Source organism: Aestuariibius sp. HNIBRBA575, from assembly GCF_040932005.1.
In the GTDB taxonomy this organism is placed as follows: Bacteria; Pseudomonadota; Alphaproteobacteria; order Rhodobacterales; family Rhodobacteraceae; genus CANLNM01.
This window is the reverse complement of sequence record NZ_CP162414.1, coordinates 337,501-560,431: the sequence shown is the minus strand read 5'-3', so window position 1 is coordinate 560,431 and position 222,931 is coordinate 337,501. Positions and strand designations below refer to the sequence as shown.

General features: G+C 55.2%; 247 protein-coding genes, 3 tRNA genes, 2 rRNA genes and 8 pseudogenes (2 of these 260 running past the window's edge). 101 read left to right on the top strand and 159 right to left on the bottom strand.

The window, feature by feature from the left end:
* Both AB1F12_RS02970 and AB1F12_RS02965 read right to left on the bottom strand, forming a co-directional pair.
* On the bottom strand, positions 1-259 hold the 5' end (the start) of the coding sequence (locus AB1F12_RS02970; protein WP_368188242.1) for a SulP family inorganic anion transporter. It extends 1,457 nt beyond the left edge of the window; the window shows 259 of its 1,716 coding nt (coding positions 1-259); it begins with the start codon at positions 257-259; the stop codon falls past the left edge of the window.
* A gap of 150 nt (positions 260-409) precedes the next feature.
* On the bottom strand, positions 410-868 hold the full coding sequence (locus AB1F12_RS02965; protein ID WP_368186464.1) for an Lrp/AsnC family transcriptional regulator: 459 nt from the start codon (positions 866-868) through the stop codon (positions 410-412).
* 136 nt (positions 869-1,004) lie between these two features.
* On the opposite strand from AB1F12_RS02965, the gene ald reads away from it, so the two are divergent.
* On the top strand, positions 1,005-2,120 hold the full coding sequence (gene ald, locus AB1F12_RS02960) for an alanine dehydrogenase (RefSeq protein ID WP_368186462.1): 1,116 nt from the start codon (positions 1,005-1,007) through the stop codon (positions 2,118-2,120).
* 72 nt (positions 2,121-2,192) lie between these two features.
* Positions 2,193-2,804, top strand: coding sequence for a sulfite oxidase heme-binding subunit YedZ (locus tag AB1F12_RS02955; RefSeq protein ID WP_368186461.1), 612 nt, complete (start codon positions 2,193-2,195; stop codon positions 2,802-2,804).
* On the opposite strand, the gene AB1F12_RS02950 is transcribed toward AB1F12_RS02955, so the two are convergent.
* Entirely contained in the window at positions 2,801-3,736 is a 936-nt protein-coding gene (locus AB1F12_RS02950) for a LysR family transcriptional regulator (RefSeq protein ID WP_368186460.1), read from the bottom strand. The genes AB1F12_RS02955 and AB1F12_RS02950 overlap by 4 nt on opposite strands.
* 48 nt (positions 3,737-3,784) lie before the next feature.
* Between AB1F12_RS02950 and AB1F12_RS02945 the strand changes: the two genes are divergently transcribed.
* Positions 3,785-4,066: a DUF1330 domain-containing protein gene (locus AB1F12_RS02945; RefSeq protein ID WP_368186459.1), complete on the top strand. Its 282-nt coding sequence runs from the start codon at positions 3,785-3,787 to the stop codon at positions 4,064-4,066.
* On the opposite strand, the gene AB1F12_RS02940 is transcribed toward AB1F12_RS02945, so the two are convergent.
* On the bottom strand, positions 4,067-4,810 hold the full coding sequence (locus tag AB1F12_RS02940; RefSeq protein WP_368186457.1) for an AraC family transcriptional regulator: 744 nt from the start codon (positions 4,808-4,810) through the stop codon (positions 4,067-4,069).
* Between the two features lie 88 nt (positions 4,811-4,898).
* Here AB1F12_RS02940 and AB1F12_RS02935 point away from each other — a divergent pair, with 88 nt between their 5' ends.
* Positions 4,899-5,435: a peroxiredoxin-like family protein gene (locus AB1F12_RS02935; RefSeq protein ID WP_368186456.1), complete on the top strand. Its 537-nt coding sequence runs from the start codon at positions 4,899-4,901 to the stop codon at positions 5,433-5,435.
* A gap of 48 nt (positions 5,436-5,483) precedes the next feature.
* Here AB1F12_RS02935 and mscL read toward each other — a convergent pair whose 3' ends face one another.
* Both mscL and AB1F12_RS02925 read right to left on the bottom strand, forming a co-directional pair.
* Positions 5,484-5,912 carry a large conductance mechanosensitive channel protein MscL gene (gene mscL / locus AB1F12_RS02930; RefSeq protein WP_368186455.1) on the bottom strand — a complete coding sequence of 143 codons (429 nt, stop codon included), beginning with the start codon at positions 5,910-5,912 and terminating at the stop codon, positions 5,484-5,486.
* 140 nt (positions 5,913-6,052) lie between these two features.
* Positions 6,053-7,657, bottom strand: a complete 1,605-nt coding sequence (locus AB1F12_RS02925) for a GMC family oxidoreductase (protein ID WP_368186453.1) — start codon at positions 7,655-7,657, stop codon at positions 6,053-6,055.
* 93 nt (positions 7,658-7,750) lie between these two features.
* On the opposite strand from AB1F12_RS02925, the gene AB1F12_RS02920 reads away from it, so the two are divergent.
* On the top strand, positions 7,751-8,860 hold the full coding sequence (locus AB1F12_RS02920; protein WP_368186452.1) for a class I SAM-dependent RNA methyltransferase: 1,110 nt from the start codon (positions 7,751-7,753) through the stop codon (positions 8,858-8,860).
* Between the two features lie 12 nt (positions 8,861-8,872).
* On the opposite strand, the gene AB1F12_RS02915 is transcribed toward AB1F12_RS02920, so the two are convergent.
* From AB1F12_RS02915 to pheS, 5 genes are read right to left on the bottom strand one after another with little or no spacing between them, the layout of a single operon-like run.
* Complete coding sequence (locus tag AB1F12_RS02915; protein WP_368186451.1) at positions 8,873-9,319, bottom strand: YtoQ family protein; 447 nt, start codon at positions 9,317-9,319, stop codon at positions 8,873-8,875.
* A gap of 28 nt (positions 9,320-9,347) precedes the next feature.
* Positions 9,348-9,791 (bottom strand): GNAT family N-acetyltransferase, encoded by a 444-nt coding sequence (locus AB1F12_RS02910; protein WP_368186450.1) that lies wholly within the window; start codon positions 9,789-9,791, stop codon positions 9,348-9,350.
* A gap of 3 nt (positions 9,792-9,794) precedes the next feature.
* Positions 9,795-12,188 (bottom strand): phenylalanine--tRNA ligase subunit beta, encoded by a 2,394-nt coding sequence (gene pheT, locus AB1F12_RS02905; RefSeq protein ID WP_368186448.1) that lies wholly within the window; start codon positions 12,186-12,188, stop codon positions 9,795-9,797.
* Positions 12,185-12,622: a hypothetical protein gene (locus tag AB1F12_RS02900; protein ID WP_368186446.1), complete on the bottom strand. Its 438-nt coding sequence runs from the start codon at positions 12,620-12,622 to the stop codon at positions 12,185-12,187. The genes pheT and AB1F12_RS02900 overlap by 4 nt, the downstream gene beginning before the upstream one ends.
* Positions 12,623-12,639: 17 nt before the next feature.
* Positions 12,640-13,710 carry a phenylalanine--tRNA ligase subunit alpha gene (gene pheS / locus AB1F12_RS02895; protein WP_368186444.1) on the bottom strand — a complete coding sequence of 357 codons (1,071 nt, stop codon included), beginning with the start codon at positions 13,708-13,710 and terminating at the stop codon, positions 12,640-12,642.
* 202 nt (positions 13,711-13,912) lie between these two features.
* Here pheS and AB1F12_RS02890 point away from each other — a divergent pair, with 202 nt between their 5' ends.
* Positions 13,913-14,965, top strand: coding sequence for a diguanylate cyclase (locus AB1F12_RS02890; protein WP_368186443.1), 1,053 nt, complete (start codon positions 13,913-13,915; stop codon positions 14,963-14,965).
* A 57-nt stretch (positions 14,966-15,022) separates the two neighbouring features.
* Here the strand turns inward: AB1F12_RS02890 and rplT are convergent, their stop codons facing one another.
* From rplT to pyk, 4 genes are all read right to left on the bottom strand, one after another.
* Positions 15,023-15,388 carry a 50S ribosomal protein L20 gene (gene rplT, locus AB1F12_RS02885; RefSeq protein ID WP_368188240.1) on the bottom strand — a complete coding sequence of 122 codons (366 nt, stop codon included), beginning with the start codon at positions 15,386-15,388 and terminating at the stop codon, positions 15,023-15,025.
* A 9-nt stretch (positions 15,389-15,397) separates the two neighbouring features.
* Positions 15,398-15,598 (bottom strand): 50S ribosomal protein L35, encoded by a 201-nt coding sequence (gene rpmI, locus AB1F12_RS02880; protein WP_368186442.1) that lies wholly within the window; start codon positions 15,596-15,598, stop codon positions 15,398-15,400.
* 108 nt (positions 15,599-15,706) lie between these two features.
* Positions 15,707-15,931 carry a hypothetical protein gene (locus tag AB1F12_RS02875; protein ID WP_368186441.1) on the bottom strand — a complete coding sequence of 75 codons (225 nt, stop codon included), beginning with the start codon at positions 15,929-15,931 and terminating at the stop codon, positions 15,707-15,709.
* A gap of 55 nt (positions 15,932-15,986) precedes the next feature.
* Entirely contained in the window at positions 15,987-17,429 is a 1,443-nt protein-coding gene (gene pyk, locus AB1F12_RS02870; protein ID WP_368186439.1) for a pyruvate kinase, read from the bottom strand.
* A 137-nt stretch (positions 17,430-17,566) separates the two neighbouring features.
* Between pyk and AB1F12_RS02865 the strand changes: the two genes are divergently transcribed.
* The 4 genes and pseudogenes from AB1F12_RS02865 to AB1F12_RS02850 all read left to right on the top strand — a co-directional run bounded on the left by AB1F12_RS02865 (position 17,567) and on the right by AB1F12_RS02850 (position 19,482).
* Positions 17,567-18,331, top strand: a complete 765-nt coding sequence (locus AB1F12_RS02865; RefSeq protein WP_368186438.1) for an N-formylglutamate amidohydrolase — start codon at positions 17,567-17,569, stop codon at positions 18,329-18,331.
* Between the two features lie 9 nt (positions 18,332-18,340).
* Positions 18,341-18,631, top strand: a pseudogene (locus AB1F12_RS02860) (5-carboxymethyl-2-hydroxymuconate Delta-isomerase); the annotation flags it as partial.
* Between the two features lie 63 nt (positions 18,632-18,694).
* On the top strand, positions 18,695-19,021 hold the full coding sequence (locus AB1F12_RS02855; protein WP_368188238.1) for a DUF1244 domain-containing protein: 327 nt from the start codon (positions 18,695-18,697) through the stop codon (positions 19,019-19,021).
* 203 nt (positions 19,022-19,224) lie between these two features.
* Positions 19,225-19,482, top strand: coding sequence for a hypothetical protein (locus AB1F12_RS02850; RefSeq protein WP_368186436.1), 258 nt, complete (start codon positions 19,225-19,227; stop codon positions 19,480-19,482).
* 96 nt (positions 19,483-19,578) lie between these two features.
* On the opposite strand, the gene AB1F12_RS02845 is transcribed toward AB1F12_RS02850, so the two are convergent.
* The 6 genes from AB1F12_RS02845 to AB1F12_RS02820 all read right to left on the bottom strand — a co-directional run bounded on the left by AB1F12_RS02845 (position 19,579) and on the right by AB1F12_RS02820 (position 26,663).
* Entirely contained in the window at positions 19,579-20,166 is a 588-nt protein-coding gene (locus AB1F12_RS02845) for a hypothetical protein (RefSeq protein WP_368186435.1), read from the bottom strand.
* A gap of 9 nt (positions 20,167-20,175) precedes the next feature.
* The gene (locus AB1F12_RS02840) at positions 20,176-22,359 is read right to left on the bottom strand and encodes an OmpA family protein (RefSeq protein WP_368186434.1); all 2,184 of its coding nucleotides are present in this window, start codon (positions 22,357-22,359) and stop codon (positions 20,176-20,178) included.
* 80 nt (positions 22,360-22,439) lie between these two features.
* The gene (locus AB1F12_RS02835; protein WP_368186433.1) at positions 22,440-23,303 is read right to left on the bottom strand and encodes a D-amino-acid transaminase; all 864 of its coding nucleotides are present in this window, start codon (positions 23,301-23,303) and stop codon (positions 22,440-22,442) included.
* Between the two features lie 4 nt (positions 23,304-23,307).
* Positions 23,308-24,270: an N-acetyl-D-Glu racemase DgcA gene (gene dgcA, locus AB1F12_RS02830; protein ID WP_368186431.1), complete on the bottom strand. Its 963-nt coding sequence runs from the start codon at positions 24,268-24,270 to the stop codon at positions 23,308-23,310.
* A 56-nt stretch (positions 24,271-24,326) separates the two neighbouring features.
* The gene (dgcN, locus tag AB1F12_RS02825; protein WP_368186429.1) at positions 24,327-25,328 is read right to left on the bottom strand and encodes an N-acetyltransferase DgcN; all 1,002 of its coding nucleotides are present in this window, start codon (positions 25,326-25,328) and stop codon (positions 24,327-24,329) included.
* Between the two features lie 204 nt (positions 25,329-25,532).
* Positions 25,533-26,663 (bottom strand): acetoin utilization protein AcuC, encoded by a 1,131-nt coding sequence (locus AB1F12_RS02820; RefSeq protein ID WP_368186428.1) that lies wholly within the window; start codon positions 26,661-26,663, stop codon positions 25,533-25,535.
* A 251-nt stretch (positions 26,664-26,914) separates the two neighbouring features.
* Here AB1F12_RS02820 and AB1F12_RS02815 point away from each other — a divergent pair, with 251 nt between their 5' ends.
* Positions 26,915-27,874: an L-malyl-CoA/beta-methylmalyl-CoA lyase gene (locus AB1F12_RS02815; RefSeq protein ID WP_368186427.1), complete on the top strand. Its 960-nt coding sequence runs from the start codon at positions 26,915-26,917 to the stop codon at positions 27,872-27,874.
* A 71-nt stretch (positions 27,875-27,945) separates the two neighbouring features.
* On the opposite strand, the gene AB1F12_RS02810 is transcribed toward AB1F12_RS02815, so the two are convergent.
* Positions 27,946-28,785, bottom strand: a complete 840-nt coding sequence (locus tag AB1F12_RS02810) for a GyrI-like domain-containing protein (RefSeq protein WP_368186425.1) — start codon at positions 28,783-28,785, stop codon at positions 27,946-27,948.
* 69 nt (positions 28,786-28,854) lie between these two features.
* Positions 28,855-29,301 carry a hypothetical protein gene (locus AB1F12_RS02805; protein WP_368186424.1) on the bottom strand — a complete coding sequence of 149 codons (447 nt, stop codon included), beginning with the start codon at positions 29,299-29,301 and terminating at the stop codon, positions 28,855-28,857.
* 167 nt (positions 29,302-29,468) lie between these two features.
* On the opposite strand from AB1F12_RS02805, the gene AB1F12_RS02800 reads away from it, so the two are divergent.
* Entirely contained in the window at positions 29,469-30,431 is a 963-nt protein-coding gene (locus AB1F12_RS02800; protein WP_368186423.1) for an acetyl-CoA carboxylase carboxyltransferase subunit alpha, read from the top strand.
* Here the strand turns inward: AB1F12_RS02800 and AB1F12_RS02795 are convergent, their stop codons facing one another.
* Genes AB1F12_RS02795 through AB1F12_RS02775 form a run of 5 tightly spaced genes read right to left on the bottom strand, consistent with a single transcriptional unit; the run spans position 30,432 to position 33,899 of the window.
* Positions 30,432-30,989, bottom strand: coding sequence for a hypothetical protein (locus AB1F12_RS02795; RefSeq protein WP_368186421.1), 558 nt, complete (start codon positions 30,987-30,989; stop codon positions 30,432-30,434).
* The gene (locus AB1F12_RS02790; RefSeq protein WP_368186419.1) at positions 30,986-31,585 is read right to left on the bottom strand and encodes a pyridoxamine 5'-phosphate oxidase family protein; all 600 of its coding nucleotides are present in this window, start codon (positions 31,583-31,585) and stop codon (positions 30,986-30,988) included. The genes AB1F12_RS02795 and AB1F12_RS02790 overlap by 4 nt, the downstream gene beginning before the upstream one ends.
* A 3-nt stretch (positions 31,586-31,588) precedes the next feature.
* Complete coding sequence (locus tag AB1F12_RS02785) at positions 31,589-32,326, bottom strand: lysophospholipid acyltransferase family protein (RefSeq protein WP_368186417.1); 738 nt, start codon at positions 32,324-32,326, stop codon at positions 31,589-31,591.
* Positions 32,323-33,228, bottom strand: coding sequence for a cell division protein FtsX (locus AB1F12_RS02780; RefSeq protein WP_368186416.1), 906 nt, complete (start codon positions 33,226-33,228; stop codon positions 32,323-32,325). The genes AB1F12_RS02785 and AB1F12_RS02780 overlap by 4 nt, the downstream gene beginning before the upstream one ends.
* Entirely contained in the window at positions 33,225-33,899 is a 675-nt protein-coding gene (locus AB1F12_RS02775) for a cell division ATP-binding protein FtsE (RefSeq protein ID WP_368186414.1), read from the bottom strand. The genes AB1F12_RS02780 and AB1F12_RS02775 overlap by 4 nt, the downstream gene beginning before the upstream one ends.
* Before the next feature lie 177 nt (positions 33,900-34,076).
* Between AB1F12_RS02775 and AB1F12_RS02770 the strand changes: the two genes are divergently transcribed.
* Both AB1F12_RS02770 and AB1F12_RS02765 read left to right on the top strand, forming a co-directional pair.
* Positions 34,077-34,982: a zinc-ribbon domain-containing protein gene (locus tag AB1F12_RS02770; RefSeq protein ID WP_368186412.1), complete on the top strand. Its 906-nt coding sequence runs from the start codon at positions 34,077-34,079 to the stop codon at positions 34,980-34,982.
* A 282-nt stretch (positions 34,983-35,264) separates the two neighbouring features.
* Entirely contained in the window at positions 35,265-36,056 is a 792-nt protein-coding gene (locus tag AB1F12_RS02765; protein ID WP_368186411.1) for an abortive infection family protein, read from the top strand.
* Positions 36,057-36,072: 16 nt separating this feature from the next.
* Here AB1F12_RS02765 and AB1F12_RS02760 read toward each other — a convergent pair whose 3' ends face one another.
* The 4 genes from AB1F12_RS02760 to argH all read right to left on the bottom strand — a co-directional run bounded on the left by AB1F12_RS02760 (position 36,073) and on the right by argH (position 41,679).
* Positions 36,073-38,643, bottom strand: a complete 2,571-nt coding sequence (locus AB1F12_RS02760) for a TIGR02302 family protein (protein ID WP_368186409.1) — start codon at positions 38,641-38,643, stop codon at positions 36,073-36,075.
* 48 nt (positions 38,644-38,691) lie between these two features.
* On the bottom strand, positions 38,692-39,966 hold the full coding sequence (lysA, locus tag AB1F12_RS02755) for a diaminopimelate decarboxylase (protein ID WP_368186408.1): 1,275 nt from the start codon (positions 39,964-39,966) through the stop codon (positions 38,692-38,694).
* A 154-nt stretch (positions 39,967-40,120) separates the two neighbouring features.
* Entirely contained in the window at positions 40,121-40,294 is a 174-nt protein-coding gene (locus tag AB1F12_RS02750; RefSeq protein WP_368186407.1) for a hypothetical protein, read from the bottom strand.
* Positions 40,291-41,679, bottom strand: a complete 1,389-nt coding sequence (gene argH, locus AB1F12_RS02745; RefSeq protein WP_368186405.1) for an argininosuccinate lyase — start codon at positions 41,677-41,679, stop codon at positions 40,291-40,293. Before argH ends, AB1F12_RS02750 begins: the two co-directional genes overlap by 4 nt.
* 13 nt (positions 41,680-41,692) lie before the next feature.
* Here argH and AB1F12_RS02740 point away from each other — a divergent pair, with 13 nt between their 5' ends.
* The 9 genes from AB1F12_RS02740 (at position 41,693) to AB1F12_RS02700 (ending at position 50,192) form a co-directional block, all read left to right on the top strand.
* On the top strand, positions 41,693-42,286 hold the full coding sequence (locus AB1F12_RS02740; protein WP_368186404.1) for a TlpA disulfide reductase family protein: 594 nt from the start codon (positions 41,693-41,695) through the stop codon (positions 42,284-42,286).
* A gap of 31 nt (positions 42,287-42,317) precedes the next feature.
* Positions 42,318-43,184 carry a tRNA 2-thiocytidine(32) synthetase TtcA gene (gene ttcA / locus AB1F12_RS02735; RefSeq protein WP_368188236.1) on the top strand — a complete coding sequence of 289 codons (867 nt, stop codon included), beginning with the start codon at positions 42,318-42,320 and terminating at the stop codon, positions 43,182-43,184.
* A gap of 86 nt (positions 43,185-43,270) precedes the next feature.
* Positions 43,271-44,809, top strand: coding sequence for a putative bifunctional diguanylate cyclase/phosphodiesterase (locus AB1F12_RS02730; protein ID WP_368186403.1), 1,539 nt, complete (start codon positions 43,271-43,273; stop codon positions 44,807-44,809).
* 131 nt (positions 44,810-44,940) lie between these two features.
* Positions 44,941-46,737, top strand: a complete 1,797-nt coding sequence (yidC, locus tag AB1F12_RS02725) for a membrane protein insertase YidC (RefSeq protein ID WP_368186401.1) — start codon at positions 44,941-44,943, stop codon at positions 46,735-46,737.
* A complete protein-coding gene (locus AB1F12_RS02720; RefSeq protein ID WP_368186400.1) occupies positions 46,737-47,480 on the top strand; it encodes an MOSC domain-containing protein in 744 nt (247 codons plus the stop codon). Before yidC ends, AB1F12_RS02720 begins: the two co-directional genes overlap by 1 nt.
* Positions 47,480-48,130 (top strand): ribosome biogenesis GTP-binding protein YihA/YsxC, encoded by a 651-nt coding sequence (yihA, locus tag AB1F12_RS02715; RefSeq protein WP_368186398.1) that lies wholly within the window; start codon positions 47,480-47,482, stop codon positions 48,128-48,130. Before AB1F12_RS02720 ends, yihA begins: the two co-directional genes overlap by 1 nt.
* A gap of 19 nt (positions 48,131-48,149) precedes the next feature.
* On the top strand, positions 48,150-49,028 hold the full coding sequence (argB, locus tag AB1F12_RS02710; protein ID WP_368186397.1) for an acetylglutamate kinase: 879 nt from the start codon (positions 48,150-48,152) through the stop codon (positions 49,026-49,028).
* Positions 49,029-49,036: 8 nt separating this feature from the next.
* Complete coding sequence (locus AB1F12_RS02705) at positions 49,037-49,705, top strand: ferredoxin (RefSeq protein ID WP_368186395.1); 669 nt, start codon at positions 49,037-49,039, stop codon at positions 49,703-49,705.
* Positions 49,671-50,192 (top strand): histidine phosphatase family protein, encoded by a 522-nt coding sequence (locus AB1F12_RS02700; RefSeq protein WP_368186394.1) that lies wholly within the window; start codon positions 49,671-49,673, stop codon positions 50,190-50,192. The genes AB1F12_RS02705 and AB1F12_RS02700 overlap by 35 nt, the downstream gene beginning before the upstream one ends.
* A 49-nt stretch (positions 50,193-50,241) precedes the next feature.
* Here AB1F12_RS02700 and AB1F12_RS02695 read toward each other — a convergent pair whose 3' ends face one another.
* From AB1F12_RS02695 to AB1F12_RS02645, 11 genes and pseudogenes are all read right to left on the bottom strand, one after another.
* Positions 50,242-51,039, bottom strand: a complete 798-nt coding sequence (locus AB1F12_RS02695) for an amino acid ABC transporter ATP-binding protein (RefSeq protein ID WP_368186392.1) — start codon at positions 51,037-51,039, stop codon at positions 50,242-50,244.
* Between the two features lie 12 nt (positions 51,040-51,051).
* A pseudogene (locus AB1F12_RS02690) lies at positions 51,052-51,714 on the bottom strand (amino acid ABC transporter permease); the annotation flags it as partial.
* Positions 51,715-52,913: 1,199 nt separating this feature from the next.
* Complete coding sequence (locus AB1F12_RS02685) at positions 52,914-54,125, bottom strand: amino acid ABC transporter permease (protein ID WP_368186391.1); 1,212 nt, start codon at positions 54,123-54,125, stop codon at positions 52,914-52,916.
* 133 nt (positions 54,126-54,258) lie between these two features.
* Positions 54,259-55,275, bottom strand: a complete 1,017-nt coding sequence (locus AB1F12_RS02680) for an amino acid ABC transporter substrate-binding protein (RefSeq protein WP_368186389.1) — start codon at positions 55,273-55,275, stop codon at positions 54,259-54,261.
* 214 nt (positions 55,276-55,489) lie between these two features.
* Entirely contained in the window at positions 55,490-56,200 is a 711-nt protein-coding gene (locus tag AB1F12_RS02675; RefSeq protein ID WP_368186387.1) for an ATP12 family chaperone protein, read from the bottom strand.
* Between the two features lie 2 nt (positions 56,201-56,202).
* Complete coding sequence (locus AB1F12_RS02670) at positions 56,203-56,871, bottom strand: HAD-IA family hydrolase (RefSeq protein WP_368186385.1); 669 nt, start codon at positions 56,869-56,871, stop codon at positions 56,203-56,205.
* Positions 56,871-57,917 (bottom strand): RluA family pseudouridine synthase, encoded by a 1,047-nt coding sequence (locus tag AB1F12_RS02665; RefSeq protein ID WP_368186383.1) that lies wholly within the window; start codon positions 57,915-57,917, stop codon positions 56,871-56,873. Before AB1F12_RS02665 ends, AB1F12_RS02670 begins: the two co-directional genes overlap by 1 nt.
* Complete coding sequence (gene crcB, locus AB1F12_RS02660) at positions 57,914-58,291, bottom strand: fluoride efflux transporter CrcB (RefSeq protein ID WP_368186382.1); 378 nt, start codon at positions 58,289-58,291, stop codon at positions 57,914-57,916. Before crcB ends, AB1F12_RS02665 begins: the two co-directional genes overlap by 4 nt.
* 31 nt (positions 58,292-58,322) lie before the next feature.
* The gene (locus AB1F12_RS02655; protein WP_368186380.1) at positions 58,323-59,633 is read right to left on the bottom strand and encodes a replication-associated recombination protein A; all 1,311 of its coding nucleotides are present in this window, start codon (positions 59,631-59,633) and stop codon (positions 58,323-58,325) included.
* Between the two features lie 60 nt (positions 59,634-59,693).
* Positions 59,694-60,284, bottom strand: a complete 591-nt coding sequence (locus AB1F12_RS02650; protein ID WP_368186378.1) for an acyl-homoserine-lactone synthase — start codon at positions 60,282-60,284, stop codon at positions 59,694-59,696.
* Positions 60,285-60,345: 61 nt separating this feature from the next.
* Positions 60,346-60,957: an autoinducer binding domain-containing protein gene (locus AB1F12_RS02645; RefSeq protein WP_368186377.1), complete on the bottom strand. Its 612-nt coding sequence runs from the start codon at positions 60,955-60,957 to the stop codon at positions 60,346-60,348.
* Positions 60,958-61,032: 75 nt separating this feature from the next.
* Between AB1F12_RS02645 and AB1F12_RS02640 the strand changes: the two genes are divergently transcribed.
* Complete coding sequence (locus AB1F12_RS02640; RefSeq protein ID WP_368186375.1) at positions 61,033-61,206, top strand: hypothetical protein; 174 nt, start codon at positions 61,033-61,035, stop codon at positions 61,204-61,206.
* An 81-nt stretch (positions 61,207-61,287) separates the two neighbouring features.
* Here AB1F12_RS02640 and rplQ read toward each other — a convergent pair whose 3' ends face one another.
* The 21 genes from rplQ to AB1F12_RS02535 form a co-directional block, all read right to left on the bottom strand.
* Positions 61,288-61,707 (bottom strand): 50S ribosomal protein L17, encoded by a 420-nt coding sequence (gene rplQ / locus AB1F12_RS02635; protein WP_368186374.1) that lies wholly within the window; start codon positions 61,705-61,707, stop codon positions 61,288-61,290.
* A gap of 114 nt (positions 61,708-61,821) precedes the next feature.
* Positions 61,822-62,838 carry a DNA-directed RNA polymerase subunit alpha gene (locus tag AB1F12_RS02630; RefSeq protein WP_368186372.1) on the bottom strand — a complete coding sequence of 339 codons (1,017 nt, stop codon included), beginning with the start codon at positions 62,836-62,838 and terminating at the stop codon, positions 61,822-61,824.
* A 111-nt stretch (positions 62,839-62,949) separates the two neighbouring features.
* Positions 62,950-63,342, bottom strand: coding sequence for a 30S ribosomal protein S11 (rpsK, locus tag AB1F12_RS02625; protein WP_092064722.1), 393 nt, complete (start codon positions 63,340-63,342; stop codon positions 62,950-62,952).
* A 13-nt stretch (positions 63,343-63,355) separates the two neighbouring features.
* Complete coding sequence (rpsM, locus tag AB1F12_RS02620) at positions 63,356-63,724, bottom strand: 30S ribosomal protein S13 (protein WP_368186371.1); 369 nt, start codon at positions 63,722-63,724, stop codon at positions 63,356-63,358.
* 209 nt (positions 63,725-63,933) lie between these two features.
* Positions 63,934-64,578, bottom strand: coding sequence for an adenylate kinase (locus tag AB1F12_RS02615; RefSeq protein WP_368186370.1), 645 nt, complete (start codon positions 64,576-64,578; stop codon positions 63,934-63,936).
* The gene (gene secY, locus AB1F12_RS02610) at positions 64,575-65,918 is read right to left on the bottom strand and encodes a preprotein translocase subunit SecY (protein WP_368188233.1); all 1,344 of its coding nucleotides are present in this window, start codon (positions 65,916-65,918) and stop codon (positions 64,575-64,577) included. The genes AB1F12_RS02615 and secY overlap by 4 nt, the downstream gene beginning before the upstream one ends.
* 130 nt (positions 65,919-66,048) lie before the next feature.
* Positions 66,049-66,516, bottom strand: coding sequence for a 50S ribosomal protein L15 (rplO, locus tag AB1F12_RS02605; protein ID WP_368186369.1), 468 nt, complete (start codon positions 66,514-66,516; stop codon positions 66,049-66,051).
* Between the two features lie 490 nt (positions 66,517-67,006).
* Positions 67,007-67,228: a DUF1127 domain-containing protein gene (locus tag AB1F12_RS02600; RefSeq protein WP_368186367.1), complete on the bottom strand. Its 222-nt coding sequence runs from the start codon at positions 67,226-67,228 to the stop codon at positions 67,007-67,009.
* Between the two features lie 226 nt (positions 67,229-67,454).
* A complete protein-coding gene (gene rpmD / locus AB1F12_RS02595) occupies positions 67,455-67,643 on the bottom strand; it encodes a 50S ribosomal protein L30 (RefSeq protein ID WP_368186366.1) in 189 nt (62 codons plus the stop codon).
* Positions 67,644-67,655: 12 nt separating this feature from the next.
* Positions 67,656-68,231, bottom strand: a complete 576-nt coding sequence (gene rpsE, locus AB1F12_RS02590; RefSeq protein WP_368186365.1) for a 30S ribosomal protein S5 — start codon at positions 68,229-68,231, stop codon at positions 67,656-67,658.
* Between the two features lie 111 nt (positions 68,232-68,342).
* Positions 68,343-68,702, bottom strand: a complete 360-nt coding sequence (gene rplR / locus AB1F12_RS02585) for a 50S ribosomal protein L18 (RefSeq protein ID WP_368186363.1) — start codon at positions 68,700-68,702, stop codon at positions 68,343-68,345.
* Between the two features lie 11 nt (positions 68,703-68,713).
* Positions 68,714-69,247: a 50S ribosomal protein L6 gene (rplF, locus tag AB1F12_RS02580; RefSeq protein ID WP_368186361.1), complete on the bottom strand. Its 534-nt coding sequence runs from the start codon at positions 69,245-69,247 to the stop codon at positions 68,714-68,716.
* A 10-nt stretch (positions 69,248-69,257) separates the two neighbouring features.
* A complete protein-coding gene (rpsH, locus tag AB1F12_RS02575) occupies positions 69,258-69,647 on the bottom strand; it encodes a 30S ribosomal protein S8 (RefSeq protein ID WP_368186360.1) in 390 nt (129 codons plus the stop codon).
* A 12-nt stretch (positions 69,648-69,659) separates the two neighbouring features.
* A complete protein-coding gene (gene rpsN, locus AB1F12_RS02570) occupies positions 69,660-69,965 on the bottom strand; it encodes a 30S ribosomal protein S14 (protein WP_368186358.1) in 306 nt (101 codons plus the stop codon).
* Positions 69,966-69,977: 12 nt separating this feature from the next.
* Positions 69,978-70,541 (bottom strand): 50S ribosomal protein L5, encoded by a 564-nt coding sequence (rplE, locus tag AB1F12_RS02565; protein ID WP_368186356.1) that lies wholly within the window; start codon positions 70,539-70,541, stop codon positions 69,978-69,980.
* Positions 70,541-70,846, bottom strand: a complete 306-nt coding sequence (rplX, locus tag AB1F12_RS02560; protein WP_368186354.1) for a 50S ribosomal protein L24 — start codon at positions 70,844-70,846, stop codon at positions 70,541-70,543. Before rplX ends, rplE begins: the two co-directional genes overlap by 1 nt.
* The gene (gene rplN, locus AB1F12_RS02555) at positions 70,846-71,214 is read right to left on the bottom strand and encodes a 50S ribosomal protein L14 (RefSeq protein ID WP_368186353.1); all 369 of its coding nucleotides are present in this window, start codon (positions 71,212-71,214) and stop codon (positions 70,846-70,848) included. The genes rplX and rplN overlap by 1 nt, the downstream gene beginning before the upstream one ends.
* Before the next feature lie 78 nt (positions 71,215-71,292).
* On the bottom strand, positions 71,293-71,520 hold the full coding sequence (gene rpsQ / locus AB1F12_RS02550; protein ID WP_368186351.1) for a 30S ribosomal protein S17: 228 nt from the start codon (positions 71,518-71,520) through the stop codon (positions 71,293-71,295).
* Positions 71,521-71,524: 4 nt separating this feature from the next.
* Positions 71,525-71,731 carry a 50S ribosomal protein L29 gene (rpmC, locus tag AB1F12_RS02545; protein WP_368186350.1) on the bottom strand — a complete coding sequence of 69 codons (207 nt, stop codon included), beginning with the start codon at positions 71,729-71,731 and terminating at the stop codon, positions 71,525-71,527.
* Positions 71,732-71,937: 206 nt separating this feature from the next.
* Positions 71,938-72,390 (bottom strand): DUF2867 domain-containing protein, encoded by a 453-nt coding sequence (locus AB1F12_RS02540; protein ID WP_368186348.1) that lies wholly within the window; start codon positions 72,388-72,390, stop codon positions 71,938-71,940.
* Between the two features lie 87 nt (positions 72,391-72,477).
* Positions 72,478-72,834 carry a hypothetical protein gene (locus AB1F12_RS02535; RefSeq protein ID WP_368186347.1) on the bottom strand — a complete coding sequence of 119 codons (357 nt, stop codon included), beginning with the start codon at positions 72,832-72,834 and terminating at the stop codon, positions 72,478-72,480.
* Between the two features lie 152 nt (positions 72,835-72,986).
* Here AB1F12_RS02535 and AB1F12_RS02530 point away from each other — a divergent pair, with 152 nt between their 5' ends.
* Both AB1F12_RS02530 and AB1F12_RS02525 read left to right on the top strand, forming a co-directional pair.
* Entirely contained in the window at positions 72,987-73,607 is a 621-nt protein-coding gene (locus tag AB1F12_RS02530; RefSeq protein ID WP_368188231.1) for a 2OG-Fe(II) oxygenase family protein, read from the top strand.
* A gap of 4 nt (positions 73,608-73,611) precedes the next feature.
* Positions 73,612-74,352, top strand: coding sequence for a heparin lyase I family protein (locus AB1F12_RS02525; protein ID WP_368186345.1), 741 nt, complete (start codon positions 73,612-73,614; stop codon positions 74,350-74,352).
* A gap of 135 nt (positions 74,353-74,487) precedes the next feature.
* On the opposite strand, the gene rplP is transcribed toward AB1F12_RS02525, so the two are convergent.
* From rplP to rpsL, 15 genes are all read right to left on the bottom strand, one after another.
* Positions 74,488-74,901 (bottom strand): 50S ribosomal protein L16, encoded by a 414-nt coding sequence (gene rplP, locus AB1F12_RS02520; RefSeq protein WP_368186344.1) that lies wholly within the window; start codon positions 74,899-74,901, stop codon positions 74,488-74,490.
* 13 nt (positions 74,902-74,914) lie between these two features.
* The gene (rpsC, locus tag AB1F12_RS02515; protein WP_368186342.1) at positions 74,915-75,631 is read right to left on the bottom strand and encodes a 30S ribosomal protein S3; all 717 of its coding nucleotides are present in this window, start codon (positions 75,629-75,631) and stop codon (positions 74,915-74,917) included.
* Positions 75,631-76,011: a 50S ribosomal protein L22 gene (gene rplV, locus AB1F12_RS02510; RefSeq protein ID WP_368186341.1), complete on the bottom strand. Its 381-nt coding sequence runs from the start codon at positions 76,009-76,011 to the stop codon at positions 75,631-75,633. Before rplV ends, rpsC begins: the two co-directional genes overlap by 1 nt.
* A gap of 3 nt (positions 76,012-76,014) precedes the next feature.
* A complete protein-coding gene (rpsS, locus tag AB1F12_RS02505; RefSeq protein ID WP_368186340.1) occupies positions 76,015-76,293 on the bottom strand; it encodes a 30S ribosomal protein S19 in 279 nt (92 codons plus the stop codon).
* 3 nt (positions 76,294-76,296) lie between these two features.
* Positions 76,297-77,139, bottom strand: a complete 843-nt coding sequence (gene rplB, locus AB1F12_RS02500) for a 50S ribosomal protein L2 (RefSeq protein WP_368186339.1) — start codon at positions 77,137-77,139, stop codon at positions 76,297-76,299.
* Positions 77,140-77,441: 302 nt separating this feature from the next.
* Complete coding sequence (locus tag AB1F12_RS02495; RefSeq protein ID WP_368186337.1) at positions 77,442-77,855, bottom strand: hypothetical protein; 414 nt, start codon at positions 77,853-77,855, stop codon at positions 77,442-77,444.
* Positions 77,856-77,992: 137 nt separating this feature from the next.
* Complete coding sequence (locus tag AB1F12_RS02490) at positions 77,993-78,436, bottom strand: SRPBCC family protein (protein ID WP_368186335.1); 444 nt, start codon at positions 78,434-78,436, stop codon at positions 77,993-77,995.
* A gap of 222 nt (positions 78,437-78,658) precedes the next feature.
* Positions 78,659-78,955, bottom strand: coding sequence for a 50S ribosomal protein L23 (locus tag AB1F12_RS02485; RefSeq protein ID WP_368186334.1), 297 nt, complete (start codon positions 78,953-78,955; stop codon positions 78,659-78,661).
* A complete protein-coding gene (gene rplD / locus AB1F12_RS02480) occupies positions 78,952-79,569 on the bottom strand; it encodes a 50S ribosomal protein L4 (protein ID WP_368186332.1) in 618 nt (205 codons plus the stop codon). Before rplD ends, AB1F12_RS02485 begins: the two co-directional genes overlap by 4 nt.
* Positions 79,569-80,300, bottom strand: a complete 732-nt coding sequence (gene rplC / locus AB1F12_RS02475) for a 50S ribosomal protein L3 (RefSeq protein ID WP_368186331.1) — start codon at positions 80,298-80,300, stop codon at positions 79,569-79,571. The genes rplD and rplC overlap by 1 nt, the downstream gene beginning before the upstream one ends.
* A 15-nt stretch (positions 80,301-80,315) precedes the next feature.
* Positions 80,316-80,630, bottom strand: a complete 315-nt coding sequence (gene rpsJ, locus AB1F12_RS02470) for a 30S ribosomal protein S10 (RefSeq protein ID WP_368186329.1) — start codon at positions 80,628-80,630, stop codon at positions 80,316-80,318.
* A gap of 129 nt (positions 80,631-80,759) precedes the next feature.
* Positions 80,760-81,935, bottom strand: coding sequence for an elongation factor Tu (gene tuf, locus AB1F12_RS02465; RefSeq protein ID WP_368184965.1), 1,176 nt, complete (start codon positions 81,933-81,935; stop codon positions 80,760-80,762).
* Positions 81,936-81,995: 60 nt separating this feature from the next.
* Positions 81,996-84,113 carry an elongation factor G gene (gene fusA, locus AB1F12_RS02460; protein WP_368186327.1) on the bottom strand — a complete coding sequence of 706 codons (2,118 nt, stop codon included), beginning with the start codon at positions 84,111-84,113 and terminating at the stop codon, positions 81,996-81,998.
* A gap of 21 nt (positions 84,114-84,134) precedes the next feature.
* Positions 84,135-84,605, bottom strand: coding sequence for a 30S ribosomal protein S7 (rpsG, locus tag AB1F12_RS02455; protein ID WP_368186325.1), 471 nt, complete (start codon positions 84,603-84,605; stop codon positions 84,135-84,137).
* Between the two features lie 12 nt (positions 84,606-84,617).
* Positions 84,618-84,989 carry a 30S ribosomal protein S12 gene (rpsL, locus tag AB1F12_RS02450; RefSeq protein ID WP_368186324.1) on the bottom strand — a complete coding sequence of 124 codons (372 nt, stop codon included), beginning with the start codon at positions 84,987-84,989 and terminating at the stop codon, positions 84,618-84,620.
* 461 nt (positions 84,990-85,450) lie between these two features.
* Here rpsL and AB1F12_RS02445 point away from each other — a divergent pair, with 461 nt between their 5' ends.
* Positions 85,451-86,035, top strand: a complete 585-nt coding sequence (locus tag AB1F12_RS02445; RefSeq protein ID WP_368186323.1) for a hypothetical protein — start codon at positions 85,451-85,453, stop codon at positions 86,033-86,035.
* A gap of 14 nt (positions 86,036-86,049) precedes the next feature.
* Here the strand turns inward: AB1F12_RS02445 and AB1F12_RS02440 are convergent, their stop codons facing one another.
* Complete coding sequence (locus AB1F12_RS02440; protein ID WP_368186321.1) at positions 86,050-86,940, bottom strand: DMT family transporter; 891 nt, start codon at positions 86,938-86,940, stop codon at positions 86,050-86,052.
* Here AB1F12_RS02440 and AB1F12_RS02435 point away from each other — a divergent pair.
* Together AB1F12_RS02435 and AB1F12_RS02430 are read left to right on the top strand one after the other, a co-directional pair.
* Positions 86,915-88,000: a glycosyltransferase family 2 protein gene (locus AB1F12_RS02435; protein ID WP_368186320.1), complete on the top strand. Its 1,086-nt coding sequence runs from the start codon at positions 86,915-86,917 to the stop codon at positions 87,998-88,000. The two genes, AB1F12_RS02440 and AB1F12_RS02435, sit on opposite strands and share 26 nt — an antisense overlap.
* A gap of 81 nt (positions 88,001-88,081) precedes the next feature.
* Positions 88,082-89,293 carry an NnrS family protein gene (locus AB1F12_RS02430; RefSeq protein ID WP_368186319.1) on the top strand — a complete coding sequence of 404 codons (1,212 nt, stop codon included), beginning with the start codon at positions 88,082-88,084 and terminating at the stop codon, positions 89,291-89,293.
* A gap of 15 nt (positions 89,294-89,308) precedes the next feature.
* Here AB1F12_RS02430 and AB1F12_RS02425 read toward each other — a convergent pair whose 3' ends face one another.
* The 6 genes from AB1F12_RS02425 to AB1F12_RS02400 all read right to left on the bottom strand — a co-directional run bounded on the left by AB1F12_RS02425 (position 89,309) and on the right by AB1F12_RS02400 (position 94,388).
* Entirely contained in the window at positions 89,309-89,788 is a 480-nt protein-coding gene (locus tag AB1F12_RS02425; RefSeq protein WP_368186317.1) for a dihydrofolate reductase, read from the bottom strand.
* Complete coding sequence (locus tag AB1F12_RS02420) at positions 89,788-90,618, bottom strand: thymidylate synthase (protein WP_368186316.1); 831 nt, start codon at positions 90,616-90,618, stop codon at positions 89,788-89,790. Before AB1F12_RS02420 ends, AB1F12_RS02425 begins: the two co-directional genes overlap by 1 nt.
* 453 nt (positions 90,619-91,071) lie before the next feature.
* Positions 91,072-91,701, bottom strand: a complete 630-nt coding sequence (locus AB1F12_RS02415; RefSeq protein ID WP_368186315.1) for a LysE family translocator — start codon at positions 91,699-91,701, stop codon at positions 91,072-91,074.
* A 96-nt stretch (positions 91,702-91,797) separates the two neighbouring features.
* Positions 91,798-92,688: a hypothetical protein gene (locus tag AB1F12_RS02410; RefSeq protein ID WP_368186314.1), complete on the bottom strand. Its 891-nt coding sequence runs from the start codon at positions 92,686-92,688 to the stop codon at positions 91,798-91,800.
* 1 nt (position 92,689) lies between these two features.
* Positions 92,690-93,709 (bottom strand): SPFH domain-containing protein, encoded by a 1,020-nt coding sequence (locus tag AB1F12_RS02405; RefSeq protein ID WP_368186312.1) that lies wholly within the window; start codon positions 93,707-93,709, stop codon positions 92,690-92,692.
* Positions 93,710-93,713: 4 nt separating this feature from the next.
* The gene (locus AB1F12_RS02400) at positions 93,714-94,388 is read right to left on the bottom strand and encodes an NUDIX domain-containing protein (RefSeq protein WP_368186310.1); all 675 of its coding nucleotides are present in this window, start codon (positions 94,386-94,388) and stop codon (positions 93,714-93,716) included.
* 328 nt (positions 94,389-94,716) lie between these two features.
* Here AB1F12_RS02400 and bioB point away from each other — a divergent pair, with 328 nt between their 5' ends.
* The 6 genes from bioB to AB1F12_RS02370 are packed head-to-tail and all read left to right on the top strand — an operon-like array spanning position 94,717 to position 100,099.
* A complete protein-coding gene (gene bioB, locus AB1F12_RS02395; RefSeq protein ID WP_368186308.1) occupies positions 94,717-95,697 on the top strand; it encodes a biotin synthase BioB in 981 nt (326 codons plus the stop codon).
* Complete coding sequence (locus tag AB1F12_RS02390) at positions 95,694-96,827, top strand: 8-amino-7-oxononanoate synthase (protein ID WP_368186306.1); 1,134 nt, start codon at positions 95,694-95,696, stop codon at positions 96,825-96,827. Before bioB ends, AB1F12_RS02390 begins: the two co-directional genes overlap by 4 nt.
* Complete coding sequence (bioD, locus tag AB1F12_RS02385; RefSeq protein ID WP_368186304.1) at positions 96,824-97,444, top strand: dethiobiotin synthase; 621 nt, start codon at positions 96,824-96,826, stop codon at positions 97,442-97,444. The genes AB1F12_RS02390 and bioD overlap by 4 nt, the downstream gene beginning before the upstream one ends.
* The gene (gene bioA, locus AB1F12_RS02380; RefSeq protein ID WP_368186303.1) at positions 97,441-98,724 is read left to right on the top strand and encodes an adenosylmethionine--8-amino-7-oxononanoate transaminase; all 1,284 of its coding nucleotides are present in this window, start codon (positions 97,441-97,443) and stop codon (positions 98,722-98,724) included. The genes bioD and bioA overlap by 4 nt, the downstream gene beginning before the upstream one ends.
* The gene (locus tag AB1F12_RS02375; RefSeq protein WP_368186301.1) at positions 98,724-99,344 is read left to right on the top strand and encodes a pimeloyl-ACP methyl esterase BioG family protein; all 621 of its coding nucleotides are present in this window, start codon (positions 98,724-98,726) and stop codon (positions 99,342-99,344) included. The genes bioA and AB1F12_RS02375 overlap by 1 nt, the downstream gene beginning before the upstream one ends.
* The gene (locus AB1F12_RS02370) at positions 99,344-100,099 is read left to right on the top strand and encodes a methyltransferase domain-containing protein (protein ID WP_368186300.1); all 756 of its coding nucleotides are present in this window, start codon (positions 99,344-99,346) and stop codon (positions 100,097-100,099) included. The genes AB1F12_RS02375 and AB1F12_RS02370 overlap by 1 nt, the downstream gene beginning before the upstream one ends.
* 47 nt (positions 100,100-100,146) lie before the next feature.
* Here the strand turns inward: AB1F12_RS02370 and AB1F12_RS02365 are convergent, their stop codons facing one another.
* Positions 100,147-100,497, bottom strand: coding sequence for a RidA family protein (locus AB1F12_RS02365; protein WP_368186298.1), 351 nt, complete (start codon positions 100,495-100,497; stop codon positions 100,147-100,149).
* A 297-nt stretch (positions 100,498-100,794) separates the two neighbouring features.
* Between AB1F12_RS02365 and AB1F12_RS02360 the strand changes: the two genes are divergently transcribed.
* Positions 100,795-101,988, top strand: coding sequence for an alpha-D-ribose 1-methylphosphonate 5-triphosphate diphosphatase (locus AB1F12_RS02360; RefSeq protein ID WP_368186297.1), 1,194 nt, complete (start codon positions 100,795-100,797; stop codon positions 101,986-101,988).
* Positions 101,989-102,098: 110 nt separating this feature from the next.
* Here the strand turns inward: AB1F12_RS02360 and AB1F12_RS02355 are convergent, their stop codons facing one another.
* From AB1F12_RS02355 to AB1F12_RS02345, 3 genes are all read right to left on the bottom strand, one after another.
* Positions 102,099-102,281, bottom strand: a complete 183-nt coding sequence (locus tag AB1F12_RS02355) for a hypothetical protein (protein WP_368186295.1) — start codon at positions 102,279-102,281, stop codon at positions 102,099-102,101.
* Between the two features lie 156 nt (positions 102,282-102,437).
* Complete coding sequence (locus tag AB1F12_RS02350; RefSeq protein ID WP_368188228.1) at positions 102,438-103,694, bottom strand: helix-turn-helix domain-containing protein; 1,257 nt, start codon at positions 103,692-103,694, stop codon at positions 102,438-102,440.
* Positions 103,695-103,774: 80 nt separating this feature from the next.
* Positions 103,775-104,785: a serine hydrolase domain-containing protein gene (locus tag AB1F12_RS02345; RefSeq protein ID WP_368186294.1), complete on the bottom strand. Its 1,011-nt coding sequence runs from the start codon at positions 104,783-104,785 to the stop codon at positions 103,775-103,777.
* Positions 104,786-104,995: 210 nt separating this feature from the next.
* Between AB1F12_RS02345 and AB1F12_RS02340 the strand changes: the two genes are divergently transcribed.
* The 6 genes from AB1F12_RS02340 (at position 104,996) to AB1F12_RS02315 (ending at position 109,643) form a co-directional block, all read left to right on the top strand.
* Positions 104,996-106,186, top strand: coding sequence for a helix-turn-helix domain-containing protein (locus tag AB1F12_RS02340; RefSeq protein ID WP_368186292.1), 1,191 nt, complete (start codon positions 104,996-104,998; stop codon positions 106,184-106,186).
* 245 nt (positions 106,187-106,431) lie between these two features.
* Positions 106,432-106,791 carry a glycine zipper family protein gene (locus AB1F12_RS02335; RefSeq protein WP_368186290.1) on the top strand — a complete coding sequence of 120 codons (360 nt, stop codon included), beginning with the start codon at positions 106,432-106,434 and terminating at the stop codon, positions 106,789-106,791.
* Between the two features lie 10 nt (positions 106,792-106,801).
* A complete protein-coding gene (locus AB1F12_RS02330) occupies positions 106,802-107,038 on the top strand; it encodes a hypothetical protein (protein ID WP_368186289.1) in 237 nt (78 codons plus the stop codon).
* On the top strand, positions 107,035-107,883 hold the full coding sequence (locus tag AB1F12_RS02325; protein ID WP_368186288.1) for an SDR family oxidoreductase: 849 nt from the start codon (positions 107,035-107,037) through the stop codon (positions 107,881-107,883). Before AB1F12_RS02330 ends, AB1F12_RS02325 begins: the two co-directional genes overlap by 4 nt.
* Positions 107,884-107,919: 36 nt before the next feature.
* Positions 107,920-108,621 (top strand): hypothetical protein, encoded by a 702-nt coding sequence (locus tag AB1F12_RS02320; protein WP_368186287.1) that lies wholly within the window; start codon positions 107,920-107,922, stop codon positions 108,619-108,621.
* Entirely contained in the window at positions 108,618-109,643 is a 1,026-nt protein-coding gene (locus AB1F12_RS02315; RefSeq protein WP_368186285.1) for a serine hydrolase domain-containing protein, read from the top strand. The genes AB1F12_RS02320 and AB1F12_RS02315 overlap by 4 nt, the downstream gene beginning before the upstream one ends.
* A 78-nt stretch (positions 109,644-109,721) precedes the next feature.
* Here the strand turns inward: AB1F12_RS02315 and AB1F12_RS02310 are convergent, their stop codons facing one another.
* A complete protein-coding gene (locus AB1F12_RS02310; RefSeq protein WP_368186284.1) occupies positions 109,722-110,984 on the bottom strand; it encodes a helix-turn-helix domain-containing protein in 1,263 nt (420 codons plus the stop codon).
* A gap of 68 nt (positions 110,985-111,052) precedes the next feature.
* On the opposite strand from AB1F12_RS02310, the gene AB1F12_RS02305 reads away from it, so the two are divergent.
* A complete protein-coding gene (locus tag AB1F12_RS02305) occupies positions 111,053-111,748 on the top strand; it encodes a hypothetical protein (protein WP_368186283.1) in 696 nt (231 codons plus the stop codon).
* 122 nt (positions 111,749-111,870) lie between these two features.
* Positions 111,871-112,701 (top strand): MipA/OmpV family protein, encoded by an 831-nt coding sequence (locus AB1F12_RS02300; RefSeq protein ID WP_368186281.1) that lies wholly within the window; start codon positions 111,871-111,873, stop codon positions 112,699-112,701.
* Positions 112,702-113,305: 604 nt separating this feature from the next.
* On the opposite strand, the gene AB1F12_RS02295 is transcribed toward AB1F12_RS02300, so the two are convergent.
* Complete coding sequence (locus tag AB1F12_RS02295) at positions 113,306-114,187, bottom strand: SDR family oxidoreductase (protein ID WP_368186280.1); 882 nt, start codon at positions 114,185-114,187, stop codon at positions 113,306-113,308.
* Between the two features lie 119 nt (positions 114,188-114,306).
* Between AB1F12_RS02295 and AB1F12_RS02290 the strand changes: the two genes are divergently transcribed.
* The gene (locus AB1F12_RS02290; protein WP_368186279.1) at positions 114,307-115,203 is read left to right on the top strand and encodes a LysR family transcriptional regulator; all 897 of its coding nucleotides are present in this window, start codon (positions 114,307-114,309) and stop codon (positions 115,201-115,203) included.
* A 58-nt stretch (positions 115,204-115,261) separates the two neighbouring features.
* On the opposite strand, the gene AB1F12_RS02285 is transcribed toward AB1F12_RS02290, so the two are convergent.
* Positions 115,262-115,870, bottom strand: coding sequence for a TetR/AcrR family transcriptional regulator (locus AB1F12_RS02285; protein WP_368186278.1), 609 nt, complete (start codon positions 115,868-115,870; stop codon positions 115,262-115,264).
* Positions 115,871-115,985: 115 nt separating this feature from the next.
* Here AB1F12_RS02285 and AB1F12_RS02280 point away from each other — a divergent pair, with 115 nt between their 5' ends.
* From AB1F12_RS02280 to AB1F12_RS02250, 7 genes are all read left to right on the top strand, one after another.
* Complete coding sequence (locus AB1F12_RS02280; protein WP_368186277.1) at positions 115,986-116,996, top strand: NAD-dependent epimerase/dehydratase family protein; 1,011 nt, start codon at positions 115,986-115,988, stop codon at positions 116,994-116,996.
* 120 nt (positions 116,997-117,116) lie between these two features.
* A complete protein-coding gene (locus AB1F12_RS02275; protein ID WP_368186276.1) occupies positions 117,117-117,992 on the top strand; it encodes a haloalkane dehalogenase in 876 nt (291 codons plus the stop codon).
* A 22-nt stretch (positions 117,993-118,014) separates the two neighbouring features.
* Entirely contained in the window at positions 118,015-118,458 is a 444-nt protein-coding gene (locus AB1F12_RS02270) for a hypothetical protein (protein WP_368186275.1), read from the top strand.
* A 110-nt stretch (positions 118,459-118,568) separates the two neighbouring features.
* Positions 118,569-118,958 carry a hypothetical protein gene (locus AB1F12_RS02265; protein ID WP_368186274.1) on the top strand — a complete coding sequence of 130 codons (390 nt, stop codon included), beginning with the start codon at positions 118,569-118,571 and terminating at the stop codon, positions 118,956-118,958.
* A 409-nt stretch (positions 118,959-119,367) separates the two neighbouring features.
* On the top strand, positions 119,368-119,832 hold the full coding sequence (locus AB1F12_RS02260; protein ID WP_368186273.1) for a (2Fe-2S)-binding protein: 465 nt from the start codon (positions 119,368-119,370) through the stop codon (positions 119,830-119,832).
* Positions 119,833-119,835: 3 nt separating this feature from the next.
* The gene (locus tag AB1F12_RS02255; RefSeq protein ID WP_368186271.1) at positions 119,836-122,019 is read left to right on the top strand and encodes a molybdopterin cofactor-binding domain-containing protein; all 2,184 of its coding nucleotides are present in this window, start codon (positions 119,836-119,838) and stop codon (positions 122,017-122,019) included.
* 109 nt (positions 122,020-122,128) lie between these two features.
* The gene (locus tag AB1F12_RS02250) at positions 122,129-123,061 is read left to right on the top strand and encodes an XdhC family protein (RefSeq protein ID WP_368186269.1); all 933 of its coding nucleotides are present in this window, start codon (positions 122,129-122,131) and stop codon (positions 123,059-123,061) included.
* A gap of 189 nt (positions 123,062-123,250) precedes the next feature.
* On the opposite strand, the gene AB1F12_RS02245 is transcribed toward AB1F12_RS02250, so the two are convergent.
* The 6 genes from AB1F12_RS02245 to AB1F12_RS02220 all read right to left on the bottom strand — a co-directional run bounded on the left by AB1F12_RS02245 (position 123,251) and on the right by AB1F12_RS02220 (position 129,498).
* Entirely contained in the window at positions 123,251-124,135 is an 885-nt protein-coding gene (locus AB1F12_RS02245; RefSeq protein WP_368186268.1) for a VOC family protein, read from the bottom strand.
* Positions 124,132-124,863 carry a serine acetyltransferase gene (locus tag AB1F12_RS02240; RefSeq protein WP_368186267.1) on the bottom strand — a complete coding sequence of 244 codons (732 nt, stop codon included), beginning with the start codon at positions 124,861-124,863 and terminating at the stop codon, positions 124,132-124,134. The genes AB1F12_RS02245 and AB1F12_RS02240 overlap by 4 nt, the downstream gene beginning before the upstream one ends.
* A gap of 11 nt (positions 124,864-124,874) precedes the next feature.
* A complete protein-coding gene (locus tag AB1F12_RS02235) occupies positions 124,875-126,383 on the bottom strand; it encodes an aldehyde dehydrogenase family protein (RefSeq protein WP_368186266.1) in 1,509 nt (502 codons plus the stop codon).
* A gap of 1 nt (position 126,384) precedes the next feature.
* Positions 126,385-127,203 (bottom strand): NAD(P)-dependent oxidoreductase, encoded by an 819-nt coding sequence (locus AB1F12_RS02230; RefSeq protein ID WP_368186264.1) that lies wholly within the window; start codon positions 127,201-127,203, stop codon positions 126,385-126,387.
* Between the two features lie 147 nt (positions 127,204-127,350).
* On the bottom strand, positions 127,351-128,253 hold the full coding sequence (locus tag AB1F12_RS02225) for a LysR family transcriptional regulator (RefSeq protein ID WP_368186262.1): 903 nt from the start codon (positions 128,251-128,253) through the stop codon (positions 127,351-127,353).
* Positions 128,254-128,424: 171 nt separating this feature from the next.
* Positions 128,425-129,498 carry a TIGR03032 family protein gene (locus AB1F12_RS02220; RefSeq protein ID WP_368186260.1) on the bottom strand — a complete coding sequence of 358 codons (1,074 nt, stop codon included), beginning with the start codon at positions 129,496-129,498 and terminating at the stop codon, positions 128,425-128,427.
* A 143-nt stretch (positions 129,499-129,641) separates the two neighbouring features.
* Here AB1F12_RS02220 and AB1F12_RS02215 point away from each other — a divergent pair, with 143 nt between their 5' ends.
* Positions 129,642-132,632 (top strand): autotransporter domain-containing protein, encoded by a 2,991-nt coding sequence (locus tag AB1F12_RS02215; protein WP_368186258.1) that lies wholly within the window; start codon positions 129,642-129,644, stop codon positions 132,630-132,632.
* A gap of 696 nt (positions 132,633-133,328) precedes the next feature.
* On the opposite strand, the gene AB1F12_RS02210 is transcribed toward AB1F12_RS02215, so the two are convergent.
* Both AB1F12_RS02210 and AB1F12_RS02205 read right to left on the bottom strand, forming a co-directional pair.
* Positions 133,329-133,403: transfer RNA gene (locus tag AB1F12_RS02210), tRNA-Phe, on the bottom strand.
* Between the two features lie 234 nt (positions 133,404-133,637).
* Entirely contained in the window at positions 133,638-134,207 is a 570-nt protein-coding gene (locus AB1F12_RS02205) for a YqgE/AlgH family protein (protein WP_368186256.1), read from the bottom strand.
* A gap of 104 nt (positions 134,208-134,311) precedes the next feature.
* On the opposite strand from AB1F12_RS02205, the gene AB1F12_RS02200 reads away from it, so the two are divergent.
* A complete protein-coding gene (locus AB1F12_RS02200) occupies positions 134,312-135,112 on the top strand; it encodes a protein-disulfide reductase DsbD domain-containing protein (protein ID WP_368186255.1) in 801 nt (266 codons plus the stop codon).
* 380 nt (positions 135,113-135,492) lie between these two features.
* Here the strand turns inward: AB1F12_RS02200 and moaB are convergent, their stop codons facing one another.
* Both moaB and AB1F12_RS02190 read right to left on the bottom strand, forming a co-directional pair.
* Positions 135,493-136,035: a molybdenum cofactor biosynthesis protein B gene (gene moaB / locus AB1F12_RS02195; protein WP_368186253.1), complete on the bottom strand. Its 543-nt coding sequence runs from the start codon at positions 136,033-136,035 to the stop codon at positions 135,493-135,495.
* A 110-nt stretch (positions 136,036-136,145) separates the two neighbouring features.
* Positions 136,146-136,934 (bottom strand): uracil-DNA glycosylase family protein, encoded by a 789-nt coding sequence (locus AB1F12_RS02190; RefSeq protein ID WP_368186251.1) that lies wholly within the window; start codon positions 136,932-136,934, stop codon positions 136,146-136,148.
* Positions 136,935-137,087: 153 nt separating this feature from the next.
* On the opposite strand from AB1F12_RS02190, the gene AB1F12_RS02185 reads away from it, so the two are divergent.
* The 12 genes from AB1F12_RS02185 (at position 137,088) to AB1F12_RS02130 (ending at position 145,135) form a co-directional block, all read left to right on the top strand.
* Positions 137,088-138,053 (top strand): aspartate carbamoyltransferase catalytic subunit, encoded by a 966-nt coding sequence (locus AB1F12_RS02185; RefSeq protein ID WP_368186249.1) that lies wholly within the window; start codon positions 137,088-137,090, stop codon positions 138,051-138,053.
* Positions 138,050-138,604: a hypothetical protein gene (locus tag AB1F12_RS02180; RefSeq protein WP_368186247.1), complete on the top strand. Its 555-nt coding sequence runs from the start codon at positions 138,050-138,052 to the stop codon at positions 138,602-138,604. Before AB1F12_RS02185 ends, AB1F12_RS02180 begins: the two co-directional genes overlap by 4 nt.
* Before the next feature lie 55 nt (positions 138,605-138,659).
* The gene (locus AB1F12_RS02175; protein WP_368186245.1) at positions 138,660-139,223 is read left to right on the top strand and encodes a hypothetical protein; all 564 of its coding nucleotides are present in this window, start codon (positions 138,660-138,662) and stop codon (positions 139,221-139,223) included.
* Positions 139,220-139,771 carry an aspartate carbamoyltransferase catalytic subunit gene (locus AB1F12_RS02170; protein WP_368186244.1) on the top strand — a complete coding sequence of 184 codons (552 nt, stop codon included), beginning with the start codon at positions 139,220-139,222 and terminating at the stop codon, positions 139,769-139,771. Before AB1F12_RS02175 ends, AB1F12_RS02170 begins: the two co-directional genes overlap by 4 nt.
* Positions 139,772-139,780: 9 nt before the next feature.
* On the top strand, positions 139,781-140,218 hold the full coding sequence (locus AB1F12_RS02165; protein ID WP_368186243.1) for a hypothetical protein: 438 nt from the start codon (positions 139,781-139,783) through the stop codon (positions 140,216-140,218).
* Positions 140,215-141,498: a dihydroorotase gene (gene pyrC, locus AB1F12_RS02160; RefSeq protein ID WP_368186242.1), complete on the top strand. Its 1,284-nt coding sequence runs from the start codon at positions 140,215-140,217 to the stop codon at positions 141,496-141,498. The genes AB1F12_RS02165 and pyrC overlap by 4 nt, the downstream gene beginning before the upstream one ends.
* Positions 141,499-141,582: 84 nt before the next feature.
* Positions 141,583-142,188, top strand: a complete 606-nt coding sequence (gene plsY / locus AB1F12_RS02155) for a glycerol-3-phosphate 1-O-acyltransferase PlsY (protein ID WP_368186241.1) — start codon at positions 141,583-141,585, stop codon at positions 142,186-142,188.
* A 78-nt stretch (positions 142,189-142,266) separates the two neighbouring features.
* Entirely contained in the window at positions 142,267-142,800 is a 534-nt protein-coding gene (locus AB1F12_RS02150) for a GbsR/MarR family transcriptional regulator (protein ID WP_368186240.1), read from the top strand.
* 55 nt (positions 142,801-142,855) lie between these two features.
* A complete protein-coding gene (locus AB1F12_RS02145; RefSeq protein WP_368186238.1) occupies positions 142,856-143,416 on the top strand; it encodes a hypothetical protein in 561 nt (186 codons plus the stop codon).
* A 1-nt stretch (position 143,417) separates the two neighbouring features.
* A complete protein-coding gene (locus AB1F12_RS02140; RefSeq protein ID WP_368186236.1) occupies positions 143,418-143,753 on the top strand; it encodes a hypothetical protein in 336 nt (111 codons plus the stop codon).
* 32 nt (positions 143,754-143,785) lie between these two features.
* On the top strand, positions 143,786-144,307 hold the full coding sequence (locus tag AB1F12_RS02135) for a hypothetical protein (protein ID WP_368186234.1): 522 nt from the start codon (positions 143,786-143,788) through the stop codon (positions 144,305-144,307).
* Between the two features lie 93 nt (positions 144,308-144,400).
* Positions 144,401-145,135 (top strand): DUF805 domain-containing protein, encoded by a 735-nt coding sequence (locus AB1F12_RS02130; protein WP_368186233.1) that lies wholly within the window; start codon positions 144,401-144,403, stop codon positions 145,133-145,135.
* Positions 145,136-145,346: 211 nt separating this feature from the next.
* Here the strand turns inward: AB1F12_RS02130 and AB1F12_RS02125 are convergent.
* From AB1F12_RS02125 to dapA, 5 genes and pseudogenes are all read right to left on the bottom strand, one after another.
* Positions 145,347-145,564: pseudogene (locus tag AB1F12_RS02125) on the bottom strand (transposase); the annotation flags it as partial.
* Positions 145,565-145,665: 101 nt separating this feature from the next.
* Positions 145,666-146,679 (bottom strand): proline racemase family protein, encoded by a 1,014-nt coding sequence (locus AB1F12_RS02120; RefSeq protein WP_368186231.1) that lies wholly within the window; start codon positions 146,677-146,679, stop codon positions 145,666-145,668.
* A gap of 3 nt (positions 146,680-146,682) precedes the next feature.
* The gene (locus AB1F12_RS02115) at positions 146,683-148,158 is read right to left on the bottom strand and encodes an aldehyde dehydrogenase family protein (protein WP_368186229.1); all 1,476 of its coding nucleotides are present in this window, start codon (positions 148,156-148,158) and stop codon (positions 146,683-146,685) included.
* 12 nt (positions 148,159-148,170) lie between these two features.
* Positions 148,171-149,421, bottom strand: a complete 1,251-nt coding sequence (locus AB1F12_RS02110; RefSeq protein WP_368186228.1) for an FAD-dependent oxidoreductase — start codon at positions 149,419-149,421, stop codon at positions 148,171-148,173.
* A gap of 58 nt (positions 149,422-149,479) precedes the next feature.
* Positions 149,480-150,358 carry a 4-hydroxy-tetrahydrodipicolinate synthase gene (gene dapA, locus AB1F12_RS02105; protein WP_368186226.1) on the bottom strand — a complete coding sequence of 293 codons (879 nt, stop codon included), beginning with the start codon at positions 150,356-150,358 and terminating at the stop codon, positions 149,480-149,482.
* Between the two features lie 416 nt (positions 150,359-150,774).
* Here dapA and nhaC point away from each other — a divergent pair, with 416 nt between their 5' ends.
* Both nhaC and AB1F12_RS02095 read left to right on the top strand, forming a co-directional pair.
* Positions 150,775-152,274, top strand: coding sequence for a Na+/H+ antiporter NhaC (nhaC, locus tag AB1F12_RS02100; RefSeq protein WP_368186225.1), 1,500 nt, complete (start codon positions 150,775-150,777; stop codon positions 152,272-152,274).
* 57 nt (positions 152,275-152,331) lie between these two features.
* Positions 152,332-152,760, top strand: coding sequence for a universal stress protein (locus AB1F12_RS02095; RefSeq protein ID WP_368186223.1), 429 nt, complete (start codon positions 152,332-152,334; stop codon positions 152,758-152,760).
* A gap of 135 nt (positions 152,761-152,895) precedes the next feature.
* Here the strand turns inward: AB1F12_RS02095 and AB1F12_RS02090 are convergent, their stop codons facing one another.
* The 8 genes from AB1F12_RS02090 to AB1F12_RS02055 form a co-directional block, all read right to left on the bottom strand.
* Positions 152,896-153,615: a GntR family transcriptional regulator gene (locus AB1F12_RS02090; RefSeq protein ID WP_368186221.1), complete on the bottom strand. Its 720-nt coding sequence runs from the start codon at positions 153,613-153,615 to the stop codon at positions 152,896-152,898.
* Positions 153,616-154,159: 544 nt separating this feature from the next.
* Positions 154,160-154,717, bottom strand: a complete 558-nt coding sequence (locus AB1F12_RS02085) for a hypothetical protein (RefSeq protein WP_368186219.1) — start codon at positions 154,715-154,717, stop codon at positions 154,160-154,162.
* A gap of 256 nt (positions 154,718-154,973) precedes the next feature.
* The gene (locus AB1F12_RS02080; protein WP_368186217.1) at positions 154,974-155,612 is read right to left on the bottom strand and encodes a CPBP family glutamic-type intramembrane protease; all 639 of its coding nucleotides are present in this window, start codon (positions 155,610-155,612) and stop codon (positions 154,974-154,976) included.
* A complete protein-coding gene (locus AB1F12_RS02075) occupies positions 155,612-156,802 on the bottom strand; it encodes a serine hydrolase domain-containing protein (RefSeq protein ID WP_368186216.1) in 1,191 nt (396 codons plus the stop codon). The genes AB1F12_RS02080 and AB1F12_RS02075 overlap by 1 nt, the downstream gene beginning before the upstream one ends.
* Positions 156,799-157,908 (bottom strand): S41 family peptidase, encoded by a 1,110-nt coding sequence (locus AB1F12_RS02070; RefSeq protein WP_368186214.1) that lies wholly within the window; start codon positions 157,906-157,908, stop codon positions 156,799-156,801. The genes AB1F12_RS02075 and AB1F12_RS02070 overlap by 4 nt, the downstream gene beginning before the upstream one ends.
* Complete coding sequence (locus AB1F12_RS02065) at positions 157,905-158,303, bottom strand: DUF4260 domain-containing protein (RefSeq protein ID WP_368186213.1); 399 nt, start codon at positions 158,301-158,303, stop codon at positions 157,905-157,907. The genes AB1F12_RS02070 and AB1F12_RS02065 overlap by 4 nt, the downstream gene beginning before the upstream one ends.
* A gap of 111 nt (positions 158,304-158,414) precedes the next feature.
* The gene (locus AB1F12_RS02060) at positions 158,415-158,954 is read right to left on the bottom strand and encodes a hypothetical protein (protein WP_368186212.1); all 540 of its coding nucleotides are present in this window, start codon (positions 158,952-158,954) and stop codon (positions 158,415-158,417) included.
* A gap of 83 nt (positions 158,955-159,037) precedes the next feature.
* Entirely contained in the window at positions 159,038-159,652 is a 615-nt protein-coding gene (locus AB1F12_RS02055) for a helix-turn-helix domain-containing protein (RefSeq protein ID WP_368186210.1), read from the bottom strand.
* 806 nt (positions 159,653-160,458) lie between these two features.
* Between AB1F12_RS02055 and AB1F12_RS02050 the strand changes: the two are divergent.
* The 5 genes and pseudogenes from AB1F12_RS02050 to AB1F12_RS02030 all read left to right on the top strand — a co-directional run.
* A pseudogene (locus AB1F12_RS02050) lies at positions 160,459-160,974 on the top strand (transposase); the annotation flags it as partial.
* A 77-nt stretch (positions 160,975-161,051) separates the two neighbouring features.
* Positions 161,052-161,657, top strand: a pseudogene (locus tag AB1F12_RS02045) (ABC transporter permease); the annotation flags it as partial.
* Complete coding sequence (locus AB1F12_RS02040; RefSeq protein ID WP_368186208.1) at positions 161,654-161,971, top strand: L-rhamnose mutarotase; 318 nt, start codon at positions 161,654-161,656, stop codon at positions 161,969-161,971. The pseudogene AB1F12_RS02045 and the gene AB1F12_RS02040, both read left to right, overlap by 4 nt.
* Positions 161,968-162,897, top strand: a complete 930-nt coding sequence (locus tag AB1F12_RS02035; RefSeq protein WP_368186207.1) for an FGGY family carbohydrate kinase — start codon at positions 161,968-161,970, stop codon at positions 162,895-162,897. Before AB1F12_RS02040 ends, AB1F12_RS02035 begins: the two co-directional genes overlap by 4 nt.
* The gene (locus tag AB1F12_RS02030; RefSeq protein ID WP_368188226.1) at positions 162,878-163,282 is read left to right on the top strand and encodes a hypothetical protein; all 405 of its coding nucleotides are present in this window, start codon (positions 162,878-162,880) and stop codon (positions 163,280-163,282) included. The genes AB1F12_RS02035 and AB1F12_RS02030 overlap by 20 nt, the downstream gene beginning before the upstream one ends.
* An 841-nt stretch (positions 163,283-164,123) precedes the next feature.
* Here the strand turns inward: AB1F12_RS02030 and AB1F12_RS02025 are convergent.
* From AB1F12_RS02025 to AB1F12_RS01980, 10 genes are all read right to left on the bottom strand, one after another.
* Positions 164,124-164,816: an RraA family protein gene (locus AB1F12_RS02025; RefSeq protein ID WP_368186206.1), complete on the bottom strand. Its 693-nt coding sequence runs from the start codon at positions 164,814-164,816 to the stop codon at positions 164,124-164,126.
* Positions 164,817-164,821: 5 nt separating this feature from the next.
* Entirely contained in the window at positions 164,822-165,490 is a 669-nt protein-coding gene (locus AB1F12_RS02020) for an alpha/beta fold hydrolase (protein WP_368186204.1), read from the bottom strand.
* Positions 165,487-166,611, bottom strand: a complete 1,125-nt coding sequence (locus AB1F12_RS02015; protein ID WP_368186203.1) for a cobalamin-independent methionine synthase II family protein — start codon at positions 166,609-166,611, stop codon at positions 165,487-165,489. Before AB1F12_RS02015 ends, AB1F12_RS02020 begins: the two co-directional genes overlap by 4 nt.
* A 95-nt stretch (positions 166,612-166,706) precedes the next feature.
* Positions 166,707-167,672 carry a cupin gene (locus tag AB1F12_RS02010; RefSeq protein ID WP_368186202.1) on the bottom strand — a complete coding sequence of 322 codons (966 nt, stop codon included), beginning with the start codon at positions 167,670-167,672 and terminating at the stop codon, positions 166,707-166,709.
* Complete coding sequence (locus tag AB1F12_RS02005) at positions 167,669-168,670, bottom strand: ester cyclase (RefSeq protein WP_368186201.1); 1,002 nt, start codon at positions 168,668-168,670, stop codon at positions 167,669-167,671. The genes AB1F12_RS02010 and AB1F12_RS02005 overlap by 4 nt, the downstream gene beginning before the upstream one ends.
* On the bottom strand, positions 168,667-169,680 hold the full coding sequence (locus tag AB1F12_RS02000; RefSeq protein ID WP_368186200.1) for a LacI family DNA-binding transcriptional regulator: 1,014 nt from the start codon (positions 169,678-169,680) through the stop codon (positions 168,667-168,669). Before AB1F12_RS02000 ends, AB1F12_RS02005 begins: the two co-directional genes overlap by 4 nt.
* On the bottom strand, positions 169,680-170,444 hold the full coding sequence (locus AB1F12_RS01995; RefSeq protein WP_368186199.1) for an SDR family NAD(P)-dependent oxidoreductase: 765 nt from the start codon (positions 170,442-170,444) through the stop codon (positions 169,680-169,682). Before AB1F12_RS01995 ends, AB1F12_RS02000 begins: the two co-directional genes overlap by 1 nt.
* A complete protein-coding gene (locus AB1F12_RS01990) occupies positions 170,441-171,463 on the bottom strand; it encodes an ester cyclase (protein ID WP_368188223.1) in 1,023 nt (340 codons plus the stop codon). Before AB1F12_RS01990 ends, AB1F12_RS01995 begins: the two co-directional genes overlap by 4 nt.
* 11 nt (positions 171,464-171,474) lie before the next feature.
* On the bottom strand, positions 171,475-172,806 hold the full coding sequence (gene hisD, locus AB1F12_RS01985; RefSeq protein WP_368186198.1) for a histidinol dehydrogenase: 1,332 nt from the start codon (positions 172,804-172,806) through the stop codon (positions 171,475-171,477).
* A gap of 50 nt (positions 172,807-172,856) precedes the next feature.
* Complete coding sequence (locus AB1F12_RS01980; protein ID WP_368186196.1) at positions 172,857-173,903, bottom strand: ABC transporter ATP-binding protein; 1,047 nt, start codon at positions 173,901-173,903, stop codon at positions 172,857-172,859.
* A 262-nt stretch (positions 173,904-174,165) separates the two neighbouring features.
* Between AB1F12_RS01980 and AB1F12_RS01975 the strand changes: the two genes are divergently transcribed.
* From AB1F12_RS01975 to AB1F12_RS01950, 6 genes and pseudogenes are all read left to right on the top strand, one after another.
* A complete protein-coding gene (locus AB1F12_RS01975) occupies positions 174,166-175,410 on the top strand; it encodes an ABC transporter substrate-binding protein (RefSeq protein ID WP_368186194.1) in 1,245 nt (414 codons plus the stop codon).
* A 102-nt stretch (positions 175,411-175,512) separates the two neighbouring features.
* Entirely contained in the window at positions 175,513-176,535 is a 1,023-nt protein-coding gene (locus AB1F12_RS01970; RefSeq protein WP_368186192.1) for a carbohydrate ABC transporter permease, read from the top strand.
* Between the two features lie 3 nt (positions 176,536-176,538).
* Positions 176,539-177,423, top strand: a complete 885-nt coding sequence (locus tag AB1F12_RS01965) for a carbohydrate ABC transporter permease (protein WP_368186190.1) — start codon at positions 176,539-176,541, stop codon at positions 177,421-177,423.
* 48 nt (positions 177,424-177,471) lie between these two features.
* The gene (locus AB1F12_RS01960) at positions 177,472-178,437 is read left to right on the top strand and encodes an ester cyclase (protein WP_368188220.1); all 966 of its coding nucleotides are present in this window, start codon (positions 177,472-177,474) and stop codon (positions 178,435-178,437) included.
* Positions 178,438-178,584: 147 nt separating this feature from the next.
* Positions 178,585-178,794: a hypothetical protein gene (locus AB1F12_RS01955; protein WP_368186189.1), complete on the top strand. Its 210-nt coding sequence runs from the start codon at positions 178,585-178,587 to the stop codon at positions 178,792-178,794.
* A gap of 382 nt (positions 178,795-179,176) precedes the next feature.
* Positions 179,177-180,041: pseudogene (locus tag AB1F12_RS01950) on the top strand (helix-turn-helix domain-containing protein).
* A gap of 148 nt (positions 180,042-180,189) precedes the next feature.
* Here the strand turns inward: AB1F12_RS01950 and leuD are convergent.
* Both leuD and leuC read right to left on the bottom strand, forming a co-directional pair.
* The gene (gene leuD / locus AB1F12_RS01945; protein WP_368186187.1) at positions 180,190-180,834 is read right to left on the bottom strand and encodes a 3-isopropylmalate dehydratase small subunit; all 645 of its coding nucleotides are present in this window, start codon (positions 180,832-180,834) and stop codon (positions 180,190-180,192) included.
* A gap of 3 nt (positions 180,835-180,837) precedes the next feature.
* Positions 180,838-182,244 carry a 3-isopropylmalate dehydratase large subunit gene (gene leuC, locus AB1F12_RS01940; protein ID WP_368186186.1) on the bottom strand — a complete coding sequence of 469 codons (1,407 nt, stop codon included), beginning with the start codon at positions 182,242-182,244 and terminating at the stop codon, positions 180,838-180,840.
* 201 nt (positions 182,245-182,445) lie between these two features.
* Here leuC and AB1F12_RS01935 point away from each other — a divergent pair, with 201 nt between their 5' ends.
* Positions 182,446-183,147, top strand: a complete 702-nt coding sequence (locus AB1F12_RS01935; RefSeq protein ID WP_368186185.1) for a GntR family transcriptional regulator — start codon at positions 182,446-182,448, stop codon at positions 183,145-183,147.
* A gap of 50 nt (positions 183,148-183,197) precedes the next feature.
* On the opposite strand, the gene AB1F12_RS01930 is transcribed toward AB1F12_RS01935, so the two are convergent.
* From AB1F12_RS01930 to AB1F12_RS01855, 16 genes and pseudogenes are all read right to left on the bottom strand, one after another.
* On the bottom strand, positions 183,198-183,431 hold the full coding sequence (locus AB1F12_RS01930) for a hypothetical protein (protein ID WP_368186183.1): 234 nt from the start codon (positions 183,429-183,431) through the stop codon (positions 183,198-183,200).
* Complete coding sequence (locus AB1F12_RS01925) at positions 183,424-183,807, bottom strand: ATP-binding cassette domain-containing protein (protein WP_368186182.1); 384 nt, start codon at positions 183,805-183,807, stop codon at positions 183,424-183,426. Before AB1F12_RS01925 ends, AB1F12_RS01930 begins: the two co-directional genes overlap by 8 nt.
* A gap of 1 nt (position 183,808) precedes the next feature.
* Positions 183,809-184,204 carry an ATP-binding cassette domain-containing protein gene (locus AB1F12_RS01920; protein ID WP_368186181.1) on the bottom strand — a complete coding sequence of 132 codons (396 nt, stop codon included), beginning with the start codon at positions 184,202-184,204 and terminating at the stop codon, positions 183,809-183,811.
* On the bottom strand, positions 184,191-184,589 hold the full coding sequence (locus AB1F12_RS01915; RefSeq protein WP_368186180.1) for an ATP-binding cassette domain-containing protein: 399 nt from the start codon (positions 184,587-184,589) through the stop codon (positions 184,191-184,193). The genes AB1F12_RS01920 and AB1F12_RS01915 overlap by 14 nt, the downstream gene beginning before the upstream one ends.
* Positions 184,586-185,284, bottom strand: coding sequence for a branched-chain amino acid ABC transporter permease (locus tag AB1F12_RS01910; protein WP_368186178.1), 699 nt, complete (start codon positions 185,282-185,284; stop codon positions 184,586-184,588). Before AB1F12_RS01910 ends, AB1F12_RS01915 begins: the two co-directional genes overlap by 4 nt.
* Positions 185,285-185,545, bottom strand: coding sequence for a hypothetical protein (locus AB1F12_RS01905; RefSeq protein ID WP_368186176.1), 261 nt, complete (start codon positions 185,543-185,545; stop codon positions 185,285-185,287). It abuts the gene before it with no gap.
* Positions 185,538-185,855, bottom strand: coding sequence for a hypothetical protein (locus AB1F12_RS01900; RefSeq protein ID WP_368186174.1), 318 nt, complete (start codon positions 185,853-185,855; stop codon positions 185,538-185,540). The genes AB1F12_RS01905 and AB1F12_RS01900 overlap by 8 nt, the downstream gene beginning before the upstream one ends.
* A gap of 127 nt (positions 185,856-185,982) precedes the next feature.
* Positions 185,983-186,330 (bottom strand): annotated as a pseudogene (locus AB1F12_RS01895) (hypothetical protein); the annotation flags it as partial.
* A 105-nt stretch (positions 186,331-186,435) separates the two neighbouring features.
* A complete protein-coding gene (locus AB1F12_RS01890; protein ID WP_368186173.1) occupies positions 186,436-186,633 on the bottom strand; it encodes a hypothetical protein in 198 nt (65 codons plus the stop codon).
* A 510-nt stretch (positions 186,634-187,143) separates the two neighbouring features.
* A complete protein-coding gene (locus AB1F12_RS01885; RefSeq protein WP_368186172.1) occupies positions 187,144-187,623 on the bottom strand; it encodes an ABC transporter substrate-binding protein in 480 nt (159 codons plus the stop codon).
* Between the two features lie 69 nt (positions 187,624-187,692).
* The gene (locus AB1F12_RS01880) at positions 187,693-188,475 is read right to left on the bottom strand and encodes an L-threonylcarbamoyladenylate synthase (protein WP_368186171.1); all 783 of its coding nucleotides are present in this window, start codon (positions 188,473-188,475) and stop codon (positions 187,693-187,695) included.
* 37 nt (positions 188,476-188,512) lie between these two features.
* Positions 188,513-189,736: a hypothetical protein gene (locus tag AB1F12_RS01875; RefSeq protein ID WP_368186170.1), complete on the bottom strand. Its 1,224-nt coding sequence runs from the start codon at positions 189,734-189,736 to the stop codon at positions 188,513-188,515.
* 55 nt (positions 189,737-189,791) lie between these two features.
* A complete protein-coding gene (locus AB1F12_RS01870) occupies positions 189,792-190,430 on the bottom strand; it encodes an L-threonylcarbamoyladenylate synthase (protein ID WP_368186168.1) in 639 nt (212 codons plus the stop codon).
* Positions 190,431-190,453: 23 nt separating this feature from the next.
* A complete protein-coding gene (locus AB1F12_RS01865) occupies positions 190,454-190,924 on the bottom strand; it encodes a YbhB/YbcL family Raf kinase inhibitor-like protein (RefSeq protein WP_368186167.1) in 471 nt (156 codons plus the stop codon).
* A 27-nt stretch (positions 190,925-190,951) separates the two neighbouring features.
* Positions 190,952-192,022: a hypothetical protein gene (locus AB1F12_RS01860; protein WP_368186165.1), complete on the bottom strand. Its 1,071-nt coding sequence runs from the start codon at positions 192,020-192,022 to the stop codon at positions 190,952-190,954.
* 201 nt (positions 192,023-192,223) lie between these two features.
* Positions 192,224-192,975, bottom strand: a pseudogene (locus AB1F12_RS01855) (IS5 family transposase); the annotation flags it as partial.
* A gap of 407 nt (positions 192,976-193,382) precedes the next feature.
* Between AB1F12_RS01855 and AB1F12_RS01850 the strand changes: the two are divergent.
* From AB1F12_RS01850 to AB1F12_RS01825, 6 genes are all read left to right on the top strand, one after another.
* On the top strand, positions 193,383-193,538 hold the full coding sequence (locus AB1F12_RS01850; protein ID WP_368186163.1) for a hypothetical protein: 156 nt from the start codon (positions 193,383-193,385) through the stop codon (positions 193,536-193,538).
* 199 nt (positions 193,539-193,737) lie between these two features.
* On the top strand, positions 193,738-193,956 hold the full coding sequence (locus AB1F12_RS01845) for a hypothetical protein (protein WP_368186162.1): 219 nt from the start codon (positions 193,738-193,740) through the stop codon (positions 193,954-193,956).
* Positions 193,957-194,045: 89 nt separating this feature from the next.
* Positions 194,046-194,399 carry a hypothetical protein gene (locus AB1F12_RS01840; RefSeq protein WP_368186160.1) on the top strand — a complete coding sequence of 118 codons (354 nt, stop codon included), beginning with the start codon at positions 194,046-194,048 and terminating at the stop codon, positions 194,397-194,399.
* A complete protein-coding gene (locus AB1F12_RS01835; RefSeq protein WP_368186158.1) occupies positions 194,389-195,237 on the top strand; it encodes a hypothetical protein in 849 nt (282 codons plus the stop codon). Before AB1F12_RS01840 ends, AB1F12_RS01835 begins: the two co-directional genes overlap by 11 nt.
* Positions 195,238-195,322: 85 nt before the next feature.
* Positions 195,323-196,522, top strand: a complete 1,200-nt coding sequence (locus AB1F12_RS01830; RefSeq protein ID WP_368186156.1) for a DUF1611 domain-containing protein — start codon at positions 195,323-195,325, stop codon at positions 196,520-196,522.
* Positions 196,519-197,640, top strand: coding sequence for an alanine/ornithine racemase family PLP-dependent enzyme (locus AB1F12_RS01825; RefSeq protein WP_368186154.1), 1,122 nt, complete (start codon positions 196,519-196,521; stop codon positions 197,638-197,640). The genes AB1F12_RS01830 and AB1F12_RS01825 overlap by 4 nt, the downstream gene beginning before the upstream one ends.
* Positions 197,641-197,670: 30 nt before the next feature.
* On the opposite strand, the gene AB1F12_RS01820 is transcribed toward AB1F12_RS01825, so the two are convergent.
* Positions 197,671-198,024 (bottom strand): hypothetical protein, encoded by a 354-nt coding sequence (locus tag AB1F12_RS01820; RefSeq protein ID WP_368186153.1) that lies wholly within the window; start codon positions 198,022-198,024, stop codon positions 197,671-197,673.
* A 29-nt stretch (positions 198,025-198,053) separates the two neighbouring features.
* Here AB1F12_RS01820 and AB1F12_RS01815 point away from each other — a divergent pair, with 29 nt between their 5' ends.
* Together AB1F12_RS01815 and AB1F12_RS01810 are read left to right on the top strand one after the other, a co-directional pair.
* Entirely contained in the window at positions 198,054-198,335 is a 282-nt protein-coding gene (locus AB1F12_RS01815; protein ID WP_368186151.1) for a hypothetical protein, read from the top strand.
* 194 nt (positions 198,336-198,529) lie between these two features.
* Complete coding sequence (locus tag AB1F12_RS01810; RefSeq protein WP_368186150.1) at positions 198,530-199,012, top strand: hypothetical protein; 483 nt, start codon at positions 198,530-198,532, stop codon at positions 199,010-199,012.
* A gap of 95 nt (positions 199,013-199,107) precedes the next feature.
* Here AB1F12_RS01810 and AB1F12_RS01805 read toward each other — a convergent pair whose 3' ends face one another.
* From AB1F12_RS01805 to AB1F12_RS01775, 7 genes are all read right to left on the bottom strand, one after another.
* On the bottom strand, positions 199,108-201,630 hold the full coding sequence (locus AB1F12_RS01805; RefSeq protein WP_368186148.1) for a S8 family serine peptidase: 2,523 nt from the start codon (positions 201,628-201,630) through the stop codon (positions 199,108-199,110).
* A complete protein-coding gene (locus tag AB1F12_RS01800) occupies positions 201,560-202,606 on the bottom strand; it encodes an AAA family ATPase (protein ID WP_368186147.1) in 1,047 nt (348 codons plus the stop codon). The genes AB1F12_RS01805 and AB1F12_RS01800 overlap by 71 nt, the downstream gene beginning before the upstream one ends.
* Positions 202,607-203,039: 433 nt before the next feature.
* Positions 203,040-203,606 carry a hypothetical protein gene (locus AB1F12_RS01795; protein ID WP_368186145.1) on the bottom strand — a complete coding sequence of 189 codons (567 nt, stop codon included), beginning with the start codon at positions 203,604-203,606 and terminating at the stop codon, positions 203,040-203,042.
* 427 nt (positions 203,607-204,033) lie between these two features.
* Positions 204,034-204,110 (bottom strand) — tRNA-Arg (locus tag AB1F12_RS01790).
* Positions 204,111-204,165: 55 nt separating this feature from the next.
* The gene (locus tag AB1F12_RS01785) at positions 204,166-205,563 is read right to left on the bottom strand and encodes a sensor histidine kinase (protein ID WP_368186143.1); all 1,398 of its coding nucleotides are present in this window, start codon (positions 205,561-205,563) and stop codon (positions 204,166-204,168) included.
* Between the two features lie 21 nt (positions 205,564-205,584).
* The gene (locus AB1F12_RS01780) at positions 205,585-207,003 is read right to left on the bottom strand and encodes an NAD(P)/FAD-dependent oxidoreductase (protein ID WP_368186142.1); all 1,419 of its coding nucleotides are present in this window, start codon (positions 207,001-207,003) and stop codon (positions 205,585-205,587) included.
* Positions 207,004-207,006: 3 nt separating this feature from the next.
* Positions 207,007-207,738 carry a TVP38/TMEM64 family protein gene (locus AB1F12_RS01775; RefSeq protein WP_368186140.1) on the bottom strand — a complete coding sequence of 244 codons (732 nt, stop codon included), beginning with the start codon at positions 207,736-207,738 and terminating at the stop codon, positions 207,007-207,009.
* Between the two features lie 301 nt (positions 207,739-208,039).
* On the opposite strand from AB1F12_RS01775, the gene rpmH reads away from it, so the two are divergent.
* Genes rpmH through yidD form a run of 3 tightly spaced genes read left to right on the top strand, consistent with a single transcriptional unit; the run spans position 208,040 to position 208,825 of the window.
* Entirely contained in the window at positions 208,040-208,174 is a 135-nt protein-coding gene (gene rpmH, locus AB1F12_RS01770) for a 50S ribosomal protein L34 (protein ID WP_007255172.1), read from the top strand.
* 52 nt (positions 208,175-208,226) lie between these two features.
* On the top strand, positions 208,227-208,607 hold the full coding sequence (rnpA, locus tag AB1F12_RS01765; RefSeq protein WP_368188219.1) for a ribonuclease P protein component: 381 nt from the start codon (positions 208,227-208,229) through the stop codon (positions 208,605-208,607).
* Positions 208,604-208,825 carry a membrane protein insertion efficiency factor YidD gene (gene yidD / locus AB1F12_RS01760; RefSeq protein WP_368186139.1) on the top strand — a complete coding sequence of 74 codons (222 nt, stop codon included), beginning with the start codon at positions 208,604-208,606 and terminating at the stop codon, positions 208,823-208,825. The genes rnpA and yidD overlap by 4 nt, the downstream gene beginning before the upstream one ends.
* Before the next feature lie 14 nt (positions 208,826-208,839).
* On the opposite strand, the gene AB1F12_RS01755 is transcribed toward yidD, so the two are convergent.
* The 3 genes from AB1F12_RS01755 to ubiA are packed head-to-tail and all read right to left on the bottom strand — an operon-like array spanning position 208,840 to position 212,106.
* Entirely contained in the window at positions 208,840-209,163 is a 324-nt protein-coding gene (locus AB1F12_RS01755) for a hypothetical protein (protein WP_368186138.1), read from the bottom strand.
* Positions 209,150-211,081 carry an OmpA family protein gene (locus AB1F12_RS01750; RefSeq protein ID WP_368186137.1) on the bottom strand — a complete coding sequence of 644 codons (1,932 nt, stop codon included), beginning with the start codon at positions 211,079-211,081 and terminating at the stop codon, positions 209,150-209,152. Before AB1F12_RS01750 ends, AB1F12_RS01755 begins: the two co-directional genes overlap by 14 nt.
* A 59-nt stretch (positions 211,082-211,140) precedes the next feature.
* Complete coding sequence (gene ubiA, locus AB1F12_RS01745; RefSeq protein WP_368186135.1) at positions 211,141-212,106, bottom strand: 4-hydroxybenzoate octaprenyltransferase; 966 nt, start codon at positions 212,104-212,106, stop codon at positions 211,141-211,143.
* A gap of 10 nt (positions 212,107-212,116) precedes the next feature.
* On the opposite strand from ubiA, the gene AB1F12_RS01740 reads away from it, so the two are divergent.
* The 6 genes from AB1F12_RS01740 (at position 212,117) to AB1F12_RS01715 (ending at position 217,714) form a co-directional block, all read left to right on the top strand.
* On the top strand, positions 212,117-212,845 hold the full coding sequence (locus tag AB1F12_RS01740) for a 16S rRNA (uracil(1498)-N(3))-methyltransferase (RefSeq protein WP_368186134.1): 729 nt from the start codon (positions 212,117-212,119) through the stop codon (positions 212,843-212,845).
* Positions 212,842-213,693 carry a GNAT family N-acetyltransferase gene (locus AB1F12_RS01735; RefSeq protein WP_368186132.1) on the top strand — a complete coding sequence of 284 codons (852 nt, stop codon included), beginning with the start codon at positions 212,842-212,844 and terminating at the stop codon, positions 213,691-213,693. The genes AB1F12_RS01740 and AB1F12_RS01735 overlap by 4 nt, the downstream gene beginning before the upstream one ends.
* Positions 213,690-214,217: a hypothetical protein gene (locus AB1F12_RS01730; protein ID WP_368186130.1), complete on the top strand. Its 528-nt coding sequence runs from the start codon at positions 213,690-213,692 to the stop codon at positions 214,215-214,217. The genes AB1F12_RS01735 and AB1F12_RS01730 overlap by 4 nt, the downstream gene beginning before the upstream one ends.
* 168 nt (positions 214,218-214,385) lie before the next feature.
* Positions 214,386-215,756 (top strand): glutamate--cysteine ligase, encoded by a 1,371-nt coding sequence (locus tag AB1F12_RS01725; RefSeq protein WP_368186129.1) that lies wholly within the window; start codon positions 214,386-214,388, stop codon positions 215,754-215,756.
* Between the two features lie 411 nt (positions 215,757-216,167).
* On the top strand, positions 216,168-216,743 hold the full coding sequence (locus tag AB1F12_RS01720) for a TetR/AcrR family transcriptional regulator (RefSeq protein ID WP_368186127.1): 576 nt from the start codon (positions 216,168-216,170) through the stop codon (positions 216,741-216,743).
* A gap of 116 nt (positions 216,744-216,859) precedes the next feature.
* Positions 216,860-217,714, top strand: coding sequence for a hypothetical protein (locus AB1F12_RS01715; RefSeq protein WP_368186126.1), 855 nt, complete (start codon positions 216,860-216,862; stop codon positions 217,712-217,714).
* A gap of 187 nt (positions 217,715-217,901) precedes the next feature.
* Here AB1F12_RS01715 and AB1F12_RS01710 read toward each other — a convergent pair whose 3' ends face one another.
* Positions 217,902-218,534, bottom strand: coding sequence for a tyrosine-type recombinase/integrase (locus AB1F12_RS01710; RefSeq protein WP_368186124.1), 633 nt, complete (start codon positions 218,532-218,534; stop codon positions 217,902-217,904).
* 296 nt (positions 218,535-218,830) lie between these two features.
* Here AB1F12_RS01710 and AB1F12_RS01705 point away from each other — a divergent pair, with 296 nt between their 5' ends.
* The 4 genes from AB1F12_RS01705 to AB1F12_RS01690 all read left to right on the top strand — a co-directional run bounded on the left by AB1F12_RS01705 (position 218,831) and on the right by AB1F12_RS01690 (position 220,589).
* Positions 218,831-219,322, top strand: a complete 492-nt coding sequence (locus AB1F12_RS01705; RefSeq protein WP_368186123.1) for a DJ-1/PfpI family protein — start codon at positions 218,831-218,833, stop codon at positions 219,320-219,322.
* 172 nt (positions 219,323-219,494) lie between these two features.
* Positions 219,495-219,887 (top strand): GlxA family transcriptional regulator, encoded by a 393-nt coding sequence (locus AB1F12_RS01700; RefSeq protein WP_368186122.1) that lies wholly within the window; start codon positions 219,495-219,497, stop codon positions 219,885-219,887.
* Positions 219,888-219,904: 17 nt separating this feature from the next.
* Positions 219,905-220,036: a hypothetical protein gene (locus tag AB1F12_RS01695; protein WP_368186121.1), complete on the top strand. Its 132-nt coding sequence runs from the start codon at positions 219,905-219,907 to the stop codon at positions 220,034-220,036.
* Positions 220,005-220,589 carry a DJ-1/PfpI family protein gene (locus tag AB1F12_RS01690; protein ID WP_368186120.1) on the top strand — a complete coding sequence of 195 codons (585 nt, stop codon included), beginning with the start codon at positions 220,005-220,007 and terminating at the stop codon, positions 220,587-220,589. Before AB1F12_RS01695 ends, AB1F12_RS01690 begins: the two co-directional genes overlap by 32 nt.
* Positions 220,590-220,882: 293 nt before the next feature.
* Here the strand turns inward: AB1F12_RS01690 and AB1F12_RS01685 are convergent.
* From AB1F12_RS01685 to AB1F12_RS01675, 3 genes are all read right to left on the bottom strand, one after another.
* Positions 220,883-220,959, bottom strand: a tRNA-Met gene (locus tag AB1F12_RS01685).
* Positions 220,960-221,031: 72 nt separating this feature from the next.
* Positions 221,032-221,146: ribosomal RNA gene (gene rrf / locus AB1F12_RS01680) — 5S ribosomal RNA — on the bottom strand.
* A gap of 108 nt (positions 221,147-221,254) precedes the next feature.
* Positions 221,255-222,931, bottom strand: a 23S ribosomal RNA gene (locus tag AB1F12_RS01675); it runs 1,153 nt beyond the window's last position.

The following is a 222,931-nucleotide window of genomic DNA, read 5'->3' as shown; positions in this document are numbered from 1 at the left end:
TCATTAACGACACCACCGCCACCGGCCCCACCGCCAAGGCGCGGCTGGTGCCAAAAACCGCATATAACATGATCGGCACGATGGACGCATATAGGCCTGCCTCGGGGGGCAATCCCGCCAGCAGGGCATAGGCTAATGATTGCGGGATCAACATGATCGTCACAATCAGCGCCGCCATCACATCATTGCCAAAACTGACGCGATTATAGTCGCGCACCAAGGTCACGATGGGAAAGACACGGGTCACCAATGGCGGCAGGGTTGCACGTGATTTCATCAAGGGGCCTCTAATACATTGCAGATTTGAGATATATGGAGATGCCACCCTCTCAGAGCAAGGCTCTCTGATGCGCCCTTTTGTCCCTTTCCCCCAGGTTTCGACCTATTCCGAACGCGCCGCGGCGCAAATTTACACAGGCAGCGCCGTTGTCTGACGAACCGTGCGCAAACTGAACGACGAATGAATGGTCTGCACGCCGGGCAATTTCGCCAAGGATCTGCGGTGAATGCGCGCAAATTCCTCTGCATCAGATGCCACCACTTTTAGCAGGTAGTCCGCCTTGCCGGCCATCAAATGACATTCCAATACTTCGGGCACCCGCGCGACGGCCGTTTCAAAGGCATCCAGCAATTCGTCCGCCTGCCCGCTGAGGGCGATTTCGACAAACACAGTTGTCTGATACTTTAGCTTTCGCGGGCTCAGCAGGGCCACATAGCCGCTGATGATGCCCTCTTGTTCCATACGTTGAACACGGCGATGGCAGGCCGATGCGGATAAATTCACCGCCTCTGACAGGTCCGCATTTGAAATCCGCCCCGTACGTTGCAACGTCACGAGGATTCGGCGGTCAGTGCTGTCAATTTCCATTTGGCGCAGATTCCTTCGAAGTTTTCTGACTTTAACGCAGAAATCCACGAATGTCACACGCTAACGCGGGGCAAATGACCCAAGACATTCTACCCGATGGGTGCGACCGTTTGTCTAACGTAGGAGGAAACACCCAATGCATATCGGTTGCCCAACAGAGATCAAACCCCAGGAATTCCGCGTCGGTATGACGCCCAATGCCGCTGGCGAAGCGGTGTCCCATGGCCACAAGGTCAGCATCCAGCAAGGCGCCGGACTGGGCGCTGGCTTTACGGATGATGACTATGTCGCGGCGGGCGCGCAGATCATCGAAACGGCGGCTGAAATTTTCGCCAGCGCCGATATGATCGTAAAGGTCAAAGAACCCCAAGCGATCGAGCGTAAAATGCTGCGCAAAGATCAGCTTTTGTTCACCTATCTGCATCTGGCACCAGATCCGGAACAGACCAAGGATCTGCTGGCATCCGGTTGCACGGCCATCGCCTATGAAACCGTGACCGATGATCGTGGTGGCCTGCCTTTGCTGGCCCCAATGTCCGAAGTTGCAGGCCGTCTGGCGGCTCAGGTTGGGGCATATACCCTGCAAAAGGCCAATGGCGGTCGCGGCGTTCTGATGGGTGGCGTACCCGGTGTTGGCCCCGCCAAAGTGGTCGTAATCGGGGGCGGTGTTGTCGGGACACATGCCGCTAAAATCGCCGCGGGAATGGGCGCAGATGTGACCATTCTGGATCGGTCCTTGCCACGTCTCAAATACCTTGATGATGTGTTTGGCCGTGATTTCAAAAACCAATATTCAACCGCAGGCGCCACCGCCGACCTCATCAAAGAGGCCGACATGGTCATCGGTGCGGTTTTGATCCCCGGCGCCGCCGCGCCGAAACTGATCAGCCGCGCGCAATTGTCGACCATGAAACCGGGCGCCGTGCTGGTGGACGTGGCCATTGACCAGGGCGGGTGTTTTGAAACGTCGCGCGCCACAACCCATGCGGATCCAATCTATGACGTGGATGGCATCATGCATTATTGCGTTGCCAACATGCCCGGCGCCGTTGCGCGCACGTCCACAATCGCGCTTGGCAATGCGACGTTGCCGTTCATGCTGGCGCTGGCAGACAAAGGCTGGAAACAAGCCTGTCAGGACGATCCGCATCTGATGAACGGTCTGAATGTGCATGCGGGTCAACTGACCTATGCCGCCGTTGGCGAAGCCCTGGGCATGGACTTTATTCCGGCGGCCATCGCAGCGGAATAAACCAGCGCAAAATGCGACGGAATGTCGGGGCTGATCCGTATCAGTCCCGACACTTCATTTCAGAGGCCCCCAATGTCGCATTTCTTCAAACGCACCTCACCCTATCTTTTGTGGGCAATCCTCGCGCTGCCGTCTTTTGCCATTGTCAGCCAGGCATTGGGCGCGGAAACCAACCGCGTTTATCACCAATTGCTGCATCCGACCGGTGAATTTGCCGCCCGTTTCATGATCATTTCGATGATGGCCACCCCGTTGATGATGCTGTTCAAAGGCTGGCGCGGCCCTCAATGGCTCAGAAAAAATCGCCGTTATTTTGGTGTTGCCGCCTTTGCCTATGCCGCGTTGCACACCCTGTTTTATCTGATGTCGGAACCCCTACAGCGCATTCTGGCCGAGGCGACCGATTTTGAAATCTGGACCGGATGGGTTGCCTTTGCGATCTTTATCCCGCTGGCGGCAACGTCCCATGATTGGGCGGTGCGTAAAATGGGGCCCGCGTGGAAATCTCTTCAACGTTGGACCTATGGCGCGGCTGTGCTGACGTTGCTGCACTGGGCCAGCCTGCATGATTGGCGCAGTCCAACCGCGGCGATCGTTCACTTTACCCCATTGGCATTGCTGACACTTTATCGGATCTGGTCGACCTATTCCCGCCGTCGGGCCCGCGCATTAAAGGCCGCCTAACCCGGCGATTGCCCCTCAAATAGCGGTCGCATCCCCCGCATGTGGGTTGCGGCAAAATCGACAAAGGCCTGAATACGGGGCACCCGGCGCAAATCCGGATGGGTCAAAATCCAGATCGGCATGTAGGGAAAATCCGGCAATCCCGGCACCCGAGCAAGGCCTGGTTCCCCATCCCCCAAAAAACACGCCATTCGGGTCGCGCCAATGCCGGATCGCGCCGCTTCGATGGCGACGATCATGTCATCCACTGACAGGCGCACATTCAGATTGGGCCGCAGATCGGTCAGCCATTTGGGCGGCCCCGGCCAATGGATAAAACGCACCCAATCCAGCGGCGCATCGCCCCCCTGATCCCGCGCGATCAAATCAGGGCTGGCATAAACCGCCCCACGTTGTTGTGTCACCCGCCGCCCAACCAAGGTCGGCGAAGGATTGTCGGAAATGCGGATCGCCACATCTGCTTCGCGTTGGGACAGGTTCAACACATCATTGCTGGCCAACACTTTCAGATCGATATCAGGATGGGCGGTGATAAATTCCCGAAACATCGCGCCCAGCCCGGCCGAGATCAGCAATTGCGGTGCCGTCACCGTCAATGACCCGCTGATCGTGGTATCGCGCGCTCCTACCTGCCGATCCAGCTGGGCCCCGGTGATTTCCATCGCTTCGGCGGCACGCACCGCATCCAGCCCGGCCTCTGTTGCGATATAGCCGCTGGCCAATCGTTCAAACAGACGCGCACCCAGCGCAGTTTCCGCAGCCGTGATCCGCCGCGCCACCGTGGCGTGGTTCACACCCAGCACCCGCGCAGCCCCGCTGATCCCGCCCTGACGCGCGGTTTCCAAAACATATCTAAGGTCGTTCCAATCCAACATGCCCCGATCATTACCGCACAGCGATTGCGTGGCAATGATCGTTTTTGCGCAGGTCATGTGCTGTCACAAATGCAGCAATTCCAAATCAACCCGAAAGGATCAAACATGACCGCCTATGCCATAGTCACCCTCACCGTGAATGACGCCGAAACCCTCGCTCAGTACCGCGAAAAGGCCGGTGCCGCATTGGCGAAATACGACGCAAAACCGTTGCATGTCTCGCCAGACGCAACCGTGATCGAAGGCGACATCACTGCGCCCGACGTCACTGTCATTCTCACTTTTCCTGACCGCGACAAAGCGTTGGGTTGGATCAATGATCCTGAACTGGCCAATGTGCATGCATTGCGTCGTGGGTCGGGGACATCCAACATTATCCTGATGTGATCAGGCCGCGTCGCCCTGTTTGCGTTCCGAAATGGGCGACGCGTCATAGGCTTTGCGATAGGCGCGACTAAAGGCTTCGGGCGACGTGTAGCCAAACCGGCGCGCCACACGTTCAACCCGGTCGCCTTTTTGCAAATCCTGCCGGGCGACGGTCAATCGCCATTGCCGCAAATACGACATCGGTGATTGCCCGACTTTTTGTGAAAAAAGCTCTGCAAAGCGGCTGACTGACAGGCCCGCCTGCCCCGCCAGATCGTCAATGGTCCAGTGATGTCCGGGGCGATCATGCATCGCCACAATGGCACGGCTCAGCCGCGTATCGGCCAATCCGGCCAACAGGCCAACTTGGGTCCCGCCTCGTTCGATCTGATGGCGCAACAATCGCACCATCAACACCTCGATCAACCGACTTAGCACAGACGCCCCGCCACAGCGCGGCAGGTCTGCCTCGGCGATCAAAACCGTCACCAATGCCTGCAAATCCGGCGCATCTGAAATCGGCGATTCAACCTGATCGGGCAAAGCCGTCAGCAACGGATTATCCGCCCCACCCCAAGCGACATCCGCCGCAAAAAACACCTGGCTTTCGATCTGCAATTGACCGTTTTTCTGCGGATGTAAAATGATCCGATCCGGCTGTGCATTCTGCCCCACAACAATCAGATTTGCATCCCCAACGGATGTCACACGGATGTTCATCTGAAACCGATCCATGAGGGTGGTCAGGCGATCAATCTTTGACATTCCGGCGTTCCAGTCATGTAAATCGGATAATACTGATCCTAACCTGTGGCATGTTCCGGATCAAAGTCAACCAACCAAGGATTTCGAAATGCTGTTACCCCGTCAAAAAACACCCGATCTGGCCCTGCCCACTTTGGATCATGGATCATTTGATTTGTCCTCAGAGGCAACAGAACGCGGCACAATCATCTGTTTTTATCGCGGTCTGCATTGCCCGATCTGCGCCAATTACCTGACCGAGCTGGAAAAAAAGGTAGACGCATTCGCCGAACGCGGTGTTTCCGTCATCGCCGTCAGCTCAGACGGAGAAGAGCGCACCCGCGCCATGGCCGACAAAATCAGCGCAACAAAGCTGCGGTTTGGCTACGATTTGTCGCTGGAAAAAGCCCGCGAATGGGGGCTTTATATTTCGACATCACGCGGCAAAACATCCATCGGCATCGAAGAGCCAGCGCTGTTTTCCGAACCCGGCCTGTTCATGGTGACGCCGGAACAGACGCTTTATTATGGATCCGTTCAGACCATGCCGTTTGTGCGCCCACATTTTTCAGAATTGGTTGGTGCGTTGGATTTTGCCATTGCCAACGATTATCCGGCGCGTGGCGAATATACCGGCGCTGTTTAACACAAAAGGGCCCCGCATTGGGGCCCCTTTCCATCCATTTAGGGATGCTTATTTCTTCAACGAGTCGCGGATTTCGACCAGAATATCCAATTCGCTTGGACCCGCTGGCGCTTCTGGCTCGGCAACTTTTTCTTCTTCCATGGCTGCTTTGGCTTTGTTCACAGAACGCACCAACATGAACACCACATAGGCGATGATCAGGAAGTTGATGACCGCCATGATGAACGACCCATAGGCAAATACCGATGCGCCCGCTTCGCGGGCGGCTTCTAGGCTGGCGCCCTCTGGGGCTTCGCCTGCCAGAATGGCATATTTGTTGGTGAAATCGACGCCACCTGTGAACAAACCGATGATCGGATTGATCAAATCGTCGACCATAGACTTAACAATCGCCGTGAACGCGGCACCGATGATGATACCAACAGCCATGTCCATGACATTACCCTTGGCGATGAAGTCCTTGAATTCTTTTAGCATTTCTTCCCACTCCGTTACTTTTTCAAACGCGCAAAGTTGATCTCTGCTGCGTTAACCCCCTTTTGATAGCGCCAATTGCGATCCAAGCTAGGTTTTTTTTCACCGCGCCTTCCCCGTCACGGTGGTCGGCCGAAACCGGGTCATTGCGCCTGCAAAATCATATCCGCCACGCGATCCGCAATCACCATGGTGGGCGCATTGGTGTTACCCCCAATCAGCCGCGGCATGATCGACGCATCCACCACACGCAGTCCGTTGACGCCGTGAACCCTGGCCTGAGGGTCAACCACCGCCATGTCATCCACGCCCATTTTGCAGGTCCCGACCGGGTGATAAATCGTGTCGGCCCGCGCACGAATATCGCGTTCCAACGCGCCATCGCTGCCGTCATGGGGATATAGACGTGCGCCCCTCCAAGCGGCCAGTTCGGGGTGATCCAGAATGTCCTGCATGATCCGCGCGCCCTGTTTCAAACAGTCCAAATCCCGTGAATCCGCTAGAAAATTGGGATCGATTTTGGGGGCGTCCAGCGGGTTTGCGCTGTTCAGCCCGACAGAGCCACGGGAATAGGGCCGCAGCACACAGACATGACACGAATACCCGTCCGACAGATGGATTTTGCGCATGTGTTGATCAACGATACCGACCACCATATGCAGCTGCAAATCCGGGCGATCAAGATCAGGGTGGCTGCGCACAAACGCGCCCGACTCTGCCATTGGCGAGGCAAACAGCCCCACGCCTTTGCGCCGCCAACGTCGGATCGCTTTGCCCATCCGCCACAGGCCCCGTGGGTTTAACCCAACAACATCCCGGCGTTTGGATTTATAGGAAATCACATAATCCAGATGGTCCTGCAGATTTTGCCCAACCCCCGGCAATTCATGCACCATTTCAATACCATGCGCCGTGATGGCATCCCGTGGACCAATCCCCGACAGCATCAACAATTGCGGGGATTGAAACGCGCCGCCGGATAGGATCACTTCGCGATTTACGGTGATCTGATGCCGTTTTTTGCGCCGGATATATTCAATCCCGATGGCGGTTTTCCCGCGCATCAAGATACGGGTCGCACGTGCGCGGGTGATCACCTTCAAATTCGGGCGATCCATCACCGGATGCAAAAACGCCGCCGCCGCGGAACACCGCTGACCTTTGTGTTTGCCCTCAAAAAACTGCGTCACCTGATAGAGCCCAACGCCCTCTTGCTTAGCTCCATTAAAGTCGCTGTTTTCAGCGATTTGCTGCCCCTGTGCGGCCCTGACAAAGGCCTTAGAAATCGGGCGCGGCTCGGCTTGGGTCGCCACATTCAGGGGGCCAGCGCCGCCATGCAAATCCGACGGCCCGTTTTGGTTGCGTTCATAGCGTAGAAAATGCGGTTTGACGTCCTTCCAGCCCCAACCGTCACATCCCATTGCGGCCCATTCATCGTAATCGGTCTGATGGCCGCGCACATATAACATGGCGTTGATCGCGCTGGATCCACCCAATGTTTTGCCACGCGGCTGAAACCCAACGCGGCCATTTAGCTCGGCCTGAGGGACGGTCTTAAACGCCCAATTGTTGATCTTGGGCCGTCCAGACACCATCGCCGCAACCAAGGCCGGCGCGCGCACAAAGATGTCTTTGCCGCCGCCCCCTGCCTCAATCAAACAGACGGATATGTCTGGATTTTCCGACAGGCGATTGGCCAGAACACTGCCCGCCGATCCGCCGCCTACAATTACGAAATCATATGTCATGCCCCACCATTGCCTTTCTGGCGGCGACCACAATCCTTTCGCCACGTCACGACGCATGTTGCGGCAGGATGTACGCCCAGATAAGACAAGCAGATGGAAAACACGCCCTTTGAAATCTTCTTCGCCGCCCAGCCCGGGCTTGAACATGTCCTATTGGCCGAGGCGCAGGAAAAAGGGTTTTCTGACGCAGCCGCAACCCCCGGTGGCGTCACGATCATGGGCACATGGCCCGATGTTTGGCGCGCCAATCTGCAAATGCGCGGGGCCGGGCGTATTTTAGCGCGGATCGGATCGTTTCGGGCGTTCCATCTGGCGCAGCTGGACAAACGATCCCGAAAATTCCCGTGGGGCGATGTGCTGCGCGCGGATGTGCCGGTGCGCGTCGAAGTGACCTGTAAAAAGTCCAAGATTTATCACGCGGGCGCTGCCAGCCAACGCATTGAAAAGGCCCTGACCGAAGAACTGGGCGTCGAGATTTCCAAAGAGGCAAACCTGCAAATCAAGGTCCGTATTGACGACAATCTGGTGACCATCAGCGTCGACACATCCGGCAACGCCCTGCATAAACGCGGCCACAAAGAGGCAGTAGGCAAAGCGCCGATGCGCGAAAACCTCGCCGCATTATTCCTGCGTGAATGTGGCTACACCGGGACCGAACCGGTGTTGGATCCGATGTGCGGATCTGGCACCTTTCCGATTGAGGCGGCAGAGATCGCGATGGGGTTAAACCCCGGCCGCACCCGCAGCTTTGCCTTTGAAAAGCTAGCGACATTTGATGCCGCGGCTTGGGCGCAGATGAAATCTGAAACACAATCCAACGATGTTGATCTGTCATTTTATGGGTCGGACCGGGATGCCGGGGCGATCAAATCCAGCAAAGCCAATTCGCAACGCGCCGGGACCGATCATCTGACCCAATTCACGCTGGGCCCGATCAGTGATCTGCAACGCCCCGATGGGCCGCCCGGCCTGATCATGATCAACCCGCCATATGGCGCACGGATCGGCACCAAAAAGCTGCTATTTGGGCTTTATGGCACGTTGGGGACCACCCTAAAGGACCGGTTTCGCGGTTGGCGCGTTGGCATTGTCACCAGCGATGCGGGATTGGCCAAAGCCACCAAACTGCCCTTTGTGCCGCCCGGCCCGCCTGTGGCCTTTGGCAGCCTAAAGGTCAAATTGTATCGCACCGGGCCGCTCTGACGGTCGCCCCCGTTACGACGGCAGCGTGCCGTGCAAAACATAGGTCAAAATTTCAACGACCTGCGCCGGTGTTTCCACCACGGCCAGCGCGGCAGCGTCCACTTCTTTTAGGGCGTGTTGGTGATCTGCGCCGTGCATAACGATCAGGGATTTGCCCAATGCCGCAGCATATCCCGCATCAAAGGCGGCGTTCCATTGTTTGTATTTGTCGCCAAACCGCACAACGACCACATCCGCGGCTGCAATCGCCTGACGGGTACGGATCGCGTTTAGCTTGGCGCCTTTGTGGTCGTGCCAAAACTTCTGATCCTCAACGCCTAAAATGGCCACGCCGCAATCATCTGACGCGGCGTGATCGGTCACAGGGGCCGAAAATGCCACGTCCAGATCAGAGGCAGCATGGACAATTTGGTCACGCCAATCCGTGTGGATTTCACCGGATAAATAAACATTCAGCATCGTTTTCTCCTGCTGTTTGTGGATCGGCCTAGGGCTGCAATCCTGATTTAACCATTTCAACCTTGGCCCCGGATTGTGCGGTGATTTCATATCCAAGATGTTGGTAAAGCGCGATATTTTCAGGGATGTCGCGATGTGTTGCCAGATGCAGCTGGTCCAAGCCATGAAACTGCGCCAATGTTTCGGCGCGCGTGATCAAACGTTTGCCAACACCTTGCCCGCCCGCATCCGGCGACACAGCGATATTCATCAATTGGGCGCGCTCATCCGTCAGTTTCAGCATCATCACCCCCACCACATCATCCTGTGTGGTGGCAACAACCACGGTGTCATCGGCAATCGCATCGGCCACGCCATCACTGACCGCAGGCAGGTCAACGCCGCGCGCCACATAAGGCGCATAGGCGGCGTCGATCAGGGCGATTATCAGATCTACATCCGAAATTTCAGCCTTTCGGATCCAGATCTGCATGATTTATCCCCTTAATGCGCCACCGGTGGCTTTGGTGACTTTTTCGACGATCTTGGCGCTGACCGCCTCGATGTCTGCCTCTTTCAGTGTGGCATCTTTGGGCTGCAAACGCACCGTCACAGCGAGGGATTTTTTGCCCTCACCCAATGAACCGCCGATAAATTCGTCAAACACACGCACGTCAGAAATCAGCGTTTTGTCCGCGCCCGTGGCGGCATTGACCAGCGTCATGGCCTCTACATCCGCGTCCACCACAAAGGCAAAGTCGCGTTCCACGGCCTGCAAATCAGACGCAATAAACGCGGCCCGTGTGGCGCTGTTTTTGCGCGGCATTGGGATGTCTTGTGGGAACAGGGTGAACCCGACAACCGGACCTTTGACGTTCATTTCAGACAGGATTTTCGGGTGGATTTCACCGAAAATGCCCAGCACCTTTTTCGGGCCAAGACAGATTTTGCCGTGCCGTCCGGGGTGCCACCAATCCTCTGCGCCGCGCAGGATTTGCACCTTGGCCGGGGCGCCCATAGAGGACAGGATCGCTTCGGCGTCAGCCTTGGCGTCATAGATATCGACCGCCCGGGCTGCGCCATGCACGTCCTTGGGGGCGGTGCGCCCAACCAAAATGCCGGTGATTTGGGTATGTTGTTCGCCCGGCTCGCCGCCTTGGAACGCATCACCTGCCTCAAACAGGGCCATATCGGCAAACCCACGCGCCTGATTGCGCGATGCGGCCTGCAACAGACCGGGCAACAGCGCAGGACGCATATGCGACATTTCACTGGAAATCGGATTTTCCAGCATCGTTGCATCATCGCCGCCGCCAAACAACGTGGCGCTGGCGCGGTCGATGAACGAATAGGTCACGCATTCATTATAACCCAGCGCCGCCGTCGTCCGCCGCGCGGTTGCGACGCGTTTTTGCATCGGCGTTGTGGTGATCTGGGTCAGACCGGCTGGCACTGGCAGTGGCACGCCTTCCAGCTTGGTCAGGGACGCAATCCGCGCCACTTCTTCGACCAGATCGGCTTCGCCTTGTACATCGGGGCGCCAGCTGGGTACCTGCGCCATATCCCCATCCATGACAAAGCCAAGCGCAGTCAGGGATTGCACCTGAACATCCGCAGGGATGACCATACCAACGAGGCTTTGAACGCGATCCGTATCCAGTTTATAGGCCCGCGCCACGTCAGGCACGGTGCCTGCCACAATCATATCAGACGCTTCGCCGCCAGCGTGATCCACGATCATCCGCACCGCATGGTCCAGCCCCACAGGGGTAAATGCAGGGTCAACCCCACGTTCAAACCGATACCGCGCATCCGAATTGATTTTCAGCGCGCGGCCCGCATAAGCGATCTGAACCGGGTCCCAATAGGCGCTTTCGACAAATACATCGGTGGTATCGTCAGAACAGCCCGTTTCCAGACCGCCCATGATACCCGCCACGGATTCCGGGCCATTGGCGTCAGAAATCACCATCTGACCGGGTTGGAATGTGTATTCTTTGTCGTCCAGCGCTGTCAGAGTTTCGCCACCAGCGGCGCGATGAACGCGCAGATCACCCGACACTTTGGCCAGATCAAACACGTGCAAAGGACGGTTCTGATCATAGGTAAAGTAATTCGTCACATCGACGAGGAAATTGATCGGACGCAGACCAATCGCCTTTAGCAATTGTTGCAGCCATGCCGGGCTGGGCCCGTTTTTCACGCCGCGAATGACGCGACCGGTGAACACTGGACAGCCATCCAGCGTGTCATCGTCAATGGTCACATTGATCCCGGCCGGGATCGTCGCAGGCACCGGATCGACGGTGCAATCTTTCATCACGCCCAGCCCACGCGCGGCCAGATCGCGGGCAATGCCCCGCACGCCCAGCGCATCGGGACGGTTCGGCGTAATGGCGATTTCGATCACCGGATCCACCTTGGATGGATCATTTTCGGCCAGCCAATCGCTGAATTTCTGACCAACCTCACCTGACGGCAATTCGATAATGCCGTTATGTTCGTCCGATAATTCCATTTCGCGTTCGGACGCCATCATGCCAAAGCTTTCGACACCGCGGATATTGCCGACCTTGATGGTGATATCCAGCCCCGGAATATAGGTGCCCGGCTTGGCCAGAACCACGGTGATGCCTTCCCGCGCATTGGGCGCGCCACAGACGATCTGGGTTTCGCCTTCGTCAGACAAAACTTTGCAGACTTTCAGCTTATCCGCATCAGGGTGCTTTTCCGCGTGCAACACTTTGGCGATGGTGAAATCAGACAGCTTTTCAGCCGGTTTTTCCACGCCTTCAACTTCAAGACCCAGATCGGTCAGCGCGTCACAGATGTCATCGACAGAGGCTGAGGTGTCGAGGTGGTGTTTCAGCCAGGAGAGGGTGAATTTCATAGTGAGTTCCTTTTTGCCTGCTCCAACGCGTCTTCTGGCAATCGTGATTTTCCATAGTACCCAAAAGTGGACCAACCAAGGGCATCCCTGCGCATTTCGAGGATCAAATCATTCTGCGCCTTTGCAGCGGCTTTGAACCTTGGATGCAAGGAGCCAGAATCTATAGTGAGTTCATCTTGCGCTTCTTGATATTTCGACAAATATTGGCTCGCCGCAAATAGCACTCTGTGAGATGCATAAAGCATCAGCTTTGAGTGCACCTTGTTCAGAGCTAGCGTTTTGCGGTGTAATTCGTCGGCATCAATCTCATAGTAAGCATCATTTGGCGCAGGAGCATCCATCAAAAACTCTTCGTAAATTCGCCGTTTCTCTGCCAGCACTGCTTCAGCTTGACTAAAAATCCGTCCAAATACAAATCCAATTGCGGCAACCACTACACCACTTATCCAAATCACCCGCTCAGCCCCCCATGCAGGGTTGGCACTTCGAGCGAAGCAAATCCATAGTGGCGCAGCCAGCGCAGGTCGCTGTCAAAGAACGCGCGCAGGTCGGGAATGCCGTATTTCAGCATCGCCAACCGGTCGATGCCGATGCCAAAGGCAAAGCCTTGGTATTCATTTGGATCGATTTTGCCCGCTTGCAACACTTTGGGGTGGACCATGCCCGATCCCAGCACTTCGAGCCAATCATCGCCTTCGCCGACCTTGACGCTGCCATCTTCCCAGCGGCACTGAATGTCGACTTCGGCGGACGGTTCGGTGAACGGGAAATGCGACGCGCGGAACCGGGTTTTGACCGATGTGCCAAAGAACGCGGTAAAGAATTGTTCCAACACCCATTTTAGGTTCGCCATACTGATGTCTTTGTCGATGCACAGGCCTTCGACTTGGTGGAACATGGGCGTGTGGGTCTGGTCATAATCGGCGCGATACACACGGCCCGGACAGATGATGCGGATGGGGGCGCCGTTTGCCTCCATGCTGCGGATTTGCACAGGCGATGTATGCGTGCGCAGCACATGCGGCGGGCGATTGTCGCCCTCGGCGCGGTGGGTGTAAAACGTGTCCATTTCGGCGCGCGCGGGATGGTGGCCGGGGATATTCAGCGCGTCAAAATTATACCAATCGGTTTCGATTTGCGGGCCTTCTGACACAGCAAAACCCAGATCGGCGAAAATGGCGGTCACTTCTTCCCAGACTTGGGAAATCGGATGGATCGACCCAACCCGGCGGTCGCGCGCGGGCAATGTGACGTCCAGCCATTCGGTTTTCAAACGTTCGTTTAATGCGGCATCGGCCAGCGCAGCTTTCTTCATGGCCAGCGCATCATTGATGTCGTTTTTCAGCGCATTCAACGCCGGGCCCGCCACCTGGCGTTCCTCGGCTGTCATCTTGCCCAAGCTGCGCATCTGCAAGGACACTTCGCCCTTTTTCCCAACGGCCTGCAGGCGCAGCTCTTCGAGGGTGGCCTCATCCTGTGCAGAGTTGATGAGATCGAGGTATTTCGCTTTGAGATCATCCATGATGCGCGCCTTCTGAGGTGGTCGCAAAGGTGCTACAGGGTGGGTGGATATGATGCAAGCGACGTGGCCGACAATCGGTCAATTGACGTGCTAAAGTTGACCATGCGCCTATTCGAGCAAATTTTAATTAGCTTCAAAAACTTGCTTTTTGGGAATTTACACGAGTTTAATAGATTTCAGAGACGTTCGAAATGAGTCCCCGTTGGGAGAATTGAGAGGGTTCAAATTGCTTGAAGGCCGAAAAATCACTGCAAATCATAGCAGTGAGCTGAAAATTCCAATCGGATTGCTGAACGATTTGACCAGCGCGCGATCCGTTTTGGACATCATGCAATGCTATTCACAATGGTCAGGATCGATTCTGTGTGCCGATCGGTGCACAATCGCGTTGAACCCAATGGACAGCCCCTATCTGGAATTGATTGCCATCGAAGGGAATCAGGCAATCCCCGTTGGAGGTAAAATGCCCATCAACGGCAGTTTTATCGGTCAGGTCTTCGCAACCCAGCGCGGGGAAATCAGGCCAAACATTGCCAATGATCCCGAAATTGACTGTCAGAAATTGTCACAAGCCGGAATTTCGGCTTTGATGAATGCCCCAATTGAGGTTGCGGGGCGCTGTTTTGGGGTTTTGGCGACGGGGTTTCAAACCCTACCCCGAACCGCCGAATCTGACTTTGAACTCCTCAAAGCCCTAGCGCGCTGCATCGCCACACAATTGCTGATCATCGAGCAAATGGAAAACCTGACCCGGATCGCCCATACAGATTCCCTAACGAAATTGTCGAACCGCCACTCATTCCGGGAAAACCTAACTGCGTGCTGGCAGGCGTGGCAGGCGGAAAAAACACCATTTTCTGTGGTTTCCATTGATGTTGATCACTTCAAATCCGTGAATGACACGATGGGTCATGACGCGGGGGATGTTGTGCTTCAGGCGATTTCAAAACGCATCTCTGACGGGACAGCGTTACATGTTGAAAACGCAATTGTCGCCCGGCTGGGAGGAGAAGAGTTCTGTGTTTTATTGTCCGGCGCAATGGCCCGCCTCGCACAGGACGTCGCCCAGAGCATCAAATCTGAGATCAGCGATCATCCGATCACCTATTCGGACACCCATCTCAGCCTAACGGCAAGCATCGGCGTGGCCTATAGTGACGAGGGGGATGCAGAACGGGACGACATCATGCTGCGCGCCGACAAGGCGCTCTATGAGGCCAAGGCAAACGGCCGCAATCAGATCGTTTACAAATAGGTCCAAATGCAAAAAGGCCGCCCCAAAGGACGGCCTTTCTAATCTAATCCCAAAGATTTAGGCAGCCAGCGCGGCCTGAGCTTTGGACACGATCACACCGAATGCTTCGGGCTCGTGAACGGCCAGATCGGCCAGAACTTTACGGTCAACTTCGATCCCGGCCAGGTTCAGGCCGTTGATGAAGCGGGAATATGTCAGGGCTTCGTCATGGGCACGAACAGCCGCATTGATCCGCTGAATCCACAGAGCGCGGAAATTACGCTTGCGATTGTGACGGTCACGTGTCGCATATTGGTTGGCCTTATCAACGGCCTGACGCGCGACTTTGAAGGTATTTTTACGACGGCCATAGTAACCTTTGGCTGCATCGGTGACCTTTTTGTGACGACGGTGGGTAACGGTTCCGCTTTTAATACGCATTATTCAGTCTCCTTAGCGAGCGTAGGGCATCATTGGCTTGATGATACCTTCATCAGCCTTGCACAAAGTTGTGGTGCCACGCGCATTGCGCAGGAACTTGTTGGACCGTTTGATCATGCCATGGCGTTTGCCAGCCTGAGCGGCAACAACGCGACCTTTGGCCGTCACTTTGAACCGCTTCTTGCAGCTCGATTTTGTCTTCATCTTAGGCATTTCCGTCTCCTTGTTAGGTGCGGTTAACGCGCGACTCGGCATGCCACATTGGCCGGTCACACGGGATAGAATGGTGCTCTTACGTCTGGAACGCCGAATTGGCAAGCCTCAATTGATGAAACGGCCCACAACTTCGACAAAGACACCGGGGATTTGTTCGATCGTGTATCCGTTGGGCTGCTGGTTGATCGCCAATGCAATCAAACCGCCCCCAATCAGGATGGTAATGGCGGCCGCGCGTGGGGCGCGGCCTTCCATAAATGCGCCCAAAATCGGTGGCAGTGAAAAGACCGACACAATCAACCCGATCACCAACATTAAATCCGAATCCATAACGCATCTCCTAAAAATACCTTAATTAGGTATTATCTTAGGTTGCGCCCCAAGATCAAACCTCGGCTGAAAAAATCTGCCGTTCATCACAAGGCGCAATCCGCAGAATGTTTGTCGACCCCGGCGTGTTAAACGGAACGCCTGCTGTGACGACAATTTTGTCGTCCAATGTCGCGTCCAGATGATCGCGCGCAGCGCGCACGGCAGCAACAACGGCGGTTTTGAACCGGTCCACTTCGCCGGTGATCACACAGGTGGCCCCCCATGTCAGACAAAGCCGACGCGCGGTGCCGGTTTGCGTGGTCAATGCGATGATCGGCAATCCGGGACGTTCACGCGCCACCAACAGGCCGGTTGTGCCTGATTCTGTGAAACAGCAGATCGATTTAACCTGGGTGGTCTCCGCAATCTCGCGGGCGGCGGCAACGACGCCTTCGGCCACTGTAGTGCCGTCGGTGGACCGGGCGGCCTCGATGATTTCGCGGTAGGTTGGGTCGGCTTCGACTTCGCGCGCAACGTTGTCCATTGTGCGCACTGCCTCGATTGGGAAATCACCGGCGGCGGATTCAGCCGACAGCATGATCGCATCGGTGCCTTCGTAGATTGCGGTTGCCACATCGGACACTTCGGCGCGGGTTGGCATCGGGCTTTCGATCATGCTTTCCAACATTTGTGTCGCCACGATCACCGGTTTTGCGGCCTTGCGGGATTTGCGGATCAGCTGTTTCTGGATCGGTGGGACGGCATGCACGGGCAGCTCTACCCCCAGATCGCCACGGGCCACCATGATACCGTCGGACACGTCCAAAATGCTGTCGAACCGCTTCACGGCAGATGGCTTTTCGATCTTGGACAGAATCGCGGCGCGTCCTTTGGCCAATTTACGGGCCTCTTCGACGTCTGCGGCGCGCTGAACAAACGACAATGCCAGCCAATCGACACCCAATTCACAAACAAATTCAAGGTCTTTGCGGTCTTTTTCCGACAACGCAGCCAAGGGCAGATCCACGTCTGGCACGTTCACGCCTTTGCGGTTGGAAATTGTGCCTCCAACGACAACTTCGCAATTGGCAAAGTCTCCACCGCAATCCAAAACCTTCAGGCGGATTTTGCCGTCATTGACCAACAGGCTGGCGCCCGGTTCCAGCGCGTCAAAGATTTCTTTGTGGGGCAAGCAAACACGGTTCACGTCGCCGGGTGTGTCATCCAGATCCAGACGGAATTTGGCACCGACAACCATTTCTTCGGCGTCATTGGCAAAGACACCCAAACGCAATTTTGGCCCTTGCAGATCAGCAAGGATCGCAATCGGGCTGTCCATGTCTTTTTCGATCTGGCGGATAATTTCATGGCGTACGCGAATTTCAGAATGATCGCCGTGGCTCATGTTCAGCCGGAACACATCCGCCCCCGCTTCGTGTAATGCGCGGATGGTTTCATAATCGTTTGAAGCAGGTCCAAGCGTGGCGACGATCTTGACGTTACGGAAGCGTCTCATATGACAGAATGTCCTTTTTGGCGGCAAAATTGGTAGAGCGACGAACGTTATCGCTAACATTAGCGTTGCGCCCTTATACCCATTTTCCTTTGCGGCTCAACTAGCCTATATAAAAATAACATTATAAGACAGGCTGCATGACCTATTCACCATATGAAATCCTGAATTCCGATTGCACGTCGCAGCTGCTGCTGACCTGTGATCATGCCAGCAATTTTGTGCCCGATGATGTCGCCAGTGGCGATCTGGGTTTGCCCGCGGCCGATATGGACCGCCATATCGCCTATGATATCGGTGCGGCGGGTGTGACCCGGCATTTGTCAGCGCTGTTGCGCGCCCCTGCAGTTCTGTCGAATTTTTCCCGCTTGGTGATTGATCCGAACCGGGGCGCAAATGATCCGACATTGGTGATGAAGCTATATGATGGAACGATCATTCCCGCCAATCGCCATGTCGATGCCGCAGAAATCGCCCGTCGTAAAGCCAATCTATACGACCCCTACCACCGGGCATACGAACAGCTGGCCAGCGCGCATGACGATACGATTGTTGTGGCGGTGCATTCCTTTACCCCCCGGCTGAACGGTCGCAAACCGCGCCCTTGGCATGTCGGGATCCTGTTTGCCGGTGACGAACGCTTTTCTCGGCCGTTTCTGGACGAACTGCACGCGCAATCCGATCTCTGTATTGGTGAAAACGAACCCTATGCAGGTCATTTGCCGGGGGATGCGGTGGATCAACATGCCTTGCAATGCGGGCGGGCCAATGCGCTGATCGAATTGCGTCATGATCTGATCGCGGATGAAGCCGGTCAACGCCATTGGGCCCAGCGGCTTGCGCCGTTGCTGACCAATGCACTGGCAACCTATCGCGCGCAACATGCGCAAAAATCCCTAGCATAAGGCGACCCAATGCCCCATCTCGTCCTTGAATATAACGCCGCACTCGACACCCAGATCGACATGTCTGCATTGTGCAAAATTCTGTGGTCGAAAATGCAGGAAACCGGTGCCTTTGGGGATGGGTCTGCCATTCGCGTGCGCGCCATCCCCATACAGCATTTCCACGTGGTGGGCGATCAGATGTTTGCCAATGGGATGATCCGGCTGCTGCCCGGTCGCGATGTGGCGCTGAAATCCAAAATCACCCATGCGGTGCTGTCTGGTTTGATCGACGCCCTGCCCGGTGTGCAGAACCTGTCTGTCGATATCAAAGAAATCGACCCAGACGTTTACGCCAAACCCACCCCCTTAAGGAGCCGCATCATGGATGATCAGACCCGCCTCGAAATCGAAGCCGCCGCGTTTCGCCGGTTGCAACAGCATCTGATGCAGGATCGTCAGGATGTGCAAAACATCGACATGATGAACCTGGCTGGGTTTTGTCGCAATTGTCTGGGCCGCTGGTATCAAGAGGCCGCAAATGAACGCGGCATCGAATTGACCAAAGAAGAGGGCCGTGAGGCGTTTTACGGCATGCCCTATTCTGAATGGAAGGCGCAGCATCAAACAGAGGCCAGCCCGGACAAACAGGCCGCCTTTGAGGTCGCATTCAAAGAAAACGTGACCAACAAAACCAAAAGCGAAAAGTGATTCTACCCTTAGCGTTGGGTTAATTGCGGGACGAACTGGAACAGTTCCCCCGCGATTTGCATCACTGGCCCAGCAGCGGACACAATAAGCCGTTAACCCTGCCGTAAATTTGACGAAATCTAACCCGCAATGGCATGACGTATGTGGGGGCGATGCCGGAACGTTGTCAAAGACACGACACCGGCAATGTCAAAGGATAGACAATGGGTGCGCAAACGAGTGCCGAGTTTTTTGAGGGCACTGCCATGCCCGCCGTGCCGATGATCCAAGGCTTTGATCCGGACGTTGAAACGCTGTCGTTCACGCTGTCTGAGGACGACATGGACGCGACGCTTCGGCTAGAGGATTTGGCGGATCAGACCGGCGTTCGGCTCAGCATCGGGGACCGGTTGATTGCGGTTTTGTTTGGGGTGCGCGCGGATGATCTGGAACCGGGTTGTCTGCAATTTGAATTCGAATAGGTCTGTTTTTCAGACCCCAATGACGTCTGTGCAGCTACAGCATTGACGGAAAGGCCGCACCGGTAGGGGGTGCGGCCTTTCAGCGTTTTAGCCCATTCAGTCAGGCCGTTTTGCAAATCCAGTTGCGGTTAATGTGCGGGCCTGGTCCACCCAATTGTCCCGGCTCACCCGGCCCTTGAACCCGGTCAAATTGGAATCCACCCAAGCCACCTCTTGGTCGGTCCAATTGGCGATCTGATAGAAATGCCAAAACCCCATTTCATTGCACAATGCCGCCAGTTTCGGTCCAATCCCTTTGATCAGTCTCAGATCATCCCCCTGCCCGTCCTCTGGCGCGGGCAAAGCGGCTGGGCGTCGGCCTTCGTCTGGACCCTCGACGATCCCGTCCCCATCCAAATCCCCCGGAGCGTTGGGCGTGGGGGGCGCAGCGTGGATCGCATCCGCAAGGGCGACATGGCTCAGGTCCAGCTGATGCTGTAGCTGCGCCATTTTTGCGTGATCCACCGCTTGTTCGGCCCGGACTTTCTGCAACTCAGCTTTCAGGCGGTCCTCTTCGATGCCGCCTTGGGGTTCGGGATCGATCTGGCGCCCCCAGATGATCCATCCAGCAAGCAGACCCAGCCCCCCCGCGATCAACAGCAGCACCCAGATTTCGCCCAGCAAAAATCCCCATTCCTTGAACATATTGGTCCCCTATTCGGATCCGCCTGCGGCCGGATCGATCCATGTCATTGTCGTTCGGCGATTTTGCGCGCGACCCTCACTGGTTTCGTTGCTGACTATCGGCACCTGCGATCCATAGCCATGTGCCGTTATCACCGAGCCAGCCACGCCACGGGTCACCAGAACCTGACGGACAATTCCAGCTCGTTCCAGCGACAGGGCATTGTTCACCTGATCATTCCCAGTGTCATCCGTATGGCCCCCGACCTCTAGCAACAATCCGCCCTCAAACACGCAGTTTTGGGCAATGGACGCAACCAGGTTGAGACTGCGCATGGATTTTGCATCCAGCCGCGTTGAGGCCGTGACGAAATTCACACCATCGGCCAATGCGCCATCGGTCCATGCCTGACAGGCCTGCAAACTTGGGGAAAACGTCAAAACGGGCAACCACACACCCGCGATAAACGCTTCTTCGATGCCGGTGGCCGCATTCACACGGCGGGTCCCTGTGGGGATCGAAACATCGCCGTCCTGAAACACCACGGAAACCGGCCTGTCACTGTCGGTTTCAAACAGCGATCTGATCGCAGATTGAACCAGTTCGGCATCAATGCCCGGGGTCAATGCAATTTCAGCGCGCAGGCCATCGGCGGTTGAATGATAGCGCAACGTTTCGATTTCAGGCAGCATATCCCCCAAGGCAAACAGGCCAATCGCGTCGCTTTCCTGCCCCACCAAACCCAAGAGCGGTTCCCCAGCGATCTGATGCACGCCCCATGCTTGCGCAATATCCGCCGGTGTCAGGCCCCGCGGCAATTTCCCAGACACGATTGCCCCATTCTGAGCCGCATAAGTCACCACAAAATCCGCCGGCGCACCGTCATCCAACACCGCAATATCGGCCCGCAATTGCCCCTCTGCGACGGTTTCCAGCATTGCGAGAACCTGTTCACGATCTGCCGGAACCTCTGCCAGACCTGTCAGATCGATGCCCTGCCCGGACACATCCAACGCGCCCTCAACCAAAAGCCCCAAGGCCCGCAGCCCAATATCGGCCATTGGGACAAACAATCCGGTTTCATCATTGATAAACGCAACCTGGACGTCTCCGCCGATCTGATCGGCCCCCAATGTGTCCGCCACCCATTGCGATGTCACATCGGCCGGGATTTTCCCCGCGGCTGTCGCGCTCATCCCGGTGATGTCCACGTGCAGTTCAAATGGTGCGCCGTCATCCCACAGCGCGATGTCATGGTACAGCCCAAATGTGTCGGGCAAATTGGTCAACAAAGCCAGCGCCTCCTCTCTCTGAGCCGGGCGGGCCTGACCTGTGATCCTGATCTGCATCCCTTCGATTTGCAGCCGCCCCGAGGACAAATGCCCCAGCGCCTGCAGGCTGTGTTGCGCAGCAAGGTTCCAGTCAACCGGGCCTAGGATATGGGCCTGTTCCAACGTGCCATTCAGTGCCCCGGCATCCCCAAATGTTTGTGCAGAAAACGTATCCAGAGCCAGCGGTTCGGATAGAAAATCGACCGGGATTTTGCCATCTGCCTGCGCATCTGTACCGTCCCATTGTAGATCAATCCGCATCGGCGTGCCGTCATCCAGCAACTCAATCCGTGCGTCTGAATGATACCCGTCCGGCAATTGTTGCAACATCGCCAGAACGAATTCTTTGGCGTCGGGATCGCTCGCCAATCCGGTCAGGATCAGGTTTTGGTCCCGCAGGATCATTTCCCCCTCATTCAACAGATCGCGCGCATCCATGCCCACCTTTACGGCGCTGTTCCAATCATTGGGCACGCCAGATGACAGGATCAACCCATCCGCCAGATCACCTATTCGGGATCTCAATTGAGCGCGGGCCTGTTCGGATGGCACAGCGCCCAGCGCGTCCTGATCGGTGATTGTGATTTCAAACGGGGCGGCGACGGGGATCGGAGTGGTCTGCATCACAACAACCCGGCGTCCTGCAATGCGGTCAAACCGTTGCAACAGCGCCTGTGCCTCGGTAGGATCGTTCACCAATCCGCGCACGATGATGTCGCGGCCGTGCACGTCTATCTGGACGCCGTGCTGGCTTTGATCGGCGACAAACGCGGCGGATCTGGTCAGGTTTTGCTGAATATCAGGGGCCGTAAAGGTGGCCGAAAACCACCCCAACACCCCAAGTCCAATTGCAAAACCCGCGCCCCCAACCAAGCGTCGCATAAAAACGGCCCCTTCGTCATTCAATGCAACAATCGAATGACGTTTGGGGCCGTAACGCAAGGATTATATGGCAGAAATGCCTAGATCGCGGCTTTGCGGGCTTCGTCCAGGTAGATTTCGCGCAAACGCGGGGCGATAGACCCCGGTGCGCCACCGCCGATTTGTGCGCCGTCAATTTCAACAACCGGACAGACAAACATGGTGGCCGACGTGATAAACGCTTCGTCTGCTTGCTGGGCTTCTTCAATTGTGAACAGGCGCTCTTCGACCTCCATTTGGGCCTCGGCGGCGAACCGCAGAACGGCGGCCCGTGTGATGCCGTGCAGGATGTCTTTGGACAGCTGGCGCGTGATGATTTTACCGTCCTTGACGATATAGGCGTTGTTGGATGTGCCTTCGGTCACGTAGCCGTCTTCGACCAACCACGCATCATCACAGCCTGCAGCCTTGGCCATCATTTTGCCCATGGATGGGTACAGCAATTGCACGGTTTTGATGTCGCGGCGGCCCCAGCGTTGGTCTTCGATGGAAATCACTTTGATGCCGTTTTTCGCAGCCGGGCTTTCTGTAATGCCGGGTTTGGACTGGGTGAACAACACCACGGTGCAGGGTGTTTCATCCGGGTCCGGGTACACAAAATCACGATCCGCAGGCGCGCCGCGGGTGATTTGCAAATAGACACCGCCGTCGACGACGTCGTTTTTGGCAACCAATTCACGGTGAATGTTCAGCAGCTCATCCTTGGTTACAGGCGCGCGCATATCCAATTCGTTCAGCGACCGTTCCAACCGGATTGCGTGGCCATCAAAATCCACCAATTTGCCGTCCAGAACAGACGTCACTTCGTAAACGCCATCCGCCATCAGGAACCCGCGATCAAAGATCGAAACCTTGGCTTCCCCCTCGGGCAGGTATTCTCCGTTTACGTAAACTGTGCGGCTCATGTCGTTATCCCCATAATGCGGCTTTGGGCGGGTGAACGCCCTCAGCGTCAAAATTTAATGCGTTGTCGCGGTCTTCGGCTAACAAAAGCGGCCCGTCAAGGTCCGTTACAGCCACACCCTGTGCAATCAACGTCGCTGGGGCCATTGCCAAAGATGTGCCAACCATGCAGCCGACCATCACGTCATAGCCTTGTTTTTCGGCTTCAATGCGCAGGGCCAAGGCTTCGGTCAGGCCACCGGTTTTGTCCAATTTGATGTTGATCATGTCATATTTGCCAGCCAATCCGGGCAGGCTGGCGCGGTCATGACAGCTTTCATCCGCGCAGACCGGCAGCGGGCGTTCGATTTCGGCCAATAGGTCATCCTGTCCGGCGGGCAAAGGTTGTTCCACCATTTGCACACCCAACCGCAGCAGATGCGGCGCCAGTTCGGAATAGACTTCGGCTGTCCAGCCTTCGTTTGCATCCACAACAATCGGGGCATTGGGCGCGCCGCGACGCACGGCTTCTAGGCGGGCCATGTCATCTGGCGTGCCCAGTTTGATTTTGAGCAGCGGACGATGGGCATGTTCGCGGGCTTTGATCTCCATCACGTCGGGCTCTGCCAAAGACAGGGTAAACGCGGTGATTTCTGGTCCCGGCTTGGCCAGCCCGGCCAAGTCCCACACGCGGCGTCCGGTTTGTTTGGCCTCTAAATCCCACAACGCGCAATCCACTGCATTGCGCGCGGCACCTGCTGGCAGCAGATCCTGCAATGCCTGACGGGTGACATCGGCGGGCAATCCGTTGATTTCAGCGGTGACACTGTCCAGCGTTTCATCGTAGCGCGCATAAGGCACACATTCGCCCCAGCCGGTGATCCCGTCGCGGGTCACCCGCACGGTCAGCACTTTGGCTTCTGTGCGCGATCCGCGGGCGATGGTGAAAACTTCGGCCAATTTAAAGGCTTCTGACTGGACGCTTATCATTGTGCATTCCTTATTCGTAAAACGTGCCGCAGGCCAACGCCCACGGCACATCGTTCTTACAGCGCCAATAAGGCGTCGACCAGACGTGCCGCACCTTGGCGGAATGGATCGACCGCTGGCAGGCCCATTTCTGCTTCGACTTTGGCCAGATACGCCTCAGCTGTGGCCTCGTCCCAGGCGGATGTGTTCACGGAAATGCCCACAACCTGACAATCCGGGTTGGCCACACGCGCCAGGTTCAGCGCCGTGTCACGCAACGCTTGCAACGTTGGCAAATCATAGCCCGGCAGGCCGCGCATATGTTCGCGGGTCGGTTCATGGGCAAGGATCAGCGCGTCTGGCTGACCACCATGGATCAACGCCATGGTCACCCCGGAATAAGACACGTGGAACAGGCTGCCTTGTCCTTCGATGTGATCCCAGTGATCGGCATCATTGTCTGGTGTCAGCCATTCCACGGCACCAGCCATGAAATCTGCGATGACCGCATCCAAAGGCACGCCATTGCCGGTGATCAAAATCCCGGTCTGACCTGTCGCGCGGAAATTGGAATTCAGGCCACGGGCCTTCATTTCTTTGTCCATGGCGAGGGATGTGTACATTTTGCCGACGGAACAATCGGTGCCCACAGCCAGACAGCGTTTGCCGGTCCGTTTCACGCCATTTGCGATCGGGTAATCCACATCAGGGATGCGCACGTCGTGCAATTCACGGCCACAGGCCTTGGCCACGGCGACCAGATCTTCTTCGTCGCGCAGCAGGTTGTGCAGACCGGATGCCAGATCAAAACCTTCTTCCAATGCTGTCACCAGCACCTTTTTCCACGCTTGCGAAATCATCCCGCCCCGGTTGGCCACGCCAATCACCAGCGTTTTGGCGCCAGCGGCTTTGGCCTCTTCCAAGGTCATATCGGTCAGGCCCACATCGGCATTGCAGCCTTCCATGCGGAATTGGCCCACGGCGTTGTCAGGACGCCAGTCTTTGATCCCTTGGGCCACTTTGGCAGCCAATTGATCAGGTGCGTCACCCAGAAACAAAAGATACGGCGTCTTGATCATGATTATCCCCATTCAATATCGAAGGACAAAATGCAGCCCAAACACCGGGCAATGCGCCGAAAAGCGTCGTCAGATTTCACAATTTAACGAAGAAAATCGTCAAATCACCGGATTTCACGCAATTTTTTCCCGCCGCTGTCCGGTTAGACCATCGAATCCACCATTGCGGGAAAAATGTGTGTTCGCCCTTGGCAAAATCCGAAATTACGGGCTGCTTACCCCCCGCAATAGCTGGGTTATGGCATCGCGCACCGGCCCCGGATTGGGTTTGTCGGCCAGATACGCGCCCCAGTCTGGTTCGACATCAGGTAAATCGCCCCATTGCCGTATCTGGTTGATAATGCGGGCAGTATCAGGAAATGGCGGCTGGTCCGCAGGGTTTTGATCGTTCAAAACGCACCATATTCCGGCCCAGCAGCGCGCGACAGCCCATGGATTATACCCTCCGCCCCCGGTGACCCATAAACGTGGTGCGATTGGTATCAACGCCCGGATCGCGTCGAAATACGCCTGATTGGACAGGCTCAGGTCCATCATCGCGTCCTGCGCCAGGGAATCAGCTCCGGCTTGGACGACGATGACCTCTGGGGCGAAATCATTCAGAATCGGGCAAATGGCTTTGTGCATCAACGCTGCCATTTCCGTGTCATTAAAATCCGGTGGGACAGGAAAATTATAGACCCCATAGGCCGGATCGCATTCAAGCCCGGTATGGGGCCAACAATGCTGCTGATGAACCGATAGGGTCAGCACCGATTTATCAAAGGCAAAGGCCGTTTCTACCCCGTCCCCGTGATGCGCATCCAGATCAACATAGGCGATTTTGCCGATACCCCGATCCCGCAGCGCCAAAATGCCAATCACCAGATCATTAAAATAGCCAAATCCAGCGGCATAGGCCCGGTGCACATGATGCGCGCCGCCCAATGGGCTATGCACAATGCCCCCACTTGCCTCACGATCAGTTAGCAAATGCGCCGCCTTGATCGCCACCCCACATGCCATTGCGGCCCGATCGATCACCCCCTTAAACAAAGGCGTATCCCGATGACCCAACCCATATTTCTGGCGAACCGACGCAGAAACCGATTGCTGCGTTTCCGCATCCAGAGCCGCATCCACGTAATCGGGATCGTGAAACATGCGCAGACGCTGCGGCAGGGGTTTTACCCCCTCAACATATGTGTCTGGATCATGCCAAGCCAATTGCCGGATCAACGCCAGCGTTGGGGCCGTTTTAGGCCAAGCCATTGGATGGTTAGCGGTTTTTCCAGTGCGTTCAAAAATGTCACTGCCGATTAAAATGGGGCGCCTGCTGATCGGGGCGGAATTCATACTGGCCCCTTTCATGGTCAGATATTGCGTAGAACTGGCCAGCTGCCTGACATCATCACGGATGACCAAAACAGTGGCAATACAGCCATGTGTTGTCAAATTTGGCAGCACCTGCATTTATATTTGCGCGCGCTCAAACAAACCGCTGCATTGCGGCATGAGTTCGCACGTGCAGAAATCCCTTGCGAATGACTGCGCAATTTAATATCGCATTACGTAAATTCCACGCAATTTCCTTAGCAGGAGCCGCCATGTCATTTCGTCTGCAACCCGCTGCACCCGCCCGTCCGAACCGCTGTCAGCTGTTTGGGCCGGGCTCCAACATCAAATTGTTCCCCAAAATGGCCGCTTCTGCGGCTGATGTGATCAATCTGGATCTCGAAGATTCTGTTGCGCCTTCGGACAAAGACGAGGCCCGCGCCAATATCATTCAGGCGATCAACGACATCGATTGGGGCACCAAAACGCTGGCCGTGCGGATCAACGGATTGGACACGCCTTATTGGTATCGTGATGTGGTCGACCTGTTGGAACAGGCTGGCGACCGTTTGGATCAGATCATGATCCCCAAAGTGGGCTGTGCGGCGGATATTTATGCCGTTGATGCCCTCGTCACCGCGATTGAGGCCGCCAAAGGCCGCAAGAAACGCATCAGTTTCGAAGTGATCATCGAAAGCGCTGCGGGCATCGCCCATGTGGAAGAAATCGCTGCGGCCTCCCCCCGTTTGGAAGCGATGAGCCTGGGCGCGGCAGATTTCGCGGCCTCGATGGGCATGCAGACCACCGGGATCGGCGGCACACAGGAAAACTATTATATGTTGCGCGATGGCGTGCAACATTGGTCCGATCCATGGCATTGGGCACAGGCCGCGATTGTGGCGGCGTGTCGGACGCATGGGGTTTTGCCTGTGGATGGCCCGTTTGGCGATTTCAGCGACGACGAAGGTTACCGCGCCCAAGCGCGCCGGTCCGCCACATTGGGCATGGTTGGCAAATGGGCGATCCACCCCAAACAGATCGCGCTGGCCAACGAAGTGTTCACCCCTTCAGAAGAAGCCGTCGCCGAAGCCCGCGACATCCTGCAAGCGATGGAAGATGCCAAAGCCCGCGGCGAAGGGGCCACCGTTTACAAAGGCCGTTTGGTCGATATCGCCAGCATCAAACAAGCCGAGGTGATCGTGCGTCAATCCGAACTGATCGCCAGTTCCTGACACATCCAACAGCCCAAAATATCAAAGCCCCGCATCATTCTGCGGGGCTTTTTTATGGGTGGGCAATTGGATCAGGCCACCAAAGGCAGGTTGATTTCAGTCAGCAACTCATCCTCGGGAACCTGACTTGGATCGTTCAGGTATACCTCATAACAGGCGGCTTCGGCCGGTTCCTGCCCCGATTGCGGCAGCCACGATCCGTATAGATAATCATAGGCCGCCTTTAGCCCTGAATACGGGCCTTTGTAGGTTAGGATGGCGGTTTTTCCGCCATGGGTTGTGATCTGTTCCAACCCATCCGGCACTGCGACACCTTCGGCCAAAATCAGCCCGGCATGGCTGCGCAAATCCGCCTGCGCGACGGCATTTGGATCGTCATAATAGACCCCGGCCATGCCGCGCGTGCTGGGCCACAGGTTGCGCGATGTGGCCACGGCCGCGACCTGTTCAAATTTCGACCCAATTTCCAGATACGGACCTTTGTGCGCCATGCCCGCCAATGTCAGGGCCGCGCGGTTTTCGATTTTAACGTCAAACATTGCAAAATCTCCTTTGCTTTTCATAATTTGCGCCGCAGTCAGGTCACCACGGGCGCGATACGAAACAGGAGAAAGCCCAAACGCCGCCTTGAACGTCCGGCTAAAGCTTTGAGGGCTGGGATAGCCCACCTTGGCGGCCACATCGGCCACGGGCCAATCGGTCTGCACCAACCAACACGCCGCGCGGTGCAACCGCATGCGGCGCACCACCTCGGCGCAGGTTTCGCCGGTCATCGCATGAAACACACGATGCCAATGAAACCGCGACATCGCCGCGACTTCGGCCAGATTATCCAGCGAAAGGTCGCCTGTTGGGTTGGCGTGGATATAGTCCAGCACACGCAACAGACGTTTTTCATAACTGGCGCTCATCACATTCTCCTGTTTGATGAGGCCGTTGTGACGTAAGCCCAATTAACATGTCTTGCTGAAATGATCGGATCAGTAATCGCGCAGGGAAATAACCCCGAACGCACATAGCCGCGTGCAATCCGTGGCGTCCCCCCCCAAGTTCGCAGGATCCAGAGATGAAGCCGTCGACGGGCCCTCAAACCGGATGTCATCACATTCGCCATCTTGGGGATAAGCGCCCAAATCATTGCCAAAATCAATCGCCGCACAGGTCGTGGCCGCATGGGAATCGGCGCTGTTCCACAACCGCACCTCCCCCGCATCATAGGCCGCCCGACAATCGGTGGCATCCATGCCCACATAAACCCAGCTCAGACCAGAGGCCATGCCGGGGCCGACAAAACGGCGGTCATCACATTCCCCATCCCGGGCCCACTCGCCGTCATCATTGCCGAAATTGACATCTTGGGCAAAGGCAGGTGTGGCCATCGGTGCGACGGCACATAACAAACTAAAAGCAAGTGGTTTGAAATTCATTTTGGGTCTCCCTAAGATTGATGACGCCAAAGTGACCGGTCGCTGGACCGCGATCAAGGACGGAATTCCAGACTTTGTGAGGCACAGCACCCGTTGGGAACACAAGCTGAGTTGCAAACAGGTTGCCACAACGTCATATATCACCCGATATCGTAAGGAACGCGTTGATGACCAATTATCTCGACTTTGAAAAACCATTGGCCGAAATCGAAGGCAAAGCCGCCGAGCTGCGCGCCATGGCCAGATCTAACGAAGAAATGGATATCGAAGAAGAGGCCGCGGCACTGGATGCCAAAGCGGCTGAAATGTTGGACACGATGTATAGTGACCTGACCGCGTGGCGCAAATGTCTGGTGGCGCGTCACCCTGACCGCCCCCATTGCAAAGATTACATTGATGCGTTGTTCACCGAATATACGCCGCTGGCCGGGGATCGGAACTTTGCGGATGATCACGCCGTCATGGGCGGTCTGGCCCGTTTGAACGGCGCACCGGTGATGGTAATCGGCCACGAAAAGGGCCACGACACCAAAAGCCGCATCCAGCGCAATTTCGGCATGGCCCGCCCCGAGGGCTATCGCAAAGCGATCCGTTTGATGGACCTCGCCGATCGGTTTGGCATTCCGGTTGTGACCCTGATCGACACGCAGGGTGCCTATCCCGGCAAAGGTGCCGAAGAACGCGGCCAATCCGAAGCGATTGCCCGCTGCACCGAAAAATGTCTGCAAATTCAGGTGCCATTGGTCAGTGTTGTGATCGGCGAAGGCGGATCCGGCGGCGCGGTTGCCTTTGCCACCGCCAACAAAGTCGCGATGCTGGAACATTCGGTTTATTCGGTGATTTCCCCCGAAGGCTGCGCATCGATCCTGTGGAAAGACGCCGCAAAGATGCGCGAAGCCGCCGAAGCGTTGCGCCTGACCGCTCAGCATCTGACGGAACTGGGTGTGTGTGATCAGATCATCCCAGAACCCAAAGGTGGCGCACATCGCGATCCGGCTGCGACGATGGCATCTGTGGGTGAAACAATCAGCGCTTTGATCGCGGAAATGTCCGAAAAATCCGGCGCTAAAATCCGCGACGAACGCCGCAAGAAGTTTCTGGATATCGGGTCCAAAGGGCTGGCGGCGTAATCAGTCGACGCCCTGAGCCACCACCACATTGGTAATCAAATCGGGTTGCGCCACAAACACCATGCGCAACCCGGCTAAATCCGCGACACCCGATTTGGTAAACGCCAGAGTGCGCCGGCCATCGGTGAGAACTGTTTCTTCTGGAACCAAACCATAATCGGCTAGTTGCTCGATGGTTTGGGGTAACCAAATATCCGAAGGCACGTCAAAACCGCCCGGCTGCCCCTGCAAATATCGCGTTGTTATCTGGCACACACGAAGCGTTGTTTCATTGGTTTGGGAACGCCCCCAGACTGCTTCAAATCGTTGATCTGCAAATTCCGCATAATGCTGAAACCGTGCTGCGTTTTCGGGGGACATGACAATCAATTGATCCGCGTCAATGTCATTCCCAAACTGCGTAAAAGCGGGTTTGTTTTCAACAACATAAGGCAGGCAATTTCCAAACAGCGCCGCCTGCAGGACATCATAATCCGAAGGCGTGGTTAGTCGGTCATACCCAAACAGAACCGCCCCACACAGTGCCGCACCGGTCAAAAATGCACCAATCCGTTTCACCACATCCGACCCTTGGCATATTCGGCATATCCCGCATCGTAGCTGTCCCCATCAAACAACGCGTCCAATTCTTTTAGGAATTGGCCTGCTGTGGGCACAACTGGGCGGTCCGTTTCCGTCCAAAGTCGTGATCGCAATATCGCCTTGGCGCATTGGAAATAGATTTCATCCACGCTGAACAGGATCACCGTTTTGGGATGTTTGCCCGCCTGTTCAAACCGGTTGGTCATCGCAGGATCATCGGTCAAAATCGCCGTGCCATTGATGCGCACCACGTTATTGCACCCCGGCACCATGAACATCAGGCTGGTGCGCCCATCGCGCACGATATTGCGCAGGCTGTCCATGCGGTTATTGCCCCGCCAATCCGGCAGGGCCAGGGTTTTTTCGTCCAGTTCCAGCACCACAGGGCCATCGTCGCCACGCGGGCTTGCATCTGTGCCTTCGGGGCCAATTGTCGACAGAACGCAAAACTTGGATGCAGCAATCCATTGGCGATAAAGCGGCGTAATGTGTCGCGCGACCTTCTTTAGGGATCCCGGGACGGCAGGTTCATACAGCGCCTCTAGCGCTTCGATTGTCTCAATCTTTTTCACCACTTACTCCTCGATATCGGTAAACCCAGCTTCGCGCATCAACGTATTTGATTTGGCCTCAACCAGCTTTTCCAGCGATTTAAGCATTTGACGGTGTTCCTGTCCCGCTGGCACCCGCGGCAGGAATTCGACAACGGCCGTTCCGGGTTTGCGGTAAATCCCGGTGCGGGGCCAAAACACGCCAACATTACACGCCACAGGCACGCAATCCTGCTGTAATTGTTCGTACAAAACACCGGTCCCCACCTTGTAGGGGCGTTTGACGCCGGGGGCGACACGGGTGCCTTGGGAATAGATAATCAACTGGCCCGGATGCGCAGTGCCAGCATTCACATCAGCAACCATTTTTTTGATCGCCTGGGCGCGTTTGCCGCGATTGACCGGCACACAGCCCATCCGTAGGCCATATTGCCCAATCACCGGCGTCCATAGCAGGGATCGCTTCATGATGAATTTCCCGCGCGGCACGGCGTGGAAAATCATGATAATGTCCAGAAAACTTTGATGTTTGGCGGCAATCATACATTCATCTGTCGGGGGGGTGCCGCGCACTTCGGTTTTCAGGCCCACCATCCAGCGCGCCGTCCACATGACCCATGCACAATAGAAATGCGCCGCCGCGAACGCCCCATGGCGCGACACCAGCGCCCAAGGGAAAAACACAATGCCAACCACAGCCAGAACAAAATACATCTGCCCGACAAAGATCAGGGACCGAAGCCATTGAATTGCATATTTCATGATTGCTCTTTCAAGGTTCTAAGCGCCGCATGACGGGTGGAAAAAAACGCCACGATCGCCGCGAGGATCGGAATGATAAGGGGCCACAACCATTGTGCGCCCTGAAAGCCAAGGCCGGTTAAAAACCCACCCGCCACATCCGCGCTGGGAAGAAACAGAATGGCGATGCAGCCTAAGATCATGCCCACAAACGCCCCAAGGGCTGCGCGCAATGTGAACCGCCGAATAAACGCTTTGGCGATATAGCTATCTTGGGCGCCGACCAGTCGCATCACACGGATCACTTGGGCATTTGCCGCCAATGCGGCCTGTGCGGCCAATGTGATCATCGCCGCTGTGGTCGCCGCGATCAGAACAATCGCGATCAGCCCCAAACTGCGCAGCCGGTTAGCCGCATGAACCAGAGGTTCGCGCCAACGGGTGTGATCGTCCAACACGGCGCCGGGCACTTCGGCCTGCAATCGCGCCCGCAGGCCGGTTGCATCATAGCCGTCCCCCGTTTCGATGATTTCGATCAATCGCGGGATCGGCAACGTGTCCAGCGGCAGGTCCGGGCCAAACCACGGCTCTAGCAATGCCTTTTGTTCATCCGGGCTTAGCGGGCGGGCCACTTCGACCCCCGGGGTGGTTTCCAACACCGCAATTGCGGCGCGCAATTGTGCGTCGACCTGATCTGCGGGGGCTGAAATGCGCAACGTCGATGTCCGCGCCAGTTCAGATGCCCAGCGATCCGCCAACCGGCCCGTTGCCATCGACAAGGCCAGCGCAAACACCGCCAAAAACGCCATTGCGCCTGCGGAAAACAGCGTCAATCGGGCGGTGAACCCGGTGGGGGGCACGGCGCGATCCGCCTGAGGATCACCCGCCATCACATCCAGTAATCGCGCTGGGTTCAGTTTCATAGATCCGCCCCCGCCATGGTGATTTTCCGGTTTTGCAGGCGCAATACGCGCGACTGAACCTGCGCTTTGGCCGCGCGGATCAATGCCATGTCATGGGTCGCGATCAGCACGGTTTTCCCCATCCGGTTCAGTTCCACCAGCAATGTCAGCAACCGTTGTGACATGTCCCAATCGACATTGCCCGTGGGCTCATCCGCCAAAATCACGTCCGGCGACATGATCACTGCGCGCGCCAAAGCGGCACGCTGGCGTTCCCCACCCGACAATTCCGGAGGCAATTGATTGGCCTGCGCAGACAATCCGACCCAGCCAATCAAATCCTGCAGATCGCCCAGCCCCTGACCACCGCGCCCGGCAACGGTCAGCGGCAATGCGATATTTTCAGAAATCGGCAAATGGTCCAGAAATTGGCAATCCTGATGCACCACGCCAATCTTGCGCCTCAACAGCGCCACGTGATCGCGATCCATGGCGCGGGTGTCGGTGCCAAACAGGCGCACCTGGCCAGATGTGGCGGTCAATTCGCCGTAACACAGTTTCAGCAACGTGGTTTTGCCCGCCCCAGACGGTCCGGTCAGGAAATGAAATGACCCCGGCGCTAACGTCAACGAGAGATTGGAAAACAACTCTCCTCCGCCATAAGAATAGGCGACATTGTCCAACTCAATCACGCGGATACCCTTCCTGCTTTGTTTTGTTCTGCCCGTTTGCGCGCGTAGTTTCAATCACACATGCCACAGTAAAGCGGCCAATTGCATGCAATCGCTTGGAGATTTCGATTTTGATTGTTACACAATAGGAAACAACACAGGGTATTCTGCGCTGAACCGTGCAGAAAGGACAGGGTAATGAGGCTAATTTGTCCAAATTGCGGGGCTCAATACGAAGTCGCCGATGATGTCGTCCCAGAAGCGGGGCGGGACGTTCAATGTTCAAATTGCGGACACACTTGGTTTGAACAGCCGGGCGCATCTGTGCTGGCAGAAGAGATCGGACAGGTCGACGCGCCTGATGCGACCACTGCCGAAACGCCCCAAGACGGGGGTGACGATCCTGTCACGGCACCGGAACCAGACCCCGAACCCAAAGCAGAAACAGACCCGCCAGCAGAAGAGCCCGAACAAGAAGACATCGCCGATCCGGTTGTTCCTGCGGCCGCCATGGCGCGGCGGCGCAACCTGACGCCCGAGGTCACAGATATTCTGCGCGAAGAAGCCGCCCATGAAGAACAAGTGCGCGCTGCTGAAAAATCCGGTGGGCTAGAAAGCCAACCCGATTTGGGCATCCAAGAGCCAAGCCCGGTCAAACGCCCCCGCAGCGATGACGCAAGTCGCAACAAATCCCGCGTTCAGGACATGGTCGATGCACAATCCGACATCCCAGAGGATTTGTCAGAATCGCGTCGCGATCTGTTGCCCGATATCGAAGAAATCAACTCGACCCTACGCAACACGGCTGACCGATCCGAAGGCACTGCTATGGACGCGGTCCAAGCCGAAGCCGTCGCGCAAAAATCCGGGTTCCGCCGGGGCTTTAGCCTGATTGTGCTGATCGCGATCATCGGCTTTGCGCTGTATGTGTTAAAGCCGAAAATCGCCGAAATGGTCCCTGCGCTGGACCCAGCCCTGACCACCTATGTGGAAAAAGTGGACGCCGCCCGGCTATGGCTTGATCTGAAAATGCAATCCTTGATGAGCAGCGTCGAAGAAGCCACCCCATCAGAAGCGGAGCCTGCGGCTGAGGTGACAGAGTAAAAAACTGCGCCCAAAGTGGACGCAGTTTAACCTGCAGCATTTATTTGTCAGGCATTGAACGGAAAGCTGACGGTTCAGGCGGAACTCCAAGCCCTTATGCTCAGCTTTCCATTGTGACCTCATCGCCACTGGCAGAAAGTGTCGCCCAATTCATCTTTGCAGTCTAAAACGACCGATGTTGTTCTGTTTAAGTTTTCAGGTATATAGCTAGGTCACGCATTGGTGATCTTGCCCTTATTTTGATACCATGACCAATTTCTAAAAGCTTTTATCGGATTGAAAATGACTTACGATGGTTTTAGCCCGCAAGAAATTCCTGACGACCTTTTGGAATGCGCGTTGCTGCTTAAAAACAATATCATTGGTCTAACGACCGAAGGTGGCTCCGAAGCTGAATATAAAAGTGTTAGACTTAAACTTATAGAAGATACGGCAAGCAAGAAACTTCTACCGACTTTTGTGCGTTCTTCACAAGATGCAGCTTCAGTTCGGTCGGCATTGTCCACTGTAGCAAGTGGCCCGGGCTCATGGGCAAAACGCCGAAGTCACGTTCAAGAAGCCTTCATTCCACTTTTAACTTTCTTAGAAGAGGGCGGAGGCGCAGCAGACCCCACGATTACGGATGGTTTAAATGCTTATGATGCTCCTGCCGTCCAAGCCGCCTGGGCCAAAGCGTTGGAGCGACGGACTAATGACCCGGAAGGCGCTGTGACGGCCGCCAGCACACTTCTTGAAGAAGTCTGCAAACACATTATCGAAGATTGCGGTGAAACGTGGGGGACTAACTGGGATGTACCGAAACTATACGGGGAAGCTTCAAGTTTATTGCAGCTCGCACCATCGCAGCATCAGGAACAAGTCATCAAAAAGATTTTAGGAAACTGTAATCAAGTCGTTCAAAATATCGGGGTATGGCGGAATAAAGGTGGCGACGCACATGCAGGGGGCCGCACACGCGTTCCTTTCAAACCGAGTCACAGCGCTCTGGCGGTCAATCTAGCTGGGGCTATGGCCTTGTTTCTGGTCCAAACTTTGCAATCTAAGAACGAGGAAAAAAGAAACGGCGGGGTTTAGCCTTTCCTAGCAATCCCTAAAACCGGTCCAGCAGCCGTTTCAGGTAGTTACGTTCGCCTTCGGGGCGGTCTTGTTCCGATGACCGGCGGCGAATTTCATCCAGCAGTTCTTCGGCGCGGCGTTGCACGTCTTGTTGCAGCATATTGTCTTCGCTGCCCAATTGCCCATTTTCGCCCAGCTCACGTCCCAGCGGATCGCGTTGTCCGGGGGCGCGTGTGGTGCGTTCGCCATCTTCGCCGCCTTGGCCCGGTTGATCCTCTGAATTTTCAGCGATCGCGTCGCCCAGACTGCGCATCCCATCACGCAAGGCGTTGAGTGCCTCGGCCTGACGGTCAATCGCTTCGGCCAAATCGCCTTGGCGCAGGGCTTCTTCGGCGCGATCCATCGCCCCGTCAGCGCGGTCCAGCGCATCGCGTGCCTCATCCGCGGCCTCACCGCCTAAATTGGGCAATGCGTCACGCTGGCGGTCCAACTCGCCTCGTAGCGCCCGTTGACGGTCAGCCAGACTTTGTTGCGGGTCACCTTCGCCGCCTGCACCTTGGTCATTTTGCTGGCCACCCTCAGGATTGTCCCCTTGGCCAAGCCCCTGCCCTTCTTGTTCGCCCTGCTCACCCTCGCCATCGCCGCCCTGTTGGGGCTGGGATTGCGGGTTGCCGGGATTGAACTGTTCCTGCAGCTCGCGGAATGCGTCATCCGACAGGCCCTGCTGATCACGCAGGGTTTCAGCTAGGTCCTGCATGCTTTGCTGGCCTGGGCCGCCTTGGGCATTGGGGTCCTGCACCACTTCCAAGTTTTGCATCAGCTCATTGAGCTGTTCCATCAACTCTTGGGCTTCGGCCATGCGACCCTCTTGCATCAGCTCTTCGATCCGATCCATCAAGGCCTGCAATTCATCCATGGTGAATTCCATCCGGTCGCTTTCGGCCTGATCCGGCTGGTCTGTGCCATCGTCACGGGGCTGCGCATTTTGCGCCAGCATGTTCATGTAATCGTCGGTTGCTTCGCGCAATTCCTGCATCAGCTCGGCGATTTCTTCGTCGCTGGCCCCGTTGCGCATCGCTTCGGCCAGACGTTCCTGCGCGCGTTCCAGACGTTCGCGGGCATCGGCCAATGTGCCTTCTTCTAGTTGGATCGCCAAATCCCACAAAGCCTGCGCAATTTCAGCCCGATTTTCATCCGACAGGCCCAGATCCGCCATGTTGGACAGGCGCCGCAGCGTGAACCGCAGCCGTAAATAGGTGGTTTCGCGGCGGAAAATATCGTCCGGTCTATGCGACACGGCGCGCAGCACATCGACCACCCGCGGCGTATTGGATTTTGACCAAAGCAGATCGCGGCGCTGTTCGATCACCGCTTTGGCAACCGGTTGAAAAAACCGCCGTCCCGGCAGGATCAGTTCCGCGACCTCAGATTGACCAACCTGCCCCGGTGCGTCTGTGACCTGCAACGTCATCGTCACCGGCAGATTGGCCCATGGATGCTGTGAAAAATCGTCGATCAGTTGCTCTTGGAAATCATCGCGATCCCCGGAAATCGGCAGCGGCAAATCCAGAACCAACGGGTCGATCGGATCGGGGTCCACCAGCAGGCCAAACCGGCGGTCCACAGCGGGCAGGTTCAGCGCAATTGTGGCGGTGCCGCCGATGATGGCATAATCGTCCTGCGCCGCAAAGGGCTGGGCCATTTCGCCCAGCGCCTCAATTTCCATCGGGCCAGATAGGGACACAGTGGGGGGCGCATCCGCGATCAGCACCACATCCCAAGCCGCGCCATTTTCGCCGTCAATCGACAGGGTGCCGGCTTGTACCACCTCAAAGCTTTGCTCTTCGGCGCTGGCGGGGGGGATGTCGTCCACGCGGCCCGATACGGTTTCAGAAATGGTCAGCGCGCCCACTTCGCCATAAAGCCGCAGGATGATGCGGCTGCCGACGGGGATGCGCAATGTGCCCGGCGTGATATCGGCCAGATACAGCGTCGGTTTGCCTGTATAGGCGGGCGGTTGCACCCAGCCTTCCCATGTGGGGCCGGACAAAACGGCGATGTCAGTGTCGCTGGTGATCGTGTCCGTCAGGGTGCTGACCCGCCATAGTGACCCAAACAATGTTGCCGCAACAAAGCACAAAAGCGCCAAATACCGCAGCCCATAGGGGTCGCGCGACGCCACACGCAAATCAGGTTCGACCGGTTTTGCCCCCTCGGTCCGGCGGGCCATGCGGGCCAAATGGGCGTTCCAGACGGCTTGGGATGCGGGATCGCTGGCGCCAATGGCCTGTTCATCCGCGATGGCCGCGATGGGGCGCCCGGGCAATGCGGCATCCACACGTGCAACGGCTTCGGATCGTGCGGGCCATTTGAAACGGCGCAGACCATAGACCAAGGTAATGATTGCGGCCAAAACCACCAGCACTGCGAAAAACCAAACGATTTCAACGGGCAAAACATCCTGCCAGCCCATCATCGCTGGGGCAATTCCTGCAAACACAACCGTCCAAACGGGCCAAAACGCCCGCACAACACGTTCTGCCACGATCCCAAGATGCGTCAATGCAACGGGTCGTTTCAGGTGGGTCAATTCCGAGTCGGGCACAGGTCTGGACCGGGTCAGGGGGTTTCTCCTAAATCACTGACCCCAAGCTTAGGTGTCTTGCAGCCAGGATGGAATGGTATCGCGCGAAATCATATCTTCATAGGTGGGACGTGCGCGGATAACCGCAAATTGATCCCCATCCACCAGCACTTCTGGAATCAAAGGGCGCGAATTGTATTCGCTGGCCATCACCGCGCCATATGCGCCCGCAGATCGAAATGCGACCAGTTCGCCCGCCTTGATGGGGGGCATATTGCGCGCCTTGGCAAAGGTATCGCCCGTTTCACAGATCGGACCCACAATGTCATAGGCTGTCTGTTCGGCCCCGGCGACGGGTTCTTTGACCGGGATGATGTCATGGTGGGCTTCGTACATGGCGGGGCGGATCAGATCGTTCATCGCCGCATCCACAATCAGAAAATCCCGCCCTTCGCCGGATTTCACATAGATCGTGTCGGTGACCAAGATGCCCGAATTGCCCGCGATCAACCGACCCGGTTCAATTTCGATTTCACAGCCCAGATGACCAACCGTTTCCTGGATCATCTGCCCATATTCGATGGGCAATGGCGGCGCGGAATTTGACCGCTCATATGGAATGCCAAGCCCGCCGCCCAGATCAAGGCGTTGAATGTCCAAACCGTCAGCGCGCAATTGTTCGGTCAGCTCAGCGACCTTTTGATAGGCCAGCCGAAACGGTTCCAGATCGGTCAATTGGCTGCCGATATGCACATCGATGGCCAGCGGGTTCAGCCCCGGCAAGTCAGCCGCCATCGCATAGACATCGCGGGCGCGGGCAATGGGGATGCCAAATTTGTTTTCAGATTTACCCGTCGCGATTTTGGCGTGGGTTTTTGCGTCCACATCTGGGTTAACCCGGATCGCGATCGGGGCGATCACGCCCAATTGGGTCGCAACGTCGCTGAGAACCAGCAATTCCGGCTCAGATTCGACGTTGAATTGACGGATGCCACCGGTCAGGGCAGCGCGCATTTCATCACGGGTTTTGCCAACGCCGGAAAACACGATTTTGTCGCCGGGCACGCCGGCGGCGATTGCACGGGCATATTCCCCGCCCGACACCACATCCATCCCCGCACCTGCGCGGGCCAATGTGGTCAAAACCGCCTGATTTGACAGGGATTTCACGGCAAAACAGACCAGATGGTCGGCCCAGTTCAGTGCCTCATCAAACAGCTGAAAATGGCGCAGCAATGTGGCCGTGGAATAGGCGTAAAAAGGCGTACCAACCTTGGCTGCGATGTCGGCCACCCGCACATCTTCGGCCCATAATTCGCCGTCACGATACAGAAAATGATCCATGTGGGTTCCCTTCGCCTGTTTCACGCTTCTTAGCAGAAACAGAACCAAGCCCAACCCTGTTTTGATCTGGGCCGTTTTGATCACGACCATTTTGATCAGCAATGTCAGGTGCGGATCAGCAAAACCCGCGCCCGACGTTTTATTATGGTGTCAATTAGCAGCCCACATTGACCGAAACGGTGCCATTGCTGGTGCCCACGGAACAATTGGTGCTGATCCCTCCGGTTCCGATGCTGATACCCGCATTGGCTGTGGGTTCAAATGGCGCGCCATCCGCGCCACAGGATGCAAGGGCGACCATGCTGATTAAAAATACAATTTTCTTCATTTTAAAATGTCCTTCCAACGTGCAATTTGCGTGCGAACTTGTGCCGGTGCAGTGCCCCCATAGGACATGCGCGACGCCACAGAGGCCTCAACCGTCAGCACATCAAACACAGATGCGGTGATGTCGCCGTGTTCGGCTTGCATATCTTCGAGCGTCAGATCAGGCAGATCACAGCCCTTCTCTTCGGCTTTGGCCACAAGCGCGCCGGTCACATGGTGCGCATCCCGGAACGGTAGCCCGGCTTCGCGCACAAGCCAATCCGCCAAATCGGTTGCGGTCGAAAATCCGCTGGCGGCGGCGGCGCGCAGATTGTCCTGATTGGCGGTCATATCCGTGACCATGCCTGCCATCGCGGCCAAGGCCAGCAGCCAGTTGTCGGCGGCATCGAACACTTGTTCTTTGTCTTCCTGCATGTCCTTGGAATAGGTCAATGGCAGGCCTTTCATGACCATCATCAGACCCACATTGGCGCCCATGATCCGGCCAATTTTGGCACGCAGCAATTCGGCCGCATCCGGGTTGCGTTTCTGGGGCATGATGGATGATCCGGTGGACCATTGATCGCCCATATCAACAAACCGGAATTGGGCCGATGACCAGATCACCAATTCCTCGGCCAGACGGGACAGATGCATGGCATTGATCGACGCGCAGGACATGAATTCAAGCGCGAAATCGCGATCCGCAACCGCGTCCAGTGAATTGGCCATGGGTCGATCAAAGCCCAGCGCCTGCGCCGTCATGTGCCGATCAATCGGAAAGCCAGTGCCCGCCAGAGCCGCAGCCCCTAAAGGCGATTCGTTCATCCGTTTGCGGGCATCGCGAATGCGCGACAGATCCCGGCCCAGCATTTCCACATAGGCCAGCATATGATGGCCCCATGTCACCGGCTGCGCAGTTTGCAGATGGGTAAAGCCCGGCATCACCCAATCCGCACCCGCCTCGGCCTGAGCCAGCAAAGCCTGCATCACAGCCACAATCGCTGATTCTGCTGCATCACATTGATCCCGCACCCACAGGCGGAAATCGGTGGCAACCTGATCGTTCCGGCTGCGCCCCGTGTGCAAACGCCCCGCCGGTTCGCCGATCAATTGTTTCAGTCGCGCTTCGACATTCATGTGAATATCTTCCAAAGCAGTGGAAAATTCGAAGGTTCCGCCCTCAATCTCTGACAAAACAGTGAGCAGGCCTTCCCGAATGGCGTCGGCGTCTTTATCAGTCAGGATACCTGTCGCAGCCAACATGGCGGCGTGGGCGCGCGAACCTGCGATGTCTTGGGCCGCTAGTCGTTGATCGAAACCAATCGAGGCATTGATGGCCTCCATGATTGCGTCCGGTCCAGCGGCGAACCGGCCGCCCCACATCGCGTTTGAGGATTTGGTCATGTCAGGAGGCCCCATGAAAGTGGTCAGAAAAATTATTGGATCAGCGCTGCTTTATACGGCGGTTGGGTTTAGTGCAAATACTGCGCTGGCGGATATGGCTGAATTGGACGCGCTGCGCGTCGGCGATATGCGTAAATTGACGTTTCATTCTGAACCCGTGGCCAGCACGGATGCAACATTCGAAAGCTCCGAAGGCATGCCCATTGGGCTGGGCGATTACGAGGGTCAATTTCTGGTGCTGAATTTCTGGGCCACTTGGTGTGCGCCTTGTCGCAAGGAAATGCCATCGCTATCCGCGTTGCAGACCGAATTTGGCGGGCCGGATTTCAACGTGTTGACCGTCGCGACGGGGCGCAATCCACCTGCTGCCATCGAACGGTTCTTTGACGAAATTGAGGTTTCAAATCTGCCATATCACCGCGATCCCCGTCAGGGGTTTGCGCGGTCGATGGGGGTTTTGGGCCTGCCTGTGACGATCATTCTGGATCGTGACGGACAGGAAATCGCCCGCTTGCAAGGGGACGCCGATTGGCACAGCGACAGCGCGCGCGCGATTGTTGCCGCATTGATTGCCTCTGATCCATTGGACGATGCAGCAACCAATTGACGCCTTGGCGGGTTCCCCCTATGGCAAGGCTATGTTGGACGAAAACGAAGAAATCCACCCGCTGTTTCACGGCGCCCCGCAAACAACGGAGTTTAAAAAGCTCCGCAAGCGGATCGTGCGTTATACGCGAGAAGCGATTGAACAATATGGCATGATCGAGCCCGGCGCGCGCTGGCTGGTCTGTCTGTCGGGCGGCAAAGACAGCTACACGTTGCTGGCCGTTTTGCAGGAATTGAAATGGCGCGGCCTGTTGCCTGTGGATTTGCTGGCCTGCAATCTGGATCAAGGCCAACCCGGATTTCCGGCGACGGTTCTGCCGGAATTCCTGGAAAAAATGGGCGTCCCGCACCGGATCGAATATCAGGATACCTATTCGATTGTGATGGACAAAGTGCCCGCAGGCCGCACGTTTTGTGCGCTTTGTTCCCGCCTGCGCCGGGGGAACCTCTATCGGATCGCCCGCGAAGAAGGCTGCAGTGCCGTTGTACTGGGCCATCACCGCGATGACATCCTTGAAACGTTTTTTATGAACCTGTTCCACGGGTCGCGATTGGCGACGATGCCGCCCAAATTGGTCAACGAAGAAGGCGACCTGTTTGTCTATCGCCCCCTTGCCCATGTGGCCGAAGTGGATTGCGAAAAATTTGCCCGCGCGTTGGATTATCCGATCATCCCCTGTGATCTATGTGGATCGCAGGACGGATTACAACGCCAACAGGTTAAAATGATGCTGGATGGTTGGGAATCCAACGCCCCTGGACGTCGCCAGAAAATGTTTCGCGCCTTGATGAATTCGCGCCCGTCCCATTTGCTGGACCCAAACCTGTTCGATTTCAAAGGCTTGCAAATCTCTAAACAAGATAGCGAAAAATCGAACGAGATTCCGCAACTGCGTTAACCCCCTCATCAGGACTGTGTCGGTAATTTGGCACCGATTGCACTATTTGGCTGCATTGCCGTCAAATATGCTGAGGGGAAAACGAAATGCCACACGGTTCTTATCGCGAGAACGAAACCAGAATAGAACGCGCCGTTTCCGTGTTGCGGCGTCCGGCCGGGCTTATGCTGATACCGATTGTCACGGGGCCGGCCTATCTGTTGGGTGGTGAAACCGCGATGGCAATTGCGGCGCTGTGTTTTCCGCTGGCACTGGCATTGCTGCCAGACGAAACGAATTATTTACGTCAATTGGTCAGCCGCGACCGCGTAACCGGGTTGGCGCAGCGCGACGATATCGTGTTGTTCCTAGACAAAGCATTGTCCGCCTCCGCCCGAAACGGTCGCACGACGGGGGCGATCCTGCTGGAAATCGACAATTTCAAGTTGCTCGAAGAACGCTTTGATCATGAAACGATTGAACAAATTTTGCGTGTGGTCTCAACCCGGTTGGAAAAGACGCTGCGCGATTCTGACGTCGCCGCACGCCTAGAAGGCGCGACATTTGCCATTGCCCTGTCCCCCGCTATGCGGCTGGATCTGGAAAGTGCGATCCAGATGTCGACCCGCATCCAACAGGCCATCGCCGACCCGATTCCCATTGGCCATGCCAAGGTCTATGTTTCGGTGTCTGTTGGATTCAGCCTTGCTGCGCGGTTGGACAACCCAAACGGCGAACAGATCATGAAGGCCGCGACATCTGCCCTGATCGAAGCGCAGCGCAACGCACCTTCGGCCATTCGCAGTTATTCCGAGGCCATGCAATCCCGGATCACATCCCGAAATTCACTGAGCGAAGAAGTCGCGCGTGCCTTGGAAAATGGTCAAATCGAAGCCTATTACCAACCGCAGGTCGATGCCGCCAATCGCAAAGTCACCGGATTTGAAACGCTGGCGCGATGGACCCATCCCGACCGCGGGCTTATCCCGCCAATCGAATTTTTACCAGCCTTGGAACAGGCCGGGTTGATGGAAAACCTTGGGGAATTGATGGTCAATCAGGCCCTGTCAGCGCTCAGAAAATGGGACGATATGGGGTTTGAGGTGCCCCGCGCGGCGGTAAACTTCTCAAACGAGGAACTGCGCAATCCCAAATTGGTTGACCGCATCGGATGGGAATTGGATCGGCATAATTTGACCCCAGAACGCCTATCCATCGAGGTGTTGGAAACTGTGGTTGCAAATCGCTCCGAAGATGTGGTGATCCGCAATTTGGCGGGTTTGGCCCGCCAAGGCTGCTGTCTAGATCTGGACGATTTTGGCACGGGGCATGCGTCGATCACCAATATCCGACGATTTTCCATCGAACGGATCAAAATCGATCGGTCCTTTATCACCCGAATCGATACCGATTCTGATCAACAGATGATGGTGTCCGCCATTTTGACGATGGCGGAACGTCTGGGGCTGGAAACATTGGCCGAAGGTGTTGAAACGGATCAAGAATTAGACATGCTGGCCAAACTCGGTTGCCACCATATGCAGGGATACGGGATTGCACGACCGATGCCGTTTGACAACGCCACAACATGGTTGGCGCAGCAGCAGTCCAGTAATGTCGCGCCATTCCACCGCAAGAGCGGCTGAACGCCGCGCTTTCCAATCAAAACACCTTAAAAACCACACCTATCCCCTCGCAAATGGGGGAAATCGCTTGACCTTTGAGCCCCCGGCCTGTTGAACCAGCCTGATCTAGAACATGGCAATTGGCGGCACACATGGACGACCAAAACAAGAACCTCATTCTTGCAACTGTACTCAGCGGCATCGTTATTCTGGTGTGGTTTGTACTTTTCCCACCAGAAGAAGTTGCAACAGTTGAACCTGCGACCGATATCATCGAACAGGTTGTACCTGATGGCGCGGTCCTACCAACTGTGGAAACCACCAATGGCACCCCAGCGACCGCCGAAGTAGAAGACGCGCCAGAAGCGCCGCGCCTGACCGTCGAAACACCCAGCCTGACAGGGACCATTTCCCTACAAGGTGGCCGGATCGATGACTTATCGTTGGTGAATTATCGCGAAACACTGGACGAAGATTCTGATCTGGTGCGGATGTTGTCCCCGCTTAGCGCCGATGCCCCCTATTACGCGTTGTTCGGCTGGGCCCCCGGCGCGGGCGTTGCCCCCGATGCGGTTCCCGGTCCCAACACGATCTGGAACGTCGAAGCCGGTGAAACGCTGACACCCGAAACGCCTGTGACCTTGGTCTGGGATAATGGCGCGGGCCTGACATTCCGCCGTGCGATCTCGGTTGATGAGAATTTCATGTTCTCAATCGAACAAAGCATCGAAAACGCATCTGGCGCCGCGGTGACCATGGCCCCCTATGGCATCATTGCCCGCCACGGTGACCCAGATGGCGTTGGGTTCTTTATCCAACACGAAGGTGTGGTGCGCATGGCCGATGGCGTGCGCGAAGAAATCAAATATGACGATATGCAGGATCTGGATGCCGACCCCCGTGGTCAAGGCGTGTCTGAAATCGTCGAAGTCACGGAAAACGGCTGGATCGGCTTTACTGACCAATATTGGATGACGGCGCTGCTGCCATCGCCCGGCACTGCATTCCGGTCGGCGGCGCGTTACACCGAAGCCACCGCCATCTACCAAACCGAAACCATCTATCCGACCCGCACCATTGAACCCGGCGCAACATCCTCTGCCGAATCCAATGTGTTTGCCGGGGCGCAGAAATGGGAAACCATTCGCGAATACCAGAACAAAAACGGGTTTGAGCGATTCTTGGATGCGATTGACTGGGGTTGGTTCTTTTTCCTGACGAAACCGATCTTTGCCTTGTTGCACTTCATCGATGGTCTGATTGGCAATATGGGGTGGTCGATCATTCTGTTGACGCTGATCATCAAAGCCGTGCTGCTGCCATTGGCCTATAAATCCTACGTTTCCATGGCGAAAATGAAGGAATTGCAGCCCGAAATGGAAGCCCTGAAAGCAGAAGCTGGCGACAACCGCGAGAAGATGCAAAAGGGCATGATGGAGCTTTATAAGAAGAACAAAGTGAACCCTGCCTCGGGTTGTTTGCCCATTCTGCTGCAGATTCCGATCTTCTTTTCGCTGTATAAAGTGATCTTTGTGACCATCGAATTGCGTCACGCAGAATGGATCGGCTGGATTCACGATCTGTCCGCCCCGGATCCATCTTCGATCCTGAATCTGTTTGGCCTGCTGGCGTTTACCCCACCAGAGCCGGGAACCATGCTGGCCTATATCAGCCTTGGCATTCTGCCGATCCTGTTGGGTATCTCGATGTTCTTGCAGCAAAAACTGAACCCAGCCCCAACCGATCCAACGCAGAAAATGATCTTTGCTTGGATGCCATGGGTGTTCATGTTCATGCTGGGCAACTTTGCGTCTGGTCTGGTGCTGTACTGGATTGCCAACAACACGATCACGTTTATTCAGCAATATCTGATCATGCGCAGTCAGGGCTATCGTCCCGATCTGATCGGCAACATCCTCGGCAATCGTTCCGAAGCCGAGAAGAAGTGATGGGGATTGTCGCCAACATATGGCGGCACCCGATCAAGAGCCACGGACGCGAGGCGCTTGAAGAGGTGGTCTTGCGCGCGGGACAGGCGATGCCATGGGATCGCCATTGGGCCATCGCCCACGAAGACAGTGATGCCGACGGGTCCGGATGGGCTCGGTGCCTGAACTTTTCTCGGGGGGCGCGGGCGCCGCAATTGGCCGCGATCCACGCAACGCTGGATGTGGATGCGCGGCAATTGACCCTGACCCATCCTGATCTGGATGATTTGGTGTTTTGGCCCGATGACACACCGGATGCGGCTGTTGCTTGGTCCAAACCATTGGTGCCCGACGGCCGTGTCCAGCCCGCCCGTTTGGTACGCGCCGCATCCCAAGCCATGACCGACAGCAAATGGCCATCGGTTTCGATCCTGAACTTGGCCTCTTTGCGGGACCTGTCCAACAAGGCCGGCATGACGCTGGATATGCGCCGGTTCCGGGGCAATATCTGGCTGGATGGGTTGGCGCCTTGGCAGGAATTCGACTGGATCGGCAAAACGATCCGCATTGGCAACGTCACGTTCGACATTCGCGAACCGATCGAACGCTGCCTGCACACACATGACAACCCCGAAACGGGTGCGCGCGACGGCAACACATTGACCGTTCTGCAATCCCAATGGGGTCATAAAAACTTTGGCGTATTTGGCGCCGTAACCCAAGACGGCGATATCCGTCTGGGTGACAAGATTGAGGTGCTTTGATGCAACTTTCCTTTCCACTGGCCGAAGAACCAGATGACATTACCCGCGAAAAGGGCCGCAAATTGTTCGCCGGAAACACCGATTTCCTAAAAGGCGTGGTTGCGATGTCTGGCCTGCCAGAAGCGGACCGGATCGAAGTCTGCTTTGCCGGGCGGTCCAATGTTGGGAAATCCACGTTGATCAATGCCTTGACCGGGCGGGTGAAACTGGCGCGGGCCTCAAACACGCCGGGGCGCACGCAGGAAATCAACTTTTTCACCACCACAGAAGGCCCCTATCTGGTCGATCTGCCGGGCTATGGCTTTGCCAATGCACCTGTCGCCGTGGTGGCCAAATGGCAGGCATTGTTGAAACAATATCTGCAAGGGCGGCAAAATTTGCGCCGTGCTTTTGTGTTGGTGGACACGCGCCACGGGGTAAAACCCGTCGACGAAGAAATCATGTCGCTGCTCGACAGCGCGGCGGTCACGTTTCAATGCGTGATGACCAAGGCCGACAAAGTCAAAGCCCATGAACGCGAAAAGATCCTGACCCAAGTGCGTGGCGCGCTGGCGAAACACCCCGCAGCCTATCCCGAAATTGTTCTGACATCGTCAGAAAAAGGCGATGGTATTCCAACACTTCGGTCGATCATCGCGGGTTTGGACTAATAACATGCAGAGGCAGAATATGAACCGAGATTGGATCGCAACCGCACGCACCCTGTCCGAGGCCCTGCCCTATTTGCAACGCTATTCCAACGCGATTGTGGTGATCAAATTTGGCGGCAACGCCATGGGCGACGCCAATGCGATGTCCGATTTTGCGCGCGATATTGTGTTGATGCGTCAGGTTGGTTTGAACCCGGTTGTGGTGCATGGCGGCGGTCCGATGATCAACGCGATGCTGGATAAACTCAACATCGAAAGCCGGTTTGTGCGCGGCAAGCGTGTAACCGATCAGGCCACGGTCGAAGTGGTCGAAATGGTCCTATCGGGCATGGTGAACAAACGCATCGTGCAGGCAATCACCGAACAAGGCGGCCGCGCGGCGGGGATTTCTGGCAAAGACGACCGTTTGATGGTCTGCGAAGCTGATGATCCGGAACTGGGCTTCGTCGGCAAACCCGTTGAAATGAACGTTCAGGTCCTGCGCGATATGTTTGACGCTGGCATCATTCCGGTGGTGGCGCCTTTGGGCACGGGTCGGGAACATGGCGAAACCTTCAACGTGAACGGTGATACGGCAGCGGGCGCAATTGCCGGGGCCTTGGCTGCGGATCGTTTGCTGTTGTTGACGGATGTGGCCGGCGTCAAAGATGCGACTGGCGAAATCGTCACGCAGCTGACGCCAAAACAGGTCCGTGACATGACTGCTGATGGCACCATTGCGGGCGGGATGATCCCGAAAACGGAAACCGCGTTGACTGCGCTCGATGCCGGGGTGCGCGCTGTGGTGATCCTGGATGGTCGCCTGCCGAATGCGTCCCTGCTAGAGCTGTTTACCGACCACGGCGCCGGGTCCATCATCCGTGACACGGATCCGCAGATCACCCCAACCTCTGCATGACCCAAGGCGTGGATATCCACGCACAGGCCAAATCTGTCGGCCTCTTTGTTTCTGGCATTGTTCACCGTCACGCCGATGATCCGCTGCCCGAATGGGTGCAATCGATTGTGCTGTTTTCCCCGGATGAACCCGATTTTTGGCCCCTGTTTCGAGCCTCGTCAGAGGCGCAGGATGGCCAGCCCCATCCGTTGGATCGCTGGTCAAAACGGGTGCTGGGGGGCATCGCGACGGAATTGAACGGGATGCCGTTTTTTCCATCTGACGGGCCGCCCTTTATGCCGTTTATCGGCTGGGCCAAACGATCTGGGCGGGCGTTTTCTGCGCCGATCGGGCCGTTGGTGCATGAACAATCAGGATTGTTCATTTCCTATCGCGGGGCGATTGCGCTGTCGAAACCAGCCCCGCAGCAGGGACAGCGCGCATCGCCTTGTGACACCTGCCAGCAGCCCTGTGTGACGTCCTGTCCGGTGGATGCCTTTGCCAATGGGCAATACGATGTTGCCACCTGCAAGGCCCATTTGGAAACCAACGCCGGACACACCTGTCGCACAAAAGGGTGCCTTGCGCGGCGGGCCTGCCCCATTGGCCAAGGCAAACGACATCCGGCGCAATCCGCCTTTCATATGAAAGCTTTTCATCCAGATGCCTTTGAAACTGATCCTGATCCGTCACGCTAAATCCAGCTGGACTAACCTTGAATTGTCAGACCACGAACGGGTGCTGAACACACGTGGCATCGCCTCAGCCAAGGCGGTGGGTGCGTGGTTAGAGCAGCGAAATCAGCCGCTTGGTCATGTGTTCTGTTCTGATGCCAGCCGCACACGGGAAACCTATGGGCTGATTTCTGCGGCCTTTGACGGCGCAACACCCGTTACGTTTTTGCCGGACCTGTATCTGGCATCACAGATGGCCATGTTGACGATTCTGCGCGGCGCGGGCGATGTAACTGACGGGGATACGGTCACGATGATTGGGCATAATCCGGGCATAGGTGATCTGGCCGTTGGTTTGGCCGCGACGCGCCCTGCCCATCCTAAATTCGCGCTTTATCCGACCTGTGCCACCACAATTTACGAATTTGATGTGACCGACTGGGCGGCCGTGGCACCGGGGCGTGGTCAGATCGTTGATTTTACCGTGCCGCGCGATCTGATCGGCGCATAAAAAAAAGGCCCCGGAAAAATCCGAGGCCTTCTTGAACTGTATTGACCGTTTAGTGGCCCAGAATCTGGCTGAGGAACAGCTTGGTCCGGTCACTTTGAGGGTTGTTAAAGAACTCTTCTGGTTCGTTTTGCTCTACAATCTGGCCCTGATCCATAAAGATCACCCGGTTGGCCACCTGACGTGCAAACCCCATTTCGTGGGTCACACACAGCATGGTCATGCCTTCTTCGGCCAGCTCGATCATTGTATCGAGAACCTCTTTGATCATTTCAGGGTCAAGCGCAGATGTCGGTTCATCAAACAGCATGATCCGTGGCTTCATGCACAATGAACGCGCAATCGCCACACGCTGTTGCTGACCACCCGACAACATGCCGGGATATTTGTGCGCCTGATCAGGGATTTTCACCTTTTCAAGGAAATGCATCGCAATTTCCTCGGCTTCTTTCTTGGGTGTTTTACGCACCCAGATCGGAGCCAGCGTACAGTTTTCCAGAATGGTCAGATGCGGGAACAGGTTAAAGTGCTGGAAACACATCCCAACCTCAGAGCGCACCTTGTCGATGTTTTTCAGATCCGAAGACAATTCGGTTCCATCAACAATGATTTTGCCCGCCTGATGTTCCTCTAGGCGGTTGATGCACCGGATCAGCGTGGATTTACCGGACCCAGAAGGCCCTGCAATCACGATCCGTTCCCCTTCGTAAACCGTCAGGTTGATGTCGCGCAGCACATGGAATGTGCCGTACCACTTGTTCATCCCTTGGATTTCAATAGCAACCTCATCAGAGACGGCCATTTTTGAGCGATCGATTTCGCGTTCAGTCACGATTTGAGCGTCAGACATTTATTCGTCTCCTTAGCGGTGGCCAGTGTGAAGCTTGCGCTCCAACCATTGTGAGTAGCGGGACATGCCGAAACAGAAGATAAAGAAGCATGCACCAATAAAGATGAAGAGTTCCCAGTAGATGCCGTTCCATGCGGTGTCGGCCCGGATTTTGTTTGAAAAATCAATCGGGTCAGACAGGCCAATGAACACCACCAGCGTGGTATCTTTGAACAGGCCGATGAACGACGACACGATGCCGGGGATCGAAATTTTCAACGCTTGCGGCAGAATGATCAACCGCATTGATTTCCAATAATCCAATCCCAACGCGTCCGCGGCTTCGTATTGGCCGGTTGGCAATGCAGCCAGACCCCCACGTACCACTTCGGCGATATAGGCCGCTGAGAACAGCGTCACCATGATGATCACGCGCAACATCAGGTCGAACTGCGTGCCCGGAGGCAAGAAGTAGTTCAACAAAAGCGACGCGGTAAACAACCACACAATCAACGGGATGCCGCGAATAATTTCGATGAAGGCCACCGAAGATTTATTCACAATCATCAAGTCAGACTGGCGACCCAGCGCAAGCACAACACCCAAAGGCATGGACAGTACGATCCCAGCCACACCAATCACAATCGCCAGCAAGAAGCCCCCGATTTTGTCAGATGCAACAGGTTCCAGCCCCACACGACCCAATTCTGTATAGGTGGTGTCGATGGCTGTTTGAACCGTCAGAAGATCGCCTTTGGCAGCCAGATAGGCACGCAGAGCAGCTTCGTCTTCGGGTGACGTTCCGCTTTCGATTTGACCCAGCGACCGAAGCCCCTGAACCGAGCTTGGCAATGTTGAGGCCAGTTCTGACACCAACGCCTTTGCTTCGGGCAGACGCGCTTCGCGTTCATCCAAGGCAAGGATGTTGTTGTTCAGCGCACGTGAATCTGACCGTTCCGAATTCAGGTTCAAAACAACCCGCGACAATGCAGATTCTTCATCCCGCAACACAGCCAGATCCGCAAGGAACGTCGACAGAGCCGCTTGATGTTCATCCGATGCAACAGCGTGATGATCGTCACCGCGTGCGGCTTCGATTTGATCCACCAAAGCATCTTTGTCCGCGACCATCGCGGCAATTTCAGCCTGCTTTTCATCGCGCACAGCTTCTGCTGCTTCGATTTCGGCGGGCAATTCAGCCAAACGGGTTTCCAGACGAATGGTTTCTGAATCCAAACGGCCATTGGCAACCATGCGATGCAGGCTGCTATCAATCGCTGACGACATAAACAGCCACCAAATCACAGCCGCCAAAACCGCAATGATGGATCCAAGCAAAGCACCGCCATATTTGGCAGCGACGTGGAACCCAACATAACCGGCCCCAAATCCAGCAAGAACCAGAATTGGTGTCCAGAACGATCCCCCCCACAAAAGCCAAACCGCAAGGAATGGATAAAGCAGGGTAAAGATCATCATTTTGGCCGGAACGCGGTCCGAAAACAGAACCGGAGCCAAAGCAACCGCAAACAAAGTGACGGCCAAAATTGGACGCCAGTACATGTGGCGCGGGTAGAACCCAAACGCCAATTGATGCCAGCGATCTTCGATCACGGCCCAGCAGGCGGCCTGATGCCCGGTTTTGCCAACCGCGGCCAATGCTTCGCGGCATTCGGTCAGCGAACCAGCATTCCAAACACCGCCAAAGATCCACGGCGTCAGCGTGACGATCACTTTGTACAGAACAAAGATCGCCAACAAGGTCAGGATAGAATTGATCGCGTTCGAAAACAGATTCTCACGGATCCATTTGACCGCCCCAACTTGTGTCGATGGGGGGGCCTTTTCGTCCAGCATTTCGGTGCGGACAAAAGAAAGATCACTATTGCTCATCTTTACCGCTCCTTCAGCTTAACGCTGTTGTTGTACATATTCATCGCCGTCGAAATCACGATGCTGAGAACCAGATAGAACAGTCCCATCAGCAACATTCCCTCAAGTTCGCGACCGGTTTGGTTGATGGTAATGCCGCCCAATGTGGCGCGCACATCCATGTAACCAACCGCAATCGCCAGCGATGAGTTTTTGGTCAGGTTCAGGAATTGCGAAATCAGCGGCGGGATAATCACCCGCATGGCCTGTGGCAAAACAACCAGGTTCATTGTCCGTTTTGGACGCAAACCCAGCGCGCTTGCCGCTTCGGTCTGGCCTTTGGAAACGGCCATGATCCCGGCACGCACGATTTCAGCAATAAAGGCACCCGTGTACAATGTCAGCGCCAACCAAAGCGCGATCAAAGAGTTCAGGATCTTTGCGCCACCCGTAAAGTTAAAGCGTGAGATTTCTGGGTAATCCAGTGAAACAGGACGGCCCAGAACAAAGAACGCCAACAAGGTTGGTACGATCAACAGCCCCAATGTGACCCAAGTCACGGGCAAAATGTCACCGGTTTGTTCCTGACGGGTCCGTGCATAGCGGCGGAATACGATGATCCCGACAATCGACAGCGCCAAAATTGTCAGCAATACGCCCGATCCAGACCCCCAAACCGGAGCCGGCAAGAATGTGCCCTGGCGGGTGAATGCGACGCTTTCCCACAACATCGAGGCGCTTCCGCCTTCTTTGAATTCCCGTGGGTGTGGCAGGCTTTCGTTGACGATTGCAAAGATCAGCATGATCCACAGCAGCAAAGGCACGTTGCGGAAACCTTCGACGTAGACGGTCATCAACCGACCAACGAGCCAGTTGTTGGACAGACGCAGAACCCCTGCGACCACACCGATGATTGTCGCCGAAATACAGCCGAGCACCGCCACCAGAATAGTGTTCAGAATACCAACCATCGCCGCACGTCCATGCGACATCTGGTTATCGTATTCGATCAGTTTTTGGTTGATGTCGTAACCGGCGGATTGGGTCAAAAACCCAAAGTCAAAATCTTTGCCCTGCGCGGACAAGTTTTGAACCGTGTTGTTGCCAAGCCAAGCAAAGCAAAGAACCAGCATAACCAGAACCACGAACTGGATCGTCATCGACCGGTAACGTGTATCATAGATAAGCTGACTGAGCCGAAAGCTTTCTTTCGGCAGGTCCGTTGTAATGGACATTGTGTAACTCCCTAGGTCTCCGTTCACGGGGATCATGTGCCGATTGTTTCGGCTTCACGTCCTCGGAGACTCAATAATCTTGGAGAAGAAGGAAAAAGGGCGCGGAGTGAAATCCGCGCCCCTTCCTTAGATTTTAGCGGAAAGGTGGGGAGTAGATCAGACCACCTTCGGTCCATGGTGCGTTCAGACCACGGGCCAGACCAATTGGCGAATTCTCACCAATGTTCTTTTCAAACAGCTCACCGTAGTTGCCGCCTGCCATTACAGCATTTTTCGCCCAGTCAGCGTCCAGACCCAGCATCGCGCCCAGTTCACCTTCGGTGCCCAGCAGACGGTTGATTTCTGGGTTGTCTGTACCAGCAGTCAACTCTTCGATGTTTGCGGATGTGATACCCAGCTCTTCTGCAGAGATCAGCGCGTTCAATGTCCAACGAACGATATCACCCCATTCGCTGTCGCCGTGACGAACAAGCGGGCCCAGTGGCTCTTTGGAGATGATTTCTGGCAGCAGAACATGTGCTGCTGGATCTTCGAATGTGGCACGAGTCGCGGCCAGACCAGAAGCGTCCGTTGTGTACACGTCACAAGCACCAGCCAGATACTGCTGCTGTGCTTCTGCGTTTGTTTCAATCGGCACAGGCTCGTAGCTGATGTTATTTGTGCGGAAGAAGTCAGCAAGGTTCAGCTCGGTGGTGGTCCCGGTCTGAATACAAACGGTCGCGCCGTCCAGTTCCTTAGCGGACGTTACGCCCAGTTCACGTGGAACCATGAAGCCTTGGCCGTCATAGTAGTTCACGCCAACAAATTCGAATTTCAAGTCGACATCACGGGAGAATGTCCACGTGGTGTTACGTGCCAGCATGTCGATCTGGTTGGACGCCAAAGCTGTGAAACGTGTTTGACCCGTGGTTGGTACAAACTCAACAGCAGTTGGATCGCCAAAAACAGCGGCCGCAACAGCGCGACAAACGCCAACGTCAAAACCATTCCAAACACCGTTTGCGTCAGGGGCAGCAAACCCAACGAGACCGGTGGTCACGCCACAGTTCAAGCTACCACGCGCTTTAACATCATCAAGCGTTGCAGCAGCGGATGCGCCAGCAGCAAGCCCAGCAACAGCCAAAGCGCCGTAGAATACGGATTTCATCATAGATACCTCTTCCTGAGTTTCACCCCCATCCCCGGAGGTGATTATTTTTCTACTCTCCCGATTTGGGACAGTGTTGTTCGGGGAATTTTTCCTCGACGTCGCCAGATTGGGCGAATTCATTGAAAAAGGTCAAGTGGTGTATCACAAATTACGATAACCGTTTTTCCTAAAAAACCTTCAGTTCGCAGGAGTTTTAACTGTGAGCGGAAACCGATCAGTCGTTTGTAAGCTGATAAAAGCGTGCAGCGTCCAAAAATGCGCTCTGTTTTACCGCTGACATCGCGTCTGCTTCGTCATCATGGCCCCATTGTTCGATCTGCCAGTCTTCATCAATTCGAGAAGTTAACCAAGCGTCAACTGGGTCGATTCTGCCGCGAATTACCGCAAAAGCGAGAATCAGTGAGCCCGAAATTTGCACCAGATCGTAGAATCCCGTGAGCGAAAAGGCAGACAAGTCAGCCACCCCTTCGCGCAAAGTCGACAACAAGGCGGGGTCTTGGGTCACATGCATGACACCATGGCCAATCGCCAAACGGCCGCCGAATTCCTCTGCGGCCCAATCCAATAGGGGATCCCAGGCTGCGGCTTGGCGGGCGATCAGTTCTGACGGGTCAGAGGCGCGGTAGCACAACAAATCAGACCCGCCGTATTCCGCGATCATTTCGACCACCGCAACAAAGTCTTTGGTGACTTTGTCGATGGCCGCATTGGCCGCACGGGTGACGGGCATCGTGGTCGGATCGATTTTTTCGTCCTGGGCGTCCCATTCGCGGGCGATTTCAGTGGCCAATGCATGGGTTGGCACCACCAGTGACGCCTTGGCCGGGGTTTTCACGGGACGGTCATCCAGAAAAATACCGAACCCACCCTCTATAGATTGCGCATTCGCGGTCTTCCAAAACCGCTTGGCTTTCCATTCGCTCATTTTTATCCCCAGATTTTTGGCAGCAATCCCGGCAATTGGGACATGTGTGAAATTATGTGCGGCGTGCCCAGCATTTCAGCAGGATGATATCCCCAATCGACCCCGATTCCCGGCACCTTGGCCGCGCGGGCCATATCCATGTCAAACGTCGTATCCCCAACCATCACGGTTTGGGCCGCGTCGACGCCACACTCGGACATGGCGGTGAAAATCATCGACGGGTTGGGCTTGGATGGGTGAAAATCCGACACTTGCTGGCTTTGGAAATATCCATGCAGCTGGTGGCCCTCGATCAATTTATCCAGCCCCCGTTTCGATTTGCCTGTGGCCAGTGCCAACAGCACATCATCGCGGGCCTTCAGATCATCCAGAACCTGACGCACACCGGGATAAAGCGGGCTGCTTTGATCTGCCCCGATTTCCGCGCGCAGCGTCATATAGGCGTCTTTGTAGCCCACGACCAATCGATCAATATCGGCATCCGCGCCGCTGGGATGCAGCAACCGCATCGCTTCGGGCAGGGACAAACCGACAATCGACAGGACATCGTCATGGGTCGGCGCAGGCAGACCCGCCGCCGCAAAGCTGAGCCGCATCGCCCCTGCAATATCCGCTTGGCTGTCGACCAACGTGCCATCGACATCAAAAATCACCAGACGCAGATCACTCATTACATCATGTCCTCAAACGGGTCGGCCGGCACGTCGCCTTCGCTCCAACCGACGTAATCCCATGTGCGTTTCATATGTTCGGGCAGACCGGCGGTGATCGTCAGCTCTTTGCGGGTCACAGGATGGGTGATGGTGATCGACCGCGCATGCAGTTGCAGTTTCTTGGTCAGTTCACCGCCCAGCCCCGCGCCCCAGCCATCACCAAGGTTTTCCTGACCAGTGCCGCCATATTTGCCATCGCCTGCGATCGGATGACCCATTTCGGCCATATGCGCGCGCAACTGGTGCGTGCGGCCCGTGATCGGGATCAACGCCACCCAAGACGCCCGCGGCCCCAACGTGGTCATCACCGCATAATCGGTTTCGGCACGTTTGGCATCGGGCGTAGTCTGCACTTCGGCCGGGTGAATGCAGCGCATTTTTTCGTTTTCACCGCCGCGTCCGTGACCGGGGGCTTTGACCAGACCATATTTGATCTTGCCCAGTCGGGGATAAGGCACCCCAGCGACCGCAGCCCAGTAAATTTTGCGGGTTTCTCGGGACCGGAAGGCATCCGTCAGGGATTTGGCCACCAACCGCGTGCGCGCCAACAGCAAAACACCGGATGTGTCTTTGTCCAACCGATGCACCAGACGGGGTTTGTCTTCGTAGCCGAATTTCAGCATTTCAGCCAAACCATCCACATGTCGGGTCTGTTTGCTGCCGCCTTGGCTGGGCAAACCGGGGGGTTTGTTCAGCGCGATGATATGGTCATCTTTGTAGATGACGCAGGATTGGATCAGTTTGGTATCCGCATCGCTGATCCGTTGTTTGAACGGCAACGGCGCGGGTTTGTCCACATCTGCAATCGGTGGAATACGCACCGTTTGACCCGCTGCTACCCGCGTGTTGGATTTCACCCGACCGCCATCCAGACGCAATTCGCCTTTGCGGCACATTTTTTCAATACGGCCCTGCGTGACGTTTGGAAACCGCTTGCGCAGCCAGCGATCAATGCGCTGATCGTCTTCGTCCGGGGCCACTGTGATTTGTTGAACGCCACTCATTGCAGGGCCCCTCTTGTGATCCAAAGCCCCAATGCCAGCGCCGCAAGCGACACCACAACCGAAGCAATTACATAAAGACCGGCCGCGCCGATCTGTCCGCGTTCATAGAGCGCGACCGCATCCAATGAAAACGCTGAAAACGTCGTGAACCCGCCCAGGATGCCCGTCATCAAAAACGGCCCCAAACGGGTCTGTGAAAAATGCGCCAACGCGACGATCAGAACGCCCATCAAAAACGATCCGATCACGTTCACCCCAATCGTGGCCCATGGGAACCCCGTCCCAAACAGCCGTCCAACCCCAACCGAGGTCAGATACCGAGCGGATGCACCGATGGCCCCGCCAAGGGCAACTTGAAGCAGCGTTAAAAACATGGGCTGCTAGTGACCCTGCCCGCGCCAAGAGTCAACCGTTGCGCTTGGCCCGCAGCTTGGCGAAATAGTCGACCCGTTTTTTCAGGTCCCGTTCAAAGCCGCGATCCACGGGATCGTAGAATTTAGGGCGCTCCATCGTGTCGGGGAAATAGTTCTGACCTGAAAACCCGTCTTCGGCGTCGTGATCATAGGCATAGCCAGCGCCATATCCCTGATCCTCCATCAAGGATGTAGCCGCGTTCAGGATATGTTTGGGCGGTGGTTCGGACCCGGTGGATTTGGCCGCAACACGCGCCGCTTTGTAGGCGGCGTAACCGGCGTTGGTTTTTGGGGCCAGCGCCAGATAGATCACCGCCTGCGCCAATGCCAATTCGCCTTCGGGGCTGCCTAAACGTTCATAGGTTTCCCACGCTTGCAGGCAAATGCCCTGCGCCTGCGGGTCCGCCAATGCGATATCTTCGACGGCCATCCGGGTTAGACGGCGGGCCAGATAACGTGGGTCTTCGCCGCCTTCTAACATGCGCGCATACCAATATAGGGCCGCATCCGGGTCAGATCCCCGCACCGATTTATGCAAGGCCGAAATCAAATTGTAATGTTCGTCGCCGTCTTTGTCGTATTTCGCCGCCCGTTTCATCAGCCGTTTGGCCAATTGTTCGGGGGTCAGGTCTGTGTCAACTTTCCATGCGGCGACCTGTTCGATCAGGTTAAGCAGCGCGCGCCCGTCCCCATCCGCCATATCCAGCAATTGCCCGCGCGCACGTGCGTCCAGCGGCAACCTGCGGTCCAGCTCGGCTTCGGCGCGTTTGGCCAGTTTTTCAAGGTCATCATTGTCCAGCCGTTCCAGAACCAACACTTGCGACCGGCTTAGGACCGCGGCGTTTAATTCAAAGGATGGGTTTTCGGTCGTAGCGCCCACCAACAGGATGGTGCCGTCTTCCATATGGGGTAAAAACCCGTCTTGTTGGGCTTTGTTGAACCGGTGGATTTCATCCACAAACAGCAACGTCCCCTGCCCGTTCTGACGCCGAATTTTCGCGCCTTCGAACACTTTGCGCAGGTCCGGCATCCCGGTGAAAATCGCCGATATCTGAACGAAATGCAGATCGGTTTCATCGGCCAGCAAACGCGCGATGGTGGTTTTGCCCACGCCCGGTGGCCCCCAGAACACCAAAGACGACAATGACCCGGATGACAACATCACCCCCAAAGGAGCATCAGGGCCCAATACTTGGCTCTGGCCAATCACATCTGACAGTTTTTGCGGACGCAACCGATCCGCCAAAGGACGGGGTCCAGTAACGACAGGTTCAGATGCGGATTGATTGAATAGATCGGGCATAGTCGCAACCTATGCGTCCTGCCCGATCTGCGCCATATCCCCCCGGACAAAAAGGGGCAATTAATGCAGTTGAGTCGAGAAATCGATCCAAACGGCCTGATAATCAATGCCGCCCATATTCATGTTGCGCCCAGCGGGCTGCATTTCTAGACGGCACCGCGACGCCCACCGGCCCCAATTGGACGGCAGCAGCGCGATCATACGGCTAATGCCTTCGGTGCGACTGGTGCGCAGCATTTCCAAAACCAGCTTCATCCGCACCTTTTGACGTTGGGCTGCGGGCAGATCAGCGGTGATAAACCCGCGCGTTACCTCCCATGTTTGGGGATCAATTGGTGCTGATTGATACAACAGATCCGACGGGATCGAATCCAATAGCCCGTTTTGCGCATCGCGGATCATATAGGAATACATGCCGCATTTGGCCGTTGTGGGCGTCAGCCGCAGGCCGGCCAGAACCTGACCACAATCGCTGTGGACAGCCAACCAACGGGACACGGGCGTGTCGTATTGGTCATATTCCATGCCCATGGTTTCGGGCAGGTTCCATTGACGCTGAACAATGAATGATTCGCGTCGTGCGCGAAAAATATTCGCGAAAAGTTCGCCATGGTTGTGCATGTTGGCAAAAGAAAGGGTCGTGGATTGCATGGGGTTTCTCCTCCAGGCAGGGTTAGGGATACACAACCCTGCTGAAGATCCCCGATGGGCGTCAGAGCAGCCTGTAATCCCGCGCCCGCTGAATTGCTTCGGCCGTTGTACGGGCCAAGAGCGAATTCCGAGCAGAGGTAAGACGTGCCTTTAACGCACTTTCTGAAATATTCAGTTTCGCGGCGGCAGCTGCGTGACGGTCCCCCTCGGCGATTAATCGCAGGGCCTCGATTTGGGCGTCCGTCAAGGACTTCGGGGGCTCGGTGATGTCATGCAGCATTTGTATAAGTCGGGCGAATTCGGTGATTTCATCATCGGTGAATTCGCGATCCGCACGTGCAGCAGATGCAATCGTGCGTGATTTCATATGCCCACAAGATACAGCAAGACCATAAATCATACCGTGTTCCGCAGCCTGTCCGAATATATCGAACGGGTCAGGAATCGTAATTTCGCTCCATCGTTTTGATCCAACCTCACTAAACCCCCAGGCAATGATCGGATCTCGAAGCGCATAGACCTCCTCTGTATATTTGTCGGCCCATTCCTGCGGAAAGGACTGATGGTGTAACAATGGCAATGCAAAACGAATATGAAGGGCGAAAAAGAAACCACTCGGCGCCATCGCGCCAAGTTGTTTTGTGTGCAGCTCAATTCCCGACCTCATAGACATGTCTTTTTAGACAAGTTGCTTTGTCTGAGGTCAACCTTAAATTGTACACATCACTAGTACATAAGAGGTATTCAAATGCAGCACACCGACTACGATGTCGTTGACCGATTCAGTGGGCTGAGCGACATGGACCTGTCGTTAATCTTTGATTTTGTTGGCACATTTGGCGCTGACAAAGATAATGAGGACGGCGTTTCTACAGGGGATCGGGCGATTCCCCGTTCAACAGATTCTGCGGGTCACGAATAGTTCACATAACCTAACGTCACAAACGCAAAAAGCCCCGTCACATGACGGGGCTTTCGTGTTTAGGTTGTAACCCAAACGTTATTAGTCTTCGGCAGCCATTTCAGCTTCTACGCGAGCACGATCGTTTGCGCCTTTGGCGTCAACGTCACGGTCAACGAATTCGATAATCGCCATTGGTGCCATGTCGCCATAACGGAAGCCAGCTTTCATCACACGCACATAACCACCTTGGCGGTCTTTGTAACGTGGGCCCAAGATGTCGAACAATTTTGCGACATACTGGTCTTGCTTCAGACGTGCACCGGCCTGACGGCGGGCGTGCAGATCGCCACGTTTGCCCAGCGTGATCAGTTTTTCGATGATCGGCTTCAGCTCTTTGGCTTTTGGCAATGTGGTTTTGATCTGTTCGTGTTCAATCAAAGAACCGGCCATGTTTGCGAACATTGCTTTGCGGTGTTCGTGGGTCCGGTTCAGGCGGCGGTAGCCTCGTGCGTGGCGCATTTTAAATTCCTAACGTTTGTTTTGCTTTGTCTGGGGTGGGATGCGTGTCCGACCCTCTCCTTGGGGCTGAATGCCCAGTCGTATGAGAGGCGCCAGCGGCGCCCCTCGAAAGATTTAGAACTGGTCTTCGAATTTCTTCGCCAGATCTTCGATATTGTCCGGTGGCCAATCCTCGACATCCATGCCCAGATGCAGACCCATGCCTGACAGGACCTCTTTGATTTCGTTCAAAGATTTCCGGCCAAAGTTTGGTGTGCGCAGCATTTCTGCTTCGGTTTTCTGGATCAGATCGCCGATGTAAACGATGTTGTCGTTTTTCAGGCAGTTTGCGGAACGGACAGACAGTTCCAGCTCGTCTACCTTCTTCAGCAGCAATGGGTTGAATTCCAGACCATCGTCGTCCTGAGATGCTTGCGCAGCCTCTGGTTCGTCGAAGTTCACGAAAATCGACAGCTGGTCCTGCAGGATACGTGCAGCATAAGCCACAGCGTCGTCCGGCGTGATGGATCCGTCTGTTTCGACCTTCATGGTCAGTTTGTCATAATCCAGAACCTGACCTTCACGGGTTGGCTGAACGTCATAGCTGACTTTCTTAACCGGTGAATAGATCGCATCGATGGAAATCATGCCAATCGGCGCGTCTTCTGGTTTGTTTTTATCGGCGGCCACATAGCCTTTGCCTGTGTTCACGGTCAATTCCATGTACAGGTCAGCGCCGTCATCCAAGTGACAGATCACGTGGTCTTTGTTCAGAACCTCGATGCCAGCGGATTCAGAAATGTCAGCAGCGGTGACAACACCGGGGCCTTTTGCCTGAACCGACAAACGCTTTGGACCTTCGGCTTCCATGCGGATGGAAACACCTTTGAGGTTCAGAACGATGTCTGTGACGTCTTCACGAACGCCTGCAACGGATGAAAATTCGTGCAGAACATTGTCGATTTGAACGCTGGTGATCGCTGCGCCCTGAAGCGAGCTCAGCAAAACGCGGCGCAGCGCGTTCCCCAGAGTGAGGCCAAAGCCACGCTCAAGCGGTTCAGCAACAACAGTTGCCTGACGCGCGGGATCGTTGCCGGGTTTGATTTCCAGCTGCGTAGGCTTGATCAATTCAGCCCAATTCTTGTGGATCATGCGTCCCTCCATTCTTGTCTGCCTTTCCATGTCCTAAAAGGCAAACGCCCGAGGTTTCAAAATGACGGATTGGGGCCGCGCAATACGGGGCCCCAAAGCAGTTTATTAGGATTATACGCGGCGACGCTTTGGTGGGCGGCAGCCGTTATGGGCCATTGGTGTCACGTCACGGATCGATGTGATGTTGAAACCAGCAGCAGCCAAAGCACGCAGAGCCGATTCACGGCCAGAGCCGGGGCCCTGAACTTCGACTTCTAGTGTTTTAACGCCATGTTCCTGCGCTTTTTTGCCAGCATCCTCAGCAGCCATTTGCGCCGCATAAGGTGTGGATTTCCGCGAGCCTTTGAAGCCCATAGTACCGGCGGACGACCATGCGATCGCGTTGCCCTGTACGTCGGAAATCAGGATTTTGGTGTTGTTGAAGCTGGAATTTACGTGTGCAACGCCAGCAGCGATGTTCTTGGAGACCTTTTTCTTGCCCCCACGACGGGTATCACGAGCCATTGATCAGATTCCCTTATTTCTTCTTACCAGCAATGGCCTTTGCAGGACCTTTGCGAGTACGAGCGTTAGTGTGTGTACGCTGGCCGCGAACGGGCAGGTTACGACGGTGACGCAGGCCGCGGTAGCAACCCAGATCCATCAGGCGTTTGATGTTCATCTGAACTTCACGACGCAGGTCACCTTCAACGGTGAAGTTAGCATCGATGTGCTCGCGGATGGCCAGAACTTCGGAATCGGACAGCTCGTTAACACGACGTGTGACGTCGATTTTAACAGCTTCGCAGATAGCGGCAGCCGAAGTCGGGCCGATACCGGTGATATAAGTGAGGGCGATTGGAACCCGCTTTGCAGCTGGGATGTTCACGCCGGCAATACGTGCCACGTTTGATCTTCCTTTTCGTTGCGAGCCCGTCATGCCGGGCCCTTTTTTCACAACATAAGCCCGAGGCGAACCGCGGGCCGATATCATAATTCGAGGTGTTTCTGAAACCATCAGGTGCGACCCGATTCTCTCAGACTTATCCCTAGGGGGATGGGGCTATTTATTGGGCTGACGGGTGACCGTCAACCCCCTGTCAAGGATATTGTGTCTCAACCCAAAATTGAGGCGATGGATGCTTTCACATCTTCGATCTCACCCAAACCATCCACAGATTGCAGCTGGCCTTTGGCATAATAGTAGCCAATCAACGGCGAGGTCTGTTTGTAATAGGCCAACAGACGGGTTTTCAGGCTGTCTTCGTTGTCGTCTGCACGACGTTTGAAGTTGGACCCGCCGCAATTTGTGCATTTCTCATCTGCGGGGATCGGTTTGGTGTTGTCGTTATAGACCTCACCGCAATCACCACAGGTGGACCGGGCCGTGATCCGGGCGACCAGCGCCTGATCATCCACGGACATTTCCACCACGTGATCCAAGCTTTGACCCATTTCGATCAGCAATTCACCCAATGCATCCGCCTGCGCCAATGTGCGTGGGAACCCATCAAAGATGTATCCCCCAGCGGCACCGCCAGCATTCAGTTTCTCGCGGATCAGGCCGATGACGATTTCATCCGTAACCAGGTCACCACGCGCAATAACATCCGCAACCAATTTGCCCATCTCAGAGCCACTGGCCTGTGCGTCGCGCAGCATATCCCCGGTGGACAGCTGCACCATGTCACGTTCTTCAACAAGGATCCGCGCTTGCGTTCCTTTACCGGCACCCGGTGGTCCTAGCAGAATGATATTCATCGACGAGCTGGCCCCCTTGACCGTTTCTTTTTACCGCGTTTGCCGCTCAGCTGGCTTTTCTCGATCAGACCTTCGTACTGATGCGCCAACAGATGCGACTGAATTTGCTGAATTGTATCCATACCAACCGACACGATAATCAGGATCGATGTCCCGCCGAAATAGAACGGAATGGACAATTGCGCGCGCATGATTTCAGGCAACAACGCAACTAGTGCCAGATAGGATGACCCCAAAACCAAGATACGTGTCACAACGTAATCCAGATATTCCGCCGTGCGTTTGCCCGGACGAATACCGGGGACAAACCCGTTTTGGTTTTTCAGGTTATCGGCAACTTCGTCAGTCTTAAACGCCACTTCCTTGGTGTAGAAATAGGTGAAAAAGATGATCATCGCCGAGAAGAAGATCAGATAAAGCGGCTGACCGGGGCCAAAATACGCCAGAATGGTCGACATGATTGGGCTGGTCGATCCGCTGCTGAACGTCGCCAAGGTGGTAGGCAACAACAACAAAGCAGATGCAAAGATCGCGGGGATCACACCGGCGGGGTTCACTTTGATCGGCAGATGGCTTGAACCGCCATCATATACCTTCATGCCCACCTGACGGCGTGGATATTGAATGTGGATTTTGCGCAAAGAGCGTTCCATGAACACCACAAAGGCCAGCGTGCCGATCACCATCAGGATCACACCGATTGTGGCCGCAGGGCTGATCGCTCCGGACTGGCCTTGGCTCAGGAACTGGGCCATGGCGGCGGGAACTTCGGCGATGATGCCCACAAAGATGATCAACGAAATGCCATTGCCGATGCCGCGTGCGGTGATTTGTTCACCCAGCCACATCAGGAACATGGTGCCCCCGACCAGCGTAATAATGCACGACGCCATAAAGAAGCTGCCGGGATTGGACACAAGTCCCCCCGCCTGCAAAGAACTGGCCATCGCAACCGCCTGCCCCGTGGCCAGAACCACAGTGGCGTAACGGGTGTATTGGTTCAGCTTTTTACGCCCCTGTTCGCCTTCTTTTTTCAGCTGTTTCAGTGGTTCCCACATCGAGCCAAGCAGCTGCATGATAATGGACGCCGAAATGTAGGGCATGATGCCGAGGGCAAAAATACCCATCCGGCTCAGCGCGCCACCGGTGAACATCGACAGAATACCGCCGATACCCGCTGCGGCATCCTCCATAAAGTTGCGCAACGCGTCCGGGTCGATACCGGGCACGGGGACAAAGGTCCCCAGACGGTAAACGATCAACAGACCGAGGGTGAACAGAATACGTTGGCGAAGCTCGGTCGCCTTACCCAGAGCGCTCCAGCTCAGGTTGGAGGCCATTTGCTCTGCTGCTGATGCCATGTGATTGGGCTCTCTATCTCATGAACGCGCCGCCAAACCGGTGTCCCCGGTCGGCGGCGCTGGAAACTCTAATAGACATGTAAGCAGCGTTGGCGCTGCTCACAATACCTTATTCGGCAGCAGCTGCTGCTACAGTCAACGAACCGCCGGCTTTTTCGACCGCTTCGATGGCGCCTTTGGACGCACCGGTCACTGTGATCGTGACTTTCGCGGTCAGTTCGCCTTTGCCCAGAACGCGGATACCGTCCAGTTTGCGGCGCACCAGACCAGAAGAAACCAATGTGTCTTCGGTGATGTCTTTGGCGTCGATTTTCTTTTCGTCGATGAATTTCTGGATCAGGCCCAGGTTCACAACAGCAAAAGATTTCTGGTTTGGCTTGTTGAAACCACGTTTTGGCAAACGTTGGTACAATGGCATTTGACCGCCTTCGTAGCCTTTGATCGCAACACCCGAGCGGGACTTTTGACCCTTGATACCACGGCCACCCATTTTACCCTTGCCAGAGCCGGGACCACGGCCAACACGCATACGTTTCTTCGTTGCGCCCGGATTGTCGTGCAGTTCATTCAATTTCATGTCGCTATCTCCTTTGCCGGAACGGCCCACCCAGCGACGGGAACGGGCCAACACGGCGTTTGCAATTGATTCTATAGCCTCGCATGGCCACCGGGCGCGTATAAACGTCCCGCTTTATCGGCACAAGTGTTTTGAAGAATTCGCCTCAGTTAGTGGCAATGCACAGTATTCGTAGCAGTCCTCAGATGGCAACATTGACCAGCAGGGGAACTTTTTCGGCACCCGCCACCATGCGCCACGTGCTCTTGAGTTGAAACTCCGTTCAAATTGGTTGGTATTTCTGCGAATACAGCCCCAGCTAGCACAAAAAATGACAAAACAATTATAGACGCAGTTTTCATTTGATATTCCAATTCATTAACAACTACAGAGAGCATTAACGCTTGGTTAACCAATGCGCAAGTTGAGGAAAACCCGACTTTCTGATCATTGATTAAAACGCAAAACGCCCCGGAGAATCCGAGGCGTCAGCGAAACAATATGATGGCGATTACATCCCTTGGATGTGTGCCCGCGCGATGTCTTCGATTTGAAAACGGGCGATGCCGATATCAGCCAAACCGCGATCATTCATCTGAGACAGCTCTGAAATGATCCGGTTATATTCAGACCGCCGATGGGCCGCTGCGCGCATGTTTTCGGCAATGGACCCAAAGAAATGGGCCAGGGTGAAACCAAAAGTGGGCGCGGTGTGTGTTGTTGTAAGTGTCATGGTATTTCCTAAATCTGCGGGGCCGTATTGCCCGGCTTGCTTAATCTCTGTCTTGTTGACAGGCTTGATTTAGGGGCGATTGGTGGCGCTAACAACGTCAGATAAGGTCAACCCGCTATGCGGAAACAGCATGGCCATGATCCCCGACATATGCACAAACGAAAAACGCCCCGGCGTTTCCACCGGGGCGTCTAAAACTGTCTAAATCATGGGATTTCCCGGTGATTTAGCCCTTCTCTTCGATGATCTCGACGAGGTGAGGGATTTTGTTGACCATGCCGCGTACAGAAGGTGTGTCTTCTAGTTCACGGGTGCGGTTCATTTTGTTGAGGCCAAGGCCAACAAGCGTAGCGCGCTGGTCGGCGGGGCGACGGATCGGAGAACCGATCTGTTTAACAACGATGGTTTTAGCCATTTGTCAGTCTCCTTACGCGTCTGCGTCTGCGGGCGCAGCAGCAGGTGCTTCGTCACGCTTTGGCAGAATGTCAGCAACTTTTTTGCCGCGACGTTGAGCAACAGAGCGTGGGCTCTGCTCTTTGGTCAGGCCGTTCAAAGTTGCACGGATCATGTTGTATGGGTTCTGAGAGCCGATCGATTTCGACACAACATCCTGAACACCCAACATTTCGAACACAGCACGCATTGGACCACCAGCAATGATACCAGTACCTTGTGGTGCAGTGCGCATCACAACTTTACCGGCACCGTGGCGACCTTCTACGTCGTGGTGCAATGTACGGCCTTCTTTCAGCTGCACGCGCATCATTTGACGCTTGGCTTGCTCAGTGGCTTTACGAATGGCCTCAGGGACCTCTTTCGCTTTACCTTTGCCAAAGCCGACGCGGCCTTTTTGGTCGCCAACAACAACAAGAGCTGCGAAGCCGAAACGCTTACCACCCTTTACGGTTTTGGAAACACGGTTGATCGCGACAAGGCGATCCTGAAACTCAGGAGTTTCGTCACGGTCGCGGCGATTGCCACGGCGATTTTCACGTTCTGCCATGAGGCATTCCTTTTCTGCTGACGCCTGCGCGTCAAAATAGGTCAATCCTAGTGGACCCCACCGAAATGGCGCCCCTGGATCATCGGGGCGGCGCGAACGCCGCCCACACGATTAGATTTTCAGACCACCTTCACGCGCAGCGTCGGCCAGAGCCTTCACTTTGCCGTGGAAGAGGAAACCACCGCGGTCGAAATATGCTTCGGTCACACCAGCCGCTTTTGCGCGCTCGGCGATCGTTGCACCCACCTTGGTGGCGGCTTCGACGTTGTTTTTGCCAACATAACCCAGATCTTTTTCCAGAGTGGAAGCAGATGCCAGTGTTACGCCCTGAACATCGTCGATCAGCTGAACGCTGATGTTCTTGCTCGAGCGGTGAACGGACAGACGTGCCCGGCCAGCGTTGACTTTGCGAAGTTTGTTCCGAACGCGCAGGCGGCGCTTCAGAAACAGGGTTCTTTTGCTGTTTGCCATTTTTTGCGTCCTTACTTCTTCTTGCCTTCTTTGCGGAAGATGTACTCGTCCACATACTTGATGCCTTTGCCTTTGTATGGCTCTGGCTTACGCCAAGCGCGGATATTCGCCGCGACCTGACCAACAAGCTGTGAATCGGTACCTTCCACAACGATCTGGGTTGGCTTAGGAGCCGTCACCGTCACGCCTTGGGGCACTTCAAAGTTTACTTCGTGGGAATAGCCCAGGTTCAGCTTCAGGATGTTGCCCTGCATAGCTGCCCGATAACCAACACCGTTGATTTCAAGCTCTTTCTTGAAACCGTCGGTGACGCCAGTCACGAGGTTCTGAACCATAGTGCGGGACATGCCCCACTGTTGACGGGCGCGCTTGGATTTGCCGCGGGGCTCTACCGAAACAGAGTTATCCGCAACAACCAGCGTCACATCGTCGGTTGCGTTGAAGGAATGGGTCCCCTTGGGGCCTTTCACTTCGATGGTCTGACCTGACACAGAGGCTGTTACACCGCTGGGCAGTTCGACCGCTTTCTTACCAATACGAGACATCGATCGCTCCTTAGAAGACCGTGCAAAGTACTTCGCCGCCAACATTGTTGGAACGAGCATTTGCATCCGACATCACACCCCGAGAGGTGGAGACAATCGACACACCCAAGCCCTGACGGACCGCTGGGATGTCTTTGACATTCACGTAAACGCGGCGGCCAGGTTTAGAAACCCGCTTCACTTCGCGAATAACAGGAGTGCCTTCGTAATATTTCAGGCTGATGTCGAAAGCGGGGTGGCCTTCAACTTCGGTTTTTTCGTAACCGCGGATGTAGCCTTCGTCGGCCAGCACATCCAGAACCCAGCCGCGCAATTTGGAAGCTGGTGTCGAAACAACAGATTTCCCACGCATTTGGCCGTTACGAATACGGGTCAGCATATCACCGATAGGATCGTTCATAATCTGATCTCCTTACCAGCTGGATTTAACCATGCCCGGAATCTGGCCATTCGAGCCCAGTTCGCGCAGCATGATACGGCTGACTTTCAGCTTACGGTAATAGGCGTGTGGACGCCCAGTAAGCTGGCAGCGGTTGTGAAGACGGGTCGGAGCAGAGTTCCGGGGCAGTTTGGCAAGGTCCAAACGAGCCTTAAAACGCTCTTCCATCGATTTGGAGTCGTCGTTCGCGATTTCTTTCAGAGCAGCGCGCTTGGCAGCATATTGCTTCACCAGCTTTTCGCGTTTCTTTTCGCGTTCGATCATTGCTTTTTTAGCCATTGATCAGATCCTTTAGCTGTTGAAGGGCATGTTGAAATGCGTCAACAGGCTCTTTGCTTCAGCGTCATTGTCAGCGGTTGTTGCGATGACAATATCCATGCCCCAGGCTTCGTCGATCTTATCGAAGTCGATTTCTGGGAAGACGATGTGTTCCTTGATACCCATGGCATAGTTGCCACGACCATCAAAGCTGGTGCCGGAAACGCCGCGGAAGTCACGAACGCGTGGCAGAGCAACAGTGATCAAACGATCAAGGAATTCATACATCCGGTCGCCGCGCAGGGTCACCTTGGTGCCCAATGGCATGTCTTCGCGAACGCGGAAACCAGCGATGGATTTTTTAGCTTTGGTCATAACAGCGTTTTGACCAGCAATGGTTGTCAGATCAGCCTGAGCGGATTTGGCTTTTTTGCTGTCTTTAACAGCAGCAGCGCCACACCCGATGTTCAGAACGATTTTATCCAGACGCGGGATCTGCATGTCGTTCTTATAGCCGAACTCTTCTTTCATCGCTGCGCGGATCTTTTCGCGAAACTCTGTTTTCAGACGCGGGGTATAAGTTGCGTTATCCAACATTAGATTACGTCCCCCGTGGTTTTCGCAAAACGAACCTTTTTGTCGCCATCCATACGGAAGCCAACACGGGTTGCTTTGCCATTTGCGTCTACGATCGACAGGTTGGACAGCTCAATCGGCATTGCCTTTGGCTGACGGCCACCTTGGTCGGTCTGGCTTGGCTTTACGTGACGAACAGCGATGTTCACGCCTTCGACAACGGCCTTGCCTGCGGATGGGTTCACAGATGAAATCTCACCGGTTTTGCCCTTGTCCTTACCGGCAAGCACAACAACCTTATCACCTTTGCGGAGTTTAGCAGCCATTACAGCACCTCCGGCGCAAGTGAGATGATTTTCATGAAGTTTTTCGCACGCAACTCACGAACAACTGGCCCAAAGATACGGGTGCCAACTGGCTCGTTGTTGTTGTTCAGGATGACGGCGGCATTGCCATCAAACCGGATGGCTGTCCCATCTTCGCGACGTACTTCTTTGGCGGTACGAACGACGACGGCTTTGCGCACGTCACCTTTCTTAACACGCCCACGTGGGATGGCTTCTTTCACCGATACTACGATGATGTCACCAACCGACGCATAACGACGGTGTGAACCGCCGAGGACCTTGATGCACTGAACTCGGCGAGCGCCTGAGTTATCAGCAACATCCAGATTGGTCTGCATCTGGATCATTTGGTTTCTCCCGACCTGTGGGGGGGCTTATGACCTGCCCAAGTCCCCAGGGTTTCGATTAAGCTGTTCTGCCTTCGCTTACGCGATGACTTCCCAACGCTTGGTTTTCGACTTAGGCGCACATTCTTGGATGCGAACTGTATCACCTACGCTGAACTGGTTGTTTTCGTCGTGGGCCCGGTATTTTTTGGACTTACGAACGATTTTGTGCATCTGAGGATGCTTAAAGCGACGCTCAACAGACACGGTTACGGTCTGTTCGTTCTGGTTGCTGGTTACAACACCTGAAAGGATACGTTTGGGCATAGGATTAAGCCTCCGATGCGGCCGCTGCGGCCTTTTCATTCAGGATTGTTTTTACACGTGCGGCGCCGCGCTTAACGTCGCGCATGCGTGCAGTGTTTTCGAGTTGGCCAGTCGCCTGCTGGAAGCGCAGGTTAAAGGCTTCCTTTTTCAGCGAAGCAAGCTCTTCCCGGAGCTGATCCGGTGTCTTGTCACGTAGTTCCTGGGCGTTCATGCGCCTTTTCCTTTATTCAACATCACCAGACGGCCCCCCAAAGGGTCACCGCGCAACTGGTGGAGTTCGTGAAATACCCGAATCCCCCGCAAACGGAGAATCCGCGCAGATGACGCTCTATAAGGGCGGCAGACACGGGGGGCAAGGAAAAGTTTGCCTAATCCGGTAATGGGGATGCCGACGGCTGGTACCCCAACGAAATATGCCTAAGCCGCCGCAACTCGTGCCAGCGCATTCCGGGCAATCATTATATGTGCCGGCAAGATGACGTTCAGATACAATTTACCACCCCAATTGTGCGGATGCACCCACGTCGCCAAGAATATCTGCCCTTCTACGGATCGCACACAAACCCGAAAATTCAGGTGCCTGTCGTTGAACCCGGCGATGATTTCTTCGTCAGTTTCCTGATCCACCGGAAACGGCCCCAATTTGTCATCCGCAACCGGTCCGTCATTGGACAATCCAAACGGCGCCGTGACAATCCGCCGGATCACCAACAAAAACCGCGCCCAACCGGGGAAATCCGTGATGATTTCTGCCGCCCGGCGCGCAGGCATGTCCGCGTTCACAACAAAACAATCCATAAAGTCATTTGCGTTGACGTAGCCATGCAGCTGGCTGGTTGCAGGCAACTCCGTTTCAGTCACTTTGGGCATCTAACGATCCTTGTGGTTGCTCGTTCCAAGCCGGGGTCAAAGATCGCCAAGTTCAATTCAAACACAAGCGGCAAAACCACGCAGGGTTTATTGCGGATCATACGCCAAAAGCGGGTCGCCACAGCCGTCCTCTGTGATCTCGTAAGCCGTGAGAACAAATCGGCCAAACACACCGCCCGAGACGATGCGAACCGAAATAAAGTCAAATGTTTCGATATCCATATTTTTTTTCAGGTGTGGAATGACGAGGGGCGCAAAATGGTTACACAGCCCATGCATTAAACCGTCTAAACGTTCATCCTGAAACAACCCTTCAGGGACTGGGATGGGTTGGATCCGCATTTCCGCCCCGCGCCCATGCACCGAATGCATTGCCACACCAGTATCTACCAAATTCCACTGAACATCCTGCGCGGCGACCGGCAGGGCCAGGCTGAATGTCATCACTAACGCCATACGCATCATGAACTGTACGCGCATTCTTTCCAAAAGGTCACAAACTGTGGGCTCTTTCCAAAGCACAGAAAATCCCAGTGAAGTCAGATCGCGTCAAACCGCCTCTCGTCAGTTCTGATCAGCTGCGCTATCACCACCCTATGTCACATATAAAATCCCTGTTCGTCACCCGCCTTTATCACGCCGCTTTGTCCGAATTCGAACCCAAAATCGATCCGGCCGAGTTGGACAATTCCTGCGTTGTCATCGCCAATGATGACGAAGCCGGCCAAGACTGGTCCGAAGCCAACGGCTATCCGGGCTACACGTCTTATGCGTCGCTGACCGATCTGCCTTGGCGGTTCCCGATCTTTGCCGATCTGGTCAAAACGCTGGACCAGCACGTCGCGGCCTTTGCCAAAGATCTGGAATTTGATCTGGATGGGCGCAATTTGGTGCTAGAGGATCTGTGGATCAACATCCTGCCCGAAGGCGGCACCCATGGGTCCCATATCCATCCCCATTCGGTGATTTCTGGCACCACTTATGTCAACATGCCCGAAGGCGCGTCTGCCCTAAAGCTGGAAGACCCGCGATCCGGCCGCCTGATGGCCGCCCCTGCCCGCCTAAAAGACGCCCGCGAAGAATTGCGCACCTTTATCTATGTCAAACCCGAGGTCGGGGATGTCTTGCTATGGGAAAGCTGGCTGCGCCACGAAGTCCCGATGAACATGTCCGACGAAGAACGCATTTCGGTGAGCTTTAATTATAAGTGGGAGTAATCAAATGAAATACGCAGCAATCGTTTTGGGAGCGTTTGTCATTGCAGGATGCCAGCCGACCGACACAGCATTAAACGACGCAGATACGGAATTTGGGCCGTACCGCACATTTGCCACCAGTTTCGATGATCGCCCACGTTATTTTCCACCTCATGGCCCAGATACGGCCCGCCAAGCCGCGAGCTTTGATGCCGGCGTTGCAGCTTTCACCATCCAGCCCGGCATGACGCCTTCCAGCTCGGATATACCCAACGGCACCGAACGGGCCGAAATGGGGCAGATCGCCGATGGCGCTGGCTTTGTGCGGCAGAGTTTCCGAGTGCGCGTTGATCCTGGTTTTACGGTCGAAAGACGCCTTATGATCGCGCAGATCAAACAGGGGCGGAACACTACGTTTTCGCCGGCAATCGCTGTCTATCTAAGCGAAGGCGGACAAGCCAAATGCATCGACTACACGGGTGATCAGCAAGATCAAAACATTCAGTCGATCAGGTCACATGGCATCAATCTGATTGATGGCAACTGGCACAACGTTGTGATGGAATATGTGCTGTCTGATACTGATGGATTTTGCCGCGTAACCGTAGACAATCAGATTATCGTTTCGATGTCTGGACATGACAGCGACCCCGACGGGGCCGAACTCGCAGCGCGTATCGGCCCCTATCGCGACAAAGTCGACTATCCGCAAACCATATACTTTGATGATTGGGCGGTCGAGCTGTGGCGCGAAATACCTTTTTAAGCCACAAGCGAAGATAAACTGAAAAACAAAAGCCCCCGCCGAATTCTCGACGGGGGCTTTTTTATCTTAGGTACGGCCCGCGGGTTTTCTGGGAAAACCCGCTATACCGTCGTTAAACCCAAAAGGGTTTAACGTTTACCAATCTTCGCGTTGTACAACACGTGTCTTGATCGGCAGCTTCATCGCAGCAAGGCGCAGGGCCTCACGGGCGACGTCTTCGCTGACGCCATCGATTTCAAACATAACGCGGCCAGGTTTTACCTTGGCGGCCCAGAAATCAACGGAACCCTTACCTTTACCCATACGAACTTCGACGGGTTTGGACGTGACGGGCAGATCAGGGAAGATCCGGATCCAGACACGGCCTTGGCGTTTCATCTGACGCGTCATGGCACGACGAGCGGCCTCAATTTGACGGGCAGTGATACGCTCAGGCTGAAGAGCTTTCAGACCAAAAGTCCCAAAGTTCAGATCGGAGCCACCTTTGGCTTCGCCCCGAATCCGGCCTTTGTGCATCTTGCGGAATTTAGTGCGCTTTGGTTGCAGCATCTCAAATCACTCCTTAGCGGTCGCGGCGATTGCCGCCAGCACCACGGGGTGCAGGACCGTCCTGCGCCTCTTGGGCTTTGCGATCGCGGGCTTGGGGATCATGTTCCATGATCTCGCCTTTGAAGATCCAGACCTTGATGCCAATGATACCATAAGGTGTCGTGGCTTCGGAATGGGCGTAATCGATGTCAGCACGCAGAGTGTGCAGCGGCACACGGCCTTCACGATACCATTCAGTCCGGGCGATTTCAGCACCACCGAGGCGGCCTGCAACGTTCACACGGATGCCCAGGGCCCCCATGCGCATGGCGTTCTGAACCGCACGCTTCATAGCGCGACGGAAAGAAACACGACGTTCCAGCTGCTGAGCGATGGATTCACCAACCAATGCGGCGTCCAGCTCTGGCTTGCGCACTTCAACGATGTTGAGGTGCAGTTCGCTGTCTGTCAGGTTGGCAAGCTTTTTGCGCAGAGTTTCAATGTCTGCACCTTTCTTACCAATGATGACACCAGGACGTGCAGTGTGAACCGTTACGCGGCACTTTTTGTGCGGACGTTCGATGATCACACGGGACACACCGGCTTGTTTACAATCGGCTTTGATGAAATCCCGGATCTTGATGTCTTCAAGAAGGAGATCGCCAAAGTCTTTGGTGTCGGCGTACCAACGGCTGTCCCAGGTACGGTTGACCTGAAGACGCATGCCTACTGGATTTACTTTATTACCCATTACGCTTGCTCCTCAACTTGACGCACTTTGATGGTCAATTCTGCGAACGGCTTAATGATACGACCAAACCGACCACGTGCCCGCGGGCGACCGCGTTTCATCGTCAGGTTTTTGCCCACATAAGCTTCTGCAACGACCAATTCATCGACGTCCAGGTTGTGGTTGTTTTCGGCGTTTGCGATTGCGGACTGAAGGCATTTCTTCACGTCTGCTGCGATCCGCTTGTTAGAAAATGTCAAGTCGGTCAGAGCCTTCTCAACTTTCTTGCCACGGATCAAACCGGCTACCAGGTTCAATTTCTGCGGGGAGGTACGGAGCATGCGCACTTTGGCCATTGCTTCGTTATCTGCCACGCGGCGGGGGTTCTTTGCCTTGCCCATGACTTACTTCCGCTTCGCTTTTTTGTCAGCAGCATGCCCGTAATAGGTACGGGTCGGTGAATATTCACCGAACTTCTGACCGATCATCTCTTCGGTGACGTTAACGGGCACATGTTTGTGACCATTATACACACCAAACGTCAGCCCAACGAATTGAGGCAGAATGGTGGACCGGCGAGACCAGATCTTGATGACTTCATTACGGCCGCCTTCGCGAACCGCTTCGGCCTTCTTGAGCACATAGGCGTCAACGAAGGGACCTTTCCAAACAGAACGTGCCATGTCTTAACGGCCCTTTTTCTTGGCGTGACGCGAGCGGATAATAAGCTTCTGCGACGCCTTGTTCTTGTTGCGGGTACGTGCACCCTTGGTCGGTTTACCCCAAGGCGTAACTGGGTGACGACCACCCGAAGTCCGGCCTTCACCACCACCATGTGGGTGATCAACAGGGTTCATAACCACACCACGGACCGACGGACGCACACCTTTGTGGCGGATACGACCGGCTTTACCGAAGTTTTGGTTGCTGTTGTCAGGGTTGGACACGGCACCGATTGTGGCCATGCATTCCTGACGTACCAAGCGCAATTCACCAGACGACAGGCGGATCTGAGCATAGCCACCATCACGACCAACAAACTGGGCGTAAGTACCGGCTGCACGTGCGATCTGACCACCCTTGCCGGGTTTCATTTCGATGTTGTGAATGATTGTACCAATTGGCATGCCTGAGAAAGGCATGGCATTGCCGGGCTTAACGTCAGCCTTGGCAGATGCAATCACTTTGTCCCCTACAGCCAGACGCTGCGGAGCAAGGATATAGGCCTGCTCGCCGTCTTCGTACTGTACCAGAGCGATAAACGCAGTCCGGTTAGGGTCATATTCGATCCGTAGGACGGAGGCGGATACGTCAAATTTGTTCCGCTTGAAATCCACGATCCGGTAGAGGCGCTTTGCACCACCACCACGACGACGCGATGTAATCCGTCCGGTATTGTTCCGGCCACCCGATTTTGTCAGACCCTGTGTAAGGCTCTTGACTGGGCGTCCTTTCCAAAGCTCCGAACGGTCGATCAGTACCAGTCCACGCTGGCCTGGCGTCGTCGGCTTATACGACTTTAGTGCCATGTTATCTGTCTTCCGTTGCTTTGAGGGGTCGTAAAACCCCTTCTGTTATAGGGCCCCGAAGGTCCCCGGTCGTAAATATCAACAGGCCCCAGAACGAATCTGAGGCCAGCCGATTGCGTGCGTATAACGGGGATGTGGGGGGGTGTCTAGCGTTTGGGCCTTATTTCAAAGCCCTTTTGTTGGAAAGTTTGATCTGGCGAAATCGGTCTGATGATATCCGTTCACGCCAACTAGTAAAAATGATCTGCTCAGACTTAGACCGGCCCTGTATATGGGCACACTTTCCCTGACCCGGTGTAGATTTAGGAAGCTGGAGGCGTCGTGTCACAGCGCAACAAAGGTCGTGTGCAATCAAAGAGCAACCAATCGGTTCGACGCCAGCAAATCATGCCTTCACCGGCGAACCGCAATTGCCACACCACAGGCGCGCCATCGTCATCCAGTCGATCTTCTCCAATGATCTGCATTGTAATCGAATTGTGGCTATGCCCCAGAACCCGATAATCAATCGTCACATTTCCCTCAGAAATGAAGCTCTGCATCTTGGTAAAGTCGCGATTAAAAGAAAAAACGCGGTACTGTTCGACGCACCCGTTTTCCACAACACTCCACCCCCATGAATTGGCTTCCAGGATAGCTGCAAACTCTTCCAGTGTTGCGGCTTGAACCGATGTGCCGGCGATAAAGAAACTGATAACGGCCAATAATAGTTTCACGTGAGCGTTCCTAGTGAATACGTTAAACAACACAATCATAGACACCTAAACAGGGCGAAATCACAAGCGCCAAAATCAAAGCCCCTCGGTTTGCCGAAGGGCTGTTACTAAACGTCAAACGACTTTGTTAGCTAAACCTACTGAACCTGATCGGCCAATCCCTTTAGGTTGCCGTCCAGCACTTTGCCCATCATGCCTTTCATCATGGTTTGCCCCAGCAGCCAGCCTAACGGGCCGTATTTTACCCGGTAATCGACCGACCACACCACGCGCGCGCCTTGTGCGCCCATGGGGATCACCTCTAGTTCGGCATTCATGTGATGCAGAGGCATTGTCCCAAACTCTGACGCGCGAACCCGATAGCCTTTGCCGGGGGTCCATGCAGTCACTTCTTCAACCAGGGACGATCCGTTTTTAAACACACATCGTCGTTTGGACCCGACCCCGTTTTCGCCATGTGTCAGGGCCTCGACGCTGCTGACTTCGGGCGCAAAGTCATCGATATGCATATAGCGGCCCAAAACCGCCCATATCGCATCAGACGTGGCGGGCATGGTCAGTGAACGTTGGATTTTAGTCATTTGGAATTTCCTTTTCGATTTCCAACACCCTAGCAGACCGCTCCTGACACCCTTATGTCAGCATCATGCACCCCTGACAGATATTTTGTCATCAGCCCCATTCCCGGCCCTAACGCAGATAGGCGTTTTGGCCCGCCTCGCGGCCTGACTGAACGCATGTCCAATTCACGCAAAAAGCCCCCCGGTTTCCCGAGGGGCTTTTAATGTCGAAAGGTGTTAATCTCAGAGTCCGGTGGACACGTCGATTGTGTTGCCCTCTTCGAGCGTCACATAAGCCTTTTTAACGTCTTTACGGGTCCCAAGTTGGCCCTTGAAACGTTTGACTTTACCTTTGGTGATCGTGGTGTTGACCGCTTTCACTTTTACACCAAACAGAGCCTCAACGGCCTCTTTGATCTGAGGTTTGTTGCTGTCGATTGCCACTTCGAAAACCACGGCGCCATTTTCGGATGCCATTGTGGATTTTTCAGTGATGATCGGCTTGCGGATCACATCGTAATGTTCTGCCTTCGCGCTCATTTCAGTCGAGCCTCCAGTGCTTCAACACCTGCTTTGGTCAACACAAGCGTGTCGCTGCGCAGGATGTCATAAACGTTGGCGCCCATCGTTGGCAGGATATCCAGACCATCGATGTTGCGTGCTGCAGTTGCGAAGCTTTCGCTGACAGAAGCGCCGTCGATGACCAAAGCGCGTTTCCAACCCAGGTTTGCAACCTGTTTGGCCAGAGCGGCGGTTTTGGCTTCTGTGTCGGCGTTTTCAATCACAACCAATTCGCCAGCTTTCAGCTTAGCGGACAGCGCGTGACGCAGACCCAACTTGCGGAACTTTTTGGTCAGATCGTGACCGTGGCTCCGGGGTGTTGGACCCTTGTAAATACCACCACCGCGGAAAATCGGAGCATTCCGGTCACCGTGACGTGCGCCGCCGGTGCCTTTTTGGCGATAGATTTTCTTGGTAGAGTAGCTGGTTTCGGAACGTGTCTTAACCTTGTGAGTACCGGCCATAGCGTTGTTACGCTGCCAGCGCACAACACGGTGCAGGATGTCAACACGTGGCTCCAGGCCATAGATTTCGTCGTTCAGTTCGACGGAACCGGCTTTGGCGCCGTCCAGTTTGATGGCATCAGCTTTCATTATGCTTCGCCTCCTTCAGCGTTTGCTTCTGCGGCAGGTGCCTCAGCAGCAGCGTCGGATTTCAGACCAGCAGGATAAACAACGTTTTCCGACAATGGCTTTTTCACAGCGTCTTTGACTGTGACCCAACCACCTTTGGAGCCGGGAACAGCGCCTTTGACCATGATCAAGCCACGGTCGGCGTCTGTGCGGACAACCTGAAGGTTTTGAGTGGTTACACGGGCAGCACCCATGTGACCGGCCATTTTCTTGCCTTTGAAAACGCGACCAGGATCCTGACACTGACCAGTCGAACCATGCGAACGGTGTGAAATAGATACACCGTGTGTCGCACGCAGACCGCCAAAGTTGTGACGTTTCATGGCGCCGGCAAAGCCTTTACCAATCGATGTCCCAGCGACGTCTACAAACTGACCTTCGAAGTAGTGGCTGGCAGAAATTTCTGCGCCAACCTCGATCATGTTTTCAGGAGCTACACGGAATTCAGCAACCTTACGCTTAGGGGCGACGTTTGCTTTCGCAAAGTGGCCACGCATAGGGGCAGATGTCCGTTTGGCTTTTGCTGTTCCCGCACCGAGCTGAACAGCTGTGTAGCCGTCCGTTTCGGCTGTGCGTTGAGCAACAACCTGCAAGTTTTCGAGTTGAAGAACGGTTACAGGAATCTGTTTGCCGTCTTCCATGAAGAGCCGGGTCATGCCGACTTTCTTCGCGATTACACCAGAGCGCAACATATCAGGTTACCCTCCTTATACCTTGATCTCGACGTCAACACCGGCGGCCAGGTCGAGCTTCATCAGCGCGTCCACAGTCTGGGGTGTTGGGTCGACGATATCGAGAAGACGCTTGTGCGTACGGATCTCAAACTGGTCGCGAGATTTCTTGTTCACGTGCGGTGAGCGCAGAACAGTGAATTTCTCGATCTTGTTTGGAAGCGGGATAGGACCGCGTACCGATGCACCGGTCCGTTTGGCTGTTGCGACGATCTCTTGCGTGCTGGAATCCAGTACGCGATAGTCGAAAGCCTTGAGGCGGATGCGAATGTTTTGGCTTTGAGCTGCCATGTAATTCAGCCTTTCGAGGGCGTGGAAGTTGAGAGGAGGAATGCCGACCACCGACACCCCTCATCGAACTCTTAAACGAATTCCCGGCGGGGTAGACCCGCCGGGACCAAGTGTCAAACGTTAGTTTGATTACTCGATGATTTTTGACACGACGCCGGCGCCGACGGTGCGGCCGCCTTCGCGGATGGCGAAGCGCAGGCCGTTTTCCATGGCGATTGGGGCGATCAGTTCAACGTTGAACTTCAGGTTATCGCCGGGCATCACCATTTCTGTGCCCGCTGGCAGTTCAACTGTGCCGGTCACGTCTGTGGTCCGGAAGTAGAACTGTGGACGGTAGTTCGCGAAGAAAGGTGTGTGACGACCGCCTTCATCCTTGGTCAGGATATAGGCTTCTGCTTCGAACTTGGTGTGCGGTGTTACAGAACCCGGCTTACACAGGATCTGACCACGCTCAACGCCTTCACGGTCAACGCCGCGCAGCAATGCGCCGATGTTGTCGCCAGCTTCGCCGGAATCCAGCAGCTTGCGGAACATTTCAACACCCGTACATGTGGTTTTGGATGTGTCTTTGATGCCAACGATTTCGATTTCGTCGCCAACGTTGATCACGCCACGCTCAACACGGCCAGTTACAACTGTACCACGGCCAGAGATCGAGAACACGTCCTCGATTGGCATCAGGAACGGCTGGTCAACAGCACGAGCAGGTGTTGGGATATATTCGTCAACAGCGGCCATCAGTTTGTTGATGGAATCTTTGCCGATCGCATCGTCGCGGTCTTCCAGAGCGGCCAGAGCCGAACCAGGGATCACTGGGATGTCGTCGCCAGGATATTCGTATGAATCCAACAGCTCACGGATTTCCATTTCAACCAGTTCCAACAACTCTTCGTCGTCAACCTGGTCAACTTTGTTCATGTAAACAACCATGTAGGGGATGCCAACCTGGCGACCCAGCAGGATGTGCTCACGGGTTTGTGGCATTGGGCCGTCAGCCGCGTTCACAACCAGGATCGCGCCGTCCATTTGCGCCGCACCGGTGATCATGTTTTTGACGTAGTCGGCGTGGCCGGGGCAGTCAACGTGGGCGTAGTGACGGTTTTCTGTCTCATACTCAACGTGGGCTGTTGAGATGGTGATGCCGCGGGCTTTCTCTTCGGGCGCGCCGTCAATTTCGTCATACGCTTTGAAGTCGCCAAACTGCTTGGTGATCGCAGCTGTCAGCGTTGTCTTACCGTGGTCAACGTGACCGATTGTGCCGATGTTTACGTGCGGTTTGCTACGTTCAAACTTTTCCTTAGCCATGATGGCCTCCTTTAAACTGGATCAGGTGGGGCTTCGGTGCCCCACCCAAAATTTCTGCGATTAAGCGTATTTGGCCTGGATCTCTTCCGAAATATTGTTCGGAACGGGATCATAGTGGTCAAACTGCATTGTAAACTGCGCGCGGCCCGAAGACATGGAGCGCAAGTTGTTGATGTAGCCGAACATGTTGGCCAGCGGCACAAATGCCGCAATTGCGATGGCGTTACCGCGGTTGTCCTGACCAGAAACCTGGCCGCGACGGGATGTCAGATCGCCAATGATACCACCAGTGTATTCTTCTGGTGTGATCACTTCGACTTTCATGATCGGTTCCAACAGTTTCGCGCCCGCTTTGCGCATGCCTTCACGCATGGCCATACGACCTGCGATTTCAAAGGCCAGAACGCTGGAGTCAACGTCGTGGAACTTACCGTCGATCAGGGCAACTTTGAAGTCGATCACGGGGAAGCCAGCCAAGGGGCCGCTATCCATAACCGATTTGATGCCTTTTTCAACGCCGGGGATGTATTCCTTAGGAACCGCACCACCAACAATTTTGGACTCAAAGGAGAAACCTTCGCCCGCTTCTGTCGGAGTGATGACCATTTTCACCTCAGCGAACTGACCTGAACCACCAGATTGTTTCTTGTGGGTATAGGTGTGCTCAACTTCGTGACCAATGGTTTCGCGATACGCAACCTGAGGCGCACCAATGTTGGCCTCAACTTTGAATTCGCGACGCAGACGGTCCACCAGAATGTCCAAGTGAAGTTCGCCCATGCCTTTCATGATGGTCTGACCGCTTTCGATGTCAGTCTCAACACGGAAGGACGGATCTTCGGCAGCAAGACGCTGAAGACCGGTCGACATTTTCTCTTGGTCGCCTTTGGTTTTTGGCTCAACGGCAATCTCGATCACAGGATCGGGGAAGTTCATTGTTTCCAGAACCACTGGTTCCTTGACGTCACACAGGGTGTCACCTGTTGTGGTGTCTTTCAGGCCGCCCAGCGCAATGATGTCACCTGCGAATGCTTCGGAGATTTCATCACGGTCGTTGGAGTGCATGATCATCATGCGGCCAACGCGCTCTTTTTTGCCTTTGGTCGAGTTCAGGAACGTGTCGCCCTTTTCCAATTTACCAGAGTAAATCCGGGTAAAGGTCAAGGAACCAACAAAGGGGTCATTCCAGATTTTGAACGCCAGCGCAGAGAACGCCATGTCATCATCCGCACGACGCGCGATGTTACGAACTTCTTCTTCATCGCCGGGAGCAAAGCCCATGTAATCAACAACATCCAGAGGGGATGGCAGATAGTCGATCACAGCATTCAACAGAGGCTGAACGCCTTTGTTTTTGAACGCGGAACCACCCAGAACAGGAACGAAGTCCATGGCCAGTGTCCCTTTGCGCAGCAGAGCGCGCAATGTTGGAACGTCGGGCTCATTGCCTTCGAGGTATTCCATCATGGCGTCGTCGTCTTGCTCAACGGCCGCTTCGACCATTTTGCCACGCCATTCGTCAGCCATGTCTTTCAATTCGTCACGGATCGGAGCTTTGATCCAGGACGCGCCCAAATCTTCACCCTGCCACAACCATTCTTCCATGGTGACCAGATCCAGCAGACCTTCCAGCTCGGTTTCGGCACCGATTGGAATACCAACAGGAACAGCACGTGCGCCTGTACGGTCTTCGATCATTTCAACACAGTTGAAGAAGTCCGCGCCGATTTTGTCCATTTTGTTGACAAAAACCATACGTGGAACTTTGTAACGGTCGGCCTGACGCCAAACAGTTTCGGTTTGTGGTTCAACACCAGCGTTGGCGTCAAGAACACAAACAGCACCATCAAGAACCGCCAGCGAACGTTCAACTTCAATGGTGAAGTCAACGTGGCCGGGGGTGTCGATGATGTTCATGCGATGCTTTTCAGAATCCGCAGTTTGCCCATCTTCGGTGCGTTCCCAGAATGTGGTGGTCGCAGCCGACGTAATGGTGATGCCACGTTCTTGCTCCTGCTCCATGTGATCCATGGTTGCAGCGCCGTCGTGAACTTCGCCAATGTTGTGGGATTTACCAGTGTAAAACAGGATACGCTCGGAACAGGTGGTTTTACCTGCATCGATGTGCGCCATAATCCCAAAGTTACGGTATCGGTCGAGTGGATATTCGCGTGCCATTGGCTAAGTCCTACGCTTAAGTTACCAGCGGTAATGGCTGAATGCTTTGTTCGCATCGGCCATCTTGTGGGTGTCTTCACGTTTTTTCACGGCGGCGCCGCGACCGTTTACTGCATCAAGCAGTTCGCCGGCCAGACGTTCTTCCATCGTGTTTTCGTTGCGGCTTTTCGCAGCAGTGATCAACCAGCGAATTGCCAGAGCTTCACGGCGCTCTGTGCGAACTTCGACTGGAACCTGATATGTGGCACCACCTACACGACGTGACCGAACCTCAACGGCGGGCTTCACGTTGTCCAGGGCTTCGTGGAACACTTCCACGGGGGCCTTTTTCAGTTTGTCTTCAACGCGATCAAACGCGTTATAAACGATTTTTTCTGCAACCGATTTTTTACCATCGATCATCAGGTTGTTCATGAATTTTGTAAGAACTACATCGCCAAATTTGGCGTCGGGCAGAACTTGGCGCTTTTCAGCAGCGTGACGACGAGACATATCTGTATCCTCTTACTTCGGACGCTTCGCGCCGTATTTCGAACGACGTTGTTTACGATCTTTGACGCCCTGCGTATCCAGAACACCGCGAAGGATGTGATAGCGAACGCCGGGAAGATCTTTTACACGACCGCCGCGGATCAGAACAACAGAGTGTTCTTGAAGGTTGTGGCTTTCACCGGGAATGTACGAAATCACTTCGTAACCGTTCACCAAGCGAACCTTGGCAACTTTCCGCATCGCGGAGTTCGGTTTCTTTGGTGTCGTTGTGTACACCCGAGTACAGACGCCGCGTTTTTGCGGGCACTGTTCAAGGTGCTGAGACTTAGAGCGTTTCACTTTTGGCTGCCGCGGTTTGCGGATCAGCTGCTGGATCGTTGGCATTGGGCTTTGTTCCCCGTTCCTACACATGTGCTGCGACCCCGTAGGATCGCGGTTCAAATTTCTCACCCCGCGCGTCCACGAGGCAAACGATAACAGCGACGTTTCTGTCAAACGACGCAAAAAACCCGCGACGTTTCCAGTCAGAAACAACGCGGAGGGCATTCAGAGGATCGGGATGTTTTGCAACCGGATCATGACCACTTCAACTCTGATAGCATGGCAAGCTCAGGACAGTCTGATAAGCCAAGTGGGCGCTCTATATGGGGAGTCGCATGGGGTGTCAACAGCGCCGGGCGCTTAGGCCATGCTACAAAGGATGTTTGTGGCCATCACAACGCCAAAGAAATCCGCAGCGCTGAACGGGCACAAAATATTGTCGGCGCGTCACCCGTACGAATGATGAGCAGACCCAGTGTTTATGACATGAAATAGGTGTTTTAACAGCATCAGGACCAAATTTAATGTTACCTATCCGTAAATCAGTGATCGCAATCCCTGTTCTGGCCACCCTTGGCGCTTGTGCAAACCCCACCCCGCCAACAATCACCGCCGATCAGCTGACAGATATCCAAAACGAATCCAGCCGTGTTTCGGCTCTGTCAGCCAGCGCCCCGGCCAGCATCCCCACCAGTGGCGCTGTCGATTATAGCGGTCATGTCGGTGGCGAAATTGATGGCGACGTCACGGGGGGATTCGTTGGCGATCTGACTGTAACCGCCGATTTTGGCACCAATGCCATCACCGGGGATGTGACCAACATCAATCTGATCGACGAAGACGGCAATCCGGATCAGCTGCTTGGGGGATCGCTGGATGTGACGGGGGCGCATACCGGGGCGGATATCACCATGACCGCCCAAGGATCGGTCACTGCGGTTGATGATGACGGTTTTCGCGGCAGTTCGGACGTGGATTTTGAACTGAACGGGGGATTTGTGGATGACACCGGCACGGCTGATGCCATGTATGGGACGATCACAGGTTCAGCGGATGGTGATTTTTATATCGGGGTTGTGGACGCCGATTTTTACGCCGTCTCACAGTGATCATTTTGGCGGCATCATCGCTTTTGTGATGCCGCTTTGACTTTGGCTTCGCGGTATAAGGTATAAATCCCCGTCGCAATCAGGACACCCGCCCCCACCAATGTCAACAGGTCCGGCCATTCGCGAAACAGGACCCACCCCAACACCAATGCAACCAACAGGCCCGAATAGCGAAACGGTGCAACAAACCCGATTTCACCGGTGCGCATGGCGACAATGATGGCGAAATAGGCCAGCATGATCATCAGCGACGCAAATACGATCACACCCATATCCCATGTTGTCATCACCACCCAGTCCTGACCCAGCCCCATCACACCGCCAAAGGCCCCAACCGACAAAGCGGTAAAAAACGTAACCGTCAAAGACGGGACATCGCGGCTTAGTTTGCGGGTTACGATATCGCGCATGGTGGCCGCCGCCACTGTGGCCAGCCCCAACAATGCATACAGGCTGATCCCATCAGCACCGGGCTGGATGATCAACAGCACCCCATAAAAACCGATGCCAATCGCTATGAAACGACGCCATCCAACCGGTTCGCGCAAAAACACCGCCCCAGCCAGCGTCACAGACAATGGCAGCGCCTGCAAAATCGCCGTCAGATCGGCGATAGGCATGTGAAACAAGGCCGTCAGGAAAAACCACGCAGCCGCGGCTTCGGCCAGACACCGCAATGCGATCAAACCGCGATCTGCCTTTGGGATACGAAAGGTCAGCGCGCCCATCTGCCACGCCATGCCCGCGATCAACATGGATGTCATCACACCGCGCAGCAAAATGATCTGAAACAGCGGCACGGCATCGCCCAGCAGCTTTAGGGCGGCGTCATTGGCGGTAAAGGCGGCCATCGCAACCACCATAAACACCGCGCCACGTATGTTTTCAGAACTGTTCATTTGCATGTTGTTGCACCACAAAACCATGGACGCCAGCGGCTTGGGCCCGTATTTTGAACAAATGCGTGCAGAAGATGAATCATTTGTTGTGTTTGCCGGAATGCGAAACGAGGGGCCGTTCATTGTCGAATGGGTGTCTTGGTATCGATCACTGGGGTTTAAGGTCCTGATTGCGACCAATGACTGCACCGACCATTCCCCGGAATTGCTGGATCGACTGGCCGAAGAAGGCTGGGTGTCGCATGTCAGACACAATCCAAATGGCCAGTCGCCCAAACGGTCAGCCTATCGTGCAGGGCACAATCACCCTTTGGCCAAATCCGCCGATTGGGTGCTGGTCTGTGATGTGGATGAATTTCTGGTCCTGCATGGCGAAGACATCCACACCATTCAGGATTTCATTGGGGATGGGGAACGCGACTTTGTTGGGATGGCGATCAATTGGCGCTGTTTTGGCACGGGGGGCTGGAAACGGTATAATGATGGCTTGGTTCATCGCCAGTTTCGCCGCGCCGGGCCCAAATCAAAACAAGCCAACACGTTTTTCAAAATGCTCTTTCATCGGCCCCATGAATTTCGGTCGTGGTCAGATCATTCACCCAGACAATTTTCAGGCGATTGGCGGGATCCCAAAAACGCTGTGATCGATTCATCGGGCAATGTGCTAGAGCAGTTCAGCGATCCTGATGCGCATCCCATTCGGTACATGGAAGCCCGTCAGGTCACCCATCGCAATGCGCAGATCAATCATTACATCCTGCGTTCCACCGAAAGTTACGCCCTAAAAAAGGGCACCCCAAGCCCAACAGCTGGCACGGATCGGTATACGGATCAATATTATCGCTGGCATAATCGCAATGATTGCAAAGAGGAATCAGCCCTGCAACATGCGGCCCGGTTCGATCCCATCTATGAACAGGCCATGGCCCTGCCCGGGATCCAGCGCCTGCATCATTTATGCTGTGCAGATTATGTCGCGGCTTTGTGTAAAAACGCAGATCGTGATCCGCAAGATGATCCGCGTTGGCAAAAACATATGCAACAGGCCCAAAACGCCCCATCGTGATCCACTGACCTGCGACGCCATGGCGCTTGCCCTTGGATGCGAAACTCGATCTGACAGCGGTAACAGTAGATCGGATACATCATGGCCAACGCGGGTTCCAAAGACGGTAAAAACGCATCCCAACGCGTCCGGGACTGGACCGGGCCGGGGGTGTTCACCTATGGGTATCGCCCTTTTTTCCTGTTGGCTGGGATCTGGGCGTCGCTGTCGATGGTGGCTTGGGTGGCCATGCTGATCGGTTGGACGCCGGGGACCATCGGCTTTGATCCGATATCCTGGCATGCCCACGAAATGCTGTTTGGGTTTGTCGGCGCCGTTCTGGCAGGGTTTTTGCTAACAGCCGTGCCCAATTGGACCGGAAGATTGCCGATCATCGGATGGCCGCTGGCGGCGTTGTCGCTGATCTGGTGCATCGGGCGGTTGGCCATTTTTGTTGGCGCAGCTTTGCCGGCTTGGGGTGTTGCACTGGCCGATTTGATGTTTCCGGTGGTCTTGGCCGTGCTGATCGCTCGCGAAATTCTGGCCGGGAAAAACTGGCGCAATCTGGTCGTATTGGCCATGTTGGTATTGTTCATCCTGTCCAACCTACTGTTTCACATCACGCAGGCCCAATCCGGCTATGGGGCGGGCAGTTTTGGGTTTCGGTTGGGGCTGGGCAGCACGATCATGTTGATCATCATCATCGGCGGGCGCATTGTCCCCAGCTTTACCCGCAATTGGATGGTCAAACGCGGCGAAACCGCCCTGCCCGTCCCCATGAACCAATTCGACAAGGCGGTGCTGCTGATTTCCGGCGCAACATTGTTGGGGTGGTCGGTTTGGCCCTATTCCCAAGCGGTGGGCGGTCTGGCCGCATTGGCCGGAGTGCTAAATGTGATCCGGCTTGGCCGGTGGTGCGGATTGCGCACCCTCGCCGAACCGCTGCTGTGGATTTTGCACGTGGGCTATGCGTTTGTGCCACTTGGGTTTCTGTCTCTTGCCGCGGCGATTTTTGAACTGCCCTTTAGCCCGATGATTGGGGCCGAACATTTGTGGATGGCTGGGGCAATTGGGGTCATGACATTGGCGATGATGACCCGTGCCAGTCTGGGTCACGCCGGGCGACCATTAGAGGCAACACCGGGCGTTGCGCGGGTTTATGGCCTCATCCTGATCGCGATTGTGATGCGGTATCTGGCGGCGATGGGGGTCACATCCGATTGGGCGCTTTGGGTATCTGCAATCTGCTGGATCGCGGGATTTGCAGGCTTTGTTGTCCTGTATTGGCCCATTCTGACCCAAAAACGCGGCTAAAACCCGCAGCCGCGTTTACCGTTTGCGCAGATATTCATGCAACGTGCATTTGGGACCTTCATCCTGAATACGTGCCGTGCGCGCCAGCCCCCATTGCTGATCGTCAAAATCCGGAAAAAACGTATCCGCATCGGGCACGTCCATGTCCACCTCGGTGATCAACAACCGATCCGCAACAGCCAGCATTTCACCATAGATCGTCGCGCCGCCAATCCCGTAAACCCGGTGATAGCCCTGTTCATAACAGGCCGCGATTGCATCCGGCACGCTCCGCGCGATGTGATCTGCGGGCATGTCGCCCCGCGTAACCACGCAGTTAAACCGATTTTTGAGCGGCTTAAACGGCAGACTATCCCAAGTGTTGCGCCCCATGATCACAGCGCCCCCCAAGGTTTCGCGCTTGAACATCTGCAAATCGGCAGGTGCGAACCAAGGGATATCGCCATCCCGCCCAATCGCCCCGTTGCGGGCGCGTGCCACAATCAATGTAATCATCAGACGGCCACCGGCGCTTTGATGCCCGGCAATGGGTCATATCCTTCGAACTCAAAGTCCTCGTATTTGAAATCAAAGATCGAGCTGACCTGACGCTTGATCCGTAGCTTTGGCAATGGGCGTGGTTCACGGGCCAATTGAGTCTGAACCTGATCCATATGGTTGCTATAGATATGCGCATCGCCAAATGTATGCACAAAATCCCCCGGCTCATAGCCGGTCACATGCGCCAGCATTTCCTGCAACAACGCATAAGACGCGATGTTAAATGGCACGCCCAGAAACATGTCCGCGCTGCGTTGATACAATTGCAAATGCAATTTACCGCCCGCAATCCGTACCTGCCACAACGTATGACATGGCGGCAGCGCCATATCCTGAATTTCCCCCGGATTCCAAGCGGAAACGATCAGGCGGCGACTGTCTGGGCTGGTCTTGATCATCTCAACCAACTGGCTGATCTGGTCTACTTCGCCCAACAGGACCTTAGCGGTCCCATCATCGGTGGTGGATTGCGTCACTTGCGGGAAATGCCGCCATTGATGCCCATAAACCGGCCCCAGATCCCCGTTTTCATCGGCCCATTCATCCCAAATCGAAACCCCATTTTCCTTTAGGTATTTGATGTTGGTATCGCCGGATAGAAACCACAGCAATTCGTGGATGATCGACCTGAGGTGTAGCTTTTTGGTGGTGACCAATGGAAACCCATCCGCCAGAGGATAGCGGCATTGCATCCCAAAGTGAGAAATGGTTCCGGTTCCCGTGCGATCCGTCGAAACAACGCCGTGATCCAGCACTGTTTTCAAAGCCTGCAAATATTGCTGCACCGTGATGTCCTTTGTCAGGATTAAAGTCGTGTGCCCCGGTCAGGGCATTTTGCAAAACCTAAACGCAGACGGCGCGTGACTCAAGCTGGCAGTCGCGTTGGGCGATTGCGTATTGGGTGGAAAATTTCATTCGCCCCCTTGCAAACCAACCGACGGTCTGCTTATAACGGACCGACGGTCGGTTATAGATCCGGCACATGTTCACGCCTTTGGAATTGGAATAGAAATGGCATATTGGACCGAAATACCCCAGAAATCGCTGGGATGCCGTCAATCACAACGTCTGACTGGCGTTTGGGAAGTGTTATTTGTTTTGCGGACGGGTCATTTGCCCGAGACATATCACCACCAATCGCCCGGGCGTCTTGCACGTCTTCGCGACACGATTTGGGGGCTGGCCAATCGCGGTCTGCCCTCGCAATCAGAGTGAGCTTTGGCCCATTTTAAGGGCGTTTATTGCGCCCTTTTATAGGCGGCTGTGGCAACCCCCATCGCCACCAATGCCCCGCCGCCAAACCGCGAAAACCACGCTAAAACAGCAGGCTGGGATATTTTTCGACGCATTTTGTCAGCCAAAACCGCATAGACCAGCGCATTGACCGCGGCCAATGCGACAAAGGTGGCAATCAGGATCGAAAACTGAGGCAGCAAAGGCTGGCCCACCACAACAAATTGCGGAACAAAGGCGATAAAGAACACAATGGATTTAGGGTTTAGCGCCGTTACAGCGGCGGCATGGCCAAACACATTGGTGGCGCTGGTTTTGGGCGTCTGTGTCAGATCGCCCAGCGTCGCTGTCGACGCAGAGCGAAACAGTTTGATGCCCAGATATATCAAATAAACCGCGCCGACCCATTTCAGCAGCATAAACAACGTCGCAGAGGCAAGCACCAGCGCACCAAGCCCAGCAAGCGACGCGGACATGGCGATCAAATCACCCAGCGCAACTCCGGCAACCGTGGCCAATGCGACCCGTTTTCCTTGGCTCAGCGCATAGCTCAGAACCAACAGAACTGTTGGTCCCGGAATCAAAAGCAATGCGGTCGATGCCGCAACAAAAGCCAGCCAAATTTGAAAATCCATCACGCATCCTTTCATGCAACTCACCCACCCAGCCATATCCTGAGATCGGTGTAAAGAATGCCTAGATCACCCGAGCCCGAAAAATGAGGTCACAGGTTACACCACCAGCGACAGATGTTTGTCCGACACTTTGATATCCGCCAATGTGCCCCAGTCAAAAGGCAAAAAATCCTGTTCGATCCCGTCCGCAAATATCACCCCGCCTTCGTTGATCCGGGATGTGATCCTCAGGTCGTGATCCACGCCAATTTCGCCCGCCGATATGGCGCATCCCGATGTTTTACTGGGCCAGGGTTCCCGTGCAAAAAACGCGGCGCGGTCGGTTTCGGGTTTGATATCGATCGCGCGGTGGGTCGATGTCATGATGGATTTGGCCCATCCAGTCAGGCCCGTGCCTGTTGCAACGATCATGCCGCTGGACGATTGGAACTCTTCTTGTTGATCAAACTGAACGACGTATCGCGCCGATTGGTGGGATCTGTGACCGATAAACAGTTCATTCAGCGCCAACAGCGATTGCCCGGCCCCAACCTGCGCCTGCACCATCGTGCGGTGTTGGATATCAACATCCTGATGCGCGGCCCGTTTCAAAAGTTGCGGCAATTGCGCGGTATTGTGGCGGGTTAACACACCCTCTGATGCGGTCAGGTCAGGGGATACCCCAATCACGGGCTGCCCATCCAGATATTTGGCAAGGTTCGCAACCAAACCATCCTGACCAATCGGCACGATGATATCCTGAGGTCCAAACAAGAACCTGTTCAGGTCCGCCCGGCTGACATGCGCAAAGGACCACTCGGCCGGGACCGCCTGTTTGGCGGCGTTCAAAGCAGAGGTTTGCAGCGCATCGCGCATTTCCAATTCCGCCAGACTTTGCTGACGAGATTGTAGAAAAAACTCGGCTTGGCCCCGCGTGCCGTGTTTGGCCAATAGCGACGCATATTCAGTCTCTCGGCTGATCAGAACGACACGCGGGTTCAGGCTCACCTCACTTCTCCTGGGGCTGTGGGTTCATGAACAATTTGGCCTGCTGAACCAGACCTGCTAGCATGTCGGGGCTGACATTCAAACTGTCAATTTTCTGCAACTTGCCAGCAAATTCCTGAGCCGCAAGGGCAAACATAACCGCAGGAGGAACATCTGAGATGGCGGCCATACGTGCCTTTTCCATATCCGCTGCGGCCTGTTCAACCGCCCGAATGCGTCTGGCTTCCGCCTCGGCGCCGATGATCTTGGCGTCGCTTTCGGCTTCGACCATGATGCGTTTGGCGGCCACTTTGGCTTCGGCTTCGGACCGGGCGTTATCGTCTTCGCGCGCAATCAGTTCCTTGCGCTGTGTCGCCAGCTCAATCTGGTTTTGCAGCTCATTTTCAGCAATGGCGCGTTCTTTGTCGACCGCCAAAGCCCGCCGCGAAAAGGTCGCTTCGTCGGCCTTTTGCTGCAAACTTTCAAAGGTTGGCGCCTGCAATGCGCGGGACAATTCGGAACTGGGCGACAGGGCAGAAACACGAATGCTCACCACCTCTAGGCCCATGGCGTCCACGGTCGGATCCGCCGCAAACCCCGCCGCAAGCGCAGTCTGAACCGGCGATAATCCGGCCTCTAGCAGATCCCGGACACCTTTGTCCTTTAGGTAGCCGTCGCCAAATTCACGCACCAATCCGGTCAGGACAGATTTGATCTGTTCCTCTGGCTTGCCCAATCGCACGCCTTTGTTGACATCTATGCCAAAATCGACCCGTTCGCCCAGCCGATCCGCATCGCCTACACGCCAGATCACCGACCCTTGGATGGCCAGATCCTGATAATCCGAAGATTGACCTTTGATCATGAAAATCAGTTCCCGATCATTCATTGGGATTTCGCTAAGTGAGGCCCCGTTGGGGGCATACCAGAATGACAACCCACGCCCGGATTTGGCCAGTTTCCCTTTGCGGAAATACCGGATGTATTGCGAAGATTCTGCCCGCAATTGATTTGCAAGGATGTAACGTTTGACCTGTGCCATGGTTCTACTCCTCTGGCTTAACTTGGTAAAATTCAGCGGGGCGATAGGCACCGCCTGTTTCGAATACGCCGGTTGGACGGATAAATCCGCGATCCAGCAATTTCCGGCGAAATGGAGGTTTTTTGAGGGGGCGACCGAGGATGGCTTCGTGGACCTCTTGGACGTCGCGCAGGGTAAAAAGCGTATCAAGCAAGGCAAATCCAATGCGGGAATAATCGAGTTTTCCGCGCAATCGCTGAACCACATCCCCCAAGATGTTTGCGTGATCAAAGGCCAGCGACATGGACACCCCGTTGCGTTGCACAACCGCGTCCTGACCTGCGACATGCGGGTCGTTGACGATCACATCTGCCAAATCCGCCTCTTGCAATAAATGTGCAGGACACAGCGCCAGATAAACGATGGAAATGACACGCCCCCTTGGATCGCGATCCACCGCGCCATAGGTGGCAAGCTGTTCAAAATGAACGTTTTCCAGCCCAACTTTGTCGCGCAGAACCCGATCAACCGTGGTTTCCAGTGATTGATCGACATGCACAAACCCGCCGGGCATGGCCCAGCCAGACACGCCGTTTAGATCCCGCTCGACCATCAGCACTTTCAGCTGGCCTTGGACAACGGTCATAATCGCGAGGTCAACCGCAACGCTGGGTTTGTCGTATTTGTTCAGGGTGCTCATAACTAATATCCATTTAAGTTATATCCATATAGGATATTATATTTCAGGATGTCAAACACTTTCGATAGAAAATGATCCGCCAGCCGTCTGGTGCCAGTCCCAGACACCGCCCCCACGGGTCAAATCACGCCCAAAACCCTGACAGACATGTTAGCGCTAAGGTTCAATTCAGCCGTTTTATAACCGTCGCTGCGACATAATAGTTTGCTATAAAAAACAGTGACATTTGCCTTGATCCAAAGGTGATTTTCGTGATTCCGGTTGCTATTTTTGATGGGTCCAATAAGTAGTCGTCCAACGGACAGCACTTGGAAATAATATTGATATTATGGAAAACACCTCCTCTAAATGGACCCAAGAGTCCGCGCGCGCCATCTATGATCTGCCATTGATGGATCTGCTTTTTCGGGCTCAAACAGTTCATCGTCAGAACTTTGACCCCAACAAAGTCCAGACCTCAAAGCTGCTATCGATCAAAACTGGCGGCTGTGCAGAAGATTGCGCCTATTGTTCGCAATCCGCCCGCAATGGATCAAAACTGACCGCGTCCAAACTGATCGAAGTGCAGCGCGTTCTGACAGAAGCCCGCAAAGCCAAAGATGGCGGCGCAACCCGTTTCTGCATGGGGGCTGCATGGCGGGAACCCAAAGACCGCGACATGGATGCGCTGGTGGCGATGGTCGAAGGTGTGCGCGAAATGGGCATGGAAACCTGCATGACCCTGGGCATGTTGGACGACAATCAAGTGATCAAACTGCGCGATGCGGGTCTGGATTATTACAACCACAATATCGACACGTCTGAACGCTATTATTCCGAAGTGATCACCACCCGCACCTTTGCGGATCGGATCGACACGATGAACCGGGTCCAAAATGCCGGGATCAAGGTCTGTTCCGGTGGTATTCTGGGCATGGGCGAGCAAAACCAAGACCGCGTGGATATGCTGGTCACATTGGCCAATCTGGCGCCTGCGCCGGATTCCGTGCCGATCAACATGTTGATGCCCCAAGAGGACACACCGCTGGCGGATGCCAAACCAATCGACCCGATCGACTTTGTGCGGGTGATTGCATTGGCGCGGATCATGATGCCGAAATCTTATGTGCGTCTGTCCGCTGGTCGCAGCGAAATGTCCGATGAATTGCAGGCCATGTGTTTTCTGGCCGGTGCAAATTCGATCTTTGTTGGGGAAACCCTGCTGACCGCAGAAAACCCAGAAGAAGACACAGATGCCGTTCTGTTCGCCAAATTGGGCATTCAGGCCGAAACCCCAGAGGATCACGCCTGCCCCGAAGTTGCCGAATGAAGGCATTGGAACGACTGAAATCCATGCTCGAAACGCTGGAAACCCGACATCGCCGACGGGTTCTGGCACCTTCACAGGGCTTGGATTTCGCCTCCAATGACTATCTGGGGTTAACCCATTCCCCCGCGCTAAAGGCCGCCGCGCAGGCCGCACTTGATCGCGATGTTCCATTGGGTTCAGGCGGGTCGCGTTTGCTGCGCGGCAATCACCCCGAACACCAAAGATTAGAACAAGAAGCCGCCGCATTTTTTGACGCCGAGGCATGTCTGTTTATGGGCGGTGGGTTTCAGGCCAATCAGGCGATATTTTCCACATTGCCCGCGGCTGAGGATTTGATCCTGCATGATACGTTGGTCCATGCCAGCGCCCATGAAGGCATGCGGATTGGGCGGGCTCAGACCCACAGCTTTGCCCATAATGATGTGGCTGACGCGCGACGTGTTTTGACCGAATGGCGCAGCAATGGCGGCACAGGTCAAATCTGGATCGCCGTCGAAAGCGTCTACTCCATGGAAGGCGACATCGCCCCATTGGTGGAATTGTCCGAACTGGCCGTGGCTCATGACGCGATTTTGGTGATCGACGAAGCCCACGCCACCGGCATCCTTGGCCCCCATGGGCGCGGGTTGTCCCATGGTTTGGCGGCAGAAACACTGACGCTGCATACCTGCGGCAAGGGGCTTGGCGTGGCGGGTGGTTTGATCTGCGGATCGCGGGTGTTGATCGACACATTGGTCAACCGCGCCCGTCCGTTTATTTTTGCCACAGCCCCGTCCCCGTTTAACGCCGCATTGGTGCGGGCAGTGTTGGACATGTTGCAAACGGATACATCCCTTGTGGAAATGGCCCGTGATCGCATCCAATTCGCCCATACCGAGGCAGCCGCGCATGGCATCCCGCAATCCGCGCTAAAATCGCAGATCATTCCGGTGATCCTGGGGGATGATGCGCGCACCCTGAAACAGGCCGCTGCGCTACAGGGCCAAGGGTTTGACATTCGCGGCATTCGCCCCCCGACCGTTGCGCGCGGGACATCCCGGTTGCGGATCTGCATCACTGGAAATGTGCAAAAACCTGACATTTCGGCCCTATTTCAGGCCCTGTCTGATCTACAAAAGGAAGCGGCATGAGCGCTTTGATTGTGACCGGAACCGATACTGGTATTGGCAAAACCGTCTTTGCCGCAGGGCTGACCGCGGCCTTGGGCGCGCGCTATTGGAAACCGGTGCAATCCGGGCTTGAGGATGCGACAGATACACAAATCGTCCAATCCCTGTCCGGCGCAGAGGTCCTGCCAGAAGCTTACCGTTTGAACATGCCCGCCTCACCGCATTTATCCGCCGAAGATATGGGCATGCAGATCAACCTATCCGATTTGGCCCTGCCCCAGATTGACGGACCGTTGGTGGTCGAAGGCGCGGGGGGCATCATGGTGCCGCTCAATCGAGACCAGTATTTTCTGGACCTGTTTGTGCAATGGCAGGCCCCGGTGATTTTGGTCGCGCGCACGCAGCTGGGCACGATCAATCACACGACATTATCCCTGATGGCGCTGCGCGGGGCGGGTTGTTCTATCGCTGGCGTGGTGTTTGTCGGTGAGGCTGAACCGGATGTTGAACAAACCATCGTTCAAATGAGCAAAGTCAAGCATCTGGGTCGATTGCCCCACATACCCAACCTGAATCAGACCACATTGTTGGACGCCTTTGACGCCATTGACACCGACACGATCCGGAGCTTTCTGTGACCCCGCTGGACTTTGATGCGCGCCATTTGTGGCACCCTTATACCAATGTGCTGGATCCCGGTCCGATGCATCTGATCACACATGCCGATGGGGTGATGCTGACCCGCGACGATGGCGGGCAGATGATTGATGCGATGTCGTCGTGGTGGTGTGCGGTGCATGGCCATAACCATCCGTCAATCGTTGGTGCGATGCAGGACCAAATAGGCCAGATGCCCCATGTGATGTTTGGCGGTCTGACCCATAACCCGGCCATTGAATTGGGGCGTCGTTTGGTGGATTTGCTGCCAAAGGGGCTGGACCGGATATTTTATTGCGACAGCGGATCGGTTTCGATCGAAGTTGCGCTGAAAATGGCGGTCCAATACCAAAAGGCGATGGGCCACGAAAACCGCGTCGAATTTGCCACCATTCGCGGCGGCTATCATGGCGACACATGGAAAGCGATGAGCGTCTGCGATCCGGTGAATGGCATGCATGGGTTGTTTCGCGGGGCGCTATCCGTCCAGCATTTTCTGCCCCGCCCCCCGATTACGATTGCGCAGGACTGGTCTGATGATCCGGAGGTCAACGGGCTTGGCGCGTTGCAACACTTGCTGGCAACCAAAGGTACGCAGATCGCGGCGTTGATCATCGAACCCGTCGTTCAGGGCGCGGGCGGGATGTATTTCTATCACCCCAACTGGCTGAAACAGGCGCGGGATATGTGCAAAGCCCACGGCGTGTTGATGATTTTGGACGAAATCGCCACCGGGTTTGGCCGCACGGGCAAATTGTTTGCGATGGACCATGCCGACATCGTCCCCGACATCATCTGTCTGGGCAAGGCGCTGACCGGCGGTCACATCAGCATGGCCACAACCGTCGCCACCGAAACGGTCGCGCGTGGAATCGGCGAAAGCGACGCCAGCGTTCTGATGCATGGCCCCACTTATATGGCCAATCCACTGGCCTGCGCAGCGGCCACAGCCAGTCTGGATCTGATTGCGGCGGGCCATTGGCGCGCCCAAGTCAGCGCCATCGCGGACCAGATGACACAGGAACTGGCCCCTGCCCGCAAATTGCCCCGCGTCAAAGATGTGCGGGTTCTGGGCGCCATTGGCGTGATCGAAATGCACGACTGGGTTGATCCGTCGGTGGCCCATCAAATGGCCCCACAAACCGGGGTCTGGTTGCGCCCCTTTGCCCATAATATTTACTGCATGCCCCCCTATGTCATTTCCAGCGATCAACTCAGCCAAGTCACCGCCGCCATGGTTTCTTTGGCCAAAGGCATGTGATGAAACATCATTGGTTGTCCCGATCTGATTCAGCAGATGTGCTGGTTGTGTTTGGCGGTTGGGCACTTGGCGAGGATGCGTTTAACAGCCTGATCTGTGATGGGGATGTGTTGCTGGTTGAGGATTACACGCAGCTTGATAACCCCTTGGAAATGCTGGCACATTATGATCGCGTCGACATGCTTGGATTTTCCTTTGGCGTGGCCTCGATGGTGCATTGGCTGGCGCAATCTGGGGTGCAACCCGCCCGGTTAATCGCCGTGGCAGGCACGCTATCACCCGCAGATGAACAGCATGGAATTGCGCCGGATCTGATCCGCGCCACGGCGGATCAACTGACGGAACACAGCTTTGCGAAATTTTGCCGCCGGGCTGGGCTGGTGACGCGGCCGCCGGTGATTGATATCCACGCCGCACAGGCCGAATTACACGCGGTGATCCGCCGCGGACCTGCGCCAAACCTGCATTTTGATCGCATCTGGATCCCGCAACAGGACCGGATCATTCCCACCCGCGCCCAAGAAACCGCTTGGAAACCCCAACAACACGTCGTTCAGCGCCTTCAGGCCCCGCATATCCCGTTTCAAGCGGGCCAGAACTGGGCGGATTGGATCGTTTGATGGACCCGCTTTCCAAACGTGTGCAACGCAGTTTCAGCCGCAGCTTTGACACCTATCACGATGCGGCCAGCCAACAGGCCTGGATCGCAAACAAGCTGGTTCAGGAATTGCACGATCACGGCGCGCCGACGCATTTTCAATCCGCCTTTGAACTGGGGGCAGGCACGGGGCACCTGACGCAACAGCTGTGCAACCTGTTTGAAATCACGCAGTTCACCGTCAATGATCTATCCCCCGAAGCCAAAGCCACAGCGCAGCAAGCCGGGGCAGATTTTTTGTGTGGGGATGCGCGGTCGATCAGCTGGCCCCAGAATTTGGACCTGATCGCGTCTGCGTCGATGATCCAATGGATGTCCGACCCGGCGGCGTTTTTACAACAGGCGGCCTCTGCGCTTGCGACGGATGGATGGCTGGCGATTTCGGGGTTTGGCCCTGCGCAATATCGTGAATTGCACCGCGTCGGATCAACGGCCATGGCCCCCGGCTTGATGCATCCAACGCAAATGGCCGAGGCCGTCAAAGACCGGCTAGACATCATCGCCATTGGCCAAAGCATCAACACATTGTCGTTTGAAACCCCGCGCGACGTGCTAAAACATTTGCGCAAAACCGGGGTGAACGGACGGGCGCAATCCACATGGACCAAATCCCGACTGGCCGCGTTCAGCGACGCCTATAAATCCCTGTTTGCGGATGAAAATGGCGTGTCGCTGACCTATAATCCGACCTGGATCATTGCCCGCAAATCCCGGTAATCGACCGCCCAAACCATGCTGGACGGCCGCGTGTTTATATGTCGCAATTACGCACTTGCGGCGGTGACGATGAATTCCACTTTGAAATCTGGCGTGGCCAGTTTTGCTTCGCCACAGGCGCGCGCAGCAGCGTGACCAACCGGTACCCAAGCGTCGTAAACTTCGTTCATGGCTGCAAAATCAGCCATGTCGGCCAACCAAATGGTGACCTGCAACAGACGGGTTTTGTCGACACCAACTTCGGCCAACAAAGTGTCGATTTTGTCTAGGCAATCCTGCGTTTGTTGCGCAACGCTGGCACCCGCCGTGCCAACCTGACCTGCCAGATAAATCGTATCACCATGGGTGACGATCTGGCTCATGCGGGGGCCGACATGATGTCGTTTAATCTCTGCCATTTGGGGAATTCCTCTGTTTGTTCAGCAATGCTGCATCGATAAAAAACGTGTGACCGGTCAGGATCGCCCCGACGCACACCCGATTGATAGGTTTTGAATACAGCTAATTTCTGCAATGACCATCATTTATTCAATGACTGATTTGCGATCCCAGTATTGGACCTGCGGCGGGCCCATATTGCCCCTTATTTTGCCAATCCGACAAACGATCAAAATGTTACAGACCTGTCGCAAATTCCTAATTTCGAAAAACCGAAATGTGGTGATATGTATGGGATCGCAACGCGAGTATTGGTCATGAACTACCCTTTTGATCCAGCCGAAAAATCAAACACCGCAGGGACATCCACGGCGGGTGATGTTTGCCTTGTCAATGGCCAGCTGGTTTTGGCTGATCAGATTATTTTGGGGTCCGTGACCCTTCAAAACGGAATGATCACCGACATCACAGAAGGCGATCATATCCCCGATGGGGCGATCAATTGCGAAGGCGACTTTGTGACGCCGGGATTGATCGAACTGCATACCGACAATCTGGAACGACATCTGGAACCCCGCCCCGAAGTGGACTGGCCCCATCTGCCCGCCTTGATTGCCCATGACGCAGAGCTGGCTTCGGTTGGGATCACCACTGTTTTTGACGCATTGCGCGCCGGGTCCATCCATTCGGGCAAAGGACGCTATATCGACTATGCCCGCGCCGTTGCGGATGAATTGCTGTCTGCGCAGGCAAATGGTCTGTTCAAGGTCAGTCATTTCCTGCATCTGCGCGCTGAAATCTGCTCTGAAACCCTGCTCGAAGAGCTCGCTCGGTTCGCGCCGGATGACCGTGTTGGCATCGTGAGCCTGATGGATCACACGCCCGGCCAGCGGCAGTTTCGCGACCTGAATGCATTGCGCACATATGTGGCCAAAAAACGCGGCATGAGCGAGGATGATTTTGCGGATCATGTGTCCAACCTGAAACGCCTGCAGGCGCAATATGGGCTGGCCCACGAAGCCGGTGCCGTCGCCGAGGCAAAGCGACTGGGCGCTGTGCTGGCCAGCCACGATGACACAACCGTTGACCACGTGGCGACGTCTGGGCGCAATGGCGTTGGGTTCGCGGAATTTCCAACAACCTTTGAGGCGGCCCAAGCCTGTCGCGATCATGGTATCGCAGCCATGATGGGGGCACCCAATTTGATCCGCGGGGGATCGCATTCGGGCAATGTGGCTGCCATTGATCTGGCCAAGGCTGATCTTCTGGATATCATTTCCTCAGATTACGTGCCGGCCGCTTTGCTGATGGCTGCGTTTCAATTGGCCGACCTGTGGAATGATCTGCCGCGTGCCTTTGCGACCGTTACGTCCAACCCGGCCAAGGCGGCTGGCCTGACAGATCGCGGCGTTCTGAAATCCGGGCTGCGGGGTGATGTTTTACGGGTGCGCAACACACATGGCGTTGCGACCCTAAAAGGGGTGTGGTGCAAGGGAAACCGCATAGGTTAGGTCCCAAACCACCGGCCCCATTTCCGTCCATACACCCTGCCCCTGTGGGGGTGTGTTCCAAACGGTATGACCGCTCGGAACGGGGGCAATGGATGCACTGACGGGACGGTTTAAAACCCTGCCGCCGTCGTGGCGAGGGTTTGATTGCGCGCATCAACCCTTTGTTGAACTGCGGCACATGCCACGATATCACCGTCCAGACAGGCCGCATCAAGTTGCCGGCTGGCTGAGATTTCAGCAGGCGAGTCACACGCGCTGAGGACGAGCGCGGCCAGAATTAAATATCTCTTCATTTGGGGTCTTTCTCTTTGCTTGAACTATGCGGCGCTCACCGCACAAGATTTGAACAGCTCTTTGGCCCCGCTTGCATCGCAGGGCCAAAGAGCTTGATTAGGTAGGTTGTTCGTGAGTGGTGGTTTGGTCGGTCTTTCCTGATCAGTCTTGGTGGATCAGGTGTCGCCCAGCGGGGTGGTCATGTCGTCCAATCCATCACGCTGAGACATATTTTTTCTATAATGCGTGGGGGTTTGCCCCGTCGCGCGCTTAAAAGCGTTATAGAATGAGGATCGCGCGTTAAAGCCCACATCATAGGTGATGTTCAACACGCTTTCGTTGGTGGTCGAAAGCAGGGTCTTGGCCTCTGCGATCCGGTAGCCGTTGACGAAATCAAAGAAGTTCTCTCCGATAATTTCGTTCAGGGGTTGTGAAATGTAGTTGGACGATGCGCCCGTATGTTTCGCCAGGGCCCAAAGGGATAAATTAGGGTCGCGATGCAGGTGGTCCACCTCCATTGCCATGCGCAGTTTGCGGGTCAGACGTTCAGAGGCTTCGGGGCTGAGCGCTGATTTTTCGTATTTGCCCGCCGGTTGCGAGATGTCTGGGCCGATGGTGTCTGGGCTGGCAATATCTGGGCTGGGCGAACTTGGGCTGGGATCATCTGCGCCATCTGGGTCCAGCGGGGGGCGCTGGCGCAATCCCCAAAGGGTCATTGCCGCAACCAGACAAAACCCAACCAAGCTTGCACTGATCATAAATGCCGGCACCGCGTCGGTCTTTGATGGATCAACCGCAACAATCAACAGAAGCGCCTGCACCAGCCAAAACCCAATCGCCAAACCGCCAATGACGTAAATCCAGCGCAATTCGTGTTGTTCCGTGCTGGCATAGACATCGCGCAGCTTTGATCGAAAGCTGATCAACCGGCGGATGATCAAATAAAGGTAAAAGGCGATCTGCAGATAAATGGCGAGTTGAAAGAGCCCCAAAAACACCGCCAAAGTGACCACCCAAGGTGACAAGGTTTCCAGATTGCCGGTGAACAGCTCTTCTTGGGCGGATATGGGGGATGCCAGAACCAACACCCCGATCACCACCGCCACGCTAGGCAGAACAAGGTGGCGGCGTAATTTCACGGGCCATTGCTGATCTTGTGACGTCAAAACGAACACATAGATCCACAAAAGCGGCGCCAGAAAGAATGAGCTGGGCCAAGTGATAATGTCCGCCGCCAAAGCATAGCCACGTGGCAATGTTGCGATCAGTTGTGAAAAGGCCTCTGGCAAATTGTTGACGGCGATAACGCCCAGAAGCGCGGCAAAACTTTTGCTGACGCGGGTAAACCGCGTTTGCATGAGACAAAAGATGACGCCAAACACCGCAACTGTGACCGTCGCGAGGCCCGTCATTTCAACAAAGATTTCTTCCATCACACGAAATCACCTTATGGTCTTTGAACATTCTAACAGGCGCGGGTGAACGAAGCACTCATTTGCATGACCTGCACGTTTCAAAGAGCGAGCAAGCTCTGAGCGTAGCGTTCGATAGCGCCATTTCGATTTGTGACCGCGGCGCGGATCCGTCCGGTTGTCAGTTCCGCCATCACAATGGAATCGAACCCAAAATTGCGGCCTTCGTGCCAAAGGGTCCGCCCCGGCGATGCGAACACCCCCAAACCAGCCTGCTGTTTGACCGGTGTGATCATCCGTTGCGCCAATGTTTGGGGCAAAATGGCGTGCTGGGCGCCGTTCACGGAATCAAGGATCGCCTGAAATAGCCGCACCAGATCAGAGGCCGTCGCCCAAAGCCCGGCTGCCGCGCTCTCTGGGTGGCGCATGAAACCACCGCTGACCGGTTGCCCGTTTTCAAAGGATCCATGGGCGAATTCACTGGGCGGCGTGATCGCAAATGTGGCGCGGGATGCGCCGATAGGCCTGAGGACCGCGCGGGTCACATAGGCGGCAAAATCCTCGCCGGTGACGTCTTCGATCATGGTTTGCAAAACCGTTGTGCCGCCCCCGCTATATCTGAATTGGCAGAACAACCGGTGACGGGTCCGTATGGCCCCCGAATTCGCAGCCCCGCGCCCGTCCAGAATTTCAAGCAGATCGGGGATATCATCGGTTGGACCATAGCCGCCAAAGCCATGAACCGTGGTGCCCGCGCTGTGTGACATCAGTTCCGCAATGGTCACTGTCGCGCTGCGCGGGCCGGGCAATTGCCACCGCGACAGGTATCGGTTCACCGGCATATCTAGGTCGATATGGCCGTCCCGAACCAATGTCAGCACGGCCAGGCTGGTGGCGGTTTTGGAACAGGAAGCGACCTGAAACAACGTGTCATTGCTGACGGCGATGTCGCGGCGTGCAAACCCTTGGGGGGTGGCGGTCAACACGCCGTCATTCATCTCAGCGCTCTGAAAACCAACAACGTCGTGGGAAACCTGTTGTGCCAAAGAAAGGCGCGGTGCCAATGTAAGGGCCGCGGCCAAACTCAGTTTATTAAATGTGCGTCGGTTCATGGGGTGATCTACTCATTTTTAATCGGGTCCAATCGTGGTGGCTAATTATCAGGGCCTACCCGACCCAAATTGGCCCCCAACAACGCCAAAGTCGCCTGTCCCTATAGGTTTGGACACACAAACACCCCGAGGGCGGCGCGATCCGTTGATTTCGGTTTGACTATGATTTCTGGGAATTGGCATTAAAAAGACAACAGCTAGGAACGGGCCATGATGGACATTCAGAAACAGCTTTATTGGGAACATCTTGGCGTCGCGGGCGCCATGGCCGTTTCAATTTTTGTCCTGTTGGGTCTGATTTTGCGTTTGCGTGAAAAAGCCCCTTCTCGGATGCATATCTGGGCGATGATCGCGTTCTTTTTGGTGAATGTCCTGGATGCCCTGAATTCGTTTGCCTATTCAGATGTTTTTACAGCGCCAAACGCCTTTTTTCGGTGGAACGACGTGATCATTCCCGGCTTTATGGTGTCTTTGTATTTTTACGTCCGCGCATTGACCAGTTCCGCCCCACGTCTGGAGCGTTCTGACGCCATCCATATGTTGCCGTTTGTGCTGGGGTTTCTGTGTCTTGCCCCCGCATTGCTGCTAGATGGCGATGTGCGGCGCGGTCTGGTCGACGGGGCGGTTTCGGATAGCTACCGGACCCTCATTGATATCGGCGAAACCGGATTTTGGAGCCTTTGGATCGTCATTCTCGTTGTCTATGGCGGGCTGTGTATCCGGCGTTTGATCCAACACAAACGCAACATTCGGGATGTGTTTTCCGATCTAGAAGGCAAAACACTGCGCTGGCTGGATGGTCTGGTGGCGACCATTCTGATCCTTGCGTTGATCGTGATCATCGACGAAGTGCGGCAATTGATGGGGTATCAATCGTTGCGTGATGGCATCTGGTCGCTGCTATACGATGTGACCCTACCTGTTTCGTTTGGGGTGTTTGCGCTGCGGGCCAACCCACCTTTGCCCGGCTGGTCACAGCAGGTTCTGGATGATGCACCCGCAGCTGAACCACGCATAACGGATGCCCCGACATCCCGCTATGCCCGTTCTGGCCTGCAATCAGAAGATATCGATCGACTGGCCCTGCGGCTGGAACGTCGGATGTCAGAAAACCAGCTTTGGCGAAATCACGGGCTGAATTTGCGCATCCTTGCATCTGCAATTGGGGTCCCACCCATTCATCTGTCAGAGGTGCTGAACACCAAATTGGGCATGTCGTTTTATGATTATGTCAACCAATGCCGCATCCGGGATGCCTGTGCGCTGTTGATCCAAACCGACGCCACCATCCTCGAAGTTAGCGAGACCGTCGGCTTTAATGCGAAATCGACTTTCAACACCAGTTTCAAAAAGGTCACTGATCAAACGCCATCGCAATGGCGCATGACCCACAAACCTTAAACCACCCGTTGCGCATGCTGATACGCTGGGCATTTGCTAAACATCGCTGATTTTCGAAAATCGCAACCCATTGATAAATAGTCAATAATCTCAAATACAGTCCGATCCAGCTTGTCCGTACGTCCGGTCCAGCCTGTTGGGTCGCGCAAAAATACGCCCCCTCTTATCCCTTTCACATACCGACAGGTCGCCGCCCAAATCGGCAGCGCCCTGCATCGGTCAATTTGTTGAAAAGGACCTGAGACATGAAATCTCTGATGATTATTCCCGTTTGTTTAACCGTGGCCGCATGTGCCGAAAGTGGTGCAAATTACCAACCCATTCTGGACGGGGCGCCGACGGCGGCCTATCGCGCCGATTTGGCCTCTTGTCAGGCATTGGCACATAATCAAAGCCAGCTTGATCAGGAAACGCTTGGGGTTGCTGCATTGGGGGCAGGTGCGGGGGCCGCATTGGGTGCGCTGGATGATGACGGCAACGCATGGGGCGGCGCAGTTGCGGGCGCCTTGGCCGGGGGGGCCGCAGGGCGTGTGAACGCCAATGAACGCCGCGAAGCCATCGTTGTTGAATGTTTGCGTGGCCGCGGCCACCGCGTGGTTGGGTAAGGATATCGACATGCCTGACATCATTCACATGCGCGCGCGCCGATTTCAGGCGCTTTATACCCTTTTAACAGGAGCAGCTCGTCAAGAGCGGCCCACACGCCATCAAGTGCCCGACACCCTGTTAAAGGATGTCGGCCTGCCTGAACGCAATTGGTCAAACCCAATCACAGGCTGGCAACACACATTCACAACCGCCCCCAACCGGCAGCAATCAGGCTGCGCATCCAAAAGGGGGATTGGGGAATGAAACGTGTTTTGATTGCGGGGGCCACGGGCTATCTGGGGCGGTTTCTGTGTGCGCAATACCACCGGCGCGGTTGGCACGTGACGGCTCTGGTCCGCAAAAATAGCCGCAGCGCCGATTTGTCAGCGGACACCATCCTCCAAGCAGAAGCCACGTGGCCTGAAACATTAAAGGGGACAATGGCGGGCATCGATCTGGTTGTGTCGGCGTTGGGGATCACACGTCAAGTGGATGGCGTTGGCTATTGGGACGTTGATTATCAGGCCAATGTGAACCTCCTCGAAGAGGCGCAGCACAGCAAAGTGGGGCATTTTGCCTTTGTGCATGTTTTGAATGCGGACCGTATGGATAATGTCCCGCTGGTCGCAGCCAAAGCGGCGTTTGTGCGTAAACTGCAAACGGCTGATCTGCGATCCACGGTGATTGCGCCCACGGGATATTATTCCGACATGGCCGATTTCCTGAATATGGCAAAGTCGGGCCGCGTTTGGCTGTTTGGTTCGGGGCAGTTGCGGATCAATCCGATCCATGGCGCGGATCTGGCCGCCGCAATTTTTGACGCGGTGGATCACGGCACGCCCTGGGCCGACATTGGCGGGCCGCAGACATTCACGCAGAATGAAATTGCGGCATTATGTTTTGCGGTCTTGGGCACGCAGCCACGCATCACCCATCTGCCAGATGTGTTGCGGCGCATGGTGCTATGGGTTTTGCCGCGCATTGCACCGCGCAAAATCGCCGGTCCTGCCCAGTTTTTCCTGACAGCGGGCGCAATGAACATGACCGCCCCATCTGTTGGGACACGCCAATTGGCCGATCATTTCAAAACGCAATTGGACCAATCGTAAACGTTCACTATTTCAAACATCTATTGGAGAGAGCCCATGAAACTTCAAACAATTGGCGGATTGGCAGGCCTCATTTGCGCGGCAACCTATTTGTTCGGCTTTGCATATCTTGTCACTTATTTGGCCCCATTGGGATTTGGCACGGCGGATCTGGATCCCCGCGCTGTCATTGATTTTATTGAGGTCAGTCCGTCGTTTCTGATCCTGTGGAACAGCGTGATCTACATCCTGAATGCGCTGGCATTGGCGGTTTTGGTGGTGGCGCTGCATGCGCGGCTATGCCCTGCGACCAAAGACTGGGCTGGGATGACCCGTGCGTTTGGATTGATCTGGTGCGCGCTGGTGATGGGGGCCGGGATGATCGCAAATGTTGCAGTGGAACGCGCGGCCATCATTGCGGCAACGGACATCGATCGCGCAGTGACCCTATGGGAAACGTTGCACGCCGTTGAACTCGGATTGGGTGGAGGCAATGAAATCGCCGGGGGGATATGGATCCTTTGCGTCAGCATTGCCGGTTGGATCGGGCGCAGCCTTGGAAAAATCACCAACGTTTTGGGTTTGCTGACCGGGGCCGGCGGTTTGATGACTGTGATCCCGGCAATTGGGGATTTAACCGGGGCCCTATTTGGGCTGGGTGCCATCGCGTGGTTTATTGCAATCGGCCTGTCGCTCATATTCAAACGTGCCCCGTTCGAAATGGACCACGCCCGCCCCAAAGAAAGCTTTGATCAATGACACTCAATCATGCGCTTCAATCCTTGATCGATACGGAATGTCAAAAGGCACAGACCCATGCGGTGATCCTGCGGGTGCACTCTGGCGATGGTCTGGTGGATTTCAAAGGCAGCGCTGGCGCCGCCAAACAACAGACGCGTTTTGCCATTGCGAGTATTTCGAAAATGTTCACCGCGTCCCTTGTTATGCAATTGTCTGATGAGGGGCGGATTGATCTGGGCCAATCGGTCCAGCGCATCCTAACCGACGTCGATCTAACGGGGTTACATGTGGTAAAGGGGCATGATTACAGCGCCCATTTGACGGTTCGCCAATTGCTACATCAAACCTCTGGTCTGGCGGACTATTATGAATCCGATCTGGCCCAGGATCTGAAACAGGGCGATGACCGCAATTACGATCTAAATGATGTATTGCAAATGACACGGGCCCTGCCCTCACAAGCCGCGCCCGAGCAGGGGCGGTCGTACTATTCCGACACTAATTTTCAGTTGCTGGGTGCGGTCATTCAGGCAGTGACGGGGCAAACGTTTGATCAGGCGTTGCAAACACGGATATGCGCGCCCCTTGGCCTGACACAAACGGCCGTAATGGACGGCACCGACATTGGATTGCCGATTTATCACAAAGACACCGTTTTGGAGGTTCCGCAGATATTGAAAAGCATGGGACCCGATGGCGGGATCATATCAACCTTGGACGATATGCTGATCTTTTTGCGCGCATATTTCGCAAGCCAGCTGTTCACACCGCAGAGACACGCACAGATGCGCCAATGGAACCGGCTCTTTTTCCCGCTGCAATATGGCTATGGCCTGATGCGGATCAAACTGCCCCGCTGGATGACGCTGTTTCGCGCCACCCCTGAATTGATCGGGCATTCTGGCGCCAGTGGGACATTTGCCTTTTATGCGCCAGACCGCGACATTTATGTGATTGGCAGCTTTAACCAAACGGACGCACCGCGTCGCCCGATTGGTTTCTTGTTTCAGGTGTTACAGGCTGTTGCAAAACATCAATGACTCCCATGGAACCGGGGCGTGTTGGCCAACAGACATTCGTCACCCCAATGTTGCGCAGACGTGCAGCCACCTGCCCATTTAGGCCGTGCTGGCAATCGCTTCTCGGTAGGATTTGGGGGTCATCCCGGTTTCCCGTTTAAACGCCTTGTAGAATGTTGAACGCGAATTAAATCCGACATCCAAACTGACCGTCAACGTCGATGCCGCCCCTTCTAGGATGAGCGGTTTGGCGGCCTCAATCCGGTGATGGGCGATATAATCAAAGAATGTCGATCCGATCTGTTCATTGAGCGTCTGAGACACCTGATTGGGCAATGCCCCCACGTGACGTGACAATTTTTGCAACGACAGATTGGGATCAAGATACAGCGCATCCTTTGCCATGGCCGATGTGATCCGCATGGCAAGCTGTTCGGCATGCGTCGCCGTCAGGGCAGATCGCGCATATTTTGCCTCTGACGTGCCGTTTGGCTCATTGGGCTCATTAGGTTCGTCGGGCTGTTCGGGCGCTGTTTCAGGGGGGGTGATCGACGCAAAGGCCATGACAAACAGCAACAGACACCCGGTTAAACTGTACATCAGTTCTTCTACGAGGACCCAATCAAACCCGGTATTGTGCGCAACAAACGTGACCGCAGTGACGGCCCATAACGTGACGATGGAAATGACAAACCAGTCAAGCCACCACAATTCGCGGTCCTCAAGATTGGAATAAAGAGACCGCAGCTTTACCCGATAGGCGCGCAATCTTTTGAGGGTTGCGACGAGATAAACAAACGATGACACCACCCAACAGAAAATCAGAACAAAGGTTGCCAAAACCAGCGTTGAGGGCATGAAGCCATCCGGCAGCTCGCCCTCAATGAACATCATTTTTTGCGCATCGGCGGGCTGAAACCAGTAGCCGATCATCACCAAACTGCCAACAATCGGCAAAATGGCGTGCCGTCTGTGAATGGCCAGCGATTGCAGTTCGGTTGTCTTTGAGGACACGTAATAAAACACAGTCGGCGGCAGAATTAGCAGCAGTTCCATCACAACCGGCAGGTAAAATCCGTACATGGATGGGGCGAACTTAAACACGAGCGGCGTTGCAACGATGCCGCCTAAAACACCAAACACCAGCGTGAGAAACAGACGCGCAAACCTGTCCTGCGGGCTGCGTATCGCGGACATCGCCCCGGCCAGAGCAATGCCCAAACAGGCAGCAGAGATGGCTATGGCTCCGTCGGTAAACATACCGATTGATAGGCGCAATTCTGCGTCGGCATCAACGTGAAAAACGTCCCGGAATGTGTGCGAATAATTGTACGCGCCGTCCCGCGCGGACGACAGGGGCAATATTTATAGCCAAACAGGGTTCAAATTCACGGCCAATCAACATTCGGCCACAACGATAGAGAACCCCAATGATTGTATTCGTCACATTCACCACCTTTGCACATATCACATCCGGAGCCATCGCCGTCGTGATGGGCGCCGTCACATTCGCCGTCCGTAAAGGGGCCAGAAACCACATCAATGCCGGTCGCATCTTTACCGTGGCCATGGCGCTGTCTTCCTTCCTTGGCGCGATGCTGGGCCTGATTAAGTTTGACAGCTTTTTCATCACGTTTCACGCCGGGGTGCTGGGCGTGACCCTAGTGCTGAGCGGCTGGTTTCTGGCCAAGGCGCGGACCGGGCATCGCGGGGCTTTGTTCATGACCATCAGCTTTGTGAACTTCGCCAACACGCTGGGTTTGGTCACAGCCGGGTTTTGCGCCCAAACATTGCCGGATCAGATTTTGCGAGGATTTGCCGCGGCGGACTACTTCTTCTTGGCAGGGATGGCGGGGGTTGCTTTGTTCAATGACATCCTCGTCCTGTTGCATAAAACCCTGTCTTACAAACACCGGATCGCACAGCATGTTTGGCGCATGTGTATCGGGTTTTTCATCGCGGCGGGGTCGGCCTTTACCGGACCGGGCGCTGATGCTTTTCCAGAAGTGATCCGCGACAGCGGCATTCTATCCCTGCCCGAACTGATCATCATCGTGCTGATGCTGTTTTGGCTGGTTCGCATCCTGTTTACCAAATCACGCCGCCCGCAGATGGCCGGGGTTTGAACCTGCGCCCTATCGGCCAGCCCGCTAAATCCACCCAAATCATCCCTCACCCTAATGGCTCACCTCTCTGAGCCGCAAAAATTACTCAATGCGCGAAACACGCGCCGAACAAAGAGAAAACCATGAAAACGATCCTAACAATCGCCGCGACATCCCTGATCCTTCAAGCTGTCAGCGTCGCAGCACAAGACGCCGCCGAAGACACCTTTGCCGGGCATGACATCTATTTCACCGTTTCGGGGGGCATCGTGTCAGCGCCAACCTTCCTTGGCAGTGGTGAAACATCGACCTACGCGCTGCCTGATATTTCTGTTTCCGTCGGCGACCGTCTGAACATTTCTCTGCTCGATGGGGTGTCGTATGATTTCTACAAAGACGACAATCTGACCGCCGGTGCGATTTTGACCTATGATGCTGGCCGCGAAGACACCCCACCCAGCCACGCATTGGTTCTGTCCAACGGTGCACGTTCTGAAATCGAAGGGTTGGGCGACATTGATGAAACCGCCGAAATCGGTGGATATTTCGAATACACCCACGGAAACCTGCAAGCCAGACTTGCGGTGCGCAAAGGCATCGATGGGGGACATGACGGGTTCGTTGGCGACGTTGATGTCAACTATAACGCCCCGGTTGACCTGTTTGGCAAACAATCGGTCATATCGTTTGGCCCATCGGCCAGTTTCGCCGATGACAGCTACACGAGCACATTCTTTGATGTCTCAGCGGATCAATCAGCCGCATCTGGGATCAGCGAATATGATGCAGGTGGCGGTATCATGTCATACGGCCTGAATGCATCGGCTTATGTTCCTCTGAATCAGAATGTCGCGCTTGTTGGCTTTGCTTCGTTTGACCAGCTCGCCGGTGACGTGCGCAATTCATCGATCGTGCAGGAACGCGGGTCCGAAACGCAAACGACGTCTGGATTGGTGATCAGCTATACCTATTAAGGGCGTGAAACCCATCGCTGGCAACGTCTGCGTTTAGCAGATTGTTGCCAGTCGCAGGTGACGGAGATGCCCCGTCAGCAAAGGCGCCATGCACCAGCACAACGGTTTTTGTGGTGTCGCCAAACGCAGCCAAGCCCCGTGTGGATTTGGATGTCGACGAACGCCTCCAACAGGAATTGATCACATTGCAGGAACTGGATGGGTTTACGCGCCGAAACCTCTCTTGATGCGCATCTAAGCGGTCGTTTTTGAGCCAGAAAAATCCGCCACACCTTCTGTCTAATTTTCACAATTAAGTCAAAGCCTGATGTCGCCATTTTGAACACAAAAACACCATGAAATTAAGACCCTAGCTGCACGCAATGGTCCGGGCGACGGACGAAAATTCCCGGCGCTAAGGTCTCTGGGCGTTCTTGCTAATACCAGAGGTAATCGGATTTCCGTTCAACATGCCATGCAATCCAAACTCAACAAGCCTCGAGCGTTGTTGGGGTAGCTTGTCTAGGTTTTCCTCTGGTCCATAAAGGGCGCCCCCGCCCTGTAAGTTCAGAGATTTTCGGGCCGACCCAAACGGGATCGGCCCGATATATTACGACCGCAGCACTTACATATCAGCTTCAATCGCATCTTTGTTGATCACATGCGCCAGCTCTTGAGCGAAGTCCTCAAAAGAGCGCGCCGGACGGCCAAGGATGGCTTCGACATTGTTGGTAACTGACGCGTAATCAGCAATTGCGAACCATTCGGACGCCTCCGCCAGCATTTTGGAAGTCCAAGCATCCAATCCGGCACCATTGAGTGCGCCTTCGAATGCGTCTTTGGGTACGTTGACAAAACTCACCTCTTTTCCGGACGCTTGCGAGATCGCCTTTGCCTGCTCTGCAGAGGTCAATGCCGAAGGTCCGGTCAACGGGTAAATCTTTTGAGAGTGACCTTCGTTTGTCAGGACTTCGACGGCGACAGCGGCGACATCATGAATGTCAATGTTGCTGTAAGCCTTGTCACCCAACGGGCCGTAAAATGCGCCTTCTGCCTGAATGGATGGCACGCTGCCATAAAAGTTCTGGTAGAAACTATTTGCACCCAGGATGGTGTAGTCGACACCGGAATCTACGATCATCTGATCGGTTTCGGCGTGGTCGCGGATCAGATCAGATGTTGCGTCCAGCCTTGGGTTCAAACCAGATTGTTTTACAATGCGCTGAACGCCCGCTTCCTTGGCTGCCGCAATAACATTTTCTGTCCACGGCACCATATTCGGGCTGATCGGCATGACAAAATAGATGGTTTCAACACCAGCCATTGCAGCGCTCAGGCTGGCTTGATCGTCATAGTTTGCAACGCGGGATTGAGATGCCTCAAGGCCCAGACCGTCGCTCTTGCCTTCTTTTGAGACGGCAACGCCAAAATTGGCTTGTTTCTCTTTCAGCTGGTTCACGATCAGCGACCCTGTGTTACCGGTCGCGCCAAATACGAGAATATCCATCGTGCAGTTCCTTGAATGTTGCGGCCTTGCCGCGTTTCGATTTCTGCAGATATAGCTTGTCCCGTTTGCTTGGATTAGTTAGTGGATTTGGAATTAATCATCCCACTTTTCGGGCCAATATGAAACAGATCGAAGCTTTGAAAGTATTTGTTGAGGTGGTGCGGCACGGGAGTTTTGCCGAAGCCGCCAGACATCTGAACCAGCCAACAACAACTGTGAGCCGCAAGATCAAGTCGCTTGAAGACGAGTTAGGTGTGCTTCTTTTATATAGAACAACCAGAAGCCAGTCTTTGACCGAGGCCGGTGAGGCCATTCTTCCAAAGGCCGAAGCGGTGTTGGCATCATTGCACGAGCTGACAGATTCCGCGGCGGACAAAACACATTCACCCAAGGGCGTGCTCAGTGTCTCTGGGCCCGCTACGGTGCTGAAAAATTTTTCATCTGAATTCGCGCGGTTTCAACGCACCTACCCTGACATAAGCTTGCGCTTCGAAGGAACAGGCCGATATCAAAACCTCATTGATGACCGCATTGATTTTGCCTTTCGGGTTGGCCCGCTCGCGGATTCGTCAGTCGTCGCCCGCCGGATTCGAACCATGTCAAATTTTGTCGTCGCGAGCCCATCATTTCTCGAAGGCAAATCGATGCCAAGCCATCCAATGGATCTCGCAAGCTGGCCCTGCATCCGGTCCCACATTGCAGGATTTGAAACACCTTGGGTCTTTTCACATACGAATGAGGGAACTCTTCAGGTGCAACCAAGTGGTAACATTGCAAGTGATGACCTGACCTTGTGTCTGGAAATGGCGCTGGAAGGAATGGGCCTGGCCTATCTCTCGGATCATTTGGTTGAACGCCGTTTAGAAGATCAATCGCTTGTCAGCTTGACGCTTGGAAATTGGGAACCCGTCTCAAGAGACTTGTTCCTTGTTTATCAAGAAAAGACTTATCTGCCGCCAAAGTCCCGAGCGTTTATTGAGTTCTTTTCAAACAGCAAAACCTTGTTGCATGGCTGATCTCAAACAGCGCTATTCTAATGCCCTGTCTTCAGCTCCCCATCATTGAATAGTGCACTCACTGAAAAACAGAAAATGCCGTTCGTAAAAACATGTCTATTGCTAAAACTGGGGATTCACGTTTGATCAACACCATGGCGCTGGCGAGTTGCAAGTCGATATAGGCTGCGGCCTGAGTATCTGTCAGTGAGGTTGAAATCTCACCGTTCTTGCGCGCACGGGCAACCCAATTTTCATACTCCCGCAGGCTCTCTGCGCGATATTCTTCAATCGCATCAGCGGCCGCTTCGCCCATCTGCGCGCGCACAGTTGTCATGTCTTGCAAGAGGCATCCCCTTGGCGGGTTTGTTTCCGCCTGATGGGATAGAAGCAATTCTGACAAAGCGGTGACGTTGTCAGCGAAAGGCCTGTCAGCTTGGATTGCCTCATAAAGCGGAACCAAATTATGCTCACGATAGTTTTGTAGAACCGTTAGCTTCAAACCGTCTTCGTTGCCAAATTCCCGGTACAAACCTGGTTTCGAAACCCCGGCGCGCTTGCAAATCTCATTGACTGAGACATTTGTCACCCCCTCAACCCAAAAACTTTCTTTTGCGATTTCAATAAGATGATCGCGATCAAGCGTCTTTGGGCGGCCTCTGAGGGCGGTTTTTTGCTGAGCACACATATTCTTTTATACCATCCAGTACTTTATCATTGCCTTCCAGTTTGATACCACCTAGTACACTGCAAAGCAACTGAAGACAGTACGCCATTTTGGCGATTCTAAGAAAGAGTGACCGATGACGAAAACCGTATTATTAACCGGTATTTCCGGCTTTATTGGACTGCACTGCGCCAAAGAATTGCTGAGCCAAGGATACATTGTCCGCGGTTCGGTTCGCAGCAAAAGAAAAGAGCAGCAAGTGCGCGATACGCTGACGGCTACATCTGTTGATGTCTCAAACCTGACAATCGTCGAGCTGGATCTTGGCTCAGACAAAGGCTGGGACGAGGCCGCAACGGGCGCGGATTATATCATGCACGTGGCCTCGCCCTTTATCTCTGCGGCCCCCAAACACGAGGACGAGATCGTTGTCCCGGCGGTTCAGGGCACATTGCGCGCCATGCGTGCCGCCAAAAAGGCCGGTGTTCAGCGTGTCGTTTTGACCAGCTCTGCAGGCGCAATGTTCAGCAAGCTGACGGGCGAAATTGGCCCAAACGACTGGACTGATACCAACGCGCCAAAAATGAGCGCCTATCTCAAGAGCAAGACACTTGCCGAGCGCGCCGCCTGGGATTTCATCAAAAACGAAGCCGCCGGAACCGATCTGGAGCTGACCGTCATTGCGCCCGGTGCCACATTTGGGCCGCCTGTGGGGGATGATTTCTCGGGCGAGGCCCTGTCCTCGATCGCGCGTATGCTGAGCGGTAAAATGCCAATGGTCCCAAAGGTTGCCATGCCTATGGGGGATGTGCGCGACGTTGCAGCCCTGCATGTCAAAGCGCTGGAAACACCCGAAGCGGCAGGCCTAAGGTTCCTTGTCGCCGACGCACCAGCCAGAAGTTTTCGAGATGTTGCACAGATGTTGAAGGACGGAGGATATACGGGTCCAAGCACCCGCCTTGCCCCCAATTTTCTTATGCGCATCATCGCGATTTTCGACAATGAAGCTCGCGGTATGGTGGGATGGCTTGGCCTGAACCTGAGCGGTGATAATTCAGCGACGCGCAAAACGTTTGGCTGGGCGCCTATGCCGTTCAAAAAGACGCTGTCTGAAACGGCCGCGAAAATCTCAGCGTTGCAATCCTAAGCCGGGGCAACCTGAACCTGATCACAGTAAAATGCGGGGCGCGCCGATATAGTTGGGCGTCTCGGTAGAACAGGCCGTGTGCCTGAACGCTTCTCCATTTCCATCACACGAGGAACACCCATGTCCAGCTTTCGGGATAGAAAGAAATTCGCAACCGTCTTTGGCAACCAGATGGCCTATATCGAAGAAGGTGAAGGCGACCCGATCGTCTTTTTGCACGGCAATCCGACATCGTCATATCTATGGCGCAACATCATGCCATATCTTGCGGGCAAAGGCCGCCTGATCGCACCCGATCTGATTGGGATGGGCGACAGTGACAAACTCGAAAACAGCGGCCCGGATCGGTACACCTATGCCGAACAGCGCAAATACTTATTTGCATTGCTCCAACAGCTGGACGTAACCGAAAACGTGACGCTGGTGCTGCATGATTGGGGCTCGTCGCTTGGCTTTGACTGGGCCAGCAAAAACGAAAGCGCCCTGAAAGGCATCGCCTTTATGGAAGCGGCTGTGAAAGCGTTGCAAAACTGGGATTCGTTTTCGGATGAAGGCCGAGCGTTGTTCGAAGGGTTCCGGTCCCCAGCAGGCGAAGAAATGGTTCTGGAAAACAATATCTTTGTCGAAGGGTTCATCCCTGCAGCGGTTCTGCGCGACATGAGCGAAGAAGACCTGAACGAGTATCGCCGCCCGTTTCTGAATGCGGGTGAGGACCGTCGTCCCATGCTCACCTTTCCTCGGCAGATCCCGATTGCTGGTGACCCAGCAGACGTGGCTGCGGTGGTCGACGCCTATTCCGAATGGCTGGGAAAAACAGACATTCCCAAGCTGTTCGTAAACGCCGAGCCAGGTATCATCCTGACAGGAGAGCTTCGCGATTTTGCCCGGAGCCTGTCGAATGTGAGCGAAGTAACGGTTCCCGGACTTCATTACATTCAAGAAGATTCACCCGATGAAATTGGCGCCGCCATTCGCGATTGGCTCGATACGATTTAGCCCAAACCAAGGTGGCCTAGTCATGGTGGGATGGCGCGAACAGCAAGCCATTCCGCCAGCACATTTCAGCGTTGAACGCGGCCACAATCCCCCCTTCTCTTATTCCTCTGACGTTAAGGATCACACCGTGACGACGTGTTTTCGCGACAAGAAAAAATTTGCATCTGTTCTTGTCAGCCCAATGGCCTTTATCGAAGAAAGCGACCCGATCGTTTTTCTGCTCGGCAACCTGACATCGCCCCATCTGTGGCGCAATGCCATGTCCAACCTATCGGGCAGAGGCCACCCGATTGCGTCTGATGTGATCAGTACGGACGGCATCGACAGTCTCGAAAGCCATGGCCCGGATCGTCACTCTGTCACCGTGCACCGTAAATATCTGTTTAAACTACTCGATCAACTCGGGTTGGAGGAAAACCTCACATCGGCTTTGCAGGATTGGGGTTCGGTGCTTGGCGTTGGCTAGGTGCGTCGTGGTCCATGACCCACAACGTGAATTCGTTTGCACATTCCCCGCCGACCAAAGTTTCCCCAGTTGGACTGACCCACAACCCTACCCCCAAATAAGAGAGAAAAATGCTTAAAATTGCAGTCATCGTCCTAGCCGCGTTGAACATGGTTTTGTTTGCGCCCACCATCATCGCTACAGCGATCCAGAACCCGACACCCGAAAGCTTTTCAATTTCCTTTGCGCTGGCTGGGTTCTTGATCATGACGTCTGCCCTGCTTGTTTGGGCGTCCCGTAACTTTCCTGCGCGCGCGCCCGTCCTGTTCTGGAACGGAATGGTTCGCGTTTTTGCGTCTTGTGCAACGGTGTATGCGATCAGCGTTAACATCGAAGATGCCGCGCGCTATGCCTTTGTGGCCTTTGATCTGACCGCAGGGATCATTTTAATTATTGGCGCGATCAAGACATCCCCACATTCGTTCTGGGCGCTTTTGCTGTGGCGTGTTGGTGCGCCCTAAAGCGGCCGGTTAATCGCCCATAACAGATGGCTTGTCGCGGGGGCATTTTTTCCCCTGCGCTCTGTCAATCTGCCTGCGACGTCAACAAAAAGTAATGCGTCATTATCAAGCCGTCATCTCTTTGAAACCGTGTCGGTAACAACTTGTTAAGTTGTAAGCTTTGTGCAGGCCCGGACCTTTGTCTACGGCACGAATATCGGTTTTATTCCGGTCGGTATTTTATACTTGCCTTACTATTTAATACCATATAGTACGAAATTATCCAATACAGAGAAACCCACAGAAAATAGCTGTCGGCACCTGCCCAACAGGCCATGCCGCTATGCCGCAATCAATCCAAAGACGCTGATGAACCCGAAGTCGGGTTTCCATCAACGCAAAAGTATCAAACCTAAACTGGAGAAACCGAATGACGCTTTCAATAAAGGTAAACGGAGAACAGCGCTCTGTTGATGCAGCCCCCGGAACGCCGCTCTTGTGGGTGCTGCGGGATGAGCTGAAAATGACAGGCACCAAATTCGGGTGCGGGGTCGCGGCCTGCGGCGCTTGTACCGTCCATATTGACGGACAGCCGACGCGGTCGTGCCAGACCTTTGTCGAAGACATTCAGGACGCCGAAATCACGACGATCGAAGCCATGGAAAACTCTACCGTTGGCGCTGCTGTTCAACAGGCGTGGAAAGAGCTTGATGTTGTGCAATGCGGATATTGCCAGTCCGGCCAAATCATGTCCGCGGTTGGTCTGTTGACGGAAAATGCAAATCCCTCTGCCGAAGACATCGACGATTACATGTACGGCAACGCCTGTCGCTGCGCGACGTATCAACGCATTCGCAGTGGCGTTCAACGCGCTGCAGAAATCCTGGAGGGTTAATTTATGACCATCGAAACATCGCGCCGCAATTTTCTAAAGGGTGCCAGCGCATCTGTGGCCGTTCTTGCCTTTGGTGCAACACCAAACGGGGGCTTGGCCTCATCACCTGTGCAATCCAGCAACATCACCCCGTTCGTCAAGATCCACGCAGACGGTACCGTTACGGCGATTATCAAGCACTTTGAAGGCGGACAGGGTGCAGCGACAGGCCTGTCCACATTGATTGCCGAAGAAATGAACATGGAGCTGGCAGACATTCAGTTTGAAACAGCGCCGGCGGACATAAATGTATACAGCAACCTGTTTTTTGGGTTCCAAGGGACCGGTGGCTCAACCGCGCTGGCGAATTCGTTCATGCAGTATCGCACAGCGGGCGCAGCCGCGCGTGAAGTGATGTTGCAAGCCGCGGCCATAGATTGGGGTGTAAACGCCAGTGAACTGGTTCTCAAAGATGGCGTTATTTCTGGAGCCGGAAAAACAGGCTCCATTGGCGAATTCTTGTCTACAGCGGCTGGCATTGAGGTTCCAGCAAAGCCTACTCTGAAGGCCCCCGAAGAGTGGACCCAGATCGGAAACCCGCAAAAAAATCGGTTGGATAGCAGCGCAAAGATTAACGGCCAAGCGGTCTTTGGGATGGACATTCAGCTGGACAACCAGATGGTTGTTGCGGTCAAACGCATGCCAAAGTTAGGCAGCGTCGTGAGTTCGTTTGACGACACTGCATCCAAAGACGTTCCCGGATTTATCATGGCCAAAGCGTTGCCAAACGGGAAAGGCGTTGTTGCCTATGCAGAAAACACTTGGGCGGCATTTCAGGCACGGGACGCCCTGAACGTGGTCTGGGACGACACGAATGCAGAAAGCCGCAGCAGCGCGGACATCAAAGAAGAGCTTTTGGCTGCTGTGAATACTGCGCCTCGGTATCAGGGAACAGAAGTCACCCTGGACGCAGCAAACGCGGCGATTGATGGCGCAAAAACAGTTGTCGAACGCGAGTTTTATTTCCCTCTGCTGGCGCAGGCGCCTATGGAACCATTGTCCGCGACCATCGCTCCGACGGAAGATGGGGGCGTGATCATGTATGATGGTACGCAGAACCAGACAGGTGATCACCAGTTGATGCATCAGATCCTCGGCCTGCCGATGGAGAAAATTCAAGTCAAAACGATCTATGCCGGGGGTTTTTTCGGTCGCCGCTTTACCATCGATATGGACTACGCAACCGAAGTCACACTGGCCTATTCCATGACGGATGGGACACGTCCGGTGAAACTGGCTTGGTCACGCGAAGATGACATCACAGGTGGCTGGTACCGCCCTGCCTTTGTACACAAAGCGCGTATTGGTCTGGACGAAGATGGCAAAATCATCGGTTGGGATCATCGGGTTGCAGGGCATGCAATTGCCAAAGACGGCCTTTTCAAGGATTTCTTTGTGCGCGATGACGTTGACCATTCTTCCATCGAAGGTACGGCACATTCTGTTTATGCCATTCCTGAAATGCACGTGGGATTGACGGACGCCGGGAAATCAACAACCGCCACCTATTGGCGGTCGGTGGGTCACAATCACAACGCTTATGTGACGGAAACCATGATGGATGTTGCGGCGGCGGCAGCGGGTCAAGATCCTGTCACCTTCCGCCTCGCCCATCTGAACTCGGATTCAGCGGATCATCAGCGCAAGGCACATGTCCTGCGTGAGGTCGCTGAAAAAGCCGGGATCGGCCAAGATCTGCCAGAGGGCCACTATCATGGCGTTGCGGTTCACAAATCATTTGGCACCTTTTGTGCCCAGGTTTGCGAAATCTCGATCAATGACCGCGACTATGTTCAGATTGAAAAATACACAGCCGTTGTCGATTGTGGCGTTGCTGTGAACCCTGACGTGGTCAAGGCGCAGGTCGAAGGCGGCATCGGATATGGCGTCGGGCACATCATGCGCGATGAGATCACTCTGGAAGACGGCGCTGTCGTGCAGCAAAACTTCCCGGATTACGAACCGCTGCGGATCACCGACATCAAAGCGATTGACGTGCATGTTGTGAAATCCAACGAAGCCCCCAGCGGCATTGGCGAGCCCGGCTTGCCACCTGCGGGCCCTGCATTGGGGAACGCGATCGCGGCGTCAGGACGCCCTGCGATCACGCATCTGCCTATGATCTACAACGGCGTTGATTTCGTTTAAGAAAACTCTGCGTTGTCCGCAAAATAGCGGGCAACGCCTTGCCTGTAATTCATGCGAAATGTGACCTGTCTTTCGGCCGATCACCATACGCAGCAAAGGTGATTTCCCAATGTTAATGACATCCTCTTTCGATATGGCCGCAAGCCGTGACGCAATAACTGAGACCCTTCGCTACGAAGGAGCAGCGGCGCTAGCGATCATTATTGGGATCGAAGGCCCGTCTTATCGTCCATTGGGCGCCATGATGGCCATTCTGGATGACGGCACACGTATCGGGACCCTGTCTTCGGGCTGTATCGAGTCTGATATTGCCCAGCATGCTCTCAAAACGCTCGAAACCGGTGACCCGGTCAGCATTCGCTATGGACATGGGTCCCCCTTTTTCGACATCCAGCTGCCCTGCGGGGGCGGTCTGGATATTCTGATTGTGCCGCGTCCCAGCAAAACAGTGTTACAGCAGCTAGAGCAGAAACGTAGTTTGCGTGTTCCCAGCACCTTGGAAATCGACGTTACGACGGCGGAAATGGCCCTGTCAGAAACCTCCGTCACCGAGCTGGCCGATGGGGTGTTCAAAGCGCATTTCCAACCTGACATGCGGTTTCTGATCTTCGGAAAAGGCCCCGAGGCCAGCACTTTTTCGGCTCTGGTAACCTCAAGCGGGTATCCTAATCTGTTGCTGTCGCCAGATATTGAAACCTTACAAGAAGCGGAACGCTTTGGTGGGAAAACCGTGCATCTGACCCAAAAATCAATCCCAGATGATGTGAAAATAGACCCAAGAACCGCGGTCATTTTGTTTTTCCACGACCACGATTGGGAACCGGGGATTCTGGCCGATGCTTTGACGTCCGATGCGTTTTACATTGGCGCACAGGGCAGCAAACGAGCGCGGGATTCGCGACTGTTGGAATTGGAAAGACTGGGATTACGCCCACAAGACCGTGCCAGATTGTTCGGACCGGTTGGTTTGATTGCGTCGGCGCGGGATGCAAGAACACTCGCGGTTTCTACGCTTGCTGAAATTCTGGCACAAGCCGCATAGGTGCTATGACCCCAGTTGGCAGGCCCATTAAACGTCTCTGCAATTGTGGTTATATTTTCTTTGGAACAACACGATGGTTCGCAAACCGGTACTCCGTAATGTGTCAAAAACTACAAACATCACCACACGGTCATTGCTTCTTTGATGAACTTAACAGCGCGGTTCTCGGATCTTTCTTCACAACCAACCTTACTGACGTTCAAAGAAGCGCATGATTGTATTGGCGGTGAGGGATTGGTCGGACAACGCGACTCCGTTTTCGACCATACGATACGCGATCTCACTCTCGTTAATATAAGTCATCAAAGCATTCAGGTCGCCGGTTGTGAAATCCATTCCAGCAATGCTTGGGCTGTCTTCCTTGCGCATTTCATCGGTAAGGGGCCCTATGTCTTTTTCAAAGGCATCTGCGCTTTGAACCATCAGCCACCCATTGGCTGTCTGATATTGAAAGCCGCCGTTCAAAACCTCAAAACGATTGTATAAGCCACAAAATTGGGCCTTGAGGGCCGTGTGGTGCTGTTCAGGTGCAACCACATTGACCCCACAAATGCCGTTTACGGCGTTGGGGTGCATTAACCATTCGAGCACATAGATAAGGTCGGGACGATGTTGTTGGCACAGAAAAAGCGACAATCGTGGAAATTTTGTATCGGGTAATAGTGCCAGCGTGGTTTTGGTGCGCCCTTCGGTACCGTCAGGCAGGATCACATCGCGGCCAAATTCTAGATGCCCTGCGACGACCAGACCTGCATTTTGTGCATGTTTGGCATCCTCAACCGCATTGGTGCTGTGCAGCGCTGACAGGGCAACGCCTTCGCGGGTATTCAAGTGTTCATGGATATGCCGTCCGAACCGAAAATCCCCTGCGGGCACTGCGTCAAGTAGCGTGTCATCATAGATGCCCATGATTTCAAGTAGACAACCGTCAAACATCGCAAGGCTCGTACTTGTCCCCCACGGGTGCTTGCCGATGGCCGTCATGTTAAAGCCCAAAGAAATCAGCAAGTCACGCAACGCATCAATATCGTGGGTCGCCAGCAGTGGGTGATCGATTCCAAAAGAAGCGTTCATGAAGAAGGTTCACTTGTCTGAGTAAAACTGACGCGGGCCGGGCCCCGAATGCTGGCCTTTGATCCAACGGCAACCATGCCTTTGGGAATGTCGTCCACGACAATGGAACCAGCAGCGATATTGGCGTGGGCCCCGATGGTGATACCCCCCAATAGGACGGCGCCTGCACCAATTACAGCCCCCCTACCAACATGAGGATGTCGCCGCGCGCCGCTGTCATTCAGGGTGCTGCCTAAGGTGACGTTGTGCCAGATCGAAACGTCTTCGCCGATCACAGATGTCTCACCGACAACAAAGCCTAAGCCATGATCAAGCCACAGCCCAGCGCCGATCTGCGCGGCTGGGTGAATGTCGGTCGCGAATGCCCGACCGCACCTCGCCTTGGTCGCGAGGGCGAGATGTGTGTCACCGTCCATCCAAAGTTTATGGGCGACGCGGTGCGCCATGATGGCCTGCACACCGCGCGAAAATAGCAAGGTTGCAGATTGGCCGCCTGGTTCGAAATTACGACGTGCGGTTTCGGCAATGTCATAAAGGGTGGTTTCCACCAATTGGCTATCGGAAGCGTAAACCAACTGCACGACGTTCCCAATGGCATCGCTGTTGCAGATCTGACTGAACAAAGCCCCTGCCAATTGCGGAAAATCCTCAAAATCGCTGAGATTAAGCAGCTGTGCCAATTGAGGGTCATCGTTCAGTAATGCACGGACGTCATCAACCAGTTTCATCAGTTTACCCTTTAGGAAACATACCCGAATGCGATGCGTGGTTTGGGCGCGCTGTCAAGCCAGACGCTCTTGGCAGAGGTGTATTCCATCAACGCATCTGTGCCACTAGAGCGCCCAAAGCCAGAGCTAAGTGAACCACCAAAAGGCGAGGAGACATGGATCGCCTTGTAGCTGTTGATCCAAAACGTACCCGCACGCACAGCATCGGCCATTCGATGCGCCCGTCCCACGTCGGCCGTCCACACTGCACCCGCCAGTCCGAAATCAGTGGCGTTAGCGAGTTCGATTGCGTCGGATTCGTCTTCGAATGGGATCGCCGTAACAACAGGACCAAAGATTTCCTGCTGTGCGGCCTTTGTCCCATTGGACAATCCGGTCAGGATGGTAGGTGGGACAAAGTAACCCTGATCTTGGGTGTCAGAGCGTGTGAGGATCGAAGCGCCTTCGTTTTTGGCAAGTGCCACCATGTCGCTGACATGGGCAAACTGGCGGGCATTGCTGATGGGGCCAATTTCAGTGGCGTCATCCAGTGGGTCGCCCAGTTTGATGTTGTTCATGCCCTTAGACAGCATATCGACCAGTTCTGCGTGAACCGACTTATGCACAAGCAGACGTGATCCGGCCACACAACTTTGCCCTGCCCCAGAGAAGATCGCCGCCTGAGCGCCAAGGCATGCATGTTCCAGATTGGCATCATCAAAAACGATGTTCGCGGACTTGCCGCCAAGTTCTAGTACCGCTGGTTTCAACGCTTTGGCTGCTGCAACCGCAACCCGTTTGCCTGTCTCAGGCGAGCCAACAAAAACGACTTTGCGAACTGCCGCATGCGCGATTGCCGCCTGTCCAGATGTCGGACCTAATCCGCAAAGCACGTTAACCAAACCATCAGGCAAGCCCACGCTTTCGGCAAGTTTAACGAGGGCGACGGTTGTGATCGGAGTCAGTTCACTCGGTTTGATCACCACACCATTGCCGGTCGCAATCGCTGGTGCGATTTGCCATCCGGCGGTGAAAATCGGTGCGTTCCAAGGGGTGATCTGGAAGACAACACCCAGCGGTTCACGTTGCGTGTAATTCAGGTGACCAGACGGCACGGGGATAACCTCACCATGCAGCTTATCAGCCCATCCCGCATAATAGGCGAACATTTCCGCGACTTTCGCAACTTCGATCCGGCAGTCACGTATCGGCTTGCCAGCGACGATGGCCTCAATCGTGGCCAGCGGTTCCACATTGGCCAGAACAATGCCCACGATGTTTTGCATGACCTGACCACGAGCCGCCGCCGAGATACCCTTGGCCCAACCAACCTGCGCATTTTGAGCGGCTTCGCAGGCCTTTGTCGCCAGTGCTTCGCCTGCATCCGGATAAGTCAGCAAAACCTCTTCTGTGAAAGGATCAACCAGCTGAACGTCAGCTCCTGTTCCTTCAGTCAGAATGCCGTTGATCAGGCATTGGGGGTGCGAACCAAGCCCAAGTGCGGCCATTGCGTCCTGTAGTTTTTGCTTGCGATCTGACATGTCAAACCTCCTTCGCGTTGGTTTTGACAATGGCGTTAAAGTCGTCGCCGTCGGCGATGTCTGTTGACCCATTGAGCCAGATGTCAGCGATCTTTTCAAAACCGCTTAGATCAACATCCGTATTTTTCGCAAGATCAAGCGCGAGGCCTACATCTTTGCGCATCAATCCCATCGTAAATCCAGAATCAAAGGCGTCGTTCAGCACCCATTTGGGGAAATTGACCTCACTCACACCGCTGCGACCAGACCCTGCATTGATCCCTTCCAACAGATCTTCGGGTTTGACCCCCGCAGCTTGACCAAGACGGATCGCTTCGCCGACCAACACCAGATTGGCCGCGCACAGCATATTGTTCGCGATCTTGGCCGCATGGCCAGCGCCCGACCCACCGACCCTTACCGTCTTTGCGGTGAGCGCATCCAGGACAGGCCGCAACGTTTCAATCGCGTCAACGTCGCCGCCCAACAACATTGTCATCGTGCCGGCATTGGCCGCTGCTGGGCCACCACTGACTGGGCCATCAACAAAGACAAACCCATGTTCTGCCCCTTTGGCGGACATGGCTTGCGATGTTGCGGGCTCTGATGTTGAGGCATCCAAAATGACCGTTCCAACCTGAATATCAGGCAATATTTCGTCCATCACGGCCTCGACCACTGCCGCCTTGGGCAAAGAAAGAATGATCCCATCACAGGATTTGGCCAAGACGCCGGCAGAAGCGGTTGTCGTAGCCCCAAGGGCTGACATTTTTCCGCTATTCTCTGGACTTGGATCAAAGCAGGTTACGTCAAACCCGGTTTTGATCAGTTGGGTAGCCATGCCGCCCCCCATGTTTCCGCATCCAATAATTCCAAGCCGCATTGCCATTGGTCCTTTCGCGTATTTCAGCGAATATGCCCTATCCGATTGGCGCAATATAGAACAACCGATGACCCTTTTTGTTGCGCAGGACGCAACGAAAAGGCGTCATGTAAATGCAGACATAGACTTCAAATGCTTAAGCAAAAGCTGGGCCGCCTGCGGAAGCTTTCGACCTTCTTTGCGAATTAGGGATGATTGCCCATCTGGGAAAATCGAGCGCGGGATCGAACGCGCCACCATCAATCCCGCGGATAGCTCGCTTTCGACAACGAATCTTGGCAAGATCGTGCAGCCCATATCATTGCGCACAAATGCCTTCAGTGCTGCGATCGATCCGGTCTCGATTACGGCGCGCAACCTTACCCCTTGCCTTGCTTCGGCGGCGGTAATCATCGCTCCGATGCCAAAGCTTTTGGGCGGAACCGCACATGGCATCGCAGCAAGGTCATCCAATGAAAACGGCTGCTCTGTGTCATAAAATCCGCCGCGTTTGACCAGCCCAACAAGTGGCTGCGCGCAAGACGTTTGAACCCTGATCTGCGGAGCCTTTGGAACATTATATGCCAGCCCAATATGCGCCTGTTCTGACACAACTTGATGCAAGACATTCTCGGTTGATCCAACCGACAGCGAAAATGTGATGTCAGGGAAAGCCATCAAAAATGCAGCCAATGCGTTGTCGAAAAGATCGCCAACAAAGCCTTCTCCAACTGCAATCGAAACCTTGCCGCGCTTCATCCCAGCAAGAGCATCAAATTCAGATTGAAGCAGATCAAGCGCGCCTTCTTGCTGTGAAAGAAACGCGATTAACAATTCGCCCGCCTCTGTCGCACGAACACCAAGCCGCCCGCGTTCAACCAATGTCGTGGCCAGCCTTTTTTCGAGCGCAGAAATGTTGCGGCTAACAGTGGATGGTTCCAAAGCGAGCTGTTCAGCAGCGCCGCGCACTGTGCCGCACTGAATTGCGGTCAGAAAGCAGGAGGTTTGTCTGGGATCAAGGGTATGCATGACCGCACCATAACGCAACAAACCCAGCCCAACCAACGCAACAGACGCAACAGACGCAACAGACGCAACAGACGCAACAATAAACAGCCCGAGACCGCCATCAATTGACTCGCGTTTTATCGCGTTGAACCAACGACAAGAGCGGTGGTTTCAATGCGTCGTCCCCAATCGTCACGACGCCTGTTCTGCGGTCACGATGCCCAGAACATCATCGGTCAAAAAGCCGAACGCGCGTGGGCATGTGATGTCGGGCAGAACTTCGATGTCATATAGTTCCTCAACCTGACCATCGATGCGGAACCATTCGACGCATCGCCCATTGGTCAGATCGATGACCTGCAAGCCGCACCAAGGGTCGCTATCCCTGCGGCTCAGCGCGTCGTCTAATGCGAGCCCTTCAAAACGTTCATAGCGGGGTTTTGACAATCCAACGAAGGCAAAGTTGCCATGAAATGACAGCCCCCGCACAAATCCGGGGCAAAATGCCAAGGGCGTAAAGTTTTGATCTGCGGGTTTGGTCAGATCGACCCAGCCCAGTTCGCCAGTGCCAGAGTTCAACACCCAGAGCCGGTCGTTATGGACCCGCGGCGAATGGGGCATCGACAATCCTTGGCAGACGATTTCATCGGTTTGAACATCAATAATGACACCGCCATCGGCGCGTCGATCACGCCAGCCGTCAATCGTGTCAGATTTACTAACCGCGCTGGCATATTTGATCGCGCCGTCCTGCATGGCCAACCCATTTAAGTGGCATCGATCCTCGGAAATGAGCGTTGAAACAAAACGGGGTTTCCAGACGGGTTTGAACGAATGCACATCCGAAAGTTCGGCGATGCAATTGTACCGCGTATTGACAAAATACACGGTGCCTTGGTCAGAAACGCCAACGTCATGGGCGTCCAAAATCCCGGTAAAATGCGCCGTTCTAGGAATAAAACAATCGGTGAATTGTTCATCCATGACCTCATTCGGGCGCAAGATATTTGTCATGCGGTAAACATGCGCCAACGTCGCCAGATACAGCGTTTTGTCCCGGTAAAACAGGCCCATCGCTTTTTGAAACACCTGTTCGTTGACCATCAAGCCACCCGATAGGTTCCGCCCCAGCAGGTACAGCCGCCCCGATTGATATGATGTCAGTGCCACGGCAATATTGAGCTGCGCCATGAGCCCGACAAAGCCTGCGGACACGGAATATTTCGCTTGGGATGCGGGTTTTGTGTGTTCAGACGGTTCGGGCATAACGGGTGTCCTGCATTAACGGGGCGATACTGGCTAAGGCTTAGAAATCCAGGCTATTTCGCCCACGACGTGTTTACAAGGCATCCAAGGCGCGTCAATATTCCCCCAAAATTATGTACCGCTTTTATTTAAGGTCCTCAGTTTTGATTAACAATCGCAAGACCCGTCGTCGTCAAGCCGCCATTGTCCGAAAACAAAATCGCGATTGCCTCGCGAAACATCATGGGCCAGCTGCCCGTGCGATGGTTGGGGTTGTTGGGCTTGGGGCTGCGATTGCGTTTCCGGGGGCTGGCCACAGTCAGAGCATCCCACCCTCTGTCGTATCAGATACATGCACGATTTCCGGGACATCTGCGACATGTAGCGGGGATTTGTCATCGGGGATCACGACAACCGGCCCCGGCGTTGATGCGGTTACAGTGCAATCCCTGACCGGGGATATCGCCCCCGATGCAGGCGTCGCCGGTATATCCTTTATCAACGAAGAGAGCGATGATGCCGGGATCGAAATAAACGTCACCGGGGATGGCCATCAGATCAGCACAAACGGTGCCTCTGGTATTGACGCAGTAAGTGCTGCGGCAGGCGGCGGTGATGCATACTTTGCCGGTGGTGATATCACGATCACATCGGATGCGGACATCACAACATCAGGCGCCTCTGCGCATGGGATATCAGCCGCCACTGGTTTTAGCAGAGCCTTTGACGCAAGCGACATTCGCATAACGTCCACGGGCGACATCGCAGCCTCTGTTGAGGGGTCAATCGGCATCAACATCGTGAACAGCACCTATGGAGGAATGGGTGTTGTGCAGTCCACAGGCGATATTGAAAGCGGACTTTCAGGAATTAATGTCCGCACGATATATGGTGCAGTTTCCATCACGTCCGTAGGGAATATTACCTCGACGGACGGGATATCGGCGCGCGGCGTCGGTTCGGGTATAGATATCGCATCCACGGGGGACATTGCTGCCTTAGGTCATGGTATCCGCACCTTAGGCCATGACCTGGATATTAACATCCAGTCCACAGGCAATATCGCGGCGGGTTCCGGCGATGCGATCAATATCCAAGCCAATAGCGACGCCATTGATGTGACATCAGTCGGGGATCTATCAAGCGCTGCTGGAAATGGTATCGGAATCGATCTGCGCTATCGTTCTGATGCCGATATTACCATTTCAACCACCGGTGATGTCACCGCGGAACACACGGCAATCGCCATCGGACATTCCGGATATGCGTCCAGCGGAGACGTGACCATTACGTCGGTTGGGAATATCGCGTCTCATTCTGGATCTGGTATTGTGACCAATCTGGAGGATGGAAACAGGACCATCCATTCGACCGGGGACATCACGGTTCATAGCACCGGCATTTTCGCCAATTCCTACATGGGTCAGATTTCCGTTCAGTCTGAGGGGAACATTCACTCCGGGTTTAATGGGATTTCGGCATTTGGCGGCGCGGTGGATGTAATTGCTGATGGTAATATCATGACAGAAAGGGGCGATGGAATTCGGTCCTATTCACTGTTTTCCACCAACATCCAGTCAACCGGCAACATCACCGCCCTGACCGGGACCGGCATCGAAGCACGCGCGGGCATTTTAGCGGGCAATCTGCACGTTGAAACGTCCGGCACCATCACTGCGCAAACAGGCATTGAGATGCGCGATAATTACGACGGTCTGGATCGGCTTGATGGGCTGAATTTGATCAACTCAGGTCACATAACAGCCGATCAATCCGGGGTGTTTTTCAACACATCGCAGGACCGGGCATTGTCCATCACCAATTCGGGGTCAATTGTTGGGGAAACCGGGATTTTCAGCACCGGATCCGTCGAGATTGTAAATTCAGGCCATATCCAGGGCGATGGTGGCTTTGCCATCAACCTGACTGGGGACAGCGCGGATGTGCTCACACTGGACGCCGGTTCAACGATTGTCGGTGCCATTGATTTTGGCAACGGCAATGACGGGCTGGGGGGCGCCAATGCGAATGATATTGATGTGCTCAATCTAAATGTTTCGGCGGGTACCAGCACCATTTTGCAATTTGCCGATGCCAGCGGGTTGGACAGTGATTTCGAAAGCATGCCCGAGATCATTAATTATTCCGGCCCGAACCAATTGGTGACGCTTGATTCCAACCTTGTCGTCTATGACATGACCAGCTTTGCCGCGCCGTCGGCATTTATGTCTGGTTTGTCGGGCGGTGTTTTAAACGCGCTCGACAGCCAAAACAACGCGGCCAATTTGGGGGCAACGAGTGATATCGTGTCGCGCGGTGTCGGCGTCTGGCCATCAGAGCCGCCGCAATTCTGGGGCGCTGCATTTGGCGGTCGTTCATCCACCGGATCAAATGACACCGCAGGAGAGCTAGAACACAGCTATTCCGGATTTACAGTTGGGATGGAATCCGACGTCTCAAACTCAGAGGGCGTCTGGGGGATCCTTGCAGGGGCCACCAACAGCAGCATCGATCTGTCATTGGGCGCGGGCAACACCGACATCGCGTCGGCATTTGCAGGTGTTTATTGGCGGCGTGACTTTGATGATGTGCAATTGCGCGCCTCGTTGCTTGGCGGTGTGACCGAAAATGACACGACCCGGGTGATCAACGCGTTGCCCGCAACCGGGTCCTTTGAGGGGACTTTCATTGCGCCATCTGTGGCGGTTGCTGTCCCGTTTGAAATCGCTGACGTCTCAATGACGTTCGACACGCGCGCGACCTATATGCAAATGCAGCTCGATGGCTACACCGAGGATGGCGCCGTTGAGACATTCATTCATGGTCGCGATGTGTCTGTTTTTAATCTGCGGTCTCAAATCCAAACCCAGTCCCTTTTTGATGAAATGGGGTGGGCACAGTCTCAGCTGAAATTGCGGCTTGGGGTTGATGCGACCGTTGACGCAGGTTCTGAACCGGTTATGGCCACGTTGCTTGGGTCAACCGTTGAATTTGACTCTCAAAATCTGGATGAAATTAACGGGTTCGTCGGCTTTGATTTCTTGCATCAATCCGTCGACGATCACTGGGACATCGCGCTAAACGGCGAAGTGCAAACAGATTTTGAATCCGGTTACGGTGTAAATTTGGGTGTGCGGGTCAATTTTAGCTTCTGACGAAACGTTCAGACGGCCCAAAAGTCGGATGCATACATCGCCAATGTCGGCTGTGCCAAATGATCGACGACAACCTCAATTGATCACCACGCTCAACCTGTTTTCAAAGCCCAAAGACCCAGTTTTGGCCAGTCTTGATCACCTCTAGACAGGCTCGGGGGTCATTTGTTGGATGACGGCGACCTCAACTAAGGCAATGTTCTCTATATCAGCGCCGAAGATGACCCATCAAACACAACGCGCCCGCGCATCGACGCGATGGGTGGCACTCCTGCGAGAATCAGAGCCCTCAATGGCCGACTTGCCTTTGAGGACGCGGGTTTGAAGATGCTGCGCGCTGAACTGGATGAATATGAACGTGAGCTAATTATCATTGAGCCATGGGTTTTGTTCATCCCACCTGTCATACGCCTAAAGGACCCAAAGCTCAGATCGAAGCCTTAATCGACAAGCTTGAAAGCGTTGCTAAGGATTATGCTTGTGTTGATGTTCTGATCCGACATTTGACGAAGATGAAACAGGATAATGCCCTTGTCCCCAAGGATTGGATTTCCTAAACGAGCATAGTCGGAGCAAGCCATGTGTTTGATCTATAGGTGGTTTTCCAATTGGCACCTATACGACACCCAGCGACATCAGTCGATGAAGATGTCGGCAAAACATCACATCCAACATATTGTTTTCATTTGGTAAAAATGGTGCCCGGGGGCGGAATCGAACCACCGACACGAGGATTTTCAATCCACTGCTCTACCCCTGAGCTACCCGGGCACGGGTGAACGCGAGGCGTTCTGGGTGCGCGGTTTGTAGAAGAGGTTTGGAGGGGTGTCCAGAGGCTTTTTGTGGTTTTGCAAACAAACCGGGAATTGGCTGAATTCAAAGCGAAAAAACCGCTGTTAGGCCAAGGTACATCCTAACAACCGACCTGTGCGGGTGGGAGGACAATGCCTGGGCGCTATGATTTGTGATACTTCCAGGTCGGTGAGCCGCCTTTGCGGCATCAACCTAGGCATGGCCCGCATCAGACGACAATAACATCGGGTCAATCCCCATGGATTTCAGGGCGGCGCTCCATTTGTCGGCGACGGGTAGTCCGATGACGATTTCTGGGTCCGCAGGACAGCTGAGCCATGCATTCTGGCCGATTTCATCTTCGAGTTGTCCGGGGCCCCAACCGGCGTAACCCAATGTGAACAGGGCATTTTTGGGACCATTTCCCATGGCGATGTCCGACAAAATGTCCAACGATGCGCTTAGTCCGAAATGATCTGAAACCCGAACGGTGGTTTCTTCGGCGCCATATTCGGATGAATGCAGCACAAATCCGCGGGCGGTTTCCACGGGGCCGCCATAATGGATGTCCAAATCGGGCACTGCGTCCGCTGATGCAATATCAAGCTGTTCCAGCAGGCCGGAAAATGTCACGCCGGACAGGTGTTTGTTGATAATCAGCCCCATGGTTTCTGTGCTGGAATGGGCGCAAACGAACACGACGCTTTGATGAAAACGCGGGTCGGCCATATCGGGCATCGCGATCAAAAGTTGACCGGTCAGATTCTGTGAAGTCGGTTTCATATGTTGATGATGTGATGCTACGCCGCAACGTGCAAGGGGCGGTTCACGTTCGCCTCGCTGGAACGTGACTTTTATTGCTCCAAAGGGACGGTATGTTCGCATTCATGATCAAATGGATTCTTCCCCCCGTATTTGCTGCTGTGGCTGGCATGGCCTGTGCCCAACAGACGTCTGACATTGCCACCGCAGAGTTACTGCCGGGTTGGCGCATGGAAAACGGCAACCATATGGCTGGGTTGCGCGTGCGCCTGTCACCGGGGTGGAAAACCTATTGGCGTTCGCCGGGCGATGCGGGCATTCCGCCACATTTCACCTGGGAGGGGTCCCAAAACATTTCATCCGTGGTTTTTCATTGGCCGGTCCCGGATGTGTTTTATCAAAACGGAATGCGTTCCATCGGATATGAATCCGAGGTGGTCATCCCGATGGAGTTTCAGGCCGATGGGTCTGGGATTGCGCAATTGTCCGGGCAGGTCGAAATTGGCGTCTGTCAGGATGTGTGCGTGCCAATGCAATTGCAGTTTTCAGGGGAATTGTCCCCCCAAGGCACCCGTGATCTGGCGATTGTGACCGCGTTGGTGGACCGCCCGCAATCCGCAACAGAAGCAAATGTAACGCAGGTGGATTGCCAAGTTGAGCTGACATCAGACGGCATGCATTTGTCGGCGCAGATCAACATGCCCGATGCAGGGACAAATCCCGGCGAAGAGGAAATGGTAATCGAAACCGGGGATCGCGCCATTTGGGTGTCAGAGCCGGAAACCCATCGTCAGGGTGATGTTCTGATGGCAACGGCTGATTTGATGCGGGTGGATGGCGGCGCATTGGTGCTGGACCGGTCGGCCCTGCGGTTCACTGTGCTGGGAACGGAGCGCAGCGTGGACATCATGGGATGCACCGGCTGACCGTAACACGGCGCGCGCCTGCGCGACAGGGGACGCCATCCTTATGCCGTGAAAACCCGTTGGCCGACCAGATCGCCATTGCACAGACAAACAGCCCAAATGCAATTCTGCCCCCGAGCTTCTGCCCCAGAGAGAGGGCCGCGTATTCAGGGCCTCAGCCGGGTATCGCCATCAACCGTTGGCCGCACTCAATTGGAACAAACCAACCCATCGCTGGGTGCGGCCGCGCCTAGCTCTGCTTTGATACGTGGCGGGATGTCATTGGTTAAACCATCCTCACCGTTGATCAGCATCAGGCAGTTTTTACACCGGATTGTCAAAGAGCCGGTGCCTGCAGGCTCAGTAGATTAAGTCACAAGGATATGGGTGTTTTTTGAGTATTATTTCCGTCGCTGATTTTCAGTCAAACGTGGAAATATTTCGACAAAGTTGCAGGGCTTGTGGCGGTAATCGAGCTGAAGTTGCAAAATTTCATCCCACGCGTCTTTGCAGGCGCCCGGACTGCCGGGAAGCGCAAACAGGTAAGTGCCATTCGACACGCCCCCGGTGGCGCGGCTTTGAACGGCGCTTGTGCCGATCTTTTTCATCGAAACGATGGTGAAAACCGTCCCGAAGGCGTCGATTTCTTTTTCGTAAACGTCGCGATGTGCCTCAACCGTGACGTCCCGCCCAGTCAGGCCGGTTCCCCCGGTCGAAATGATCACGTCGATGTCTGGGTTGGCGCACCAAGCCCGTAATTGATCTGCGATTTCAACACGTTCGTCTGTGATGATCGCACGATCTGCCAGAATATGACCGGCGGCCTCAATCCGGTCGACCAAGGTTTGACCGGATTTGTCATCCCCCAATTGGCGTGTGTCACTGACGGTCAAAACAGCGATGCGAACGGGGATGAACTCTTTGGTGTCGTCGATACGGGACATGTCGGCCTCTTTCAGTTGCGCAAGGGGTCTGCGCCTTTGTCGTAAATATGGCATCCCGATTTTGGATCAACCATGTGGCAAAGCGTTCTGATCAGCCAGATGCGCTGGGATTATTGGCTGCGCAATTTGGCCTGCACAGCCAATAGATCCGCCCAAGCATCCCGTTTGGCGGCCGGGCGCTGCATCAGATAGGTCGGGTGGAAAATCGGCATGGCGGGTTTGCCGGCCACATCTGCCCAACTGCCCCGCAGTCGCGAAATCGCCCCGCGTCCCAGCAACGCAGTGCAGGGACCACTGCCCATCAAAATCACCACTTTGGGGTCAACCAGCGCAATGTGACGTCGCAAAAACGGCAACATCATTGCAAATTCTTTGGCATCCGGATTGCGGTTCTGGGATGGGCGCCACGGCAAAACATTGGTCAGATAGAGCGCGCCGTCCACATTCCGATCCAGACCAATCGCCATCGTCATTTTGTCCAGCAATTGCCCAGCGCGCCCAACAAAGGGTTGCCCCACGCGGTCTTCGTCGCGATCCGGGGCGTCGCCAATGATCATGACCTGCGCCCCCGGTTGACCTGCCCCAAACACAAATGACCGGGCCCCGCGTTTCAGGGTGCAATGGTCATAGGCTTCCATGGCGGCGGCCAATTCCGGCAGGGTGCTGGCGCGTTTTGCGGCGGCTTCTGCTTCGGCGACGGGATCGTCGGCAGCGGCCTTTGGAACGGCTGGGGCCTGATTTGACGCGGGCTGGGATGCGGATTTTGCGACCGGTTCAGGCAGATCATAGCGGTCAATTGGAACGTCACCGATCGCCTCAACCACGCCCAATTCGACCTGCCAATCCAGCAGGGCCAGCGCGGCATGCGGGTCCATATCATCCAGTGAAAGCGATTCCATATTAGCACCTTAATTCGATCCCACCCAAACCAACAGTCCTTGGGCCTTGGAACGGCGCGCTTTTTGTTGGCCAAAACCTGTTGGCTGCGGCGTCGCGCCCTTTCCACCAGCCACGGCCCAGCCTATAAAACGCCAACCCATCCCGGAGGCCCCATGACATTTCGCGCGCAGCACCTTCTTGGCATCGAACATCTGCATCCAACCGAAATCACCGCGTTGCTGGATTTGGCAGACAGCTATGTTGATCTGAACCGGGGTGCGGTCAAACATTCCGACGTGTTGGCGGGCATGACCCAGATCAACATGTTCTTTGAAAATTCGACCCGCACGCAGGCCAGTTTTGAATTGGCGGGCAAACGGCTGGGCGCGGATGTGATGAACATGGCGATGCAGGCCAGTTCGATCAAGAAGGGCGAAACCCTGATTGATACCGCCCTGACGCTGAACGCAATGCATCCGGATCTGTTGGTGGTGCGCCATCCCCATTCGGGCGCGGTGGATCTATTGGCGCAAAAGGTCAATTGCGCGGTGCTGAATGCCGGGGATGGCCGTCACGAACACCCCACTCAGGCGCTGTTGGATGCGTTGACCATTCGCCGGGCCAAAGGCCGCCTGCACCGTCTGTCGATCGCGATTTGCGGTGACATTGCCCATAGCCGCGTGGCCCGGTCCAACATCATGCTGCTGGGCAAAATGGAAAACCGCGTGCGCCTGATCGCGCCGCCCACCTTGATGCCGTCGGGCGTGCAGGAATTTGGTGTCGAAGTGTTCGACAACATGCAAGAGGGCCTGCAGGACGTTGACGTTGTCATGATGCTCAGGCTGCAAAAGGAACGCATGGATGGCGGGTTTATTCCGTCCGAACGTGAATATTTCCACCGATACGGGTTGGATGCGCAAAAACTGGCCTTTGCCAAGCCGGACGCGATTGTCATGCATCCCGGTCCGATGAACCGCGGCGTGGAAATTGACGGCACCATTGCCGATGACATCAACCGGTCCGTTATTCAGGAACAGGTCGAAATGGGCGTGGCCGTGCGGATGGCGGCGATGGATTTGCTGGCGCGCAATCTGCGGGACCGTCGGGCGGGGGCATCTGAAGCGGGCGTGATGGTATGACCACCCCGCTGAATGTTCCAGAATACGGGCGCGCGGTCTGGGTTTTCGCGATTGATTTACCTGACACGGCCATTGCCGCATTTCAGGCCGAAACCTATTCAGACCATGGCGAATTGCGGGATTGGCCGCTTTGTGATGCTTTGGGGCTGGATTGGCTGGATCACGATTTTATCGAAGTTTTCGAAGCGCAAACCATGCAGGAATATGGTTTTGCACGCTATTTAACCGAAGCAAACGGGCTGGACGAGGATGCCGTTGGCGCGGACGCGGATCAGCTGAATGCGTTGACGGGGCATGTTTTGCTGGTCTTTAGCGACGCGGTGCGATCAAAAACACTATCCCCCAAACCGCCATTGCGGTTGATCGGTCACTATCCCGACGCCAATCCAATTGCGCCGATGGATAAACTCTATGCCAAATCCGCCCAAGGCAATCTAAGCAAGCCAGCAAAGAAAGTGAAATCAGACGCCGCAATTGGCGGCAAAATCGCGCTTTATGCGATGATTGTGATGTTCGCGATTGTGGGCATGATGATCTGGGTCGCGGGATAAATTAAAAATGCGGTATAGGTCGGTCATTGATTAAATTCTATTTAGGAAATTTGATATGACTGACCTTCCTGATTTGTCGGGGTTGCTGAAGCCCGATGAAACCCTGATTTGGCAGGGTGCGCCAACACAAACCTCAAAGATCAAACATGGCGGTGCGATTTTTCGCATCTTTGGCGTGGTCATGCTGCTGTGTTTTTTGGTGGTTTTGCTTTTGGGACTGAACAATCTGGATGAAATGGACGGCGCGTTCGGCATTTGGATTGGGTTTCTTGTGATCAGCGGCACGCTGGCCATTGTGTTTCGAATTGTCATGCCCATCCTTGGCAAACGCGCCTTGATGCGCACACAATACGGCGTGACCAAAACCCGCGCGGTGATTGCTGTGGGCGACATCGCGCATCGCTATCCCGTTGCGAAATCGTCCAAAATCGAAGTGAACCCAAGCCGTAAACATGGCGTGCAAGTGGTGTTCATCCGGTTTAGACGCCGCCGCGTGCGCACAGGCCCATCTGAAACCCGGATCGAAGGCGGCGGGGTTCGTGCGTTCAATTTCCTATCCGCAGACGACGCGCAAGCCGCTGAAAAAGCGTTAAAATCCATCCGGGGCAAAGCGGTATGAATTACAAAGACACCGGCTGGGAAGGCATCTTGCGGCCCGATGAAACCGTTTTGTGGCAAGGCAAGCCAGATGGCTCCATCGAGTTGGACTTTTCTTCGTTCATGACCTTTGCGATCGGTCTGGGATTTGCCGGTTTTTCCATCGCGGTGATGATTGTCGGGGCCGGAATGCGCGGCTTTGGCTGGCAATTCGGGTTCCTACATTTGCTGGTGGGCCTATCTATGGCATTTGGGGCACTGTTCAAACATCCGATGCGACGTAGACGCACATGGTACACCCTGACCGACCGACGGGCGATCATCGCCCGCAACCCGCTGTTCTGGTTTAAGTCCTTGGATTCGTACCTCATTACGAAGGACACTGAAATTCATCTATTCGATGGTGCCCTGGGCAAAGTGGTATTTGGCACCAAAGAAATCACCGATGACGCAGGCACACGGGATGTGCGCTTTGGGTTTGAACGGATAAGAGACGACCGAGAAGTCTATCGCATCATGCGTGATTTGCAGGACAAACTGCGGGCCAAAGACGAAACCGGCCAACATTAAGGGACGAACATGTACGCACTGACCCCAACCAGCCCTTTGGCGGACAATGAAACGGTGATCACATCCTTTGTTGCACATCGTGGCACCTATTATCGCAATGGGGCGTGGTTGGCGGCAGGGGCAATGGCGCTGGGCATGGCGATCCTGTGGTTCATGGGCAATCCGCATGTCTGGACCGGGGCTGTGGGGGGATTGCTGGCCGTGGCGGTGCGGGTGTTCTACGTGGCGTCGGACGAACTGGCCGTGCGTTGGGATCTAACCAATCAACGGCTGTTGGGGCCGGGCAATCGGATCACAGCGCTGTCAGACATTCAGGACATCAAATCACTGGGGTCTGCTGTGCAGGTGGTCACGGCCACAGGCGACAAACATCTGATCAAGTATCAACTGGACACGGATGCCACAAAACGGCAGATCAAGGCAGCCCAAGCCGGAGACCGCATATGAACACCTTTTTCACCAATGCCCGTCTGATTGACCCCGAAGCCCAGACCGAAACCACCGGTTCACTGCTGGTTCAGGGGGGGGTGATCACACATATTTTTGCACAAGATGCCCATGATTCCGCCGCGATTGGCGATGCAGAGGTGGTGGATTGCGCTGGGGCCTGTTTGGCGCCGGGGATCGTAGATTGGGGTGTCAAAGTGTCTGAGCCGGGCGAGCGGCACAAAGAAAGCTTTCGATCCGCCGGACGGGCCGCTGCGGCGGGTGGCGTGACAACGATTGTCACACGGCCAGATACCGCCCCGGCTATCGACACTCCGGAAATCCTTGAATTTGTTGCCCGTCGCGCCAGTGCGGACGCGCCCGTGCGTGTGCTGCCCATGGCCGCCCTGACCAAGGGACGCGCGGGTCGGGAAATGACCGAAATCGGGTTCCTGATGGATGCAGGCGCGGTGGCTTTCACCGATTGCGATCAGGTCTGCACCGATAACAAAGTGCTGAGCCGTGCGCTGACCTATGCGCGATCATTGGGCGCGCTGGTCGTCATGCACCCCCAAGAGCCGGTTCTGTCCAAAGGCGCGGCGGTGACCTCTGGCAAATTCGCGTCGTTGCGCGGATTGCCCGGCGTGTCGCCCATGGCCGAACGGATGGGGCTGGACCGCGATGTCGCGCTGCTGGAAATGACCGGCGCGCGGATGCATGTGGATCAGATCACCACCGCACGGGCCCTGCCCGCGCTGGAACGCGCCAAAAACAACGGGTTTGATATCACCGCCGGTGTGGGCATTCACCATCTGACATTGAATGAATTTGACGTGGCGGATTACCGGACCTTTTTTAAGGTCAAACCCCCGCTCAGGTCAGAAGAGGACCGTTTGGCCGTGATCCAAGCCGTGGCATCGGGCCTGATCGATGTGGTCTGTTCCATGCACACACCGCAAGATGAAGAAAGCAAACGGCTGCCATTCGAAGAAGCCGCATCAGGCGCCGTTGCGCTGGAAACATTGCTGCCCGCCGCGTTGCGGTTGGTGCATAATGGCCATCTGACATTGGCGCAATTGTTCCGGGCGCTGTCGCTGAACCCGTCCAAACGGTTGGGGCTGGATACCGGGCGGCTAAATGTCGGCGCGCCTGCGGATTTGGTGCTGTTTGATCCGGATGCGCCCTTTGTGATGGATCGGTTTAAACTGCAATCGAAATCAAAAAACACGCCCTTTGACGGCGCACGTATGCAGGGCCGGGTCAAAGGCACGTGGGTTGGTGGCACCTGCGTCACAGCCTAGCGGTTTGGCGCGATTGCATGACCCCTCGACGGGATGCATGGGATCGGGCATTGATAAGGCACAGCAAATTTTAGGGAATGGACCATGCCGGAAATCAGCTCTGCGATGCAAATCTTGGTGTTTTGGGCCGCGTTTGGCTATCTGCTCGGCTCGGTTCCGTTTGGGGTGCTGTTGGCGCGGGTGTTTGGGCTGGGCAATTTGCGCGACATTGGATCGGGCAATATCGGTGCCACCAATGTTTTGCGCACGGGCAACAAAAAGGCGGCTTTCCTGACGCTGCTCTTTGATGGCGGCAAAGGCGCGGTTGCGGTGCTGCTGGCCCGGCATTTCGCGGGCGAAGACGCGGTGCAATTGGCTGGGCTCATGGCCTTTATCGGGCATTGCTTTCCGATCTGGCTGCGGTTCAAAGGCGGCAAAGGGGTCGCGACCTTCTTTGGTATTCTGCTGGCTTGGGCTTGGCCGATTGGGCTGATCGCGGGGGCCACGTGGTTGCTGGTGGCGGCGATCACCCGTTATTCGTCCATGTCGGCGCTGTTGGCGGCGGGGTTCACACCTGTCTATATGTTTGTCCTCGGTTTCCATTATGGGTTCGTTTTCGGCATCGTGCTGGCCTTGCTGATCTATGCGCGCCACTGGGCCAATATTCAGCGCCTACGCGCCGGGACAGAAACCAAGATCGGACAAAAATAATTCAATGTCCCCTCGGGTCGCTTGACTTTTGTCGTGAAATTCTGATATTTCTGTCATTACAGAAAATTGGGAATCAAAATGCACCTGACCGATTCTATGCAGCGCTTTATCCTTCATTGGGGGGAAATGGGGACCAAATGGGGCACCAACCGGTCCGTCGCCCAGATCCACGCCTTGCTGCATATCGCACCCGGCCCCATGACGGCGGACGATATCTGTGAAACGCTGAATCTGGCGCGGTCAAACGTGTCCACAGCGCTAAAGGAATTGCAGGGCTGGAAGCTGGTGAAATCCAGTCGTGAACTGGGGGATCGCCGGGATCATTTCACATCTGTGCGCGACATGTATGATCTGGTGGATATCGTGATCGCCGAACGTCGGGAACGTGAATTTCTACCCACAATCAACGCCTTGCGCGATGTGATGTCAGATTCAGATCAGGACCAAACCCCCGAGGATGTCAAAAACCGCATGGCCGAAACATTGACCGTGATGGAAATGTATGACGCATGGTATGTCGACGTGTCCCGCCTGCCCCGCAAGGTGCAGATGGCCGCAATCAAGCTTGGCTCTAAAGTGGCGCGTTTCTTACCCACAGGTGGCAAAGACTAAGACAAATGCAAACGAGGGCGTGTTCATTTGCCCATAAATTTCGGAGATTACAGAAATGTCAGGCATTGCAGGAAAATCCGTTCCAATCCTTCCACCGTTTCGCGGCGCGCTCATCCCAACAAAACCGATGCTCAAACTTGCGCTTTTGCCCAGCCCCAAACCGGTGTCGCACCACAAAGTGGCGGCTGGACCGTTTGCCATCGCCCTGATCGCGACGCCATTGTTGGTGGCCTTGCTGGGCTTTTGGGTCGTGCTGATCCCTGTGGCCGCAGTGCTGTTTGGTGGCATTCCATGGCTGATCATCGGGGGCCCCGTTTTATGGATGGGAATTGCCCGGTCCGGCCCAAATGTCGACTTTGTGGGCCGGTCGGTTGTGGCACATTTTCTGGGCACCCCGATCTTTGTTCTGGCCTATGAAATTGCAGTCCTCGGTCACATCGAATGGGACAGCCTTTTGGCGATTATGGCATTTATGCTGATGTTTGGCCTGTTATTTTCGATGATTTGGGGGGCCGTATTTGGTTGGCTGTACAAACGGTTCGCCAAGATTGAGCCCCGGCCCAAAGACCCCGACATCCGAGACATTCTTGAAAACTCTGTAGAAAAGGAGGTCTGAAATGACCCTAGCGTATATTGTGTATTTCGTGATCGGTGTTGCCGTTCTGGCGGTCCTGACCCTGCGGCTGAACCAAGTCGGGCAGCAAATGGGTAAATGCACCCAAAATGCCCCGACGATGCAAATCATCCTGACCTCATTGATCACAGGCTTCTTTACCATTGGGATGGGCGGGCTGATCCTGTTGGGGCTGGTATTAAGCAGCTTTGCAGCCCCCGCCCCCACCACTTTGATCTTGGCACTGGGATTGATGTTTGTCGCGCTGGGCTTTGCCTTTACGCAGGCGGTTTCGATCCTACGCGGTGCCGTTGCGGATGTGATTGCACAGCCAAGCTAAACAAAACGCCATTTCCCCAAACCCTTGGGGGAATGGCTGCTTTACGCTACATCATGGCAATTGAACCAAAGGACACGTTGATGCACATTGACCCGGATCATCCGAACCCAGTGTCGCCAGAGCCCAAAAACACCCACAAAGTTGATGTTGTATCATTTGTTATCTCGCTCATGTTGGCGCCCTTGGTCATTGCGTTGCTTGGCTTTTGGTTGGCTCTTATCCCCGTTTTCGCAGTGCTGTTTGGCGGGGTACCCTGGCTGTCCTTTGGGGCCTGGTTTTTGTGGCTCAGTTTGAAACGTCATGGGCCGGGTCCGATGCTGATCGGGGCGGCCTTGCTCGCCAATCTTATCGGGACGCCCATCCTGACATTTCTATTCATGGTCATCAGCGATCCCACTGGTTTTACGCATGAATTGTGGGATGTCATCGCGTTTATGGTTGGGTTCGGGATTGTTTTTTCCGGGCTGTGGGGGACTGTTTTCATATACCTCTACAAATGGTTCTACCGCACCAAAAACCGCCGCACTGTCACATCCCCAAACCAAGTGGGATAAATTCAGACCACATTCCCTGATCTGACCCGACATTTGCCCAAGTTTCGCCAAACCCGGCATCAAAAAGGGACTTAGCAACTTTGGGAATTTGTGATGATTGGTCCTTTTACAGCGCTAGAAAATTTTATCTTCAAAGCCTTCAACATGTTTGGCCGCGCATCGCGGGCAGAGTATTTCTGGGTGATGTTGGTCTATTGGGGCGCGATGATCGGGTTGGCCTATTTGGATGCGTTGGTGGTCTGGGACCGAATTATGGCGTTTTCTTTGCCGCCGTTGAACCCGCTGGCCTATGGCACGGTGTATCTGTTTGTCATCACGCTGATCCCACGCGTTACGCTGTCTGTACGCCGTCTGCATGACGCTGGGCGCGCCGCGATCTGGGCTGTGTTACCTTATTGCGGGTTTGTCATTGGGTTCTGGGTGGTGTTCGGAGCACTCGCCGCGCTTTTCGTCGGGATCGCTAACGGGCAATTGGCCTTTCCGGCGGGCACCACGTTGTTCCAAGCGTTTATGTCAATGTTCGACACGCCGGGACAATTGGCGGATGGAACACGCGTTTTGATGGTCCTTGGCATGCCTTTATTGGTCCCCGCATTGTATCTTTTACTGATGGCATGGCCGTCTGCGCGGGGCGAAAACGGATTTGGCAGACCGGTACGTTCGAATGCCATCAAAGGCACCGGTAAAGCGGCGGAACACAACCCTTTTGCCGCCTATGCCATTCTGGCCTGTCAGGATGATGGCGGCCCAACAGAAGCCCAACGCGTCGCCAACAAACAAGAGGTGCATTCGCTCTATCGTCAACGCGTGCTGGGCCTGTCGGACTAACGCAATAACGCCTGCGCGGTTCCCGGTCGTCAAACTGGCCTAACGGCCCTCTGTTCTGATCACTTAGCTATAAGATCCAAGTGTTTGCCCATTACAGTGAATGTCCGCATTCCACCCAATTCTGTGGAAAAACAACGTGTTGCTGGTGCAGAAAGTAATGCTTTAGAGGCTGCGCAAGCGCCTTTCTGATCAGGCATTTGCATTTGCTATGTAACCGAAACCTACCCAATCCAAGAATGCATTTGAGATGAGCGAAGAGCATCTCGACCTTTTTGCGCAGCCGCATTGAAACTTTGTATTGCTTGGTTTTGCACTATCGCGCGCAACATGACGGACGTCTTCATACCCTTCGCGGTTAATTTTGCATGCATCAGCCTTGGGGTAGCACTTCATCTTTGATGGGCAGGCCTGACGGGTGTGCTTTAGCGCGCAGACACTTAGATTGTTTCGGCGGGATATTTAGTCTTCAAATGCCCTGCTATATTGCCACTGAAATAACCTCGGTTCCGATGAAGCCTAAATTCATGATCTCAACCGCCCCAAGTGTCTGAAAGCGTAAACCCTGTGGGAAACGGATCGCTCGGATCCAACCCGATTTGCGAAATGCCGTGGATCCAGCATTGCCCGGTCACGTTCACTCGGCAGCCAACATAAGGCCCAATCTGCGCCTCGCCCGTCAACTTTGCGCGGAATTCACTGCCAATGATAGAGCGTGTGGTGATCGTATCGCCGACGTTGATTTCACCTTTTGCACGCATCACCGCGACGGTCGAATTTGTTCCGGTGCCACAGGGGGACCTGTCTGCGCGTGCCGGTTTCAACGTCGTGCAATGGCGCATCGCGCCGTCTTCGTCCTGGCTGCGAAACATCACATAGGCCAACCCGTTCACGGCGGGAATTTCGGGATGAACAACGTGGCATTGCTCGGCGATCAGATCGCGCAGGACCGTTCCGATTTCCGCAAGTGGCCGCGCGTTTTCAGGGACGATGGACAGGCCGGTGTGTTCCACATCCACCAGCGCATAAAACACACCGCCAAAGCAAATGTCATAGGGCACCGGCCCCCAGTTTTCGGTATCCACGACGCCGCTTTGCGCTACGAACGATGGCGGCATATCAAGGCTTACGCCCGTCACTTTGCCATCTTTGCACTCTGCCGTCGCTTTGACCAAGCCTGCGGCTGTATCCAGTGTGACGACAGTCTGCGGCTCTGTCATCGGCAACATGCCGGTTTCCAGAATTGCAGTCACCGCGCACATGGAATTAGACCCGGACATGGCGTGCGCCTGATCCGTTTGAAGCACGATCATGCCGAAATCCGCATCAGGGTGGCAGGCCGGTGGCAGCAATACAAAGGAGTGGTTGGCGGCAGCCCTTGGTTCTGAACACAACCAGCGCCGTAAACCATCGTCGACCTCGTTGATGTGGGTCAGTTTGGCCGAGATGGTATCGCCGGGAATGTCCAAAACACCGCTCGTGATGACCCTGCCGATTTCGCCAGCGCAATGGACATCAACGGTTTGCAGGGTACGTGTCCAACGCATGGCTCACTCCTTGATATACCAGCCCCAGGGGGCGGATCGGTCATAGGTGGTTATCTGTTTTGTCTCGAGGTAATTGTTGAAACCCCATTCCCCCAATTCGCGACCTATCCCGGATTGCTTGTAACCACCCCATGGGGCTTCGGTGAAGGTCGGTTGCGAACAATTGATCCAGACGATGCCCGCCTGAAAGGCCTTTGCAACACGTTCCGCGCGCTCCAGGTCATTGGACAAAACCGCCGCCGCGAGGCCAAAGCGCGACCCGTTCGCGAGCGAGACGGCTTCGTCTTCGGTTGAGAATTTGCGAATGCACACGACTGGCCCGAAAATTTCTTCGTTCCAGATCCATGCATCTGTTGGAACATCCGCAAAGATGGTCGGCTCGACATAACATCCGTGTTCCAGCCCAGATGGTACACCGCCGCCTGACAACAAAGTCGCCTCGGTCTTTCCTTTCTCGATCGCCGCCAGCACCTTTTCGTGCTGCGATTGGCTGACCAGAGGGCCAAGGAGAACGCTGTCCTCCAATCCGTGACCGATTTTGATCTTGGCGGTTTCGTCAACAAGACGCTCGATCAACGAAGGATAGATATCCTCATGGATCATCACGCGGCTGGTGGCCGAGCAAACCTCGCCTTGGTTCCAAAAGATACCGAACAGTATCCACTCAACTGCCTCATCAATATCTGCATCCTCAAAGACCACCATGGGGGATTTGCCGCCCAGTTCCAGTGAAATGGTTTTGATGTCCCGCGCGGCCGTTGCCATGATGCGCGACCCGGTTGGGACGGACCCGGTAAAGGCAAGTTTGTCGACCAGCGGATGTTCCGTGAGCGGTTGGCCCGCGTCTGGCCCCAGACCTGTCAGAATGTTCAGTGCGCCATCGGGAAGGCCCGCCTTCTGCGCAATCACACCAAGTTCCAGCGCTGTGAGCGGTGTCAGTTCGGATGGCTTCAGGACGACTGTGCAGCCTGCCGCCAACGCTGGTGCTACTTTCCACGCGGCCATCAGCATCGGAAAGTTCCAAGGAATAATCGCACCAGCCACACCAACGGGTTCTTTGACAGCCCTCGAAGTAAAGCCGTCCATCGACAGTTTGATATCCTTTTCAGTAGTTTCATCAAACGAGCGGGCCATGTCTGCGTAAAAGTGGAACACACCTGCGGTGTCTTCGACATCCCACACAGCCTCGGGCAGCGGTTTGCCGTTGTCGCGCACTTCCATGCGGGCCAGCTCGTCTGTCCGAGCAACAATCTCATCGCCCATCTTTTGTAGGATGTCGGCACGCTGTGCCCCGGTCATTCGTGGCCAAGGGCCCTGATCAAACGCGGCGCGCGCGGCCTTGACCGCCGCGTCCACATCCTGCGCACCCGCAGCCGCAACCTGATGAAAAACCGAGCGGTCCGACGGATCAATCACGTCAATCATCTGACCAGATGAGGGTGAAATCCATTGCCCATTGATAAAGAGGTCTTTCTGCATCGGAATTCTCCTTTAGAAACGATTGATGTGATAGGGGGTCATGTCGATTTCTGGGGTTTGACCTGTGACCAGATCACCCATCAGGCGCGCCGTGGTCGCAGCATAGGTCAGCCCCAAATGGCCATGCCCGGTCGCATAAAACAGCCCCGGCGTTTTTGCCGAAGGTGACATCAGCGGGATGGTATCGGGGAAGGCCGGGCGATGGCCCATCCATTCACTATGATCGTTCACTTGCAAGTTCGGCAGTGCGTGTTGCGCCCCGCGGACCGTGACCTTGGCCCGGTCATAGTTAGGAGGCGCATCAAGTCCGGCCATTTCGACCGTTCCCCCAACCCGAATGCCACCGGCAGTCGGGCTGACCATAAAGGCCTTGGCGGGCCAAATAATCGAGTGCTTAAGTTCCAGCCCCGGTGACTTGAGCTGAGTGTGATACCCGCGCTCGGTCTCAAGCGGGATCGGTTCGTCCAACATCCGCGCGAGACGTCCTGTGAAGGCACCAGCACAAAGAATGACTTGGTCTGCTTTCAGATATTCACCTGTGGTCAGGTTGAGCCCGGTGATCCGGTCGCCGCGATTGAACCCCATCACCTCCGCGCGGCATACTTCGCCACCCAGAGCTTTGAAGCGCTCGATCAGCCTTTGGACAATCGCAAAGGGATCCGCGACCGTCTTGTTGTCTGGCAACAAAACGGCCTTTGTGATCTCGTTTGTGATTTCGGGCTCCAACCGGTGGAGCGCGCGACCGTCCAACACCTCATAGTCAAAGCCGAATCGTTCAAGCATATCGATACGTTCGCGATCGGCCATAAATTCGGTCTCATTGGCATAAAGCGTGAGACTGCCGTGTTGAGAAATCTGTGCGCTTAGTCCCAGTTCTTGCAACAATGTTTGGGTGTCTGACAGGGCCCGTTTGCTTAGGGTCGCGCCTGCCTGTTCGACGTGCCGAACGGTCGACGGGCGGCTTGCTTTCAGGAACCGAAGGAACCACGGGATCAGTTTGGGAAAGTAGCGCGGACTGATGCGCACAGGGCCTTCTGGGTCCAGCATCCATCCCGGCACCTGCTTCCATATTGACATACGGGCCACAGGCAGGAATTCGGTTATCGCGATGGATGCAAGCGGTCCAAACGATGCCCCACGACCGGGTTCGTCGCGGTCAACCAACACGACACGCTGCCCACGTTTTTGCAGTTCATACGCTAAGCTGGCACCAATAATGCCTGCTCCGACGACGATCGTGGATGAATGAGTGGATGAGCACATGCGCGCCTCGTCGGGAAACAAGAGTTAAGGGCGGTCACGGCGCGACCGCCCCTTTCGATTACAGCGCCAGAACCGGTTCCAACGCGGCCTTGAGGTCGGCCTTTTCTTCATCAGTCAAAGGTCCAAGTGGCGCACGACATTCACCGACGGGAATGCCCTGGAGTTCGCAACCGTATTTGATTTTCTGCACGAACTTGCCGCTTTCCAGAATGTTCATCGCCCGGTAGAGCGCGGACATAATCCGGCGGGCCTCTTCCAATTTACCTGCTTTATATGCGCGATCCAGATCGCAGCAGGCTTTGGCCATAAAGTTCGACGGCCCACAAATCCAGCTCTCCGCACCCCAGAACATGAAGTCCAATGCGATGTCATCGGAGCCGGAAATCAATTGGATTTTGCCATCATAGCGGGATGAAATCTCAATCGCACGCTGCAAAACTCCGGAGCTCTCCTTGATTCCAATGACGCGGGGATTGTCTGCGAAGTGATCCATCAACTCTAGGCTGATGTCTGACCCATCCTTGGCCGGGTATGAATAAAGGACAATGTTGACGTCGACTTCGGCCAACACGGTTTCATAGTGCTTGATCAGTTCGTCCTGTGTGGGACGTGTGTAGAACGGCGGGGCCAGCAAAACGTTGTCGTAGCCGATCTCTTTTGCCAGAGCGGTTTGTTCGATCACCTCTCGGGTTGCTGGCGCGTTGGTGCCGGCAATCAGGATTTCATCATCATTGGCGAAATCCTTAACAAACTGCAGCACGTCTCTTCGCTCTTCAGTGGAAAGCGAGAAGTACTCACCAGTTGAACCGTTGGGAACCCAACCAGTGACCCCAGCCTCACGGAAATGAGTGAGCAGTTTTTCAAAGGCGCCAAAGTCGATTTCGTTGTTTTGATCAAAGGGTGTGACCAGTGCGGGCATGACGCCGGAAAGTTTCATTCGGGTTCCTCCAATGCGGGTCGCTGTGAGATTTTTGTATGAGCGACGAACTTGAGTCGCCGCTTAAGGCGTTTCTGTCGACACTTTGCCGACATGTCAACTAACGATTAGAAACTGACAGGACCAAAGACCAATCAGTTCCGTCCCCCACTTCAAACGCAACGATGCGCCTGGACACAGACATTCAATTGAAGAAATAGCTTCGAATTCCATGACGTTCCTAGAATGGGTGGGGCGTCTACGGCGGCTCACGCCGAGCGAAATAAGACATGATCCAAGGCAGAAATATCGCCAGATAATACCTCTTCGGGCCCCTGTCTTGTCGACATTTGGTCGACAAAAATATTGACTTGACGACAATTCGTCGACATCAAGCAGCGAGGAAAACACAAATGTAGACTTGTGGGAGGAAGACAATGTCTTACGATTCAGAACGACAACTCATTGAGAAACCGTCATTTATGATGGCTTTGTTACCGCTGCTTCTGGCGGTGATTCTGGTAGCAATGCAGGTTTTCTACTACGGCGATGTATCGCCCCATGTTCCCTTGGCTCTTGGGGTTGTTATAACGGCGGCGTTTGGCTGGTACCGTGGTTATCGCTGGAAAGAGATGCAGGACGGCATGTTCAACGTGATCCACGTCGCGTTGCCCGCAATCTTCATTCTTTATACCATTGGCATGATCATTGGGACGTGGATTCATGCAGGTACGGTTCCATTGATGATCTATTGGGGGCTTCAGGTCCTTGATCCCGGTTATTTCCTGTTTGCAGCTTGCGTCATTTGTTCGATCGTCTCGGTCGCAACCGGAACAAGCTGGGGTACAACGGGCACCATGGGCCTCGCGTTGATCGGTATCGGCGAAGGCCTTGGCGTTCCGATGCATATGACTGCGGGTGCCGTTGTTTCTGGCGCATTTTTTGGCGACAAAATGTCCCCGCTGTCAGACACCACGAACTTCTCGCCTGCGGTGGTTGGTTCCAATCTGTTCACCCACATCCGGAACATGTTGCCAGTGACGGTGCCTGCGATGATCCTCGCCCTAGGTGCATATCTGTACTTTGGCATGCGCTTTGCCGACGGCAACATCGATCAGGCAAAACTGGATGCGACGGTAAACACGCTACAAGGCGAATTTAATCTAAACTTCCTTGTGTTGCTGCCTGCCGTGGTTGTGACCTTTCTTGCCGTAACTAAAAAACCTGCGCTTCCTGGTCTGTTTTCCGGCGTTCTTGTTGGTGGCCTCTGTGCGATGGTGTTCCAGGGCGCGGGTCTGCACGACATCTATAACACTGTGCTAAACGGCTACTCGTCCGACACCGGCGTTGCCGAAGTCGACAGCCTGCTGTCCAAAGGCGGCATCATGTCGATGAACTGGACAGTGACCCTGATCCTGATCGCACTGGCATTCGGCGGCCTGCTTGAAGCCACCCGTTGCCTAGAAACAATTCTGGACACCATTTTGTCCTTTGCCAAAACTCAGGCATCGCTTTTGCTGTCTGCCTTGGCATCGGTCTTTGGTATCCAAGTTGTAACAGGTGACGTGTTCCTAGCTATGGCGCTTCCGGGCCGGATGTTTGCGCCTGCATTCCGCGGCAAAGGCATTCATACAACCGCACTGTCACGCTCGATGGAGGACGCTGGCACGTTATCTGCACCGCTTATTCCCTGGAGTGCCGGTGGTGTCTTTGTAGCGGGCACCCTGGGTGTGGCCACGCTGGCTTACCTTCCATGGGCCATTGCCTGCTGGGCGTCCTTGCTGATCGACATTGCTTACGCCATCACAGGCGCCTTCATTCCCAAGGCAACCGAAGAAGACTTCGCCGAGTGGCAAGAGCGTGACGATGCTGTTCTTATCGACGGCGAAATGCTTCCCAGCAGCCAGATCGAAGCAAGCGCTCTAAAGCTGAGCTAAGGAAAGTGCCGCGCTCGGGCTCGCTATGTCCGAGCGCGCCAATGAAAGGACAGAATAATGACAAAACGAATTCTCGTTCCCGTCGATCTTCATCAGGAATCTGATCGCGCCAGTTTGCTTGAAGAAGCGGTGACATACGCCAAAGCTGTGGATGGCAAACTTATCTTGCTCAATGTGGTCGATATTGACTTTGACTCTGCGATGGTTGATCGATTTAGCGACGTTAAGAGCGAATACGCAAACGCGGCGCGTAAAAAACTGCAGGATGTCGCTGAACGCCGTGTACCAAAAGAGTTGATCGAAGATATCAAAGTGAGCAGTGGGCGATCCTATTCCAAGGTCATCGACACCGCCACTGAACTGTCGGTCGATCTGATCATGATGGCAGCGCATAAGGAAGGCATGGCGGAATATCTACTCGGAATGACGGCCGCGCGTGTTGTGCGTCATGCACCATGCTCCGTCATGGTCATTCGCACAAGCTAGTCGAATGTGCATGATTGGAAGACAACGAACGCGATGCCCAGCGCATCGCGTTTTTCGTTGCGTCTAGACATGCGCGTCAAAGGGGGGCGAACATTCACCGCCACCACTGCGCGCGTTGCCTAATGGGGCGATCTGTCAAACGCTCTCTGGCAGCATCGATAGATCGTAGTCGAAGTCTTCACTGTATTTCGCGCTTAGGAATGCAACAAAGCGGCTGTGGAATTGGCGCGTATGTTCATGCGCCAGCTGATCTGCCAGCTTCACTTCTCGGTTGCGGATCGCCTCGATCATCTCTTGGTGTTCCGAACCCAACAAGACATCGGTTTCAGAGGAATCGATATAGTCGAAATGCATATGCAAAATGCGCCGCCCATCGTCCAGGAGAGACCTGTAAGCATCTGCGAGATAAGGGTTTTTGCCCGCATCTGCGATTGACATGTGAAATTCGCTATTGGTGCCTGACATGGCCAGGTGGTCTCGGTCCTCGCAGGCTTTCTCAAACGCCTTCGCAGCCGCTTCCATTTTCCTAAGATCGGGACCAGTGCGGTTCTGCGCGGCAAGGCGGGTGTTTATCCGTTGAAGGAAATCCAATGCCTCAACATAGCGTGGAAATTCGGTCATATTTATCGGAGCGACCAATGTCGACCTATTCGACAGCATCACCACCAGACCCTCGGCTGACAACCGCACCAGCGCCTCTCGGATCGGCGACCGCGACATGGAGAACCGTTGTGAAAGGCCCGTTTCGTCCAGCGGCGCTCCCGGTTCAAGCTCCAAGGACAGGATTTCCTTTTTTATGACACTGTAGACGTAGCGGGACCCACCACCCTTTGATTGCTTCTTTGGTTCTGACAATTGGCCGGCCTACTCATGAGTGTGTATGTGAATAGCAACTTAACTAAATGAACCTGATTGTTGAAGTTCTATGTCGAGTGGTTGTCGATATGTCGATCCCATTGCAAACAAAGCAATTCCAGTTTTTTTCCGGACTTTCCGTTGTCTTTCTCATCGTCCACTCCTCCGCGGTTACGATGAGCGACAAACACTCTCTTAGCAAATGCCCCTATTTGGGCCCATAAGCGCTGACGTCAGACAAACCGGACATTCGCTGCAGGAAAGACCAAGGACCGCTCTGCGGACTTAGTGAGCTTTCGCGGCGGCTGTGCCAATGTCTGCTTTTCGAATCCGCGTTCGGGACTCGACATAAAACACAGCGTGGAGTAGCGGATTTTCAATGCGCGTTACAGTGGGTTAAGCCATTGAAACTGCTTGTTCTATTCTCGGATATGCTAGGCCTGCGCTAATTTTGAGCAGGGACACGCGAATCGCCTCTAGAGTGATTTAACAGTCGCTTAGCAACGTAGTGTGGTAGATGATCAGCGCAATGCGCAGTACTCCCCTATGCTGGAATGAAGCGACTGATTTCGGATATTCTGCTCATCAAGCTGTGATAGGATCTTCGTTCAGATTCCCGGCTTGTTTGGCCGAGCAAATCGCGCGCGAAATCAAACTGTTCACGCTTGATAAGTGCGTCCCCGTAAACATATAGCGCTGATAGTTTGTGAAGTCTCAAGCCGCTTCTATTGGCGACAGCCGCAGCTTCAGCCGCGTATTTTCCGGCCAGCACCCGATCATTTTCCGCTAAAATCATTTGTGCATAAATGCGAAGGGCCTCAGTTTCGATTCTGGGCATGCCCAAACGCCGAGAGTCGGCAATTATCTTTTCTATTTGCTTCTTATAGCCTTTTGGCTCGATTGATTGATCCGCAAGGTCTATCTGAATACGGGCTAAGAGAGCGTTGTTCAAAATGTTGCGTTGCTTACTTTGACGCGCGGTTGCGATTGAGTTTTCAACCGTTTCTCTAGCGCGGGGATATTGCTGTTTGTTGCGCAAAAGAACGGCCCAGTGGCGATAAAACACCGATGAGAAACGTAACATGCCGCGTTCGTTGGCCAAGTTGATGGCCGTTTGGTGGCGGTGCCCAACCGTATCTAAGTTTCCCGAAATGTGATCAATCAGCGCAAGGTAGGCAGTTGCGACTCAGCTGATTTGGCTGCCCACGTGACGCGAAAAATCTGCGGGCAAGATGAGGCCTTGCAGAGACGATTTGGCTTCATCTAATCTGCCACGGTCGATTTTTTCTAAAGCCAAGTTAAGGCGAACGCGCCGAACCGCAGCGTGTAACGCGGGGTCATTGCGCTTTTGGTGGTCATCATGTTGCATAGCCAAAAAGAAGACCTGCGATAAGGTTAAGGCCAAAAGTTCTGACCAGGGCGAGGTTGCCCGGCTGAAGAGACATCAGAAAAAGGGCTGGCAAGTGTCCAATTGCAAATAAGACTGCCGTCAGAACGACCGCCATCCTTAGCGCGAAGCGGTGGGGCGATAGGTTTGAAAGACCAAGTGCAATTAGGCTCAAGAGACCCCAGCGCATGATGATTTCCTCGGCGATACCTCCGTAGAAAACACCGATGGTCAGGTTGGCCAAGTCCGCGGCTCCAAGCAGCGTTTTCAATTCACTTCCGTCAGGGCGCCACATCGAAGCGGTGGTTTGATCGAGAACCCCAAGCATGAGACCGACAAGTGCGCCAAACAACCCAAAGATCAGAAGCTGAGTTGGAAACTGCGCGTCACCAAGAAAAATCCCAGACTTCAAATTCATTCTAGGCGCGGCCCAAAGCCCCCCCAAGGAAAAGACCGCAAGCAGAGCAAGCGGGTTCACCGCCAAGGCGATTGCCGGAACGCCCGGCGGTGGGGCAACGAGAGTCACAAGTGCGATCAAACCGGGAAGGCTGATCAAGATCGCAATCAACAGTTTCTTGATGTTTCTTGAGGTGTGCAACGTTTCTAGCATCACAGTTCTCCTCCGAAAGACCGCGCGACAACATCTGCGATGTCGACAACCGGTGCGCTGGTTCCGCTTGCCAGTACGGCAATGGAAATATCTTGTGCCGGATAGACCCTCACCACGGCCGCAAAGCCCGGGCCGCCTCCGCTATGTTGAAACCACCGTGCCTCAGCATCAATTTCGAACCAACCGAGGGAGAAATCCCCTGGCTCCGGTGCAATCATCAGTCGCACTGCCTCGTCAGTTGGAAGAACAGGGCCCCTTCCTATTGTGACTGCACCCAAACTGGCGGCGTCTCGTGCGGTTGAAATAAGTCCAGTTGGCGGGGTCGCTTTGATGTAGACACGATTCAGCCACCAAATCCGCCTGTCTCTTTCTCTGACCAGTTCGCTGAGGTCGGCAAAATAGGGAAGGAACGGCGTGAAGAAATGCACCAATGGGTGCGAACCGAGGGCTTCATTCGCCGTTTGTGGCGGCCCAAAAACAAAGCTGCTTGATGTCATGCCGGCGGGTTCTAACACCCGCTCGGAAACCGCTTCCTCATAGGTTTGTCCGCTCACCGCTTCGACAATCGCGCCAAGCACCATGTATCCGAGATTGCTGTAGCTGCGGTCGCTACCGGGTTGGAAATCAAGCTCGCGGTAGTCAGGCATCTTTTGGCGCAAAAACTCCGTTTGATTTGGCAGGTTCTCGTCGTACTGAAGCCACCCAAAAACCGCCGGCACTGTGTCTTGAAGGCCCGAAGTGTGCCGCAAAAGGTCTCGGGTCGTCATGCGATGTACTGTGTCTTCGTCTATGTCCAGCCAGGGCAGAATCTCTGTAACTGGGAGGTCGAGATCCAGTTGCTGATCCTCGGCTAGCGTCAAGATCGTCAGAGCCGTCGCAAGTTTGGTGACAGACCAAATGTGATAGCGTGTCTGAGGCGTTGCCTTTTGGTCCCTATAGGGATTTGCGGTTCCTGACGCCATTTCCCACGCAACTTCGCCGTTTTGAACGACGGCAATCGATATCGCGGTGGCCGTTTGGGAAGCGACGATGTCGTCGAGCCACACCTGAAGGTGATCGCGATCAACCGGTGCCAATGGTTCATCAGGATGGGGAACCATCATCATCCACACTGCGAACAGTGGCGCAGCCAGGAGGGTGATCACGCTGACCACCCATTTCCACCACCGCACATGTGCCAGATATTTCATAGTTTTCTCTCAATATTTCGCATCTCGGAAAGGAACGACAACGCCACGGATTGAGCGTCTTGGGCAGACGCGGCCATGTCCGGCACCAGCCCCACACCTTCGATCCGTCCGCTCCCGTGGCTCACATAATCGGCGACGGGCAGGAATAGGGTAAACTGATCCCCGACATCAAAGGGTTTTTGAACCAGCAGAGCGCCTGCGCTGGTTTCGCCGATTAACACGGCGCCGCGCGTGGATTGCAGTACTTCTGCGACGAGTTCGGCTGCGCTTTGAGTTTCACCATTGATAAGGATCGCGATTGGACCATGAAACATCGGCCGCATAGGTAAGAATTGGACTCGTGTAATGTCATGGGTTGCAAGGTGGTTCCAAAGACCGACAACAGATGTACCATGCCAAGGCTCTAACGCTTCAATCTGTGCGCGCTCTGGCATTGGCCCAGCTTCGCGAGGCCATCCTCGGCCCAATAGAACGCCGGCATCGACACCATTAGGAATGCAGTGTCCTACCAGATGGCGCATTGCAAATGCCCCGCCTGGATTATCACGCAGATCAATGATCAGGCCTTTCGCGTCGTTTGATATGATTTCCTCGAATGCGGCCGTGATGCGCGGGCCGGTGTCTTGGCCCATGAACGTGCGCACAGAAAGACGGGCCACCGATTGGTCCCCCCCCAAAGATACGGCGTCGACGCCGACTTGTACGGAGTCAAAGTGATGGCCCAGCTCTGCCGCACTGCGGTGTTGGGCGGACAACACGACATGGGACAGACCGATCTGCCTGAACAGTTGTGCAAAATCGCGATGAAATTGCTCGGGTTCTGGCGAAGCGTCTGCGATGTCCGTCAGATCAGAGAACAACGTTTGTGCTTGTTGTGATGCCATCCATGTTGGGTCAAAGAAGTGCCTGTCAAAGATGTCTTTGATGACCGAAACGGATCGGTGGTATTCGTCAGTGTTTGCCGCACTTGGGCCTGAGATCATGGCCAAGCCGGTCGCGCTCAGCGCCTTGATAAAGGATCGGCGGTCCATGCGACGGGAGGGGGCAGGAGCATGCGAAGTCGCGTTCTTGGACACAAGGCCAAGTGGATCAGAGAGGGCGTTCATTGCGTGCCCCCCAACGATAGGTGCGTGGTCTTGAAGCCCGATCTGTGCTTGAGGCCGTAGCCGATCGCGCGGTCGAGGCCGATATGGGCGATCCAGATCGTGACCAGCGCGGCAGCCTCTGACCAACCAGCGGCCCAACTGATCACACCAATTGCCGCAGGGCCGATGTAGCTGTGCATCGCATTATAGGCAATCGCACCGATGCGCGCGCCGAACGCGTAACCCACCATTGCCAGGTCAGGCGCAAGGATCAAACTCGCGAAGAGCGTCCAGCTTTGTTCCAACGTGGAATAAGCAGCGATGGCCGCAAGCCCAATCGCAAGGCCTTCCAATCGCAAGAGCGGGATCAAATCGTATTTTGCAGGGCGTTTCGGGGCTGTGATTTGTGTTTGCATTGGGTCCGTCCGCTTTTTTGGTTTTGGCGAAGAAACGTGCGCAGCGTGAAACATAGGAAACGAACAAATCGCTTTCCGTCCTTCGCATCAGCTGCGCACGCATGTCTCGGTCTAGGGAAGCGTTGTGGTTAGGCTGGCGCAATCCACGTCTGTCTTGCTTGCGCCAAGAACGTCCGCAAACAGGCTTCGGCCTGGGTTGATGACAAATCCGGTCTCCGCCGAAAGGCCTTGCGCCAGATACAAATCTGCTGACTGATCTGTGGCATCGGATGAAACGCGCACCATGTCGCTGACCAAATCCCGCCCTGCCATCAGGTTGCGCATTACGGCAGGGTTCGTGATGACAATTCGTATCGGTCCCGTTCGGCCCACTTCGACATGTTCGCCAGAAAAGTCGCCTGCCACAAACCGGACAGGCATCGTGCGACAGGCGCTGTTGATGCGAAACGAGGCGGTGCCTTGGCCGGCAAGCCCGCGTAGCATCAAAAGGTTCCCCTCCCTCGGGTTCGGAATATTGATGACGGCGATGTCCCGTTCCGGGGCGATGACCGTATCAGCTTTTGCAATTTCGGCTGATACGGCGGCGATCAATGTCATACCGACCACCAATCCAATGGTGGCCAGATGATCTTTTAGCGTTCTGAGTTTCATGACGTTTCCTTTGATGGTTGCTGTCCCACGCATGTGGGCTCTGGAACCAAGAAAGGCGAAAAGCGCAAAAGCTGCGCCCGGATTTACGTTTGCGAACGTTTGAAATCGCGATTGCGAACGTTTTTGTCACCACTTTCATGGCGTTTATAGTCAGACGGCGTTTGGCCGGTCAGGCGACGAAACTCTGTGTTGAAACTGGATTTGCTTTGGAAACCTGCCTCTAGCATGATGTCTGTCACGGGCAGATCAGTGGTTGTCAGCAGCATCGCTGCATGGCGTACGCGAAAGCCATTGATATAGCGCGAAATATTCTCTCTGTGAACGCGATTGACCGCTTTTGACACGCTCCGTGCAGGGCAATGAAGTCGCCGCCCCAACCGCGCGAGCGTCAGATCCGGGTCCGTAAACATTTTCTGTTCGGCCATCAGTTGATCGAGCTTACGCAACAGGTCCTGGTCCTCTTCCAAAGGTGTCTCTGTCGCGGGATCGCGCGTCGCCTGCCGCGGCTGCCCCCCAAGGACAAGTGGCACACCAATAAGAGCGCTCAGCAAGACAACCATAACAATCACGCCAGATACGCCGGTTAGAAGCTGGATAATCCCTGTATTGCCCGCAGACAGCACCGCAACAAAGATCAGATCAGCCGCAACGATCAGAACGATAAAGAGGAGCGCAAAGAGCAGTGCAACTCTGGTCATGCGAAATTTGCCCGGCGCGACCTGAACAAATGTTTCCGGCGGTTGGAACAGCATCCTTGCCAGCAAAATGGCACAGATGGCATTGGTGCCGATCACGACCAAATCAGCGGACCATGCCCTTGGTAACAAGAGTGCAAGCTGCCCAACGATAAGACCAATGGCCGTTATCACAAGCCTCTGTCGTGGCGGCGATCCAGTCGCTGACGCAAGTGATTGAAAACCAAGCCAGAGCGTCGGGGCGATAAGTATCGCTATGTGAGGTTGTATTTGGCTCAGAACATCAAACCCATATTCCGATCTCAATCCCACAAAGACGGTGACCAATGCGACGAGGCTAAGTGCAATGCCAAACAAAACGCGCGCCGCAACAGGCAGCAGCGGTCTGCTCACAACCGCAGCTGCGATGAAAACCGCAAGAATTGAAATGAGCCAAGAGGTAGGAACCGTGCTCACAGTGGTATTCCTCAGATTAGGTCTTCAAGCGTAATAGATGCGATGCCTCGTAACGTTTCAGGTGCTGATCATCGGAGCTTTTTTACACGCAAGGCAATGATGCCATCGGCATTTAACGCCACATTCGTCGGAGCTTGCAAGTATCCTCCAGTACGAGATCGCGTTTTAGAACTATATTCAGATCAAACTTCGAAATGGTGGCGTTCAGATTGTTTCGTGGATGCAGCACGCGGCTCACCCTCGACAGCTTTGTCCGAGGCACGATAGTTCTGACAAAGTGCCGAGGAAGCCTTTCGTGAACAATGCTGCGTTTCCTAGCGGAGAGCTGCTTTCGTTTGTCTGACGTCAGCGCTTATCTCAGTACGGTTCTCGACGATTACAGCCGTTACATCGTCTCTTGGAAACTCTGCACGACCATGCGGGCTGAAGATGTGACCGACACGCTGGACTTAGCGTTGAAGGCATCTGGCTGCGATCAAGTTCATGTCGTTCACAAGCCACGCCTGCTCAGCGACAACGGCTCCAGTTACGTCTCGGGCGATCTGGCAGAATGGTTGCAAGACAAAGGCGTGAAGCATTCCCGTAGTGCGCCATATCATCCACAAACCCAAGGTAAGATCGAACGATGGCACCAAACCCTGAAAAACCGCGTCCTGCTGGAAAACTACTTCCTGCCGGGTGATCTGGAGGCCCAGATCGCAGACTTCGTCGATCATTACAATCACCTGCGCTATCACGAGAGCTTGAATAACGTCACACCTGCCGATGTCTACTATGGGCGTGACAAAGCCATTCTAAAACAAAGGGAAAGGATCAAACGAAATACCATCGAAGCGCGACGCTTGCATCACCGCCAGCAAGCCGCATAATCAAACTAATCAGATGAGCCAAACGCTCTCTTAAATTAGCCCGCCATTGGTTCCCTAAAACCTGACGACGGACAGTGTCCATCGTCGTGACCATCGGTACCATGGGCCTGTTTCGCGGAATCAGCTATATCATCCTTGGGGACGGGTCATTCAGCGGCTATCCGTCCGGCTTTTCGTGGTTCGGGCAGGGCTATATCTACTGGGTGTTCACGGTGGAAATGCTGCTGTTTGTGATCATCGCGGTGATCTATGCGGTGCTGCTGCACAAAACCAACTTTGGCCGCGCAGTCTATGCCATTGGCAACAACCCGACCGGCGCGCTGTTTAGCGGTATCCGCGTGCAGCGGGTGAAATTCATCCTCTTCCTGCTGACAGGTCTGATGTCGGGCATCGCGGCGGTCTGCCTAACCTCGCGCCTTGGGTCGACCCGCCCCAGCATCGCCACGGGGATGGAGCTTGAGGTCGTCACAATGGTCGTCCTTGGCGGCGTCAACATCCTTGGCGGATCGGGCACCATACCGGGCGTTGTCATCGCGGCGTTTGTCATGGGTCTTGTGACGTTCGGCCTTGGTCTGCTCAACGTGCCGGGCATCGTGATGTCGATCTTCATCGGTCTGCTGCTGATCGGCGTAATCGCCTTGCCGCGCCTTTGGGCGATGGCCGCCGCGAGGCGCAAGGCATGAGCGCGCGTTACGTGTTCCGCATGACCCTGAACGACGGCATGGCGGATGAATACAAACGCCGCCATGATGCGATCTGGCCGGACCTTATCGATCTTTTGCACGATGCCGGTGTCAGCGATTATTCGATCCATCTGGATGCAGAAACGGGCCATTTGATCGGTGTGCTGACACGCACGGGCGGGCACAGGATGGACGACCTTCCAAACCATCCGGTCATGCAAAAATGGTGGGCCCACATGGCCGACATCATGGAAACCGCGCTAAACAACGAACCCGTTGCCGTGGCGCTGACACCGCTGTTTCATATGCCATGACCGAACCGAAGCACATCGCCGTCATCGATATCGGCAAAACCAACGCAAAACTCGCGCTTGTCGACCTCGCAACGCTGACCGAGATCGCAGTCGTCACCCGTCCCAATATCGTTCAGGCGGGGCCGCCTTGGCCGCACTATGATGTAGAGGGGCATTGGGCCTTCTTGCTGGATGCGCTCGCAACCTTCCACCGCAACCACCGAGTTGACGCGATTTCGATCACGACCCATGGCGCCTGTGCCGCGTTGCTGGCGGCCGACGGCTCTCTTGCCGCGCCGATCCTTGATTACGAATATGAATACCCTTCCGATATCGCCACGGCCTATGATGCCTTAAAGCCTGATTTCGCCTTGACCGGATCGCCAAGAATGGTGGGTGGTTTGAACATCGGTGCACAGTTGCATTACCAGTTCACCACCGATCCAACGCTTAGGGATCGTACGGCGCAGATCGTCACGTATCCACAATTCTGGGGGCACCGTCTGACCGGCATTGCCGCGACAGATGTGACGTCGCTGGGCTGTCATACGGACCTTTGGGATCCTCATAAGGGCGCATTTTCTAACCTCGCTGCGGCCCTGCGCGTCCAGGATAAGATGGCAACAGTGCGCCACCCAAGTGATATCCTCGGTCCGATTTTACCGGATATCGCAGAGGCCACAGGACTTGACCCGAATACGCCGGTTTGCGTTGGTATCCACGATTCAAACGCCTCGCTTTACCCACATTTACTTTCCCAGCATGCACCAGCCTGTGTGGTTTCGACCGGAACATGGGTGATCGCGATGTCGTTGACAGGAGATGATGCGGCGCCAAGCGCGCGGTTCATGGGTGGCCGCGAATATGAGATCATACAGCTATGCGCCAACCCGACAGGACGTCACCACGGTGCTGGAGCGGCCTTTGATGCTTCTCCCATCGGTTGAATACGGCACGGGTCCATTCCAGCGCTGCAAAATGCAATGGCGAGATACGGAGCCACCAGTAGGTTCGGGCCAGCGATCGGTGGCACTGTCTTACTACCTCGCCTTAATGACAGGGACATGTCTGGACTTAATTGAGGGCGCGGGCCCCACGATTGTTGAAGGCCCTTTCGCGCGCAATGCAGAGTTCATCGCGATGCTGAAGGCAGTCACTCACCGGCCCGTCTTCACAAGTGAAGCGGTGACGGGAACAAGTATTGGCGCAGCCTTGCTCTTTGATCACCATGAGAAATTGCCGAACGCCTCCTCCGCGGAAAACCCTCACGTTGGCGAGGATTTACTGAATTACGTTGATCGTTGGAGAACGTTGGTGCAAATCAGTCGTTGACTTCCAATCAGGACATGAGGGTACGGATCTACTGCGATGTCTTCGAAAGTGCATTCGCGGTTCGCGTTGTTGAAATGCCGACTTCGCCGACCGAGGAAATTGCTTGGGAACGCAAAAAAGCCGGACGTTGGCGATGTCACTGTTATTGTCGGCTTCGTCCCGCATTTCGTAAATTCGACGCCTGATCTGTGCTGAGACATCCACGAATGGTTGGTTGAACCGCTGCGCGGCAGCACGAACTTTTTCGCTCATGCCGCATTTTTCACGCTGCGAGCACACGCAGCACAAAATCACAATGACCGGCACAGGCTCTTTGCGGACGTCGGATGCAGCGCAGCATTCACCGTTCAACGCATCCGGCCACCAACAAGGACGGCCCAAAGCGGACGTTCATCGGGTTCGATCACGCCGCAGCGCAGTTTCACAGAACCGGCCATTCGCTGCGTCCGCGAAATCAATAGGATGCTAGAGGTCCACTTGGCGGGACCAACCGGACTTTTGCGGTTGCGGATATTGCTGACGTAGCATTTCCTCGCACGCGCAGCGGCACGCTTCTTGCAGCGCAGCGGATTCACCAAAGCGGCCATTGAGAGGGTCAGAAAATTGGTATTCCCAAACCACAGTTTCGCCGCGCAGGGCTCAATCAATCGGGGCGCGGACAACGCCGCCGTAGGCTGTTCTGGCTTTTTTCAAACCCCACCGTTTTCTCGGTGAAGGCCCCCAATAGTACCGTAAAAGCGTCTAATATCAGTGCTCAGGAACCTAAGAGCGTTTTAAGTGAGATTATCAGACTCATTGTTGCCACCAACTGTGGACAGAGCTGTCTAGTCCATATCACCTTTCAAGTCCGCGCCTTTTCAAACGCCTCCCAAGCAGCCTCAAAGGCGGCGAAGTCGAAGCCGGGCTCGCGGGCAGGATCAAGGACCAATCGTTCGGTTTCCTGCATCTTGTAGATAGCGGATTCCAGATCGGGGATAATCTCTGGTGGGATCACAACAGCGCCGTGTCGATCAGCGTGCACCAGATCGCCGGGGTTGATCGTTAGCCCAAAAATCTGAACCGGAGTGTCCAGCTCCGTCACGTGAACAAAGCCGTGGCTCGGGCCAACCGATCCTGCCACCACCGGATAATCGGGTGCCATGTCGCCCAAGTCACGCATGACGCCATTGGTCAGCGTACCAGCAACGCCAAATCCTTTATGGATCGTTGTATTTACTTCACCCCAGAACGCACCGATTGCATTTGGATAGTCTTCGTCCTCAATGACGCAGATTGCGGGCTGTGGGGCTTCGGACATTTGTTTGTAATAGGCCATGCGGCGCGCGCGCACGATTTCGGGCGGCTCTGTTGGCGGGGAGATAGCGGCGATTTTGGCGGTGCTAGCATATCCGACGACCACTCCGGTCGGCTCGTTAATCAACATCGTGCCGCGCGTAAAATCGTTAAAGCCGCGCTTGCCTTGTGCCACTTCGATCGCATTGCAGACCGTTGGCGTGTCGACCGAGGTCAGCAGCTTATGTAGTGAGGCTTGCATGTGAATTACTCCTCTAGCCAACGCGATAGCGCGGCACGGGTTTCATTGGGGCGTTCTAGTGTGGGGAGGTGCCCGGCGTCTTGAATAATAGTTAACGCTGCTTGAGGCATCAGTTCCGCCATCAATTCGTGACGATGCAGCGGGCAAAGTCGGTCTTGAGCTCCGGTAAGGATCAGCGTGGGTTTGTCCCAGCTTTCAAGAGTTTTCTTCTGATCTGGACGATCACGCAATGCCGCAGATTGGCGAGCGAATACCTCAGGGCCAAGGTCTAACGCCATCTCCATGCAGAGGTCTAGAATTTCTGCATGGCGCGGGCCGTCGGCGAGGTAGTTTGGTTTCATTTCGTCTCGCATGACGCTGTCCAACCGCCCAGCCAAAGCTTTGTCAATTTGGGGCTGACGCATCGCCTTTGCTGTGTCAGCTTCCTCCTCACAATTGGTGTCCATCAGGCACAAGCGCGTGACGCGATCAGGTGCCTGCCGGATGACCTCCATTGCGACGATGCCGCCCATCGACAACCCACCCAAGGCGAAGGACGTTGGGGCGTTCTGGAGGACATCTGCAGCCAGTTCCTGAACGGTGTCATATTGAGAAATGGCCATGCATTGGTGGGGCGGCATGTGTTGGAACAGCCGCCCGTCACACATCATTCCGGGCAAGAGAACAAGGGTCATTTGACTTGTGCGGCCCCTGCAGACAACGCGGCAAGCTTCGCATAGGCAATTTCAGGGTCAACGGCCCCAAATCCGGCGAAGGTTCCAAAACCACAATCTGATCCAGCGATCACGCGGTCATGTCCAACGATATCAACGAAAAGTTCAAGGCGCTGTTGAACAAGGTCGGGATGTTCAACAAAATTGGTTGTGGTGTCGACAACGCCAGGAACCAGAATTTTGTCGGCGGGAATGTCCGCCTTTCGGTCGCGGAAGACGACCCATTCGTGGCCGTGACGGGGGTTGCTGGTTTCAAAGAGCAGCTTCTTCGCCCCCACCGACATAAGCGTGTCGAACATCTTGGACATGGGGATGTCGCAAACGTGCGGCCCTTCGTAATTCCCCCAACAAATATGGACCCTCACGCGGGATGGATCGATGCCTTCCAACGCATGATTGAGAGCCTCAACGTGGGAGCCAGCGATCTTGAGGAATTCGTCATCAGAGAGGTCGTTAAACAGCATATGACGGGACAGCGCGAGGTCGGGACAGTCCAGTTGCAGATCAAGGCCGCTGTCTACAATCGTGCGGTATTCATCACGCATCGCGTCGGCCAAAGCGGCGAGGTATTCTTCGCGCGTCGCGTAGAAATCATTCTGCAAAAATAGAGAGATAACACCAGGGCTGGCGGCGTTCATGAAACCTTTATCAATGCCCTGTTCGGCCATGCCTGCTTTCAGGTTGGCGATGTCCTTTTCCAGCTCGCCCTGACCTTTGGATTTCACTTCGCCGACGCACATAGGGCGAGCGTATTGCGGGGTGCCGCCATCATCCGCTAAGCGTTTGAGAAAAGTCGGGAATTTTTTCAAGTCAGCAGGCGCGTTGCGGGGGCTATCGCCGTCAAAACCTGTGTAGCGGTCTTTGACGTATGTGGCATAGCTGATCTTGGAGGTTTCACCATCGCTGACGATATCAACGCCTGCAGCCGCTTGTTTGGCAACAGTTTCTGACACGGCTTTGGTCATCGCGGCATCAAATGCGGCTTGGTCGTAGTCCTCGCGATTTTCGCGTGCGAATATGAAATCTACGACCTCTTGTGTGCGCGGGAGAGAGCCGACGTGGGACGTTAGGATTTTGGGCATTTCGGTCCTTTCGGGGCGTGTGGGTCGGGTAAGGTTAATTTCTGCGGTAGTCCCCTAACCTGCTGAGGTTAGAGGATTTACGCCGGATTAGAAAATCAGCCCTGCCACGTGAGGCCCGCAGGGTCGCCAGTGGCAACGATGCGGTAAAGGCTGGCCTCGCCGGTCATGGATGGCACGACGGAGTGGGCGAGGTTTTCGGGAACCGACATGGTATCGCCGGGAGCCAAAGTTGCAGTACCGCCATCCCAAATTACGCGCCAATAGCCGCGCATAGGCATTAGGACGGTGGGATATTTGGCCGCTGTTTTGGCCTCGGACGCTGAGGCGCGCGTGATAAAATCGACCTCGAAGCCCGGCTTGTCGCGCAGCAGGCCGTTTTCGCCGATAACTTTGGCGGGGGATTTGTCGGCCAATGCCATGAGATCCCAGTAGCGCGCGATGTGGTTGGGAAGCACTTCAGCCGTGGTTGGTTCGGGGCGTTTGGCGAGTTCCTCGTCAGACATAAGCGGCATGGGCGCGACGCCTTCAGGGAGTTTTTGCTGACGCTTGGTGTCGTAGAGTTTCCCGTTTTCGCCAAGGATCAAGCCGTGATCGGCGGCGTTCTCGATAACTTGTGGAGCCCACATAACGCCACCGCCTGCATCGTCGCCGCCAAGGATCGCCATGATCATCCCGTAGTCTGTGCCGATGTTTTCAAACCCACGAAAGATACCCGTGGGGATGTTGAAAATGTCGCCCTCTGCCAGCGTTATCTCACCGGCGTCACCCCAACGGCCCCAAAAGAAACGCCATTTGCCCGACAGCACGAAGAAGGCCTCGGCCGTGTGATGGTCGTGCAAGGAATTTGTCACACGCGGCGGCTGGCCAGCTGCGCCAATGTTGAAGCCGTGCGGGATTGAGATGTGGACATGTTGGTCAGGGGACTCAGAGACGCCGCCGCCAATGATCGTGAAGTTTTCCTTCTGGTCACTGCCCGGTGTGTGGGCGTCGATGAAGGCGGTTTTGCAGGGTTGCAGGTCGCCGTAGCGAACGATGCGGGATTCCATTTCAACCGGTGTCATTGGTGTGCTCCTTGCATCAGTATTTGTTTCCAGATCGCGATTTCGTCATAGAGGGCGCATTCGCGGCGGATGGTTGCATCTTGCGGGCCGTCCGCGTTGGCGAAGGGGCCGTATTCGGCGTGGCACATGCCCATCACGTGAACTTTGGCGCCTGTCGGTTTGCCGAAAGTGCCCCAACCGGAATGGGTGCCATCGAGCGACCAACGGATCGCGGCGCGGGGTGGCAGCATGTCGCTGTCCATGCCGATCTGGTGGTGGATCGTGAATTTGGCATCAGGGAAAGAGGAGCGCAGACCGAGCCAGAATTTGGTAACGCTGTCATGGGACAGAACGGTTTGCGCGCCCGCGTATTCGCAGTTCACAGCGCGATCGTAGTCACTTGGAATCGTGTGAAAATCGAGGTTCATGATACGTGTCAGGGTGTCCGCGTAGCGTTGGCCCCAAGCGTTGTCGTTGCCGCGTGCGTTGTAGCCACCGTCGATGTCTTGGTCCGGGGTAAACGGTCTGGACGCCGCGTCGGGCCCGCCTTCAGCCTCGATGAGTTGAGCCGCGTAGGTGCGTGGGTCCATCCCTAGTTGGCGCACGATCCCACCATAGTCGCGCACCAGCCATTCGTCGTAAATGCAGTCATTCTTGGCGGCGCAATCAGCGATGACGCGCACGGTCCACGGCCTGCCGGTTGCTGTGCCGAATTGACCGTCCTGGGTGTGGGTGGCGCGCGTGATGATACGGTGGGAGGAAAGAAGTCCGAATTTGGGATCATCAGAGAAGATTACATCATCACCGAGAAGTTCGCGATCAGGAAATTCGTTGATCGTCGCCATGGTGGCGGCCATTACACCGTCGTTCCCCCGCGAGATGCCCATGGGCGTACGGATGACGATATCTTTGGCGTAATAGTCGTGCAAAGTACCAACACCACGGTCTTCCCAAATCTCTTTGGTAATGCCGATGATGTAGTCGGGAAAGTCTTTCCAGCGGCTCGAAAACCCCTTCATTGCGATGATCCTTTGGGTGGAAGTGAGGAACCTCTTTGGATCAGAGGCCCTTCTATTTCAATAGTTTGGGCATAGGTTTCCTGACCGTTGATCGAAGACAGAAGTGTTTCGATTGTGGCCTCGACCATGCGGTTGACGGGCTGACGCACGGTTGTGAGGTCATAGGCTGGCCAAGAGGCGAGAGGCACATCGTCGTAGCCGATGATCGCGACGTCATTGGGGATCGAAAAGCCCATTTGGCGGATCTCATCCATAACGGCGAAGGCCATATGGTCGTTGCCCACGAAAATCGCGTCAGGATGGGTTTCGCCCGTCATCAGCTGGCGCGCGGTGGCGGCTGCAATGTCGCGCTTATACATGCCGTCGATGATTGCGAAAGGCGTCAGGTCAGCGTTGGACATGGCCTCTTCGAACCCTTGCTGGCGGTCGCGCCCCGTAAGAGAACCTTCCCAGCCTGCGATATGGGCGATGCGTTGGTGCCCTGCGTCGATGAGCGCTTGCGTTGCCATCGCCGCGCCCTTCATGTTGGCCGAGGTGACCGCCGAAAGACCGCTACCGGGCTGTCCACGGTTAAATAGGACCACGGGAATACCCGCTTTGACACAGAGATCGGTGAGACCCGAGGACATCGAGACAGAAGCGGCGATGATGCCTTCGACCTGATAATCGAGCAGGTCTTGTACGACGCTTTCGATGCCGTCGGTGGAATTGGGGACCGTGAATATCAGGATGTGATAGCCCTGCGCCTGAAGAGCATTGGACAGGCGTTCGAGGGCTTCGGGGTAGAATTGGTTATCGAGGTAGGCAACGATCAGCCCGATGATGCGCGACTTGCCGGTAATCATGGCGCGGGCCAATACATTGGGGCGGTAGCCGAGCTGCTTGGCGGCTTTTTTTACTTTCTTGGCGGTTTCGGGGCTGGCCGATGCGCCCGAAAAAACGCGGCTGACCGCAGATTGGCTGACACCTGCCAGTTTAGCAACTTGAAGTGAGGTGATCTTTGCACCCATTAGTCAGCTGTCCAACCTCCATCGATAATGAGATGTGTGCCCGTGATCAGCGCGGCGGCGTCGGAGGCAAGAAAGGTGGTCGCGCCCATGATATCGGTCACCTCACCGACACGCCCAAGTTTGATCTTTTCTTCGATCCAGGCACGGCGTTCAGGGATAGCAAGGGTTTGCTCGGCTAGGGGTGTGCGGATGAAGGTTGGGCAGATGGTGTTGACGCGGATTTGGTGCGGGGCCCATTCGATGGCCATGCTTTTCGTCATGCCTTCGAGTGCGTGTTTGGTGGCGCAATAAACAGCGCGGTCAACGCCGCCGACGTGACCCATTTGGGACGAGATGTTGATGAGGGAGCCAGGTTTTCCCACGTCGATTAGGCCTTTGGCCACAGCGCGGGTGAGGAAATACGCAGCCTTGACGTTGAGGTCGGTGACGGCGTCGAAATCGGATTGAGTTGTGTCTGTCGAGGGGCTGTGACGGGCGAGGCCAGCAGAGTTGACGAGGATGTCGAATGGACCGTGGGCAGCAATTGTGGCTTCGCTCGCGGCGATGTCTGAAATATCGAGCGGTAGCGCCGCGGCATCCCAACCGTTCGACTGGAACGCCGTCGCCTGTTTCTCGACCGCTGCCGCAGTGCGGGCCACCAGCGTGACGTGGGCGCCGGCCTCGGCCAGTGCCACGGCGCAACCTTCGCCGATGCCGGAAGTGGCACCGGTGACGAGCGCGCGTTTTCCGTCAAGGCGCATGGAAGGTGTGCGGGGAAAGGTCAAACGAATTCGCATTCTGGTAGGATGATGGGGCCCAGGTTTCGGGCTTTATTGAATTCAGACATTCGGCCGAGAACGTCAACACCACATTGGGCGTAGAGATCGAGGAGATCGACCAGAACCCAGTTTTCGCGGATTTTGCCGTCTTCCATGCGCCAGAAGTCGAGGGAACGCAGCAGGACTTCGGTGTTGGCGGGCGCGATGCCCATCCAGCCATCATTTGTAATGGTCAGGCGCATATTGGGCCAGCCTGTTTCACAGACATAGTCCCCTTGGGCGAACCAGTGGGACATAAGATCACCCAATGCGTCGAGTTTGCGGTCCGGCATGGCGCGCAAAAATGGGATCTGATGCCAGTTTCGAAAGCCCGCGATGCCGCGTCCGGTGCCGATCCCTGCGGGTCCGTACCAGTTGAAACGCGGGTGCCAGTACGTTTCGAGGTTCATGACCTCGGGGCCGCCTTGGGCTGGATGTTTGCACAGGTCTGTGAGCATCGCGATGACGTGGTCCATTGTGGCTTGGCCATCGCCCGTCACAGTAAGCCCATCTTGCGTCATGGGCGCGGGCGTGCAAAGGAATTTGCCCAATTGCGGGGCCATTGGCCATGCATTCGCCTGCATCATCAATTCGGGAATGTCCCAGATGATTTGCGCTTCGGTCACAAGGCCGTCTTCAATGCGGAAGAACTCGTGATAGCGCATATGGGTAAGGTGGCCGGTTGGTGGGATGTGGTGGCCGTTGATCGACCATGCCTTTGTCATCGTGCCCATGTAGTTGCCCATGCAACCGACCCAGTCCTGACCTTCCGGCGTCGTGCCGGAAAGTACGATCATATCGCGGCGTTCAAGGTCGGGCATCGCGTTTAGGAGAGGCGCATAGAGGGTATCGTAAAGGTCGGCGCCTTTGATCTCGCCGAAAGGATGGCAAAGGCTCATTCGCGCGTCAGGTGCGACCACTTTTGTGATGGCTGCTCGGGCCTCTTCTGTGACGCTTGTCAGGGCGTTCTGGAAGGGTTGGAGGATGGGATGGTTTGTCACTCGGCGGCCTCGCGGTAAGGCGCGCCGGTGCCGTAGGGGACATTGATCCCCCCGTAACGGCGCACGCGGATGTTGCATTGTTCGGCGTGCCCCACGAAGCCTTCGAGCATGCAAAGGCGTGAACCGTATTCGCCAACTAATGTGGCCGCTTCGTCCGTGGTGATTTTCTGATAGCTGTGCGTTTTCAAAAACTTACCAACCCAAAGGCCGCCCGTGTAACGACCCGCTTTTTTGGTGGGGAGGGTGTGGTTGGTGCCGATGACTTTGTCACCATTGGACACGTTGGTGCGTGGGCCGAGGAACAGGGCGCCGTAGCAGGTCATCTTTTCGAGGAACCAGTCGTCGCGGTCGGTCATGACTTGCACATGCTCGGACGCGATGTCGTCGGCGACGTGCAGCATCTCGTCATAGGTGTCGCAGACGATGACCTCACCGTAATCTTCCCAGCTTTTGCCAGCGGTGTCAGCGGTTGGGATGATGGCAAGGAGGCGGTCGATTTCGGCCAGCGTGTCGTTTGCGAGTTTTTCGGAGTTGGTGAGTAGAACGGCGGGAGAGTTGTAGCCGTGTTCAGCTTGGCCCAGAAGATCCGTCGCGCAGAGTTCACCATCGGCGGCGGTCTCATCCGCGATGACCATGGTTTCAGTTGGGCCAGCAAAAAGATCAATGCCGACGCGCCCGAAAAGCTGGCGTTTGGCTTCGGCGACAAAGGCGTTACCGGGGCCGACGAGCATGTGGACGGGGTCAATTGTTTCGGTTCCGATGGCCATGGCGCCGATCGCTTGGATACCGCCCATGACATAGATTTCGTGCGCCCCACCAAGGTGCATGGCGGCGATCACTGCCGGGTTGGGTTCGCCTTTGAACGGGGGGGTTGCGGCGATTATGCGCGGGACTTTGGCGACAGATGCGGTCGCGACGGACATATGGGCAGAAGCGACCATTGGAAACTTGCCACCGGGCACGTAGCAGCCAACGGACTGAACGGGAATGTTTTTGTGCCCCAAGATCACGCCAGGCATGGTTTCAACTTCGATATCCAACATGGAGTCGCGTTGGTGTTGCGCGAAGGCACGTACCTGTTCTTGGGCGAACTTGATATCCGCCATTTCCCGCGGAGATACCTTCGCGATAAGGGCGTCGATCTCGGCCTGCGTTAGGCGGTAACTCTCGCGGTCGTAATTGTCGAACTTCACCGACATCTCGCGTACAGCCGCGTCGCCTTTGGTTTCGATCTCCTTCAGGCCAGCTTCGACGATAGCGCGGGTTTTGGCGTCGTCTTCGGCGCGGGCGGCGGCAGAGCGGGCGGTTTTCAAATGGCGGATCGTCATGTGCGGGTTTCCTCGGGCGTGGCAGTTACAGGTTTGTCGGGTCGAGCGGCTTACAGCCGCTCACCTGTTGTGGCGTCAAAGAGATGGCAGGTCGCAGCAGGAATTGTCGCGGCGACAGTTTCGCCGATCTCGGCGCGAAACTCTTTGTCGGCCTTCACGGTCGCGATTGTGCCGCCGATGCGGAATGTGACCATTGTGGCATCGCCCAGCAACTCCATGGAATAGACCGGCGCGTTCACGGATGGTGCATCACCACCAATAGCGGCATCTTCGGCGCGGTAGCCCAGTGTGACTGGGCCAGAGTGGGTGCTGTCGAGGCCGGTAACTGTGACGTCTTTACCTGTGAAAGTGCCCCCCTCAATCGTGCCCTCAAGCAGGTTCATTGCGGGCGAGCCGATGAAGCTGGCTACGAAGGTATTGGCTGGATTGTCGTATATTTCCGTCGGAGAGCCGACCTGTTGAACAACACCCGCTGACATGACGACAACACGATCCGCCAATGTCATGGCTTCGATCTGGTCGTGTGTCACATAGATCGTGGTGACTTTTAATTCGTGGCTCAAGTTCTTGATCTGGGCGCGGGTAGAAACCCGCAACTTGGCGTCGAGGTTGGACAGCGGTTCGTCCATCAGAAAAACGTTGGGCTGGCGCACGATAGCACGGGCCAAGGCCACGCGTTGACGTTGACCACCAGAGAGTTCTGCGGGTTTACGGTGCAGGAAATCGTCAAGCTCGACCATCGCCGAAGCACGCATGACGCGTTCTTTATGTTCGGACGAAGGAACCTTGCGCATGCGCAGCGGGAAGCGGATATTTTCGTAGACATCGAGGTTGGGGTAGAGCGCGTATGACTGGAACACCATGGCGCAATCGCGGTCTTTGGGTTCAAGGTCGTTGATACGCTTCCCATCCACGAGGATGTCGCCCTCAGTAGGGTCTTCTAGCCCTGCGATCATCCGCATAGTCGTTGTCTTGCCGCAACCTGACGGGCCAAGAAGGACGAGGAACTCCTGATCCGCAATGGTAAGGTCGAAGTCCTCGACGCCGACAAAACTGCCCCAGCGTTTGTGAACATTCTTGAGCTGAATTTCGGCCATGTGAGCGCCTTTCTTGCAAACGTATGCAACAGGTGTAATTCTGATTCTATTGTCTGCGCAAGTTCTTTCTTTCCCCTTATTTCATTAAGTCTATTTCGCAGTCGCAGCATTTTTGGCTTTTTCTGACTCGCCCTATTTTTCACTTGCTTTGTGGTCATGATGGTCATTTGATTGCAAACGTATGCATGGCGTTTTTTGATTCGCTAGAATCAGTGCGCCCAACGAAAAGCGAAATACGATCTGAACCATTAGGGAGACTATAATGACCAAATTTACCAAACTGATGGGGGCCACAGCTGCCGCCCTGACAATGGGCACGGTAGCATTTGCGGATGGTCATGGATGTACCGCGGAAGGCCGGTTAAGCATCATCGGAAACGAATTTCCAGCCATCCATTCTATAGCTGCTTTGGCCCAGACATGTGACGGTCTGGACGCAGAGGCAAACCTTACTGCCGATCACCAGACACTAAACTTGCCTGGTATGCAGGGCGACCCCGCGGCGTACACAACAGCGATTGTTGCGAACTCGTCTATTGTTGCACTGATCAACGAAGATGTTGTGCGCCCGCTTGATGATTTGGTTGCTGAATACGGTGCGGATATCCCAAACCATATGCAGATTTCGGTAGACGGAAATGTAATGGCGATTGCGTTCATGGCGAACGCGCAGACGCTTGTGTATCGCGAAGACGTACTAGAGCAGGTCGGTCTGGAAATCCCAACATCATACGAAGAAATGCTAACGGCAGCCGCGGCGATCCGGGATGCGGGCATCATGGAAAACCCATTGGGTGGTGCTTATGCTTCGGGTTGGAACCTCGCGCAGGAATTCAACAACATGTATATCGGCCACGGCGGTGAATTCTTTGAGCCAGGCACAGCGAATGTTTCCGTCAACAACGAAGCTGGTGTTGCCACGCTGGAAATGATGAAGGCGCTGTCTGAATACATGAGTCCTGACTTCCTGACGCATGACTCCAACGCGACGTCTGCGGAATGGGAAGCAGGCAACGTGGCGCTGATGAACATGTGGGGCTCACGTACGGGCGTATTGATGGACGACGAAGGCTCTGCCGAAGAAGTTTATTCAAACACCAAAGTGGCCGGCCCATTGATGGTTGGCGACAGCGGCATTCCAGCGACGACATTGTGGTGGGACGGCTGGACCGTGGCCAAGAACATTAGCGACGAAGATGCTGCTGCGACGTTCCAGGCAATGGCATACGGGGTATCCCCTGCATTGCTGAACGATGAAACCATGGGGCAAGCCGTTTGGCTGATCGACGGGTTTGAACCACAGCCGATCAACGAAGGCGTTCTTGCTGCCGTGTCCGCTGGGTCCAAGCCATACCCGATGGTTCCATTCCAAGGCCTGCTTCACACTGCTTTGGGTGCGGAACTGGCTGACTTTATGCAAGGTAACGAGTCTGCTGAGCAGGCACTGGCCGATGTCGAAGCAGCCTACACCGCTGCGGCTGTCGAAGCTGGCTTCGTAACCCAGTAAGCGATCCTAAAAAGAAAGAGCGGTGCACGGTGTGCGCCGCTCACACCACGAGAAACGTACTAACTCAAGCACGTTTGCGTGCGAGATAACCGAGGGCAAGTCGTGAACCATCGAACATTCCTGACATTCGTCGCACCGTCGCTTCTGGCTATGCTGCTATTAATCGTTTTCCCGGTCATCTCGGTTGTTTTGCAGTCTTTTCACGCACAGCATGAACAAGTCATGGAGGTCGTTGAAACCTGCGGGCCGTTTGGGTGCACCCAGACAACTTCTGTCAATCAAGAGCAGACCCTTGCCCTTCGTGAAGCACAACCGCTGGGCCGCTTCGTAGGCTTTGAGAACTACACCAACCGTGGACATTTGGCGTTTTCCGAAATGGGAGAAGCCTGGCGCACATCAACTGGATGGGGCGACTGGTGGACTAAGGTGATGAACCTGCCATTCTACAGTGCCATTGTTTTCACTCTAACTTTTACCTTCATTGTTACGCCGCTGACGATTGTTCTTGGATTTGCAATCGCGATTGCAGTGAACTCCGCGTCGCGCGCGATCAAAGGTCCATTGATCTTTGTGTCATTGCTTCCATTCATCATAACCCCGCTGGTCGGGTCGCTGGTATTGTTCTGGATGGTAGACGCACGCGGTGTTTTGGGGCATGCAATCCAGGCGTTAGCAGGCAACCCTGATTTAAGTGTCAAAGCATCAACGCCAATGATGTGGATCATGCTGATGGTCTACGGAATTTGGCATGCGGCGCCTTTCGCCTTTGTGGTGTTTTACGCCGGCTTGCAATCGGTCAGTCAGGACGCAGACGAAGCGGCGATGATTGATGGTGCGAACCGTTGGCAACGGGTGCGGTTTGTGACGATCCCGCACATCATGCCGCTTGTGACGTTTGTGGCGCTGATCCAGCTTATGGATAATTTTCGCGTCTTTGAACCGCTGATTTCGTTCAATGCAGAAGCGCATGCGCAATCTCTTTCGACCTATATTTTTTCGGATCTTGGTGGAGAGACGCGTTTGCTGAACTCGGCCGCGACGACCTCACTTTTGACAGTGTTGTGCGTCGGTATTCTTCTTTTCCCTGTCCTTGTGCGCACGTGGCGCGATTTCAAGAGAGCCTGACCGATGAGCACAGCCAACCCCCGTAAACAGCCGACGTCACTTCGGATAATCCTGACAGGGTTTTTGGTCCTTTGGGTGATTATGGCGGCCTTCCCATTCTTGTGGACCCTTTGGGGATCCTTCAAAGTCGAGGGTGATTTCTTTTCAAAGGCGAACTGGGCATATGCCCTGACAGGAGAGTCGACGAGGATCGAGACCGGTGGGTCCTTTACCGGCGACGGATATTACGGCGCTTGGGTCACCGAAGAATTCGGCCGCGCCGTGATGAACACTTCGATCGTCTGCTTCTGTGTGGTGACGATTTCGTTAACGTTGAGCACCCTTGCCGGATACGCGCTGTCACGGTCCACATATAATTATGCGTTTTGGATATTGATCGCGGCGTTGATGTTCCGCGCTATGCCGCAGATCACACTGGTGTCCGGTTATCTTTTGCCGTTTTATGAATGGAACCTTTGGGGGCGATTGGGGACCACAATCATCGTTCTGGTCGCCATCAACCAGCCGTTCAGCCTGTGGATGATGACGTCCTTTTTCCGCAATATTCCAAAAGATCTTGATGAAAGCGCAATGGTGGACGGGTGTAACAGGCTTCAGGCGTTCCGCCATGTTATTCTGCCGGTGATGTGGCCCGGTGTCATCACGACGGGGCTGTTCAGCTTTTTGTTGGCGTACAACGATTTTCCTGTGGCGGCGATGCTGCTGGATCAGGAAAACCAGACCATGATCCCGAAAATTGCGTCCTTCCTTGGCACCACGCAAACCAAAGGCAACGTCATGTTTGCGGTCGCGGCCGTTGTGTCGGCTACGGCGCCATTGTTTGTGTTGATCCTGTTCTTCCAACGCCAGATCGTGTCAGGTCTGACAGCAGGCGCTGTTAAGGGATAAGAGATGTTTCAGGACCAAAAGGCAGTTGTGCGCGCGCTGTACGCGGACATGAAAGGTGCGAGCCCAGAAACGATCGGGGACGTGCTTGCCACCCATACGACCCCCGATTGGCACTGGCGCGGAATGCACCCCTTTTATGAGCAACACGGTGCTGGCGACGTAGCGCGGGTGTTTTGGGGGCCATTATTGGCATCCCTCACACGTTTGCAGCGGCGCGAGGATGTCTTCTTTGCGGGCGAAAACACCGTGGGCAAAGGGGTCTGGGTCGTGTCCATGGGGCATCTGATGGGGCTGTTTGATGCGGTTTGGCTGGGCATTCGGCCAAACAACAAGATCACCATGCTGCGCTATTGCGAGTTTAACCGCATCGAGAACGGCAAGATCGCCGAGACAATGCTGCACGTCGATATCCCCCATCTGATGGTGCAGGCGGGCCAAAACCCGTTTCCGCCGCAAACGGCGGCGCAATTGGTCCAGCCCGGTCCGATGACCCATGGCGGGCTTTTGCATAACGTGCAGCCCGTGGCAGAGGGCGAGGCGACGTTGGCCGCGATCAATGCGATGATTGGCGATTTGGGAACATGGCAATTGGGTCTTCCCTTGGAGGAAGAATTGGCGCGTACTTGGCACGACGACATGATTTGGTGGGGCCCAACAGGTATCGGAGCGGCCTACACGATCGAACGCTATGCCAAGCAACATTCGGGCCCGTTTCGCGCAGCGTTCTATGATCGCTCGTCCACGGGCCATGTGGCACGTCTGGCTGAGGGACACTACGGCGGGTTCTTTGGCTGGCCGAATTTCACGGCCAAACTACATGGTGGGTTCATGGGGATGCCGGGAACAGACAAGGCATGTGAATTCCGCGTGATTGATATCTACCGCCGCGAGGGCGAAAAACTGGCCGAGAACTGGGTTTTCATCGACTTGCTTTACTGGTTGATGCAGCTGGGCGACGACGTCCTAACTCGGATGGCCGGGATCGCGGACACCGAGTATATAGCGCCAGCCTAGGTGGCAATGTAAGTTCGCTTAGACATGCCGGTATCTCGTCTGTGGCGCAATCGCTCAAAGCGAACTTTCCGTTCATCGCGCCTAATATCCTTCTGATGTGCTTTCAGTCGATTTTCGTCTGAAATGTGGGGGCTACCACGACTTTAGATGGCCGTTGCTAAAGTGGGACACGTCGGACAGGCAGTCGAAATGCTGGGCACATTCCCAACCTATGGGATCAAAGACAAGGATGTGTATGCCGCATGGCTACGGGATCGTTCTGCTGCGGATAAACCCCCAATGATCATCCCGTGCCACGGATCGATCGTGCGAAGCGAGAACGTCGCGACGGACGAAATATCTTTGTTGGCAAGCTAGCTCTTTCAGCAGGTCAGGAGCTGACATTCGTGCGTCGTGCAGCGTCAGTCGTTATGGGCTCGGAGCCGCCGAATGCCGGTGCCGCAATCACCTTGGTGTGCGCGCTTCGGAACAGGAAATCGGTGAAGCGGGGCAAACTCTTGAGCTTCTTCGGTCTTGGCTGATGAGCTGTCGTTCGCAGCCCAGGTACGGACATCCGCGCCGCAGGCGACGAAAACTGTTTTCGAGCCCACTTTGACCAATGCTGCACAATAAACCAATGTCAGCTTTGAAAAATCATGTTATTGCCACTCGTGTAGAAATGTACGGGCTCGCGGGAGACTTCCGATAGCATCCCAAGTTTGGGAGGGAGGAAGTTTTCATGACAGACGATCAATGAGAGATCCAACGTAAACTTCGGGTTCTGCAACATGCTGATAAGATCGGCTGTGTGAGCAAGAGCTGCCGCTATTTTGGGATCGGTAAGCCCAGCTTTTATCGATGGCGGGCTGCGTATCGGTCCCGAGGAGAGGAAGGGCTGAAGAATGCCAAAACCTTTCCAAAGAACCCAGTCAATCAAACGCCACCCGAGATCGTTGAAAAAGTTTTGTACCTGCGCCGCAATTACCATATCGGGCCTATTTTGATCGTCTAGTATCTGGCGCGCGATCACTGCATCTAAATTTCCGATGCAGGCGTCTACCGCATTCTCCGGCGCCATGGACTGAACCGACTCCCACACGGAACTAGGGTGCGCAAGGTCCACACCAAGCGTTACAACAAACAGGTCCCTGGTCACCACATCCAGATGGACGTTAAGCTCCTGACGTTACAAGGAAACCATGGCAAGAAGATCAGGCGCTTTCAATTCACTGCAATCGATGACGCAACCCGTGTTCGCGCGCTCAAAATCTATGACCGGCATACTCAGGCAAATGCGTTGAATTTTGTCGATTACGTTATTGAGAAGTTTCCGTTTCGGATCCGCGAGAACAGGACCGATAACGGCCATGAGTTCCAGGCCAAGTTCCACTGGCATGTCGAGGACAAGGGCATCCGTCACGCCAACATCAAGCCAAGCTCACCAAGGCTCAACGGGAAGGTCGAGCGATTACACCGGTCCGACCAGCTGGAGTTCTACCAACTTCTCAGCTACAAAGACGATGTCGATCCCTAAGCCAAACGTGAAGAATGGGAGCGGTTTTATAACCTTGCTAGGCGCTCACAACGGCAAAACGCCTTACGAAGCGCTTAAGGAAAAGCTATGAAATAGCGGCTTGGTCTCCCACCAGTTCGACAGCGCTACAAACGGAGCGGCAGGCATTCGTCACGGTCTGCAATCACTGTGCCCGACCACGACCGGTGCGGCCGCACACCATGAAACACTGGGATGCGGCCGCGTTTGACGAGAGGCCGTCAGGCCACCGGCTCAACCTTGGCCACAACCTTTGGGTGCCGGTCAAAGAGCCACGGCACGTCTCGACGATGACGTGCCTCGAAGCCTTCGATCTCGGTCATCTGCGTCTTGGTCTGGTCGATTTCGTCCTGACCGTTCAGCAGGGCATCGCGGCGCACCGCGTCGACCTCAAAGCCAAAGGCCGTGCCATCCGCCAATGTGACCTGACAGGTGGTCAGATCAACCGTCACCGCTTCCCCGGCTTCGGCGGCCTGCATCACGCGATTCAGCTCTTCGACAGGGAGGCGCACTGGCAGAATGCCGTTCTTGAAGCAGTTGTTGTAATGGATGTCGGCGAAGGACAGCGCGATCACGCTGCGGATTCCATAATCGCGCATTGCCCAAGGTGCGTGTTCCCGCGACGAGCCGCAGCCCCAGTTTTCAAGCGACACAATGATCGACGCCTTGTCCCAAGGGGCTTTGTTCAGAACGAAGTCCGGCTTCACCGCACCATCTCGACCAAAGCGGTACTCCTGAAAGAACCCCCAGGCGAGGCCGGTCTTCTTGACCGCTTTCATCACATGTTTGGGGCTGATCATGTCGGTGTTGACATTGTCCCACGGCATCGGTGCCGCGATCCCGGTAACCTTGCTGAATTTTTCCATGGCTCAGGCCTCCCAGTTGCGGATGTCTACGAAATGGCCTGCAACCGCAGCGGCGGCGGCCATGGCCGGGCTGACAAGGTGGGTCCGTCCACCCAGACCCTGCCGCCCCTTGAAATTGCGGTTCGAGGTAGAGGCACAGCGCTCGCCGTCCTGCAGACGGTCGGCGTTCATGCCAAGGCACATCGAGCATCCGGCCTCGCGCCAGTCGAAACCGGCGTCCTTGAAGACCTCGTGCAGACCCTCGGCTTCGGCCTGAAGCTTCACCAGACCTGAGCCCGGCACGATGATGGCCTTGACGCTGTCGGCAACCTTGCGCCCGCGCACCACGCGGGCGACCTCGCGCAGGTCCTCGATCCGGCTGTTGGTGCAAGAGCCGATGAAGACGCGGTCAAGCGGGATCTCGGTGATCTTCTGACCTTCCTCCAGTCCCATGTAATCAAGTGAGTCGCGCAGCGAAAAGCGGCGAGCCTCGGCCATGTCCGTAGTCGCTTCGGGAACGGCCCCGACCACCGGCACCACGTCTTCCGGGCTGGTGCCCCATGTGACCATGGGCACGATATCGGCTGCGTCGATTTCGACCACACGGTCAAATGCTGCGTCATCGTCGCTGTGGAACTGGGCCCAATAGGTCAAAGCCGCATCCCAGTCCTGATCTCCGGGCGCCTGTGGACGACCGCGCAGGTAGGCAAAGGTCTTTTCGTCCGGCGCGACCAGACCCGAGCGCGCTCCGGCCTCGATGGCCATGTTGCACACTGTCATGCGCGCCTCCATCGACATGTCGCGGATCACCTGACCGCAGAATTCGATGACATAGCCTGTGGCCCCGTTAGCCCCGATGCGGCCGATCACGTTTAGGATCACATCCTTGGCGGTCACACCGTGCGGCAAGGCCCCTTCGATGCAGATCGCCATGGTCTTCGATTTCTGCTGAATCAACGTCTGCGTGGCCAGAACGTGCTCTATTTCCGAGGTACAGATGCCAAAGGCCAGCGCCCCGAAGGCGCCATGGGTCGAGGTGTGGCTGTCGCCGCAGACGATGGTCATGCCCGGCTGAGTCAGCCCCTGCTCTGGGCCCACCACATGCACCACACCCTGCCGGATATCGTCATACCCGTAATAATCAAGTTTATGCCGCGCCGAGTACTGGCGGATCAGTTGCAGTTGCAAAGCCGCCTCCGGATCGTCGGTTTCGTCGGTGCGTCCAACATGGGTCGGAATGTTGTGATCAGCCACGGCGAGCGTTGCTTCGGGGCGGCGAACCGCATGGCCTTCGCGTTCGATAGTGTCGAAGGCGGGCGCACTGGTCACCTCGTGCAGGAACTGCTGGTCAATGTACAGAATTGTAGCCCCGGCGGCGTTCTGGGCCACCACATGTGTGTCCCATATTTTATCGTAAAGCGTCTTGGCCAAGGGAGCCTCCTACCATCGGTCGTTTATGTCATGGGCAACGGATACGATAAAAAATTTGTTATAGCAATCGGTTTTCTGATACGTTACGAAACGTCGTCGGCGATACCGATTGACATAGGTAGCGTTACGCATTCCAAAGGACTGCGACTTGGTAAGCAAGTGAAACTTCAGGCTTAATTTCAACCTAAAGTGGAGGAGACCATGATCCACACAACGAACCAGTCCAAAGCGGCAGCCGGTCGCCGCTCACAGCCGCTGAGCGAAAGGGCCTATGCCCAACTCAAGGCGATGATTCTGTCGAATGAGCTTCAGGGCGGTCGCTACATGCTCGAAGACGAGGTGAACGAACTGGTCGGCATGAGCCGCACTCCGCTGCGCGCCGCGCTCGCCAAGCTGAAGAATGAGGGCCTGATCACCATCATCCCCCGGCGCGGCATCCGCATCATGACGGTCACCCTCGACGATCTGTTCGAGATCTACAGCCTGCTCGAAGCGGTGGAAGCTTTGGCGGTGGAGGTTCTGGTCAAGGCTGACAACCATGCCGCAACCGGGGCAATATTGGTTGGTCTGGTCGGCGAGATGGACGCAGCCCTGAAGGATAACCAGCTCGACACATGGGCCGCGGCCTATTCGTTGTTTCACCGCACTCTTGTGGGGCAGACTGGAATGAAGCGGGTGGAGAAGCTGGCCGAGAACTTGCTGGATCAGTCGCACCGCGTGCGTATCTTTACGCTGCGGATGCGGGAAAAGCCACTGAACGTGAACGCCAGTCAGCGTGCGCTGGCCGAGGCCATTCGCGATGGCAATCTCGACGGGGCTTTGCAGACCAACAAACGCCACGCCCAGAAACGCCTTGAAGAAATCGCGGCCATCTTCGAGCGGTTTTCTCTGAAAGAACTGTAGGGGAAGACGTCGGGCGCCGGACGCTTTCCGGCGCATTGCAGGCCGATCCCTTAACCGCCCGGGTAAAGCCTCATCAGCGTTTCATTGCCCATGAGATCGCCGGGCAAACCGTCGAACACGGTTTTGCCAGTCTCCAGAACCATGACCCGATCTGCGGACCGCAGCGCAAGGTCGATGTCCTGTTCAACCAACAAAATGACGGTGCCTGCGGTGCGAATTTCTTCGAGTTTGTCAACCACCATCTGGGAATACAGCGGCGACAGGCCCGCTGTCGGCTCATCCACCACCAGAAGCGAAGGCCACAACAGCAACGCACGCGAGATCGTCAGCATCTGATGCTGGGTGCCAAGGCGCAGGTTCTTCCAGACCGTCAACGCGCCAAAAACGTTGCGCACCTGAGGCACATACGCCCCCCCCGGACCGGGCGCTGCGGTGTGGCGCCCAGACGCTGATGTCGGTGCCGTCCAAAACGATGCGCCCGCCACGCGGGCGGAGCAGGCCCGACACGGCTTTGATCAGGGTCGATTTTCCGGCTCCGTTCGGCCCGACCACCGCCAGCATTTCGCCCGGGGCCACGGTCATCGACACGCCATTGACGATGGTCATGTCGCCATAGCCCACATCCAAATCGTCACAGCTCAGCAATGTGGACGCGGACATGTCAGGCAACCTCCGTCCGTTTGGCGACCGGCACGGCCATGCTGCCGACATAAGCGCGCTGCACTTCGGAAGTGTCACGGATTTCCGCCATGGACCCCTCACACAGCTTTTCACCCGCAACAATGACCAAAACCCGAGGCGCAACGCGTTCGATGAAGCTCAGGTTTTGTTCGACGACAACGATGGTCTTGCCTTCGGCGTTCAGGGCCAGGACGTGATCGACCAGCTTGTTGATCATCGACGGGTTCACCCCGGCGGCGGGCTCATCCAGAATGATCAGCGGCGCGTCGCTGATCGCCAGCATGGCCAACGTCAGGAGTTTCTGCTGCCCGCCCGAAAGCCCCTGCGCCCAGGCGTCCGCCATATGAGTAAGGCCGAAGCGGTCATGCGTGTCCATGCCTCTGGTGACAGATTGACCAAGCCGCGCGACGGCCTGGAACGCGCACCAGCCGCGCCAAACCCACCTGGCCCTGATCCATGACAGCCAGCAGGTTTTCCAGCACCGTCATTCGCCCGAACAGGCGCGGAATCTGGAAAGACCGGCGCAGCCCAAGCCTGGCCCGATCCGCCAGCGGCAGCGCCGTAATGTCCTGCCCTCGAAATGTGATGCGCCCACTGTCAACCGGCATCTCTCCGGCCACGAGGTTGAAGCATGTGCTTTTGCCGGCGCCGTTGGGCCCGATCAGGCCTACGATCTCACCTTCGGCCACCTGCATCGACATATCCTTGACCGCTGGCAAGCCACCGAAGGATTTCGAAATATTCTGGACGTCCAGCATCATGCCTCCTGCCACAGCGGGGAAAGTTTCAGGGGAGTTTCGCGCCACAGACCATCGGGACGGAACAGGATGAACAGCACCATCAGCACACCGATGCCGCCCGCCTCGATCAAAGGGATCACCTGCGGCGGAAGCGGCCCGAAATGGATCATGCGCGCGCCTTCATGCACGATCCCGAACAGCAGAACGCTGCCGATCAGCGGCCCAAAGGCGCTGCCGGTTCCGCCCATGATCAGTGCCGCCCATACCAAAAGCGTGACATCGAACTTGAAGGCCGACGGTTCGACAGCCGTGGTCATCAGCGGCCAGAGCGCCCCGGCCAGAACCATGACGGTCGAGCCGAAAACGAAGGCCGCGGTGCGCAAGGCTCGGATATCATAGCCAAGGCTTTCAGCGGCATCGGGATCGTCACGCATGGCGCGCAGGGCGCGGCCATAGGGGCTGGCCGACAGGCTGCGGAAACCCAGCGCACCAAGAAGGCTGAGCACGATCAGGACAATCGCCAAAGCGCAGTCGTAGTTTTCATAACTACCGATCAACTCGGCAAACGGCCGGTCCAGCCCGCGAATGCCGTTAAAGCCATTGGCCAGCGATTTTTGGGTGGAAAGCACCAGAAACAGGATCTCGGCAAAGACCAGCGTCAGAACCTTGACAAAAAGCGGATCGAGATTAGAGGCATCCAGCATCCGCGCCAGCATCTAGGCAACCAGAACTCCGATGCACAACGTCAGCGCCACGGTCGGCCCGTAAGGCAATCCGAACGCCGCCACAACGGTTTCCGTAATGCCAAGCGTCATCGGGTGTTTGTGCAGCAGCGCCGACGCATAAGCGCCGAGCGCAATGAAGCCCGCAACCCCGAAGTTGCCAAGGCCCGCCAGCCCGTGCTGGATATTCAGACCAATGGCCAAAAGCGAAAAATACCCGGCCAAAGCGGAGGCCACCCAGATGAAATCAGTCATGTTTGAAAACAACCTTCTGATTGGTCAAGCCACCCGGCCGCACCAGCAGCACAAGTGCGATCATGGCAAAGGCTACAGCCGGTTTGAGAGAGGGTGTAATCCACAGCGTGGACAGCTCAGCGGCGATCCCTACGGTCAGAGCGCCCGAGACCGCGCCGACCGGACTGCCAAGCCCGCCAAGCAGGACCGCCGCGCCGATGATGAGCAACAGGTTGGCGCCCACGGACGGGAACACGGTCGCACTCATCCCAATGGCCATGCCGCCAAGCCCGCCAAGCGCCCCGGCCAAAGCCCAGATCGCAAGCGTCACGCGCAGTGCCGGAATGCCCGTCACCTCGGCCAGATCGACGTGTTGCGAGGCCGCGCGCTTGCAGGACAAAATCGGACCGGTAGATCAGCAGAGCGACTAAGGCCATGGTCAGGATCGCCAGTACCGCCAGTACTTCGAGAAGCGGGGTCAGGCGGACTGGCACAAACTGGACCGCCCGCAACACCGAGTCTGGCAAATCGAACCGGCCGATCTTGGTGCCCCAGATGGCAATGATCAGGTTGTTGAGCAGGAGGGCAATGCCCAGCGAGGCAATCAGCGACACGAAGGTTTCGCGCTGTTTGAGCCACTGGAACACCAGAGCATACATCAACATCGAACACAGCCCGGTGACCAGCGTGGTCAGGGCGATAGCCGCCGGAACCGGTACCAGATGCCACAAGGTCAGCGAGATGAAGGCGCCAAGGGTCAGCACCTCGGAAAAGGCAAGGTTGAGCACCCGCCCCGAGGTCCACATAAGCGTCATGCCAAGGGTGGGCACCGCAATGGCAATCTCGGACAGGATGCCAAGTCCCAAACGAACGAGAAGATCTTCCATTGCAGGTCCCCCTTGGCCGTTGCGTCAGTGCAGCGTTGCGATCAGCGTACTGATGCGCGCTTCATCCACGGCGGCGATGCCGGTTGCCGCGCGTCCCACCCGGAACACGCCGTACCCGCTGTGGGCATTGCCGGTGGCATCCACGTCATTGGTGCCTGCCGCACCGTCGTAGTTGATCGCCTTGCCCGCACTGAGCAGCGCCTTGCAGCTGCTGAAATCCATGCAGATCTCCCCCGGGGGCGTTGGCCACCTCGGACACATGCGCGGCGATATCCTCGGGCTTCAGGCTTTGGGCGGCTTCCGCGGCCAGCGCCAGAACATTGATTGAATCCAACATGAAATCCGAATAGAGTGCAGGCTTCTTTGCATCGGGGAAGACGGCGGCGAAGGCATCGCGATAGTGATCCCGGCCCGGTCCGATAGACGCGGCGGCAAGCGCCACCATGTTGACGCGATCCGCGACCGGCGCCATGGCCGACAATGCGTCATCGGAAATCGCGAAATCGGTCGCGATGAAGGTGATGTCCTCCAGCCCGTCGAGTTCTGCCGCGTTTTGCCAGAATTGCGCGGCGGAATCCGGCGACAGCTCGAAGAAAGCGCATTCCGGCGCGGTTCGGCCATCAGGTCCATCAGCTCGGAGCGATTGCTGGATTGGTTCAGCGCCACGTCGATATTGCGCGTGACGGTGCCGCCCTGCGCTTCGAAGGCGGGAAGGATCATGACCTTGAGCGACTATGCGCCCTCCAGCGAGTCCACCACAACCGCATAGTTCTTATAGCCCTGATCCGCCGCATAAGGCGCCATTGCGGGGCCGAATTCACTGTCTGAATTGGTCTGGCGCCAGGTGGTCTTGCCCTTGACCGTGGCATCCAGAGAGGCGGTAGAGCCGATGAAAGCCGCAGGCACGCCGCTAGCTTGAACCCTGTCGATCACGCTCATCACCGTGGCCGAGGTCGGCCCGAGGATGGCATGGGCCTTGTCCACGCCGACCAGCGAGGAAATCGCGGCGGTAGAGGATTGCGCATTGGCCTTGGTGTCCTGAATAACCAGCGTAGCCGGTTCGCCCATCACGCCACCAGCGGCATTGATCGTCGACAACGCAACTTCGGCCCCCTGCGCGAAGGTTTTCGCCAACAAAGGCGATGCGGCCGTCATCGGAATGGCGACGCCGAATTTCATCCCTTCGGCGGCCAGCGGGGCGGCGGCCAGCAATTGGGAAGACGTGAAAAAATACAGGTTTTCATTGGATCTACTTCGTTTGAAATCGCGAGAATGCGGGCGTCAGTAATATTGACCGTGGCGGAAATCCCAGCTTGCAAAGCTGGTCGACAGATGGCTCACGATGGAATCCACGCTCAGGCCCTTGCGGATAAGAACCGGCACCGGCGATACGCCGCGCTGTTGCTTCTGCTCGGGAACGAGGCGACCGGCATCATCAACCATGGACACCATCACACCCTGTTCATAGCGGGTGGATTCGTCGGCATCCGGCTGGATCGAAGCGACGTAATCGTTGGCTTCCACGATCAGGTCCGCTTCGGCTTCGATGCGATCACCGATGCCTTCGACGAGGCCCCGGTTGCCTTGGCCCGAGGGGTTGGCCGAGCTCGCGAAGACCAGCTTGCCCTGCTCTTCCCACATGGTGCGTACGACATTTTCGGAAGGGGTGCCGAACTTGATTACAAAGCAGCTGGTGCCGCGCCCGTCCATCATCAACTCCGCCGAGCCGTCGTCGGGGATATGACGCTTGCCTTCCGCCTTCCACGGCAGGATGCAACCAAGCAGGATATCGTGGTCCCAATGCGCCTGATAGAAGGCTTCGACCTCGTCGTTCATCTCGGCCAGTTCGCGCAATTGTTCCATCGAGCCACAAAGCACGACGCCCGGTTTGTTCCGCTTGCGCATCTTGCAGTCGAACTTGCGCTCGAGGCCTGCGGCGTCGGTCGTCATGATGATATAGCCAACCTTGGTTGGGCTGACGATGACGTGCCCGGGCTGCGATAGGGTCGCGATGGTCTCGGCCTGCACGCCGCCGTCCCACTGAATTTTCTTGTTGCCGGTCATAGGGTAAGTCCTTTTGGTATCAGGTGTCTTTTGAAGGTCAGTCGATGGAGTCCGGTTGCGCCACGGGCGCACCGACGGTGGAAAGAAAGGCGCGCAGCGCAAAGACGCCCGCGACGAAAGCGGTAGAGCCAAGCACAAGCTGCTGCGGCGTCCACCCCGATTGAAAGGCCAGCCCACAGGCCAGATAGGCGGCCGCGCTGAGCGCCCCGAACACCTGCTCTGCTTGCGGGACGGCATTGGTTGTTCCGCCGGTTGCGGTCGGAGCCTGTGTCAGAAGCGGCAGGTAGGCGGGCCGCAGCATCCCGGCGGCGCAGAACATGCCGACCGGCGCGAGAACCGTGACCCAGAGCGTCGAGCCAAGACCCAAGCCCAGCATCGAGGCCAGCGTCACGCCAACCACCGCCGCCAGCGCACCGCGCGCGCCGAACCGTTCAGCCAGACGCGGGAAAAACCGCCCGCCAAGAAAGCCCGAGAAGGTATACAGGCCAAAGAGCACGCCGAAGAAGGCAACCTCGATCTTGAGGTCGAGAAAGAACCACACCGGCAGGATGAGCAGTTGCAGCGTCAGAACCACGGCCCGCATGAAGCTGTAGCTGACCAGTTCGAGCCATGCCGCGAAGGTCAGCCGCCCGGCATCCGCCTTCTGTGTGCCAGCCGTGGTTTTGGCCGGTGCGGCAAGGCGCAAGCCCGCGATGGCAACGAGGGCAGCCGCAAGGTTGGCAGCGCTGGTCATGAAGAAAGGCAGCGCCGGATTGATCTGGAACACCACCGCGCCCACGCAGCCCGCCGCAAGGAAGGACATGAACATGTAGCTTGACGATCGGGCCTGCGCGCGGGTCTGCACCTCGGACGGGGCGTCGGTCAACCGACCGGCATGGGCCAGAAAGCTGCCATCCCCGACGGCGGCGAGGCAATAGCCAACACCGCCAAGCACCTGCGCCGCAATCAGCACACCCACGGCCTGCGACACGGTCAGTGCATCGCCCGCCAGGAGCCCCCCGCCGATCAGCGCATTCGAGCCTAGTTTTGCAACCTCACCCAGAGCGATGGTCATCGCCGGACCACCAGAGCTCAGCACCCGGCGCGCCAGACCGCCGAACAGCATGGTCGCCACGCCATAGACGAAAAGAATGCCGCCCACGGCACCGAACGAGAACCCGGCCGCCAGCAGCGCGACCACGAAAATCGGCACGTAGAATGAGAAGCGCGACACCACCCGGTACAGGAGGAACCGCGACACGAGGGTCGGGAACGAAAGCATTGGAATACCTATGGTCAGCTCCGGATGCGACCGCACGGGCCGCATCCGGAAAGAGTCATTGCAGTTCGAGAACGTCGGACTTGATCTGGTCGAACGTCAGATCGCCTTCGCGGAGCAAAGACATGGTGTGTTCGACACGCAGGATTGTGGTCGATGTGGTCGTCTCGACCGGCCCCCCGCGCAGCACGAGGCTGACGGATTTGCCCACGTGTTGCACCGCCGAATCGACATCGACGAGCACGCCATCGGACATGCCCGACAGGTTGGCCGAAGTCATGGCGATGGCCCCACCAAAGGCACGGGCAAGGCTGCGCACCACCGGGTTGGCGTGGCAGGCCACCGAGATCGTTGCGTCTTCGTGCAGCGCAAGGTTCGGCGCGCCGTCCCGTTTGTCCATCACGATGTTGAGCGGACCGGGCCAGTAGAGGCTGGCCAGCGAGTCGATCAGACGTTCGTTGTTGGCGGTGCCGAAGCGTCGCCAGTCCCCCGGCTCAGCCACGAACAGCGTCAGCGGCTTCATGCCCGGACGTTTCTTGGACTCAAAGCAGGATGCCACGGCATCGGGATTGAAGGGATCGACCGCGATGCCATAGTTGGCATCTGACGGACAGATCACGATCTCTCCGGCACGCAGATGGGCCACGGCCTTGGCAATGGCTTCAGGTGTTGGATCGAGGATCGGCGGGATACTCATGGGAGGTCTCCAATTCTTGCGTGTTACGCCGGCGCTGTATTGGCAAAGACAGCCGTTGTGCTGGCGCTGGCGAGTTCATTGGTCTTGATGGTGAAGCGGACAAAGGCCTGCGGCATGGCCCCTGCATCGATGCTATCGCAGGACAGGGCGTGCAGGGTGAACACATAGCGATGTGCCGGGTCTCCGGCGGGCGGTAGCGCCCCCATGAAGCCCTGCATGTTTGCATCATTCGGCACCACAACCGCGCCCTCAGGCAGGGTTTCGCTGCACAACTGGCCGCTGGTCTGAACCGGGATGTTCACCACGATCCAGTGCCAGAAGCCCGACCCTGTCGGCGCATCCGGGTCATAGCAGGTTAGCGCAAGGCTCTTGGTGCCTGCGGGTACGCCGTCGAAGTTCAGAACCGGGGATTTGTCCTGTCCACCGATCTGCGCGTTGACCGCCTTGGACGGCAGCGTATCGCCATCGTTGAAATCGACTGAATTCAGTTTCATCGTATCTCTCCTTGAATGGACCGTAACTCAGGCCAAGACGAGTTCGGGCTTGCCGCCGATCCGGGCGTCGTCGATCCGAGCGCCGTCGATCCGGGCGTCATCGACGAGACCGGGCAGACCTTCGACGTAAAGATCGGCAAAGGCATCGCGGCGGCTTTCATCCCAGAAGTTGTAGGTCTTCAACAGGTAACGCTCGCGGGCGGCTTCCGGCTTCGGCACGTGGGCCTTGTCGCGGCTGTGCAGGCCTTCGAGGTTCGGGAAGATGAACAACTCGCCGGTCTGGATCGGCACGTTCAGTTTCGGGGCTTTGGTAATCGCGTCCTTGACCGCCGCCAGCGCGCGCCATGCGATCGCCGGGGCCGAGGCGGCAACCGTCGTGCGCACGTCATAGTAGCGGAACGCGCTTTCGCCGATCAGGATCGGATGGTTGTCTGAATTGACCTGAAACTCATTCGAGTCCTGCGAAATCAGATCGAAAGGCGTCGCGAAGTTGGGCTGACGCAGAATGTCGTGCAGTTCCGGATCGACCAAGCGCAACAGGTCGGTACCGTGCACGTATTTGGTGTTGATCACGTTGGCGGGGTCCGAACGCATCCCAAGCAGGCACAGGACGTCCGCGCGCACCCGGTGGGCCGTCCGGTCGTTGTGGAAATAGAGATCGGAGTCGGTCTTTTGCGTCTGGGTGTCCGAGTATTTCTTCTGAGCATAGACGTCCTGAAAGAAGTCGCCATCATTGCGTGTGGTGTAGGACAGAATCGGCAGGCCGCAGGCTTGCGAAACAACCTCGAGGAGAACCTCGCCCACGAAGGTCTTTTTCACCATGTGTTTCGAGCGAACCGGATCGTCGGGATCGTAGACCGGAACATCGCGGTCGATCGGGCAGTTCTTGACCAGTGCCACCTTGCGCTCATCGACGCGGGTTTCACGGAACAGGCGCGCAATGTCTGCCATTTCTTCACGAAGGAACGGCTCGGTTGCGATCATTTCGGACACTTTAGCTCGGAACGCACCATAGTTGCGGTACGGGCTCGCATGGATGCGTTCGAACCGCGAGACCAGTCGGTCTGTGTCGGAAAAGGAGAATGTGTTGGTCAGCATGGGTCGCTCCTCGATGAATGAGCGGTTTCGGACAAGTAAAATTTTTTGCCGTACCCGACAAAGAATTCGTTAACAAATTTGTTGTAGCACGCGAAATGAGAGCTGACAACGGATAATTCTCCCATAAGGCACAGTACGCACGAAGGGGGCGCTGTTGCACAAATCCGGGTCTGATCGCAGGGCCCCATTCCCCGGACGGATTTACTCTACGGGCAGTGTGACAGGTATACCGAGAGCGGTGTAGCCGTTCAGAACGGCGATGAGAACTTGCAGCTCGGCAACCTGGCGTTCGAAGTCTTTTGCCATCAGGGATTTGCCGAGCAGCTTGATGCAGTTCATCTTTGACTCGACCCGGCTCCGGTGGTGATATCCGCTCCACCGAAGCCAGATGGCGCGGCCGAGATAATTTGATGCGCGCAGGACTTCGTTTCGTGCCACCGCGCCCGGGCTCGTCGGCTTCCAGAGCGTGGCATTCTTGCAGGGCGGGATAACAACGGCGGCACCACGGGCGGCGATCGCCTCGTGGCATTTGCGAGTGTCGTAGGCCCCGTCGGCGGTCACGGAACCGATCTCTTCGTCGCCGGGATTTGGTGAGGGAGATCAGGCAGAACGGGCGCATCACCGATGTTGCTTCCTGTGACTTCGACGGCCCGAACTTCCAGCGTTTCCTCATCGACGCAGATGTGTATCTTGCGCCAAATGCGCCGCCTAGGGCCGCCGTGCTTACGGGCGTTCCACTCGCCCTCGCCTTCACCCTCGGCCTTGATGCCGGTGCTGTCGATCAGCAGATTCAGCGGACCCACGCCGCCACGATGCTGGATAGCCACGTTCAGCTTTCGTTGGCGGCGACACAGTGTACTGAAGTCCGGCACGGCCCAGTCCAGACTGACCAGCCGCGGAAGGCTTTGCACGAAGCCCGTCGTCTGCCTCAGTGGCATCCCGAACAGTACTTTCCCCCTCGGGCAACCCCATTAGATAGGGCCGTGTCCTCGCTGCGCTGCGGGCCGCTCCACCCCTATCGAATAGCATTGCCTCGCCCCCATCCGCGTTCGCCACGCGGCAAGGTTTCAGGGCAAGCCGCTAAAGCGGTTGTCTTGAAAACCTGCACCATTGAAAGAAGAAAAGAATGAGCGTCAGCGCCAAAATCATCGAAAAAGGAAAGGCTATGCGTCGTGAAAGGCAAAGGTCTGTCGCAAAAGGCAGAACTATGTGTCGCTTCACAATTTGTGTGGAGCGACACATAGTTCTTCCATTTTCACATCGCTAAGTCATTGATTTTGCGCACCCCACAAAATGGGCGACACACCACTCTTACCTTTTGCGACTCATAGCTTTGCCTTCGTCGGCAAAGCGGCCGTTCATGGATTATACAGCCAACGGCGGCTTTGAGCCCTCTTTGCCAATTTTCTGTGACGCGGCGAAAGTCGGCTTCTGGGCGGGCGAAGCAAAAAAGGACGTAGCTGGCAAAGATCTTCCAATGCTCAGCGTGGAGGCTTGCCAACCTTGGCCTTCTTAAGAGTATAGGTGGCCTCATAAATGGATCCAGAGTCACCAACGTTGCATTTCCAACGCTAAGAGACTATGTGAGTGATACGAAAGTTGCGGTTCTCTGCGGCACAGGCGCATCCGCCTGCCAGAGCGAACCACAACCCTCTATCAAAAAAATTCAGCTGTCACGTCCTGTAGCAGGGATCTGATGTTTGGGAAGGTTGCCGATGTTATCGCGCACGACCACGTCAGTTGTGACATTTCTTCATCCGTTTGTTGTCGCGGGATACACGGATGAACTGCCCGCGGGTGAATACGAAGTGTCGGCAGACGATGACGTCATGCTGAGCCGCTGTTTGCGGCATACCGACTACGGCGACGTTTATATTGATCAAATGGCACGCAGGAAAGCCAGAGCTGCGCGCAGTGGATCACTGAGACCTTGAGTTGGCTCTGGCGCAGGATCAGGTCAACGCGACTACTAACGTAATCAAAAAAACAGTGCGGCGGCGCTTTCTCCGTCAGAGGATCAAAAATGACATTTCCCGAATGGACGAAACCCGGTGTTTACGGCGCCTTGGTTGGCGCAGTTGCTATCTCTATTCTTGGCTTCACCTGGGGCGGCTGGACAACTGCAGGCAGGGCGGCCGAGATGGCCCAAAACCTTGCGGCAGAGGAAGTCACATTGGCGATGGTGCCAGTTTGCCTAAATCTGTCGGAATCTGATGTGGAACGCACTGCAAAACTAGCAACACTTCAAGAAGCTTCCAGCTTTCAGCGGCGCACCGCGATGATGGAAACAGGCTGGGCCACGCTGCCGGGCACTGATGCCCCAAGCCGGGATCTGGCAGATGCGTGCCTTGCGGGGCTTGAGTTAGATGGATCGTAAATCACAATTAACAGAGCCTCGCCGGGCGCATTCCATGATTGCCCAATATCTCTGCAGGCTCACCAACAATCGCGGCCTATTCATAAGTTTGATTGCCGCAGTCTTGCTGCTTGCGATACCAGCTTTTGCTCAAACCGTCGCTCCGCCAATGCCTGATAATGCCAGTGCTAAAAGTTACGGCGATGGCTGGGAATGTAACATTGGATTCCGGTTGGACGAGAATGCCTGCGTCGCTGTGATTGTTCCGCAAAACGCATACGACACGAACCGGTCCTACGGTTCCGGATGGGAATGTCTGCACGGGTTTCGCAGAACCGACGAAACTGAATGTGTTGCGGTAGATGTGCCTGAGGGCGGGTATTTGGACCCGTCAGGCGAACGGTGGCGTTGTTTACGCGGCTACATCGAGGTCGATGACACATGTCAGGAAATCGTGCTGCCAGCGAATGCATACTTGGCAGATGCCACATACGCCTCATATGGCTCCTCGTGGACGTGCGAACGTGGATTTGAAGCAACTGGCGATCTGTGTACCGCAATAGCGGTTCCGGCCAACGCCTATCTGAATGGACCAGGATACGGCCAGCCTTGGACATGTGAGCGCGGCTTCTTTGAACAGGCTGGTCTGTGCGAAGCCGTCGCGATCCCTGCAAATGCATACTTCGACGACGCAACCTACGGCACAGGGTGGAAGTGCGATCGGGGATACGCCGCCTCCGCCGAGACATGCGAATTCATAAACGTTCCCGAAAATGCGCATCTGGACAGGTCAGGTAACCGTTGGGAGTGCGACAGGAACTTCCAAAAATCAAAGGGGCTGTGCGTGCTGAACAACTAGGCGCGAGCCACGGCACCACCTCCATTCAAAATGCGCATTTGAAGGCAATTCTGCCCTTCGTGCCAACCTATAAAAGAGAACCACAATGGAAACCAAATCCGAAGCTGTCAACACTATCCGCCGTCCGGTCAGGGGCGCCCAAGCGCCACCAAAGGCCCACAGCGAACGCACACGTTCTACTTCATTCAGACAGGTCACAACGCCACCCTCGGCAGTCGTCTATTGCGAGGGGAACTTCGCGCAAATCGATGGCAAGACAGCGAACGGCCTTGTGCGCCATTCAGAGGCCTATCGGATCCTTTCTGTTATCGACAGCACCTATAGCGGAAAAGACAGCGGATCCGTTCTCGACGATGCGATAAACCACATCCCTATCTTTGCTGATCTGGATGCTACAGTTGCACATCAAGCTGTAGTCCCCGATACGCTAATCTATGGGATGGCCCCCTCTACGGGAAGGCTCTCAGCTGTAGATCGAGGTGTTGTTCTGCAAGCGATAGAGTTTGGCATGAACATCGTGAGCGGTCTGCATGAATATCTGAGCGACGACCATGAGATAGCCACCGCCGCATCCGAACGGAATGTTACCATTCGGGACATCCGCAAGCCGAAACCCAGCAAGGACATGCGGCTGCTCGATGGCAGTGTCGCTGGTGTTAAAGCGCTGCGCATTGCAGTTCTTGGGACAGATTGTGCCATTGGCAAGCGGACAACGGCGACCGTTTTGGCACGAGTCCTGAATGCAAAGGGCATCAAGACGGTGCTTGTCGGCACAGGCCAGACCGGCCTGATGCAAGGTGCGAAATATGGTGTTGCAATGGATGCCGTGCCACCCCAGTTCTGCTGTGGCGAGCTTGAAGGTGCGATTGTTGCAGCGTCTGAAGCCGAACAACCCGATGTCATTTTGATTGAAGGCCAAGGCGCGTTAAGCCACCCCGCGTTTTGCACATCCGCGTTTATCCTGCGCGGTAGCCAGCCGGATGCTGTCATCCTGCAGCACGCGCCAAAACGTGCACATCGCTGCGACTTTCCCAATTTACCGATGCCCACGCCGTCAAGTGAGATTGCCCTGATCGAAGCCTTTGCCGACACAAAGGTCATTGGCGTGACTCTCAATCACGAGGGGATGTCTGAGGACGAAATCACCGCCACCATTGCGGGCCAATCACTCAAACTCGGGCTGCCGGTCACCGATGCATTGGCAAGGCCAGTTGCACATCTGCTTGCTATGGTGGTCGCTGCATACCCCGCATTGACGCAGAGGCCTGCAACGGCAGCAATATGAGCTGCCCGCGCATTGAAGTGGATCTTGGCAAGATACGGCGCAACACGCAGACACTTGTTGGGCGTTTAGGCCCGCGTGGGATCAGAGTAACTGGCGTGACCAAGGCTGTATGCGGGCATCCTGCGATTGCTCAGGCTATGCTCGATGGCGGGGCCTCAGGGCTTGCAGATGCACGTATAAGCAATGTGCAAAGGCTACGGTCGGCGGGAATGACAGGCTCTATCACTCTGATCCGTACACCGATGTCAAGTCAGGCCGATCAGGTCGCTCAGTCCTGTGAAGCGAGCTATAACACAGAAATATTGGTCATTTCCGCACTGGCCGCCGCCGCGATCCGCAACAGTTCAGTCCACGGTATCATCCTAATGGTCGAGATGGGCGATCAGCGGGAAGGAATTTTGCCTGAGAACTTGGCAGACATTACCCAGCGGGTCATGCAAATGCCTGGGTTAGCGTTGATAGGGATCGGTGCGAACTTTGCCTGTCTGAGCGGGCTTGCCCCGACTACGTTGCAAATGTCCAATTTTTGCCACCTCGCGAATGAGATCGAGGGGGCATGCGGCCCGTTGCTCAAAGTCGTTTCCGGTGGCAACTCAGCCAATTTGCCCTGGGCGCTTGGTGAACGCGCGACCGGTCGTGTCAACGACCTCCGCCTGGGTGAGGCGATCCTTCTGGGTGTTGAGCCGGTGTCTGGGAACCAGATCGGTGGGATGCACACCGACGCCTTCACGCTTGTTGCCGAAGTTATCGAATCGGATGCAAAACCTGCGCCCGCCGCCATCGCCCTAGTCGGTCCAAATTTGGCAAGACGTCGCATCGCGCAAGTCAGCGGTGTTTCCAAGCGCTTTATTGCCGCGATAGGACATCAGGACACCGACATTCTGGGGATTTCAATGCCCGATGGAAGCACATTGATCGGGGCGACCAGCGATCATCTTGTCATTGGAACGTCCCGACCTCTGCCAAAGGTGGGTTCCGAGGTGAGGTTCCAGATGAATTACAATGCGTTGATGCACGGCATGGCCGCGCCCGACGTCAAAGTAAAACTCTTGGGCACTCCCCCGACAACACCATCACAGGACACTCAAGGCAAGTCCGACTACTTGGCGCTGGTTTGAATGACCATGCTTGGTCCAGACCACCCTAAATCACAAAGGAGACGCAAAATTGACGAAACTCACAAAAAGCAATCTGTTCAAGGTGTATGACTCCAAACCGGAAACCCCGATGGATAAAACGACGCGTGTTGTCAGGCAAATGGTCGAGGAAGAAACGGAACAACGACTTGCTAAGATCTCTCGGCTACGCAATACCCGCCTTGAAAGAGAAGCGAACACGCCATCCGAAATGACAGCGAAAACAGCGCGCAAAACGCGACCCTCTAGAACCGTTTCAAAATGATGATTGAGCTTCGGCGAAATTGCTTTGCGTTGAGTGCTCCGCTTGGCAATAGGCACTACAATCAGGCTGAAATCGGCCTGCGCTGTTTCCAGATATTCCAATCGCCCCAGCCGATAAAAGGGAACCATCCATGACAGACCCGGAGTCTTCCCCAGAAAAGATTCACTATATTTGCCAGACTTATGTTGAAACGACGGCTGGGCGCAACGGGCAGACCGACCTGAAAATTGCCAAGCAATTTGAATATTCCACAGCGTCAGAAGCGCAAAACAGAGCCGAACGAGAGGCTCTATCTAAGGATTGCGCAGGTGCTGACGCTTACATGGTTACTGAAGATCCAACGAGTGGAGAAGTCGGCGACCCAAGCTTCCTTGTAAGGCTTGGCAATGTCCCCGAAATTGACGGTTATTAGAATCCTGAAAATAGCCGCGACCTGAACGAAGGCCGTTGTTCGATCCAAGTCGTGTGCACAAAAAAAGCGGTCTTTGGTGCGAGTGCAGCGAATTCACCCTTTGTCCGCATATCGGCCCACTGTATGAAAGCGCATGAAGCGCGTTTCTACTCAAAAATAGACTTATTGACTGGCAGGGTAGCCCCACGATTCACGTGCGCAACAACACGTGTGGCGGCGAGCTTTACTGCATTGATGAGATCAAAAGCGGCTATAAAAGATGCCAAGATCATTTGCGCTGGTCCCAACGGCTCAACATCAGCCCAAGGCACGTCCGTCAGATGTTCGAACTGGCAGGTATCGACTATCTGAAAGACCTTTTTTCCTTATGGAAAACAGAGATCACATGCGCTCAAGTCGCGAAGAAAATAGGGATGAAAGCCCAACATTTAGGGCAAATGTTCAAAAGGAATGGATATGTGCTGAAGCGTGGGCGACGACGTACCGAGGCAAATCATAGCGAAGTTAAAAAGGTTGCTGAGCTAGAAGCACCAGTGGTCTCAGTTGCGCGGCATTTCCGCGTACATTGGCAAACAGCAAAGAAGCTCCTCACTGAAGCGGGATTGCTGCAAGCCCATGAAATTCGCAAACCGTTTCAACGGTACAAGCTGTACAAAGAAACTATCAACAGTTCCTAGGTTTTGGTTTCAAACGGCCCTAACCGGACTTTAACTCATCAGCCGCATTGCTGAGACCGCAACCCGCTTAGCGGACATTCACCAACGTTGGCCCCCTAGACACGCTGTCGCAACTCCGGTCTGACCCGTTCTTTAACTTGTTGGTAAATCTCATTTACGGTTGGCATCGATATCGTGACCGCCAAGGCGAAAGTTATTGCCCCTGAAGCTTCTGACCCGGTATCTGGCATCCGTGAAACTTCAAAATCAACAGTTTCATTCTCACCAACTACGGCGGCATTCTCTCCGGACCATCGCCGTGAAGCGACTGTTCCACGATTCATTTGATTTTTATCTGGTTGATCAGAACAACCACCTAAAGCCAATGAACCAAGCCATGTTGGCTCAGTTAGTCTAAGACGCACCGTACGATATCCCTGGCGTCCCGCATTAACTGGCGTCATCCACGCTAGAGTTGCAGAAATTGAATGCTGCAGAGCCCTCCCGCCAAAAGCAGCGGGAATTGGTACTTGAACTGGCACAACTTGGTCGGGGCCAACTTCGCCAATCGCCCAAAAAGTCGCCCTGTCAGTTGCGCAGGAGACAGCGTCGTCCAAGTCGTAGGAACCGTAACCAAGGAAGCGTCGAATATTGTCTTTTTGCTTAATATGCTGCCGACCATCTGAAGGCCCAACAGTTTGCTTAATGAGCGAGACGGACCGCTTATCCCAAGTTGCTGGGTGCACCAATAGAGCCTTCAACAAAGTTGCGCGCTGCAAGCTTGAAAGCTCTAAGAATTCCTGCCCGTATTCATCTTCTAAAGCATCATGAATTCTATGCGCGGTACGTGACGCAAGCGCGGCCGCTGCGCTCGTCCCATTGGTGTAGCCCAATGCGGCCTCTAATCCACTTCTTGGCGGTGCAGCAACTTTTAGCCCTGATGCACGTATTGCGCGGTTAGGAGGCTTAACTCGAAGTGCATCCGCACCAGAGCCAATGACATTCAATAATTCGCGTGAACCGGGATAAAGTAGATCTGGCTTTACTGATTTTGCAAAGCCAGGACCCATTGCGCTTGAAGGATTTGCAAGAACTAACCCTGAATATGGCTCAATGTTGACAGATGCAGCCCCTCTTTCTGTCATGGGCACCCAATCGAAATTCCGAGCCCCAACTGTGATCCCATTGACTGTCTCCCCGGGGGAAAGAAGCCTTCGCTCTGCCTTTAGCGCATCCATTGATTTGAGTATCGCAGAGGACCGCTCGAGCTCGTCGGCATCCTCGAGGGCTGTCCTAGTGATAAACCCCTCTACACAGAATTCATCAGAAATATTCCCCGCACTTACTAGAAACAAGATTCCTAGCCGGTAAGCAAGGCGGTCTAGCAAGCGTGCCCATGGTGAGAGTTGACCATGGAATTGCCGCCGCCTATTTCCCAGCGAAATATTCACAATCGTAATGAAGCGCCCAGACGGCTCTGAACCCTCCCTCAATGCCAAGACTGCCCGATATATCAGATCAACAACCAATTGGTTTGTAGGAAATCGGTCATATCTTCCAAGGACAGGGACCGAAATTATTTTTCGACGGATAGGTGTTTCGTTATTATTTCTATCGCCATGAACAATCAGCGAGGCCATTGCTGTGCCATGTGATCGACCGTCCACTGGTGTACTCGGTTCTAGCTCAAAAACATCATCAACAACTACATGTCGTCCTAGCAAAGGATGTCGCTGCACAGGGACACCGTCAATCAATGCCAAAATTGGTTCGCCAAACTCACCTTCGGCATTACCGCCGGTGGCTGCCTCGACCTCAGATACTCCGGCTTCAGTCGCGAGGCTTTGAGGACGGATATGCTGAATTGGCTCAAGACCACCGATGCTATCCTGATCAAGTTCAATGATCGCGCGGATGGCCTGGACTGGCAATTCAGCCAAAATTGCATGATAGGCGATGTCATCTATTCGCGCCCGAGAAATCACTCTACCCCCAACTCCAACAATTGACTGTGAAACTGAGGTTTCGGGCCAATCACCATCGAGGCGAAAAACGAGTTCGATTTCTATGGAAACTAGATCTGTGTCGGCGCGGCCTTGAATTTCTTCATTAAGTATACTCCGCTCTGGCTCTGATATCCGATCTTGAGGCCCCCAAGCTCTTATATCTTTAAGAGTGTTGAAAACATCCCGCCAAGGCGTAAATCCCGTCGCCATGCTTCGACCGCTTACCCAACGGCGCCACAAACTCATAACTTGTCTCAATGCTGCGTCGTTAGGAACAAGCAAGTAAGCGGCAGGATTTTTGTCGTCGTCATCTTCAGGAAAGGCCTCTTCGTCGATCAACTCCAGGCCCGGGACGTTGCGAATAGCATTTGCAAAACTTGATATGGCCCCACGAACTTCAAAAACCAGAAGCCTTTCTGGTGCGAGTGCTGTGGGATCTGATCGAACCTCCAAGCCGCTGGAGGAAGCATCCATAAGTGCCGCCAATTGATCGAACTTAGGGCCTATCCGCTCAACTTGCCTATTTTGGTCAAATGATTCCGGTGGAGGCACAAACTGTGAATTACCTGGTTGCCTTCTTTGCGCGCGCCCTGCCTTTAGCCTCAGGAGCGGCATGTCCAAATTCGTCGGCATCAATTACCCTTGGCTTTACTCTACTATCCCAAAGTTCTAACTCAACTTTAAGGGCGGTGTCGACAGAGACTTCACCCAATCCAAGAATTTGTCTCCGTCGAACATTTTGACAAAAATCAATTATTTCTGAAAAGCTGGAGTCTCGGAGCTTCTTAGACAACGTAGCGGTGCTTAACTTGGGGCGATCCGGCCACTGCCCTAGGATTTTTTCTAGGAACGCTTTCGTTTGGCTTGCGCTAGGCGTAGGAAACTCTGAGCGGATTTGAAACCTTCGCCAGACCGCTTTGTCCAATAATTCAGCATGATTGGTTGCCGAAATAGTCACGACATAACTTGGAAGCTGATCGAGCTGCATCAACAAGAACGAAACAACACGCTTTATTTCACCAGTTTCGTGGTTGTCCCCTCGTTCTTTACCAATAGCGTCAAATTCGTCAAAGAATAGAACACATGGTCGTGTGCGGACATAGTCGAATAATTTCCGCAGTCGCGCATTGGTCTCACCTAAGTAACTTCCAATCAAAGCGTCATAGCGAACTACGAAGAAGGGAAGTCCCAATGCCTCCGCAATGGATTCTGCAAAAGAGGTCTTCCCGTTGCCTGGCGGTCCAGACAACAATACCCGGTGTCTCGGTTCAAACCCATGTGCGCGCAACACGTCGGCGCGCATGTGCTCTTCAATAAGCTGACGGCCATTCTCACGCACTGGCAGCGGAAGCATCAGCTCATCAAGTTGAACCCTCGCTTCAACTTCCAAGATCGCCTCTTTTTCGTCTCCTGCTGGCTTCCTGGAGGTCATTAAAGCCGGTGCGGCAACAGGAATGCTAGACAGCGTTCGCTCTATACGGTCAGCAAGAATATTGTGATTTTTTGCGCGTTCCTCAGCGATCAACGCTTCGGTTGCTGAGCGCAACTTTTTTTGATCGCCAGACACTCCGGCGCTTACAAGGGATAAAAGAAGGTCGCTGCGGGCCATGATGACAACTCTGTTTTGTTCTACTCTACACTTCGGGAGCCAAAAACGGAAACATTTCATTTGCACAAGTTGAGCAAGTCGTGGACCTACGCATCAATAAAAAATTTACAATTATATCAATTTATTAAAGGATTATTCGAGAGCCGAGCTACATCTCCCTAAGCTCACACACAGATAGCGCCGCCTGACATGCATGTCACCTACTTGCAATTTAGGGCCAGTGTAATCGCTTGTGGAGAACCATTTCACGAAAAATCTCCGTAGGGCTTACCTGCAAGCGTCGAGGGCAGACAACTGTACAAGCCAGAAGCCATGTCGATGTAATCAATCGAAAGGAAGTGATCCAGATAGACCTCTCCATCGAACGATAGAACCTCTAACTCAGATCCCACCGCATCGATGGCTATTTTGGCTCCATTGCTGATTATTGGCATTAAATTGAAGAACAGACGTGATGGTTCGATGCCCCGAGACTTGAAGTGTTCCACAGTCTCGCGGACTTGCAAATAATCCAAAATTTCAGAGCCCGTTTCTTCGAAAGCCGGTTTTCTTTGTGTTCCAAAAACTCGACGATATCCGGTAGATAATGTGGCAGACTGCTTTGGCTTTCGGGCTGATAAGCTACGGTCCAGTAACTTTGAGTGCTGCTGATTTGCCCCCTGAAAGCCATTGAAACAAAACCACGAATCCGAGACCCAAGATTGTGATGTCGCGCGTTACGAATGCCGATAAGGGTTCTAGCGCCCGGTTGGTCCATCCAGTCGTATGTATCTCGCGATGCGTCAGCAAGACTGTGATAACACGAAAGGACTTGATAGACAGCACTATCGAGGTTTCCAACTGCTTCATCGAGGTCGACCTTCGCCAAACTCGAGAAGCCGAAAATAGTATCTGGCAATCGACGAAGCGCACGACAAAACTCATCATATGCATAGTTGATCGATCTCATGTTTTCCTGAGCCATTTTCATAACCACAACGCCTACTGCATCAAGCGCCAAACCGATGACGCCTTTCGTTCCATTTGCAAAGCAAAAGTTTCCATCATCTGTCTTGAACGTCCGCTCTCTCGAGTTTTAAGATGCGACCTCGCATCCGCAGCGAACGACCGCAATCCGCCCTTTTCTTTGAACAAGAGCTAGGGGACGTTGTCCCCACGCACCTACAACACAATTAGGCAGGGCCGTGTCCTCGGCTGCGCCTGCGGGCCGCACCTACCCAGTCGAATTGTATTGCACTTGCTACCCCCAACCCTCGCCGGGAGCAGGTTTCAGAGGCAGGCGCGCTAAAGCGCTTTGCTCAAAACCAGCGTTGAAAGGGGAAACATGATCACGAGAAGCAGAACCCGCCAAAGGCAAACCTATGCGTCGAAAATGGAAAGACTCTGTCGCAAAAGGCACAACTATGTGTCGCTTCACAATTGGATAATGGCGCGCTGGGGAGGATTCGAACCCCCGACCCCTTGATTCGTAGTCAAGTACTCTATCCAACTGAGCTACCAGCGCGCGGGGTGTGGCGGATGTAGCCCCCACGGTAATCCATTGCAAGAGCGAAATTGCATTAATCGGAAGGAATTATCATTGCATCGCCTTTGGGCAGGCAAATTGCGAATTCTGTACCGGTTTCATCCGTGCGGCTTAGCTCTAATACGCCGCCATGACCGCGGATCAGCTCTGCTGAAATGGCCAGACCCAGCCCAGACCCGCCTTTGCGAATCCCACCTTGAAAGGGCTGAAACAGAAATTCCTGTGCCTTGGGTGGCAGGCCGGGGCCGGTGTCGCGTATTTTGATCCACCAATTGTCGTCTTCTTCGTAGGCGGACAGGCAGATTTCGCCGGGTTTGCCAGACGCAACGATAGCCTGACGCGCATTGCGGGCCAAATTTGCGACCACACGGAACAATTGTTCTTCGTCGGCGCGCACCAACAAATTGGCCGCAACATCTTCGGAAAAGGACAGGTCATAGTCGCCAACCGCCAGCCGTTCGCTGTCGATCACATCGCTGAACAAATCACTGACCAGCACGCGGGTCAGGCGCGGGGCAGGTTCGTTGACGCTGCCAAAGGCCAGGGTGGATTCGCACAGGTTCACCGCCCGCGTGATCGAGCCGACCAATTTGGGGGCCAGACGTTGGATTGTCGGATCGTCGACCATCTGCATCCGGTCGGTAAACAATTGTGCAGATGTCAGGATGTTGCGCAAATCATGGCTGATTTTGCTGACGGCTTCGCCCAGTTGGGCCAGCCGATCTTTTTGACGTAAGGCACCTGTCAGCGTTTCTTCCATTGTGGCGAGGGCCAGTTCGGCTTCGCGGAGTTCAGTCACGCCAGCGGATGGCATGATGATGCGGCGCGCATCCTCTGGGGCGGCGGCGTAGTGCTGGATTTGATGCACAACCGATTTGATGGGCTTCACCAAAAATGCCCGCACAGCAATAAAGAGCAATGCCGCTGTGAACACGGAAATGACCGCTGACAGGATCAAAATGCGCAGGCCATAATCAATGATTGCCGCCCGCAGACCTGCCGTTTCCATCGTCACTTCGATCAGCAGGCCACCGTCCTGCACCGGATTGCCGATCACGCGGATAATCCGATCTTCGGTATCGACCAGCCGCATCATTGCATCGCGGATCAGCACCCAGGCCGTGGCATCGCGCATATCAAAGGATTTGTGGATCGGCGCGGGGATGGTCGAAGACAGCATCAATTGGCTGATTTCATCACGGCGCAACACCACGTTGAACACCCCAGCATTGCTGAGCAGCTCTGCTTCCAAATCGGCGTCGATCATGTCGTCGGCCAGCAGGGACAATGACGCGATTTGCGCCCGTTCCAGATGCAATAGCAGGTAATCTTCGCGGAACCGCGCCACAGAAGGCACAAAGATCAAGATCTCGGCCAGCATCACAAAGACGGTGGTGAGGATCAGGAACCTTCCGGATAGGGAATTCAGCATGGCGCGTTTCCTTTTCGTGGCTTACGGCAGCCATTTCTGTACAAACCGTACCACTTTTTTCACTTTGTCGCTTTCAAACAGTTTGGGGCTAAAATAGGCGCCCGCTGCGCGTTTGTTAATCTCTGCTACGGTGGGATAGGGCAATACCGTCGCAGCGATGGCAGACATTTTCATATTATTGGCGATGGCCATGGCCCACATGCCGATCAATTCGCCTGCCATGGGCCCAACAATGGACACGCCAACAGGGCGGCCTTTGACCACCATCACCTTGATCAGGCCTTTGTTTTTGCGTTCGGCAATCAGGCGATCATTGTGGTGAAAATCAAACCGCGCCACTTCAAGTTTATCGCCGTATTTGTCCTGCGCTTGCGCCTCGGTCAGGCCCACTTGGGACAGTTCAGGATCCGTGTAGGTCGCCCATGGGATGTGGTCGGTTTTGGCTTTGCTGGGCAGGCCAAACAGGATGGATTTGATGATCACACCCGCATGATAGCCCGCCACATGCGTGAATTGCAGGCCACCCGCCGCGTCGCCGATTGCATAAATTTTGGGGTTGGATACAGACCGCAGGGACGCGTCGACCCCAACGCCGCGTCGGTCAAACTTTACGCCCGCTTTGTGCAGGTCCAGCTTGTCCACGTTGACCTTGCGGCCCACAGCCATCAACAGATGCGACCCGGTGACAGGCCCCTGAGTGGTATGCACCGTGACGTCGCCCGCTTTGCCTGTGACCTTTTCGGCCAGCGCGTCTTCTAAAATTTCGACGCCTTCTGCGCGCAGGTTTTCCAGCACAATGGCGGCCAATTCGTGGTCATCTTTGCCCATCGCCTTGGCCCCTTCGATCACAGTGACCTTGGACCCTAAACGGCGATGCGCCTGTGCCATTTCCATACCGATGGGACCGCCACCAACCACGATCAAATGGTCCGGCTGGTCGCGCAGATCGAAAATGTTTTCGTTGGTATAGACCGGCACATCGTCCAATCCGGGGATCGGCGGCACAAACGGTCCAGACCCGGTGGAAATCACAAACCGGCGCGCGGTGATCGTGTGGTCCCCGGCTTGCACCGTATTATGACCGGTAAAGACGCCATATTCGCGGATCACCCGCACGCCCATGTCTTCGAACCGGTCTTGGCTGTCCATGGGTTCAATGGCGGCGATCACATCGGCCACGTGATCCTTGGCTTTGGCGTAATCCACTTGTGGGGCGACATCGGACACGCCCAATTCAGCACCATGGGACAAAACATGCGCCTGTTTGCCCGCCGCAATCAGAGCCTTGGACGGGACACAGCCAAAGTTCAGGCAATCCCCGCCCATTTTGTGCCCTTCGAGCAGAACCACGTCAGCGCCCATTTGCACGGCCCCTGCCGCAACAGACAAGCCACCAGAGCCTGCACCAATGATGCAGATGTCAGTCTTAATATGGGTCACGGATTACGCTCCTTTGCGGCCGGTCATGGCCTTGATCAGAATGGGTAGGACAGCCAGCACACATAGGCCAAGGATCGGCAACAGGATGTGTGGTTCAAATATGATGCCCAGATTTGGGGTTTCACCACGGGCGAACACTTCGCTCAGGCCGGCACCGACGGATGTATAGACAACCGCGCCGGGGATGATGCCCAGAAAGGTCGAAATGACGAACCGACGCAGGGGCACCTCTAGGAAGGCAGGGATCAGATTGGCGAGAAAGAAAGGAATCGCCGGCACGAGCCGGATCAGAAACAGCATCGACCACTGATTCTCATCAATCCCGTCTTTGATTTTCTTTACCGCCCCTTCGGAGCCTTCCAACTTTGCGCCCAATTTTGCGCCCAGCCCCCAGCGTGCGGCCAGAAAAATCGCCGTCGCACCCAATGTGGCGCCTGTGACATTAAACAGCGCCCCGGGGAAGGTGGCGAACAAAAAACCACCCGTCAGCGTCATCACTGTGGCGCCGGGCAGTGAAAACGCAACCACCACCATATAAAGACCAACAAACGCCATCACCGTCAGCAGATAATTGGCGTCGCGAATGGCCAATAACGCCTCACGATTTTCGCGCAATGCATCGAAGCTTAGGTAATCACGTAGAAAAAACGCGCCCAGCACAGCCACGACTAGGATCGTAATCAGCGGCAGGCGGCGCAGGATCGGATTTGTGGGGCGATCAACCATATCAGTCATTGTCCTGTCCCTTTGGATGTTTTCCATTCTGCACATTACATGGAGGTGACACCGGCAAAGTCCCACCCTGATCACGCGCGGTTGATGGCAAACCGGTGGATGTTTCAGTATTGATAGGCTTGGCACATGAAACTGTAACAATTTATTGCCGCTGAACAGATTTCTTATGGGAATCTCGGCTCAGATGCGTTGACACATTCGGTTGTGGGGCCTAAAGACCGGGTTCGAATTGATCACGGCCTTGATCCAAGCGAATCCTTTGCGCGGAACGGCCCAACGTAATGAATACGGAGACACCGCGATGAAGCGTACGTTCCAGCCGTCCAACCGGGTTCGCAAGAACCGCCACGGTTTCCGCGCCCGCATGGCAACCAAAGCCGGCCGCAAAATCCTGAACAACCGCCGCGCACGCGGTCGGAAGTCGCTGAGCGCGTAAGCGTCGGCGTGTGCGCCCTATGAATGGGACCACACCACAGGACCAAGACAAGATGCAAACCGCCATGGGTCCGCCCGCGGCGGTTTTTGCACGTTTGATTGTGCTCAAGAAACGGTCGGATTTTCTGGCTGCAGCCAAGGCGCGACGCCAAGGCACAACCGGGCTACATCTGCAGGCGCGACGCCGGGATGCGGATGAGGTGGATCACGATCACTGGCGGGTTGGGTTCACCTGTTCCAAAAAGGTCGGCAACGCGGTGGCACGCAATCGCGCCAAACGCCGCCTGCGTGAAATCGCACGGATGGAGCTGACCGTTCACGGCAAACCCGGTTGGGATTACGTGCTGGTCGGGCGCAAAGACCTGACGGCGTCATTGCCCTTGGATCAATTGCGTCACGAATTGCGTCATGCCCTGACGAAAGTGCATACATGACCCCGCTGGCCTATGTCATATCGCTGCCTGTGCGGGCCTATCGGTTGTTGTTTTCACCGTGGGTCGGGCATGGCTGCCGCTATCACCCAACCTGTTCGGCCTATGCCATGGAAGCGTTGCGCAAACATGGTGGGATCAAAGGCAGCTATCTGGCCGCCCGGCGCATTGGCCGCTGCCACCCATGGGGCGGGTCGGGCGTTGATAACGTCCCCGATTAACGGCAGTAGCTAAATTAGCTGTTCTGCCGTTCGATATAGCTGCGCAATTCTTCGGCTTCGTGACGGGCATCCCGCAGACCATCCATCGCCGCACGCAGTTCGGCTTCGGTTTGGGACAGTTGATTGGTCATTTCTGCCTCACGCTGCTGCAAATAGGTGATCGCCTGATCACGTGTTTCCTCAGCTTCGTGCAGGGCTTGGGCCATCCGGTCCAATTCGCCGATCTCAGCTTTGGTCACGCGGGTCAGCCGATTTACCAGCCAGCTGGCAAACCATCCCAGACAGAACGCCACAAACAGGATGATCGCCGTGGCAATGATCAACTCAGTTCTGTTCATCGTTGGTCCCTTCTTCGGCCTCTTGGGCATTGTCTGTCGTTGGGGTGTCCGCGGCATCCGCCAGCGGCGCTTCGATCGCTTCTAGTCCGGTGACGACTTCTTCGACCGGCTCGGGCACGATCAGGCTGAATTCGATCCGGCGATTGGCCTCGCGGCCTTCTTCTGTGTCGTTGTCCGCAATGGGGTCGGCTTCGCCAAACCCTTCGGCGACAAAGGCATTTGTCGGCACGCGGCGCACCCGAAGCGCGGTCAGAACCGCCTCGGCCCGCTGTTTGGACAATTGCTGGTTCATTTCTTCGCGGCCCTGACTGTCGGTATATCCGGCAATGCGAATGCGCAGGTCAGAACAGGCGCGCAGAATTTCGGCAATGTCATCGACCACATCCGTCGCACCTGCGTCAATGGTTGCAGATCCCGGCTCAAAGGTGATTTTGCGGTCCGCCGACACTTGGGTGATTTTTTCGATGCATTCCTCTGGGGATGGCAGCGCCGCAATTGGGTCCAGACGTTCAACATAGGTCACATCGACGCTGAAATTGGCCGCTTCGCCCAATTTGCTGATCAACAGGCGCGAAATGTCTTCGTTGGCGTCGGCATTGCCGGTATTGCCGCGCACCGATAGGTTTGTCGGTTCTACGATCACGGCGCCATCAGCCAAATTCGACAAAGCTTCGATGCCAGCCAAAACGCGGATCGTCCAACTGGCGGGCAAATCTTCGGCCATGCGGGTGCCCATCACCACTTGTGCCCCCGAAAAACTGGCTTTGGCGTAGTTTTCGGCGGTGATGTTCAACAATTCACCACTTACCTTGCCGCGCAGTTGCACCAGCCCCTCTGGGCTGAGTGTGATGGTGAATTGTGGGGGGCCTTCTTCGGTTGCGTCGGGGGTCACCGGCAGGGTCGCATCCACGGCAAACACGTCCGGGACGGCGTTTTCCAATTCGCCAACCACACGGTCAAACACGGCCTGAGGCACGCCTTCTTGGGCGACCAACGTGATGTCGGCATCCGAAATCGTGACCATGCCACCGCCCATTTCGCCCAAAGACGCGACCGACATCGCCACGGCGTCGCCCCATGCGCGTGATGGCACGCCCAGCGCTAAGGTACAGCTTACCTGTCCTTCCAGACCGGCGGCGGTTGCGGCGGCAATAATCTGATCGCGCGCTTGGGCGGTATCCGCGGCACAGGCATCAAACCGGGCCCCGCGATCATCCAGAATAAACCGGGTGGTAAATGGCGAAATGACCGGGCGCGGCGCAGAAATTTCCAGATCCATCGTAATGCGATCCGGGGCATTGCGGCTGAGCATGCTTTCCAATTGGCGCCGTTGATCGGCGCTGTCGGAAATCGCCGTGATTGCAACATGGCCGGGATCAACTGAAATTTTGGATCGCGGCAAATCTTCGAGTGCGCTGAGCGCAAACCCCATCGCGCTGCCCCAGCCCGTGGGCACCGGATAATCCGCCATTTCCAACAGATCAGTCACGGGCAAACCAGCGGCGATTGCCTGAATGCGGGCGTTTAGCGCATCGCGATCTGTATCTGCGGGGATCAACCCGATCAGCGACACGCCACCGTCATTGCGCAGAATTTCCATGGCAAAGGCCGGCGGTTCAATTCCGGCTGTGTCCTGCACGTCCATATTGTCGATCACGCGGCTTGCATCGACCACTTTGCCTGCAATGGTGATGACCCGAAACCGCACCGCTTCGGATGGGGCGTCGCCTTCTAGGATGACTTGCAACCCATCTGCCAGCACACTGACCCAGCCTTGACCTTCATCGGCCAACGCTTCGCGCACCCCAACAACCGAACGTTCCTCAACGCTACCAACAGCGATCCGACCCGCAATGCCAGAGGCAAACGCAGCAATCACGAACGCTGAAAAGGGGATCAGAACAGAAGACAGGCGCATGGCGTCTCGCGTTTAATGAATGTTTCCCTCTCTCTAGGGCCTTGTGGCGCAGGGTTCAATCATAGGAACCATGCAACGGCGAAAAACAGCACAAGAATAAGCCCTGTGTCGCGGTTGGATCTAAACAATTGAACCAGCCGATCCCCGTCATCGGCTTTGAACCGCGACAATTGCCACATCATGTGCATCCCCATCGCCCAAGCACCGCCAACGGCGACAACCAGTGACAGCATGGATCGTTCCGATGTGGCGCTGATGGCGGATAACCCGATGAAAACAACGGCAACCATCAAAAACCGGCGCAACCATTGCGGGGATTTATCACCAAACAAACGCGCCGTGGATTTGACCCCGATCAGGGCATCATCTTCGGTGTCTTGGTGGGCATAGATCGTGTCATAAAACAGCGTCCATGCAATCCCACCCAAATAAAGCGCAATCGCGGGGGCATCCAACCGTCCTGTATGGGCGGTCCAACCAATCAGTGCGCCCCAATTGAACGCCACACCCAAAAACACCTGCGGCCACCACGTGAACCGTTTGGCAAAGGGGTAAATCGCCACCGGGATGATCGACACAAATCCCAGAATGATCGCCGCGCTGTTAAAGCTTAGCAAAATCGCCAACGACACCAGACATTGCACCGCCAGCCAAACCAGCGCGCGTTTGACGCTGACCTGCCCGGACGGAATGGGGCGCGACCGGGTGCGGGCCACTTGGGCGTCGATGTGGCGATCGGTGATGTCATTCCACGTGCAGCCCGCACCGCGCATCAAAAACGCGCCGATAGCACAGCCAACCACGATCCAAAGATCAAATAAACCAAAGGTTTGCGTATAAAGCGCCGCCAGACCAAGGCTCATCCAGCAGGGCAATAACAACAGCCAGGTCCCGATCGGCCGATCCGCGCGCGACAGTCGCAAATAGGGGCGCGACCATGCCGGGGCATGGTGATCCACCCAATTCCCTGAAACTGCGTCAGAAACTTGGCCCTTGGGGCTTGGAATCTCGCTCTTGCCGGTCATATGTTCGCCTATGGCTTCTGTTGTACGACTTTTTGTAGATCACCCGCTGGGGGAAGAGCAAACCGTTCCTTTGGATCGGGATCAGGCACATTACCTGTTTGGGGTGATGCGCATGGCCCGTGGCGAAGAATTGTTGCTGTTTAACGGCATTGACGGGGAATGGCGCGTCACAGTGACCGAGGCAGGCAAACGCGGCGGGGTTCTGACCTGTCTGGAACAAACCCGCCCCTTGCAGCGCCCCCCTGATTTGTGGCTGTTTTTTGCACCGATCAAAAAGGCACGCACGGATTTTATCGTCGAAAAGGCCGCTGAAATGGGCGCGGCGCGGATTTGTCCGATCTCGACCGATTTTACCAATTCCGATCGTATCCGGCAGGATCGCCTGCAGGCCCACGCGGTTGAGGCCGCCGAACAATGCGGTGGCACATATGTGCCCGAAGTCATGCCATTGCAGAAACTGTCACAGGTTTTGGACAAATGGCCTGACGAGCGGCAATTGATGTTTTGTGACGAAGCGTTGGTCGGCCATGCCAGCACGCCGCCCTCGGCAAGATTACGCGCGCAGCCATGGGCCATTTTGATCGGTCCCGAAGGCGGGTTTTCCGAAGCTGAACGTGTGCGTCTGCGCACTCAGGATTATGCGCATCGCATCAGCCTTGGACCGCGCATTTTACGTGCAGATACGGCGGCTGTTGCGGCCATGACCCTCTGGCAGCAGCAATTCGGGGATTGGGGATGACCCAATTCAGGCCCGCGCGTCTGAGCGATCAGCCCGCCCTAGAGGCGTTTTTGGTCGCCCATATCGAAACGTCGGTGTTTTTGCTGTTAAATTTGCGTGATCACGGTCCGCTTGGCGGCACCCATCCGCGCGCCATGCGGTATTTCATCCGCGAGGTCGGGGCGGACATCACCGGGTGTTTCGGGATTTCCACCACCGGGATGATCATGCCGCAATTGCCCGGTCCCACGGATTGGCAGGCAGTTGCATCCCTGCTGATCGGGCAGCATATCGAAGGGGTGATCGGGCAGGCGGACCAATGCGCGGCCTTGTTGGCTGCAACCCATTTAACCCACGCCCCGACCAACCTGGCTAGCCGCGAAAAGCTATATGCGCTGGACTTGTGTGACCTGATTGTGCCGGACCACCCCGGTCATATCGTCCCGCTGGACATCACCATGCGCGACGTTGCGGTCCCATGGCGCGCCGCCTATCAGACAGAGGCATTAGGCACCCCCCAAGATCAGGCCTATCCCCGTGCAATGGACGAAATCGACGCCTATATCATCGCCGGGTCCCACCAGATGTTGATCCAAAACGGCGCCTGTGTTGCGATGACCGGATTTAACGCGCAATTGCCTGAATTGGTGCAAATCGGGGGCGTCTTTACCCCGCCCGAACAACGCAGTCAGGGTCATGCCCGCCGCGCAGTTGCCCTGCATTTGCAACAGGCCGCCGCCCAAGGCGTGCCGCGTTCCGTGCTATTTGCCGCCAACACGGCAGCTGAAAAAGCGTATGAATCCATCGGGTTCAAACATATCGGCCATTTCAGCATCACATTGTTCACCAATCCAGAGGTCCTGACATGAGCCTGATCCGCCCAGAAGCCCGCGCTACCCTGTGGAATTGGCGCGAAGTGATCCTCGCCGTTGCGATTGGCCTGATGGGGCTGCGATGGGGGCTGTGGTCGTTTGGGATCCTACAGGGGCTTGGCTGGCTCTTGGTGCTGATCGCCTGCGCATTGGGTTTTGCGGGAATACAACGTTTGCGGTTCCGCCAAGGTGGCGGAGGTGCAGGTGTCGTGACAATTGATGAACGACGGTTGGTCTATTTTGGGCCGCATTCTGGCGGTGCGCAGGATTTGGACACATTGGCGCGGCTCGACCTGATGCCGCGCGGCCAACTTGCTGCGCAATGGGTTTTAACAGCCGAAAACGGTGAAATCCTGTCGATTCCCGTCGATGCAGAAGGCGCAGATGCCTTATTTGACCTGTTTGTCGCACTGCCCAATATCCGCACAGAACCGATGCTGGCCGCGTTAAAAGAAAACCCAGACCAAACCGTCAATATCTGGATGTCCGGGCAATCCGAAACCGTCCGGCGGCTGCACTAATCCACTGTTTTCAAACGATAACGGAATTCAATCACGAAAACGCTACCAACCAGAGGCCATATTCGCAAAGCGTCACGCATTGACATGGGCGTTTTCTGGCTTCACGTGTTGGCGTCTAGGAACCCAAATGCGCGCACCCGTCGGGTCGCAAATCAAAGGAAACGTCTCATGTCCATTCCACAATCCGGTGGCGGCCCCATTGAGCGGCACGAACAATTGGCTGAATATCTGGCCGATGGATGTAAACCCAAAGAAGACTGGCGCATTGGCACCGAGCACGAAAAATTTGGCTATTGCAAAGACACGCTGAAACCTCTGCCTTACGAAGGCGCGCGGTCCATTCAGGCCGTTCTAGAAGGGTTGCGGGATCGCCACGGCTGGTCGCCCGTGCTGGAAGCCGACAAATTGATCGGTCTGGAAAAGGACGGCGCAAATGTCAGTCTGGAACCGGGCGGCGCGTTGGAATTGTCGGGTGCTCCGTTGGAAACGATCCACGAAACCTGTGATGAAGTGAACGTGCATCTGCGCGAAGTCAAAGATATCGCTGATGAAATTGGCGTTGGTTTCATCGGGCTGGGCGCGGCTCCGATCTGGACCCATGATCAGATGCCATTGATGCCCAAGGGCCGCTACACCCTGATGAACGATTACATGGGCAAAGTTGGCACGATGGGCCGGTCCATGATGCGCCGCACCTGTACCGTTCAGGTCAACATCGATTTCGGATCCGAGGCAGACATGGTGCAAAAACTGCGCGTCGCCTTGGCGCTGCAACCTGTTGCCACGGCCCTGTTTGCCAATTCGCCATTCTTTGAGGGCAAACCAAACGGTCATAAATCATGGCGGTCCCGCATCTGGCGGGATCTGGATGATGCCCGCACCGGCATGTTGCCCTTTGTTTTCGAAGAAGGCTTTGGATTTGAGCGGTACGTTCAATATGCGCTCGATGTGCCGATGTATTTTGTCTATCGCGATGGCAAATATATCAATGCGTTGGGTCAAAGTTTCCGTGACTTTTTGCAGGGCAAACTGCCCGCATTGCCCGGTGAAACGCCCACCTTGTCGGATTGGGCCGATCATCTGACGACCGCCTTTCCTGAGGCGCGGATCAAGAAATATATGGAAATGCGTGGCGCAGATGGTGGCCCATGGCGTCGTCTTTGTGCGCTGCCTGCGTTCTGGGTTGGCCTGACCTATGATCAATCGTCGCTAGATGCGGCCTGGGATTTGGTCAAAGGTTGGGATGCAGAAACCCGCGAAGCCCTGCGCGTGGCCGCGTCTGTCGATGCGTTGCAGGCCGAGGTTGGCAAAATCAAAATGCACGATTTGGCCCGCGAAGTGGTCGCCATTTCTGAAGCTGGGTTAAAATCCCGTGCCCGCCCCGGCGCGGGTGGCTTGATCCCGGATGAAACCCATTTCCTGAACGCATTAAAGGAAAGTCTGGATTCAGGCAAAACCCCAGCGGACGAATTGATGGACCGCTACAACGGGGACTGGAACGGCGACCTGAGCCGCATTTACGGCGATTACAGCTATTAAACTGCGATTGTAGGACACTCAATTCCCAGCGCTGCGCCTGTCCAAACCGGATCAAGGCGCAGCGACCGGGCATTTTGGTTTAGACCAAACCTTGGATACACAGCGCCGATGCCTGCATTGCGGGACTAGATGCCTTCAACGCTAAGTCCAGCGTGTCGGTCACATTTTCAGCCCGCATGACCAATTGGGAGTCGACAATAGTTTTGAGGCCACGCTGAAATCCCCGATGTAATCGACGGCTGAATCGGTCAGGCACAATTGATATGTGATTTAGAAAGCGCGCACCGCAGCAGAACGAGACAGTGTAGTTGCTTGATGCAAAAGCTCCAAAGACCTTCTAACCTGTTCTGGCCTTATGCCAGCATCAGTCCTAATGTGAAGCCCCTCACCATGACGCTAGCGACTGGACCTATGGCTAAACGGAAAACCGGAGACAAGTTAGGCGATATCCGTGCTGCAACCATTGCTGAGGTCGTTGTCTCTGGCTCATCTGCGGCGTCTGTGAACGCTATCGCAAAACGCGCTGGTCTCGCTGTGGGAACAATATACAGATATTATGACAGCAAAGATCAGCTTTTGCGAGCGACCTATATGGCGATCAAAGGTGAAATTCACCAGTCCATGATTGACGCGGCGGATAATGTGACGGACTCGAAAGCGAAAGTTCAGTCGATGTGGTTCGCCAACCTGCATTTTGCGCACAAGGAGCCAAAGTCGTTCCTGTTCGCGGAACTGATTGTAAACGATACGATCTTAACCTTGGAAGATCGTGAGAAGATTGCGCAAATGGCGCATGACATTCGCACCGTCATTGAAACAGCCATCAGCGATGGGGTGATACGTGACATAACATTAGATTCGATTATGACAGTTTTGTCTGCGCCAGTAATGCAGCTTGGTAGGGCCACTGCACTTAGCGGAGAAGCGCCAGATCCTGCCCGCTCCGCTGAGATTTTCTCTTTGTGCTGGCGGGCCATCGAAGCTTGATCTATAAAATGAGCAATGGTTCATTTTAGATAAGTCAGGGATACACCGTGCGTAAGTCAACAGTCCTTCTATCCGGATTTCTCTTTGTCGGTTCTGTCACACAAGGATTTGCACAGATGACACAAGACGAAATTCGCCACGGCTTTCAGGAACACGCAGCACTCGCACAATATCATCGTTGGTATCAGTTCTACGAGCGACCACAGGGTGGCATTGCAAATGCGATTGATATTCTGAGCGAAGACGTCGTGGTGACGTCAGGGCTAGGCACGGCTAACGGGCATGATGATTATGCAGCGCGCGTGACTCAGCTACCCGATACTTGGCAAAACGCCCATCATGTCCAATCGACCGAGATTGCGCATGGCGAAAATGGTGCGATGACGCTGACTGCGCAAATCGTGTACCAAAACCAAGGGATGCTACCCGATGAGGCGGTGCGACAAGCTGAACTGAGCTACACAGTCGAATTGGTCCAAGGCGCAACTGTGCTGCCGCTTCTGTCAAACGTGCTGATCGAGCAGAATAGTGAATCCACAGGTGAGACGTTTAAAGACGCCTATGCCGAAAACCGGATGCTTAGTCTTGTCCATTACTGGTTGGCTCTGATTGAGGACCCGTCCAGAAACCCCGAACCCGTGCGTGAAATTCTTGCTGACGAATTTTCTCTAAACTTCTCAAGTGGTGCGATCACCGACTTTGATGGGTTCAAGGAATGGCTTGCAGGACCAGGTTCTCAGGTCGTTGCTAGTACACATGTCATAAGTAATTTTACCGCTACAGAAACAGCAGCCCACACCTATGCGGTGACTGTTGATTTTGACTGGGCGGGCATCGTGCCGGATGGGTCCGAACTGGTTGCCAAGACCCGTCATAGCTGGACCGTTGAAAACGATCCGACTGAACGCTTTGCACGCATCAAGACAGTCGACGTTGAAGTCTTGGAACCGTTTCGCCCGCGCAGCAACTGAACCTCTTAAGCCAAAGCAGACATTCAGACGAATATGATCAACTGCAACTTCGTCCGCGTTCCTGACCTCGGCCTAGGTATTGTTTTCGCGCTCGCGGCGATTGATCGGTTCGGTGAGGCTGCGCTGTGGCGTGTATTGACGCGATGAATGTCCGGAAAGGGCCGTCCATATCGAACGGCCCAAACGCTTATATTTCAATAGCTTCCGCGATTGCCATGGCGTCTTCAAGTTCGACGCCAAGATATCGCACGTTACTGTCCATTTTGGTGTGACCCAGCAGAAGCTGAACGGCACGCAGGTTGCCCGTCTTCTTATAGATCTGGGTGACCTTTGTGCGTCGCATTGAATGGGTGCCGTAAGCAGTTACCTCCAGCCCAATCGACGACACCCAGTCCCGCACGATACGGGCGTACTGGCGCGTTGAAATATGAAGGCGCTCGTGGAAGCGTCCCGGCCAGAGAAATTCGGACCCGACCATCAGCGGATCTTTCATCCACGTCGCGACCGATGCCCGTGTGCCCTCCGAGATTTCAAACCGAACCGGTTTTTGGGTTTTGCTTTGCAGAACGGATGCGCGGGCTTTGATCTGCCCAGACGCCATGACATCAACGACTTTAATCCGGACGAGGTCGCAGCCACGCAACTTGCTGTCGATTGCCATGTTGAACAAAGCCAGATCGCGATGGTTCTCGGCCAATTCGAGCCGAACGCGGATGGCCCAGACATGTTTGGGCTGCAGCGGGAGCTTTTGGCCGACGATGAGACCCTTGTTCCAAGCTGGACGAAGTGCGCGAATGGCCGGTAAATTCGGTGTTTGCATGGTAGATTCTCCGATCCACCATTCCCTCCCATAGCGACAACCAGACGTTGACAGCGCTTTATATCACAAGATCTGCAAAAGCAGCGAATGCCCGGTTTGAGCCCTAACAGCCGAATTTTTGTATTGCAGCCAATGTCTGCATCGGTCTGAGTGAGAAACAACTAATCATCAGCTGATGGTCAAATCTTAACATCGCTGGGAACGTGGCGATGACGTTTTCAGTATAAAAACCAGTTTAACCTAAATTCACGTTGTTCCCTGTTGATCTCGTGTTTCATCTTGGCGGAAAATGACGGTTGCGCGTCATTGCAGCCAAGACAAACTGTAGCGATACTTTCGCAATGCAATTCGTTGATAAAACCAGCACCCGTACTCCTAACCAGCCCAAACGGGTTGTGATGTTGACTTTTGACGGTGCCAGCTCGCTGGACACAATTGGGCCGGTGGATGTGCTCGCTGGCGCAAAAATGGCTCTTCAAGCACCGGATCCGGTGTACCAGGTTGAGATGTTTTCACTGGGCGGCGGACTGGTGTCTACAAGCCCGGCACAATTGAAAATCGACACATTGGCTCTTGGAGATTTGAACAATGGTCCCATCGATATTCTGATGATTTCAGGAGGGGAAAGTGCCGTTGAAATTTATCAAACCCCCGAAATGTGCAGTGCCGTTCGAATGTTGTCTCAGCGCGCCAATTGTGTGGCGAGCATTTGCACCGGAGCGTTCATACTTGCCTCCGCAGGTCTGTTAAAAAAACCGCAAAGCCACAACCCATTGGTACTGGTCTGAAAAACTCGCGCGCGATTTTCCTGATATTCAGCTCGATGCGGATAAGATCTTTGTGCAAGACGGGAATGTTTTTTCCTCCGCGGGAATAACGGCGGGCATAGATCTTGCTTTGGCTTTTATAGAACGGGACTTTGGGGCCGAGATAGCACTTTCGGTTGCCCAGATGTGGGTGATGTTTCTTAAACGTCCCGGTGGGCAGTCTCAGTTTAGCTCTTTCTTGCCGCCCAGCGAGGCTGCAACCGATGCAATCGGCAAAACCCTTATCTGGGCTCATAATCATCTGGACAAAGATCTGAACGTCGAAGCATTGGCAGATCGGAGCGCAATGAGCCCTCGGAATTTTGCACGTCGGTTTGTCGAAAAGGTTGGTGATACACCTTCCAAATACATTGAAAAAATGCGTGTACGCGCCGCCAAATCCTATCTTGAAACAACGGATATGCCGATCGATCTGATCGCCTCTGCGACGGGCTTTCAAAACGCAGATCGGATGCGCCGCAGTTTCAACCGTACCCTCAACGTCAACCCTCAGGAATACCGCGAACGCTTTCGCATTCAAAACTGAAACCAAAGGAAAAACTGATGTCAGATGCCCCTAAGAAAGTTGGAATCTACATATTCGAGAATATGACAATGATCGATGGCTATGCGCCGCTGCAATTCTTCGCCATGACACCGGGAATTGAGGTGTTCACTTTCGCAAAAAACCTCTGAACCCTTGCTTTGTTACTCGAGTGTTTATCTAACGCCGCAATATGGTTTTGATGATTGCCCCGATATTGACGTGCTGGTTGTTGCTGGCGGCGGCAATGTGCTGGCTCAAATTCAAGACCAAGACGTCATCAATTTTTTGCGCAAAGCAGGTGAAAACGCGGATTATGTCACATCAGTTTGCACGGGTTCGTTGATATTGGCCGAAACTGGTTTGCTGGACGGTCACAAAGCAGCAACGCATTGGGCATTTACCGAAGTGATGGCCAACTTCCCCAATGCTGAACAAGTGGACGAACGTATTTGCATTTCGGGCAATCGCATTACGGGCGGTGGCATGACGGCCGGTCTTGATTTTGCCTTGACCATCGTTGCCCAAGTGATCGGGGAACCTGTGGCACATACCATGCAACTTTTGTTGGAATACCGCCCTGCGCCCCCCTTCAATTCGGGCGGCCCTGAAACCGCACCTGAGTTTGCAGTTGAAACCGTCCGTGGTCAAGTTGGCCAACTGGCTGGTGATCTATTCGAATACACAAAAGCAAAGGCAGCCTAAACCATGACCAGAACAGAAGATACAATCGCGGTTGTGCCGCAGCGTTCCAGATCACCGGCCAAGGTCCGAATTGGGCCGTTCGCGTGACTTTGCAAAGGGTACCAGTTGCACATAGCCGCTGTTGGTGAGGTTCACCGCGCATGTCTTGTTTCGCAGCTTACCCTTCTTTCTGCACCTTTTCCGTAGCACTGTTGTAGCACTGTGATTTAGGGTACAAACGCGAATGCCGCCCTAAGGGGCGTTTAAGGTGTTGAATGTAATAATAAGGTGTTGAATGTAATAAGATTATTCATTGGTTGCGGGAGTAGGATTTGAACCTACGACCTTCAGGTTATGAGCCTGACGAGCTACCGGGCTGCTCCATCCCGCGCCAAGGATGTATTCCCCAGGGTGTTTGATTGGGGATTTTGATATCGTTTAGAGAGAATTTGTTCTTTTCTAGGTTTGGCGGTGACTTACTCTCCCACACCTTAAGATGCAGTACCATCAGCGCAACGGTGCTTAACGGCCGGGTTCGGAATGGAGCCGGGTGTTTCACTCGTGCTATGACCACCAAACCAAGGAAAGAACACGGGCGACTTTTTGGTCGCCCTTAACATCAGTTCCAAGTTTCGTACATTGTTTGTGTATGCTTTTGTCCGAGTAATGCCTTGCTATTACTGGATCAAATCAAGCCTATCGGACCATTAGTACCAGTCAACTGAACGCCTTACAGCGCTTACATCTCTGGCCTATCGACGAGGTAGTCTACCTCGGTCCTCAGGGATACCTTGTTTTGAGGGGGGCTTCCCGCTTAGATGCCTTCAGCGGTTATCCTGTCCGTTCATAGCTACCCAGCACTGCCGTTGGCACGACAACTGGTCCACCAGTGGAACGTTCACCCCGGTCCTCTCGTACTAGGGGCAACTCCTCTCAAGTATCCTACACCCACGGCAGATAGGGACCGAACTGTCTCACGACGTTCTAAACCCAGCTCACGTACCTCTTTAAATGGCGAACAGCCATACCCTTGGGACCTGCTCCAGCCCCAGGATGAGATGAGCCGACATCGAGGTGCCAAACGGTGCCGTCGATATGGACTCTTGGGCACCATCAGCCTGTTATCCCCGGCGTACCTTTTATCCGTTGAGCGATGGCCCTTCCACTCGGGACCACCGGATCACTATGACCGACTTTCGTCTCTGCTCGACTTGTCAGTCTCGCAGTCAGGCTGGCTTCTGCCATTGCACTCAACGACCGATTTCCGACCGGTCTGAGCCAACCTTCGCGCGCCTCCGTTACTATTTAGGAGGCGACCGCCCCAGTCAAACTACCCGCCACGCATGGTCCCGGATCCGGATAACGGACCGCGGTTAGACATCAAGCAGAATAAGGGTGGTATCTCAAGGGAGGCTCCACAGAAACTAGCGTTCCTGCTTCAAAGCCCACCACCTATCCTGCACATATTGTGCCTGATGCCAGTGCGAAGCTGTAGTAAAGGTGCACGGGGTCTTTCCGTCTAACCGCGGGAAGCCTGCATCTTGACAGGCAATTCAATTTCGCTGAGTCTATGTTGGAGACAGCGGGGAAGTCGTTACGCCATTCGTGCAGGTCGGAACTTACCCGACAAGGAATTTCGCTACCTTAGGACCGTTATAGTTACGGCCGCCGTTTACCTGGGCTTCAATTCGGAGCTTGCACTCCTCCTTTTAACCTTCAGGCACCGGGCAGGCGTCAGACCCTATACGTCGTCTTGCGACTTCGCAGAGCCCTGTGTTTTTAGTAAACAGTCGCCACCCCCTGGTTTGTGCCCCCAGCTTCCAGTTGCCTAGAAACCGGGCCTCCTTCTCGCGAACTTACGGAGGTATTTTGCCGAGTTCCTTCAACATAGTTCTCTCAAGCGCCTTGGTATTCTCTACCAGTCCACCTGTGTCGGTTTAGGGTACGATCTCATGTAGGGCTATTTCCAGGAACCTCTCAGCAGCCCATTCAATCCGATAAGGATGAACTACCTTCGAGATCCGTCACGTCCTACTGGCTCAGGAATATTAACCTGATTCCCATCGACTACGCCTTTCGGCCTCGCCTTAGGGGTCGGCTTACCCTGCTCAGATTAGCTTTAAGCAGGAACCCTTGGACTTTCGGCGACAGGGTCTCTCACCCTGTTTGTCGCTACTCATGTCATCATTCTCACTAGTGATCTCTCCACCGGATGGCTCACGCCCCGGCTTCATCGAAAGCTCCTTGCGTCCAACACCTTCCGAAGAAGGTTAAAGACGCATGGAACTATGTCACACTACGCTCTGCTACCATGCAATAAATTGCATCCTAGACTTCGGCTCATGGCTTGAGCCCCGTTACAT

Coding starts and splice junctions, on each gene's coding strand:
- rpsJ (WP_368186329.1), bottom strand. CDS start 80,630: ATGGCAGCTCAAAGCCAAAACATTCGCATCCGCCTCAAGGCTTTCGAC.
- AB1F12_RS02225 (WP_368186262.1), bottom strand. CDS start 128,253: ATGCATACCCTTGATCCCAGACAAACCTCCTGCTTTCTGACCGCAATT.
- rpmC (WP_368186350.1), bottom strand. CDS start 71,731: ATGAACGCCCAGGAACTACGTGACAAGACACCGGATCAGCTCCGGGAA.
- AB1F12_RS02700 (WP_368186394.1), top strand. CDS start 49,671: ATGCCTTTGAAACTGATCCTGATCCGTCACGCTAAATCCAGCTGGACT.
- AB1F12_RS01785 (WP_368186143.1), bottom strand. CDS start 205,563: ATGCTGAATTCCCTATCCGGAAGGTTCCTGATCCTCACCACCGTCTTT.
- AB1F12_RS02010 (WP_368186202.1), bottom strand. CDS start 167,672: ATGACACCGGTTGAAATGGAATCCCGCATCGTTCGCTACGGCGACCTG.
- rpsN (WP_368186358.1), bottom strand. CDS start 69,965: ATGGCTAAAAAAGCAATGATCGAACGCGAAAAGAAACGCGAAAAGCTG.
- argH (WP_368186405.1), bottom strand. CDS start 41,679: ATGACCAAATCCTCAAACGCGATGTGGGGCGGCCGGTTCGCCGCTGGA.
- AB1F12_RS01710 (WP_368186124.1), bottom strand. CDS start 218,534: ATGCAAACACCGAATTTACCGGCCATTCGCGCACTTCGTCCAGCTTGG.
- AB1F12_RS02675 (WP_368186387.1), bottom strand. CDS start 56,200: ATGAGCGAATGGAAAGCCAAGCGGTTTTGGAAGACCGCGAATGCGCAA.
- bioB (WP_368186308.1), top strand. CDS start 94,717: ATGGAAAACACCTCCTCTAAATGGACCCAAGAGTCCGCGCGCGCCATC.
- AB1F12_RS02640 (WP_368186375.1), top strand. CDS start 61,033: ATGCAGCACACCGACTACGATGTCGTTGACCGATTCAGTGGGCTGAGC.
- AB1F12_RS01830 (WP_368186156.1), top strand. CDS start 195,323: ATGGAAACCAAATCCGAAGCTGTCAACACTATCCGCCGTCCGGTCAGG.
- nhaC (WP_368186225.1), top strand. CDS start 150,775: ATGTCTTACGATTCAGAACGACAACTCATTGAGAAACCGTCATTTATG.
- AB1F12_RS02220 (WP_368186260.1), bottom strand. CDS start 129,498: ATGCCCGAACCGTCTGAACACACAAAACCCGCATCCCAAGCGAAATAT.
- fusA (WP_368186327.1), bottom strand. CDS start 84,113: ATGGCACGCGAATATCCACTCGACCGATACCGTAACTTTGGGATTATG.
- AB1F12_RS02235 (WP_368186266.1), bottom strand. CDS start 126,383: ATGTCAGATCGCAAGCAAAAACTACAGGACGCAATGGCCGCACTTGGG.
- AB1F12_RS02875 (WP_368186441.1), bottom strand. CDS start 15,931: ATGGATTCGGATTTAATGTTGGTGATCGGGTTGATTGTGTCGGTCTTT.
- AB1F12_RS01905 (WP_368186176.1), bottom strand. CDS start 185,545: ATGACTGATTTCATCTGGGTGGCCTCCGCTTTGGCCGGGTATTTTTCG.
- AB1F12_RS01730 (WP_368186130.1), top strand. CDS start 213,690: ATGAGCCTGATCCGCCCAGAAGCCCGCGCTACCCTGTGGAATTGGCGC.
- AB1F12_RS01715 (WP_368186126.1), top strand. CDS start 216,860: ATGACACAAGACGAAATTCGCCACGGCTTTCAGGAACACGCAGCACTC.
- AB1F12_RS02350 (WP_368188228.1), bottom strand. CDS start 103,694: ATGGAAGAAATCTTTGTTGAAATGACGGGCCTCGCGACGGTCACAGTT.
- ald (WP_368186462.1), top strand. CDS start 1,005: ATGCATATCGGTTGCCCAACAGAGATCAAACCCCAGGAATTCCGCGTC.
- AB1F12_RS02940 (WP_368186457.1), bottom strand. CDS start 4,810: ATGTCAAAGATTGATCGCCTGACCACCCTCATGGATCGGTTTCAGATG.
- AB1F12_RS02000 (WP_368186200.1), bottom strand. CDS start 169,680: ATGGGTGCAAAGATCACCTCACTTCAAGTTGCTAAACTGGCAGGTGTC.
- AB1F12_RS02645 (WP_368186377.1), bottom strand. CDS start 60,957: ATGTCTATGAGGTCGGGAATTGAGCTGCACACAAAACAACTTGGCGCG.
- ubiA (WP_368186135.1), bottom strand. CDS start 212,106: ATGACCGGCAAGAGCGAGATTCCAAGCCCCAAGGGCCAAGTTTCTGAC.
- AB1F12_RS02750 (WP_368186407.1), bottom strand. CDS start 40,294: ATGAAGAAAATTGTATTTTTAATCAGCATGGTCGCCCTTGCATCCTGT.
- AB1F12_RS02405 (WP_368186312.1), bottom strand. CDS start 93,709: ATGGCACAGGTCAAACGTTACATCCTTGCAAATCAATTGCGGGCAGAA.
- AB1F12_RS02020 (WP_368186204.1), bottom strand. CDS start 165,490: ATGACCCTTGTTCTCTTGCCCGGAATGATGTGTGACGGGCGGCTGTTC.
- AB1F12_RS02110 (WP_368186228.1), bottom strand. CDS start 149,421: ATGTGCTCATCCACTCATTCATCCACGATCGTCGTCGGAGCAGGCATT.
- rplO (WP_368186369.1), bottom strand. CDS start 66,516: ATGAAATTGAATGAACTGCACGACAATCCGGGCGCAACGAAGAAACGT.
- AB1F12_RS01935 (WP_368186185.1), top strand. CDS start 182,446: ATGATCCACACAACGAACCAGTCCAAAGCGGCAGCCGGTCGCCGCTCA.
- AB1F12_RS01920 (WP_368186181.1), bottom strand. CDS start 184,204: ATGGACACGCATGACCGCTTCGGCCTTACTCATATGGCGGACGCCTGG.
- AB1F12_RS02325 (WP_368186288.1), top strand. CDS start 107,035: ATGAAACGTGTTTTGATTGCGGGGGCCACGGGCTATCTGGGGCGGTTT.
- yihA (WP_368186398.1), top strand. CDS start 47,480: ATGCAACTTTCCTTTCCACTGGCCGAAGAACCAGATGACATTACCCGC.
- AB1F12_RS02680 (WP_368186389.1), bottom strand. CDS start 55,275: ATGATGAAATCCGTATTCTACGGCGCTTTGGCTGTTGCTGGGCTTGCT.
- AB1F12_RS01975 (WP_368186194.1), top strand. CDS start 174,166: ATGACCAAATTTACCAAACTGATGGGGGCCACAGCTGCCGCCCTGACA.
- AB1F12_RS02360 (WP_368186297.1), top strand. CDS start 100,795: ATGAACTACCCTTTTGATCCAGCCGAAAAATCAAACACCGCAGGGACA.
- rpsQ (WP_368186351.1), bottom strand. CDS start 71,520: ATGCCCAAACGTATCCTTTCAGGTGTTGTAACCAGCAACCAGAACGAA.
- AB1F12_RS02865 (WP_368186438.1), top strand. CDS start 17,567: ATGACCTATTCACCATATGAAATCCTGAATTCCGATTGCACGTCGCAG.
- AB1F12_RS02185 (WP_368186249.1), top strand. CDS start 137,088: ATGACATTTCGCGCGCAGCACCTTCTTGGCATCGAACATCTGCATCCA.
- AB1F12_RS02655 (WP_368186380.1), bottom strand. CDS start 59,633: ATGCCCGATCTATTCAATCAATCCGCATCTGAACCTGTCGTTACTGGA.
- AB1F12_RS02115 (WP_368186229.1), bottom strand. CDS start 148,158: ATGCAGAAAGACCTCTTTATCAATGGGCAATGGATTTCACCCTCATCT.
- pyrC (WP_368186242.1), top strand. CDS start 140,215: ATGAACACCTTTTTCACCAATGCCCGTCTGATTGACCCCGAAGCCCAG.
- AB1F12_RS02030 (WP_368188226.1), top strand. CDS start 162,878: ATGCTTCTCCCATCGGTTGAATACGGCACGGGTCCATTCCAGCGCTGC.
- AB1F12_RS02330 (WP_368186289.1), top strand. CDS start 106,802: ATGCCTGACATCATTCACATGCGCGCGCGCCGATTTCAGGCGCTTTAT.
- AB1F12_RS01815 (WP_368186151.1), top strand. CDS start 198,054: ATGACAGACCCGGAGTCTTCCCCAGAAAAGATTCACTATATTTGCCAG.
- AB1F12_RS02685 (WP_368186391.1), bottom strand. CDS start 54,125: ATGTCCATTACAACGGACCTGCCGAAAGAAAGCTTTCGGCTCAGTCAG.
- rpmI (WP_368186442.1), bottom strand. CDS start 15,598: ATGCCTAAGATGAAGACAAAATCGAGCTGCAAGAAGCGGTTCAAAGTG.
- AB1F12_RS02250 (WP_368186269.1), top strand. CDS start 122,129: ATGTTAATGACATCCTCTTTCGATATGGCCGCAAGCCGTGACGCAATA.
- rplD (WP_368186332.1), bottom strand. CDS start 79,569: ATGAAAGCTGATGCCATCAAACTGGACGGCGCCAAAGCCGGTTCCGTC.
- AB1F12_RS02525 (WP_368186345.1), top strand. CDS start 73,612: ATGAAATACGCAGCAATCGTTTTGGGAGCGTTTGTCATTGCAGGATGC.
- rplX (WP_368186354.1), bottom strand. CDS start 70,846: ATGGCTGCTAAACTCCGCAAAGGTGATAAGGTTGTTGTGCTTGCCGGT.
- rplF (WP_368186361.1), bottom strand. CDS start 69,247: ATGTCTCGTATTGGTAAGAAAGCGGTCGAACTGCCCAGCGGTGTAACA.
- argB (WP_368186397.1), top strand. CDS start 48,150: ATGAACCGAGATTGGATCGCAACCGCACGCACCCTGTCCGAGGCCCTG.
- AB1F12_RS02665 (WP_368186383.1), bottom strand. CDS start 57,917: ATGAGTGGCGTTCAACAAATCACAGTGGCCCCGGACGAAGACGATCAG.
- rplV (WP_368186341.1), bottom strand. CDS start 76,011: ATGGGCAAGGCAAAGAACCCCCGCCGCGTGGCAGATAACGAAGCAATG.
- AB1F12_RS02305 (WP_368186283.1), top strand. CDS start 111,053: ATGATTGTATTCGTCACATTCACCACCTTTGCACATATCACATCCGGA.
- mscL (WP_368186455.1), bottom strand. CDS start 5,912: ATGCTAAAAGAATTCAAGGACTTCATCGCCAAGGGTAATGTCATGGAC.
- AB1F12_RS02720 (WP_368186400.1), top strand. CDS start 46,737: ATGGGGATTGTCGCCAACATATGGCGGCACCCGATCAAGAGCCACGGA.
- moaB (WP_368186253.1), bottom strand. CDS start 136,035: ATGTCCCGTATCGACGACACCAAAGAGTTCATCCCCGTTCGCATCGCT.
- AB1F12_RS02965 (WP_368186464.1), bottom strand. CDS start 868: ATGGAAATTGACAGCACTGACCGCCGAATCCTCGTGACGTTGCAACGT.
- AB1F12_RS02785 (WP_368186417.1), bottom strand. CDS start 32,326: ATGAAATATGCAATTCAATGGCTTCGGTCCCTGATCTTTGTCGGGCAG.
- AB1F12_RS02835 (WP_368186433.1), bottom strand. CDS start 23,303: ATGAGCCGCACAGTTTACGTAAACGGAGAATACCTGCCCGAGGGGGAA.
- AB1F12_RS02290 (WP_368186279.1), top strand. CDS start 114,307: ATGAAACAGATCGAAGCTTTGAAAGTATTTGTTGAGGTGGTGCGGCAC.
- AB1F12_RS02005 (WP_368186201.1), bottom strand. CDS start 168,670: ATGAAGGGGTTTTCGAGCCGCTGGAAAGACTTTCCCGACTACATCATC.
- AB1F12_RS02190 (WP_368186251.1), bottom strand. CDS start 136,934: ATGGAATCGCTTTCACTGGATGATATGGACCCGCATGCCGCGCTGGCC.
- AB1F12_RS01755 (WP_368186138.1), bottom strand. CDS start 209,163: ATGAACAGAACTGAGTTGATCATTGCCACGGCGATCATCCTGTTTGTG.
- AB1F12_RS02490 (WP_368186335.1), bottom strand. CDS start 78,436: ATGACTAAAATCCAACGTTCACTGACCATGCCCGCCACGTCTGATGCG.
- AB1F12_RS02770 (WP_368186412.1), top strand. CDS start 34,077: ATGAGGCTAATTTGTCCAAATTGCGGGGCTCAATACGAAGTCGCCGAT.
- hisD (WP_368186198.1), bottom strand. CDS start 172,806: ATGACGATCCGCCATTTGAAAACCGCCCGCTCTGCCGCCGCCCGCGCC.
- AB1F12_RS01860 (WP_368186165.1), bottom strand. CDS start 192,022: ATGCTGACCAACACATTCTCCTTTTCCGACACAGACCGACTGGTCTCG.
- AB1F12_RS02205 (WP_368186256.1), bottom strand. CDS start 134,207: ATGAAACCGACTTCACAGAATCTGACCGGTCAACTTTTGATCGCGATG.
- AB1F12_RS02375 (WP_368186301.1), top strand. CDS start 98,724: ATGAAACATCATTGGTTGTCCCGATCTGATTCAGCAGATGTGCTGGTT.
- AB1F12_RS02650 (WP_368186378.1), bottom strand. CDS start 60,284: ATGCAATCCACGACCCTTTCTTTTGCCAACATGCACAACCATGGCGAA.
- AB1F12_RS02095 (WP_368186223.1), top strand. CDS start 152,332: ATGACAAAACGAATTCTCGTTCCCGTCGATCTTCATCAGGAATCTGAT.
- AB1F12_RS02015 (WP_368186203.1), bottom strand. CDS start 166,611: ATGCCCAAAATCCTAACGTCCCACGTCGGCTCTCTCCCGCGCACACAA.
- AB1F12_RS02335 (WP_368186290.1), top strand. CDS start 106,432: ATGAAATCTCTGATGATTATTCCCGTTTGTTTAACCGTGGCCGCATGT.
- AB1F12_RS01800 (WP_368186147.1), bottom strand. CDS start 202,606: ATGGCCCGCAGCGACCTTCTTTTATCCCTTGTAAGCGCCGGAGTGTCT.
- AB1F12_RS02055 (WP_368186210.1), bottom strand. CDS start 159,652: ATGACCAGAGTTGCACTGCTCTTTGCGCTCCTCTTTATCGTTCTGATC.
- AB1F12_RS01750 (WP_368186137.1), bottom strand. CDS start 211,081: ATGCGCCTGTCTTCTGTTCTGATCCCCTTTTCAGCGTTCGTGATTGCT.
- AB1F12_RS02390 (WP_368186306.1), top strand. CDS start 95,694: ATGAAGGCATTGGAACGACTGAAATCCATGCTCGAAACGCTGGAAACC.
- AB1F12_RS02060 (WP_368186212.1), bottom strand. CDS start 158,954: ATGAAACTCAGAACGCTAAAAGATCATCTGGCCACCATTGGATTGGTG.
- AB1F12_RS01910 (WP_368186178.1), bottom strand. CDS start 185,284: ATGCTGGCGCGGATGCTGGATGCCTCTAATCTCGATCCGCTTTTTGTC.
- rpmD (WP_368186366.1), bottom strand. CDS start 67,643: ATGGCTAAAACCATCGTTGTTAAACAGATCGGTTCTCCGATCCGTCGC.
- bioD (WP_368186304.1), top strand. CDS start 96,824: ATGAGCGCTTTGATTGTGACCGGAACCGATACTGGTATTGGCAAAACC.
- AB1F12_RS01865 (WP_368186167.1), bottom strand. CDS start 190,924: ATGAAACTGAATTCAGTCGATTTCAACGATGGCGATACGCTGCCGTCC.
- yidD (WP_368186139.1), top strand. CDS start 208,604: ATGACCCCGCTGGCCTATGTCATATCGCTGCCTGTGCGGGCCTATCGG.
- AB1F12_RS02400 (WP_368186310.1), bottom strand. CDS start 94,388: ATGAGCACCCTGAACAAATACGACAAACCCAGCGTTGCGGTTGACCTC.
- AB1F12_RS02200 (WP_368186255.1), top strand. CDS start 134,312: ATGATCAAATGGATTCTTCCCCCCGTATTTGCTGCTGTGGCTGGCATG.
- AB1F12_RS02630 (WP_368186372.1), bottom strand. CDS start 62,838: ATGATCCACAAGAATTGGGCTGAATTGATCAAGCCTACGCAGCTGGAA.
- pheS (WP_368186444.1), bottom strand. CDS start 13,710: ATGGATGATCTCAAAGCGAAATACCTCGATCTCATCAACTCTGCACAG.
- AB1F12_RS02070 (WP_368186214.1), bottom strand. CDS start 157,908: ATGAACGCCCTCTCTGATCCACTTGGCCTTGTGTCCAAGAACGCGACT.
- AB1F12_RS01845 (WP_368186162.1), top strand. CDS start 193,738: ATGTTATCGCGCACGACCACGTCAGTTGTGACATTTCTTCATCCGTTT.
- AB1F12_RS02840 (WP_368186434.1), bottom strand. CDS start 22,359: ATGCGACGCTTGGTTGGGGGCGCGGGTTTTGCAATTGGACTTGGGGTG.
- AB1F12_RS02920 (WP_368186452.1), top strand. CDS start 7,751: ATGGAAAACACGCCCTTTGAAATCTTCTTCGCCGCCCAGCCCGGGCTT.
- AB1F12_RS01875 (WP_368186170.1), bottom strand. CDS start 189,736: ATGCTTTCGTTCCCGACCCTCGTGTCGCGGTTCCTCCTGTACCGGGTG.
- AB1F12_RS02180 (WP_368186247.1), top strand. CDS start 138,050: ATGACCACCCCGCTGAATGTTCCAGAATACGGGCGCGCGGTCTGGGTT.
- AB1F12_RS02815 (WP_368186427.1), top strand. CDS start 26,915: ATGTCATTTCGTCTGCAACCCGCTGCACCCGCCCGTCCGAACCGCTGT.
- AB1F12_RS02935 (WP_368186456.1), top strand. CDS start 4,899: ATGCTGTTACCCCGTCAAAAAACACCCGATCTGGCCCTGCCCACTTTG.
- AB1F12_RS02915 (WP_368186451.1), bottom strand. CDS start 9,319: ATGCTGAATGTTTATTTATCCGGTGAAATCCACACGGATTGGCGTGAC.
- AB1F12_RS02925 (WP_368186453.1), bottom strand. CDS start 7,657: ATGACATATGATTTCGTAATTGTAGGCGGCGGATCGGCGGGCAGTGTT.
- rpsE (WP_368186365.1), bottom strand. CDS start 68,231: ATGGCAGAACGTGAAAATCGCCGTGGCAATCGCCGCGACCGTGACGAA.
- AB1F12_RS01870 (WP_368186168.1), bottom strand. CDS start 190,430: ATGAGTATCCCGCCGATCCTCGATCCAACACCTGAAGCCATTGCCAAG.
- ttcA (WP_368188236.1), top strand. CDS start 42,318: ATGTTGGACGAAAACGAAGAAATCCACCCGCTGTTTCACGGCGCCCCG.
- rplE (WP_368186356.1), bottom strand. CDS start 70,541: ATGTTGGATAACGCAACTTATACCCCGCGTCTGAAAACAGAGTTTCGC.
- AB1F12_RS02530 (WP_368188231.1), top strand. CDS start 72,987: ATGTCACATATAAAATCCCTGTTCGTCACCCGCCTTTATCACGCCGCT.
- AB1F12_RS02150 (WP_368186240.1), top strand. CDS start 142,267: ATGCACCTGACCGATTCTATGCAGCGCTTTATCCTTCATTGGGGGGAA.
- AB1F12_RS01720 (WP_368186127.1), top strand. CDS start 216,168: ATGGCTAAACGGAAAACCGGAGACAAGTTAGGCGATATCCGTGCTGCA.
- rplC (WP_368186331.1), bottom strand. CDS start 80,300: ATGTTGCGCTCTGGTGTAATCGCGAAGAAAGTCGGCATGACCCGGCTC.
- AB1F12_RS02320 (WP_368186287.1), top strand. CDS start 107,920: ATGAAACTTCAAACAATTGGCGGATTGGCAGGCCTCATTTGCGCGGCA.
- AB1F12_RS02165 (WP_368186243.1), top strand. CDS start 139,781: ATGTACGCACTGACCCCAACCAGCCCTTTGGCGGACAATGAAACGGTG.
- rpmH (WP_007255172.1), top strand. CDS start 208,040: ATGAAGCGTACGTTCCAGCCGTCCAACCGGGTTCGCAAGAACCGCCAC.
- dapA (WP_368186226.1), bottom strand. CDS start 150,358: ATGAAACTTTCCGGCGTCATGCCCGCACTGGTCACACCCTTTGATCAA.
- AB1F12_RS02365 (WP_368186298.1), bottom strand. CDS start 100,497: ATGGCAGAGATTAAACGACATCATGTCGGCCCCCGCATGAGCCAGATC.
- AB1F12_RS02910 (WP_368186450.1), bottom strand. CDS start 9,791: ATGCAGATCTGGATCCGAAAGGCTGAAATTTCGGATGTAGATCTGATA.
- AB1F12_RS02255 (WP_368186271.1), top strand. CDS start 119,836: ATGACCATCGAAACATCGCGCCGCAATTTTCTAAAGGGTGCCAGCGCA.
- AB1F12_RS02805 (WP_368186424.1), bottom strand. CDS start 29,301: ATGAATTTCAAACCACTTGCTTTTAGTTTGTTATGTGCCGTCGCACCG.
- AB1F12_RS02435 (WP_368186320.1), top strand. CDS start 86,915: ATGTTTTCAGAACTGTTCATTTGCATGTTGTTGCACCACAAAACCATG.
- AB1F12_RS02425 (WP_368186317.1), bottom strand. CDS start 89,788: ATGATTACATTGATTGTGGCACGCGCCCGCAACGGGGCGATTGGGCGG.
- rnpA (WP_368188219.1), top strand. CDS start 208,227: ATGCAAACCGCCATGGGTCCGCCCGCGGCGGTTTTTGCACGTTTGATT.
- rpsL (WP_368186324.1), bottom strand. CDS start 84,989: ATGCCAACGATCCAGCAGCTGATCCGCAAACCGCGGCAGCCAAAAGTG.
- AB1F12_RS02170 (WP_368186244.1), top strand. CDS start 139,220: ATGAATTACAAAGACACCGGCTGGGAAGGCATCTTGCGGCCCGATGAA.
- AB1F12_RS01980 (WP_368186196.1), bottom strand. CDS start 173,903: ATGGCCGAAATTCAGCTCAAGAATGTTCACAAACGCTGGGGCAGTTTT.
- AB1F12_RS01925 (WP_368186182.1), bottom strand. CDS start 183,807: ATGTCCGCGTCCACATTGCTGAGCTGTGACGATTTGGATGTGGGCTAT.
- AB1F12_RS01775 (WP_368186140.1), bottom strand. CDS start 207,738: ATGACTGATATGGTTGATCGCCCCACAAATCCGATCCTGCGCCGCCTG.
- AB1F12_RS01835 (WP_368186158.1), top strand. CDS start 194,389: ATGGATCGTAAATCACAATTAACAGAGCCTCGCCGGGCGCATTCCATG.
- AB1F12_RS02445 (WP_368186323.1), top strand. CDS start 85,451: ATGTTACCTATCCGTAAATCAGTGATCGCAATCCCTGTTCTGGCCACC.
- AB1F12_RS01700 (WP_368186122.1), top strand. CDS start 219,495: ATGTTTCTTAAACGTCCCGGTGGGCAGTCTCAGTTTAGCTCTTTCTTG.
- AB1F12_RS01955 (WP_368186189.1), top strand. CDS start 178,585: ATGGCCGTTGCTAAAGTGGGACACGTCGGACAGGCAGTCGAAATGCTG.
- AB1F12_RS02955 (WP_368186461.1), top strand. CDS start 2,193: ATGTCGCATTTCTTCAAACGCACCTCACCCTATCTTTTGTGGGCAATC.
- AB1F12_RS02810 (WP_368186425.1), bottom strand. CDS start 28,785: ATGAGCGCCAGTTATGAAAAACGTCTGTTGCGTGTGCTGGACTATATC.
- AB1F12_RS02035 (WP_368186207.1), top strand. CDS start 161,968: ATGACCGAACCGAAGCACATCGCCGTCATCGATATCGGCAAAACCAAC.
- AB1F12_RS01890 (WP_368186173.1), bottom strand. CDS start 186,633: ATGGATTTCAGCAGCTGCAAGGCGCTGCTCAGTGCGGGCAAGGCGATC.
- AB1F12_RS01915 (WP_368186180.1), bottom strand. CDS start 184,589: ATGATGCTGGACGTCCAGAATATTTCGAAATCCTTCGGTGGCTTGCCA.
- rpsG (WP_368186325.1), bottom strand. CDS start 84,605: ATGTCTCGTCGTCACGCTGCTGAAAAGCGCCAAGTTCTGCCCGACGCC.
- plsY (WP_368186241.1), top strand. CDS start 141,583: ATGCCGGAAATCAGCTCTGCGATGCAAATCTTGGTGTTTTGGGCCGCG.
- rplP (WP_368186344.1), bottom strand. CDS start 74,901: ATGCTGCAACCAAAGCGCACTAAATTCCGCAAGATGCACAAAGGCCGG.
- AB1F12_RS02370 (WP_368186300.1), top strand. CDS start 99,344: ATGGACCCGCTTTCCAAACGTGTGCAACGCAGTTTCAGCCGCAGCTTT.
- AB1F12_RS02845 (WP_368186435.1), bottom strand. CDS start 20,166: ATGTTCAAGGAATGGGGATTTTTGCTGGGCGAAATCTGGGTGCTGCTG.
- rpsH (WP_368186360.1), bottom strand. CDS start 69,647: ATGAACGATCCTATCGGTGATATGCTGACCCGTATTCGTAACGGCCAA.
- AB1F12_RS02355 (WP_368186295.1), bottom strand. CDS start 102,281: ATGAAGAGATATTTAATTCTGGCCGCGCTCGTCCTCAGCGCGTGTGAC.
- AB1F12_RS02230 (WP_368186264.1), bottom strand. CDS start 127,203: ATGGCTACCCAACTGATCAAAACCGGGTTTGACGTAACCTGCTTTGAT.
- AB1F12_RS02275 (WP_368186276.1), top strand. CDS start 117,117: ATGTCCAGCTTTCGGGATAGAAAGAAATTCGCAACCGTCTTTGGCAAC.
- AB1F12_RS01850 (WP_368186163.1), top strand. CDS start 193,383: ATGGATTATACAGCCAACGGCGGCTTTGAGCCCTCTTTGCCAATTTTC.
- AB1F12_RS02240 (WP_368186267.1), bottom strand. CDS start 124,863: ATGAAACTGGTTGATGACGTCCGTGCATTACTGAACGATGACCCTCAA.
- AB1F12_RS02615 (WP_368186370.1), bottom strand. CDS start 64,578: ATGAATATCATTCTGCTAGGACCACCGGGTGCCGGTAAAGGAACGCAA.
- AB1F12_RS02820 (WP_368186428.1), bottom strand. CDS start 26,663: ATGAATTCCGCCCCGATCAGCAGGCGCCCCATTTTAATCGGCAGTGAC.
- AB1F12_RS02065 (WP_368186213.1), bottom strand. CDS start 158,303: ATGCAAACACAAATCACAGCCCCGAAACGCCCTGCAAAATACGATTTG.
- AB1F12_RS02540 (WP_368186348.1), bottom strand. CDS start 72,390: ATGCCCAAAGTGACTGAAACGGAGTTGCCTGCAACCAGCCAGCTGCAT.
- rpsK (WP_092064722.1), bottom strand. CDS start 63,342: ATGGCTCGTGATACCCGTCGTGGGGGCAAGAAAAAGGTCTCCAAGAAC.
- yidC (WP_368186401.1), top strand. CDS start 44,941: ATGGACGACCAAAACAAGAACCTCATTCTTGCAACTGTACTCAGCGGC.
- AB1F12_RS02340 (WP_368186292.1), top strand. CDS start 104,996: ATGATGGACATTCAGAAACAGCTTTATTGGGAACATCTTGGCGTCGCG.
- AB1F12_RS01735 (WP_368186132.1), top strand. CDS start 212,842: ATGACCCAATTCAGGCCCGCGCGTCTGAGCGATCAGCCCGCCCTAGAG.
- AB1F12_RS02145 (WP_368186238.1), top strand. CDS start 142,856: ATGTCAGGCATTGCAGGAAAATCCGTTCCAATCCTTCCACCGTTTCGC.
- AB1F12_RS02800 (WP_368186423.1), top strand. CDS start 29,469: ATGACCAATTATCTCGACTTTGAAAAACCATTGGCCGAAATCGAAGGC.
- AB1F12_RS02430 (WP_368186319.1), top strand. CDS start 88,082: ATGGCCAACGCGGGTTCCAAAGACGGTAAAAACGCATCCCAACGCGTC.
- AB1F12_RS02695 (WP_368186392.1), bottom strand. CDS start 51,039: ATGTCTGACGCTCAAATCGTGACTGAACGCGAAATCGATCGCTCAAAA.
- AB1F12_RS02950 (WP_368186460.1), bottom strand. CDS start 3,736: ATGACCTGCGCAAAAACGATCATTGCCACGCAATCGCTGTGCGGTAAT.
- AB1F12_RS02265 (WP_368186274.1), top strand. CDS start 118,569: ATGCTTAAAATTGCAGTCATCGTCCTAGCCGCGTTGAACATGGTTTTG.
- AB1F12_RS02130 (WP_368186233.1), top strand. CDS start 144,401: ATGATTGGTCCTTTTACAGCGCTAGAAAATTTTATCTTCAAAGCCTTC.
- AB1F12_RS02740 (WP_368186404.1), top strand. CDS start 41,693: ATGAAAGTGGTCAGAAAAATTATTGGATCAGCGCTGCTTTATACGGCG.
- AB1F12_RS02945 (WP_368186459.1), top strand. CDS start 3,785: ATGACCGCCTATGCCATAGTCACCCTCACCGTGAATGACGCCGAAACC.
- dgcA (WP_368186431.1), bottom strand. CDS start 24,270: ATGATAAGCGTCCAGTCAGAAGCCTTTAAATTGGCCGAAGTTTTCACC.
- AB1F12_RS01960 (WP_368188220.1), top strand. CDS start 177,472: ATGAAAGGTGCGAGCCCAGAAACGATCGGGGACGTGCTTGCCACCCAT.
- AB1F12_RS01965 (WP_368186190.1), top strand. CDS start 176,539: ATGAGCACAGCCAACCCCCGTAAACAGCCGACGTCACTTCGGATAATC.
- AB1F12_RS02120 (WP_368186231.1), bottom strand. CDS start 146,679: ATGCGTTGGACACGTACCCTGCAAACCGTTGATGTCCATTGCGCTGGC.
- pheT (WP_368186448.1), bottom strand. CDS start 12,188: ATGAAATTCACCCTCTCCTGGCTGAAACACCACCTCGACACCTCAGCC.
- AB1F12_RS02270 (WP_368186275.1), top strand. CDS start 118,015: ATGGTGGGATGGCGCGAACAGCAAGCCATTCCGCCAGCACATTTCAGC.
- AB1F12_RS02315 (WP_368186285.1), top strand. CDS start 108,618: ATGACACTCAATCATGCGCTTCAATCCTTGATCGATACGGAATGTCAA.
- tuf (WP_368184965.1), bottom strand. CDS start 81,935: ATGGCTAAGGAAAAGTTTGAACGTAGCAAACCGCACGTAAACATCGGC.
- AB1F12_RS02765 (WP_368186411.1), top strand. CDS start 35,265: ATGACTTACGATGGTTTTAGCCCGCAAGAAATTCCTGACGACCTTTTG.
- AB1F12_RS02855 (WP_368188238.1), top strand. CDS start 18,695: ATGGATGATCAGACCCGCCTCGAAATCGAAGCCGCCGCGTTTCGCCGG.
- AB1F12_RS02280 (WP_368186277.1), top strand. CDS start 115,986: ATGACGAAAACCGTATTATTAACCGGTATTTCCGGCTTTATTGGACTG.
- AB1F12_RS02780 (WP_368186416.1), bottom strand. CDS start 33,228: ATGAAACTGAACCCAGCGCGATTACTGGATGTGATGGCGGGTGATCCT.
- AB1F12_RS02135 (WP_368186234.1), top strand. CDS start 143,786: ATGGCTGCTTTACGCTACATCATGGCAATTGAACCAAAGGACACGTTG.
- secY (WP_368188233.1), bottom strand. CDS start 65,918: ATGGCCTCCAACCTGAGCTGGAGCGCTCTGGGTAAGGCGACCGAGCTT.
- pyk (WP_368186439.1), bottom strand. CDS start 17,429: ATGAGACGCTTCCGTAACGTCAAGATCGTCGCCACGCTTGGACCTGCT.
- AB1F12_RS02075 (WP_368186216.1), bottom strand. CDS start 156,802: ATGAAATATCTGGCACATGTGCGGTGGTGGAAATGGGTGGTCAGCGTG.
- AB1F12_RS02080 (WP_368186217.1), bottom strand. CDS start 155,612: ATGCTAGAAACGTTGCACACCTCAAGAAACATCAAGAAACTGTTGATT.
- AB1F12_RS02300 (WP_368186281.1), top strand. CDS start 111,871: ATGAAAACGATCCTAACAATCGCCGCGACATCCCTGATCCTTCAAGCT.
- AB1F12_RS02535 (WP_368186347.1), bottom strand. CDS start 72,834: ATGACATTCAGCCTGGCCCTGCCGGTCGCCGCGCAGGATGTTCAGTGG.
- AB1F12_RS01840 (WP_368186160.1), top strand. CDS start 194,046: ATGACATTTCCCGAATGGACGAAACCCGGTGTTTACGGCGCCTTGGTT.
- AB1F12_RS01740 (WP_368186134.1), top strand. CDS start 212,117: ATGGCTTCTGTTGTACGACTTTTTGTAGATCACCCGCTGGGGGAAGAG.
- AB1F12_RS02600 (WP_368186367.1), bottom strand. CDS start 67,228: ATGACACTTACAACAACACACACCGCGCCCACTTTTGGTTTCACCCTG.
- AB1F12_RS01880 (WP_368186171.1), bottom strand. CDS start 188,475: ATGACCGGCAACAAGAAAATTCAGTGGGACGGCGGCGTGCAGGCCGAG.
- rplQ (WP_368186374.1), bottom strand. CDS start 61,707: ATGCGCCACGCACGAGGCTACCGCCGCCTGAACCGGACCCACGAACAC.
- AB1F12_RS02670 (WP_368186385.1), bottom strand. CDS start 56,871: ATGAGTGATCTGCGTCTGGTGATTTTTGATGTCGATGGCACGTTGGTC.
- rplN (WP_368186353.1), bottom strand. CDS start 71,214: ATGATCCAGATGCAGACCAATCTGGATGTTGCTGATAACTCAGGCGCT.
- AB1F12_RS02175 (WP_368186245.1), top strand. CDS start 138,660: ATGACTGACCTTCCTGATTTGTCGGGGTTGCTGAAGCCCGATGAAACC.
- dgcN (WP_368186429.1), bottom strand. CDS start 25,328: ATGATCAAGACGCCGTATCTTTTGTTTCTGGGTGACGCACCTGATCAA.
- rplB (WP_368186339.1), bottom strand. CDS start 77,139: ATGGCACTAAAGTCGTATAAGCCGACGACGCCAGGCCAGCGTGGACTG.
- AB1F12_RS02260 (WP_368186273.1), top strand. CDS start 119,368: ATGACGCTTTCAATAAAGGTAAACGGAGAACAGCGCTCTGTTGATGCA.
- AB1F12_RS02850 (WP_368186436.1), top strand. CDS start 19,225: ATGGGTGCGCAAACGAGTGCCGAGTTTTTTGAGGGCACTGCCATGCCC.
- AB1F12_RS02440 (WP_368186321.1), bottom strand. CDS start 86,940: ATGCAAATGAACAGTTCTGAAAACATACGTGGCGCGGTGTTTATGGTG.
- rpsS (WP_368186340.1), bottom strand. CDS start 76,293: ATGGCACGTTCTGTTTGGAAAGGTCCCTTCGTTGACGCCTATGTGCTC.
- AB1F12_RS02485 (WP_368186334.1), bottom strand. CDS start 78,955: ATGAGCGCGAAGGCAGAACATTACGATGTGATCCGCAAGCCGATCATC.
- AB1F12_RS02025 (WP_368186206.1), bottom strand. CDS start 164,816: ATGCAAGCCTCACTACATAAGCTGCTGACCTCGGTCGACACGCCAACG.
- AB1F12_RS01805 (WP_368186148.1), bottom strand. CDS start 201,630: ATGCCGACGAATTTGGACATGCCGCTCCTGAGGCTAAAGGCAGGGCGC.
- AB1F12_RS01825 (WP_368186154.1), top strand. CDS start 196,519: ATGAGCTGCCCGCGCATTGAAGTGGATCTTGGCAAGATACGGCGCAAC.
- leuD (WP_368186187.1), bottom strand. CDS start 180,834: ATGGAAAAATTCAGCAAGGTTACCGGGATCGCGGCACCGATGCCGTGG.
- AB1F12_RS02345 (WP_368186294.1), bottom strand. CDS start 104,785: ATGAACCGACGCACATTTAATAAACTGAGTTTGGCCGCGGCCCTTACA.
- AB1F12_RS02285 (WP_368186278.1), bottom strand. CDS start 115,870: ATGTGTGCTCAGCAAAAAACCGCCCTCAGAGGCCGCCCAAAGACGCTT.
- AB1F12_RS02140 (WP_368186236.1), top strand. CDS start 143,418: ATGACCCTAGCGTATATTGTGTATTTCGTGATCGGTGTTGCCGTTCTG.
- rplR (WP_368186363.1), bottom strand. CDS start 68,702: ATGGCAAACAGCAAAAGAACCCTGTTTCTGAAGCGCCGCCTGCGCGTT.
- AB1F12_RS02245 (WP_368186268.1), bottom strand. CDS start 124,135: ATGAACGCTTCTTTTGGAATCGATCACCCACTGCTGGCGACCCACGAT.
- AB1F12_RS01725 (WP_368186129.1), top strand. CDS start 214,386: ATGTCCATTCCACAATCCGGTGGCGGCCCCATTGAGCGGCACGAACAA.
- AB1F12_RS02415 (WP_368186315.1), bottom strand. CDS start 91,701: ATGGATTTTCAAATTTGGCTGGCTTTTGTTGCGGCATCGACCGCATTG.
- AB1F12_RS02730 (WP_368186403.1), top strand. CDS start 43,271: ATGCCACACGGTTCTTATCGCGAGAACGAAACCAGAATAGAACGCGCC.
- AB1F12_RS02040 (WP_368186208.1), top strand. CDS start 161,654: ATGAGCGCGCGTTACGTGTTCCGCATGACCCTGAACGACGGCATGGCG.
- AB1F12_RS01695 (WP_368186121.1), top strand. CDS start 219,905: ATGTCAGATGCCCCTAAGAAAGTTGGAATCTACATATTCGAGAATATG.
- rpsC (WP_368186342.1), bottom strand. CDS start 75,631: ATGGGTAATAAAGTAAATCCAGTAGGCATGCGTCTTCAGGTCAACCGT.
- lysA (WP_368186408.1), bottom strand. CDS start 39,966: ATGGATCATTTTCTGTATCGTGACGGCGAATTATGGGCCGAAGATGTG.
- AB1F12_RS02295 (WP_368186280.1), bottom strand. CDS start 114,187: ATGGATATTCTCGTATTTGGCGCGACCGGTAACACAGGGTCGCTGATC.
- crcB (WP_368186382.1), bottom strand. CDS start 58,291: ATGTTTTTAACGCTGCTTCAAGTTGCCCTTGGCGGGGCCATCGGTGCA.